At 62.2% G+C, this 230178-nt stretch carries 202 protein-coding genes, 2 tRNA genes, 1 other RNA gene and 3 pseudogenes (1 of these 208 only partly in view); 115 read left to right on the plus strand and 93 right to left on the minus strand.

The annotated features are described in order from the left end of the window. The 3 genes and pseudogenes from QN222_RS11625 to QN222_RS11635 form a co-directional block, all read left to right on the plus strand. A pseudogene (locus QN222_RS11625) lies at nucleotides 1–232 on the plus strand (electron transfer flavoprotein subunit beta/FixA family protein); the annotation flags it as partial. 25 nt (nucleotides 233–257) lie between these two features. Further along, nucleotides 258–1187: an electron transfer flavoprotein subunit alpha/FixB family protein gene (locus QN222_RS11630; protein WP_283963846.1), complete on the plus strand. Its 930-nt coding sequence runs from the start codon at nucleotides 258–260 to the stop codon at nucleotides 1185–1187. A gap of 157 nt (nucleotides 1188–1344) precedes the next feature. Continuing rightward, nucleotides 1345–2217, plus strand: coding sequence for a 3-hydroxybutyryl-CoA dehydrogenase (locus QN222_RS11635; protein WP_153441600.1), 873 nt, complete (start codon nucleotides 1345–1347; stop codon nucleotides 2215–2217). 168 nt (nucleotides 2218–2385) lie between these two features. Here QN222_RS11635 and QN222_RS11640 read toward each other — a convergent pair whose 3' ends face one another. Further along, nucleotides 2386–3081 carry a TlpA disulfide reductase family protein gene (locus QN222_RS11640; protein ID WP_283963847.1) on the minus strand — a complete coding sequence of 232 codons (696 nt, stop codon included), beginning with the start codon at nucleotides 3079–3081 and terminating at the stop codon, nucleotides 2386–2388. Nucleotides 3082–3106: 25 nt separating this feature from the next. On the opposite strand from QN222_RS11640, the gene argH reads away from it, so the two are divergent. From argH to QN222_RS11660, 4 genes are all read left to right on the plus strand, one after another. Then, the gene (argH, locus tag QN222_RS11645; RefSeq protein ID WP_283963848.1) at nucleotides 3107–4510 is read left to right on the plus strand and encodes an argininosuccinate lyase; all 1404 of its coding nucleotides are present in this window, start codon (nucleotides 3107–3109) and stop codon (nucleotides 4508–4510) included. 217 nt (nucleotides 4511–4727) lie between these two features. Then, nucleotides 4728–4925, plus strand: coding sequence for a lipoprotein (locus QN222_RS11650; protein ID WP_283963849.1), 198 nt, complete (start codon nucleotides 4728–4730; stop codon nucleotides 4923–4925). A 14-nt stretch (nucleotides 4926–4939) separates the two neighbouring features. Continuing rightward, nucleotides 4940–6208: a diaminopimelate decarboxylase gene (gene lysA, locus QN222_RS11655; RefSeq protein WP_283963850.1), complete on the plus strand. Its 1269-nt coding sequence runs from the start codon at nucleotides 4940–4942 to the stop codon at nucleotides 6206–6208. Nucleotides 6209–6457: 249 nt separating this feature from the next. Next, nucleotides 6458–9118, plus strand: coding sequence for a TIGR02302 family protein (locus QN222_RS11660; protein ID WP_283963851.1), 2661 nt, complete (start codon nucleotides 6458–6460; stop codon nucleotides 9116–9118). A 106-nt stretch (nucleotides 9119–9224) separates the two neighbouring features. Here the strand turns inward: QN222_RS11660 and QN222_RS11665 are convergent, their stop codons facing one another. The 3 genes from QN222_RS11665 to QN222_RS11675 all read right to left on the minus strand — a co-directional run bounded on the left by QN222_RS11665 (nucleotide 9225) and on the right by QN222_RS11675 (nucleotide 11283). Continuing rightward, nucleotides 9225–9584: a response regulator gene (locus tag QN222_RS11665; RefSeq protein WP_283963871.1), complete on the minus strand. Its 360-nt coding sequence runs from the start codon at nucleotides 9582–9584 to the stop codon at nucleotides 9225–9227. A 329-nt stretch (nucleotides 9585–9913) separates the two neighbouring features. Next, on the minus strand, nucleotides 9914–10459 hold the full coding sequence (gene hpt / locus QN222_RS11670) for a hypoxanthine phosphoribosyltransferase (protein WP_153441595.1): 546 nt from the start codon (nucleotides 10457–10459) through the stop codon (nucleotides 9914–9916). A 68-nt stretch (nucleotides 10460–10527) separates the two neighbouring features. After that, a complete protein-coding gene (locus QN222_RS11675) occupies nucleotides 10528–11283 on the minus strand; it encodes a hypothetical protein (protein ID WP_283963852.1) in 756 nt (251 codons plus the stop codon). Between the two features lie 205 nt (nucleotides 11284–11488). Here QN222_RS11675 and ftsE point away from each other — a divergent pair, with 205 nt between their 5' ends. The 4 genes from ftsE to QN222_RS11695 all read left to right on the plus strand — a co-directional run bounded on the left by ftsE (nucleotide 11489) and on the right by QN222_RS11695 (nucleotide 15006). Further along, nucleotides 11489–12148: a cell division ATP-binding protein FtsE gene (gene ftsE / locus QN222_RS11680; protein WP_167528349.1), complete on the plus strand. Its 660-nt coding sequence runs from the start codon at nucleotides 11489–11491 to the stop codon at nucleotides 12146–12148. Then, nucleotides 12141–13145, plus strand: coding sequence for an ABC transporter permease (locus QN222_RS11685; protein WP_283963853.1), 1005 nt, complete (start codon nucleotides 12141–12143; stop codon nucleotides 13143–13145). Before ftsE ends, QN222_RS11685 begins: the two co-directional genes overlap by 8 nt. Before the next feature lie 197 nt (nucleotides 13146–13342). Further along, nucleotides 13343–14044 (plus strand): YdcF family protein, encoded by a 702-nt coding sequence (locus QN222_RS11690; RefSeq protein ID WP_283963872.1) that lies wholly within the window; start codon nucleotides 13343–13345, stop codon nucleotides 14042–14044. Nucleotides 14045–14220: 176 nt separating this feature from the next. After that, nucleotides 14221–15006 carry a 1-acyl-sn-glycerol-3-phosphate acyltransferase gene (locus QN222_RS11695; RefSeq protein WP_283963854.1) on the plus strand — a complete coding sequence of 262 codons (786 nt, stop codon included), beginning with the start codon at nucleotides 14221–14223 and terminating at the stop codon, nucleotides 15004–15006. Nucleotides 15007–15126: 120 nt separating this feature from the next. Here the strand turns inward: QN222_RS11695 and QN222_RS11700 are convergent, their stop codons facing one another. Continuing rightward, on the minus strand, nucleotides 15127–15699 hold the full coding sequence (locus tag QN222_RS11700; RefSeq protein ID WP_283963855.1) for a gamma-glutamylcyclotransferase: 573 nt from the start codon (nucleotides 15697–15699) through the stop codon (nucleotides 15127–15129). A gap of 250 nt (nucleotides 15700–15949) precedes the next feature. Here QN222_RS11700 and QN222_RS11705 point away from each other — a divergent pair, with 250 nt between their 5' ends. After that, nucleotides 15950–16963, plus strand: coding sequence for a DUF2125 domain-containing protein (locus QN222_RS11705; RefSeq protein ID WP_283963856.1), 1014 nt, complete (start codon nucleotides 15950–15952; stop codon nucleotides 16961–16963). Between the two features lie 110 nt (nucleotides 16964–17073). Here the strand turns inward: QN222_RS11705 and QN222_RS11710 are convergent, their stop codons facing one another. From QN222_RS11710 to QN222_RS11720, 3 genes are all read right to left on the minus strand, one after another. Next, nucleotides 17074–18000, minus strand: coding sequence for a prephenate/arogenate dehydrogenase family protein (locus QN222_RS11710; protein WP_283963857.1), 927 nt, complete (start codon nucleotides 17998–18000; stop codon nucleotides 17074–17076). After that, nucleotides 17997–19103 carry a histidinol-phosphate transaminase gene (gene hisC / locus QN222_RS11715; RefSeq protein ID WP_283963858.1) on the minus strand — a complete coding sequence of 369 codons (1107 nt, stop codon included), beginning with the start codon at nucleotides 19101–19103 and terminating at the stop codon, nucleotides 17997–17999. The genes QN222_RS11710 and hisC overlap by 4 nt, the downstream gene beginning before the upstream one ends. A 166-nt stretch (nucleotides 19104–19269) precedes the next feature. Next, complete coding sequence (locus QN222_RS11720; protein WP_283963859.1) at nucleotides 19270–20034, minus strand: class I SAM-dependent methyltransferase; 765 nt, start codon at nucleotides 20032–20034, stop codon at nucleotides 19270–19272. A gap of 109 nt (nucleotides 20035–20143) precedes the next feature. Here QN222_RS11720 and gloB point away from each other — a divergent pair, with 109 nt between their 5' ends. Then, a complete protein-coding gene (gloB, locus tag QN222_RS11725) occupies nucleotides 20144–20914 on the plus strand; it encodes a hydroxyacylglutathione hydrolase (RefSeq protein ID WP_283963860.1) in 771 nt (256 codons plus the stop codon). Further along, on the plus strand, nucleotides 20914–21357 hold the full coding sequence (locus tag QN222_RS11730; protein WP_283963861.1) for a cupin domain-containing protein: 444 nt from the start codon (nucleotides 20914–20916) through the stop codon (nucleotides 21355–21357). Before gloB ends, QN222_RS11730 begins: the two co-directional genes overlap by 1 nt. Nucleotides 21358–21360: 3 nt before the next feature. Here QN222_RS11730 and QN222_RS11735 read toward each other — a convergent pair whose 3' ends face one another. Continuing rightward, nucleotides 21361–22251 carry a DMT family transporter gene (locus QN222_RS11735; protein WP_283963862.1) on the minus strand — a complete coding sequence of 297 codons (891 nt, stop codon included), beginning with the start codon at nucleotides 22249–22251 and terminating at the stop codon, nucleotides 21361–21363. 209 nt (nucleotides 22252–22460) lie between these two features. Next, entirely contained in the window at nucleotides 22461–23237 is a 777-nt protein-coding gene (locus QN222_RS11740; RefSeq protein ID WP_283963863.1) for a DUF3108 domain-containing protein, read from the minus strand. On the opposite strand from QN222_RS11740, the gene QN222_RS11745 reads away from it, so the two are divergent. From QN222_RS11745 to QN222_RS11755, 3 genes are all read left to right on the plus strand, one after another. Continuing rightward, nucleotides 23191–23484 (plus strand): hypothetical protein, encoded by a 294-nt coding sequence (locus QN222_RS11745; protein ID WP_283963873.1) that lies wholly within the window; start codon nucleotides 23191–23193, stop codon nucleotides 23482–23484. The genes QN222_RS11740 and QN222_RS11745 overlap by 47 nt on opposite strands. A gap of 119 nt (nucleotides 23485–23603) precedes the next feature. Beyond that, nucleotides 23604–23894, plus strand: a complete 291-nt coding sequence (gene rpmB, locus QN222_RS11750) for a 50S ribosomal protein L28 (RefSeq protein WP_136508834.1) — start codon at nucleotides 23604–23606, stop codon at nucleotides 23892–23894. A 139-nt stretch (nucleotides 23895–24033) separates the two neighbouring features. Continuing rightward, entirely contained in the window at nucleotides 24034–24675 is a 642-nt protein-coding gene (locus tag QN222_RS11755) for a VUT family protein (RefSeq protein WP_283963864.1), read from the plus strand. Nucleotides 24676–24768: 93 nt separating this feature from the next. On the opposite strand, the gene QN222_RS11760 is transcribed toward QN222_RS11755, so the two are convergent. The 4 genes from QN222_RS11760 to QN222_RS11775 form a co-directional block, all read right to left on the minus strand. Beyond that, a complete protein-coding gene (locus tag QN222_RS11760; RefSeq protein WP_283963865.1) occupies nucleotides 24769–25764 on the minus strand; it encodes an esterase-like activity of phytase family protein in 996 nt (331 codons plus the stop codon). A 199-nt stretch (nucleotides 25765–25963) separates the two neighbouring features. Next, entirely contained in the window at nucleotides 25964–27859 is a 1896-nt protein-coding gene (gene cobT / locus QN222_RS11765) for a cobaltochelatase subunit CobT (RefSeq protein WP_283963866.1), read from the minus strand. A 180-nt stretch (nucleotides 27860–28039) separates the two neighbouring features. After that, nucleotides 28040–29035 (minus strand): cobaltochelatase subunit CobS, encoded by a 996-nt coding sequence (gene cobS, locus QN222_RS11770; protein ID WP_283963867.1) that lies wholly within the window; start codon nucleotides 29033–29035, stop codon nucleotides 28040–28042. 76 nt (nucleotides 29036–29111) lie between these two features. Then, complete coding sequence (locus QN222_RS11775; RefSeq protein WP_180938957.1) at nucleotides 29112–29747, minus strand: J domain-containing protein; 636 nt, start codon at nucleotides 29745–29747, stop codon at nucleotides 29112–29114. Nucleotides 29748–29916: 169 nt separating this feature from the next. Here QN222_RS11775 and QN222_RS11780 point away from each other — a divergent pair, with 169 nt between their 5' ends. After that, complete coding sequence (locus QN222_RS11780; protein WP_180938958.1) at nucleotides 29917–30198, plus strand: BolA family transcriptional regulator; 282 nt, start codon at nucleotides 29917–29919, stop codon at nucleotides 30196–30198. Nucleotides 30199–30234: 36 nt separating this feature from the next. Here the strand turns inward: QN222_RS11780 and QN222_RS11785 are convergent, their stop codons facing one another. From QN222_RS11785 to QN222_RS11795, 3 genes are read right to left on the minus strand one after another with little or no spacing between them, the layout of a single operon-like run. Continuing rightward, entirely contained in the window at nucleotides 30235–31542 is a 1308-nt protein-coding gene (locus tag QN222_RS11785) for an HlyC/CorC family transporter (protein WP_283963868.1), read from the minus strand. Beyond that, on the minus strand, nucleotides 31539–32672 hold the full coding sequence (gene aroB, locus QN222_RS11790; RefSeq protein ID WP_283963869.1) for a 3-dehydroquinate synthase: 1134 nt from the start codon (nucleotides 32670–32672) through the stop codon (nucleotides 31539–31541). The genes QN222_RS11785 and aroB overlap by 4 nt, the downstream gene beginning before the upstream one ends. Then, entirely contained in the window at nucleotides 32665–33255 is a 591-nt protein-coding gene (locus tag QN222_RS11795; protein WP_180938961.1) for a shikimate kinase, read from the minus strand. Before QN222_RS11795 ends, aroB begins: the two co-directional genes overlap by 8 nt. Before the next feature lie 217 nt (nucleotides 33256–33472). Between QN222_RS11795 and QN222_RS11800 the strand changes: the two genes are divergently transcribed. From QN222_RS11800 to QN222_RS11825, 6 genes are all read left to right on the plus strand, one after another. Beyond that, complete coding sequence (locus QN222_RS11800) at nucleotides 33473–33622, plus strand: hypothetical protein (protein WP_153441575.1); 150 nt, start codon at nucleotides 33473–33475, stop codon at nucleotides 33620–33622. After that, nucleotides 33619–34572, plus strand: coding sequence for a site-specific tyrosine recombinase XerD (gene xerD, locus QN222_RS11805; RefSeq protein WP_284005450.1), 954 nt, complete (start codon nucleotides 33619–33621; stop codon nucleotides 34570–34572). The genes QN222_RS11800 and xerD overlap by 4 nt, the downstream gene beginning before the upstream one ends. 63 nt (nucleotides 34573–34635) lie before the next feature. Continuing rightward, nucleotides 34636–35589, plus strand: coding sequence for an acetyl-CoA carboxylase carboxyltransferase subunit alpha (locus QN222_RS11810; protein WP_283963994.1), 954 nt, complete (start codon nucleotides 34636–34638; stop codon nucleotides 35587–35589). A gap of 213 nt (nucleotides 35590–35802) precedes the next feature. Next, nucleotides 35803–37239, plus strand: coding sequence for a L,D-transpeptidase family protein (locus tag QN222_RS11815; RefSeq protein ID WP_283963993.1), 1437 nt, complete (start codon nucleotides 35803–35805; stop codon nucleotides 37237–37239). After that, nucleotides 37239–37475: a sulfurtransferase TusA family protein gene (locus QN222_RS11820; protein WP_283963992.1), complete on the plus strand. Its 237-nt coding sequence runs from the start codon at nucleotides 37239–37241 to the stop codon at nucleotides 37473–37475. The genes QN222_RS11815 and QN222_RS11820 overlap by 1 nt, the downstream gene beginning before the upstream one ends. Before the next feature lie 196 nt (nucleotides 37476–37671). Continuing rightward, on the plus strand, nucleotides 37672–38154 hold the full coding sequence (locus tag QN222_RS11825; RefSeq protein ID WP_283963991.1) for an isoprenylcysteine carboxylmethyltransferase family protein: 483 nt from the start codon (nucleotides 37672–37674) through the stop codon (nucleotides 38152–38154). A 192-nt stretch (nucleotides 38155–38346) separates the two neighbouring features. On the opposite strand, the gene QN222_RS11830 is transcribed toward QN222_RS11825, so the two are convergent. Next, complete coding sequence (locus QN222_RS11830) at nucleotides 38347–39498, minus strand: GTP-binding protein (RefSeq protein ID WP_283963990.1); 1152 nt, start codon at nucleotides 39496–39498, stop codon at nucleotides 38347–38349. Nucleotides 39499–39692: 194 nt separating this feature from the next. Then, the gene (locus tag QN222_RS11835; RefSeq protein ID WP_283963989.1) at nucleotides 39693–40778 is read right to left on the minus strand and encodes a D-alanyl-D-alanine carboxypeptidase family protein; all 1086 of its coding nucleotides are present in this window, start codon (nucleotides 40776–40778) and stop codon (nucleotides 39693–39695) included. A 291-nt stretch (nucleotides 40779–41069) separates the two neighbouring features. Between QN222_RS11835 and QN222_RS11840 the strand changes: the two genes are divergently transcribed. Together QN222_RS11840 and QN222_RS11845 are read left to right on the plus strand one after the other, a co-directional pair. After that, a complete protein-coding gene (locus QN222_RS11840) occupies nucleotides 41070–42233 on the plus strand; it encodes a M20 aminoacylase family protein (RefSeq protein ID WP_283963988.1) in 1164 nt (387 codons plus the stop codon). A gap of 25 nt (nucleotides 42234–42258) precedes the next feature. Beyond that, a complete protein-coding gene (locus tag QN222_RS11845; protein WP_136508815.1) occupies nucleotides 42259–42723 on the plus strand; it encodes an Lrp/AsnC ligand binding domain-containing protein in 465 nt (154 codons plus the stop codon). A 70-nt stretch (nucleotides 42724–42793) separates the two neighbouring features. Here QN222_RS11845 and QN222_RS11850 read toward each other — a convergent pair whose 3' ends face one another. Next, nucleotides 42794–43834 (minus strand): NAD(P)-dependent alcohol dehydrogenase, encoded by a 1041-nt coding sequence (locus tag QN222_RS11850; RefSeq protein ID WP_283963987.1) that lies wholly within the window; start codon nucleotides 43832–43834, stop codon nucleotides 42794–42796. Nucleotides 43835–44054: 220 nt separating this feature from the next. Here QN222_RS11850 and QN222_RS11855 point away from each other — a divergent pair, with 220 nt between their 5' ends. Continuing rightward, nucleotides 44055–44996, plus strand: coding sequence for an AraC family transcriptional regulator (locus tag QN222_RS11855; RefSeq protein WP_283963986.1), 942 nt, complete (start codon nucleotides 44055–44057; stop codon nucleotides 44994–44996). Between the two features lie 29 nt (nucleotides 44997–45025). Here QN222_RS11855 and QN222_RS11860 read toward each other — a convergent pair whose 3' ends face one another. Next, entirely contained in the window at nucleotides 45026–47953 is a 2928-nt protein-coding gene (locus QN222_RS11860) for an aminotransferase (protein WP_283963985.1), read from the minus strand. A 31-nt stretch (nucleotides 47954–47984) separates the two neighbouring features. Next, nucleotides 47985–48701: a histidine utilization repressor gene (hutC, locus tag QN222_RS11865; RefSeq protein ID WP_283963996.1), complete on the minus strand. Its 717-nt coding sequence runs from the start codon at nucleotides 48699–48701 to the stop codon at nucleotides 47985–47987. A 254-nt stretch (nucleotides 48702–48955) separates the two neighbouring features. Here hutC and hutF point away from each other — a divergent pair, with 254 nt between their 5' ends. Beyond that, a complete protein-coding gene (gene hutF, locus QN222_RS11870; RefSeq protein WP_283963984.1) occupies nucleotides 48956–50332 on the plus strand; it encodes a formimidoylglutamate deiminase in 1377 nt (458 codons plus the stop codon). A gap of 209 nt (nucleotides 50333–50541) precedes the next feature. Continuing rightward, nucleotides 50542–51126: a HutD family protein gene (locus QN222_RS11875; RefSeq protein ID WP_283963983.1), complete on the plus strand. Its 585-nt coding sequence runs from the start codon at nucleotides 50542–50544 to the stop codon at nucleotides 51124–51126. Between the two features lie 78 nt (nucleotides 51127–51204). On the opposite strand, the gene QN222_RS11880 is transcribed toward QN222_RS11875, so the two are convergent. The 3 genes from QN222_RS11880 to QN222_RS11890 form a co-directional block, all read right to left on the minus strand. Next, complete coding sequence (locus QN222_RS11880) at nucleotides 51205–51510, minus strand: hypothetical protein (protein WP_283963982.1); 306 nt, start codon at nucleotides 51508–51510, stop codon at nucleotides 51205–51207. A 185-nt stretch (nucleotides 51511–51695) separates the two neighbouring features. Beyond that, nucleotides 51696–52787, minus strand: a complete 1092-nt coding sequence (locus QN222_RS11885) for a nucleotidyltransferase family protein (RefSeq protein ID WP_283963981.1) — start codon at nucleotides 52785–52787, stop codon at nucleotides 51696–51698. Further along, complete coding sequence (locus QN222_RS11890) at nucleotides 52774–53877, minus strand: serine kinase (protein WP_283963980.1); 1104 nt, start codon at nucleotides 53875–53877, stop codon at nucleotides 52774–52776. Before QN222_RS11890 ends, QN222_RS11885 begins: the two co-directional genes overlap by 14 nt. A 234-nt stretch (nucleotides 53878–54111) precedes the next feature. Between QN222_RS11890 and QN222_RS11895 the strand changes: the two genes are divergently transcribed. After that, nucleotides 54112–54549, plus strand: a complete 438-nt coding sequence (locus QN222_RS11895; protein WP_283963979.1) for a hypothetical protein — start codon at nucleotides 54112–54114, stop codon at nucleotides 54547–54549. Here QN222_RS11895 and QN222_RS11900 read toward each other — a convergent pair. Beyond that, nucleotides 54539–54706, minus strand: coding sequence for a hypothetical protein (locus QN222_RS11900; RefSeq protein ID WP_283963978.1), 168 nt, complete (start codon nucleotides 54704–54706; stop codon nucleotides 54539–54541). The two genes, QN222_RS11895 and QN222_RS11900, sit on opposite strands and share 11 nt — an antisense overlap. A gap of 356 nt (nucleotides 54707–55062) precedes the next feature. Here QN222_RS11900 and QN222_RS11905 point away from each other — a divergent pair, with 356 nt between their 5' ends. After that, nucleotides 55063–55767 (plus strand): hypothetical protein, encoded by a 705-nt coding sequence (locus tag QN222_RS11905; RefSeq protein ID WP_283963977.1) that lies wholly within the window; start codon nucleotides 55063–55065, stop codon nucleotides 55765–55767. 281 nt (nucleotides 55768–56048) lie between these two features. Here QN222_RS11905 and QN222_RS11910 read toward each other — a convergent pair. The 3 genes from QN222_RS11910 to QN222_RS11920 all read right to left on the minus strand — a co-directional run bounded on the left by QN222_RS11910 (nucleotide 56049) and on the right by QN222_RS11920 (nucleotide 58398). Then, nucleotides 56049–56125 (minus strand) — tRNA-Met (locus QN222_RS11910). Nucleotides 56126–56259: 134 nt separating this feature from the next. After that, complete coding sequence (mnmA, locus tag QN222_RS11915; RefSeq protein WP_283963976.1) at nucleotides 56260–57456, minus strand: tRNA 2-thiouridine(34) synthase MnmA; 1197 nt, start codon at nucleotides 57454–57456, stop codon at nucleotides 56260–56262. A 195-nt stretch (nucleotides 57457–57651) separates the two neighbouring features. Next, nucleotides 57652–58398 carry a LuxR family transcriptional regulator gene (locus QN222_RS11920; RefSeq protein WP_283963975.1) on the minus strand — a complete coding sequence of 249 codons (747 nt, stop codon included), beginning with the start codon at nucleotides 58396–58398 and terminating at the stop codon, nucleotides 57652–57654. Nucleotides 58399–58877: 479 nt separating this feature from the next. Here QN222_RS11920 and QN222_RS11925 point away from each other — a divergent pair, with 479 nt between their 5' ends. Both QN222_RS11925 and QN222_RS11930 read left to right on the plus strand, forming a co-directional pair. After that, on the plus strand, nucleotides 58878–59153 hold the full coding sequence (locus QN222_RS11925) for a DUF1153 domain-containing protein (protein WP_003527546.1): 276 nt from the start codon (nucleotides 58878–58880) through the stop codon (nucleotides 59151–59153). Nucleotides 59154–59316: 163 nt separating this feature from the next. Continuing rightward, on the plus strand, nucleotides 59317–59598 hold the full coding sequence (locus QN222_RS11930; RefSeq protein ID WP_283963974.1) for a GNAT family N-acetyltransferase: 282 nt from the start codon (nucleotides 59317–59319) through the stop codon (nucleotides 59596–59598). Nucleotides 59599–59803: 205 nt separating this feature from the next. Here QN222_RS11930 and QN222_RS11935 read toward each other — a convergent pair whose 3' ends face one another. Then, complete coding sequence (locus QN222_RS11935) at nucleotides 59804–60154, minus strand: flagellar export protein FliJ (protein ID WP_283963973.1); 351 nt, start codon at nucleotides 60152–60154, stop codon at nucleotides 59804–59806. A 443-nt stretch (nucleotides 60155–60597) separates the two neighbouring features. On the opposite strand from QN222_RS11935, the gene ctrA reads away from it, so the two are divergent. After that, nucleotides 60598–61299: a response regulator transcription factor CtrA gene (gene ctrA, locus QN222_RS11940; RefSeq protein ID WP_136508054.1), complete on the plus strand. Its 702-nt coding sequence runs from the start codon at nucleotides 60598–60600 to the stop codon at nucleotides 61297–61299. 251 nt (nucleotides 61300–61550) lie between these two features. Here the strand turns inward: ctrA and QN222_RS11945 are convergent, their stop codons facing one another. Next, entirely contained in the window at nucleotides 61551–61913 is a 363-nt protein-coding gene (locus QN222_RS11945; RefSeq protein WP_153436523.1) for a PleD family two-component system response regulator, read from the minus strand. Between the two features lie 251 nt (nucleotides 61914–62164). After that, nucleotides 62165–62812 carry a histidine phosphotransferase ChpT gene (gene chpT / locus QN222_RS11950; RefSeq protein ID WP_283963972.1) on the minus strand — a complete coding sequence of 216 codons (648 nt, stop codon included), beginning with the start codon at nucleotides 62810–62812 and terminating at the stop codon, nucleotides 62165–62167. 354 nt (nucleotides 62813–63166) lie between these two features. Between chpT and QN222_RS11955 the strand changes: the two genes are divergently transcribed. Beyond that, nucleotides 63167–63754: a DUF1134 domain-containing protein gene (locus QN222_RS11955; RefSeq protein WP_283963971.1), complete on the plus strand. Its 588-nt coding sequence runs from the start codon at nucleotides 63167–63169 to the stop codon at nucleotides 63752–63754. 227 nt (nucleotides 63755–63981) lie between these two features. Further along, nucleotides 63982–65130, plus strand: a complete 1149-nt coding sequence (locus QN222_RS11960; RefSeq protein ID WP_283963970.1) for a hypothetical protein — start codon at nucleotides 63982–63984, stop codon at nucleotides 65128–65130. A gap of 67 nt (nucleotides 65131–65197) precedes the next feature. On the opposite strand, the gene QN222_RS11965 is transcribed toward QN222_RS11960, so the two are convergent. Next, on the minus strand, nucleotides 65198–66028 hold the full coding sequence (locus QN222_RS11965; protein ID WP_283963969.1) for an RNA methyltransferase: 831 nt from the start codon (nucleotides 66026–66028) through the stop codon (nucleotides 65198–65200). Nucleotides 66029–66038: 10 nt separating this feature from the next. Next, entirely contained in the window at nucleotides 66039–66422 is a 384-nt protein-coding gene (locus QN222_RS11970; RefSeq protein WP_284005451.1) for a hypothetical protein, read from the minus strand. A 29-nt stretch (nucleotides 66423–66451) separates the two neighbouring features. On the opposite strand from QN222_RS11970, the gene QN222_RS11975 reads away from it, so the two are divergent. Further along, entirely contained in the window at nucleotides 66452–67480 is a 1029-nt protein-coding gene (locus tag QN222_RS11975) for an RluA family pseudouridine synthase (RefSeq protein WP_283961299.1), read from the plus strand. A 247-nt stretch (nucleotides 67481–67727) separates the two neighbouring features. Beyond that, entirely contained in the window at nucleotides 67728–68633 is a 906-nt protein-coding gene (gene rpoH, locus QN222_RS11980) for an RNA polymerase sigma factor RpoH (protein ID WP_283961300.1), read from the plus strand. Between the two features lie 194 nt (nucleotides 68634–68827). Here the strand turns inward: rpoH and QN222_RS11985 are convergent, their stop codons facing one another. Both QN222_RS11985 and QN222_RS11990 read right to left on the minus strand, forming a co-directional pair. After that, the gene (locus QN222_RS11985) at nucleotides 68828–71110 is read right to left on the minus strand and encodes a hypothetical protein (RefSeq protein WP_283961301.1); all 2283 of its coding nucleotides are present in this window, start codon (nucleotides 71108–71110) and stop codon (nucleotides 68828–68830) included. A gap of 63 nt (nucleotides 71111–71173) precedes the next feature. Then, entirely contained in the window at nucleotides 71174–72472 is a 1299-nt protein-coding gene (locus QN222_RS11990) for an adenylosuccinate synthase (protein WP_283961302.1), read from the minus strand. A 207-nt stretch (nucleotides 72473–72679) separates the two neighbouring features. Between QN222_RS11990 and QN222_RS11995 the strand changes: the two genes are divergently transcribed. Further along, on the plus strand, nucleotides 72680–73570 hold the full coding sequence (locus QN222_RS11995) for a DMT family transporter (RefSeq protein ID WP_283961303.1): 891 nt from the start codon (nucleotides 72680–72682) through the stop codon (nucleotides 73568–73570). Nucleotides 73571–73677: 107 nt separating this feature from the next. Here the strand turns inward: QN222_RS11995 and serA are convergent, their stop codons facing one another. From serA to tolQ, 14 genes are all read right to left on the minus strand, one after another. Next, nucleotides 73678–75273, minus strand: a complete 1596-nt coding sequence (serA, locus tag QN222_RS12000; protein ID WP_283961304.1) for a phosphoglycerate dehydrogenase — start codon at nucleotides 75271–75273, stop codon at nucleotides 73678–73680. Nucleotides 75274–75352: 79 nt separating this feature from the next. Beyond that, a complete protein-coding gene (locus QN222_RS12005; protein WP_283961305.1) occupies nucleotides 75353–76531 on the minus strand; it encodes a phosphoserine transaminase in 1179 nt (392 codons plus the stop codon). A 163-nt stretch (nucleotides 76532–76694) separates the two neighbouring features. After that, the gene (locus QN222_RS12010) at nucleotides 76695–77555 is read right to left on the minus strand and encodes a porin family protein (RefSeq protein WP_283961306.1); all 861 of its coding nucleotides are present in this window, start codon (nucleotides 77553–77555) and stop codon (nucleotides 76695–76697) included. A gap of 198 nt (nucleotides 77556–77753) precedes the next feature. Further along, nucleotides 77754–78500, minus strand: coding sequence for a hypothetical protein (locus QN222_RS12015; RefSeq protein ID WP_283961307.1), 747 nt, complete (start codon nucleotides 78498–78500; stop codon nucleotides 77754–77756). Nucleotides 78501–78630: 130 nt separating this feature from the next. Continuing rightward, the gene (locus QN222_RS12020) at nucleotides 78631–79389 is read right to left on the minus strand and encodes a porin family protein (RefSeq protein WP_283961308.1); all 759 of its coding nucleotides are present in this window, start codon (nucleotides 79387–79389) and stop codon (nucleotides 78631–78633) included. Nucleotides 79390–79708: 319 nt separating this feature from the next. Next, entirely contained in the window at nucleotides 79709–81061 is a 1353-nt protein-coding gene (gene glmM / locus QN222_RS12025) for a phosphoglucosamine mutase (protein ID WP_283961367.1), read from the minus strand. A 438-nt stretch (nucleotides 81062–81499) separates the two neighbouring features. After that, nucleotides 81500–83437 (minus strand): ATP-dependent zinc metalloprotease FtsH, encoded by a 1938-nt coding sequence (ftsH, locus tag QN222_RS12030; RefSeq protein ID WP_283961309.1) that lies wholly within the window; start codon nucleotides 83435–83437, stop codon nucleotides 81500–81502. 57 nt (nucleotides 83438–83494) lie between these two features. Then, entirely contained in the window at nucleotides 83495–84874 is a 1380-nt protein-coding gene (gene tilS / locus QN222_RS12035; protein ID WP_283961310.1) for a tRNA lysidine(34) synthetase TilS, read from the minus strand. Nucleotides 84875–84884: 10 nt separating this feature from the next. Continuing rightward, nucleotides 84885–85922 carry a tol-pal system protein YbgF gene (gene ybgF / locus QN222_RS12040; RefSeq protein WP_283961311.1) on the minus strand — a complete coding sequence of 346 codons (1038 nt, stop codon included), beginning with the start codon at nucleotides 85920–85922 and terminating at the stop codon, nucleotides 84885–84887. Nucleotides 85923–86124: 202 nt separating this feature from the next. After that, nucleotides 86125–86655: a peptidoglycan-associated lipoprotein Pal gene (gene pal, locus QN222_RS12045; RefSeq protein ID WP_180939000.1), complete on the minus strand. Its 531-nt coding sequence runs from the start codon at nucleotides 86653–86655 to the stop codon at nucleotides 86125–86127. A gap of 365 nt (nucleotides 86656–87020) precedes the next feature. After that, nucleotides 87021–88331, minus strand: a complete 1311-nt coding sequence (gene tolB / locus QN222_RS12050; RefSeq protein WP_180939001.1) for a Tol-Pal system beta propeller repeat protein TolB — start codon at nucleotides 88329–88331, stop codon at nucleotides 87021–87023. A gap of 81 nt (nucleotides 88332–88412) precedes the next feature. Continuing rightward, entirely contained in the window at nucleotides 88413–89483 is a 1071-nt protein-coding gene (locus QN222_RS12055; protein WP_283961312.1) for a hypothetical protein, read from the minus strand. 9 nt (nucleotides 89484–89492) lie between these two features. Further along, nucleotides 89493–89945, minus strand: a complete 453-nt coding sequence (tolR, locus tag QN222_RS12060; protein ID WP_180939003.1) for a protein TolR — start codon at nucleotides 89943–89945, stop codon at nucleotides 89493–89495. A 27-nt stretch (nucleotides 89946–89972) separates the two neighbouring features. Beyond that, nucleotides 89973–90692, minus strand: coding sequence for a protein TolQ (gene tolQ, locus QN222_RS12065; RefSeq protein WP_136508078.1), 720 nt, complete (start codon nucleotides 90690–90692; stop codon nucleotides 89973–89975). Nucleotides 90693–90993: 301 nt separating this feature from the next. Between tolQ and QN222_RS12070 the strand changes: the two genes are divergently transcribed. The 3 genes from QN222_RS12070 to ligD are packed head-to-tail and all read left to right on the plus strand — an operon-like array spanning nucleotide 90994 to nucleotide 94750. Beyond that, on the plus strand, nucleotides 90994–91278 hold the full coding sequence (locus tag QN222_RS12070) for a hypothetical protein (protein WP_283961313.1): 285 nt from the start codon (nucleotides 90994–90996) through the stop codon (nucleotides 91276–91278). 13 nt (nucleotides 91279–91291) lie between these two features. Beyond that, nucleotides 91292–92143: a Ku protein gene (locus QN222_RS12075; protein WP_283961314.1), complete on the plus strand. Its 852-nt coding sequence runs from the start codon at nucleotides 91292–91294 to the stop codon at nucleotides 92141–92143. Nucleotides 92144–92152: 9 nt separating this feature from the next. Next, the gene (gene ligD, locus QN222_RS12080) at nucleotides 92153–94750 is read left to right on the plus strand and encodes a DNA ligase D (RefSeq protein ID WP_283961315.1); all 2598 of its coding nucleotides are present in this window, start codon (nucleotides 92153–92155) and stop codon (nucleotides 94748–94750) included. 27 nt (nucleotides 94751–94777) lie between these two features. Here the strand turns inward: ligD and ybgC are convergent, their stop codons facing one another. Beyond that, nucleotides 94778–95245 (minus strand): tol-pal system-associated acyl-CoA thioesterase, encoded by a 468-nt coding sequence (gene ybgC / locus QN222_RS12085; RefSeq protein ID WP_283961316.1) that lies wholly within the window; start codon nucleotides 95243–95245, stop codon nucleotides 94778–94780. A 130-nt stretch (nucleotides 95246–95375) separates the two neighbouring features. Here ybgC and QN222_RS12090 point away from each other — a divergent pair, with 130 nt between their 5' ends. From QN222_RS12090 to QN222_RS12100, 3 genes are read left to right on the plus strand one after another with little or no spacing between them, the layout of a single operon-like run. Then, nucleotides 95376–96596: an NAD-dependent epimerase/dehydratase family protein gene (locus QN222_RS12090; RefSeq protein ID WP_283961317.1), complete on the plus strand. Its 1221-nt coding sequence runs from the start codon at nucleotides 95376–95378 to the stop codon at nucleotides 96594–96596. Further along, a complete protein-coding gene (locus tag QN222_RS12095; protein ID WP_283961318.1) occupies nucleotides 96593–97471 on the plus strand; it encodes a glycosyltransferase in 879 nt (292 codons plus the stop codon). The genes QN222_RS12090 and QN222_RS12095 overlap by 4 nt, the downstream gene beginning before the upstream one ends. Continuing rightward, nucleotides 97468–98370 carry an NAD(P)-dependent oxidoreductase gene (locus tag QN222_RS12100; protein ID WP_283961319.1) on the plus strand — a complete coding sequence of 301 codons (903 nt, stop codon included), beginning with the start codon at nucleotides 97468–97470 and terminating at the stop codon, nucleotides 98368–98370. Before QN222_RS12095 ends, QN222_RS12100 begins: the two co-directional genes overlap by 4 nt. 195 nt (nucleotides 98371–98565) lie before the next feature. On the opposite strand, the gene QN222_RS12105 is transcribed toward QN222_RS12100, so the two are convergent. The 4 genes from QN222_RS12105 to ruvC all read right to left on the minus strand — a co-directional run bounded on the left by QN222_RS12105 (nucleotide 98566) and on the right by ruvC (nucleotide 101866). Continuing rightward, nucleotides 98566–99468, minus strand: a complete 903-nt coding sequence (locus QN222_RS12105) for a metallophosphoesterase (RefSeq protein ID WP_283961320.1) — start codon at nucleotides 99466–99468, stop codon at nucleotides 98566–98568. Between the two features lies 1 nt (nucleotide 99469). Next, nucleotides 99470–100510: a Holliday junction branch migration DNA helicase RuvB gene (gene ruvB / locus QN222_RS12110; protein WP_283961321.1), complete on the minus strand. Its 1041-nt coding sequence runs from the start codon at nucleotides 100508–100510 to the stop codon at nucleotides 99470–99472. Nucleotides 100511–100673: 163 nt separating this feature from the next. Further along, complete coding sequence (gene ruvA / locus QN222_RS12115) at nucleotides 100674–101291, minus strand: Holliday junction branch migration protein RuvA (RefSeq protein ID WP_283961322.1); 618 nt, start codon at nucleotides 101289–101291, stop codon at nucleotides 100674–100676. 62 nt (nucleotides 101292–101353) lie between these two features. After that, complete coding sequence (ruvC, locus tag QN222_RS12120; protein WP_283961323.1) at nucleotides 101354–101866, minus strand: crossover junction endodeoxyribonuclease RuvC; 513 nt, start codon at nucleotides 101864–101866, stop codon at nucleotides 101354–101356. A gap of 168 nt (nucleotides 101867–102034) precedes the next feature. On the opposite strand from ruvC, the gene QN222_RS12125 reads away from it, so the two are divergent. Beyond that, nucleotides 102035–103036 carry an LLM class flavin-dependent oxidoreductase gene (locus QN222_RS12125; protein WP_283961324.1) on the plus strand — a complete coding sequence of 334 codons (1002 nt, stop codon included), beginning with the start codon at nucleotides 102035–102037 and terminating at the stop codon, nucleotides 103034–103036. Between the two features lie 167 nt (nucleotides 103037–103203). Here QN222_RS12125 and QN222_RS12130 read toward each other — a convergent pair whose 3' ends face one another. Together QN222_RS12130 and QN222_RS12135 are read right to left on the minus strand one after the other, a co-directional pair. Then, a complete protein-coding gene (locus tag QN222_RS12130; RefSeq protein ID WP_283961325.1) occupies nucleotides 103204–103950 on the minus strand; it encodes a YebC/PmpR family DNA-binding transcriptional regulator in 747 nt (248 codons plus the stop codon). Between the two features lie 139 nt (nucleotides 103951–104089). Beyond that, nucleotides 104090–104923: an MBL fold metallo-hydrolase gene (locus QN222_RS12135; protein WP_283961326.1), complete on the minus strand. Its 834-nt coding sequence runs from the start codon at nucleotides 104921–104923 to the stop codon at nucleotides 104090–104092. A 213-nt stretch (nucleotides 104924–105136) separates the two neighbouring features. On the opposite strand from QN222_RS12135, the gene QN222_RS12140 reads away from it, so the two are divergent. Beyond that, on the plus strand, nucleotides 105137–105766 hold the full coding sequence (locus QN222_RS12140; RefSeq protein WP_336621023.1) for a nucleotidyltransferase family protein: 630 nt from the start codon (nucleotides 105137–105139) through the stop codon (nucleotides 105764–105766). A gap of 113 nt (nucleotides 105767–105879) precedes the next feature. Here the strand turns inward: QN222_RS12140 and QN222_RS12145 are convergent, their stop codons facing one another. The 4 genes from QN222_RS12145 to QN222_RS12160 form a co-directional block, all read right to left on the minus strand. Further along, nucleotides 105880–109059 (minus strand): multidrug efflux RND transporter permease subunit, encoded by a 3180-nt coding sequence (locus QN222_RS12145; RefSeq protein ID WP_283961327.1) that lies wholly within the window; start codon nucleotides 109057–109059, stop codon nucleotides 105880–105882. Then, nucleotides 109056–110216 carry an efflux RND transporter periplasmic adaptor subunit gene (locus tag QN222_RS12150; protein ID WP_283961328.1) on the minus strand — a complete coding sequence of 387 codons (1161 nt, stop codon included), beginning with the start codon at nucleotides 110214–110216 and terminating at the stop codon, nucleotides 109056–109058. The genes QN222_RS12145 and QN222_RS12150 overlap by 4 nt, the downstream gene beginning before the upstream one ends. A gap of 288 nt (nucleotides 110217–110504) precedes the next feature. After that, on the minus strand, nucleotides 110505–111329 hold the full coding sequence (locus QN222_RS12155; protein ID WP_180939019.1) for a TIGR00282 family metallophosphoesterase: 825 nt from the start codon (nucleotides 111327–111329) through the stop codon (nucleotides 110505–110507). 6 nt (nucleotides 111330–111335) lie between these two features. Beyond that, entirely contained in the window at nucleotides 111336–111917 is a 582-nt protein-coding gene (locus QN222_RS12160) for a 5-formyltetrahydrofolate cyclo-ligase (RefSeq protein WP_283961329.1), read from the minus strand. 294 nt (nucleotides 111918–112211) lie between these two features. Between QN222_RS12160 and QN222_RS12165 the strand changes: the two genes are divergently transcribed. After that, nucleotides 112212–112427, plus strand: a complete 216-nt coding sequence (locus QN222_RS12165) for a transcriptional regulator (RefSeq protein WP_283961330.1) — start codon at nucleotides 112212–112214, stop codon at nucleotides 112425–112427. A gap of 281 nt (nucleotides 112428–112708) precedes the next feature. Continuing rightward, nucleotides 112709–113635: a LysR family transcriptional regulator gene (locus QN222_RS12170; protein WP_283961369.1), complete on the plus strand. Its 927-nt coding sequence runs from the start codon at nucleotides 112709–112711 to the stop codon at nucleotides 113633–113635. Between the two features lie 91 nt (nucleotides 113636–113726). Here QN222_RS12170 and ssrS read toward each other — a convergent pair. From ssrS to QN222_RS12185, 3 genes are all read right to left on the minus strand, one after another. Further along, nucleotides 113727–113885: non-coding RNA, 6S RNA (ssrS, locus tag QN222_RS12175), on the minus strand. A 160-nt stretch (nucleotides 113886–114045) separates the two neighbouring features. Further along, nucleotides 114046–114423: a cell division protein ZapA gene (locus QN222_RS12180; RefSeq protein WP_283961331.1), complete on the minus strand. Its 378-nt coding sequence runs from the start codon at nucleotides 114421–114423 to the stop codon at nucleotides 114046–114048. A gap of 10 nt (nucleotides 114424–114433) precedes the next feature. Continuing rightward, nucleotides 114434–114703 (minus strand): DUF4164 domain-containing protein, encoded by a 270-nt coding sequence (locus tag QN222_RS12185; RefSeq protein WP_283961332.1) that lies wholly within the window; start codon nucleotides 114701–114703, stop codon nucleotides 114434–114436. A gap of 519 nt (nucleotides 114704–115222) precedes the next feature. Between QN222_RS12185 and tkt the strand changes: the two genes are divergently transcribed. The 6 genes from tkt (at nucleotide 115223) to QN222_RS12215 (ending at nucleotide 122501) form a co-directional block, all read left to right on the plus strand. Continuing rightward, a complete protein-coding gene (gene tkt / locus QN222_RS12190) occupies nucleotides 115223–117205 on the plus strand; it encodes a transketolase (protein WP_283961333.1) in 1983 nt (660 codons plus the stop codon). 70 nt (nucleotides 117206–117275) lie between these two features. Beyond that, a complete protein-coding gene (gene gap / locus QN222_RS12195; protein WP_283961334.1) occupies nucleotides 117276–118286 on the plus strand; it encodes a type I glyceraldehyde-3-phosphate dehydrogenase in 1011 nt (336 codons plus the stop codon). 5 nt (nucleotides 118287–118291) lie between these two features. Further along, nucleotides 118292–118867, plus strand: coding sequence for a putative glycolipid-binding domain-containing protein (locus QN222_RS12200; protein ID WP_283961335.1), 576 nt, complete (start codon nucleotides 118292–118294; stop codon nucleotides 118865–118867). A gap of 13 nt (nucleotides 118868–118880) precedes the next feature. After that, on the plus strand, nucleotides 118881–120080 hold the full coding sequence (pgk, locus tag QN222_RS12205; RefSeq protein ID WP_283961336.1) for a phosphoglycerate kinase: 1200 nt from the start codon (nucleotides 118881–118883) through the stop codon (nucleotides 120078–120080). Between the two features lie 243 nt (nucleotides 120081–120323). Beyond that, the gene (locus QN222_RS12210) at nucleotides 120324–121349 is read left to right on the plus strand and encodes a class I fructose-bisphosphate aldolase (RefSeq protein ID WP_283961337.1); all 1026 of its coding nucleotides are present in this window, start codon (nucleotides 120324–120326) and stop codon (nucleotides 121347–121349) included. A 234-nt stretch (nucleotides 121350–121583) separates the two neighbouring features. Further along, a complete protein-coding gene (locus QN222_RS12215) occupies nucleotides 121584–122501 on the plus strand; it encodes a PhzF family phenazine biosynthesis protein (protein WP_283961338.1) in 918 nt (305 codons plus the stop codon). 229 nt (nucleotides 122502–122730) lie between these two features. Here the strand turns inward: QN222_RS12215 and QN222_RS12220 are convergent, their stop codons facing one another. Beyond that, on the minus strand, nucleotides 122731–124623 hold the full coding sequence (locus QN222_RS12220; RefSeq protein ID WP_283961339.1) for a tetratricopeptide repeat protein: 1893 nt from the start codon (nucleotides 124621–124623) through the stop codon (nucleotides 122731–122733). A gap of 231 nt (nucleotides 124624–124854) precedes the next feature. Beyond that, a complete protein-coding gene (locus QN222_RS12225; RefSeq protein WP_283961340.1) occupies nucleotides 124855–125010 on the minus strand; it encodes a hypothetical protein in 156 nt (51 codons plus the stop codon). A 342-nt stretch (nucleotides 125011–125352) separates the two neighbouring features. Here QN222_RS12225 and QN222_RS12230 point away from each other — a divergent pair, with 342 nt between their 5' ends. The 3 genes from QN222_RS12230 to QN222_RS12240 all read left to right on the plus strand — a co-directional run bounded on the left by QN222_RS12230 (nucleotide 125353) and on the right by QN222_RS12240 (nucleotide 127895). Further along, the gene (locus tag QN222_RS12230) at nucleotides 125353–126657 is read left to right on the plus strand and encodes an MFS transporter (protein WP_283961341.1); all 1305 of its coding nucleotides are present in this window, start codon (nucleotides 125353–125355) and stop codon (nucleotides 126655–126657) included. After that, nucleotides 126644–126832: a DUF1192 domain-containing protein gene (locus QN222_RS12235; RefSeq protein ID WP_180939033.1), complete on the plus strand. Its 189-nt coding sequence runs from the start codon at nucleotides 126644–126646 to the stop codon at nucleotides 126830–126832. Before QN222_RS12230 ends, QN222_RS12235 begins: the two co-directional genes overlap by 14 nt. Nucleotides 126833–127376: 544 nt before the next feature. After that, nucleotides 127377–127895 (plus strand): DUF1465 family protein, encoded by a 519-nt coding sequence (locus QN222_RS12240; protein ID WP_283961342.1) that lies wholly within the window; start codon nucleotides 127377–127379, stop codon nucleotides 127893–127895. Nucleotides 127896–128034: 139 nt separating this feature from the next. Here QN222_RS12240 and rpmE read toward each other — a convergent pair whose 3' ends face one another. Next, nucleotides 128035–128256 (minus strand): 50S ribosomal protein L31, encoded by a 222-nt coding sequence (rpmE, locus tag QN222_RS12245; RefSeq protein WP_153436416.1) that lies wholly within the window; start codon nucleotides 128254–128256, stop codon nucleotides 128035–128037. A 307-nt stretch (nucleotides 128257–128563) separates the two neighbouring features. On the opposite strand from rpmE, the gene QN222_RS12250 reads away from it, so the two are divergent. Continuing rightward, the gene (locus QN222_RS12250; protein ID WP_283961343.1) at nucleotides 128564–130366 is read left to right on the plus strand and encodes an ABC transporter transmembrane domain-containing protein; all 1803 of its coding nucleotides are present in this window, start codon (nucleotides 128564–128566) and stop codon (nucleotides 130364–130366) included. 124 nt (nucleotides 130367–130490) lie between these two features. After that, the gene (locus QN222_RS12255; protein ID WP_283961344.1) at nucleotides 130491–131483 is read left to right on the plus strand and encodes a tripartite tricarboxylate transporter substrate binding protein; all 993 of its coding nucleotides are present in this window, start codon (nucleotides 130491–130493) and stop codon (nucleotides 131481–131483) included. Between the two features lie 177 nt (nucleotides 131484–131660). On the opposite strand, the gene QN222_RS12260 is transcribed toward QN222_RS12255, so the two are convergent. From QN222_RS12260 to QN222_RS12285, 6 genes are all read right to left on the minus strand, one after another. Then, on the minus strand, nucleotides 131661–133310 hold the full coding sequence (locus QN222_RS12260; protein WP_283961345.1) for an FAD-binding dehydrogenase: 1650 nt from the start codon (nucleotides 133308–133310) through the stop codon (nucleotides 131661–131663). 178 nt (nucleotides 133311–133488) lie between these two features. Next, complete coding sequence (locus QN222_RS12265; protein WP_180939038.1) at nucleotides 133489–134520, minus strand: peptidoglycan -binding protein; 1032 nt, start codon at nucleotides 134518–134520, stop codon at nucleotides 133489–133491. Nucleotides 134521–134524: 4 nt separating this feature from the next. Then, entirely contained in the window at nucleotides 134525–135625 is a 1101-nt protein-coding gene (locus tag QN222_RS12270) for a MotA/TolQ/ExbB proton channel family protein (protein WP_283961346.1), read from the minus strand. Between the two features lie 249 nt (nucleotides 135626–135874). Beyond that, the gene (locus QN222_RS12275) at nucleotides 135875–136675 is read right to left on the minus strand and encodes an inositol monophosphatase family protein (RefSeq protein WP_283961347.1); all 801 of its coding nucleotides are present in this window, start codon (nucleotides 136673–136675) and stop codon (nucleotides 135875–135877) included. A gap of 269 nt (nucleotides 136676–136944) precedes the next feature. After that, nucleotides 136945–138111: a tetratricopeptide repeat protein gene (locus QN222_RS12280; RefSeq protein ID WP_283961348.1), complete on the minus strand. Its 1167-nt coding sequence runs from the start codon at nucleotides 138109–138111 to the stop codon at nucleotides 136945–136947. Nucleotides 138112–138120: 9 nt separating this feature from the next. Then, on the minus strand, nucleotides 138121–138774 hold the full coding sequence (locus tag QN222_RS12285) for a thiamine phosphate synthase (RefSeq protein ID WP_283961349.1): 654 nt from the start codon (nucleotides 138772–138774) through the stop codon (nucleotides 138121–138123). A 207-nt stretch (nucleotides 138775–138981) separates the two neighbouring features. On the opposite strand from QN222_RS12285, the gene QN222_RS12290 reads away from it, so the two are divergent. Beyond that, complete coding sequence (locus QN222_RS12290; RefSeq protein WP_283961350.1) at nucleotides 138982–139761, plus strand: sulfite exporter TauE/SafE family protein; 780 nt, start codon at nucleotides 138982–138984, stop codon at nucleotides 139759–139761. A gap of 89 nt (nucleotides 139762–139850) precedes the next feature. After that, entirely contained in the window at nucleotides 139851–140111 is a 261-nt protein-coding gene (locus QN222_RS12295; RefSeq protein ID WP_153436425.1) for a metalloregulator ArsR/SmtB family transcription factor, read from the plus strand. Between the two features lie 201 nt (nucleotides 140112–140312). On the opposite strand, the gene QN222_RS12300 is transcribed toward QN222_RS12295, so the two are convergent. Then, nucleotides 140313–140486 carry a YdcH family protein gene (locus QN222_RS12300; RefSeq protein WP_173510145.1) on the minus strand — a complete coding sequence of 58 codons (174 nt, stop codon included), beginning with the start codon at nucleotides 140484–140486 and terminating at the stop codon, nucleotides 140313–140315. A gap of 214 nt (nucleotides 140487–140700) precedes the next feature. Between QN222_RS12300 and QN222_RS12305 the strand changes: the two genes are divergently transcribed. From QN222_RS12305 to QN222_RS12330, 6 genes are all read left to right on the plus strand, one after another. After that, nucleotides 140701–140904 (plus strand): YdcH family protein, encoded by a 204-nt coding sequence (locus QN222_RS12305; RefSeq protein WP_012709331.1) that lies wholly within the window; start codon nucleotides 140701–140703, stop codon nucleotides 140902–140904. A 53-nt stretch (nucleotides 140905–140957) separates the two neighbouring features. Next, the gene (purE, locus tag QN222_RS12310) at nucleotides 140958–141422 is read left to right on the plus strand and encodes a 5-(carboxyamino)imidazole ribonucleotide mutase (RefSeq protein ID WP_173510144.1); all 465 of its coding nucleotides are present in this window, start codon (nucleotides 140958–140960) and stop codon (nucleotides 141420–141422) included. Beyond that, nucleotides 141419–142468 (plus strand): 5-(carboxyamino)imidazole ribonucleotide synthase, encoded by a 1050-nt coding sequence (locus QN222_RS12315; RefSeq protein ID WP_284005452.1) that lies wholly within the window; start codon nucleotides 141419–141421, stop codon nucleotides 142466–142468. The genes purE and QN222_RS12315 overlap by 4 nt, the downstream gene beginning before the upstream one ends. A gap of 173 nt (nucleotides 142469–142641) precedes the next feature. Beyond that, on the plus strand, nucleotides 142642–142767 hold the full coding sequence (gene ykgO, locus QN222_RS12320; RefSeq protein WP_119256688.1) for a type B 50S ribosomal protein L36: 126 nt from the start codon (nucleotides 142642–142644) through the stop codon (nucleotides 142765–142767). Nucleotides 142768–142862: 95 nt separating this feature from the next. Further along, the gene (locus tag QN222_RS12325; protein WP_283961352.1) at nucleotides 142863–143471 is read left to right on the plus strand and encodes a hypothetical protein; all 609 of its coding nucleotides are present in this window, start codon (nucleotides 142863–142865) and stop codon (nucleotides 143469–143471) included. Between the two features lie 248 nt (nucleotides 143472–143719). Continuing rightward, a complete protein-coding gene (locus QN222_RS12330) occupies nucleotides 143720–144769 on the plus strand; it encodes an alpha/beta hydrolase (RefSeq protein ID WP_283961353.1) in 1050 nt (349 codons plus the stop codon). Here the strand turns inward: QN222_RS12330 and pyk are convergent. Next, complete coding sequence (pyk, locus tag QN222_RS12335; protein WP_283961354.1) at nucleotides 144736–146175, minus strand: pyruvate kinase; 1440 nt, start codon at nucleotides 146173–146175, stop codon at nucleotides 144736–144738. The genes QN222_RS12330 and pyk overlap by 34 nt on opposite strands. Next, nucleotides 146175–146591, minus strand: a complete 417-nt coding sequence (locus QN222_RS12340) for a DUF1036 domain-containing protein (protein WP_336621025.1) — start codon at nucleotides 146589–146591, stop codon at nucleotides 146175–146177. The genes pyk and QN222_RS12340 overlap by 1 nt, the downstream gene beginning before the upstream one ends. 252 nt (nucleotides 146592–146843) lie before the next feature. Between QN222_RS12340 and QN222_RS12345 the strand changes: the two genes are divergently transcribed. The 3 genes from QN222_RS12345 to QN222_RS12355 all read left to right on the plus strand — a co-directional run bounded on the left by QN222_RS12345 (nucleotide 146844) and on the right by QN222_RS12355 (nucleotide 148506). After that, nucleotides 146844–147638, plus strand: a complete 795-nt coding sequence (locus QN222_RS12345) for an N-formylglutamate amidohydrolase (RefSeq protein WP_283961355.1) — start codon at nucleotides 146844–146846, stop codon at nucleotides 147636–147638. 116 nt (nucleotides 147639–147754) lie between these two features. Beyond that, nucleotides 147755–148060: a DUF1244 domain-containing protein gene (locus tag QN222_RS12350; protein ID WP_283961356.1), complete on the plus strand. Its 306-nt coding sequence runs from the start codon at nucleotides 147755–147757 to the stop codon at nucleotides 148058–148060. A 179-nt stretch (nucleotides 148061–148239) separates the two neighbouring features. After that, nucleotides 148240–148506: a DUF2312 domain-containing protein gene (locus QN222_RS12355; RefSeq protein WP_136508132.1), complete on the plus strand. Its 267-nt coding sequence runs from the start codon at nucleotides 148240–148242 to the stop codon at nucleotides 148504–148506. A gap of 71 nt (nucleotides 148507–148577) precedes the next feature. Here QN222_RS12355 and QN222_RS12360 read toward each other — a convergent pair whose 3' ends face one another. Together QN222_RS12360 and QN222_RS12365 are read right to left on the minus strand one after the other, a co-directional pair. Next, a complete protein-coding gene (locus QN222_RS12360; protein WP_283961357.1) occupies nucleotides 148578–150425 on the minus strand; it encodes a DUF882 domain-containing protein in 1848 nt (615 codons plus the stop codon). 180 nt (nucleotides 150426–150605) lie between these two features. Beyond that, nucleotides 150606–152150, minus strand: a complete 1545-nt coding sequence (locus tag QN222_RS12365) for a sigma-54 dependent transcriptional regulator (RefSeq protein ID WP_283961358.1) — start codon at nucleotides 152148–152150, stop codon at nucleotides 150606–150608. 187 nt (nucleotides 152151–152337) lie between these two features. On the opposite strand from QN222_RS12365, the gene QN222_RS12370 reads away from it, so the two are divergent. From QN222_RS12370 to QN222_RS12380, 3 genes are all read left to right on the plus strand, one after another. Continuing rightward, entirely contained in the window at nucleotides 152338–154212 is a 1875-nt protein-coding gene (locus QN222_RS12370; RefSeq protein ID WP_284005465.1) for a M3 family oligoendopeptidase, read from the plus strand. Between the two features lie 106 nt (nucleotides 154213–154318). Beyond that, nucleotides 154319–155476, plus strand: a complete 1158-nt coding sequence (locus QN222_RS12375) for an aminodeoxychorismate synthase component I (protein WP_283965678.1) — start codon at nucleotides 154319–154321, stop codon at nucleotides 155474–155476. After that, the gene (locus QN222_RS12380; protein ID WP_283965679.1) at nucleotides 155473–156099 is read left to right on the plus strand and encodes an aminotransferase class IV family protein; all 627 of its coding nucleotides are present in this window, start codon (nucleotides 155473–155475) and stop codon (nucleotides 156097–156099) included. Before QN222_RS12375 ends, QN222_RS12380 begins: the two co-directional genes overlap by 4 nt. Here the strand turns inward: QN222_RS12380 and QN222_RS12385 are convergent. Continuing rightward, nucleotides 156064–156987: a diguanylate cyclase gene (locus tag QN222_RS12385; RefSeq protein ID WP_283965684.1), complete on the minus strand. Its 924-nt coding sequence runs from the start codon at nucleotides 156985–156987 to the stop codon at nucleotides 156064–156066. The two genes, QN222_RS12380 and QN222_RS12385, sit on opposite strands and share 36 nt — an antisense overlap. Nucleotides 156988–157172: 185 nt before the next feature. On the opposite strand from QN222_RS12385, the gene QN222_RS12390 reads away from it, so the two are divergent. The 9 genes from QN222_RS12390 (at nucleotide 157173) to QN222_RS12430 (ending at nucleotide 167371) form a co-directional block, all read left to right on the plus strand. Continuing rightward, nucleotides 157173–158051, plus strand: coding sequence for a DUF3445 domain-containing protein (locus QN222_RS12390; RefSeq protein ID WP_283965680.1), 879 nt, complete (start codon nucleotides 157173–157175; stop codon nucleotides 158049–158051). Between the two features lie 231 nt (nucleotides 158052–158282). Beyond that, on the plus strand, nucleotides 158283–159734 hold the full coding sequence (locus QN222_RS12395; RefSeq protein ID WP_283965681.1) for a homospermidine synthase: 1452 nt from the start codon (nucleotides 158283–158285) through the stop codon (nucleotides 159732–159734). A 274-nt stretch (nucleotides 159735–160008) separates the two neighbouring features. Then, a complete protein-coding gene (gene omp10 / locus QN222_RS12400; RefSeq protein ID WP_180939055.1) occupies nucleotides 160009–160374 on the plus strand; it encodes an outer membrane lipoprotein Omp10 in 366 nt (121 codons plus the stop codon). 120 nt (nucleotides 160375–160494) lie between these two features. Then, the gene (locus tag QN222_RS12405) at nucleotides 160495–160902 is read left to right on the plus strand and encodes a GFA family protein (protein WP_283965682.1); all 408 of its coding nucleotides are present in this window, start codon (nucleotides 160495–160497) and stop codon (nucleotides 160900–160902) included. 221 nt (nucleotides 160903–161123) lie between these two features. After that, the gene (locus QN222_RS12410; protein WP_284005454.1) at nucleotides 161124–163001 is read left to right on the plus strand and encodes a 5'-nucleotidase C-terminal domain-containing protein; all 1878 of its coding nucleotides are present in this window, start codon (nucleotides 161124–161126) and stop codon (nucleotides 162999–163001) included. Nucleotides 163002–163114: 113 nt separating this feature from the next. After that, nucleotides 163115–164149, plus strand: a complete 1035-nt coding sequence (gene hemH, locus QN222_RS12415; RefSeq protein ID WP_283962585.1) for a ferrochelatase — start codon at nucleotides 163115–163117, stop codon at nucleotides 164147–164149. Nucleotides 164150–164353: 204 nt separating this feature from the next. Continuing rightward, entirely contained in the window at nucleotides 164354–165349 is a 996-nt protein-coding gene (locus QN222_RS12420; protein ID WP_283962584.1) for an SPFH domain-containing protein, read from the plus strand. Nucleotides 165350–165360: 11 nt separating this feature from the next. Further along, a complete protein-coding gene (locus QN222_RS12425) occupies nucleotides 165361–165816 on the plus strand; it encodes an NfeD family protein (RefSeq protein WP_283962583.1) in 456 nt (151 codons plus the stop codon). 115 nt (nucleotides 165817–165931) lie between these two features. Continuing rightward, nucleotides 165932–167371, plus strand: a complete 1440-nt coding sequence (locus QN222_RS12430; RefSeq protein ID WP_283962582.1) for an outer membrane beta-barrel protein — start codon at nucleotides 165932–165934, stop codon at nucleotides 167369–167371. Nucleotides 167372–167510: 139 nt separating this feature from the next. Here the strand turns inward: QN222_RS12430 and galU are convergent, their stop codons facing one another. Further along, complete coding sequence (gene galU / locus QN222_RS12435; RefSeq protein ID WP_283962581.1) at nucleotides 167511–168398, minus strand: UTP--glucose-1-phosphate uridylyltransferase GalU; 888 nt, start codon at nucleotides 168396–168398, stop codon at nucleotides 167511–167513. Between the two features lie 80 nt (nucleotides 168399–168478). On the opposite strand from galU, the gene QN222_RS12440 reads away from it, so the two are divergent. The 3 genes from QN222_RS12440 to QN222_RS12450 all read left to right on the plus strand — a co-directional run bounded on the left by QN222_RS12440 (nucleotide 168479) and on the right by QN222_RS12450 (nucleotide 171334). After that, the gene (locus QN222_RS12440) at nucleotides 168479–168667 is read left to right on the plus strand and encodes a hypothetical protein (protein WP_283962580.1); all 189 of its coding nucleotides are present in this window, start codon (nucleotides 168479–168481) and stop codon (nucleotides 168665–168667) included. A gap of 30 nt (nucleotides 168668–168697) precedes the next feature. Beyond that, nucleotides 168698–169918, plus strand: coding sequence for a lytic murein transglycosylase (locus QN222_RS12445; protein ID WP_283962579.1), 1221 nt, complete (start codon nucleotides 168698–168700; stop codon nucleotides 169916–169918). Nucleotides 169919–170077: 159 nt separating this feature from the next. Beyond that, complete coding sequence (locus QN222_RS12450) at nucleotides 170078–171334, plus strand: DUF459 domain-containing protein (protein ID WP_283962578.1); 1257 nt, start codon at nucleotides 170078–170080, stop codon at nucleotides 171332–171334. Between the two features lie 162 nt (nucleotides 171335–171496). Here QN222_RS12450 and QN222_RS12455 read toward each other — a convergent pair whose 3' ends face one another. Next, nucleotides 171497–172954, minus strand: coding sequence for a glutamate synthase subunit beta (locus QN222_RS12455; protein WP_283962577.1), 1458 nt, complete (start codon nucleotides 172952–172954; stop codon nucleotides 171497–171499). 108 nt (nucleotides 172955–173062) lie between these two features. Next, on the minus strand, nucleotides 173063–177787 hold the full coding sequence (gene gltB, locus QN222_RS12460; RefSeq protein ID WP_283962576.1) for a glutamate synthase large subunit: 4725 nt from the start codon (nucleotides 177785–177787) through the stop codon (nucleotides 173063–173065). A 358-nt stretch (nucleotides 177788–178145) separates the two neighbouring features. On the opposite strand from gltB, the gene QN222_RS12465 reads away from it, so the two are divergent. Both QN222_RS12465 and QN222_RS12470 read left to right on the plus strand, forming a co-directional pair. Beyond that, on the plus strand, nucleotides 178146–178277 hold the full coding sequence (locus QN222_RS12465; protein WP_283962575.1) for a hypothetical protein: 132 nt from the start codon (nucleotides 178146–178148) through the stop codon (nucleotides 178275–178277). Between the two features lie 68 nt (nucleotides 178278–178345). Beyond that, the gene (locus QN222_RS12470) at nucleotides 178346–179392 is read left to right on the plus strand and encodes a low specificity L-threonine aldolase (RefSeq protein ID WP_283962574.1); all 1047 of its coding nucleotides are present in this window, start codon (nucleotides 178346–178348) and stop codon (nucleotides 179390–179392) included. Between the two features lie 147 nt (nucleotides 179393–179539). Here the strand turns inward: QN222_RS12470 and QN222_RS12475 are convergent, their stop codons facing one another. Continuing rightward, entirely contained in the window at nucleotides 179540–180001 is a 462-nt protein-coding gene (locus QN222_RS12475) for an Hsp20 family protein (protein WP_283962573.1), read from the minus strand. Nucleotides 180002–180561: 560 nt separating this feature from the next. Here QN222_RS12475 and QN222_RS12480 point away from each other — a divergent pair. Next, entirely contained in the window at nucleotides 180562–181551 is a 990-nt protein-coding gene (locus tag QN222_RS12480) for an alpha/beta hydrolase (protein WP_283962590.1), read from the plus strand. A 6-nt stretch (nucleotides 181552–181557) separates the two neighbouring features. Then, a pseudogene (locus QN222_RS30405) lies at nucleotides 181558–181683 on the plus strand (CxxxxCH/CxxCH domain-containing protein); the annotation flags it as partial. Here the strand turns inward: QN222_RS30405 and hisN are convergent. Continuing rightward, on the minus strand, nucleotides 181651–182445 hold the full coding sequence (hisN, locus tag QN222_RS12485; protein ID WP_283962572.1) for a histidinol-phosphatase: 795 nt from the start codon (nucleotides 182443–182445) through the stop codon (nucleotides 181651–181653). The pseudogene QN222_RS30405 and the gene hisN overlap by 33 nt on opposite strands. Nucleotides 182446–182752: 307 nt before the next feature. Next, nucleotides 182753–183634 carry an N-formylglutamate amidohydrolase gene (locus tag QN222_RS12490; protein ID WP_283962589.1) on the minus strand — a complete coding sequence of 294 codons (882 nt, stop codon included), beginning with the start codon at nucleotides 183632–183634 and terminating at the stop codon, nucleotides 182753–182755. A 192-nt stretch (nucleotides 183635–183826) separates the two neighbouring features. On the opposite strand from QN222_RS12490, the gene cpdR1 reads away from it, so the two are divergent. The 8 genes from cpdR1 (at nucleotide 183827) to QN222_RS12530 (ending at nucleotide 191660) form a co-directional block, all read left to right on the plus strand. Beyond that, a complete protein-coding gene (gene cpdR1 / locus QN222_RS12495) occupies nucleotides 183827–184189 on the plus strand; it encodes a response regulator CpdR1 (protein ID WP_003531148.1) in 363 nt (120 codons plus the stop codon). A gap of 285 nt (nucleotides 184190–184474) precedes the next feature. Then, a tRNA-Val gene (locus tag QN222_RS12500) sits at nucleotides 184475–184549 on the plus strand. Nucleotides 184550–185203: 654 nt separating this feature from the next. Continuing rightward, the gene (locus QN222_RS12505) at nucleotides 185204–186214 is read left to right on the plus strand and encodes a substrate-binding domain-containing protein (protein WP_283962571.1); all 1011 of its coding nucleotides are present in this window, start codon (nucleotides 185204–185206) and stop codon (nucleotides 186212–186214) included. A gap of 40 nt (nucleotides 186215–186254) precedes the next feature. Beyond that, nucleotides 186255–187529, plus strand: a complete 1275-nt coding sequence (locus tag QN222_RS12510) for an ABC transporter substrate-binding protein (protein WP_283962570.1) — start codon at nucleotides 186255–186257, stop codon at nucleotides 187527–187529. A gap of 67 nt (nucleotides 187530–187596) precedes the next feature. After that, nucleotides 187597–188448 carry a sugar ABC transporter permease gene (locus tag QN222_RS12515; RefSeq protein WP_283962569.1) on the plus strand — a complete coding sequence of 284 codons (852 nt, stop codon included), beginning with the start codon at nucleotides 187597–187599 and terminating at the stop codon, nucleotides 188446–188448. Beyond that, nucleotides 188445–189290 carry a carbohydrate ABC transporter permease gene (locus QN222_RS12520; protein ID WP_283962568.1) on the plus strand — a complete coding sequence of 282 codons (846 nt, stop codon included), beginning with the start codon at nucleotides 188445–188447 and terminating at the stop codon, nucleotides 189288–189290. Before QN222_RS12515 ends, QN222_RS12520 begins: the two co-directional genes overlap by 4 nt. A gap of 13 nt (nucleotides 189291–189303) precedes the next feature. Further along, the gene (locus QN222_RS12525) at nucleotides 189304–190362 is read left to right on the plus strand and encodes an ABC transporter ATP-binding protein (RefSeq protein WP_283962567.1); all 1059 of its coding nucleotides are present in this window, start codon (nucleotides 189304–189306) and stop codon (nucleotides 190360–190362) included. 20 nt (nucleotides 190363–190382) lie between these two features. Further along, nucleotides 190383–191660, plus strand: a complete 1278-nt coding sequence (locus QN222_RS12530) for a trehalase family glycosidase (protein WP_283962566.1) — start codon at nucleotides 190383–190385, stop codon at nucleotides 191658–191660. Nucleotides 191661–191893: 233 nt separating this feature from the next. On the opposite strand, the gene QN222_RS12535 is transcribed toward QN222_RS12530, so the two are convergent. Both QN222_RS12535 and QN222_RS12540 read right to left on the minus strand, forming a co-directional pair. Continuing rightward, nucleotides 191894–192574, minus strand: coding sequence for a peroxiredoxin-like family protein (locus QN222_RS12535; protein WP_180939076.1), 681 nt, complete (start codon nucleotides 192572–192574; stop codon nucleotides 191894–191896). A gap of 104 nt (nucleotides 192575–192678) precedes the next feature. Further along, the gene (locus tag QN222_RS12540) at nucleotides 192679–195954 is read right to left on the minus strand and encodes an adenylate/guanylate cyclase domain-containing protein (RefSeq protein ID WP_283962565.1); all 3276 of its coding nucleotides are present in this window, start codon (nucleotides 195952–195954) and stop codon (nucleotides 192679–192681) included. Nucleotides 195955–196253: 299 nt separating this feature from the next. Between QN222_RS12540 and ilvD the strand changes: the two genes are divergently transcribed. Continuing rightward, on the plus strand, nucleotides 196254–198092 hold the full coding sequence (gene ilvD / locus QN222_RS12545) for a dihydroxy-acid dehydratase (RefSeq protein WP_283962564.1): 1839 nt from the start codon (nucleotides 196254–196256) through the stop codon (nucleotides 198090–198092). Between the two features lie 79 nt (nucleotides 198093–198171). On the opposite strand, the gene QN222_RS12550 is transcribed toward ilvD, so the two are convergent. Both QN222_RS12550 and QN222_RS12555 read right to left on the minus strand, forming a co-directional pair. Then, nucleotides 198172–198576 carry a GFA family protein gene (locus QN222_RS12550; protein ID WP_283962588.1) on the minus strand — a complete coding sequence of 135 codons (405 nt, stop codon included), beginning with the start codon at nucleotides 198574–198576 and terminating at the stop codon, nucleotides 198172–198174. 153 nt (nucleotides 198577–198729) lie between these two features. Then, nucleotides 198730–199176 carry a MarR family transcriptional regulator gene (locus tag QN222_RS12555; RefSeq protein ID WP_283962563.1) on the minus strand — a complete coding sequence of 149 codons (447 nt, stop codon included), beginning with the start codon at nucleotides 199174–199176 and terminating at the stop codon, nucleotides 198730–198732. A gap of 63 nt (nucleotides 199177–199239) precedes the next feature. Between QN222_RS12555 and QN222_RS12560 the strand changes: the two genes are divergently transcribed. The 3 genes from QN222_RS12560 (at nucleotide 199240) to QN222_RS12570 (ending at nucleotide 201486) form a co-directional block, all read left to right on the plus strand. After that, entirely contained in the window at nucleotides 199240–199965 is a 726-nt protein-coding gene (locus QN222_RS12560) for a thioredoxin family protein (protein WP_283962562.1), read from the plus strand. A 97-nt stretch (nucleotides 199966–200062) separates the two neighbouring features. Then, nucleotides 200063–200536 (plus strand): DUF1579 domain-containing protein, encoded by a 474-nt coding sequence (locus tag QN222_RS12565; RefSeq protein WP_283962561.1) that lies wholly within the window; start codon nucleotides 200063–200065, stop codon nucleotides 200534–200536. A gap of 179 nt (nucleotides 200537–200715) precedes the next feature. Next, complete coding sequence (locus tag QN222_RS12570; RefSeq protein WP_283962560.1) at nucleotides 200716–201486, plus strand: VOC family protein; 771 nt, start codon at nucleotides 200716–200718, stop codon at nucleotides 201484–201486. Nucleotides 201487–201640: 154 nt separating this feature from the next. On the opposite strand, the gene QN222_RS12575 is transcribed toward QN222_RS12570, so the two are convergent. Further along, nucleotides 201641–202615 carry a LysR family transcriptional regulator gene (locus QN222_RS12575; RefSeq protein ID WP_283962559.1) on the minus strand — a complete coding sequence of 325 codons (975 nt, stop codon included), beginning with the start codon at nucleotides 202613–202615 and terminating at the stop codon, nucleotides 201641–201643. A gap of 108 nt (nucleotides 202616–202723) precedes the next feature. Between QN222_RS12575 and QN222_RS12580 the strand changes: the two genes are divergently transcribed. The 13 genes and pseudogenes from QN222_RS12580 (at nucleotide 202724) to QN222_RS12640 (ending at nucleotide 225238) form a co-directional block, all read left to right on the plus strand. Beyond that, entirely contained in the window at nucleotides 202724–203758 is a 1035-nt protein-coding gene (locus QN222_RS12580) for an aldo/keto reductase (protein ID WP_283962558.1), read from the plus strand. A gap of 114 nt (nucleotides 203759–203872) precedes the next feature. After that, on the plus strand, nucleotides 203873–207199 hold the full coding sequence (locus tag QN222_RS12585; RefSeq protein ID WP_283962557.1) for a transglutaminase family protein: 3327 nt from the start codon (nucleotides 203873–203875) through the stop codon (nucleotides 207197–207199). 63 nt (nucleotides 207200–207262) lie between these two features. Then, nucleotides 207263–209608, plus strand: a pseudogene (locus tag QN222_RS12590) (circularly permuted type 2 ATP-grasp protein); the annotation flags it as partial. 180 nt (nucleotides 209609–209788) lie between these two features. Continuing rightward, on the plus strand, nucleotides 209789–210667 hold the full coding sequence (locus tag QN222_RS12595; RefSeq protein ID WP_283962555.1) for a transglutaminase family protein: 879 nt from the start codon (nucleotides 209789–209791) through the stop codon (nucleotides 210665–210667). Between the two features lie 175 nt (nucleotides 210668–210842). Continuing rightward, nucleotides 210843–212108, plus strand: coding sequence for a TadE/TadG family protein (locus QN222_RS12600; RefSeq protein ID WP_283962554.1), 1266 nt, complete (start codon nucleotides 210843–210845; stop codon nucleotides 212106–212108). A 183-nt stretch (nucleotides 212109–212291) separates the two neighbouring features. Next, a complete protein-coding gene (locus QN222_RS12605; RefSeq protein WP_283962587.1) occupies nucleotides 212292–214754 on the plus strand; it encodes a glycogen/starch/alpha-glucan phosphorylase in 2463 nt (820 codons plus the stop codon). Next, nucleotides 214751–216961, plus strand: a complete 2211-nt coding sequence (gene glgB, locus QN222_RS12610) for a 1,4-alpha-glucan branching protein GlgB (RefSeq protein ID WP_283962553.1) — start codon at nucleotides 214751–214753, stop codon at nucleotides 216959–216961. The genes QN222_RS12605 and glgB overlap by 4 nt, the downstream gene beginning before the upstream one ends. A 219-nt stretch (nucleotides 216962–217180) precedes the next feature. Continuing rightward, complete coding sequence (glgC, locus tag QN222_RS12615) at nucleotides 217181–218443, plus strand: glucose-1-phosphate adenylyltransferase (protein WP_180939091.1); 1263 nt, start codon at nucleotides 217181–217183, stop codon at nucleotides 218441–218443. Nucleotides 218444–218449: 6 nt separating this feature from the next. Continuing rightward, the gene (gene glgA / locus QN222_RS12620; protein WP_283962552.1) at nucleotides 218450–219892 is read left to right on the plus strand and encodes a glycogen synthase GlgA; all 1443 of its coding nucleotides are present in this window, start codon (nucleotides 218450–218452) and stop codon (nucleotides 219890–219892) included. 5 nt (nucleotides 219893–219897) lie between these two features. After that, a complete protein-coding gene (locus tag QN222_RS12625; protein WP_284005456.1) occupies nucleotides 219898–221526 on the plus strand; it encodes an alpha-D-glucose phosphate-specific phosphoglucomutase in 1629 nt (542 codons plus the stop codon). 56 nt (nucleotides 221527–221582) lie between these two features. Continuing rightward, nucleotides 221583–223547 carry a glycogen debranching protein GlgX gene (gene glgX, locus QN222_RS12630; protein ID WP_283961296.1) on the plus strand — a complete coding sequence of 655 codons (1965 nt, stop codon included), beginning with the start codon at nucleotides 221583–221585 and terminating at the stop codon, nucleotides 223545–223547. A gap of 142 nt (nucleotides 223548–223689) precedes the next feature. Beyond that, a complete protein-coding gene (locus QN222_RS12635) occupies nucleotides 223690–224178 on the plus strand; it encodes a MaoC family dehydratase (RefSeq protein ID WP_283961295.1) in 489 nt (162 codons plus the stop codon). After that, nucleotides 224171–225238 (plus strand): DUF2332 domain-containing protein, encoded by a 1068-nt coding sequence (locus QN222_RS12640; RefSeq protein ID WP_283961294.1) that lies wholly within the window; start codon nucleotides 224171–224173, stop codon nucleotides 225236–225238. The genes QN222_RS12635 and QN222_RS12640 overlap by 8 nt, the downstream gene beginning before the upstream one ends. 15 nt (nucleotides 225239–225253) lie before the next feature. Here QN222_RS12640 and QN222_RS12645 read toward each other — a convergent pair whose 3' ends face one another. The 3 genes from QN222_RS12645 to QN222_RS12655 all read right to left on the minus strand — a co-directional run. Beyond that, nucleotides 225254–226378 (minus strand): zinc-dependent alcohol dehydrogenase family protein, encoded by a 1125-nt coding sequence (locus tag QN222_RS12645; RefSeq protein ID WP_283961293.1) that lies wholly within the window; start codon nucleotides 226376–226378, stop codon nucleotides 225254–225256. Between the two features lie 280 nt (nucleotides 226379–226658). Beyond that, nucleotides 226659–227213, minus strand: a complete 555-nt coding sequence (locus QN222_RS12650) for a sarcosine oxidase subunit gamma (RefSeq protein ID WP_283961292.1) — start codon at nucleotides 227211–227213, stop codon at nucleotides 226659–226661. Then, a protein-coding gene (locus QN222_RS12655; RefSeq protein WP_283961291.1) for a sarcosine oxidase subunit alpha crosses the window boundary here: on the minus strand, nucleotides 227206–230178 show its 3' portion. 21 nt of this gene lie beyond the right edge of the window; 2973 of the gene's 2994 nt are visible here — the last part of the coding sequence; its start codon lies off the right edge, out of view — the gene reads right to left on this strand; the stop codon is at nucleotides 227206–227208. The genes QN222_RS12650 and QN222_RS12655 overlap by 8 nt, the downstream gene beginning before the upstream one ends.

Below are 230178 nucleotides of genomic sequence, written 5' to 3' on the forward strand. Positions count from 1 at the left end.
GGTGACCACCGATCTTCGTCTGAACGAGCCGCGTTATGCCTCGCTGCCGAACATCATGAAGGCGAAGAAGAAGCCGCTCGACAAGAAGAGCCCGGCCGATTTCGGCGTCGACACTTCGCCGCGGCTGAAGGTGCTGAAGACGGAAGAGCCGTCCGGCCGCAAGGCCGGCATCAAGGTCAAGTCGGTCGCCGAGCTCGTCGAGAAGCTCAAGGGCGAAGCCGGCGTATTGTAAGGTTCAGGAAAGGGAGAACAACACCATGGCCATTCTGCTTCTGGCTGACCACGACACCACCCACCTTTCCGACCAGACGGCGAAAGCGCTGACCGCCGCCACCAAGATCGGCTCCGACGTGCATGTGCTGGTCGCCGGTTCGAACGTCAAGGCGATCGCCGATCAGGCGGCGAAGCTTGCCGGTGTGGCCAAGGTGCTGGTCGCCGACGACGCCTCGCTCGCCAACAATCTCGCCGAGCCGCTCGCCGCCACGATCGTCGCGCTCGCCGGCGGCTACGACACCATCGTTGCCGCCGCCACCTCGGTCGGCAAGAACGTTTTGCCGCGCGTTGCCGCACTCATCGACGTCGCCCAGGTCTCGGAGATCATCGAGGTCGTTTCCAGTGACACCTTCAAGCGGCCGATCTATGCCGGCAACGCCATCCAGACGGTGCAGACGAGCGAAGCCAAGAAGGTGATCACGGTGCGCACGGCCTCGTTCGCCGCTGCCGCTGAAGGCGGTTCGGCCGCGATCGAGACGGTTGCGGCCGCCGCCAATCCGGGCGTTTCCAGCCATGTTGCCGATGCGCTGTCGTCGTCGGACCGGCCGGAGCTGACCTCGGCGAAGATCATCATCTCCGGCGGCCGGGCGCTCGGCTCGTCGGAAAAGTTCAAGGAAGTGATCCTGCCGGTCGCCGACAAGCTCGGCGCCGCCGTCGGCGCAAGCCGAGCCGCCGTCGATGCCGGTTATGCCCCGAACGACTGGCAGGTCGGCCAGACCGGCAAGGTGGTCGCCCCCGACCTCTACATCGCCTGCGGCATCTCCGGGGCGATCCAGCACCTCGCCGGCATGAAGGATTCCAAGGTGATCGTCGCCATCAACAAGGACGAGGAGGCGCCGATCTTCCAGGTCGCCGACTACGGCCTCGTCGCCGACCTCTTCGACGTCCTGCCCGAACTCGAAAAGGCGCTGTAACCACACGTAAAACGCGTTTGCCTCCGGCATGAAAAAGGCTGGAAAAAGCGCGTGCTTGGCATTAACAATCGTACCGGGCCGGCCCAAGCGGCCCGGTATTTTTGTATCTGCGGCTGCAAAGCTGCCGAAAATCTCTTGAAGATGGGTGTTCGCTTCGATGATCAAGACGGTCGGAATTATTGGCGCTGGTCAGATGGGCTGCGGCATTGCCCATGTTTCGGCAGCCGCCGGATACAAGGTGCAGCTCTACGATCTTGCTGCGGACCGGATCGAAGCCGGACTTGCGACCATCAACGGCAATCTCGCCCGCCAGGTTTCCTCCGGCAAGATGACCGACGAGGATCGCAAGAAGGCGCTTTCCCTGATCAAGGGTTCCGCCGACATCAACGATCTCTCTCAAGCCGATCTTGTGATAGAGGCGGTAACGGAAGACGAGACCGTCAAGCGCAAGATTTACGGCCAGGTTTGCCCGATCATGAAGCCGGAAGCGATTCTCGCGACCAACACGTCTTCGCTGTCGATCACGCGGCTCGCGTCCGCGACAGACCGGCCGGAACATTTCATGGGCATCCACTTCATGAACCCGGTTCCGGTGATGAAGCTGGTGGAACTGGTGCGCGGCATTGCGACCGATGAAGAGACCTTCAAGACGGCGAAGGAGTTCGTCGCTCATCTCGACAAGACCGTCACCGTTGCCGAGGATTTCCCTGCCTTCATCGTCAACCGCATCCTGTTGCCGATGATCAACGAAGCGATCTACACGCTCTATGAGGGCGTCGGCACCGTGGATGCGATCGACACGGCGATGAAACTCGGCGCCAACCATCCGATGGGGCCGTTGCAGTTGGCCGACTTCATCGGCCTCGACACCTGCCTTTCGATCATGCAGGTGCTGCACGACGGCCTGGCCGACTCGAAGTACCGCCCCTGTCCGCTGCTGGTCAAATATGTCGAAGCCGGCTGGCTCGGTCGCAAGTCTGGCCGTGGCTTCTACGACTATCGCGGCGACGTGCCAATTCCGACGCGCTAGAGCAATTCCAGGAAAAGTGTGTAACGGTTTTCCGTCCGGAATTGCGTAGTTTCAAAGAGTTAGATCATTTCACTGTTTCAATGAAACGGTGAAATGATCTAGCGGGATGAGGAAAAGTGTGCGCGGTTTTCCGCATCCCGCGTCTCAACTTATTGGAATCGATAACCATCAGCTGCCGGCCGACGCGCCCAACGCTGCCTGAATGAGCCCCTTCGCATCCTCACTATCCCAGGCGGCGGGACCGTTCATCGACCCGATCAGGCAGCCCTTGTCGTCGAGGAGCAGGGTCGCAGGAAGGCCGAAGGCGAGGCCCTCTTTCTTGAGCGTATTGAACACGCCCATCGACGCATCCCGGTAGTAGCCGAGCTCGTGAACCCCGACCTCATCGAGGAAGGCTCTCGGCTTTTCGTCGTCGCCGGTGTCGATGTTGATCGCGACGACCTGGAAGCGGTCGCCACCGAGCGCTTTCTGCAGTCCGTTCAGCGCCGGCATCTCCTCCCGGCAGGGCACGCACCAGGTCGCCCAAAGGTTGACGAGGACCGTCTTGCCGGCAAACGCGGCAAGGGTCAGCGGTTTTCCATCGGGGCCGTTAAAATCGAGACCACGGATCGGACGCGGGTCTGCCGCCGGCGTCATCGCCGCGACCTGGCCCTTCATGAACGGGGTCAGCGAAGCGACCTTCTGTTTGGTTTGTGGACAGCTCCCGCCTTCAGCCGTTTGCGTCGCCGCGCGGTCGCCGGATCCTGTGGCATTGCCAGACCCCGTCTCCTTCACGTATACCGCAGCCGCACCGACGATCACGCCGAAAAGGGCGGCGAGCGCGAACAACCTGACGGCCAGGGGACTTTTCTTCTGGTCTGGCATTTCATTCTCCAAGGCGGGCATCCTCATGGCTGACGGCAGTTCCGAGACGAAATCCTCCAACCAGATGTGGGGCGGGCGCTTCGCCTCTGGCCCGGATGCAATCATGGAGGAGATAAACGCCTCAATCGGCTTCGACAAGAAGCTCTATGCCCAGGACATCCGCGGCTCAATAGCGCATGCGACCATGCTGGCGCATCAAGGCATCATTTCTGCCGAAGACAAAGACAAGATCGTTCACGGGCTCGACACGATCCTGTCAGAGATCGAAAGCGGTGCATTCGAATTCTCACGACGCCTGGAAGACATTCACATGAATGTCGAAGCGCGGCTGGCAACCCTGATCGGGCCCGCTGCCGGCCGGCTGCACACGGCGCGCTCGCGCAACGACCAGGTTGCGCTCGACTTTCGCCTGTGGGTGAAGGAAGAACTGCAGAAAACCGAAAAGGCGCTGACGGCGCTGATCGCCGCCTTCCTGGATCGCGCCGAAGAACATGCCGACACAGTGATGCCCGGGTTCACCCATCTGCAGACGGCGCAGCCGGTCACCTTCGGCCATCATTGCATGGCCTACGTCGAAATGTTCGGCCGCGACCGCTCGCGCGTCCGCCATGCGATCGAGCACATGGACGAAAGCCCGATCGGCGCTGCGGCTCTGGCAGGCACCGGCTTTCCGATCGACCGGCACATGACGGCAAAGGCGCTTGGCTTCCGCGAGCCGACCCGCAATTCGATCGACACCGTCTCCGACCGCGACTTCGCACTGGAGTTCCTTTCGATTGCCTCGATCGCGGCGACACATCTGTCGCGCCTTGCCGAAGAGATCGTCATCTGGTCGACCCCGCAATTCGGCTTCATCCGTCTGTCGGACGCGTTTTCGACCGGCTCGTCGATCATGCCGCAGAAGAAGAACCCCGATGCCGCCGAGCTCGTGCGTGCCAAGACGGGTCGCATCAACGGTTCGCTGATTGCACTGCTGACCGTGATGAAGGGCCTGCCGCTCGCCTATTCGAAGGACATGCAGGAGGACAAGGAGCAAGTCTTCGACGCCGCCGAGAGCCTCGAACTGGCAATTGCTGCAATGACCGGCATGGTGCGCGACATGAGCGTGCGTGCCGATCGGATGAAGGCTGCGGCCGGCTCCGGCTATTCGACCGCGACCGACCTTGCCGACTGGCTAGTGAGAGAGGCGGGTCTGCCCTTCCGCGACGCCCATCATGTGACCGGCCGCGCCGTGGCGCTTGCCGAGCAGAAGGGTTGCGATCTCGCCGATCTGTCGCTCGCCGACCTGCAGTCGATCAATGCGGCAATCACCGAGAAGGTCTTCGACGTGCTCACCGTCGAGGCTTCGGTCGCAAGCCGCACCAGCTTCGGCGGCACCGCCCCTGCCGAAGTGCGCAAGCAGATCGCCTGGTGGCGGGGCCGCAACTGATGCATGTCGCCCGAAAGTGTGCGGCGGTTTCGGACAACGACATGCATGCCAGCAAAGACCTAAGCGTGTCGCCTGGCTCCCATGGTAGGCGACGCGCTTGAGCCAGCGCAGAAAGAGGGTGCACAAGGCCCTGAAAAATCGATAAGACATCGCTCCAGAGCGGGGCCGGAAGACCCGCCCGCTCCGACTCACTCGGCTCCCGTTCCGGCAAAGGAAAATGACGATGACATTGACGAAGGCAGCCCGGCTTGCGCTTGTGCTCGCTATCCCCGGGCTGGTTCTCATCGGTTGTGGGCGTAAGGGCGATCTCGACAGGCCGGGCGCCACGACGATCAACACCAAAGCGCCGGCGGGAACCGTCGAAGAGAAGGCTACGGTAGATGACCGGCCCTTCCTGCTTGATCCCCTCCTCTGAACCGAGCGAAACCCGTGAACCATTTCCAATACCGTGACGGAATTCTCTACGCCGAAGACGTCCCCGTAACGGACATCGCAAGAGCCGTCGGAACACCCTTCTATTGCTATTCCACAGCAACGCTGGAACGCCACTACCGGGTCTTCGCCCAGGCCTTTGCCGATGTTGACGCCATGGTCTGCTACGCCATGAAGGCCAATTCGAACCAGGCCGTATTGAAGACGCTGGCCCGGCTTGGCGCGGGGGTCGATGTGGTTTCCGAAGGCGAGCTCCGTCGCGCGCTTGCCGCCGGCGTGCCGGCAGACCGGATCATGTTTTCCGGCGTCGGCAAGACTGCGCGCGAGATGGATTTCGCGATCGAGGCGGGCATCTATTGCTTCAATGTCGAGTCCGAACCGGAGCTGGAGGTCCTGAACCAGCGGGCGCTAAGGGCCGGCAAGCAGGCGCATGTCTCCTTCCGCATCAATCCGGACGTCGATGCCCGTACGCATGCGAAGATTTCGACCGGCAAGAAGGAGAACAAGTTCGGTATTTCCTGGGAGCGGGCGCGCAGCGTCTACGCCCACGCCGCCACCCTGCCCGGCATCAAGGTCACCGGCATCGACATGCATATCGGCAGCCAGATTACCGAGTTGCAGCCGTTCGACGATGCCTTCAAGCTGCTGCGCGAACTCGTCGATACCCTCAGGTCTGATGGCCATGTGATCGATCACGTCGACATCGGCGGAGGTCTCGGCATTCCCTACAGGGACGACAACAATCCGCCGCCATTGCCCGATGCCTATGCCGACATCGTCAAGAACCAGCTCAAGGGCCTTAACTGCCGCATCGTGACCGAACCCGGCCGGCTGATCGTCGGCAACGCCGGTATTCTCGTCACCGAAGTGATCTACGTGAAGGATGGCGGTGACAAGACCTTCGTCATCGTCGATGGCGCGATGAACGACCTGATCCGCCCGACCCTCTACGAGGCCTATCACGAAATCCGGCCGGTGAAGATTTCGGCTGCCAACGCACCGCGCATCAAGGCCGACGTGGTGGGCCCCGTTTGCGAAACCGGCGACTACCTCGCGCTCGATCGCGAGATGGCGATGCCGAAACCGGGCGATCTGTTCGCAATCGGCTCGGCCGGTGCTTACGGCGCGGTGCAGTCGGGTACCTACAACAGCCGCCTGCTCGTTCCGGAAGTGCTCGTCAAGGGCGACCGCTTCCACGTCGTGCGGCCGCGTCAGGACTATGACAGCCTGATCGGCCTCGATTCGGTTCCGGAGTGGCTCGACTGAGCCTCTCTGGTTTAGTTTCCGGCGGAGACGCCGCAAAGCCGTGCGGCGATCACGATTTGTTGTCGCCCTCGTCTTCGCCACAAACGGTGTTATCCTGCGGTGCGAGGATCACTACGGCGCGGCGCGTTGCCAGACGCACGACGGACGCTGTAGCACTTTGAATTGCTGCATGTTTTGTCCTTGATCGGCTGCGATTTAAGCATACATGCAGAAGGACGACCATGAGCGACCGAAAGGGAACTTGGGCGGATGACGCAATTCCGGCGGGATGACACGCCACAACCGAAGCCGTTTGCCAGGATGCTGGCAACCAAGAGGTTTTTCGCCCGCTTGGTCCTTTTGGCGGAGCAGATTCTGCCCCGCGCGCTGATGCCCGCGTCAATCGTTCTCCTGTTCCTCTCCGCCGGCTGGCTTGGCTTCTTCCGCGTTGCGCCGTTGTGGCTGCACGCCGCAATCCTTCTCGCCTTCTTCGCGGGACTGTTCTTCTCGCTCCTGCCGCTAACCCGGATCCGCTGGCCAGAAAACCCCGATGCGGACCGGATGCTCGAAGAGCGCAACGACCTGCCGCATCAGGCGATCCGCGTCCAGGACGACACGCCGGCGACCGAGGGAGCGTTCGGAGCGGCGCTGTGGCGGGAGCATCAGGCGCGCATGGCCCGATTGGTCCGCGCATTGGACACCGGCCTTCCGCGCCCCGACATCGCGCGGCACGACCCCTGGGCACTCAGGGCGGTCCCCGTGCTTCTTGCCTGCATTGCATTTGCCTATTCCTATTCGAACCGCGCGGGGCTGGTAACCGACGCTTTCCGGCTGCCCCAGCAACAGGTTGTCGCGGCGGACATCCGCATCGACGCCTGGGTAACGCCGCCGGCCTATACGGGCCGCGCGCCGATTTTCCTGACTGGCCGGCAAGAAACGACCTCGCAAGGCGTGGTATCGCAAGACATGCCATCGCAGGATGCGGCCCCGGCGCAGCAGGAAAAGACCCTCTTCACCGTGCCGCAGTTCAGCGATTTGACCGTCAGGATAACCGGCGCCGGGCCGGAGGCACGTGTGAGCTATGCCGAATCCGGTGGAACGGGACCGATCACCATTCCAGCTTCCGCTGACAAAGCGAAATCCGAGCCGAAGACGGAGCCGCAGGAAACCGCGCAGATGCCGCGAAACGGCGTCCGCAACCATCTCTACAAGATAACCAAGGACGGAACGCTTTCGGTCGGCGGACAAAGCTGGAACTTCAAGATCACGCCGGACAGCGTCCCCGACATCGCATTCGATGGCACGCCGCGCCCGACCGCGAACGCGTCGCTCGAAATAAGCTTCCTTGCGCATGACGACTATGGGATTTCGCAGGCCTGGGCAGAGATCAAGCCGCTGGATGAACTGCCTGCCGGCGCCCGCTCGCTCTACCCTGCGCCCGAGTACCGCCTCGACCTGCCGCGCCGCAACGCGCGGGAGGCCAAGGGGACCACGAGCCGGAACCTCAGCGAGCATCCGCTCGCTGGAAAGCGTGCGCGCATCACCCTGGTCGCCCGCGATGCTGCCGGCCAGGAAGGCCGAAGTGTGCCGCAGGACGTGATCCTTCCGGCGCGCCAGTTCTTCGAACCGCTCGCCGCCGCTGTTGCCGAGCAGCGACAGGTCTTCGCGCTCAATGTCAACGACCTTCCGCGCGCGATCGATCTCAACGACGCACTGACGCTCTATGCGGAGGAGACGATCCCCAACCTTACGCATTTCCTGCTGATCCAATCGGCACGCACGCGCATGGCACTCGCGCGCAACGACGACATGCTCAGGGACGCGGCCGATCACCTCTGGGAGATTGCTCTCGGCATAGAGGACGGGGACCTGTCGCTCGCCGAACGGCGGCTGCGCGACGCTCAGCAGAAGCTTTCCGATGCACTGGACCGCAATGCGTCCGACGAGGAAATCGCCAAGCTGATGCAGGAATTGCGCCAGGCGATGCAGGAATACATGCAGGAACTTGCACAGCAAGCCGCGAAAAATCCGCGCATGGCCAACCCCGACCAGAACAACGTGCTGCGCCAGCAGGACCTGCAGAAGATGATGGACCAGATCGAAAACCTGGCCCGGTCCGGCTCGCGCGATCAGGCACGCCAACTCCTGTCCGAACTGCAAAGGATGATGAACAACCTGCAGGCCGGACGCATGCAGCAGATGGGCGAGCAGAACAACGCCATGCGTCAGCAGATGGACAAGCTCGGCCAGTTGATGCAGCAGCAGCAACAATTGATGGATGAGACCTTCAAACTGGACCAGGCGCTACGCGACCGCATGCAACGTGGCGACCCGTTACAGGATAAAGACAACGAACTCTTCGGTCAGGACATGCCGCAGGATCCCGGGCAGCGAAACGATCCCAACGGCCAGCCCAGCCCGCTCGACGACATGACCGCCGAACAGTTGAAGGAAGCCTTGAAGCAACTGAGACAGCAGCAGGAAGGGCTTGGCAAGCAGCTTGGGGAACTGCAGAAGGGCCTCGAGCAGCTTGGCGTCAAGCCCGGCAAGGGCTTCGGCGAAGCACAGCGCGAGATGAAGGGAGCGGCCGACGCTCTTGGCGAGGGCGAGGGCGAACAGGCCGTCGGCAGTCAGGGCCGGGCGCTGCAGGCGTTGCGCGAAGGCGCACAGGACATGATGAACCAGATGCAGGCCCAGGGACAGCAGGGTCCCGGACAGGGCGTTCCGCAATACGGCCAGAATGGACGTGATCCGCTCGGCCGTCGTCAGCAGAACATCGGACCCGACTTCGGCGACCAGGTCAAGGTTCCGGACGAAATCGATACGCAACGCGCCCGCGAAATCCTCGACGCGATCCGCCGTAAACTCGGCGACAGCCTGTCTCCGGAAGCCGAGCGGCAATATCTCGAGCGCCTGCTCGATATGCGTTGACCACTGCAGCGCTGCTTTCAGCGACGGCCACGCCTGTAAAAGGACGCATGGCGTTGCAGCTGGCCGCCGCCAGCAAGGCGGCGAAGGCCGGAAATCGGAATGGCTGTCAGGCGACGAGCGCCAAGGCGACCGCCTTGCGGATGTCGGGCAGCGAAAACGGCTTGGAAATCACATCGACGACCTTGCCCGAAAGATCGTCAGCGCGTTCGCGCTGTTCCGCATAGCCGGTCATCAGCAGGATCTTGAGCGCTGGAAACGCGGCAGATGCCTGATGCGCCAATTCGATGCCGTCCATCACCGGCATGCGGATGTCGGATAAAAGCAGATCAAAGGCCTGGCTTTGCAGGCGAGCGAGCCCATCGGCCCCATCACCCGCCTCGACCGTTTCATGCCCATCGAGTCGCAATGCGCGCGCCACAAATGAGCGCAGGGCATCCTCATCCTCGGTAATCAGGATTCTCGCCATCATGGCCTCCCGTGTTCGCTCCCATAGAGCGCCATGCGTCCCTTGGACTGGCAAAGGACGCTCATCTCGTTGAACTCGAGCATGATGCCTTCTGAAACCGCTGCCGATTTCGAGCATATGCCGACGCCACGTTTCGGCATGGCCGAAGCCGTGACGCCCCTCCAAACAACCAGCTTTTCGTTTGCTTTCGGTAAACGCGGCAGCGTCGATTTTCAGAAAAGGCGGCGCGTCATTCCTTGGACGGGTCCCGATCCAAGAAAAACGTCATGCAGCATTCAAAGGACTGCGGCGACCTTTGCGCGTCTTATGAGACGCCCGGCGCGGTAGTATCACTCAGCGTCGCCTGTGACGACCCCGACGAATGGCAATTCACGGAAGGCGTAGGCGACGTCCATGCCGTAGCCGACGACGAAATGGTCCGGGCACTCGAAGCCGACATAATCGGCCTCCAGATCGACCCGCCGTTTCATCCGCTTGTCCAGGAGAACGGCGATCGTGACATTGCGGGCGCCGCGCTCCAGAAGCAGGTCCTTCGCGAAACGCAAGGTCCCGCCGGACTCGAGAATGTCGTCGATCAGCAACACATCGCGACCGTGCACGTCGCTGTCGATATCCTTGGTGATCTTCACACCCTTGGATTCGGTTCCCGTGCCGTAGCTCGACAGCGTGATGAATTCGACCTCGGGCGCAAGTCCGGCATCATGCATGGCACGGATCAGATCGGCTGCGAAGATGAACGAGCCCTTCAATATCGAAATGACCAGCAGATCCTTGTGCGGGCCGCGAACGATGGCGTCGGCCAGCTCGTGATTGCGGGCGGCGATCGTCTCGGCGCTATAAAGGACTTCGATGTTCTTGCCGCGGACGACGGGCATACGGGGCTCTCCAGGACTTCATTGCGAAAGACAAGGACCGCCTTCCTTTCAGGCGCCGCTTAGCACAATCAGAGCCGAGAAACACTGCTTTCGGCGAAAGAAACGGTCACATCCGGCATTTTTCCGCCCGTATAGGGAAGACGGGCAGCGAAATGTCGGCTCTCGCCGGGTGCGATCGACGCGCCGTCGGGCATCAAGCGCGTTGCCGTCACCTTGCGTCCGTTGCTCCTGACGTCGACCACGACAAGCGGCAGACGCTGTTCGGTGCTGGAGCGGTTGTCGATGCTTCCGTAGACCGAAAGCACACGCATGCCGCCGGCATAGTCGAAGGAGGTCGTGACGCCTCCGATCGACAGAGGTTTGCTGTCTGCCTGGCCTCCGCTGAAAAGGCCCGCGATCAGAAGAAAAACCCCAAGGCCCAGCCCGCTGACCAGCCCGGCGAATTGGCGGGGCGGCATGCCGCGCAACCTGGTCTCGACGACCGTCAGGGCCTGCCGAACGGGCTTTCCCCTGTGGCGCGTGCGGTGACCGGCTCGCCGGTTGTCGTTGAAGACCGGATAAGGACTGGGCCGAGCGGCGGTGGCGATGGTCTCGAATTCCGCATCGACATAGTCGAGGTTTCTGGCCGTGGCGCCGCTTAGACGCGCCTCGCGTTCCGGAGGAAGCAGATCGATGCGTGCGGTGGTTCTTGAGCGAAATGCCTGCATGGGTTCCCCCTCGGGATCACTCCGTCGCTCCTCGCGGATCGGCAGCTCGACTGGCGGCAGGCTTGAGCGGAGCTTGCGGACAATGCCTGTAACCGGCTTGTGCAAGAAACAGGGCATTGCATCAAATCCTGACGACACGTAAACCGAAATGGTTAATGTTTCGGAAAGAAGCCGTGAAAGCGACGCCTTTTCATGGAAAGTTAACCGCCGCTTAACCGCCGTGCCGCAAACGGTTTTGCCTTGGCGGACTTGCTGTCCTGTACGGGGGCGATCGACTTGGTGGCGGATGTCGAAGGTCGTGACGAGAGACTGGGCTGTCCCATTGATTCACTTTGAGAACGTCGGCTTGCGCTATGGCATGGGACCGGAAATCCTCCGGGACCTGACATTCGACATTCCACGCCGGTCGTTTCAGTTTCTCACGGGACCTTCGGGCGCCGGCAAAACGACCTTGCTGCGGCTGCTCTTTCTGTCGCTGCAGCCGACGCGCGGGTTGATCCGCATGTTCGATCGCAACATCTCGTCCATCCCGAGAGACGAATTCCCGATGCTGCGCCGGCGTGTCGGCATCGTCTTTCAGGACTTCCGCCTCCTCGACCACCTGACCACGTACGAGAACGTCGCCCTGCCGCTCCGAGTGCGCGGCAAGGAGGAGGCGAGCTACCGCGCGGATGTGCTCGAACTTCTCAAATGGGTCGGCCTCGGCGAGCGTATCAACGTCCTGCCGCCGGTGCTTTCGGGTGGCGAAAAACAACGTGCGGCGATCGCCCGGGCCCTGATCGACCGGCCGGAGATCCTGCTCGCCGACGAGCCGACAGGCAACGTCGACCCGCCGATGGCGCGCCGGCTGCTCAACCTCTTCCTCGAGCTCAATCGGCTTGGAACGGCGGTGGTGATCGCCACTCACGACCTGTCTTTGATGGACCAGGTCGAGGCCCGGCGCATGATCCTGTCTCAGGGGCGGCTCGACATCTATGAATGAGAACAGCATCCCCCGCCGCGAACCCGAACAGCAGCAGCGTCGCGCGGAGATGCGCGTGCGCCCGACAGGTCCGATCGTGCCTTCGGCCAATGTTTCCGGTCATGCGCTGATGTGCGTCATCGCGATCATGTCCTTCCTTGCCTGCCTGACCCTCGGCGGGGTCAGCATGGTACGCGCGACGGCGCAAAGCTGGCAGTCCCAGATCTCACGGGAAATCACCATCCAGATCAAGCCCGACGACAATCTCGATATGGAAAAGGCGCTCGCCGATGCGCGCGACCTGGCGTTGACCTTCAGCGGCACGACCGGCGGGAAGATTGTCGACCGAGCCGCCACGGCCCGGCTGCTTGAGCCGTGGCTCGGCGAGGGTCTCGACCTCGACGAATTGCCTGTGCCACGGCTGATCGTCATTACGATCGACGAGAACAACCCGCCCGATTTCGCCGCCATGCGCACCGCGTTGACGGAAACCATCCCGCAGGCCTTCCTCGACGATCATCGCACCTGGGTCGACCGCCTGGTGGCGATGGCCAATACCACCGCGATGATCGGGAGCGGCGTGCTCGCGCTGGTTTTCTCGGCCATGGTGCTCACCGTCGTCTTCGCGACCCGCGGCGCATTGTCCGGCAATCGTCACATCGTCGAAGTGCTGCATTTCGTCGGCGCGGAAGCGGGTTTCGTTGCCTCCGAGTTCCAGAAGCACTTCCTGCGAATCAGCCTGAAAGGGGCCGGCACCGGCGGTCTTTTGGCCGCACTTTCCTTCGCAATGGCGAGTTTCTGGCAATCGCGGACACTTGCCACCCCCGAATCGGACCAGGCGACTGCGCTGTTCGGCCGATTTGCCATCGGATATACCGGTTATCTCGGCATTTTCGCGATCATAATCGTCATCGCCCTGCTGACGACTTTGACGGCGCGCCTTACAGTCATGCGGACGATCTACGAAATAGATCTCATCCGGTCGGATCCTGGCCGGACGGACACTTATCAAAGCTGACAGCCATGAACCGCCTTCACTCCATCTATTCCCTGCCGCAATCTGCGGCTACTGCATGATTCCTTAAATCGGAATCGATTTAGGGACAAAATCATGCAGCAATTCAAAGTGCTACAGCGACCTTTGCGCGTCCGACTGGACGCGCGGCGCTGTGAGTGAAGAGAATCACGATGGTGCGAGAATTGGGCGAGAGCGGAATGGCCGAGAGGGACAACTGGCGGGAGCGGGCCGCGCGCCGCCGCCGGTCCCGCAGCCTGTTGCGCAAGCTTCTGCGCCGGACATTTTTCGTGCTGCTCATTTTCCTTGCCGTTTTTATCGCCGGCTTCCTGCAATTTGCAGACACCGTTGCGTCACTGCAGCCGCCCGCTCATCCGAAGGCCGACGCAATCGTCGTCCTGACGGGCGGTTTCCAGCGGATCGATCAAGCAGTGGATCTTCTGAAATCAGGAGCAGGCAAGCGGCTGCTGATCTCAGGCGTCCATCCGACGACGACGGGAACCCAGATACGCCGCAACACGCAGAGTTCGGCCGATCTCTTCAAATGCTGCGTCGACATCGGCCATGAAGCGATCGACACGATCGGCAACGCCACGGAGGCCGCCCAGTGGATCCGCAATCGGGGCTACAAGAGCGTGCTCGTCGTCACCAACAATTATCATATGCCGCGCAGCCTCCTGGAATTGCGCCGCGCGAAGCCTGACACGGAGTTCATCGCCTATCCCGTCGTGAATTCGGACCTGAAGACGACCAACTGGCTGCGCAACCCGCTGGTCCTGAAAGCCATTCTGCTCGAATATGGCAAATATTCCGTCGCCTCGCTGCTCGACATGATGGGCGCGCGTCCGACGAACGGCCTCAGGGCGGCCCTTGCCTCTCGGGCAACACCGGCCGAGGAGTAACAAGGGGCGCGCCCCACGCGGAATGCCACACGACTTTTGCGCGGGGAAAGGCCCGCCGGGCCGTCGCGGCGGTTTTCCTTGGCGACATATTCGTGTAGGCAGCAATTCAAAGTTCTACAGCGTCGATGGGGCGTCTTAAGACGCGCGGCGCTGTAGTCCGCATCGAGAGCCACCTGATGATCATCCTGCGTTCGATCCTTTTCAATCTGGTCTTCTATGCCAATCTGATCGTCCAGATGATCGTGCTGACGCCGATCTATTTCATTCTTCCCCGCAAGAAAGCCTGGTTCGTGCCGAAGAATTGGGTGCGCAGCAATCACTGGCTTCTGGAGAAGATCGTCGGCACGACGTTCGAAATCGAAGGTTTGGAGAATATTCCCGAGGGACCCTATATTTTCGCGCCCAAACATCAGTCCTTCTGGGATGCCTATGCGCTTCTGCCATGGCTCGACGATCCGTTCTACATCCTCAAGCGCGAGCTTACCTGGATACCGCTGTTCGGCTGGTACATCATCAAGCAGCGCATGGTGCCGGTAAACCGCGCGGCGCGCGGCAAAGCGATGACCGACGTGATGGACCGCACGAAGAACGAGATGGCGACCGGGCGGCAGTTGATCATCTATCCGGAAGGCACGCGTCGCCCTCCGGGTGCACCGCCCGAATACAAATACGGAATCGCCCGCCTCTACCGTGATCTCAAAGTCCCGGTCGTGCCCGTGGCCATGCATCCCGGCCTCTTCTGGCCGCGACGCAAATTCCTGCGCTTCCCCGGTCATTTCAAGGTGCGCGTCCTGCCGCCGGTCGAGGCAGGGATGGATCCGGATGCGTTCCTGAAAAAGCTGATCGAGGTGACCGAGGCCGCAAGCGATGAACTGCTTGTCGAGACCGTCAAGGCCAATCCGCAGCTGCCGTTGCCACCGACGGCAAAGGAGCGGCTGCGCGAACTCGGTCAGGCCTCCTGAGGCATAGATCACGATGATTTTAGGTCGGATCGACCTAAAATCATGAACGTGATCGATTCTAATAAGTTAGAGCGGGATGCGGGCGGAAAACCGCAGACACTTTTCCTCATCCCGCTCTAGCTACAGCGTCCTTTGCGCATCCGGAAAGACGCGTGCCGCTGTCGTCGCAGTCAGTCTTGTGACGACATCCTCCAACCACGGGTCGCGAATACCCATTTCCTGGAGATGCGCGAGCGTATTGAGGACGTATTCGGTGTTCGGCCCGGACTTGCCGGAGGCGGTTGCGACCGTTTCCGCCGCGTCCGCCGCGCTGAGTGCCCCGGCATATTGGGCGTGGCCGCGGTCGACTACGTAGGCGAGCGCCGGCACGCGGCGTCCGTCGGCAAGCTGGACCGGCATGGTCCGCTCCCTGTAGACATGCGTCACAAGTTCCCGCTCGCGCAGATAGCCGATCACGTCGGTCTTTTCGCTCCCCGGCACGCGAAATGCCGTGCCGATGCAGGAGCCGCCATAGTCGAGGCCGAGCACGAGACCCGGCCGCTGTTCCGTGCCGCGATGCACCCAGGAACGCACGCAGAGGGAGCGGCGGTAGCCGAAGGCACGCGCCGTCGACTTCTCCTCAAAACGGAAACCCGGGTTCCACATCAACGAGCCGTAGCCAAAGACCCAAAATTCGTCCATATCCACTGCCATTCAATCTTAGCCGCCTACCCCGTGTCGCATCATTCGCCAGTGCTATCATGATCGTTCAAGCCGAAACTTTGTCGGCACACGGAAGAGGAGGTCGGCAACCGTATACAGGAATGGAAAATAGTTTGCAGGATCGGCAACCGCCACCCGGAACGGAATGAGAAGCGCCAAGTCGCTTTTCCATCCTTTCTGCCTTCGCTCGCAATGGTCCGAAGCGGTTCCCGCCACAGCAGCAATGGAGTACACGATTAGAATGACCGTCACCGACGTCGCCAACGGATCACCAGCCGGCAAGAAGTTTCTCTGGCTGACGGTGGGTATCGTGCTTGCCGCCGGCATTTATTCCGCCGGCTGGTTCTTTGCTGCCGACCAGATCGAAAAGCGACTGACAACCTACCTCTCGGAAAAGCGGGAAAACGGTCTTGGCGGTGAATGCGCGGAGATGGACGTGCGCGGCTTCCCGTTCCGCATCGGCCTTTTCTGCGACAAACTGCGGCTCGACGACAATCTTCACGGCGCCTCCGCATCCTTCGGCGCCTTGAGAACGGCGGCCCAAGTCTATCAGCCGGGGCATGCCGTCGTCGAACTCGACGGCCCTGCCGAGGTTCGTGTCTCGCCAGGACTTTCGGTCTCGGCCGACTGGACGCTGCTGCACGCGAGCCTCAAGGCGACGATGTCGGGCCTCGACCGCACGTCGATCGCCTATGACAATCTCACGGGAACGGCGCGCTGGCCGCTGACGGGCGACAGCGTGGGTTTCGGCGCCAGCCACGGCGAGATCCACCTGCGCCAGAATGGCGACGATCTCGACGCAGCCCTGAGCATAGAGAAGCTCGATCTGCGCCCGGAGCAAGGGCCGAGCCTCGCTGCCCCCGTCGATGTCGCAGCGGACGTCACCATCGTCGGCAAGGCCGGGTGGATGCAGGCAAGCGCTCTTTCCGAGCACATGCTTCGCGGCAGTAGCGGCGAACTGCGTCACGTGACGCTGGATGCGGGCGAGGGAATGAGTGCAAAACTCTCGGGCCCCTTTTCGGTCAATGACCAGGGCCTGATTTCCGGCGAATTCTCGCTGACCATGATGAATATCGATGCCTGGCGGGCGAGCCTCGTAAAGGTGTTTCCGGAAGAAACCGACATGATCAACAATGTCGCCAACATGCTGACGGCGCTTGCCGGCGGCAAGAATGAGGCGACGGTGAGGCTCAACGTCCGCGACGGCACCGCGTTCCTGGCCTTCATTCCGGTCGGCGTATTGCCGCCACTCTGAAGAGCCTTGCTGCATGTTTCCTTGGCCGATCTAAACATGCAGCAATTCAAAATGTTACAGCGTCCTTTGCGCGTCTGATAAGACGCGCGGCGCTGTAAGCGCAGTATCGATTATTTGGGATCCATTGCATGCCGGCCGAAATCCGGCATGGCGGTGTCCTGGCCCGCCTGAATGATCGAGCGGCGGACTGCCCGCGTGCGGGTGAAGAGGTCGAACAGCTTGTCGCCGTCGCCCCAGCGGATCGCCCGCTGCAGGTAGGCAAGGTCCTCGGAGAAGCGGGCGAGCATTTCGAGGATCGCATCCTTGTTGTGCAGGCAGACGTCGCGCCACATGGTCGGGTCCGAGGCGGCGAGGCGCGTGAAGTCGCGGAAGCCCGACGCCGAATATTTGATGACCTCGGACTCCGTCACCGTTTCCAGGTCGTCTGCCGTGCCGACGATGTTGTAGGCGATGATGTGCGGAACGTGAGAGACGATCGCCAGCACCTTGTCGTGGTGCTCCGGATCCATCTCATCGACCATCGAGCCCAGCGTCTCCCAGAAAAGCCGAAGCTTCGCGACAGCCTCTTCGTCGGCGCCGGGTGGCGGCGTCAGAATGCACCAGCGTCCGCGGAAAAGGCCGACGAAGCCGGCGTCGGGGCCGGAATGCTCGGTGCCCGCGATGGGGTGGCCGGGGATGAAATGGACCGTGTCGGGCAGATGCGGCGCCATCTGCGCGATGACCGAGCCCTTCGTCGAACCGACGTCGGTAACGATCGCTCCCGGCTTCAAGTGCGCGGCGATCTCCGCGGCAACGGCGCCGGAAGCGCCGACCGGTACCGAAACGACGACGAGGTCGGCATCCTTGACCGCCTCGGCTGCCGAAAGCGTGTAGCGGTCGCCGAGGCCGAGCTGCTCGGCCCGTTTCAACGTTGCGGCACTCCGCGTCGAGACGACGAGCGTGCCGGCAAGCTGCTTCTCGCGGATTTCCCGGGCGATCGACGATCCGATCAGGCCAATGCCGATGAGGGCAATCGTTTCGAACTGTTGAGCCATCATTCTTGTCCCATGAATTCGGTCAGCGCGGCGATAAGGCCTTCGTTCGCTTCCGCGGAACCGATGGTCATGCGGAGCGCATTGGGAAAGCCGTAGGCGCGCACGGCGCGCAGGATGAAGCCGCGAGCCGTCAGGAACGCATCGGCCTCCTCCGCCGATTTCCCGCCCGTCTCCGGAAAATGGATCAGCACGAAGTTGGTGACGGAGGGCGTCACCCGCAGGCCGATCGCCTGCAAGGCCGCGGTGACTTTCGCGAGCCAGGTAAGGTTGTGATCGACCGCCGCGGCAACGAAGGCCTGGTCGCGGATCGCCGCCGCCCCCGCGGCGATCGCCGGTGCATTGAGATTGAACGGGCCACGTACACGGTCCACCGCGTCCACGATCTCGCGCGGGGCAAACATCCAGCCGATGCGAAGCCCGGCGAGCCCGTAGATCTTCGAGAACGTCCGTGTCATCACGACGTTGCGATTGGCCGACACCAGTTCCAGGCCCGCCTCGTAGTCGTTGCGCCGGACATATTCCGCATAGGCGGCATCGAGCACCAGCAACACGCCGGAGGGAAGGCCCGCGTGCAGCCGGCGGACCTCGTCCACGGGGATATAAGTGCCCGTCGGGTTGGCCGGATTGGCGATGAAGACGATCTTGGTGCGCTCCGTCACCGCCGCGAGGATCGCGTCGACATCGACACGCGCATCCCTTTCCTTGACCGTAACCGCTGTGGCGCCGGCCGCCATGATCTGGATCTTGTAGACGAGGAACCCGTGCTCGGTGATGATCCCCTCGTCACCAGGGCCGAGATAGGTGTGGCAGAGCAGCCCGAGCAGTTCATCGGATCCGTTGCCGCAAATAATATTGGCCGGGTTGAGGCCGTGAACCGCAGCGATCGCGTCCCTCAGCGCATGCGCCTGACCGTCCGGATAACGCTCGAGATTGAAAGCCGCCTTTTGGAACGCCTCGATCGCGCTCGGGCTGGCACCGAGCGGTGTCTCGTTCGACGAAAGCTTGTGGACCTTGGCGACACCCGGCGCATGTTCCTTGCCCGGCACATAGGCGGCAATGTCCAGAATACCGGGACGCGGCTGCGGGTTCTTTGAAACAAGGTTCATCGGATCGGCTTTCACGGGAGGAAATGTGGCAAAGCCAATAGCCGGGTGGAGGAAATTTGTCGAGTGCGCCAAGCCCACGCGGCTACAGCACCTTACAGCGCCGCACGTCTTTGAGACGCGCGAAGGTCGCTGTAGTTTGTCCTCAGATCGGTTCCGATTTGAAGAATCATGCAGTAGCGGGCGGGCGGGCGCGCGTGCTTGGCACGCCATGCGGTGCCAGCACCGGAACGAAGACCCGGCGCGAAGCGCGGACAGCCACAGGGAGCCCCTGGTAGAGCCGCTTTTGCGCCTCGACGATGATCACCCCGGAAAATACCGGCCAAAACGAACGGCCGAACCGCTCCAGGCTGTGTCGCAGGCGGAGAACGATCTTGCGCTTCGACGGAGGAAAGAACAGCGCCTCGGAGGTGGCACCGGGCGTGAAATTTGTCTCGCGCAGAAGCGCCGTCAGCTGACCGCGCGAATAGGGCCGCCCCGAGCCGAACGGCGTGTGCTCCATCCGCGCCCAAACGCCGCGGCGATTCGGCACGACGATGACCAGCCGGCCGCCGGGTGCGAGAACCCTCCAGATCTCCTTCATCGTTTCGCGCGGGCTTTCGGCGAACTCCAATGAATGGACCATCAACACGCGGTCTATCGACGCGTCGGGTAGCGGCAGTTCTTCGTCGAAGACCAGCGCGGTCGAAGACAACTCGGCGACCGGCCAATTCACTGCCCCCTGCCCGGCCGGCATGAAGGCGAAGGTTCGCTCCGTATCGGCGCGGAACCGCTCAAGATATGGCACGGCATAGCCGAGGCCGACCAGCCGCTCCTCGGGCAAGCGCGCCCAGATCGACGAGAGTGCCATGCTGACGGAATGCTCCGCCATCCGACCCAGCTCGGAATGATAAAATTGACGAAGATCTACGATATCCGTGTGCATGACCAACATGTTAGCTTTGGAGCGGTAGACTTCAAGGCGAGCCTCGCTACATTCGGCTGAAGCGGGGCGGACGTGGTATCGCCCGCATCCCGCGACACGCCGATCGGAGGATCTCATCATGGCCGCGCTCGAACTCGACCTCTTCCTCTGCCGCACCGATAATTTCGGTGTGCTTCTTCATGATGCGGCAAGCGGTGCCACCGCATCGATCGATGCTCCGGAAGAACGACCGATTCTCGAAACGCTGGAGCGACGGGGCTGGCGCCTCACGCACATCCTCACGACCCATCACCACGGCGACCACGTCGCGGCGAATGTCGGCCTCAAGGAACGCTTCGACATCACGATCATCGGGCCAAAAGGCGAGGCATCGAAGATTCCCGGCATCGACAGGAGCGTCGGCCAGGGGGACCGCTTCGATTTCGCCGGTCATCCGGTCGAAGTCATCGAAACGCCCGGACATACCGCGGGCCACATATGCTTCCATTTCGCGAAGGATAAGCTGTTGTTTGCCGCCGATACGCTGTTTGCCCTCGGCTGCGGACGGCTGTTCGAGGGAACCGCCGAGACGATGTGGCAGTCGCTGAACCGGCTGATGGCGCTCCCGGACGATACCGCCGTCTATTTCGGCCACGAGTACACGCTCGCCAATGCGCATTTCGCCGTGACGATCGATCCCGAAAACGCAGCACTCAAGGCGCGTGCTGCCGAAATCGAAGAGACGCGCTCGGACGGCGGGTTCACCGCGCCGACGACGATCGGCCTTGAAAAGCGGACCAACCCATTCCTTCGCGCTGGCGACCAGAAGATCCGCAAGCATCTCGGCATGGAGAGAGCGAGCGACGCGGAGGTGTTCGCAGAGATCCGCAAGCGCAAGGATAATTTCTGATGGATGTCTCACGGCATCTCACGCCGGCCGCAATTGTCGACGCGCTGGGATTGGCGAGGCATCCGGAGGGCGGCTGGTATGTCGAGACCTTCCGCGACGTCGGTGGCGCGCCACGCAGCCATTCGACGGCGATCTACTATCTGCTGGAAAAGGGCGAGCGCTCACACTGGCACCGCGTCCGCGACGCCGCCGAAATCTGGCACTACTATGCGGGCGCCCCGCTCGAGCTCAGCATCGCCGCGCCGGGCAAGCCGGCCTCACGCCTTCGCCTTGGTCCGGACCTGCTTAAGGGCGAAAGGCCGCAGTACGTCGTTCCTGCCAACTGGTGGCAATCGGCCGCCCCGCTTGGAGACTGGACGCTCGCCGGCTGCACCGTGGCGCCGGGTTTCGATTTCTCCGCATTCGAGATGGCGGCGCCCGACTGGCGACCGCCGGAGAAATGACGTCTACTCCGCTGGCTGCGGGGCAGCGGCCCTCTTGCGAACAATCATGTCCTTTGCCGCCAGCACGGCACCGCCGGTGACGAGCAGGCAGGCCGCGGCAATACGCCAGGAGGGCTCCGCAAAACCGAACAGGACGAGGATCAGCGTCGAGAATACCGGTGCGGCATAGCTTTTCACGCCGAGAAGCTGAATGTCTCCGTTCTTCACACCGAAGTCCCAGGCATAGAAAGCCGCGCCGACAGGGAGGAGGCCGAGTCCGGCGACCGCGAGCCACTCGAAAGCGGTTTGCGGCCAGATCGTCGTCTCGAGGCCGAGGTGGCAGAGGAAGGAGAGGATGGACGTCGCCAGACAGAAACCCGTGACGACATCGGTCGAAACCGCGTCGAAGCGGCGCGTCAGCAGCGAATAGCCCGACCAGGTGAAGGCACAGAGGAATGCCGCGCCGTAACCGAGCAGATAGGCCTCTTCGAAGGCGATGCCGTTGCGGGCGACGATCAGGATCGTGCCGCCAAGTCCCGCGAGCGCGCCGGCGATGTGATACCAGCGAAGCCTTTCTCCTGGCAGCAGCGCCGAGCCAACCACGATCAGCAGCGGCCAGAGATAGGCGATCAGGCCTGCCTCGACCGCCGGGGCGTTGCGAAGCGCGGTGAAATAGAGAAAGTGGTAGCCGAAAAGCCCGGCAATGCCGGTGATCCAGACCTTGGCCGGCTGCTTCATGAGCTTGAATCGCTCTGGCTTCAGGGCAAGCACGACGATGCCCGGCAGGCTACCGATGAGGAAGCAGATCGCCGACAGCTGGAACGGCGGCATTTTACCCGACGCCGCGGTAAAGAGCGCCAGCAGCGACCACATCAGGATCGCGGAAAAACCGATCAGCGTTGCCTTGAACTTCATTCCTGCCCCCACGCCCGGCTCACCCTCGTGAAAGCCGCGTCAAATCAATCATGCCTTGCTACTAGCATGTTTCCTTAAATCGTAACCGATTTAAGGATAAAGACATGCAGCAATTCAAAGTGCTACAGCGTCCTTTGCGCGTCTGATTAGACGCGCGGCGCTGTAGTTAGCGTCCGTTCGCAACGGACGAAAGAGAAGATCGGGATGGATTACCCGCCGAATCGCGTCGCGGAAACGGTCACGGGACCGAGCTTGGTCGGAATGCGAACATAGACCGGGGCATAGACGTCGACGGCCTCGGCTCTTGCAAACCAGATCTCCATCGTCTCCAGCCGGCGCAGATATTCGACGTCCTCGCGGCCCTTCCTGTATCCTGCCTTCGGCACGAACCGGACACCGCAGACAATGACTTCGCCGTTGAATCCTCTGGTCTTGAAGCTTCGCGTTCCCTTCGGTGAGAGCCTGATGTCGAGCCGCGATTCGCCATCGAAGATCGGCAGTGTGTTGGGGCAAACCCTGCTCTTGCCCGGAATGATCAGCCCCGAGAGCGGGTCCAGCACGTTGCGCATGTCGCGGCTCGTCACTGGCACCCAGTTCTTAGGAAGCGGGGTGCGTTTCGGGGTCATGCTCGCACGCACGACATTGCCATTGCGGAAGGTCACGCTGATTGCGCGCGACTTTCTGCCACTGCGATAGGACATCGAATATTGCGAGGCGCGCAGATGATCGTTCGCGATCACCCCGGAAACGCGCGTCTGGCCGGACGTGCGGCTGATGATGTCGATGAGTCCCGCGGAGTTCAGCGTGCCGGAAATCGTGTAGCGATTCTTTACAAGTTCGGTGTGGAAAGTGGCGCGTGCCAACGGCAGGCCGGCAAGCGCAATACTGTAATCCGTCTGATGCTCAATATCCGCAGCCAAGCATGCTGTGGAAAACGTCATGGCAGCCAGCAATGCTGTTGCCCGGAAGCCATTGCGCCTTTTCATGCCCGAGAGCCCTGTCGTTCCTAGCCGTTGCAATCCTCTGGGATGCAAGCGGTTTGCGGCTTTTTTTGCGCCAATTGCTCAAAATCCGGCCGCCGCAATGAAGAACGAGCGGCACCTTTTCGTTGCATGGCGTTTCAAGAGAAATAGCGCAGTGAATATCGGCTTGGAATGGGTATCGGCGGAGATTATTGTAGCGGCGGCAGCGATCACGTTGCGGTTTTTCGAGAATGCGCAGGGTTTGGCTTGACTGGCAGGGCTTCTGTGACTATAGAACCGCGACTTTCCAATAATGGCCAACAGGAACGCGGCCTGGGCTCTGGGCCCGCTACCGCATTGTCCGGCGGCGATAAAGAGAATAGGTGTACCATGTCCCGTAGTTGCGAATTGACCGGCAAGGGCGTCCAGTCGGGCCACAATGTCAGCCACGCCAACAACAAGACCAAGCGCAAGTTCCTCCCGAACCTGTGCAACGTCACGCTGATTTCCGATGCTCTCGGCCAGCGCTTCCGCCTGCGCGTTTCCGCAGCCGCTCTCCGTTCGGTCGAACACCGCGGCGGGCTCGATGCTTTCCTGCTGAAGGCTGACGAGAACGAGCTGAGCATGCGCGCTCGCCTGCTGCGCCGCCAGATCGTTAAGAAGACCGCTGAAGCAGCCTGATCGGCGCCAGCTCTTCCGACAAGACTTCAAGGCTTGCGGGCTTCGTCCGGCAAGCCTTTTTCTCGTGTCGTACCCTACTCATCCGCCGGGCAAGCACCGGTCATCTTCTCCAACTGGTGGCATCACCCAGGATAAAAAAATGCTGATCAACCGCACGTTCCCTATCTATGTCGCACTCATGACCCTCGTGGTCGTGGCGTCGAATTTCCTCGTCCAATACCCGCTTCCGGGCTCCATTGCCGGCATGAACCTCGGCGACCTGTGGACCTGGGGCGCCTTCAGCTATCCCTTCGCCTTCCTGGTCACCGACCTTACCAACCGCCATTTTGGCCCGCGGATCGCGCGGCGCGTGGTGGTCGCCGGTTTTGTCGTCGGCGTCACTTTCTCGATCTACTTCGCGACACCGCGCATCGCGATCGCCTCCGGCTCGGCATTCCTCTTCGGCCAGCTCCTCGACATTTCCGTGTTCAACCGGCTACGCAGGCAGACTTGGTGGCGTGCACCGCTCGCCGGCTCGCTCATCGGCTCGGCGCTGGACACCGCGATGTTCTTCTCCTTCGCCTTCGCCCCGTTCTTTGCGTTCTTCGGACCGAACGACAGCTTTGCGCTGGAGACCGCTCCCCTGCTCGGGGTGCTTGCCGCAGGCGCGCCGCGCTGGATTTCCTGGGGGCTCGGCGATCTTCTGGTGAAGATCCTCTGCGGCATCGTGCTGCTCTTGCCTTATGGAGCGCTGATGAGCGTCATCAAGCCAATGCCGGCGGCCAACGCCACCACCGCATAAGGCAAGCAAGAAACGGAAACGACGTTGACGGGGTCGCGATGCGGCCCCGTTTCGCTTGCGACGTCCCGCGTTGCAACGGAGAGCTGAGTTTACTCAATCTAGAACCAGCCGGAATTCGAGCATCAGATTGCGTTCGAGAATCGAATGATTGTCATCAGAAACGACGATCACGCGAATCTCGCCGTCGGGCCGAACGACAACATCCAGCCCCTCCATATTGTCGATCTGATAGCTCATGTCGGCCTTAAGCAACACCTCGCCGTCGACGACGGCGCCCGGACGGATGTCGCCACCGGCGATCCTGCGAATGCGCATGCCGAGGCCGGAGGCGAGATTGAACCGGCGCTCCAGGAGAAGCAGGTCGCCGTTCGGCAGGAAGGCACCGTCGGTAACCGCATAAGGATCTTCGCGAACGACCGAGAAGGCACCCTTCATCGGCCCCTCGAGAATGCCCGCCAGAAGGTTGTCCGCCTTGTCGACGCTGCGTTCCGCCACGACGACGGCGGCACCGTGCAGTGGACCGTTCTTCGGCGCGATCGCGATCGTTTCAAGGCCGCCGTTGATGCGCAATTCTCCGATGGGAAACGGCAGGGCCATATGTCCGACGGGTCTTGATCGCCCGAAACCTGGATCGGGATAGACCTCGATACGGGCCAGTTGCTCGAAACTGACGATCGCCTCTCCTTCGCGCAGCGCCAACCCTTCCGAGTCCACCCTCCATTTTTCAAGCTCGACACCTCCGTCCCCATCGATCATCGATGTCACGGTCAGGTCGCTCAACCCCTGAAGCCTGCCTCTATCGTCGCGCAGGACGGCTCCCTCGACCCAATGGCCGGTGTCCATCACAGCGACGAAGGAATCGCTGCCTGGCCGGAATCGGATCGCCGAAATCGCGCCGAGCAGCGGGTTGCGCGACGTAATTTCGATGCCACCGATGAATTCAAGCCCGCCGAACACCCTCTCGTTCGAACCGGCTTTGAATTGCCTTATCTGCCGGGCCTGAACCGGCACGATCTCAGTCGTCGGCTCCGGCTGCGCGATAGCCGGCGATGCCAGAAGGGAGAGGAGGACAAGAATTTGGCGGAGCATCTAAGAGGTACCTTCGGAGGGCAATGCGAGGGCGACAAGTCAAGACGGCACTGCAACCATCAAACTGCGCTTTGAAACCTTCGCAGGCAGAAACCACTTTGAATTTGCGCAAATCCGAACAGAAGCCCGTTGAATCGGACCAGATCAACGCAAAAATCATCGACGCCTGCAGTTCCGGTCATATGGACCGGCGACCGCCTTAGCCCGCGCGGCGCATCCGCGCCGGGCGGCGATGCAGGCTTTCGTCCTCGAAGAGCGCTGCGAGCTGCTCCGTCATCGCACCCGCCAGTTCGTCCGCGTCGACGATCGTCACCGCACGACGATAATAGCGCGTCACGTCATGGCCGATGCCGATCGCCAGAAGCTCGACCGGCGAACGGGTTTCGATCTGCTCGATGACGGCACGCAGGTGGCGTTCGAGATAGTTTCCGGGGTTCACCGACAAGGTGGAATCGTCGACCGGCGCGCCATCCGAAATCATCATCAGGATGCGCCGTTGCTCCTGCCGCGCCAGCAGCCGGTCGTGCGCCCACATCAGCGCCTCACCGTCGATGTTCTCTTTCAGCAGGCCTTCGCGCATCATCAGCCCGAGATTGCGGCGCGCCCGACGCCAGGGCGCATCGGCGGATTTATAGACGATGTGCCTCAGATCATTGAGACGCCCCGGCGCCTGTGGCTTGCCACCTGCCAACCACTTCTCGCGTGACTGCCCACCCTTCCACGCCTTTGTGGTAAAGCCGAGGATCTCCACCTTGACGCCGCAACGTTCCAGCGTGCGGGCGAGAATGTCGGCGCAGGTCGCCGCGACCGTGATCGGCCGGCCGCGCATCGAGCCGGAATTGTCGATCAGCAGCGTCACCACGGTATCACGGAAGTTGGTGTCCTTCTCGCGCTTGAAGGAAAGCGGCTGCATCGGGTCGATGATGATGCGTTGCAGTCGGGCCGTGTCGAGATAGCCTTCCTCGAGGTCGAACTCCCAGGAGCGGTTCTGCTGCGCCATCAGCCGACGCTGCAGCCGGTTGGCGAGGCGGCCGACCGCTCCCTGCAGGTGGGCGAGCTGCTTGTCGAGGAACGCACGGAGGCGATCGAGCTCCGCCTCGTCGCAAAGCTCCTCGGCGGTAATCGTCTCGTCGAACTCCCGCGTGTAGACGGTGTAGTCGACCTTCTCGTTGAAGTCCGCGAAGGGATGGTTCGGTCGCTTGACCTCGCCGGGCGTCTCGCTCTCCTCTTCGCCCTCGTCCTGAAGGTCGTCGTCGGAAATCTCGGCGCCGTCCATCTCGCCTTCTTCCATCTGCTCCTCGGCAGACTGGTTCTCATCGGCGGGCGCTGCGTCGGAGCCTTCTTCCTCGTCGCTGGCGTTCTCGTCCTGCTCCTGGCTGCGCGGTTGGTCCTCGTCGGTCTCGCTTTCCTGCTCGTCCGGTTCGATATCGTCCTCGCCGTATTTCTCGGCGACATCCATTGACGATAGCATGTCGCGCACGACGCGGGCGAAGGCCTGTTGGTCGTTGATCGTGGCCGACAGGTTGCGCATATCCGCGGCAGCCTTGCTCTCGATAAAATCGCGCCAGAGGTCGAGCACCTTGCCGGCCGACGCCGGTGGCTTCTCGCCGGTCAGCTTCTCGCGCACGAGAAGCGCTACAGCCTCTTCGAGCGGTGCATCCGACTGGTTTTCGATCGCCGCAAAATTGGCCTTGGCATATTTCTCGTCGAGCATCGAGGAGAGGTTGTCTGCCACACCCGCCATCCGGAGCGCACCGATCGCCTCGACGCGCGCCTGCTCGACGGCATCGAAGATCGCCCGCGCATCCGCTCCCTGCGGCGACATCGTCGCGTGAATGCGGGCGTCATGGCACGCCTTGCGCAGCGCCATGGAGTCGCCCAGACCTCGCGCCACGGCAAGCTCCTGCTGACTCGGGCGCTTGGAGAGTTCCGGCAGCCGGATGCGCTCACCGGCCATCCCGGGGCGCTCGTTTGCGAAGGTGACCTCGATCTCGGCATCGCCGGCAATCGACCGGATACAGCCGGAGAGCGCCCGCTTGAACGGTTCAGCGGCGTTTTCCCTCGTGTTCGGTTTCGCCTTGGAGTTCGAGCTCACGACAAATCCTTTTCAGCCAGATACGGTGACATCCGGGCCCCTACAGCGCCGCGTGTCTTGCCAGACGCGCAACGGACGCTGTAGCACTTTAAATTGCTGCATGTCTTTGTCCTTAAATCGATGTCGATTTGAGGAGACATGCAGTGGTCCGCTTGACTGTGAAGCCGGCGGCAGAAAGCCTTAGGCGGTGGCTTCCAGCACGATGTTGGCGGCGCTTTCCTTGAGCTCGACGCCGAAGGCCCGCTGGTAGTGCTCGGCGACCAGCGCCCGCTCCAGTTCGTCGCACTTGTTGAGGAACGTCACGCGGAACGCGAAGGCGATATCGCCGAAGATATAAGCATTCTCCGCCCAGGTGATGACCGTACGCGGGCTCATGACCGTCGAAAGGTCGCCATTGATGAACGCCGCACGCGTCAGGTCCGCGACGCGAACCATCTTCGACACCGTCTCGCGGCCCTTGTCGGCGGTAAAGCCCTTGACCTTGGCGGCGACGATATCGACTTCCTTGTCGTGCGGCAGGTAGTTGAGCGTGGTGACGATCGACCAGCGGTCCATCTGTGCCTGATTGATCTGCTGCGTGCCGTGATAGAGGCCGGTCGTGTCGCCGAGGCCGACCGTATTCGCGGTTGCAAACAGGCGGAAGGCCGGGTGCGGGCGAATGACGCGGCTCTGGTCGAGCAGGGTCAGGCGACCGGAGGATTCAAGCACGCGCTGGATGACGAACATGACGTCGGGGCGGCCGGCGTCGTATTCGTCGAAGACGAGCGCGACATTGTGCTGGTAGGCCCAGGGCAGAATGCCGTCCTTGAACTCAGTGACCTGCAGCCCGTCCTTGACGACGATCGCATCCTTGCCGACGAGGTCGATACGGCTGACATGGCTGTCGAGGTTGACGCGCACGCAGGGCCAGTTGAGCCTTGCGGCAACCTGCTCGATATGGGTGGACTTTCCGGTCCCGTGATACCCGGAAACCATGACGCGGCGGTTGTGGGCGAATCCTGCGAGAATGGCGAGAGTTGTTTCGCGATCGAAAAGATAGTCGGGATCGAGATCGGGCACATAGGCGTCGCCCTTCGAATAGGCAGGAACGCGCAAATCCGTATCAATACCGAAAACCTCCCGGACCGAGATCGTCGTGTCGGGGAGGTTGGAAATGTCGAGGTCAATCTTGCTCATCATGTCTCCAGAGCGGCCGCCGGTCGGCACCCGCGCATTCGCCTGCGAAAAGTGCTTTCTGTCATAATCCGCGTTGTTAGCAGAAACCAGCCTGTTTTAACAATTGATAGGCTTGAATAACCGCGCGAAAACGGTCTTCAGATCCCCTGTCTCCGCCATTTGCATCAGGGTGATGCTTCTTGACGAGCTCCTTGTAGGCGGCCTTGATATCGGCAGCCGTTGCCGAGGCCGCAAGACCAAGCGTTTCGAAGGCCTTGGCTTCGAGTGTTTTCAGCTTGCGCAGGCGCGGCTCATGCCGAGCCGACCGGGCGCGCGCCTCGTTGAAGAAGCCGAACGGATCGCGCATGCGGGCCTGTGCCCCGGCCGTGCCGGAACGCATCTGCGACTGGCTCGGCCCGTTGCGGGCGTTCTTGTTGACGCCGACGGTCCAGGTCGGGCGGTGACCGGTCACCGCTTCCTTCTGGTAGCGCGCGATCTCGGTATCGGAGAGGCCGGAGAAGTAATTATAGCCCTTGTTGTATTCCTTCACATGTTCGAAGCAGAACATGAAATATTCGCCCTCGGCATTGCGGCCGACCGGGGCCCGATGCATCGCCTTCTTGTCGCAACCGTCCCACTGGCACATGGGCGCAGACGGCTCTGCGCGCGGCTCGACCTTGCGGCGCGTACGGATGCGATCGAAGTATTTTGAATCGAGTTTCATAGCCGACATTATGGGGTTTGAAGGGCCCCACAACAAGAATTGACAAAGACGAATGTTGCTGGCTTTGTGCGAGCATTTTGCGCCGCCAAGGCTCATGCGGACGGCCTAGGGCTCATGCGGATGGCACTGCGCCTCGCAGCAAGCAGGGAAGCAGCAAGCAGGGAAATAGGACGGAAGAATGTCGCTGCAAAGCCGGATCGAACAGAAACTCCTCGAAGCTTTCCAACCGGAGCGCCTTGCGGTGATCAACGAAAGCCATCTGCATGCCGGTCACCAGCCGGGTTTCGACGGCGAAGGCGAGACGCATTTCAGAATCAGGATTGTTTCCAGCGCATTTTCAGGCATGAGTCGAGTGGCGCGCCACCGCGCGATCAACGACCTCCTGAAGCCGGAACTCGATCAAGGTCTGCATGCGCTCGCCGTCGAACCGGCCGCACCGGGAGAGCCGACGAGCTGGTGAGCCGCGTCACGCTTTCTGCTCCCTTGACCCTTTGAACTAGGCGATCGACGTCCCATCCTCGGCCGGGCGGATGCGCAGCTTGGTGATCCGGTTCCTGACCCGCTTCATGACGATGAAGCGCTTGCCGTAGAAGGTGAAAGCCTGCCGCTCTTCCGGGATACTCTTCGATTCATGGATGACGAGGCCGGCGACGGTGGTTGCCTCCTCGTCCGGCAGCGACCAGTCCAGCGCCCGGTTGAGGTCGCGGATCGGCACCGAGCCGTCGACGACGATCGACCCGTCGGCCTCCTGCCGCACGCCCTGGATGTCGATATCGTGCTCGTCGGCGATATCGCCGACGATCTCCTCAAGGATATCCTCGAGCGTCACGAGACCCTGGACCTGGCCGTATTCGTCGACGACGATCGCGAGGTGCAGCTTGCGCCGCAGAAACGCATTGAGCTGGTCCCCGAGGTTGGTCGTATCCGGGACGAACCATGGCTTCTGCGCGATCTTGACGACGTCGAGGCTCGCGGGCTCGACATCGGGTTCCGCAAGCGCGCGCAGGAGATCCTTGGAATGGATGACCCCGATGATATTGTCGGTCGATCCGCGCCAGAGCGGCAGGCGCGTGAACGGAGCTTCGAGGATCTCCCGAACGCAGAGCTCCGGCGGCTCATCCGCATTGATCGCGCGCATGGCGGTGCGGTGGATCATGATATCGGAGACCTCGAGTTCGCCGAGGTCGAGCACGCCGCCGAGCCGGTCGAGGTCCGCCTTGATCACGGATCCCTCCCGGTGGAGCAGGTCGACGGCACCGCGCAGCTCTTCCTGTGCCGACAGCATCGGCTTGTCGGACGAAAGGTTGACGCCGAAGAGGGTCAAAAGGCGCCGGACGAAGGCATTGATGAGTGCCGACACCGGACCGGCGACCGCCATGAAGGGCCTTACCAGGGGTGCCACGGCGAGCGCGAACCGGTCCGGGAAGGCAATCGCCCAACTCTTCGGCAGCACTTCGGCAAAGACGACGAGCAGCACGGTCATGCCGAGCGTGGCGATTGCTACGGCGAAATCGCCGACGAGGCCGATCAGGAGGCTCGTGGCCAGGGATGTGGCGAGAATGGTGACGAGGTTGTTGCCGAGAAGCAGCGTTCCAACGAGGCGGTCACGCCGCTCGATCAGCCGGCTGACGACGCCCGCCCGGCGATCGCCGTTGCTCTCGAGCGTGTGCATGCGCGCCCGGGAGGCCGCGGTCAAGGCGGCCTCCGATCCGGAGAAGAAGGCCGAAAGCAACAAGAGGCAAATAACCGAAACGAGAGACAGCCAGTGTTCCGCCAGAAAGGCCAGAAACGCGTCACCGGTCATTGGGGGTGCTTCTCCTTGAGGAAGCTCAGCACTTCCGAGAACGGAACATCGTCGGCAACGAAGGACTGACCGATACCTCTGGTGAGGATGAAGGTAAGTTTGCCGCCCTTCACCTTCTTGTCCTGGGCGATCGCGTCCATCAATCGCTCGGCCGGCGGCAGGCTGCCGGGTATGTCGGCCATCCGCGTCGGCAGGCCGACGGCTTTGAGATGAGTTTCCACGCGGCGCGCGTCGTCGGGGCTCGCGAGGTTCATGCGGGCCGAGAACTCGTGTGCCAGCACCATGCCGATCGCGACGCCCTCGCCGTGCACCAGGCGGGCGCTGTCATATTCCGTCGCCGCCTCCAGAGCGTGGCCGAAGGTGTGTCCGAGGTTGAGAAGCGCGCGCAAGCCGTTCTCGCGTTCGTCCGCAGCCACGACGTCGGCCTTCGCCTGGCAACTGACGGCAATGGCCTCGATCCGCGCCGCCCCCCCCGCAAAGACGGCCTGCCAGTTCCGTTCGAGCCAATCGAAAAAATCCGGCTTGTCGATCAGGCCATATTTGGCGACTTCGGCATAACCCGCCCGGAATTCGCGCGGGCTTAAGGTATCGAGCACGTCGGTGTCGGCAAGCACCAGATCCGGCTGGTGAAAAACACCGATCAGGTTCTTGCCATGCGGCGAATTGATCCCGGTCTTGCCGCCGACGGATGAATCGACCTGTGCCAGCAGCGACGTTGGAATCTGGATGAAGCGCGAACCGCGGCGGACAATACCAGCGGCAAAGCCGGTGAGATCGCCGATGACACCACCGCCAAGCGCGATCACCGCGTCGTTCCGCTCGATCCTGGCGCCGAGCACGGTCTCGCAGACTGGGATGAGATGGTCGAAGCTCTTCGTCTTTTCGCCGGCGGGCAGCGCGAGCGAGACGGCCTCGATGCCGCTTTCATTGAGGCTTGCCATGAGCGGCGGAAGATAGCGGGGCGCAACGTTCTCGTCGGTGATGACCGCCATCTTCCGGCCCTTGAGGCGCGAGGCGATTTCCTTGCCCGCCGCGGCGATGAGGCCGGGGCCTATGAGAATGTCGTAGGAGCGATCTCCGAGGTCCACGCGGACCTTGCGTTCGGCGGCGGGTGTCACATGGCTATTCATGGCTTTGAGCTTTCTGGCGATCGGCGATGGCGGCGAGAACCTCCTCTACGATCATCTCCTTTTTCACATCGCGCGAAAGGACCGTCAGATCCGCCTCCGCATAGATCGGGTAACGCGCACGCATCAGGTTTTCGAGCGTCTGCTTCGGGTTCTCGGTTTTCAGAAGCGGCCGGGTATCGCGCTTGTTCACCCGCTCCCACAGCACATCGAGATCCGCATTGAGCCAGATCGTCACGCCGCCCTTCTTGATCTGTCGACGCGAGCGTTCGTTGATGTAAGCGCCGCCACCGGTCGAGACCACCCTGGGGCCGGATCTCAGCAGACGTTTCAGCACGCGGGCCTCGAGCGCACGAAATTCTTCCTCGCCATAGGCCGCGAAAAGCTCGCTGATCGTCATGCGGGAAACACGCTCGATCTCATGATCGGAATCGATGAAGGGAATGCCGAGCGCCTGCGCGGTCAGCCGACCGATTGCCGATTTTCCCGCTCCCATCAAGCCGATGAAAACGAGGTTGCGCTTACCGAGGGCGAGCTTCGCCCGTTCGGCAAGCGTCGCGGAAACCGTTTCGGTCACGTCGTTCATTGCGCTTCATTTTCCCCATTCCCCTCCGATATCGACAAATCGACGGGGAGCGTCAAGTCGTCGCGCGTGACGCGCGACGCTTCTTGAACTCGACAGCAGGGCCGTTCATATAGTTCACGCATCCGCTGCAGACGCATGGAAGGCCGCTGCAGGACTTTGAAGAACGACTGCATGATCTTAACCGACTTCGAGTAGGAATCATGCAGAGGAGACCGAAATGCCGACCCTTTTCCGCTTCCTGTTCTTCTTGGCCGTCTTCGCCGCCATCGTCTATGGCACGATGGTCGCGCTCGTGACTTTCGTCGAGCCGGTCGAACGGGATGTCACGGTGCGCATTCCATCGGAACGGGTCAACAAGCCGCAATGAACGACCGATCAGCCGCCTATGTCGAGTCCTTTCTGGAAATGATGAGCGCCGAGCGCGGCGCGGCGACCAATACGCTGCAATCCTATGAACACGATCTGGAAGACGCGCTCTCCTTCCTGCGGACCCGTGGCACACGGCTCGCCGATGCCTCGGCCGACGACCTGAGAAGTTACCTTTCCCATCTCGCCGGCGAGGGCTTCAAATCCTCTTCACAGGCGCGCCGCCTGTCCGCGTTGCGGCAATTCTACAAGTTTCTTTACGCCGAAGGGCTTAGGGGCGACGATCCGACCGGTATCCTCGACGCGCCGAAGAAGGCACGTGCGCTGCCGAAGACGCTCAGCATCGATGACGTGACCAGGCTCATCGGCCAGGCGGAAACCGAAGCGGCCACCGGCGGTGAAGACGCATTGACGAAACTGCGCATGCACGCGTTGATCGAGCTTCTCTATGCAACGGGGATGCGTGTCAGCGAACTCGTCTCGCTGCCGGCAAGCGTGCTTTCACAGAACGGCCGCTTCCTCGTCATTCGCGGCAAGGGCAACAAGGAAAGGCTGGTACCGTTGTCGCAGGCCGCCATGCGCGCCATGCGCGCCTATGGCGATGCGCTCAGATCGAAGAATGCGGAGGCCGACCGGCCCGAGGAGAGCCCATGGCTCTTTCCTTCCTATGGGAAGACCGGCTATCTGCCGCGCCAGGTTTTCGCACGCGACCTCAAGGGCCTCGCGGCGCGCGCCGGCATAAGGGTCGCGACGATCTCGCCGCACGTGCTGCGTCATGCCTTCGCCAGCCACCTGCTCGCCAACGGCGCCGACCTGCGCGCCGTGCAGGAACTGCTCGGCCATTCGGACATTTCAACGACACAAATCTATACGCATGTGCTTGAAGAACGGCTGCATGACCTCGTGCAAAACCATCACCCCCTTGCCAAACAGGCGAAAAAACAGGATTAGGACCGCCGGGCAGGCTGGCTTCGACCGGACAGCCCTGTCGCAAATTGATCGGAAACGCATCTCATGCACAACTATCTCGACTTCGAAAAACCCATCTCTGATCTCGAAGGCAAGATTCTCGAACTGAAGAAGCTCGCCAGCGAAGATGAGAGTGTGAACACATCCGACGAGATCGCGCGGCTTGAGGTGCGTGTACGCGACGCGATGGTCGAGATCTATTCCAAGCTGTCGCCGTGGCAGAAGACGCAGGTCGCCCGCCACCCGTCACGCCCGCATTTCCTCGACTATTCCGCCGAACTCTTCACCGAATTCACGCCGCTCGCCGGCGACCGCAACTTCGGCAATGACGATGCGATCCAGGCTGGGCTCGCCCGCTTTCGCGGCACGCCTGTAGCCGTCCTCGGCCAGGAAAAAGGCAACGACACCAAGTCGCGCATCAAGCACAATTTCGGCAGCCCCCGCCCGGAAGGCTATCGCAAGGCGATCCGCGTCATGGAAATGGCCGACCGCTTCAGCCTGCCGCTGATCACGCTGGTCGACACGGCAGGCGCTTATCCTGGCGTCGGCGCCGAGGAGCGCGGCCAGGCCGAGGCGATCGCCCGCTCGACCGAAATGTGCCTCAACGTCAAGGTGCCGATCGTGACCGTGGTCATCGGTGAAGGCGGCTCAGGCGGCGCGATCGCGATCGCAACAGGCAACCGCGTCTTTATGCTGGAACACGCAATCTACAGCGTCATCTCGCCGGAGGGCGCGGCTTCGATCCTGTGGCGCGATTCGACGCGCGCCAAGGAGGCCGCTAGCAGCATGAAGATCACCGCCGAGGACCTGAAATCGCTCGGCGTCATCGACGGTATCATTCCCGAACCGGTCGGCGGTGCGCATCGCGACCCGGCGTCGGTGATCAGCCGCACCGGGACCGTTATCGCGGACGCGCTCAAGGAGCTTTCCGGCCGCAACGGTGACGAATTGCGGACCGACCGCCGGCAGAAATACCTCAACATCGGCCGAAATCTCTGAACCATTGCGATTAAAAACGCCGGCAACGGCAACCGGAAATCAAACTGTGGCCAAATCTTGGCCATATTCGTGCGGTCATGAAAGATGGCATGCGCAGGGGGATCCTGCAGGGTTAAGATTTCGTGAAGAATAATCGCTTACTGATTCGTTGAGGGCGCCCCTCGACGGGACGGCGCTCAATGACGGATTGTGTTTTTTAACGGGCCTCTGCCGATGCGTATCAGGAACCTTGTCGCCACCGCCGCTATTGCAGCCGCGCTTGCCGGCTGCACCAACGAGACGCTGGATTCGGTCAATCTCTCCTCGGTCAAGAGCAAGACCAACTATCAGGTCTCCAGCAAGATGACCGCCAAGATGCGCGAACTGGGGATGCAGAAGACGTCTCCGATCGCGCTCAGGATCTTCAAGGAGGAAGGCACGCTCGAAGTCTGGAAGGCGAACGCCGCCAACCGCTTTCAGCTCCTGAAGAGCTACAAGATCTGCGCGTGGTCCGGAAAGCTCGGTCCCAAGGTGAAGGAAGGCGACCGGCAGGCCCCGGAAGGGTTCTATCCGCTCTTCCCGCACCAGATGAATCCCAATTCCAACTATTATCTCGCGATCAACACCGGGTTTCCCAATACCTACGACAAGGCGAACGGCCATTCCGGCACGCATCTGATGATCCATGGCGCCTGCTCTTCATCGGGCTGTTACTCGATGACCGACGAGCAGATCATCGAGATCTTCGCGCTTGCGCGTGACGCCTTCAAGGGTGGGCAGCAAAGCGTGCAGCTCCAGGCCTTCCCCTTCCGCATGACGGCGGAGAACATGGCCCGCCATCGCGACAATCCGAACATCGAGTTCTGGAAGATGCTGAAGACTGGCTACGATCAGTTCGAGGTGACGAAGCGCCCGCCGGAAGTGAACGTCTGCGAGAGGAAGTACGTCTTCAACCAGCAGAGCGACGGCGCGTTCAATCCGATGGGCCAATGCCCCGCCATGTCGACGCCGCCGGCACTGCAGGTGGCGATGGCAAGCTTCGAAAAGGACTATCAGCGCGATTACGACAAGGCGCTGAAGAAGTACGACGGCATGGTCTGGTACGAGCCGACCGAAGCGGAGCGCAAGGCGATCGTCGCCGACCAGCGCAAGGGCCGCGAACTCGCCTATGCTCCCACGGGCACCTCGCTCGACGCCGGCAAGATGATGAAGGTGAGCGACCTCGAAAAGAAGCTTGCCGACGAGAAGGCGGCCGAGGAAGCCAAGCAGGCGGCGCTGGTCCAGAGGGAGGCGTTCGAGAAGGCGACCCGCGGCGGGACAAGTGTTCCGGTACCGCAGGCAAGCCCGGTCGAGCGCCCCGTTCTGCAGGCCGCCGTCCAACCGGCGCCCGCAAGGAAATCCTTCTGGAACCTGTTCTCGGCAAGCGAGCAGGACGCCCCGGCCCCCACGACGGTTCAGGCACCCGAGCAGCCGGCCGCCGTTCAGCCAGGCGCACCGCAGCCCGCGACAAACCAGCAGCCGACGGCCGCCGACCAGAAGCAGGCACCAACGCCGGCCGGAAGCAATGCACAAGTGGCCGCGGCTCCGGCGGAAAACCCGCAGGTGCCAGCCGAACAACCCGCCGCCGAGCAGCCGAAGAAGCGCCCGTTCTGGAAGATCTGGGGCAATTGATGCCGGACGAACCCAGGACCGTCTGTGATCTGAGGGGGCTGAAATGCCCCCTTCCCGTTTTGAAGACGCGCAAGCGCATGCAGACGCTCGCTCCGGGCACCCTGCTCGAAATCGAGACAACGGATCCGCTCGCGGTGATCGACATTCCGCATTTCTGCAACGAGGACGGACACCGGCTCGAGGACGCCGCGCCGACCGAGGGCGGCCATCGATTCCTCATCCGCAAGAAAGCCTGACGCGTCCAAGAAAGCGTGCAGGATTCAATCGCAGTCCCCTCATCCCGCTGCCGCGACCTTCTCCCCACAAACGGGGCGAAGGGACAAGCGGCGACCTCGGACGTCCCAGATCTTAGCCCTGTCGGCGTCCCACACCGTGGGCTCCAAGGCGGCCGGAATTCTTGCTATGATCGGCGAAATACGATGGGGCTGTACAATGAACGATGCGAGCGACAATTTCCGCGACAGTTCCGGCGCGGCGGTGCGGCCGCCGATCGTCTGGGCACTGGCGGTGGTGGCGGGGCGCGTGATCGACGCGCTCTACCCGCTTCCATTCCTGCCGGCGGCAGTGCCGGCCGGTTGGTTGGGCGCCATCGTGTTCCTCGCCGGCCTGGCACTGTTGATCTGGGCGGCGACGACCTTCCGCCGGGCGGGAACGAACATCCCCACCACCCAGCCGACGACGACGATTGTCGAAGAGGGGCCTTACCGCTTCAGCCGCAACCCGATCTATATCGGCATGTTTCTCGGCCTGATCGGCCTCGCTGTCGCCTTTGACAGCCTGTGGCTGCTCATCCTGCTGGTGCCGTTTTACTTCGTGATCCGCTACCTGGTGGTCGCCCGGGAGGAAGCCTATCTCGAAGTCAAGTTCGGCGAGGCCTATCGCGCCTACAAAAGCCGCGTCCGTCGTTGGCTGTAGGGGGCAAAGACGACGGCTTCCAACGGAGGATACGCGCCTCCTCACCGAGAAGGATCAAACCGCAGCCTGATCGAGCGCTTCTGCGCTGATTTAGGGCAATTCCAGGAAAAGTGTGTAACGGCTTTCCGTCCGGCATTGCGTAGTTTCAAAGAGTTAGATCTTTTCACTGTTTCAATGAAGCAATGAAAAGATCTAGAATCTCACGCCGGGGACCGCGAGCGGATTGTCCGTGAGAGCTTGCGCGTCCGGCCGGTCGATCCGGGGCTTGCCGGTGAAAGCATCGAAGAGGTCGCGGACGAACACTTCCTCGAGCCCCTTCGTGATCAGCACCATGCGCGTCCGCCGGTCGGCAGGATCCGGCCAGGCGGCCAGCCGCTCCGGCGGATGAAAAACGGTCTGCACGCCGTGCAGAACGACCGGCCGTTCAGGATTGTCCGCCAGGCAAACGACCGCCTTCATCCGCAGCAGCTTTTCGCCGTGGGCCGAACGTAGAAGATCGATGAACATTTCCACCGCCATCGGCTCGATCGGACGGTCGTGCACGATGCTGAACGACCGGATGTCCGAACCGTGGCGCGTGACATCGTGGTGATGGTGATCGTGATGCCCATGATGATGGTCATGCCCATGGTGATCGTGGTCATGGTCGTGGTGGTCATGGTCAGCGTGGGCCTCGTCCTGAAGCCAGCGGCCGACATCGGCGACCTTGGTCGACGCGTCATAGAGACCGCAGGCGAACAGTTCCGCATGGCCAACCTCTTCCGTATCGCCGTCGATCACCGGCGCGCGTGGATTAAGGTCCCTGAGCCGCTGCAGGAGCGCATCGCGCCCCGCGCCATTGGCGAGCTTGGTCTTGCTGACAACGAGCCGGTCGGCGACCGCGACCTGCTTCAAGGCTTCCACGTGGTTCGCGATCGTCTGCAACCCGTTGACCGCGTCCACGACGGTGACGACACCGTCGAGCCGGAAGTTCTGCGCGATGACCGGATTGCCGAGCACGGATTGCAGAACCGGCGCGGGATCGGCAAGCCCGGTCGTTTCGATGACGACGCGTCTCAGCGGCTTGATGCGGCCGGTCTGCATCCGGTCCATGAGGTCGGCGAGCGTATCGACCAGCTCGCCGCGCACCGTGCAGCAGAGGCACCCGTCGGAAAGCTCGATCACACCGTCGCTCGACGCCTCGACCAGCAGGTGGTCGATCGAGACATCGCCGAATTCGTTGATGATGACCGCGGTGTCGGCGAGGTCGGGATCCTTGAGCAAGCGATTGAGAAGCGTCGTCTTGCCCGCACCGAGAAAGCCGGTGAGGATCGATACCGGCACCACCGGCAATGGACCGTTCATGGCGGACTCCGTCTTAGATCACGCTGAGTTCGGGTCGAAATGCCCCGAAATCAACTTTGCGGCGCGGGACGCGGCCGAAGGCCGCGCATCTCTACTGCATGTTTCCTTAAATCGGAACCCGACTTACGGACAAAACATACAGCAATTCAAAGTGCTGCAGCGTCCTTTGTGCGTTCATTTGAACGCACGGCGCTCTAGAAGCTCGGGCGAGGAACCGGGATCGGCACGTTGGCGATCTCGACATCACCTTGCGCCGCGACATCGCTGCCGGCCTTGGCGACCTTGTCGCCGCTACCGGGAATAAGCCCGGCAAAAGCAAGCTTCAGCGGGCGGTTGATTTCGTGGATGTACGGAGAAAGCAGCTTCTGGCGACCGGCCTCGTCGCGGCCTTCGCTGCGCACCTTCGCCGCGGCCTTGGAGCAGATCTCCTTGCTAACATCCGCAACCAAATCGCGGCCCTCTCCATAGGGTGCGATCTGCGTCAGGGCCTGCTTGCCTGTGTCGGTGGTCGTCAGCGCCATCTGCAACAGGCGTGCGGACTCGTCGGCCCGGGCACCGAGGCTGTCTTCGCCAAGGACGACCGAAACGACGCTGCGGCCACCGCGCGTCGCCGACGAGACCTGGTTGAAGCCGGACGCACAGATAAAGCCGGTCTTCATGCCGTCCGCGCCGTCGAAGCGGCCGATCAGCATGTTGTAGTTGGCATAGTCCTTCTTGCCGGTGGTGAAGCCCTCCAGCGAGAAATAGGCGGCATATTCGGGGAACTCGCGCTTCAGCGTGATGGCGAGTACGGCAAGGTCGCGTGCCGTTGTGTACTGACCCTCACCGGGCAGTCCATTGGCATTGATGAAATGCGAGGAGGTCATCCCGATACGGCGTGCCTCGGCATTCATCCGCTCGATGAACGCCGGCTCGGACCCGCCGACCGTTTCCGCGATGGCAACGGCGATATCATTTGCCGATTTCACCAGCATCATTTTGAGCGCGCTGTCGAGCGTCATCGCCTGGCCGGGCTTGTAGAACATCTTGCTCGGCGGCTCGGATGCGGCGTTCTTCGTCATCACGACCGGGCTTTCCAGCGTCAGCTGTCCCGTCTTGATCGCCCGAAAAGTCGTGTAGGCCGTCATCAGCTTGGTCAGCGATGCCGGGTACCATCTCTTGAAGATATCCTGATGGTCGTAGACCTTGAGCGAGTTGACGTCGACGACAAGCCGCGGATTGGCGGATGCGGGAAGCACCGCCGCCAGAAATGCCGCACAGGCTCCCGCGAGAACGCCCATCGCCCTCGCCCCGTCACGCCTCAAGAATCCACCTGTCACCACAATCCGACCTCGAAATTCCGCAGTTGCCTCGCCTCGTCCCGGTATTTAGCCTATATGGCGAGGAGATGGCAAAGCCCAATCCATGGCTGCCGCGCCATTCCACTGCGCCCTTGCAGCGCCGCGCGTCTCCTCGGACGCGCAAAGGTCGCTGTAGAGCTTTGAGTTTCTGCATGATCTTATCCTTAAATCGATTCCGATTTAAGGAATCATGCAGTAGTGCCCGAACAGACCGACAGGACGGACGACCCTATGCCGATTCTCAACCGCGCCGCCGAACTCCAGAACGAAGTCACCGAGTGGCGGCACCACCTCCACATGAACCCCGAACTCCTGTTCGCGGTGGAAAATACGGCAGCCTTTGTGGAAAGGAAACTGAAGGAATTCGGCGTTGACGAAATCGTGACCGGCCTCGGCAGGACCGGTGTCGTCGGCATCATCCGCGGCAATCTCGGCACCGGCCGGACCATCGGCCTTCGGGCCGACATGGACGCCCTGCCAATCACCGAGACGAGCGGAAAGCCCTGGGCATCGACCACCACCGGCAAGATGCACGCCTGTGGCCATGACGGCCATACGGCCATGCTGCTCGGTGCGGCGAAATATCTCGCCGAGACGCGCAATTTCGCAGGCTCCGTCGCGGTGATCTTCCAGCCGGCGGAAGAAGGCGGCGGCGGCGGCAACGAGATGGTCAAGGACGGCATGATGGAGCGTTTCGCGATCGAGGAGGTCTACGGCATGCACAACATGCCGGGCATGCCGGTCGGTCATTTCGGCAGCCGCATCGGCCCGATCATGGCCTCTACCGACGAGTTCACCATCACCATCAACGGCCGCGGCGGGCACGCGGCGCAGCCCCACAAGACGATCGATCCGATCGTCATCGGCGCGCAGATCGTCAACGCGCTCCAGACGATCGCTTCGCGCACCGTCGATCCTCTCGGATCCGTTGTCGTCTCGGTCACCAAGTTTAACGCCGGCTTCGCCCACAACGTCATTCCCGAGCAGGCGGTTCTCGCCGGAACCGTCCGCACCCTGATGCCCGAGGTACGCGACACCGGCGAGGCGCGTATCCGCCAGATCGCTGAAAGCATCGCCGGCGCCTACGGCGCCACGGTCAACGTCTGGTATGGCCGCAACTATCCGGTGACGGTCAACCACGCCGAAGAAACCGGCCACGCGCTTGCGGCAGCCGCGACGGTTGCCGGCGCCGCCCAGGTCAATGCGTCACTCGACCCGATGATGGGTGGCGAGGATTTCTCCTACATGCTGCTTGCCCGCCCTGGCGCCTTCATCTTCATGGGCAACGGCGACACGGCCGGCCTTCACCATCCGGCCTATGACTTCAACGACGAGGCGATCCCGCACGGGATTTCCTATTGGGTGAAGCTCGCTGAAACGCGACTGGCCGCCTGAGAGACGCGAGCGGGAGGCGGCGGCAATGCACCAGATCGACAAGACGGATCGCAGAATCCTCAACATTCTGCAGGCGGATGGGCGGATCACCAACCTCGAACTGGCGGACCGCATCGGCCTGTCGCCGACAGCAACCAGCGAACGGCTGCGCCGCCTGTTGAAGGAAGGATACGTCTCCGGCTTCGGTGCGCGCCTCGATCCGCACAAGCTCGGCTTCGGTCTGCTCGTCTTCATAGAAGTCATGCTGGACAAGACGACGCCGGAAGTCTTCGACCAGTTCGCCATCGCCATCAAGCAGGCTCCGGCCGTGCTCGAATGCCACATGGTCGCCGGCGGCTTCGACTATCTCGTCAAGACCCGTTTCGAGGACATGACCGCCTACCGCAACTTCCTCGGCCAGGTGCTTTGGACGCTGCCCGGCGTCAAGGAAACCCGCACTTACGCGGTCATGGAAGAGATCAAGAACGACGGTCCGCTGCCGCTCGTCTAGAGCGGCAGCGGAACCTTTTGAAAGGCGCAATTCCGGGCGGAAAACCGCTACACTTTTCCTGGAGTTGCTCTTACAGCGAAGCCATGTCGATCACGAAGCGGTAGCGCACGTCGCTCTTGATCACCCGCTCGTAGGCCTCGTTGATCTGACCCATCTCGATCGTCTCGATCTCGGAAACGATGCCGTGCTCACCGCAGAAATCCAGCATTTCCTGGGTTTCCTTGATCGAGCCGATCATGGAGCCGGAAATGCTGCGCCGCGCCGGAACCAGCGAAAAGGCGTGGACCGGCACCGGATTCTCAGGAATGCCGACCAGCACGAAATCGCCATCGACCTTCAGGAGATTGAGATAGGCGTTCCAATCGATCTCGGCGGCGACGGTGCAGATGATCAGGTCGAAACTCCCGGCAAGCGCCTGGAACGTCGCCGGGTCGTTGGTCGCGTAATAGTGGTCCGCACCGAGTTTTAGCCCGTCCTCCTTCTTCGAGAGGCTCTGGCTCAGCACGGTCACCTCGGCGCCCATCGCATGGGCGAGCTTCACGCCCATGTGCCCGAGGCCACCCATGCCGACGATTGCGACCTTCTTGCCGGGCCCCGCCTTCCAGTGGCGCAGCGGCGAGTAAAGCGTGATGCCGGCGCAAAGCAGCGGCGCGGCAGCATCGAGCGGCAGGTTCTCGGGAATCGAAAGCACGTAGCCTTCCTTGACGACGATATGATCCGAGTAGCCCCCTTGGGTCGGGGTCTTTCCGTCGGCCTCGACGCCGTTATAGGTCACCACCAAACCGGGCAGATAATGTTCCAGATCGAGATCACGGGTGGCGCAGGTGGTGCAGGAGTCGACAAAGCAGCCGACGCCCGCACGGTCGCCGACCTTGAACTTCGTGACCTTTGATCCGACCGCCGAAACGACGCCGACGATCTCATGTCCCGGCACCATGGGGAAAGCGGAGTTGCCCCATTCGTTGCGGGCCTGGTGGATATCGGAATGGCAGACGCCACAATATTTGATGTCGATGACCACATCATCGTCACGCGGTTCGCGGCGCTCGAATGTGAAAGGTGTAAGCGGCTTCGTTGCATCGGTCGCCGCATATCCTCTTGCTATAGCCATGGGTCTGTCCTTGATGTCTGGGAAATGATGCGCTCGTGAGGCATGGACCTCCAGCGACAGGGCGGACTATGCTGTTTCGGAGCGATGATGCGTTAGTGCGATCCTGCAAAGTTTTTGCACAATCCTGCAAGAGTGAAGCGAGCACCGTGGTGGGGCCGAGCGAGGAACCTATCTGAACGGCGTACCGCGCAGACCTAAGATACTGGAAAGGCCGCTGAATATGACAACAACAAGACAGACGCCACGCCAGGAGATGATCGATATCATTGCCCGTATTGCCGAAAAGGACGGAGACCACGCAACGGTCGTGCCGGGTCTCAGCATCCACCGGCATTCGAGCACGGCGAAACCGAATTGCGCAGCTTACAAGCCGAGCCTCGCGATCATCGTGCAGGGAGCCAAGCGCGTGGTGCTCGGGGACGAGACCCTTGTCTACGGCGCTTCGGACTATCTGTTGACCTCGATCGACCTGCCGGTCCTCTCCCAGGTGTCGCAGGCGTCGCCGGAAGAGCCCTATTTGAGCCTGGCGTTCCAGATCGATACCGGGAAGATCCCTGCACTGCTCGATCTGATCGGCGACAGCCGGGTGAAGCCGTCGGCCTCTGCGCGCGGAATGACAGTGAGCAAGATAGCTCCCGATCTCGAAGACGCTGCGCTCCGCCTGCTGCGGCTACTCGAGCGCCCGGACGACATTGCCGCGCTTCTGCCGTTGATTGAGCAGGAACTCCTCTATCGCCTGCTTGTCGGACCGCACGGCACGAGGCTCAGGCAGATGTCGACGGCGGAAAGTCAGCCCCACCAGATCGGTCGCGCCGTCGCATGGCTGAAGGAGCACTATGCGCACCCATTGCGCATCGACGATCTCGCAAGCCGCGTCAGCATGAGCGTTTCCTCGCTTCATCATCACTTCAAGGCGATCACGGCGATGAGTCCGCTGCAGTATCAAAAGCAGCTCCGGCTGCAGGAGGCGCGGCGCCTGATGCTGGAGGAGCGCCTCGATGCAGGCGATGCTGGTCATCAGGTCGGCTATGAGAGCCAGTCACAGTTCAGCCGCGAATATTCCCGTCAGTTCGGCGAGCCGCCGGCGCGCGATATCGGCCGCGTTCGCCGGAGCCTCGTCGGACTCTTGAGCGGCGAGACGGAAATGTTGAGCGAGGGGTAGGAAACAGCCTGCCGGCGCAGGGGTCCCGTTTACCAGCCGTCTTCCAGCACCCGCTCCAGCATCTCGGCAAAAAAGTCGGCGCTCTCGCGGCTGAGACAAAGCGGCGGTTTGATCTTCAATACATTCAGGTGATCGCCGGTCGGCTGCATGATGACCCCGAGTTCGAGGAGGCGGTTGCAGATCGCCGCCGTCTCCTGCGTCGCCGGCTCCAGCGTTTCGCGGTCGCGAACGAACTCGACACCGAGATAAAGCCCCATGCCGTGGACCGCGCCGACGATCGGAAAGCGCTCGCCAAGCGCCTGCAGCCGCGCCTTGAGGTGGTCGCCGACCGTGCGGGCATTCTCCTGCAAGGCCTCGTCGTGGAGAATGTCGAGCACGGTGAGGCCGACGACGGAGCTTACCGGACTGCCGCCGGCGGACGAGAAGAAGTAGCCTTCCTTTTCTAGCGCTTCCGCGATCTCGCGCCGCGTGATGACTGCGCCGAGCGGATGACCGTTGCCCATGCCCTTGGCAACCGTGATGATGTCCGGAACGACGCGCTGCTCTTCGAACGCCCAGAAGTGATGGCCGAGGCGGCCATAACCCACCTGCACTTCGTCGGCGATACAGACGCCGCCCCTTGCCCTGACCATGGCATAGACGGCCTGGAGATATCCGGGCGGCAACGGGATGCCGCCGGCATTTCCATAGACCGCTTCGCAGATGAAGCCTGCAAGGCCCGCCCGGCGTTGGTCGAGCTCCTCCAGTTTCTCGGTAACGGCGCGAACATAGTCGACGGTCGAGCCTTCTCCGCGAAACGGGCCGCGATAGGTGTTCGGGGATATGACCGCGTGCACCCAATCGGGCCGGGTCGTCAACGCTTGCGGGTTGTCGGCGATCGAGGTCGAGACGGCATCGCTCGCGACCGTCCAGCCGTGATAGGCTTCGAGCAGCGAGAGCATGTGACGCGCGCCGGAATAGGCCCAGGCGAGGCGGATCGCGAGGTCGTTCGCCTCCGAGCCGCTGTTGACGAGAAAGACCGTGTCGAGTCCCTCGGGAGCCAGCCCAGCGAGTCGCTCCGAAAATTCGGCCACGGATGCATAGTGGAAACGCGAATTGGTGTTGAGCAGCGACCATTGCCGCCCAACCGCCGCCGAAAGGCGCGGATGGCCATGGCCTACGATCGTGACATTGTTGACCATGTCGAGATAGGCACGGCCCTCGACATCGAAGAGATGTTCCCTCCAGCCACGCTCGATCTGCGGCGGCTGCCGGTAATAGTTTTTCTGCGGCCGCGCGAAATGCCGTTGCCGGCGCTGAAGCAACTCGCCCGCCGCCGGCAAGGGGGCGTCACAATCGAAACCGAGCATTTGCGCGGGCGACGGGCAGAGTACCCGCCAGGCTTCCGCCTGGCTCGCGGTCGCAAAGGGAGGCGGGTCGATCTCCGCTTCCGTCGAGAGTTGCACGCGGATGAAGCGCAACGCTGACGGATCTCCGGGAACGACGCCGATCGGCGCTCCGATTTCGATCGCCCGCTCCACGGCATCGGCCGGTTCGACGCCGTTGAGATGGAGATGTAGTCCATCGGACGACAGAACCATTTTTTCGCCGCGCCGCCCGAGATTGCCCGCAAACGGCGCATGGACGGCCGTTTGCCCGTGCACGCAGAGATCGACGTGCAGAGCGAAGGTCGCAGGCGACCTTGCCTGGAGAAGCCGCGTTTCGGTCAAACGGAATTCGCCGTAGCGCGTGGCGGAAGCCCCAGCCGCCCGCGCTGCCGACTGCAAGAGCAGCGCTTGCGTGTCCTCATAGTGCCAGCGGTCGGCCGGAAGGTGAGCCCCATGGAGCGAAAGATCGACGATACCGACGCGGGCGGGGTCGATATCAGGCAGCAGCCGGCCGGCCGTCAACGGCACGGTCACGGCCACCCCCTTCCCCACGGCCTGACGGATCGCCTGTTCCATCAGGCCGAAAGGCACGGTGAGCGCGACATCGAGGATTTCACGCTCGTGGGCAGCGTTTCCACGCACATAGGCGTTGTCGGGATCGATCTCCAACTGCTGTTCGGTACTTGCGACCAGGATACCCGCCCGTGCCACGATGAGCGGCCAGAGCGCCTTCAGCTCGACATCCGTCAGCGGGCATGTCGCGTGGAATGCCTGGACCGCCGGCAGAATGACGAAAGGGTCGCCGTCGGCGTGATGAAGCAGCGACGCACATGTGACCGCCAGTTCGGCAACGAGCCACCCTTTGAGCACGTCACCGAAGTCGATCACACCCTCGGGCACCAGCCTTCCGCCTGGCTCCAACCTGCTCACGACGTTGTCGTCGGTGATGTCCTGATGGATAGCCTGCACCCGCAACTCGGGCATGAGCGGCTGCACGCGCCGCATGGCGCCGACCATCGCCTCGGCGACGCGCTTGCGCAAATCCACGTCGGTCATGGTCGACAGCAGGTGCAGCGCAACGGGTCCCGCCCGTTGCAGGTCCCATTGCAGCTCGCGCTCGAGCCCAGGATGATCGAACTCTTGAAGCGCCGACGCCAGCCGCCCGGCAAGATCGCCAAGCTCGGCGACCGTTTGCGCCGGAAGATGCTTGCGGCGGGCTAATGGCGTGCCATCGAGATAGGTGAGCAGCCGGAACTGATAGGGCACGTCGCGGACGGTGACGACGACGATCTCCTCGCCATTCAGCGACGAAACGACGGCCGGCACCTTCGGCGCATCCGGCGCGGCGCCAAGATGATGGAGCGCCGCATTCTGGGCCTCAAGTTCGACCCGCGCATATTCCATCCGGCAGATTTTCAGGACGAAACGGCCGTCATCCGTATCGACACGGTAGTTTCGATCCTGCTGGCTTCCAAGCTCGGTCAGCGCGCCGGAAAGATCATACTCATCCGATAGAACGCGTTTCGCCTCCTCGGCGGAGACATCCGGCCTTGCAAGCTGCGTCCGGAGCTTGAGCGTTTCTCCGTCCATCGTTCCATTCCCGTTTATTCGCGGGATCGCCTCACTGCGAGACGCCCTCAAGGCGATAGCGCGTGCCCGGATAAAGCAGCCGCGCGGTCGTCACACTCGCCGTTTCCGACCAGGTCCGGCGGCGGATCATCAGACACGGTTCGTTGCGGCCGATCGCGAGAAGCTTGCATTCCCAGGCTTTGGGCAACACCGCCTCGACGATCTGCTCGGTGCGGGTAATCGGCGCCACCAGGGTCAGATAGGCGTTTGGGGTCATGGCGCTAAAATCCTGCGCCACGTAGTTGGGGCAGACCGCCGGGTTGACGAACCGATCCTCGATCTGGATCGGCACCTCATCCTCGCAATGGACCATGATCGAATGGAACACCCTTGCGCCCGTCGGAAGGCCGAGCGCATCGCCGATCTCGGGGCTCGCCAACTCCTCCTGCAAAAGGGTCAGCCGGGAGGTGTGACGATGGCCACGCGCGCGAATCTCGTCGGCGATGTTGCGGACTTCGAGGAGCGCGGTGCTGCCCTTGTGGGCCGCGACAAAGGATCCGACCCCCTGCACCCGGGTTATCGCGCCCTCGCTCGCAAGCTCGCGCAGGGCCCTGTTCGCAGTCATCCGGCTGACGCCCAGATCCGCGACGATATCGTTTTCCGACGGTATGCGATGATTGGTGGGCCATTCGCCGCTCTCGATCCGGCTGCGAATGAACTGCTTGACCGCCTCATAGCGCGGCACTGGCCCTGGCGCGAAGGTCGCCATGTTATCCGTCCACCCCGGTGCCGTCATCACCTACTCCCATCCAATGCCTACTGCATGCTTCCTTAAATCGTAGCCGATTCAAGGATAAAACGTGCGGCGCCTCAGAGTGCTGCAGCGTCCCTCTGCGTGCTTGATAAGACGCGCGGCGCGTAGAAGGCAGCGGCCACCTCGGCAACGATCCTCGATTTTAGCCTTGCGCGCCACCATAAAATATCTATAGTTCCATATACAACCACGTACAGGAAAAACGCGGCATGGCAACCTTTCCCGTCCATCGGCTCTTCGCCGATCGCGCTCTTCTTCCAAACGGCTGGGCCGAAAACGTGGCCATCGTCCTTGACGGCAGCGGCGGCATCGCATCGGTCACGCCCGGCCAATCCATCACGGACGGCGATGAACGGCTTTCGGGTCCGGTGGTTCCGGCGATTGCCAACCTTCACTCCCATGCGTTTCAGCGCGCCATGGCCGGCCTCGCGGAAGTGGCGGGCACGGGAGACGACAGTTTCTGGACCTGGCGCGAGGAAATGTACCGCACTGTCAGCCTCGTCGACCCGGACGACGTCGAGGCCATCGCCGCGAAGCTTTACATGGAGATGCTGAAGGGCGGCTTCGGCCGCGTGGTCGAGTTCCACTATCTTCATCACCAGGCAAACGGCACCCCTTATGCCGATCCGTCCGAAATGTCGCTCCGCATCTTGCGCGCAGCTGAGGCGACGGGCATCGGCCTGACCCATCTGCCCGTTTTCTATGCCCATGCCAATTTCGGCGGTGTCGCGCCCAATCCCGGCCAGCGTCCGTTCCTGCACGATCCGGACCGCTTTCTTGCGCTTCTCGATCGCCTCGCTCCCGCCTGCGCGAGCGCTGGCGCCAAGCTCGGCTATGCCATCCATTCACTGCGCGCCGCGACCCCGGACGAGATGCGGACAATTCTAGCCGCGGCTCCAGCTTCCGGTCCGATTCACATTCATGTGGCCGAGCAGACGCGCGAAGTCGAGGATTGCCTTGCCTGGAGCGGCCGGCGGCCGGTCGAGTGGCTGCTTGACGAGATGCCCGTCGATGCGCGCTGGTGCGCCATACACGCAACGCACATGACGGCCGAGGAAACGAAACGGCTAGCCGGATCGGGGGCGGTTGCCGGGCTTTGCCCCGCGACCGAAGCCAATCTCGGCGACGGCATCTTTCCCGCAGTCGATTTCATCGCCGAAGGCGGCCACATCGGCATCGGCACCGACAGCCATGTCGCAACCAGCGTCGCGGAAGAATTGCGGCTGCTCGAATACGGCCAGCGGCTGCGCGATCGCCGGCGCAACCGGCTTGCCGCCGGCCCCGGCGCATCCGTCGGCCGCTCGATCTTCGAGGCAGCGCTTGCCGGCGGGGCACAAGCCGCCGGCCTCGACGCACCCGGCATCAAGGCCGGTGCGCGCGCGGATCTCGTCGTCTTCGACGGCGCCAACCCCTATATCGCGGCCGCCGCAGGCAACCAGATTCTCGACCGCTGGCTCTTCGCGCTGGGTGGCGAGACCGTCCGCGATGTCATGGTCGCCGGCCAATGGAAGATCCGCAACGGACGCCACGATCGGGAGGAAGACATCGATCGCGCCTTCGCGCGGGTTCTGGCGAAACTGAAATAGTCGTCTAAGCGACGATCAAGAGCCCGCGACCGACGATTGCAGGCCGTGCACAACAGAACGCCGGGTGATATTCTGTGCAATCTGGCTTACGGTTTATGTCGCGCCCCGTTTGGCGCCGGCCCTGTTTCGCGATGCAGTCTAGACCATGCCTGGGACGAGCCTGCGAATGACGTCGAGCGGATGCGCAATCTGATGCAAGGAGCTACGCCATGAAGATCCTGCGCTCGAACGAATACAGGCGCATGCCGTGGAAGAACGGCGGCGGTGAAACCGTGGAAATCGCCGTCTCTCCGGAGCGCGCATCGCTTTCCGATTTCGATTGGCGCATCAGCATGGCGACCGTCGCGAGCGATGGCTCCTTCTCCAGCTTCCCCGGCATCGACCGCACGCTCTCGATCCTCGAAGGCGCTGGCATGACGCTTGCAATCGAGGGCCGGCAGCCGAAGCTGCTGACGGTCGCCGATGCCCCCCTCTCCTTCCCGGCCGAAGCGCCGACATCGGCAACGCTTCGCGACGGTCCGGTGATCGACCTGAACGTCATGACGCGACGCGGCGTGCTGAAGCACCGCGTGCGGCGGCTTCACGTCGAGGGCTCACAGTCGCTCGAATCCCACGCGCGGGAACTCATCGTCTTCTGCCATCGCGGCAGCGTCACGCTGGCGACGGAAGGCGTGACCGCGACGCTTCATGCGCTGGACGCGGCGATCCTCGTCCAGCCGCTTCCCCTCACGCTGACGGCGGAGATCGCCTCCGGGCTCTTCCTTGTCGAGATTGTCCCAGGCGGCGCGGCCTGAAGTTCAGCGGGGCGCTATCCCGCTGTCGGCGACAGCGCACCGGAGATGTTCGCCTGCAGCCCCTGCTCAACCGGCAGGCTAGCGGCCCGTGCTTGCGGATTTGGAACCACTCTGCGACTGCCCGTTTCCGGGTCCACCCCGAGACGTGCCGCCGCCGTGAGAACTGCCAGGATTGGTACCGTCCGGGCCGTTGCCCCAACCGTTGTCGCGGTGTGCCTTACCGCCGCCGCCCGATTTGGCAATCGCATTCGACGTAAGACTTGTCGACAGTAGCATGGTTACCGCCGGCGGTGTCACCACTGCGAAGCGGCCGCAGCTTTTCAGAAATTCGCGCCGATCTTCTTCACTGCGCGACGGCAGCCCGTCTGGCATCTCAGTACTCATGAATGCCTTCCCTTCGCATGGCCGAGCTCCGAACGAACGTCGCAAGTCCGGAGAAATAATAGAGAATTTCCGTTTTTACTTATACAATACTGGAGCAAACAAGCCAATTAACTATAAGAGATTATATCGTTGGATAGGGGTACCCTCCCACGCCACGAAAACCAAGGAATTTCCTTCCGCGCATTTCATGCCTTGCCCGGTGGTATAGGGCGAAAAATGCGCCGCAATTCGCGAGCCTTGCGCTTTACTTCCTGCCATCGCGAGGCGTGGGGCTCGCCTCCGAAACGGTCCCAGGACGGATAGTGCAGCAATTCCGTCAGAAGCGTCAGAAGTGTGAATGGTCCACGAAGATATCCTCTCTCCAGCTGAATTTTCCTTCGAGCAAGTTGGAGCTTCGGCAATGTGCCGCAAGGCTCGGTAAGGTCACTGGATATATTGAAAAGTATACTTGCCGTCAGAATTTGCGTATCTATCGCATGTCTTTCATATCCCTGCGCAAACAGGGATCTTAACGCCTCCCACCGCATCTCCTCTGTGGACCGGGCAATGTTTGCTATATCGAGGAGATGGCGCACGTCCACCAGGCCTCGCCAGTAGTCCCCATCCTGAAATTGATCGTGCAGCATCAGGTAGACAATCTGGGCAAACGGCGAAGGGACATAGACATGAGCGCCATCAAGCGTCATCCGGCTGCCGTTGCGATATACCCACTCGATGTCGCTGAAGGCGGCTGGCCCCTTCGGACGGCATTGGAGGTCGATGCTCCCCGCATCTTGAGGACGAGCGAGCACGACGGGTAGGCGAAACTTTGGATTTCCGGGCCAGGAGCCCGCGCCGGCATCCTCGCGGATGACATAGCCGATACCCTGAAGGGCGCCAATGGCCCTGGGCATATCAGCGGGGCGAACGAAGATATCCAGATCGGTCAGCATCCGTGCGCCGATCTCGCTCTGTCTCTGCGCCAGCAGAATTGCAGCGCCCTTCATGGCGACCGGTTCGATGCCAATGCCATTCAGGCAACTTACCGCTTCCTTGAGTTGCGAATTCAGTCTCGCATTGCGCTGAGCATTTCGCCGGTAGATCTCCGCGAGATATGCCCGAACCTCCCCAGGGATGTCTTCGGGACGCGCATACCTGCCCATCGCCGCGGCGAGTGACGAAATCGTCATGCTTTTATTCGCCAGCCCTATGACGGCATCCCAGTCGACGTCGCTGGGAAGGCGGCCGTCCAGGCAGGAAGCGAGCGCGAGGAGGTCCCTGTAGCTATCCCTCTTCATGATACCGGCTCAGGATCGCAACGGCCTCATCGAGCCGTGAAAAAGTAAGCTCGACCAATCGAGCGCCGGAAACGGCATTCAGCAGGCTCTGGAACTGCATCACGTCCAGGCGCCGCTCTGGGGTAAACGCACCCGAGAGCAGTTCAGAGAGCGCCTGCACCGGCTCGACTGCCGAAATCACCGCTGGTCCCTCTTTCCGGCGCCGGATAAGCACGATCGTGTGCAGCGGAACATGTTCGCGCGGCGCATATCGAACCGGCGCCAGATATCGGACCCTCTTGTTGTCGAGGCGACGGTGAACAGGGCAGGCCATGATCGCGTCGCGAAGGCCGTCCAGGAGATCCCACGACCCGGATTTGAGCGCGGGTGCAAAGGGTACGCCGCGCACAAGGCCCCTTCCATCCATCAATGCGATGTCGTCCCCGCCGCAATCAAAGCCCGCTGCGACAAGTGCCAGAGCAAGAGTAGTCTTTCCCGCACCGGGTGCGCCACAGATCAACAGGCTGCGCGCGTTCTTCACGAGAAGCGCCCCGTGCAGCGCGACATCGGTGCCGACTGCCCCCAAGGCATCTTCCGTCAAGAGTCCCTTCAATGCCGGAGCCGCCTCTGCAGCGGTCACGATCATGGCCCGGGAGCCATTCCTGCGGATACAAACGCGGTCGCCGAACCTTGCCACGTCGTAGGCAAGAGCAGCCTGTGCGCCGGGCGCTGCCAGATGATCGAAAACAGGCAGGAAGAGATCGCGAACCTTCCGGTCGTAATATGCAATCGCCGCAGTTGTCGTTGCGAGATCAAGCACGTGGGTATGAACAGGTTGTCCGTCATTTTCATCGAGAACAACGTCCAGCAATCCCTGACGCGACCAGGACCGCAGATATCTTTTCACGAATGCGCTGGCGGGACCACGGGCCAAACCACGCCCCACCAGGTCGGATACCATTTGCTGAAACGACAGCGCTTCGACGAGGTTGCACGTCAGATACGCCGTCAGGTCATCGACTTCAAAAATCTGTTGCGCCGGTTCAACGAAAATCGTCTTGCGTTGCCCAACCAGAAAAAATCGTGCGCCGTCAGAGACGCGGAACTTCATTCCAACCCCCTTGCCCGCCACTTGAGCCTCGAAACTTCAGCCCTGCGCTTATTTCTGCTCGAAATTCGGCCTCCCCGCCAGCCCGCCGGCAGCCAGGGCGGGTTTTTCAGGCGCGTTTCACACGTCCCCGAGGCCTCCGGTGACCCCGGCCGGCACGTTCGCCTGACGGTCCATACTCCCTTTGGCGGGCGCCCCTAATTCTTGACTGCAACCCGGGCTGTGAGAGCCTACTGCATGATTGCTCAAGTCGGCATCGATTTGAGCAATCATGCAGCGATTCAAAGTGCTGCAGCGATCTTTGCGCGTCTCAGGAGACGCGCGGCGCTGCAGGGACGTCTCGGTTGTAGTCGAGGAAATGGTGCTGCGATGCCTCAACAAGACAAAAAACGTCGTGCCCCGCAAATTCCCTCAGGTAGTTGGCCACCGCGCATGATGGCTGAGATGGCGGCCGGTTACGTTGGTGAAAAGCACGTCGAGGACTTCCTCGAGCGCATCGGAACAATTTACCCGCAGCCGCGCCTCGTCGAAGGCCCCAGGCGCAAGTTCTGGTACAAGGAAGACTTGGACAAGGCCATGAATATGGCGCTACCCGGTTCGCCGCGGCTGGCAGGAAAATTCCAAGTGAAAATGGCGGAACGGAGAGCAGCACGGCGGGCCCGCGTCAAAGCTTGATGATGCCACTAACCCAGTATTCCACCCGGTCCTGAAGGGCGTTGCCTTGCGCTTTCGCTTCGCTCCAGCCGGCGCGGCGATACCGGCCGTCGGTTGCGATCTGATCGATCGCCAGGAGGCCACACAATCCAACAATGAGGAGTAGCAAGCCGCGCATTCCGGAATCTTAGCGCCAAATGATTTAGCAAATACTAAATTTTATCACGCAAATGCAGTGGATCGTCATGCGGGCTTTATTTGCAGAAGCGTACCGGAATCGCTGAATCCGACCTTCCTCTCTCACCACTCCATGGATAGCGTCGCATCGTAGTTTCCCATTGGAGCTACATCTTTCCCCCGCATCCCTTGAAGGCAACGGGATGCGAAACTTGCCCCGCCATCGCGCGGGGCTTTTTCTTGGGGGGCGCGCTGAAATTGCGACGCAACCGACAATAGGCGTGGATTTATTCCTTGCAATTTGGACATTTTCTATATGCAGTGGGAAATTTTCCGATCACGGGAGGGGGCAGCTTCATGGGGTTTACGCAGAGCAATATCGAAGGCGCGGGCGGCGACTGGGAGCTAGCTGCCACGCTGAACGCCGATATGGATGCACTGCGCAGCCAGCGCATCCAAGTCCTTCCGCTGACGGGCGATCTCCGCCGGTCAAAATTAGCTTGGAAATACGCAGTTCTGCGGCAAAGTCTCACTTACCGCCTCGTGGATTTGGTCGATGCGGCCGTTGAACAATGGGGGGAAGGAAACTCGCTTGCCTGCATGGTCCTTGCCAGGGCCTTTTTCGAGACCGTCGCCGTCGTGCATTTCATTGAACAAAGTACGCGGAAGGCACTTGAAGCGAAAGACCTCGGGAGGCTCGATCAGCTGGCTATGCAGGCGACATTCGGCGGCAGGAGCGATTATTGGCGCATGGATAACGACCCTGCAATTAGCGTAATGACCGCCTTGGATAAGCTTAGCCGCGAGTTGCCGCGAGCTCGCGAATTCTACGAACATATATCAGAGGTCGCGCACCCGAACTCGCAAGGAACACACCAATTCTATTCGGTAACGGATACGCAGCGGATCGAGGTGACGTTCTCGCGCGAGAAGCGCAACCGAGGAAAAATTCTTGGCCACCTCATGGCAGCCCTCATCGGGCTTCCGTGGTCCATCCAGAAGCTCGCCGACATTGACGCGCTGATCCCGCAGATAGCGGACTTGCAAAGCCCTGCGCCTTAGTTCAGCTTAGCTACTGCCTTCTGCGCTTCGAGAACGATTACGCAGAGGTCCGTACTTGCCATCGCCTTCGGGCCGCTCGATACCGGATTGATCTGCACCGCCTGGAAGCCTGCGATGTCGCCTGCCTCGGCAAGCTCGGTCAGCTTTGCAAGCTTCGGCCGGTGATCGTCTATCAGTCCCGCCGCGCGAAGCGATCAAGCTCGAAATCAAAGCGAACGTCTCGGCCCTTCGCGGTGAGACCGTCAATTTGCCGCCGGAGCGTCGTAAAGTGCCTATTGGAATGGTAGCGGAGGAGGGATTCGAACCCCCGACACAAGGATTATGATTCCTCTGCTCTAACCTACTGAGCTACTCCGCCGCCGGTGCCGTGGAAGCTTCCGCTGGAAGCCCGTCTCGGCTGGACGGGCGGCTTATAAGGTGCTGTTCCGGCTAGTGTCAAGCAAAGTCTGCGGGAAAATGTGAACTTTTCCTGACGTTGCTGATCACACCTTCTCAAGCCGCCGCCGGCGCCTGCAAAAGCGCCTTGAGCGCCGCTTCCGCGCTGGGCTCGCGCTCGGATTTGCGGATGAAGCCGCCGCCATAGACGCGCGCGTCTTCGCCGGTGCCGGAATAAAGCGCGCAGGCCTGGCCGGGCGCCACGCCGGCCTCTCCCTCGGCAAGCTCGACATAAAGGCCATCGGCGTCGCTCTTCAGGACCGCCGGCATCGGCTGGCGGGTGGAACGCACCTTGGCGAAGCAGTCGAAGCCGCGGGCGGCGGCCTGCTCGAGCTCCTCGTCGCCCAGCCAGTTGACGTCGCGCAGATAGACGCGGCGCGTCTCCAGCGCCTCCTTCGGGCCGACGATGACACGGCGCGAGCGGGCGTCGAGATAGACGACGTAAAGCGGTTCGCCGGTGGCGACGCCGATGCCGCGCCGCTGGCCGATCGTGTAGTGCAGGATGCCGTCGTGGCTGCCGAGCACGCGGCCGTCGAGATGGACGATCTCGCCGGCAAGGGATGCATTCGGCTTCAGCTTCGAAACAATGTCGCTGTATTTGCCCTGCGGCACGAAGCAGATGTCCTGGCTGTCAGCCTTCTTGGCGACGATCAGGCCCATGTCTTCGGCAAGCGCCCGCGTCTCGGCCTTGGAAAGGCCGCCCAGGGGAAAGCGCAGATAATCGATCTGTTCCTGCGTGGTCGCGAACAGGAAATAGCTCTGGTCCCGCTCGGCGTCCGTCGGCCGGTAGAGCGCGCGCTGCCCCGCGTAACGCGGGTTCGGGCTCGGCCGGGAACGGATGTAGTGGCCGGTGGCGAGCGCATCGGCACCGAGTTCCTTGGCGGTCGCCAGCAGATCGGCGAACTTGACCGTCTGGTTGCAGGCAACGCAGGGGATCGGCGTCTCGCCGGCGATATAGCTTTCGGCGAAGGGATTGATCACCGTCTCGCGGAAGCGCGCCTCATAGTCGAGCACATAATGCGGAATGCCAAGCGTCTCGCAAACGCGCCGCGCATCGTCGATGTCCTGGCCGGCGCAGCAGGAGCCGGCGCGATGCACCGCCGCACCATGATCATAGAGCTGCAGCGTGATGCCGAGTACGTCGTAGCCCTCGCGTTTGAGCAGCCCCGCCACGACGGAGGAATCGACGCCGCCGGACATGGCGACGACGACACGCGTATCTTGGGGCTTGCGGTCAAAATCGAGACTGTTCACGGGATCCAATCCGGCATTTGCGGCGCCTGCGCCGATCGTTTGCGCCGCGCTGTTTCACGCTCCTGCCGCGGGCCTTCCGCAAAATGCGGCGCCGGCGGCATTTTCAAAGCTTTCTGTGCCGCGACATATAGAAACTTGTCCGCCCTGCGGCAAGGGCGGAGGTTTGGGCGGCGTTTTTGCGCCTGAACGACGCGGTCAGATCAGCTTCATCCGCATCGCCCGGGCGATCGCCTGCATGCGGTTGACGGCATCGAGCTTGCGGGTCGCGCTCTTGAAATAGCTGCTGACCGTGTAGGCGGAAATGCCAAGGATGATGGCGATCTCGTCGCTACTCTTGCCGGCCGCCGCCCAGCGCAGGCACTCGATCTCGCGGCCGGACAGTTTTTCACGGACCGTGCTGCCGGTATCAAAGGTGCGCTCGAGGCACTCGAAAAGCTGCACCAGCGTCAGGTAGAGCACCGCACGTTCGGCACCGACCGGCTCCTCGCGAGCGCCCGAAAGCATGACCACGAACGGTTCCCCATAGGTCGTATGCAAGAGCAAGGCAAAATGACGCACCATGTCGGGATCGGCCTCGATGCGGCGGACAGACACTTCCGCTCCGTCCCCGCGTGCCGCGTCCAGAAGCTCGGCGCCGCCTGCGAGCGGCAGCTTCGTCTGGCGCAGCCGTTCGACAAGGACGCTCGCGTGAAAGGCGCCGGAGGCATCGTACTGGCGAACCAGCTCGGCCGGCCAATTGCTGAGCACCAGGCTTTCGGAAAACCGCTGCTGTTCGGCAAGCGGCAGCCGCGCGATCAGGAAACGTTGAAAGCGATAGCGCGCGATCAATCTGCGCATCAGGTGCAGAAGCTCGTATTCCGTGCGCACCGACGCCGGATCGAATTCGAAAGACATGTCCTCGTCAGCCTCGCGCCGCAAGGCCGGCTCACTCGATTCCTTCATACCTTGTCACCACGTTGCCGGCACGCGTTCGACCGGTCGAGAATGGAATGCTCCGTTACAACCGGAGCGGCTCCAGCTGCCAGCTGAAATACAACCGGCTCTGCCCTGCTAGCCGTGCAAGCAACGCGGCCGGTCAAGAAAATATGTTGTGCCCAGGAGATAATTCCGGGAGCGTAAACGCGAACGCTCATTCTTTGATGAACGCCTCGCTACCAAAAATTTTAGTTGAAGTGAAATGTGGTAATTGCATGGCTCCCATGTGAAAACCACGCGAAACGCCAGGCTTTCCACGCAAAGCTCAAGGGAGTGGAGCAACGGAATGATCCGCTGGCATATTTTTTCTTTGGATGGTCGAAATCGCGCCACGGCTTTGAAGTGTCTCAAATTATGAGCAAATTGTTACCTGCCGCTTAGGCAAATGTTAAATGTGGCAGGCTAAGGTCGCGATCATATGGTCTTGAGTTTGTGTAGAGAGTCCCATGACCGAAATGATGCGACCACGCGTAAAGTATGTCATCGGCCCCGATGGCAGCCCTCTGACGATTGCGGATCTCCCGCCGGCGAACACCCGGCGCTGGGTTATCCGCCGGAAGGCTGAAGTCGTCGCCGCCGTGCGCGGTGGCCTTTTGAGCCTTGAAGAGGCATGCGAACGGTACACGCTGACCGTCGAGGAATTCCTTTCCTGGCAATCCTCCATCAACGACCACGGTCTTGCCGGGCTGCGCACCACGCGCATCCAGCAGTATCGCCACTGATTTCACCCGACAGGGCCATAGTTCGACACCGGCGGCTCGGGATCTTCCCGCAGCCGCCGGTGTCGTTTGATCGCATGTCCCTTTGAACCGCGCGCGATTCCGATCGCGGCAAATATGCTGTAGCATCCCCGCCGGCAGTAACAGATGCGGAGCGAGAAGATCGATGGAAATCGTCAACGAGGAAATCAATTCGAAGGGCCGCTATTCGGCGACCGTGGAGGGCTATACCGGCGAGATGACCTATTCCCGGTCCTCGCCGAGCTTGATCATCATCGATCACACGCTGGTGCCGGATGAATTGCGCGGCAAGGGTGTCGGGCAAGCGCTCGCAAAACACGCAGTCGAGGAGGCGCGTAAGGGTGGCTGGAAGATCATCCCGCTCTGCCCCTTCATGCGCGCGCAAGCCATGCGTCATCCCGAGTGGCAGGATGTGATCCAGGCGTAACCATCCGGGGGCGTAAGCGGGCTTGCGCAAGCATAGCGAGATCGCGAAAACGCGTACTTCTCCCCTGCTCCCTTTCCCTTTAGACGAACAGCTCGTCCGGTCAACAGCCTTAACCCGCCTTGCATCCGAACATGCGAGGCGGGTTCTCTTCGGGCTGTATCAACTGCCCCCCGGTCAACCCGAAGGCGGCAGCGCTGTCATCCGATCAGGCGCGCAGGCGGGCGCCGGTGTCTCGTTCCTCGAGCGCCGCCGCTTTCGCGTATTCGGCCTGGACCTCCTCGAGCGCAAGTTCGGCCGCATCCTGCTGCGCCTTCAGCTCGCGAATCGATACCTGGAGATTGTCGGCTCTTTGGCGGGCGGCCTTGGCGAAGGTGGGATAGGCAAAATGCGCGGGATCGGAAATTCCCGATTTCTTCTCTTCGAATGTAATCTGACTTTCCAGATCCTTGGTCATTCGCTCGAACTCAGACATCATCATCTGAAGCTGGTTCAACTGACGCTGCTTCTCCCGGACCTGAAATTCCTTCAGGCGGACAAGGCTCTCACGTGCTTTCATACGCAATACTCCCGTGGATACCGAGACCCCGGTTACTGATCCTGACCCGTCGCGCCGGCCCCGTGGCGGCCGGAAACAAAAAATCGAAGCGACATTAACAAAGGCCTACCGCTGGTAACCTTTCGTTTACGGGCATCGTTAATCATAGGCGTGATGATTTAAGGCTCCGTAAATGCTGAAGCACGAAATGTGGCACTTCGCCATTAACGAGTCGGAAGAGTCAGATAACGGCGTTTCCTCATGTACTACATGAGAAGTGCCATTTGAGATTCACGTTTGGAATCAGGAGACTGCAAAAAATATTTAACAATCTCGATACACCTTGCCAGAGTGAATCAGAATTTGTTAACCATTTGGTGGCAGCCTCCAAATCAGGCAACGACTGGATCCGTATCGCGTAAGGGGGCCACGGACGACCTTGGGCGGCGGAAAAGGGGAAAATTATGCGGGTTCTACTGATCGAAGACGATAGCGCGACAGCTCAAAGCATTGAGCTGATGCTTAAGTCCGAGAGTTTCAACGTTTATACGACCGATCTCGGTGAAGAAGGCGTCGATCTCGGCAAGCTTTATGACTACGATATCATTCTTCTCGACCTGAACCTGCCGGACATGTCCGGTTATGAGGTCCTGAGGACGCTGCGCTTGTCGAAGGTGAAAACCCCGATTCTCATCCTGTCGGGCATGGCGGGGATCGAAGACAAGGTGCGCGGCTTGGGTTTCGGCGCAGACGACTACATGACCAAGCCCTTCCACAAGGACGAGCTGGTCGCGCGCATCCACGCGATCGTCCGTCGCTCCAAGGGCCATGCCCAGTCGGTGATCTCGACCGGCGAGCTGATCGTCAATCTCGACGCCAAGACCGTGGAAGTCGGCGGCCAGCGCGTGCATCTGACCGGCAAGGAATATCAGATGCTGGAGCTCCTCTCGCTCCGCAAGGGCACGACGCTCACCAAGGAAATGTTCCTCAACCATCTCTACGGCGGCATGGACGAGCCGGAGCTGAAGATCATCGACGTCTTCATCTGCAAGCTGCGCAAGAAGCTCGCAAACGCCGCCGGCGGTGCCAACTACATCGAGACCGTCTGGGGACGCGGCTACGTCTTGCGCGAACCGGACGGCAACGACTACCTGGAAACGGCCTGATTTCGGTAGCCTCTCGGTCGAGGCCCCGCATTTCCTCGCCCGCTCGAACTGCCACACCGGATCGAAGAACCCGCCCGCCTCTCAGGCGGGTTTTTCTTTGGTGCCGACCTTCATTCCACTCGCAATGCAATGAAGAGGAAAGCGACACCACTATTCCCTCGTCCGGATCGACGTCGGGCATGCCGCAGGGCGCAAGCAAAAAAGCCGCGGCATGCCGCGGCCCGTGCAGATCGTGATGCTTTGAAGGCCTGTCAGGCGGCCATTGACTGGCTGGCGAAAACGCTGGTCAGGATCTTGCGGTCGAAGGGTTTCAGCAGGAAGTCGTCGGCGCCCGCGCGCTTGCCTGCCATCATCTTCTTCAGGTCCGCTTCGACGACACAATAATAGATGCGCACCGACGTGCCGTTTGGCAGGTGCCGGATATTGGCAATCAGATCGAGTGCACCGTCCAGCGCCGCATCGACGATCAGAATGTTCGGCAGCTCGGCTTCGCAGCGCACCAGCGCATCAAGGCTGCTCGGCGCCTCGAGCACCAGGAATCCCATGCCCGAAAGGATGCGCTTTCCAACTTTCCTGACAGCCTCCGAGCCATCAGCAATCATCAAGCGCCGCATGTCCAAACTCCTTCACGCTATACTTGCACGCGCATCATGAAACAAATCTTATACAGATTTGGCAAAGAAACCGTTACGACGAATACTTAATATTTTCTTCTGATCAGGACGCCGACGCTCAACACCTCTCAATAGCACGAGCGACGGGCGCAATGCCGAGGCCGCATATAAAAGACCCTCCGGCAGGCTGAGCCGAAGGGTCGGATGCGTGTCGATCGACGTCGCCCGGCGAACGGGACGAATAGGATGCGCTAGGCGGCCTCGGACTTCGCCGTGAACACGATCTCCTCGCCGGTCGAAACGACATCGATCGTCATTCCGGCCTCCTCGCCCAACAGGACGGCGTAGTAGGGCTGGATCGAATGCGCGTCGACAGCCTCCTCCGGGGTGCCGGAAAGCAATTCCATCAGCTTCGGGTTGACCCGCATCATCCGGCCCTTGGCGACAAGCGTGAAGGTCGCGTCGAATTCGGGGTTTTCCAACGTGACATCGATCGAACCGCCGCGCGGGATCGAGCCATAGGCGATCAGGAAGAGGTTGAGGAGAAGCTTGACGCGGTTCTTGGCGATGATCGCGCGCGGGCCGTTCCAATTGATCTCGGTCTTCTTTTCCGCTGCCGCGAAATCCTTTGCCGCCTTTTCGGCTTCGCCCGTGTCGATCGACGCCCCGACCGATCCGGAGGCACCGAAAGCAAGCCGCGCGAACTTCAGGCGGACGGAGGCGTTGAGCGCGCTGGTGCGGATGAGGTCCATCGCGTCCGCATCTGCTCCCCCCTCGTCCAGGAGTTCGAGGCCGTTGTTGATGGCGCCGACCGGCGAGATGATGTCGTGGCAAACCCGGCTGCAGAGCAGTGCGGCCAGATCGGGTCCCGTCAGTGTCAGGTTCGGATTCTTTGCCATCATTCTTCCTTGTTCGCTATCCGTCTGCCGGCGCCGCCGCCGCACGTTCTTGCCCCGCAACCAAAGCTTCCGCACGACCATGGCACGGGCCATGAATCGCGCGGGCGCGGCCGGTAATCAATAGGCCATAATGACATCACATTTGGTAAACCGATTGTTAAGATGATCGGTTCAAATTGCTGGAGCATCCCGAATTCAGCTCGAATCGCTGGAGGATGCGCGGCCGGAACCAGTTTTCACGCTTTTCCGCGCCCGCCCCTGGAACTGGACAAGACCCGCGCCCGACGCGCAGCCGATGCAAATGCCGGCCATGACAGCCGGCGCAGGTCACTTTCGTGCCTGACGGAGGAAACGATGCAGCCGTTCATGAAGGCAACCAACGTGGTTGTTCGCGCTATCCTGACGATGATGCTGATAGCCGGCGCCATGTCTGCCGCCCACGCCCAGTCCCCGAACAACAGCCAGTACACGATGCAGGAAATCGTCGATGCCGGCCACAGCTTCTTCGGGGAGACCTCGGGCGGACTTGCCAAGGTCGTCGAGCGCGCCTTCGAGCGCTACGGCCTGCCGAATGGCTACATTCTCGGACAGGAAGGTTCCGGCGCCTTCATCGCCGGCCTCACCTACGGCGAGGGCGAGCTCTATACGAAGAACGTCGGACAGCACACGGTCTTCTGGCAGGGTCCCTCGCTCGGGCTCGATTGGGGCGGCCAGGGCAGCCGCGCCATGATGCTCGTCTACAACCTCCCCAGCGTTCCGGCACTCTACAAGCGCTTCGGCGGCGTTTCCGGCTCGGCTTACGTTGTCGCCGGCGTCGGCATGACCGTATTGACGGACGAGCAGGTTGTCGTCGTGCCGATCCGCACCGGCATCGGCGCAAGGCTTGGCCTCAACGTCGGCTACCTCAAGCTGACGCAGCAGCCGACGTGGAACCCCTTCTGAGGCGCTTCAAGCGGCGGCTTGTTCCAGCTGGGCCGCTGATCACGCCCTCGGCGAATGCAACTCTCACCTCTCCGTCTCACCGAAATTGGCGCGTCTGAAAAGGCGCGCTTTCCTGTTGCAGCCCTTGCAGCATTCCAGCCATCATGTTTACTGCGGAAGAAGCACTGAGATGGCGCCCGGTCTCCGCGGCGGGCAATCCATCCGATCCAGATTGAAACGGCCAGCTCGTGATTGAATATGCGCTCCTCTTTGCCCTGGGCTTCCTGACGGCGGTCGTCATCGGCCTGATGATCGCCCCCGCCATCCAAAGGCGCATCGTGCGCTTTGCGGAGGATCGCCTCAAGGCAACCATGCCGCTCAGCCCGCAGGAGGTGCGCGCGCAGAGGGATGCCGCCCGCGCCACCTATGCTGCCGAAAATGCCAAGGCCCAGCAAGCGCTCCGGCGCGAACGCGACAAGACCGTCACGCTGATGCTGCAAAACGAAAATACCCTCCGTGAGGCGCGCAGGCTTGCCGGAGAAAACGCCGATCTGCAGACTCAACTGGCCGACATGAACGTGGAAGCGGCCGACATGCGTTCCACGGTCCGCCAACTCGAGCAACGTCTCGAGCAGATGAAGGCAACCTTCGAGACCTCGGAAAGGGACAACGGCGCCAAGAGCGATACGATCCGCACGCTCAACGGCCAGATGGACAAACACTCGGCGGATATCGACAATCTTCGGATAGACCTCGCCGCACGCGAAACCGAGATCGAGCATCTGAAGAGCCGGGTCGCCGCGCTGCATGACGAGCGCCAGGGGCTGCGCGGCGATCTCAAGGCCGAGAATGCCCGCGCACGGGAATTGGAGTTACGGCTCAGCCGGGACGAGGCCCGGATACGCCAGCTCGAAACCGCCGTCGCACGCGAAGCCGCCATCAATGTGGACCGCGAGAAAGCGCTCGCGAGGCGGGCGGACGAAATCGACAAATTGAAGGCGCGCCTGAAAGAGTTGAACCAGGAAATGCGCGAAGCGACGAAGGTCCTTCGCGCCGCCGGCCTGGCTATTCCGAAAAAGGCCGTCGCTGCGGACGCCGCGACCGCCGAGCCACAGGCAGAAGCAATGCAATCCCCTGGGACCACCATACTGACTGAAGACCTGCGCAACCGCTCCACGGCGCTTTCGGAGCGCCTGATAAACGCCAAGTCCGCCGCGCATGACGAGGCGCTGCGGCAGGAGATCGCCGATATCGCCGCGGGCATGATTGCGCTGACGGCCGCGAGCGAAGGCAAGGCGTCGCCGATCCGCGGCCTGCTCGCCGGCGAGGAGACGGACCCGGCGCCAACCCGCAAGAGTCTCGCAAGCCGCGCCAAGGATATCCTGCCGCCGGAGTGAGCGCGCTGGAACGTGAACGCGCCCTCGCCGCGTCGTCAGCAGGCTTGACCGCCGCAAGGCGCGAGCTTCAAAGCCGCGTGTTGATCAGTGCAACCTGATGCAGTGCTATGCCGGCAGCCATCGCGACGTTCAGGCTGTCGAGACCCGGCCGCTGGCGGATGCGCGCGGTGTGGATCGCAGACAGGATAGTCGCCGGCAGCCCTTCGCCTTCGGTGCCGACGAGAAGCGCCGTGCGTGGCGCTGGCGGAATGTCGCTGATGTCGACCGTGCCGCGCGGCGACAGCCCCCAGATCGCGAAACCGGCGGCCTGAAGTCGTTCGATCAGTGCAGCTCCCGTCCCCTCACGTGCGAACGGCATCGTCAGCACCGATCCGACCGACACCCGGATCGCCTTGCGGTACATCGGATCGCAGCTCGTTGCATCCATGAGGACGGCGTCGACGCCGAAGGCCGCGGCATTGCGAAACAACGAGCCCATGTTGTCGTGGTTCGAGATCCCGCAGGCGGCGAGGACGAGGCTCTCTGCCGGAAGCCTGGCGATGAGCGAATCCCGGTCCGGCATCGCTTCGCGCCGCCCGAGCGCCAGCACGCCGCGATGCATGTTGAAGCCGGCGATCGCGTCGAATACCCGACCATCCGCCACGTAGACGGGAATATCGGCCGGAAGTTCCGCAAGCAGTTCGGTCAAGCCGCCAACACGGCTCTCGAGCAGCAGGATCGCCTCGGCGGCGATGCCACGCCGGGCGCGATGAGCTGCGGCCAGCATGCGGAGCACGACCGTGCCTTCGGCGATGAAGCGACCCTGCCGCCCCGTTAGATCTCGTTCCTTGATCGCGACGAACCCGGCGATGCGGGCGTCGGACGGATCATCGATGCGGATGAGGGCGGGCAGCGTCATGGCGATGCCGTCAATTGGTCCTGACGGTGATGTCGGCGACGATGCGCCCGGCAGGAATGTCGAACACGATCGCACGCGGCTCGGCGCCTGGCAGGCTGCCATAGAACAGCACCTGCGACCCGGAGAGCGCGACATTGCTCACCGAAAACCCGGCCGGCAGCGCGGCGATCGCGCTTACCGGCGCGTCGCTCGGCACGCTCACGGCCACCGGCGCTGCCTCCGCGCCACCATTCGTTCGGGTCACCTTGTAGACAATCGTCCCGAGGACAGCCATAAGCATGACGAGCATCACGCCGGCCGAGACGAGCTGCAGGCGCACCATCTTGCGACGGACATTCTCCATCGCGGGATCAAGCGGCTTTTCTTCCTGTTCATCGGGCTCGATTGCAGTCATGGCTGGCTTTCTGTCGGAATTGAAACGGAATGAACGATCCCTTTAAACAAGCGGCCGGCAATAGGAAAGTCCTGAAGGCCAACGAGGACGCGGCGGGAAGGCTGGACGCCTTCCTCACGGGCGCGCTTTCGGGCGAATTTTCCCGCAATCGCATCAAGAGCCTGATCGAGCAGGGCGCGGTCGCGATCAACGGCAAGACGATCACCGAGCCGAAGCGGAAGGTGCATCCCGGCGACGTGTTCGAGATCGTCTTGCCTGAGCCCGAGGATCCCGAACCGAAGGGCGAGGAGATCCCCCTCGACGTGCTTTATGAGGACGATGACCTGATCGTGCTTGTGAAACCGGCCGGCCTGGTCGTGCACCCGGGTGCCGGTAACTGGACGGGCACGCTCGTCAACGCGCTTATCCACCATTGCGGCGACAGTCTCTCCGGCATCGGCGGCGTCAGGCGGCCGGGTATCGTTCACCGGCTCGACAAGGAAACGAGCGGCGTCATGGTCGTGGCAAAGAACGATGTTGCCCACCGTCACCTTTCGGACCAGTTTGCCGACCACGGGCGCACCGGGCCACTCGAGCGCGCCTATCAGGCGGTCGTCTGGGGGCGTCCCCGGCAATTGAAGGGGACGATCAACGCCTCGCTGGGACGCGCCGCAGACCGCACGAAGCGGGCCGTCAAGCACGAGGAGAGCGACGACGCGCGCGAAGCCATCACCCATTATGAAGTGGTCGAGCGTTACCATGAAAAACCCGATGGCACCTGCCTCGCCTCGACCGTGACCTGTCACCTCGAAACGGGCCGCACCCACCAGATCCGCGTTCACATGGCCCATATCGGTCACCCGCTGATCGGCGACCCTGAATACGGTGCAGCCTTCCGGACCAAAGCCAATCTGCTGCCCGATCTGGCGAAAGCCGTGGTCAACCGCTTTCACCGGCAGGCGCTGCACGCCTTCATGCTGCAGTTCGAGCACCCGACGACAGGCGAGACGATGCATTTCGAGGCACCCATGCCCTTAGACATGGAGGCCTTGGTTGCGGCCTTGCGCGTGGAAGAGTGATCCTACGGCGCCGCGCGTCTGACGCGCAAAGGATGGTGCGCAGCCCTTGAATTCTTGGTTCCGGATTCCAATCTTATAGAAGCTTCAACTTGCGCCATTCCTTTCCCCGGTCTCACGACAGCGTGAAACCGGAGTCCTTGAATCATGCTTTCGCCGTACTTATCTTCTAGGCTCGTGGGGTCTTGACGAAGACCCACATGCCCGGTCTGCCGTCCCGGAGGCCGGAGACGCAAAAAGGGGGTGCTTCATGGCCCGCAATACTTTGCCGACCATTACCGCTGGAGAGGGCGGTCTCAACCGTTATCTCGACGAAATCCGCAAATTTCCAATGCTCGAACCGCAGGAAGAGTACATGCTCGCCAAGCGGTACCAGGAGCATGACGACCGCAGTGCTGCGCACAAGCTGGTGACGAGCCATCTTCGCCTCGTCGCCAAGATCGCGATGGGCTATCGCGGCTACGGCCTGCCGATCGGCGAAGTCGTATCGGAAGGCAACGTCGGCCTGATGCAGGCCGTCAAGAAATTCGAACCCGATCGCGGCTTCCGGCTCGCGACCTACGCGATGTGGTGGATCAAGGCTGCGATCCAGGAATATATCCTGCGCTCCTGGTCGCTCGTCAAAATGGGTACGACCGCCAACCAGAAACGGCTGTTCTTCAACCTGCGGCGGCTGAAAGGGCGCATTCAGGCGCTCGACGAGGGAGACCTCAAGCCCGAGCAGGTAAAGGAAATCGCGACGACCCTTAAGGTCAGCGAGGACGAAGTTGTTTCGATGAACCGTCGCCTTTCGGGCGATGCCTCGCTGAACGCGCCGATCAAGGCAAGCGAGGGCGACTCCGGCCAGTGGCAGGATTGGCTTGTCGATGACCACGACAACCAGGAAGAGATCCTGATCGAACAGGACGAACTCGACAATCGCCGGGCCTTGCTCGCGAGCGCGATGAAGGTGCTGAACGATCGCGAGCGTCGCATTTTCGAGGCCCGCCGGCTGGCCGAGGATCCGGTAACGCTGGAGGACCTCTCGACGGAGTTCGACATCAGCCGCGAACGTGTCCGGCAGATCGAAGTCCGCGCTTTCGAGAAGGTGCAGGATGCCGTTCGCAAGGCAGCGCTGGAGCGCTCGAGCGCCTTGCGTGTCGTCGAGGGCGCATAAAGGATCGTTCGACTGCATGTCTCCTTAAATCGACCTCGGTTTAAGGACAAAGACATGCAGCAATTCAAAGTGCTACAGCGACCTTTGCGCGTCTGATAAGACGCGCGGCGCTGTAGGCGATGCTGGACAAACGAAAAATCCCGGCCGGGTTGCCCCCTGCCGGGATTTTTTTCGTCGGCGTGTTTCGCTACGGGCTATTGGCTGCTCGCGGCCGTATTGCCGAGCGTGCTCCACGCCTGCATGGCCTTGTTGAAGGCCTCGACTCCCGCCGCCCCTTTCTCCAACGTCAGCAGGGCACGGCGTCCGTTCCGATAGGTGATCGGGATATCGATCCAGCTGCGGCTGCGCAGCAGTTCCATGTTGTTGCCGACCGCTTCGGCAAAGTCGTTGAGCGCGATCATGTGGAAATCGTCGGTGATCTTCGCCGGGACGGCGATCAGCGGATCGCCGCGGTCCTGCTCGGTGCGCTTCATCGAAACGCGCTGGACGCCGTCGATCGCGCCGCCCTCGAAGTTCTCCGGAAGAGAGAACACGAATTCGATCACGTGGCTTGCCGGCAGTGACGGATCGGCATTGCGCTTGATCGTCATCAGCGCGGTCAAACCTCGATCGGGAACGGTGATCTGGGCCTGGATGGCGGGCTCGGGCTTGGCGTCGCCGCCCGGCGACTCATCCTTGATCGACCACGCGACGGTCCCCGGTATCGCTGTCGGCGACGACTGGCCGAGCCGCTCCTCGTAAAGGAACATCTTTTCCCCATCGGCGACGGAGATCTCCGCCTGACTGGCCTGACCGGGATTCTGGGCTTGTCCGGCGTTCTGGCCCGTTGCCGTCGCGGCGGCTTGCTCTCCAGCCGGCGGCAGTGTTGCGGCGACGCTGCCCTGTGCCTGTCCAGCCTCCGTCTGAGGAGCGACGGATTTGCCCTCCTGCGAGACTTCCGTGCCGTTCGCGCCGGCTGGACCGTCATCCACTTCAGAGCCGTCGGCGAGCAGACGCTGGGTGAACTTCGTGGAGCTGTCCTCGGTCCGCGCCGTTTCAGGCGCACCCGGCTGTGCGCTTGACTGATCGGCAGGGGCGTTCTCACCGGCAGGCGCTTCTGGGGCCTCCGGCGCTTCCGGCATGATCTTCGCGATCAGCCCCGAGAGCCACGCGTTGCCCGCCTCCCTGTTCTGCCAATAGGCATAACCGCCGCCGCCAAGGAGAAGCGCAATCACGGCACCGATCGCCAATCGCTTGAAATTGAACCGGGAAGGCTTGGGCGTCGCGCGGTAGGACGATGGCCGGGCTGGCGCGGCGACCGGAGACTCGCTGCCGCTCTCCTTGGTCGCAGTTGCCGTCCCGTTGGTGGCCCCTGCCCCGCCGTTCTCGCCGAAACCGAGCAAGTCGTCGATGTGGTCCCAGGCGGTGCTGGCGCGTTCTTCCTGGCTCGCGGGCACAGGCGCTTTTTCCACCGGCCACGACCATTCGCTAATATCAGCGTCGGCAGACTTATCCTTCTTGCTCTCCGTTGTGGCCGCGAAGGGATCGCCTTCGTCGAAGGACCAGGAGCGCGACGGTTCCGCCTCGCCGGCAGGCTGCGCAGACTCGGCCCTTTCCGGTTCCACCGGATGAATTCCCAGCAGCTCGGGTGCTGGCGAAGACGAATCCTCGGGCGCCACCTCAGCGTCGGCCGCCGTCGTCGGAGTCGTATCGTCCCACTCTGGCAAGGCCCATTCCGACGTGGCCGATTTCGTCGTGTCTTCCTCGCTCGGCTGAGGCTCGGAGTGTACCGGCTCCACATGATCGGGCTGAGGTTCGGCCTGTTCGCCGCGGAGCTCGTCCGCGTGCGCTTCAGGCTGCTCGATAGGTTCAACCGGCGGCGCCTGTTCGGCTTCGTATTCGCGCGCGGCCGGCTGCTCCTCGGTCCAAGAAGGCCCTTGCGCCGCTGCCGTTTCCTCAGCCGGTTCGTCGGTCTCTATTTCGCGCGCCGGTTCGGACGGAGCGCCATCGTCATAAGCGGCGATCGGTTCGTGTTGCGCAGCATCAGCGTCGACCGGTCCGGCCTGCGGCTGCTCGTCCGCGGCCTCGGCGCTGGCCGACACCGGTTCTTCGGCGCCCGTCTCCTCGCCTGCAGGCTCCTCGACTTGCTCTTCCGACGGCGCGTGTTCCGGTTCTGCAGCGACGCGCGTGGCAGACTCCGGTTCGGTCGAGGCAGGCGGCTCGTGCTCGATCGGCGTATCCGCCACGCCCGGCGCGACCGCTTCGGTTTCCTCGACCGCGGCGAGCGCCTCCGCATGTTCGCTTTCGACTTCGCCGATTGCCTGTTCCAGCTTGTTGAGCTGGCGGTTGATCATGTCGTCCGATGGCCGCGGGTTCATGTTTTCGAGTTGCCGGCGCACAGCACTGCGCGCCTTCTCGTAAACCTTGCCTCGCATTTCCGGTGTGTTTTCCGACAGGCCGTCTACGGTCCTGCGAATAACTGCAACAAAATCTGCCATCAGAACTTTCTCATACTCCCAGGCGTGCGCCCGCAATCACGACGCCACTGTCGTTGCGCGACACTAGTCCTCAAAAGGATCCGTCACAAGTATTGTGTCGTCGCGCTCCGGGCTCGTCGAAAGAAGCGCAACCGGCGCACCGATCAGTTCCTCGACCTGGCGAACATACTTGATCGCTTGTGCCGGAAGATCGGCCCAACTGCGGGCGCCAACCGTCGATTCCTTCCAGCCTTCGAGCGTAATGTAGACTGGCTTTACCGAAGCTTGCTGCGCCTGACTTGCCGGAAGGTGGTCGATCTCTTGCCCGTCAAGAGTATAGCCGACGCAGATCTTCAACTCATCGAGACCATCAAGCACGTCAAGCTTGGTGAGCGCAATGCCGGTGATGCCATTGGCGGCAACCGACTGGCGCACCAGAGCAGCGTCGAACCAGCCGCAGCGGCGCTTGCGTCCCGTAACGGTCCCGAATTCATGGCCGCGTTCGCCGAGGAACTGGCCGATCTCGTCGTTGAGCTCGGTCGGAAACGGTCCTTCGCCGACGCGGGTCGTATAGGCCTTGGTGATGCCGAGAATATAGCCGAGCGACCCCGGGCCCATGCCAGAACCGGCAGCGGCCTGGCCGGCAACGGTGTTGGACGAGGTGACGAAGGGATAGGTGCCGTGGTCGATATCGAGCAAGGTGCCCTGCGCACCCTCGAACAGAATGCGCGCGCCCTTGCGGCGATGCCGGTCGAGGAGCAGCCAGACCGTATCCATGAACGGCAGCACGCGCGCGGCGACCGACGAAAGCTCGTCCATGATCGCCTTGTGGCTGATCTCCGCCTCGCCCAGCCCACGGCGCAGGGCATTGTGGTGCGTCAGAAGGCGGTCGACCTTCGCCGGCAGCGTGTCGAGATCGGCGAGATCCATGACACGAATGGCGCGGCGACCCACCTTGTCCTCGTAGGCCGGGCCGATGCCGCGGCGTGTCGTGCCGATCTTGGTGCCGCTGTTCGAGGCGGCGTCCTCACGGAACCCATCGAGCTCCCGGTGCAGCGACAGAATGAGCGTCGCATTGTCGGCGATGCGCAGATTGTCCGGCGTGACCTTCACGCCCTGCTTGGCGAGCTTGTCCATTTCCGCAATCAGCGCATGGGGATCGATCACCACGCCATTGCCGATGACGGCAAGCTTGCCGGGACGAACGACGCCGGAGGGAAGCAGGGACAGCTTATAGCTGACGCCGTCGATCACCAGCGTATGGCCGGCATTGTGGCCGCCCTGGAATCGCACGACGATGTCCGCGCGCTCCGAGAGCCAGTCCACGATCTTGCCTTTGCCTTCGTCGCCCCACTGGGATCCGACCACCACGACATTCGTCATAATTTTCTTCCTGTTCACACGCGCGCAAGGGATTGCGCCATTCTGAAACCCGCGCATCTATACTGTGTTGTCTTGCGGAAAGCGACCCCGTTGTGACCCGTGCGGCGCCCTTTTTGCATGACAAGCGATGGATTTAGCGCCTATATCTCTGCTGCTCTCCCGCCTCTCCGGCACCCCATTTCCCGTCCCCACATGGATCGCAGCATCGTGAACGCCAGGGCCTATTTCTATCTCGCAATAACTTCGCTTTTTTGGGGCGGCAATTCAGTCGCGGGCAAGATGGCGGTCGGGCATGTCAGCCCGATGATGCTGACGACGCTGCGCTGGATGGTCGCGCTCGCCGTCATCCTGGCGTTGATGACGCCGCAGATCCGTCGCGACTGGGAAAAGATCCGTGCGCACTGGCTGCAATTGCTGGCCTACGGTGCCGTCGGCTTCACCATGTTCAATGCGTTCCTCTACTCCGCGGTGCAATATACCAGCGCCATCAACGCCGTGATCCTGCAGGCCGGCATTCCGATGCTGATCTTCCTCTTCAACTTCGTTCTCTTCCGGACGAAAGCGTCCGTCGCGCAGATCGTCGGCTTCACAGTGACGCTGCTCGGCGTCTTGATCACCGCCGCGCATGGCGATCTCGCCAGCCTCTTGCAGCTGCAGTTCAATTTCGGCGACGCACTGATGATCCTCGCCTGTATCGTCTACGCTGCCTATACCGTCGCGCTGCGCTGGAAACCGACCATGCACTGGCAGAGCTTCATCGCGGCGCCAGCATTCGGGGCGCTGCTGAGCGCCATCCCGCTCCTCATCTGGGAATTCTCAAAGGGCAGCGCGATCGTCCCCGATGCCAGCGGCTGGGCGATCGTCATCTATGCCGCGATTTTCCCGTCGCTGATGTCGCAGGTTCTCTACGTGCGCGGCGTGGACATGATCGGCGCCAATCGCGCCGGGCTGTTCATCAACGCCATCCCGGTGTTCGGAACGCTTCTTTCCGTGCTTCTTGTCGGAGAAACGTTTCATCCCTTCCACCTGATGGCGTTGCTGCTGGTGCTTGGCGGCATCGCCATCGCGGAACGCGGCCGCCCCAAACTGCCGCGCTAATAATACGGCTCTGGCAAGGCCCTCATCCCGCCTCCACATAAAAATGCCAAGGCGCCGCACATCTGAAAGACGTGCGGCGCCTTGGCCGAGTTCCGAACTGCTTCCGTTTAATCGATATTGAACACCAGTTGCTTCGCCTGGCGGATTGCCGCATTCGCGCGCAGCTTGTCGAGCACCGTCTCCGAAACAGGACCGTCGACGTAAAGCAGCGCGATGGCATCACCGCCTTCCTTCTCGCGGCCGAGCTGGAAGTTGGCGATATTGACGCCGGCGTCACCGAGCGTCGTGCCGATGAAGCCGATCATGCCGGGGACGTCGGTGTTGGTCAGATAGACCATGTGCTTGCCGACATCGGCGTCGAGATTGATGCCCTTGATCTGGATGAAGCGCGGCTTGCCGTCGGAGAAGACCGTACCGGCGACCGAACGGGTCTGGTTCGCTGTCGTCACCGTCAGCTTGATATAACCGTCGAAGACACCGGATTTATCGCGCTTCACTTCGGAAAGGATCACCCCCTTTTCCTTGATCATGACCGGCGCGGAAACCATGTTGACGTCGGCCACTTGCGGGCGGATCAGGCCTGCGAGAACCGCGCTCGTCAACGCCTTGGTGTTCATGGCCGCCGTGGAGCCGTCATAGAGGATTTCGATTTCCTTGATCGCGCTTTCCGTGACCTGGCCGACGAAGGCGCCGAGAACGTCGGCGAGCCGGATGAACGGCTTCAGGATCGGTGCTTCCTCAGCCGTGATCGACGGCATGTTGATGGCGTTCGAGACCGCGCCGTTGACCAGGTAGTCGGACATCTGCTCGGCAATCTGCAGCGCCACATTCTCCTGCGCTTCCGTCGTGGAAGCGCCGAGATGCGGCGTGCAGACGACGTTCGGCAGGCCGAAGAGCGGGCTTTCGTTGGCGGGCTCCACCTCGAAGACATCGAAGCCGGCGCCGGCGACATGACCCGATTTCAACGCCTCGGCAAGCGCGCTTTCGACGACAAGACCGCCGCGCGCGCAGTTGATGATACGCACGCCCGGCTTCATCTTGGCGATTGCTTCTGCGTCGATGATGTTGCGGGTCTTGTCGGTCAGCGGCACGTGCAGGGTGATGAAATCCGCCCGCGCAAAGAGTTCGTCGAGTTCGACCTTGACGACGCCCATCTCCTCGGCGCGCTCCTTCGACAGGAACGGATCATAGGCGACGACATGCATCTTCAGGCCGATGGCGCGCGCGCAGACGATGGAGCCGATATTGCCGGCACCGATGACGCCGAGCACCTTGCCGGTGATCTCGACGCCCATGAACTTCGACTTTTCCCACTTGCCGGCCTGGGTGGAACCGTCGGCTGCTGGAAGCTGCCGGGCGACGGCAAACATCAGCGCGATCGCATGCTCGGCCGTGGTGATCGAGTTGCCGAAGGGCGTGTTCATGACGATGATACCGCGGCGGGAAGCAGCCGGGATGTCGACATTGTCCACGCCGATGCCGGCGCGGCCGACGACCTTGAGATTGGTGGCGGCGCCGATCAACTTCTCCGTCACCTTGGTGGCAGAGCGGATGGCGAGACCGTCATAGTTGCCGATGATTTCGGCGAGCTTTTCCTTGTCCTTGCCGAGCTTCGGCTGGAAATCCACTTCAACGCCGCGGTCGCGGAAGATCTGGACGGCGGTTTCCGACAGTTCATCGGATACGAGAACGCGAGGTGCCATGAGAGGCCTCCTTAAGGATCAGTTCTGAAAGGGTGCGGGGTTGGCTTCGCCCGTTGGCGAGCGAAGCTTATCGCTTGGATCAGGCGGCTGCCTGCGACAGCGTCGCCTTCTGGGTCTCGAAGGCCCAGGCGACCCACGGCATCAGCGCTTCCATGTCGGCAGTCTCGATGGTGGCACCGGCCCAGATCCGCAGACCGGAGGGCGCATCGCGATAGTGGCCGATGTCGTAGGCGACGCCTTCCTTTTCGAGCAGGGCGACGACGCCCTTCGCGAAGGCAGCCTGTCCGTCGACGTCGAGAGCCAATACGTCCTTGTCGACGATCTTCAGGCAGACCGACGTGTTGGAGCGGGTTTCCGCCTTGGTTGCCAGGTTGGCAATCCAGTCGTTCGCCTCGACAAAGCGATGGATCGCATCGGCATTGGCGTCCGCCCGGGCGATCAGCCCCTTGAGGCCGCCAACCGACTTCGCCCAAAGGAGCGCGTCGATATAGTCTTCGACGCAGAGCATCGACGGCGTGTTGATTGTTTCGCCGGCAAAGATGCCCTCGATCAGCTTACCGCCGCTGGTCAGGCGGAAGATCTTCGGCAGCGGCCATGCCGGTGCATAGGTGAGCAGCCGTTCGACAGCGCGCGGCGACAGAATGAGGATGCCGTGCGCCCCCTCTCCACCGAGCACCTTCTGCCAGGAGAAGGTAACAACGTCGAGCTTGGCGAAATCGAGATCCTGGGCAAAGGCGGCGGAGGTCGCGTCGCAGATCGTCAGGCCCTTGCGGTCCGCCGGGATGAAATCGGCATTCGGCACACGCACGCCCGAGGTCGTGCCATTCCAGGTGAAGACGACGTCGCGGTCGAAATCGACCTTGGCGAGATCCGGCAGCTCGCCATAGGCGGCTTCGAACTTGCGAACGTCGGCGAGCTTCAGCTGCTTGACCACGTCGGTGACCCAACCGGCACCGAAGCTTTCCCAGGCGAGCATATCGACGCCACGGGCGCCAAGCAGCGACCACAGCGCCATTTCGACCGCGCCGGTGTCGGAGGCGGGCACGATACCGATGCGGTAGTCGGCCGGCACTTCAAGAATTTCACGGGTAAGATCAATGGCCTGCTTGAGCTTCGTCTTACCGATCTTGGCTCGGTGCGAGCGACCGAGTGCTGCGTCGGAGAGAGCGTCGAGCGTCCAACCAGGGCGCTTCGCGCAGGGGCCAGAAGAAAAATGGGAATTTGCCGGACGCACGTCCGGTTTGGCAGGCTTCGTCATGATGCTATCCTCTCAGATAGAAGCCCCTCGTTGGGGAGGGGTGTCCCGCCGTCGGAAATATTGTGGGTCGGAGAGGAAGTCAAGCGGCTTGCGTCGCTTTTGAAAGAATTTTCGGCGTTCCGGGCAAAGTTCGAAATACCGGGAGCGCCGCGCCGAACGATCGTTACCAGAGAGAGAAGCGCAGGCCTGCGCGGATCTCATGGCGGGAAAGACCGTCGTCGCGGCCCTTGGCGCCGCTGGCGCCGGCAAGTGCCTCGGCCCCGAAGCCGAACATGTCTCCCTCCGATATGCGAGAATAGCGATAGCCGAGATCGAGTTTCAGCCGGTCGGTGATATCGTAGGAGACACCGGCCATGAGCGCGTAGGTGAAGCGCCAACTGTCCTCTCCCCCATAGGATGTTCCACCTGCCCCGCCGGCGCAGGCGGCGCCGCCGGGAGCGCAGGTCGCCGTCTCGCGGACAGTGTTCCAGTTGATGTTCGTGGCGCCGATACCCGCGCCGAGATAAGGCGTGAATCCGGCGAGCGTCGCGAGATCCACATAGCCGTTCGCCATGAGGCCGAGCGCGGAGAAATTGGCTTCGTGCGAGAAAGCGCATGACGTTCCGGCGCCCTGGCCCGCGCAGGGAACGGCCGACAGCGACGAGCCGTCGAACCGACCCTCGAAATATTCCGCCGTTATGTCGGCGCGGATGACGTCGTTAAACCGGTAGCCGATGCCGATCGTCCCCGAGATCGGCTTGTCGAAGCGAGCTTTGTCGAACGGAACGTTGTCGTAGCTGCTCGTTCCGGCGTCGAAGGTGCGAAAGGAGGGATCGCCCTCGTCGCGCCATGGCGCATAACCGATGTCGCCACGCAGATAGACGCCGCCGACATCGCCCGCTCCAGGCGAAATGGTGATCTCCGGCGCATCGAGCAATTCGTCGTCGGCTGCATAGGCCGCACCGGACGCCAGCAGACCAGCGCTCAGACCGGCGCCCAGACCGGCGCCAAGTGCGATCCTGTAGATCCCGTGCCGCCAGTCCATCCGTATGCCCTTTCATCAATGCCCGTCGGACCGACCTTGGTGGCGGCCGGCCCCAACCTGCGTTAACTATTGGCAGGGACAAGTTAACCAGCGGTTAAGCATGTTGTTTGACGAAAAATTTAGGATCCGTGACGGGCGGAGCGTTATGAAGACGACCTGAGGAAGGCCCATTCAAACGGGAACCTGATCATCGCCTTCTCACCGATCGGCACGCGACGCCAAGTCTCGCGCATAGGAAAGCATGTCAGTCCGCCGCGACCCGGTTCTCACGAGCAAACCGCTTTCGCCGACGATCGCCCTTACTTCTGTGAAGAAGTGACATCCCTCTCTTTCGATTCCGGCAATCACTTCCTCGACGTCCTCGATAGCATTTCGCGAGATCGCGTCCATTTTCCCGAATATGGTCGTGCAGAAGGCCTTGTCCCGAGCCGTGGCGACACCTGCGTCATTGAAGAAAAAGATGGCCTGGACGAGATTGTCACGATCCGGCCCAACGGCCGCATATGGCTTTCCCCAATATCTCGCGATCGTCTTCTTCCATTCGTCGGAAGCGAGGCGATCCTTTGGCAGGTGAGAAAATTTGACGTCGCGTATGATGCTGTAGACGACACCGCCCGACAGTGGCGAGGTAAAATCGAGCCGATAGACATCGGAAAGCGGCGCCTGGCTGCGTGCCTCCAGCGATATCGATTCGGTAAAGGTTGCGGAGGCCGCGTCTTGCGTCTTTTTTACGGCTTCGCGGTTTTCCGTCTTCTGCCATTTCGCGTATTTCCGTGAGATGATCGCCTCGACCTCGGAAAGGGTCATTCCGATTTCAAAATCATGCCCGGGAAGGAATCGTTGCGCGACGACGTCGTTCGGATCAGCCAAAGCGATCTTCGCGGCTGAGCCGGCATGGGCGAGCGTGGCGAAAAGGAAAAAGAAGCAGGTCGCGAGCGTCTTCATTGTCCGTGCCTTAACCGCAATCGAAAAGGGGCCGCGTAACGGCCCCGAATGAAGGTCTGGCTGCGCACGCCGCGCAGATCATGTCATCGTTCCGGACCAAAAACCGTTCCACACTTTTCGTGGAGTTGCTCTATTGCAGTGCGTAGCGCATACCCAGTTTGAAGTCGTGCGAGGTGATGTCGTCGAAATGCATCGGCGCGTTATTTACGGTGTCGTCGTAGCTGCGGATATTGTCGGTCTTGGCGTCGCCGAGATTGACATAGCTGTAACCGAAATCGATCGCCAGTCGCTCGGTCGCCTGGTAAGCGACGCCGGCGTGCAGCGCCCAGGCAAAGTTCCAGGTGGAATCTTCGTCGGCATAGGCGACACCGACCGTCGGCACGTTGATGTCGCGGAAGCCCGAGAAGGTGTTGCGCGAAGCACCGATGCCGGCGCCGACATAGGGCTTGACGCCATACCAATCGCCGATGTCGACATAGGCGTTGGCCATCAGCAACCATTCCGACTTGGCGCCGTCATAATCGTTGGTTCCGTCCCATATCCCGTCGCCGTCGCCGTCATAGCGGTCGAGGGCGGTGAAATCCGCCTTGCCGCGATATTCGACGATACCATCGAGGCGGAGCCAGTCGTTGAACTGATAGCCGATACCGCCGCCCGCCAGCGGCGCGCTGTCGAAGCTGCCATCGTCCAGGAAATCATGAACGGCAACGTCGTCCATCAGCTCGTGATTCATACTGCCAAGGCGCTGGTTGCTCATGCCGAGATGGCCGCGCAGATACCAGCCGCCAGGCCCGACAACTGGTGCCGGATCTTCGACGTAAAGGTCGGCAGCCAAAGCTGGGGTGCCGCCCAATAACGCGGCAATAAATGCAATCAAAGGTCTCTTCATAATATGCCCCACGAATATTTTGGTCCGCCGCGTTGCCTCGGCCGGATACCGCAACTGTTGTTGCGCCAGAAATCGCATGCAGCGGTTAATATCGGATTAAGCATAGAAATTTACTGTGTTTTTTAACGATTGCTGATGTTCCTCGACAATCAACAAGTGCGTTGCCGCAATAAAAAAGCCGGCAATCGATGCCGGCCTTCCAAGCTGTTCAGCGTTGCTGATCATTCATTGTTCGTTGAAACAGTGAATGCTGCAATCCTTTGAAACTACCTAATTCCGGACGGAAACGTTGCGGACTTGTCCTGGAGTTGCTTTAAGGTCAAGCCGCGCTGCGGACGTTGCCGATCACATTGACGAGTTCGTCGACAATGCGCTCGACCTGGCCGCGGTCGTCACCTTCCGCCATGACACGGATCAGCGGTTCTGTTCCGGACGGGCGGATCAGCAGGCGGCCATTCTTTGCAAGGCCCGCTTCGGCGTCGGCGATGGCCTGCTGCACGGACGGATGCTCGAGCGGCTTACCCGCCGACACGCGAACGTTCTTCAGAATCTGCGGCACGGGCTCGAAAAGGTGGCACACTTCGCTGACCGACTTGCCCTGCCGCTTGACCACGGCGAGGATCTGCAGCGCCGCCACCAGGCCGTCGCCGGTCGTCCCGAAATCGGAGAGCACGATGTGGCCGGACTGTTCGCCGCCGACGTTCAGGCCGTCCTGGCGCATCTGCTCGACGACATAGCGGTCGCCGACCTTGGTGCGGTGCAGTCCGATGCCCCTGCCCTTCAGGTAACGCTCGAGGCCGAGGTTCGACATCACTGTCGCGGCTATGGCACCCCCCTTCAGCATTCCGTCCGTAGCCCAGCTGTCGGCGATCACAGCCATGAGCTGGTCGCCATCGACGACGGTTCCGTTTTCATCGATGATCAGCACCCGGTCCGCATCGCCGTCGAGTGCGATGCCGATATCGGCCCTGACTTCGTGAACCTTTTTCGACAGGGCGGCCGGATGCGTCGAGCCGCATTCGAGATTGATGTTGACGCCGTTCGGCTCCGTCCCGATCGTCACCACTTCGGCGCCAAGCTCCCAGAGCGCGGACGGGGCAACCTTGTAGGCAGCACCGTTGGCGCAGTCGATGGCGATCCTGAGACCCTTCAGCGTGACGTCGCGTGGCAACGTCCGCTTCGCCTGTTCGATATACCGGTAGATGTCGCCATCGACGCGCTTGGCCCGGCCGATATCCTCAGGCTTGGCAAGCTGGCCGGACATATCCTGGTCGATGAGCTCCTCGATCTTTTCCTCGATGTCGTCGGAAAGCTTGTAGCCATCGGGTCCGAAGAGCTTGATGCCGTTGTCGCGGAACGGATTGTGCGAGGCCGAGATCATCACGCCGATATCGGCGCGCAGCGAACGCGTCAGCATGGCGACGCCCGGTGTCGGGATCGGTCCGAGCAGGAAGACGTCGAGTCCGGCGGCCGTGAAGCCGGCGACCATCGCGTTTTCGAGCATATAACCGGAAAGGCGCGTGTCCTTGCCGATCACGACGCGGTGGCGGTGCGCTCCATTACGGAAGATCGTTCCGACGGCGATGCCGACACGCATGGCGAGGTCTGGCGTCATCGGGAAAATGTTGGACTGGCCGCGAATGCCGTCAGTGCCGAAATATTTGCGCTTCATAAGAACTCCATGGTCCTGCTTCGGCAGGATCGTCTTTACCGGCCGCGTCTGTCTGCGTGTTCCGCGATTGGATTTCATATCGCCGGACCTCGTATCCAAGTTTGACGCCCCACAGCGCCGCGCGTCCAATGGGATGCGCTAAGGTCGCTGTAGCACTTTGGAACTGCTGCATGATTTTGTCCTCAAATCGATTCCGATTTGAGGAATCATGCCAGTAGCGGCCCCTCATTTCTGCCGCCTGCTCGCGTCCACCGCAGAGGTCAGGCAGGGTTGAATCATCTTTGGCATAAAACCGCAGCAAACGGCAGCAATCCTATCATCAGAAATCATTACATCGCGTTACCAACTGCGCAAAAGATCCTCCGGGCAAACATACCCAACAAAAAGCCGCCGCTCCTTCCGGCGCGGCGGCTTTCCGATTCATTTTTCCGACGAACCCTATTGCGGTTGCGGTTCGAAGCCGCCTTCCGGCTCCTCGCCCTTGGCACCGGCTTCCTTCTTCGTGCCGGCGGAGGGGACGGCCGAACCGCGATGCGGCGGCGTATCGTCTCCGAGGTCGCGTGCAGGCTTCTCGCCGCGGATCAGCGACTTGATTTCGTCACCCGTCAGAGTCTCGTATTCCAGCAGGCCTTCCGCGAGCGCCACGAATTCGTGGTTCTTTTCCGTCAGTATGTGACGCGCCGTTCCGTAAGCGTCGTCGATCAGGCGGCGGATCTCGTTGTCGATCTTCTGCGCGGTCGCTTCCGATACGTTCTTCTGCTGCGCCACGGAGTGACCGAGGAAGACTTCCTGCTGGTTCTCGCCATAGGCGACCTGTCCGAGCTGATCGGAGAAGCCCCATTGCGTCACCATCGCACGCGCAAGCTTCGTCGCCTGCTCGATGTCGGAGGACGCGCCGGAGGTGATGTTCTCCTTGCCGAAGGTGATTTCCTCGGCGACGCGGCCACCCATCATGATCGCGAGACGCGAGATCATCCACTTGTAGCTCATGGAGTAGCGGTCGCCCTCGGGCAACTGCATCACCATGCCGAGTGCACGGCCGCGCGGAATGATCGTCGCCTTGTGCAGCGGATCGGCGGATGGGACGTTGAGCGCAACGATGGCATGGCCGGCTTCGTGATAGGCGGTCAGCTTCTTCTCGGCCTCGGTCATGGCGGAGGAGCGACGCTCCGCACCCATCATGATCTTGTCCTTGGCGTCCTCGAACTCCTGCATGGTGACAAGGCGCTTGTTGCGCCGCGCCGCCATCAGCGCAGCCTCGTTGACGAGGTTCATGAGGTCCGCGCCGGAGAAGCCCGGCGTACCGCGTGCCAAGACCTTGAGGTCGACATTGGGTGCCAGCGGCACATTGCGGACATGCACCTTGAGGATTCGCTCGCGACCGTTGATGTCCGGGTTCGGCACGACGACCTGTCGGTCGAAGCGGCCCGGACGCAACAGCGCCGGATCGAGCACGTCGGGACGGTTGGTCGCGGCGATCAGGATGATCCCCTCATTGGCTTCGAAGCCGTCCATCTCGACGAGCAGCTGGTTCAGCGTCTGCTCGCGTTCGTCGTTGCCGCCGCCAAGGCCGGCACCGCGATGACGGCCGACGGCATCGATTTCGTCGATGAAGATGATGCAGGGGGCGTTCTTCTTCGCTTGCTCGAACATGTCGCGGACACGCGACGCACCGACACCGACGAACATCTCGACGAAGTCCGAGCCGGAGATCGTGAAAAAGGGCACGTTCGCTTCGCCTGCGACCGAGCGGGCAAGCAGCGTCTTACCGGTGCCGGGGGGGCCGACCAGCAACACGCCGCGCGGGATGCGTCCGCCGAGGCGCTGGAACTTCTGCGGATCGCGCAGGAATTCGACGATTTCCTCGAGGTCTTGTTTAGCCTCGTCGACGCCGGCGACATCGTCAAATGTGACGCGGCCATGCGCTTCGGTCAGGAGCTTGGCCTTGGACTTGCCAAAGCCCATGGCCCCGCGGGAGCCGCCTTGCATCTGCCGCATGAAGAACAGCCAGACGCCAAGGATCAGCAGCATCGGCAGCAGCGTGCCGATATAGCTCAGGAAGCCCGACGATCCGTCCGTTTCCGGGCGCACGGTGACGGTGACGTCCTTGGCTTCGAGCCGTTCGGTCAAAGCGGTATCGACGGAGGGTGCATAGGTCTGGAAGGTGGCGCCGCTTTCGGTATAGCTGCCGATCACCTTCGAGCCGGTGATCACGACTTCCTTGACACGGCTGGCATCGACGTCCTTCAGAAACTGCGAGAATGGAATTTCGCGTGAACCGGCGCGCTCCGTCGGCTGCTGGAACATGCTGAACAGCGCAATCAGGAGAAGCGCTATGATTGCCCAGAGGGCAAAATTACGAAAATTAGGGTTCATCGAACTCCCCGGAACCTGTCGCAGCCCGGACATTTCGCCGAGCCGCAGTCTTGTTCCCTAACATAAGGTTCTGGCGTCGCCTTGCCAAGGCAAACCGCCGGCTCCCTCTCCATTTCTGTCAAAAACGTCGTGCACCGGCGGAGCGGGGTATCGTTCGCGCCCGAACAGCATCGCGACCGCATCCGCCATAGTCCGGTCGAAACCAGGCAAAAAGGTGTCGTAAAGGGCGATGCGGCATTCGACTTTCGCCCGGATCGAGCCGGCTATATCGGCACGCGCCGGGCCGATGTGTGGCGCGGCCCGGGCAGCCCGTTTGGCGACGCCCGGGGGCAGACCTGCGTCAATAAGCCTTTGATCCCATTGACTATCTTTCTGCGAGGCAGTCACGACCACCGGATCCTGTCCGCCATTCGTTACATTGAAGCGCCCGTCCCACACGCTCGTCTCGCCGGGATCGATGACAAGCGCGGACAGGCTGCGCGCCTCACGGTAGAGGTAGAGACCGTTTGGACGTCTGTCATAGACGACGCCTCCCGCCGTCATTCGTCCCGGCCTGCCCGGTTGCAGAAAGCCGGATATGCGCTCGATCGTCGCATGCCCCGGCAAATGATTGCGGCCGCCGAGGACTGCGGCGGCGGACAGAAGCGCGCGGCGCCAATCGGCGTCGCTCATGTTTCCCGCCTGCGCCGCGGCAATCTCGGCAACGACGGTCTCGTGCACGCGCACATGGGTCTCGATCATGGCAGCTGCACGCGCCGATGACGCGGCCCTTTGGGCAGCGCTCCACGGGGCTGCGGGCGCTTCTTGCGAGCCTGCGAGCTCGGAACGCATGCGAACACGCTCGAACAGGGGATTGGCGTTGCTCGGATCATCGAACCATTCGACGCCCCGCGCGGTCAGGAATGCCCGTATGTCGGCACGGCTCAAGCCAAGGAATGGTCGCAAAACCCAGATGCGACGCGCGTAAAGCATGGCGCTCGCCATGCCGGCGCTGCCCGGTCCCTCCCCTTCGCCGCGCGCAGTGCGCATCGCGATCGTCTCGCGCTGGTCATCTCGCGTATGCCCGGTGGCAATGCAGTCCGCGCCGAGCGCGGCCGCGGCATCGGCCAGGAGCTCATAGCGTTTCTGGCGCGCAGCGGCCTGGATGCCGGTTCGTGGCTTGTCGCCTTCCCAGCGGCTGACAAGGTGGGGAATACCTAGTTCGCCACAGAACGCCGCCACGGCTGCCGCTTCATCGGCGGATTCCGGTCTCAAGGCGTGATCGATCGTGCAGGCGGCGAGCGAAAAGCCTTCGCGATCCCCTTTTCCGATCGCGGAGTGGAGAGCAAGGAGAAGCCCCTTGGAGTCGCTGCCTCCGGAGACGGCCGCGAGAATCCGGCAAGGTTTGGCGAAGGAACGCAGGAATTGTCTGGCCGTGGCAATGACGGCGTCGGGCACGCGGCGCGCCTCAGCAGCCAAAGCGGCTCTGCTCGCTCGACACCTTTGCCTTCACGGCGGGCGAAGCCTTGGGGTAGCGCTTATTCACCTCGCGCAGCGTGGCGCAGGCAGTTTCCTTGTTGTCGAGGGCGCCGAGCGACATGCCGAGCTTCAGCAGCATCTCGGGCGCCTTGGGCGATTTGCCGTGAGCCTGATGCGCGTTCAGGAAAGTCTTCGCTGCGTCACTGTACTTGCCTTGCGAGTATTGCGCCTCGCCCATCCAGAAGCTGGCGTCGGCCGCCTTGTCGCCATTGGGAAAGACGTCGAGATAGTCGCGGAACTCCTGTTCCGCCGTGGCATAGTCGCCGGAAAGCACGTGCCCGTAGGCGGACTGGTAGAGATCGCCCGGATTGTCGAGAGAAGCGGTTTGCTGCTCAGTGCCCGGATTGGCGTTGATACCCGCATCGCCGCCGGCGGAGTTGGCCGTCCCGGTGTCGACACCGGGCAGCGTGGCGTTGGCGCCAGGCTGGGCGCCGGTGGTGGTCGATACCGGATTGCCGCTCTCGTCGAAAATGATCTGCCCCAACGTCGTCGGCGGCGCGGCACCCGTCGAGCCGGGATTGGCGCCTGTTGCCGCCATGTCGTTGCCGCCGGCAGAAGGTGCCGTCGGGGGCTGGCTATCCGTCACCCCGGGGGTGACGGACGCCTGATCACTAGATTTCGGCGTTTCAAGTGCGCCGCTCTTCTTTGAAGAGGACTTGCCGTTTTCGAGATCCTGGAAGCGGAACTCGTTGTCCTCCTGGAACTTCCGGATCTGTTCCTGCATCTGCAGCAACTGGAAGCTCATTTCCTCGATACGCCCGTTGAGCGAGCGGATCTCTTCCTCGAGTTGACCGATCCGTCCGAGGTCGGCCGACTGCACCTTCACCACCGGCAAGCTCTGTTTGCTGGCGGCATCGGCATGGGTCGAGCGGGCGAAGAGCCCGGAAAGTGGCATGGCATTTGCCGCTGGTCCGAGACCCGAGAGGGCCACAAGACCAATCAGTCCTGCCACGACAAATTTCTTCATTTCATTTGTCCTGTTCGAATACCGATTACTCCCACCCTGCGATCACGGTCCGCGATACTCGATACTGTCGCCGATTCTAAAGGTGAGTGCCGCACAGTTTTCCAATCGCTGTGAAAAAGCAACGGAGTTCGGCTAAAGTGTGGTAAAAAGAAAAGGCGGCCCGTGGCCGCCCCTTCAAACTTCCACTTCAGTGGCCGGAGCGTCACATGCCAGCGCCGCCGAGAACGGTAACGGCGCGGCGGTTCTGCGACCAGCAGGAGATGTCGTCGCAGACGGCAACCGGCTTTTCCTTGCCGTAGGAAATCGTGCGCATGCGGTTCGCGGGAACGCCCTGGCTGGCGAGAAAGTCGCGGGTGGCGGCGGCACGGCGGGCGCCGAGCGCCAGGTTGTACTCGCGGGTACCGCGCTCGTCGGCGTGGCCTTCGATGGTGATCGCGTAGTTCGGGTATTTCGCCAGCCACTGAGCCTGGCGGGCAAGCGTCGCCTGGGCATCGGCGCGGATGGAGCTGGAGTCCGTATCGAAGAAGATGCGGTCGCCGACGTTGACGGTGAAGTCCTGCTGGGAGCCCGGCGTTGCAGCGCCTGCGCCAAGACCGAGGCCGGCGGCATCGTTCGGCAGGTTCTTTTTCGAAGCGCAGCCGGCAAGAGCGAGCGTCATGACCAGAGCGATCATGACAGGATTGCGGGCGATGGTCTGCATGCGGCTCGCGGCCGGGGTGTCAATTCGGCTCATGGGCCGGGTCTCCTTGGAAGTGTCTGATTCACGGTTGCCAGACTGTAACCGGAAGCGGTTAATTGCTTTTCAACTGATATGGTTAACAAATCGATAATTTGCGTGGGGCGCCTGCTAGACCAGCACTTTGCGGCGAGAAAGCGGCACATCGGCCACATTTGCCACCACTTCTGTGGACACCCGATCACGATGATCTTGGATCGATCGCAAATGTGATCGATTCCGGTCCACGCTGTCCGGAGATGCACAAAAACAAAGAAGCGCGCCGCATGATCGCGGCGCGCTTCAGCAAATGGAGACGCGGGATGCGGGCGGAGAACCGCTCGCACTTCTCCTCGTGCGCTCTATTCCATTCCTCGTGCGCTCTATTCCATCAGGGGGGACCAGGCGGGGTCGGATGCAAAGCCTTGTGTCTGGACCGGCTGCTCGTTGTAACCCGTGAGGTCGATCGAATAGAGCTGCGGACCGCCGGCACCGGCGTTCTGACGGAAGAACATCAGCACGCGGCCGTTCGGTGCCCAGGTCGGGCCCTCGTTGTGGAAGCCGGTTGTGAGGATGCGCTCGCCCGAGCCGTCCGGCTTCATGACGCCGATCGAGAACTTGCCGCCCGATTGTTTGGTGAAGGCGATAAGGTCACCGCGCGGAGACCAGACGGGCGTCGAATAGGAACCGTCACCGAAGGAGATGCGCGTCTGGCCCGAACCGTCGGCGCCCATCACGTACAGCTGCTGCTTGCCGCCGCGGTCGCTTTCGAAAACGATCCTGCTGCCGTCGGGCGAATAGGACGGCGACGTGTCGATCGCTGCGGTGTTGGTCAGCCGCGTCGTGGTGCGCGAGCGCAGGTCCATCGTATAGATATTCGCATTGCCTTCCTGCTGCAGGCTCATGATCACCCGCTGGCCATCCGGCGAGAACCGCGGCGCGAAGGTCATGCCCGGGAAGTTGCCAACCACCTCGCGCTGCCCGGTTTCGAGCTGCAGCAGGTAAACCCGCGGCTGCTGGTTTTCGAACGACATGTAGGTGATTTCCTGACGGTTCGGCGAGAAGCGCGGCGTCAGCACGATGTCGTTTGAGTTGGTGAGTGCGCGGGCGTTGGCGCCATCCTGATCCATGATCGCGAGCTGGCGTTTGCGCGCCGTCTTCGGACCGCTTTCGGCGACATAGACGATGCGGGTGTCGAAATAGCCCTTTTCGCCGGTGATCCGCTCATAGATCGCATCGGCGATGATGTGGGCGACGCGGCGCCAGTTTTCCGGCTGCGTGTAGAATTGCTGACCCAGCATCTGCTGGCCGGCAAAGGTGTCCCAAAGGCGGAATTCCGCCTTCAGCCTGCCGTCGCCCTCCTGGGTTACCCGGCCGGTGACGAGCGCCTGCGCGTTGATGACCTTCCAGTCCTCGAAGCGGGGGGCGGCATCCGGATTGGAAATCTTCTCGATGAAGGCGCCCTTGTCGATCGGCGCGAAAAGCCCGGAGCGCTTGAGGTCCGCGGCAACCACGTCAGAGATCTTCTGGCCGAGCTCGCCCTGCAGAAAATCGGTGATCGCCACCGGCAGCGGCTCGACGTTGCCCTTGTTGATGTTGAGCTCGACGAGTGCGTTTGCCGGCGAAGCAATGAGCCCACAGCCTGCGAACATCACCATCAGAAGGCGGAAAAAATTGCGTCTCAGCATTTCCATAAAGCCTTTCAGCCTCTCATTTTCTGGGCGGGATGAGAAAAAGTGCGCGCGATTTTCCGCCCGCATCCCGCCCCAACCTGTTTAGAGCATCGAGCTCGGGTCGAAATTGACGACGACCTCGCTCCATGAATCGTATTTGTCGGCAGGCAGTCCCTTGAAGGGTGCGGATTTCAGGATGGCGCGGCGAGCGCCGCCCATAAGCGCCCGGCGCGCCGCATCGGAACCGCCGGTCGCTTCCACTTCCGGCTCGCCGATCAACTCGCCGTTCGGGTCGAGCCGCATCGTCACCTTGATGCGGACATCCGTGGCATCGGCCATGCCGGGAATGATCGACCAGTTGTTCTGGATCTGCCCGCGAAGCGCATCCATTTCGCTCTGCGAAAGCGTGTTGCCGCTGGTCGTCTTCTTGCCGCCGAGTGCTGCCTCTTCGGTCGAGCGCTTCGCGCCGCCGCCGGAGGAGTCCTGCTTGTTGAGCAGCGCCGCGATCTCGTCGGCATTGAAGTCGCTCTCCTTGGCGGAGGACGCCTTCTTCTGCTCCTTCTTGGTCTCTTCCTTCTTGCGCTCCGGGGTCTTGGCGGTCTGCGCGGGCTTTTCGACCTTGGGCTTGGCCATCGGCGTCGGCACCTTGTCGGGTAGCGCCTCGGCTTCCGGATTCTCGGCCGGCTGCTCCTCGGCCGGAGCGGGTTCCGGCTTGGTCTCGGGCTTTACCTCCTGCTTCGGCTCGGGCAGTGCGGCAACTTCCGTCGCGGGCTCGGACGCCGGCTCGGGTTCCTCGACCTTCTGGATCTCCTCCTTGACGGGATCCGGTGTCGGCAGCGCCTTCTCGGTCTTCTCCGGAGCGGCTGCCGATTCATTCTGCACCGGCTTGGTGTTGGGCGTGGGCGGCGTCTTCAGATCCACGTCGTTGTCGCCGATATTCTCGGCGTTCTCGACCGGCGTCGGCTTTTTGGTCGGAACCGGGGACGCCTTCTCCTTTGCGGGAGCCTTCTTGTCACCCTGCTGGATCTGCGTGATCGATTCGATCGGCACGATATCGACAGGCAGCGCCTCGACATCCGCGACCTCGAAGTCGGCCGGGCTGCCAAGCGAAACCAGCGCCCAGGTCAGCACCAGGGCGTGGAGGACAGCAGATGTTGCGAGACTGCCCTTCATGACCGAGGATCACTTTTCCTGTTCTTGGAGCGTTACGAGGCCGAGGTTCTTGAACCCGGCCGCCGAGATGCGCGCCATGACCTTCATCACCGTGCCGTAGTCGGCGTTGGTGTCGCCGCGCACGTAGATGCGCTCGTTGTAGCCGGTGGTGGCGATCGCCTCGAGCTTCGGAACGACCTCGTCGATCCCGATCGGCGTTTCCTGCAGGAAGATTTCACCGGCCGGATTGACCGAAACGGTAATCGGCTGGGTGTCGGAGTTGAGCGCCTTTGCCTGCGTCTCCGGCAGGTCGATCGGCACGCCCACCGTCATCATCGGTGCCGCCACCATGAAGATGATGAGCAGCACCAGCATCACGTCCACGAAGGGCGTGACGTTGATTTCGCTCATGATTGCCTTCTTGCCGCTGCGCCGACGACGTCCGCCGCCCGAACCCTTGGCTCCGCCAACTGCCATACCCATCAGCGTGGTCTCCGTGCTCGAGGGTCGTTATTGCGCGGCCTGGCGCGACGACTGCAGCTTCTCGTCGATCTGCCGCGACAGGATGGCGGAGAACTCGTCGGCAAAGGCTTCCATACGTGCCGTCAGCTTGCCGGCATCGGCGGAAAACTTGTTGTAGGCGATAACGGCGGGAATAGCGGCGAGCAGGCCGATGGCGGTCGCAAGAAGCGCCTCGGCGATACCGGGCGCGACGACGGCGAGATTGGTCGATTTCGAACCGGCGATTGCCTGGAACGACGTCATGATACCGACGACGGTGCCGAAGAGGCCGATGAAGGGAGCCGCCGAGCCGATGGTCGCGAGCGACCCGAGTCTTGCCTCGAGCGTCTCGGATTCACGAGCGAGCGTCACGTCCATGGCCCGGTCGATACGCATCTGCAAGCCGATCGGCGAGCGGGCGCCGCGCTCGAAGCTCTTCTTCCACTCGCGCATGGCGGATACGAAGATCGCGCCCATCCCGGCCGTCTGCCGGTCGGAGAGCGTTCGGTAGAGTTCCTCGAGCGATTGGCCGGACCAGAAAACCTGCTCGAAATTGTCGAGCTGCCGGCGAACACGGCCGTAGTTCAACGTCTTGTCGACGACGATGCCCCAGGTCCAGACCGAGGCTGCGATCAACCCCAGCATGACCAGCTTCACGACAAAGCCCGCTTCCATGAACAGCGACCAGAGGGTCACATCGCTCGTCGCGGCCAATCCAACCTGTTCCATCGTTTCCAGTCCCCGAATCCAAATACCCGGCAAGAGCTGTTCATGCTCATGACCGGGTCGCCCAAACGTCCTGTTGCAAAAATGCCCCGGCATCGCCGCTGATCGCGGCATTGCGATCTAATGCTTCAGGTTGCCTTCTTGCCGTCAATTTTGGTCAAAGGATGACGTGCACTGCACAAATCCTAATGCACGGATTAAGACACCATTATGGTTAAAGGAATGTTACCGGGCAGACATTCCTGTCGCGGGCGCCCTGGAACTTCACCGCGCCATAGCACGTTTCTCTCGCATGACCCTCCAGATGTCCGGAAAAGCCAATGAGAAATCGGCAACACGACGGCTTGACGCCCGCGACCGGCTGATCCTAGCGCTCTACGCGCAATTGAAGGCCGAGCGGGAGACCCGCTGTGCCTTCGAGGAGGCGATCGCAAACGGCGTGCTTTCGAAGGAAGTGCTCCAGGCGCTGCTCGCCGATCCCGTCCCCGCCATCACCGGCGAGCATATCGCGGCCATTGAGCGCGTGCTTGCCCGTGAGCCGCCTCGCAACGACCGGGAGCCGGAGCCGCGCCGCAGGCTCGGCCGGTGAATGGGGGGGAACCATGCCGGCTCGCGCGCTCTGGAAAGGTCAACTTCGCCTCTCACTGGTTTCGATCCCGGTCGAACTCTTCAGCGCGACCCGCTCGGGCGCCAGCGTTTCTTTCCGCCAGATCCACAAGCCGTCGGGCAAGCCGATCCACTACGAGAAGGTGGTGGAAGGCGTCGGGCCGGTCGATGTCGACGACATCGTCAAGGGCTATGAATATGAGGACGACAAATACGTTCTTCTCGAACCTAAGGAAGTGGATTCGATCAAGCTCGAGACAAAGAAGACCCTGGAACTGGTCCAATTTGTCGGCGTTGCCGACATCTCGCCCCTCTATTTCGACAAGCCGTACTATCTTGTCCCGGCAGATGAGCTTGCGGAGGACGCCTACCGCGTCGTCCGCGACGCGCTCCGGCAATCAGAAAGGATCGGACTGGGCCAACTGACACTGCGTGGCCGCGAATATCTGGTGGCGGTCAAACCCTGCGGCGACGGCCTGCTCCTGGAGACACTGCGCTACGCCGACGAACTGCGGAAAGCTGACCCGATGTTTTCCGACATATCCGGCAAGAAGGCGGAAAAGGAACTGCTGGAGGTCGCCAGCGCCCTCATCAAGAAGAAAACCGCGCCCTTCGACGCCAACGCCTTCAAGGACAACTATACCGCTGCGCTGAAGGAACTCGTCAAGCGCAAGATGAAAGGCAAGTCGACGCGGGTCGCCGTCGAGGAAGGCGAGCGCCCGGAACGGCGCGGCGACAATGTCGTCGACCTGATGTCAGCGCTGAAGAAGAGCCTCGAAAGTGGCGAGGGCAAGAAACCGCAGCCGAAGGCGCAATCCGCCTCGCGCCGTCGGCGGAAATCGGCATGAGGACGATCCATGGCCGCTCGCAATGAACCTCTTTCCGAATACAACCGACGCCGCGACTTTGCGCGGACGAGCGAGCCCAAGGGAACGGTCGCCCGGGCGCACGCTGGCAGGAAACGCTTTCTGGTCCAGAAACACGATGCCACCCGCCTGCACTACGACTTCCGGCTCGAATGGGAGGGCGTGCTGAAAAGCTGGGCGGTGACGCGCGGCCCGAGTCTCGATCCGGAAGACAAGCGCCTTGCGGTGCGCACGGAGGATCATCCCTTAGCCTATGGCGACTTCGAAGGTACGATACCGGAAGAGGAGTACGGCGGCGGCACGGTCATGCTCTGGGACACCGGCTGGTGGGAGCCGGAAGGCGACCCATCCGAAGGCCTGAACAAGGGCAAACTCTCGTTTCAATTGCACGGCAAGCGCATGAGCGGCGGTTGGGCTCTTGTGCGTATGCGGCCGCGAGACGATGAGAAGCGCGAAAGCTGGTTGCTGATCAAGGAAAGGGACGAAGACGCCTCAGGGGATGGGGAACGCCTCGTCGAAGACAACCTGACGAGTGTCCGTACCGGCCGCACCATGGATGAAATTGCTCAGGGCAAGGGCGAAAAGCGCGGACGCGTCTGGCATTCGAACAAGAGCACGGCCGCCAATCTCAAGGCCGGCGCGGTTGCCAAGAACGACAATCGACGCAAGCGCACGGCCCGAAAATCCTCCGGAAAGCTGCCCGCCTTCAAGGCGCCACAGCTTGCGACGCTGGTGACCAAAGCGCCCGCCGGAGACGAATGGTTGAACGAAGCCAAGTTCGATGGCTACCGCTTGATGGTTGCCATCGGCGGCGGAGCTGTCCGTTGCTACACGCGCAATGGTCTCGACTGGACCGAGAAGTTTCCAGCGATTGCTTCCGCTTTGGCCGAGCTCGATTGCAAGTCAGCCCTGATCGACGGCGAAGTGGTGGCGCTGTCGGAGGAAGGCTCAACCTTTTCGGCCCTGCAAAAAGCGCTGAGGACCGGCGCCAGCACAAGGCTCTACGCCTTCGATCTCGTCGAACTCGACGGCAAGGACCTGAGCCGCGAGCCGCTCATCGAGCGAAAGGAGCAACTGAAGACCTTGCTCGACACGCTCGGAGCCACCTCGACCGTTCAGTACAGCGAGCACGTTCGAGGCAATGGCGAACACGTGCTTGCCGCCATATGCAAGGCCGGACAGGAAGGCATCCTCGCCAAGGAGGCGAATGCTTCCTATCGCAGCGGACGCACCCGGAGCTGGCTGAAGGTCAAATGCACGAAACGCCAGGAGTTCGTCATCGGCGGCTATACCCCATCGACGAAAAAGGGGCGTGCTTTCGCATCGATCCTTCTCGGCACCTTCGAGGGTGACAAGCTGGTCTACCGTGGCGGCGTCGGCACCGGCTTCGGGCAAAAGACCATGGACGAGCTCGCAGCCGCCTTCGCAAAACGCAGACGCAAGACGTCACCGTTCGACAGCGTGCCGCGAGAAAGGAACCGGGATGCCGTCTGGCTGAAGCCCGAGCTTGTGGCAGAGGTGGATTTCACCGAACTTACCCATGACGGATATATCCGCCATGGCTCATTCGAGGGATTGCGCGAGGACAAGGAGGCCAAGGCCGTGAAACTGGAAAGACCGAATCCGACGGACGCCGCGGCGGAGACCGGGAAGAGCAAACGTGCGACCAGACCACGGACAGTGGCGCCCGCCAAGGGTGACGCCGACATCCTCGGCGTGCACATCTCGCATCCGGATCGCATTCTCTTCGAAGGTCAAGGGATCACCAAGATCGACCTCGCCCGCTACTATGCAGTCGTTGCGGACAGGATGCTTCCTTTCGCGGCCGACCATCCCGTTTCGCTGGTACGTTGCCCGCAAGGCGGACAGCGGCAGTGTTTCTACCAGAAACATGCCAGCGACGGCTTTCCGCAGGAGATTCGCGAAGCACCGATCAAGGAGGCCTCGGGCGAAACCGAGAAGTACATGTATGTTCGCGACGCCAAAGGCCTCGTTGCTGCGGTGCAGATGGGGACGCTGGAGTTTCACATCTGGGGCGCAACGATGGACAAGCTGGAAACTCCCGACCGTCTGGTCTTCGATCTCGATCCCGATCCAAGCGTCGACTTCGCCACGGTGAAGCACGCGGCGGCCGCGCTGCGCGACGAACTTTCAGATATCGGCCTGGCATCCGTTCCCATGGTGACCGGCGGCAAGGGTGTTCATGTCATCGTGCCGCTGGTTCGACGCGCGTCCTGGGAGGAGGCCAAGGGATTCGCCAAGAAGATCGCGCAGCGTTTCGCCGATCGCGATCCGGACCGCTTCATCGCCACCATGTCCAAGGCCAAGCGCAAGGGCCGGATCTTCATCGATTGGCTCCGAAACGAGCGCGGCGCAACAGCCATCTGCCCCTATTCCACCCGCGCCCGCGAGGGCGGACCAGTTGCGACACCGGTCGATTGGGACGAACTCGAGGATCTTGAAGCCGCCAATAGCTTCCGCATCGCCGATATTCTCGCGCGGATCGAGGCCGGAACGGACCCCTGGCGCGATGTCGGGAAGACCAGGCAGGCGCTGACGAAGAAGATACTGAGCACGGTCACCGACTGATTCGCGATCATCGGATTGTCTGTCGGCCTACTCGACTCGAGTCGGAAGCTTGTGTCCCGCCGCCAGGAACTTTATCGCCAGCGCTTCCGGCAACCGGCGTGGTCGGCCTTGCCCGTTGATGACAGCGATGATGACCTTGGCAGCGATCAGCAGCGTGCCGTCGCGACGAATCTCCTGCTGCAGCACCATTTTGGCGCCACCCGCCTTTTCGGTCGTCGTCTCGATCGTCAGGATATCGTCCATGCGCGCCGGCATTTTGAAGTCGATCTCCATACGGTGAACGACGAAGACGAGGCCCTCCGTATCGCCTTCGATCGCAAGCGATGCCTGTTCGACGCCGAGCAGCCGCAGGTAGTCGGTTCTGGCGCGCTCCATGAAATGCAGGTAGCGTGCATGATAGACGACGCCGGAAAAATCGGTGTCTTCATAATAGACTCGCTGCACGAGTCGGTGGCCGTTTTCGGTCAGTTCGCCCGCGAGCGAAATTAGTGACATCGTCTCATTCTCCGGGAGGATTCTGCTTTTCCTGTGCAGGAACAAAAAGCCATTTGCAAGCATTGCAGCTTTGTCACAATCCTATCCTATCACCTCACCATGTCCTTCTTCGCGATCAGGAGAACCGTGCATGAAGATTGCAATCCTCGGCGGTGATGGTTTCGTCGGCTGGCCGACCGCGCTGCATCTGTCCGATGCGGGCCATGACATCCACATCCTCGACAATCTTTCCCGCCGCTGGATCGATACGGAACTCGGCGTCCAGTCGCTGACCCCGATGGATTCCATCCAGGAGCGCACACGCATCTGGCATGCCGAGACTGGCCGGCGCATCCACTTCAACCTGATCGACCTCGCCCGCGACTACGAGCTTCTCAAGAACTGGCTCGCCGAGCATCGGCCGGATGCGATCGTCCATTTCGCCGAGCAGCGCGCCGCCCCCTATTCGATGAAGAGCGATCGGCACAAGAACTACACGGTCAACAATAACGTCAACGCCACGCACAATCTCCTCAATGCGCTGGTGGAACTAAGCCTCGACGCCCACCTCGTGCATCTCGGGACCATGGGCGTCTATGGTTATTCGACCGTCGGCGCGGCGATTCCCGAGGGCTATCTGCCGGTCGGAATCGAGACGACGGACGGCGAGACCGTCAGCCAGGAGATCCTTTATCCGTCCAATCCCGGCTCGATCTACCACATGACCAAGTGTCTCGATCAGCTTCTCTTCCAGTTCTACGCCAAGAACGACGGCCTCAGGATCACCGACCTGCACCAGGGCATCGTCTGGGGCACGCATACCGAGCAGACGCGCCGGCATCAGCAGCTGATTAACCGCTTCGACTATGACGGCGACTACGGCACGGTGCTCAACCGCTTCCTGATCCAGGCGGCGATCGGCTACCCGCTGACGGTTCACGGCACCGGTGGCCAGACCCGCGCCTTCATCCATATCCAGGATTCGGTTCGCTGCATCGAGCTCGCGCTCAACAATCCGCCCGCGCGCGGCAACCGTGTCGAGATTTTCAACCAGATGACCGAGACGCATCGCGTCCGTGATCTCGCCGAAATGATCGCCGCGATGACCGGATCCAGGATCGCCTGGCTTCCCAATCCGCGAAAAGAGGCGGCAGAGAACGACCTGGTGGTCCACAACGAGAAATTCCTGGCGCTTGGCCTCGATCCGATCCGTCTTCAGGACGGACTGCTCTCGGAAATCGTCGATGTGGCAAAGAAATTCGCCTACCGTGTCGATCGTTCGCGTGTCCCGGCAGTCTCCGCCTGGACGAAGGATATCGCACCGTTGATCAATCACGATCCGGAAGGCAAGCGGCTGAAATCCGTTTCATGACCCCTGCGACGCCTCAGCCGGGGGGGCTCAGCCCCTCCTCGCCTCCTGCCGCCCGCCACGCCTTCGTGACGCTCGTCACCAATGCCGACTATGCGCTCGGCGCACGCGCATTATTGCGGTCGATCCGGCTGACCCGAACGCCAGCCGATATCGTCGTGCTCTACACCGGTGGGGTGGATGCCGCCGTGCTCGAGCCACTCACGGAATTCGACTGCCGCCTCGTCGAAACGGAGCTCCTGCCGCTGTCCGACGACTTCAACGCCCGCCATGCGCGCCGCAACGTCCACGAGAAGGCGCCCTTCACCAAGGGCAGGAAACCCCAATTCCACTCGCCGCTCGACAATTTCTGCAAGCTCCGGCTCTGGCAGCTCGTCGAATACGAGCGCTGCGTCTTCATCGACGCCGACGCGATCGTTCTGCGCAACATCGACAAGCTCTTCCGCTACCCGGAATTTTCCGCGGCGCCCAACGTCTATGAGAGCCTTGGCGATTTTCACCGGCTGAATTCCGGCGTCTTCGTCGCGGAACCATCGATCGCGACATTCGACAAGATGCTCGCGATGTTGGACGCGCCGGGGGCCTTCTGGCCGCGCACCGACCAGACCTTCCTGCAGGGCTTCTTTCCCGACTGGCACGGCCTGCCGGTGACGATGAACATGCTGCAATATGTCTGGTTCAATCTGCCAGCGCTCTGGGACTGGCGCTCCATCGGCGTACTGCATTACCAGTATGAGAAACCGTGGGAGGCTGATCACCCGCGCACCGAGGCTCTTCGCCCGCTGATCGAGCTCTGGCATGCCTACCTGACCGGAGAGAATATTCCGGATCTCACTACGCTCGATAATCCGGCACCAACCGGCAGCGTGTCCGGATGACCCGCGTTCTTGTTTCCGGGGGCACCGGCTTCGTCGGCCGCTTCATCGTCGAGCACCTCATCGCCCGCGGCTACAAGGTTGCTGTCGGCGGTCGCATGCCCCCGCCCGCGGGGTTCTTCTCGCAGCCGATCCCCCATGTTCCGCTCCGCCTCGACCCGGATGCCGACCAGATCGCCGCTTTCGACGACATCTATTATTTCGTCCATGCCGCCTTCGAGCACGTCGAGGGCAAGTATCGTGGCGGCGAAGGCGCGGACCCGGAAGGCTTCCGGCACGCCAATCTCGACGGCTCGGTCCGTCTCTTCGAGGAGGCACGCGCTGCCGGGGTTCGCCGCTGCGTGTTTCTGTCGAGCCGCGCCGTCTATGGTGAAACGCCGCCCCCGATTGTAGACGAAACGTCGCCGGCGATGCCCGACACGCTCTACGGGACAGTAAAGCTGGCCGGCGAAGACGCCTTGAAAGCAATGACCGGCCACGGCTTCGCCACCACCAGCTTGCGCGTGACCGGTGTCTACGGGCCGGCGGGTCCCGGGCGGAAGCACAAATGGAGCATGCTCTTCGCCGAATATCTCGCCGGCAAGACCGTTCCGCCACGCGCCGGCACCGAGGTTCACGGCGACGATGTAGCCCAGGCGGTGAGACTTGTGTTGGAGGCGGAGACCGCCAAAGTCTCCGGCAGAGTCTTCAATGTCTCGGACGTGCTCACCGACAACCGAGAGATCCTCTCCCTTCTCCAGAAGGCGACCGGTTGCTCCCATCCGCTGCCGCCTGCGGCGGAGACGGCCGCCTTCAAGGGAATGTCGACGGATAGGCTGCGTGCCCTCGGCTGGATGCCCGGCGGACCCGAACGTCTGGCGGCAACGATCATGGAAATGGTGAGGGATGTCCGATCACAATAGAGGCTGCGAAACCCGGTTATTGCCCCTCACCCTAACCCTCTTGCCGCAAGCGGTGAGAGGGTACAGGAGCGTGCTGCGACGCCCTTCGCAATCCGGTTAATGCTGCGCGGGGCGGCGCAGCTTCTCCCTTCTCCCCGTCAAAACGGGGAGAAGGTGGCGGCAGCCGGATGAGGGGCCGATCTCGCGAAAAGCACTCTACCCCAGATCAACCACGACAATTTCCGGCGGGACCCCAAATCGGATCGGCGCGATCGAACAGCCGAGACCGCCTGAGACGATCAGATTGCGATCCTCTTCGACGATATGGCCATAGGCATACCGGTCGCCAAAGCGGGACGGCACGACTGGCGCGAGACCGGCAAACCGAACCTGTCCGCCATGGGTATGGCCGGACAGCGTCAAGGAGACCCGCGCCGGCACTTTCGGAAAGATGTCGGGCTCGTGTGCGAGAAGAATGACCGGCGCGTTGTCGCTCACCTGCGCCAGTGTGCCGTCGAGATCATCAAGGCCCGTCATGGAGCGCCGGCCCCACTTCTTGCCGGGCCGAAGAGCAAGCTGATCCTCGAGACCGGCGAGCCAGAACCCATAGCCCTCCTTCTCCAGGCGAATGGCGCGGTTGCTGTGGACCGGAATGCCGACTTTCGCCAGTGCCCGGTGGCCGAAGGTTTCGCCGCCGCCGTTCTTCTGGGCGGTCCTGTCCTCCCACCAGTCGTGATTACCCATGATCGCATGGACGCCAAGCGGAGCCTTGAGTGTCGCGAGCGCTTTCGACCATTCGCTGGAGTGGACATAGCGCGTGACGAGGTTCATGCCCGAGGCATAGTCTCCGAGCAAAACCGTGATGTCGCCGCCGAGATCGTTCGCCTGCGCGCAGATGGAGGCGATACGCCTGGAGGACATCCACGGCTCGCAGGCATGAAGATCGGCAAGCGCGACCACACGAAGCTTCAGACCGGGCGTCCAACCGGGCGGGGTCAGGTGATAGCGTGCGATGTTCAGCCGCCCGAGTGGCTCGATGGCAAAGGCATAGCTGCCGAGGGCCGCGAAGCTCGCGAAACCGCCCCCGAGCGTCTGCAGGAATCCTCGGCGTGTGAACATTTCAGTCGTCCTCGAGCGTCAGACGGAATTGCGTCGCCTCGATGTCCTTCGGCGGGTTGAGGCCGAGATGTTTCCAGGCGTTCGCCGTCAGCACCCGGCCGCGCGGCGTGCGCTGTATGAAGCCCTGCTGGATCAGATAGGGTTCGATAATATCCTCGATCGCATCGCGCGGCTCGGAAAGACCAGCCGCGATCGTATCGATGCCCACCGGGCCACCACCGAAATTCTGGGCAATCATGGTCAGATAGCGACGGTCGAGCTGGTCGAGCCCCATATTGTCGACCAGCAACCGCGTCAGCGCCTCGTCGGCAAGCTCCCGAGTCACCGCCTCGACCCGCGCCACTTCGGCGAAGTCGCGCACCCGCCGCAGGAGCCGACCGGCGATGCGCGGCGTGCCGCGTGCCCGGCGGGCGATTTCGCGCGCACCCTCGTCGGTCATGCCGAGGCCCATCAGCCGTGCGCCACGGCGCACGATCAGCTCCAGTTCCTCGACCGTGTAGAAATTGAGACGGACCGGAATGCCGAAGCGGTCGCGCAACGGCGTCGTCAGCAGACCGAGGCGCGTGGTCGCCGCCACCAGCGTAAACTTGGACAGATCGATCTTGACCGAACGCGCCGCCGGTCCCTCGCCGATGATAAGGTCCAGCTGGAAGTCCTCCATGGCCGGATAGAGGATTTCCTCGACCGCGGGGTTCAGACGGTGGATTTCGTCGATGAACAGCACGTCGCGCTCTTCGAGATTGGTAAGCAGCGCCGCGAGATCGCCGGCCTTGGCGATAACCGGCCCAGAGGTCGACCGGAAGTTGACGCCGAGTTCCTTGGCCATGATCTGTGCGAGCGTCGTCTTGCCGAGACCGGGCGGGCCGACAAAGAGCACGTGGTCGAGCGCCTCGCCGCGATTGCGCGCCGCTTCGATGAAGATCTTGAGGTTCGCCCGCGCCTCCGCCTGGCCGGTGAACTCGTCCAGCGACTGCGGACGCAGCGTCGCATCGACGTCCTCGCCTCGCTTTTCCGGCGCAATCAGGCGTGCGGCTTCACTCATGTCAAACTTCCATTTCGGACTGGACCGCGCCCCTGCGCGGTCCCCGCACCAAGCCGATCACCGCCACCGTTTCCACGCGCTCAACCATATTGTCATCGCATTGCCGGATCCAGCGCGGATCGCGTCATTCCATTGCTTTGTGGCCGCAGGAGGGCCTGCGCCCTCACCGTGCCAGTTCCTTCAGCCCGAGACGGATAAGCCTGGCGCTGTCGCCGCCCGCGCCGCCGTTCTTCAAGGCCGCCGCAACGGCATTTGCGGCCTGGTCGCGCGAATAGCCGAGATTGGTCAGGGCCGAAACGGCGTCCGCGACCGGAGCCGAGGCAACCCCTTCGCCCAATTCCTGCTTGAGGCTGATCGCGGCCGATGGCTCGCCGGCAAAGGCAGGCGCCCTGTTCTTGAGTTCGGTGACGATGCGTACGGCCACCTTGGGGCCGACGCCCGGGGCGCGCGAGACCGAGGTCTTGTCCTGCAGCGCGATCGCGCTCGCAAGCTCGCTGGGCGTCAGCGTCGAAAGTACCGCGAGGGCCACTTTGGACCCCACGCCCTGGACGCTCTGGAGCAGGCGGAACCACTCGCGCTCGAGTGCAGTCAGAAAGCCAAAAAGCTTGAGCTGGTCCTCGCGCACATAGGTCTCGATGAAGAGCACCGCCGCCTCGCCCGCCGATCCGAGCTTGCCGAGGGTGCGTGCCGAACAATGGGCGACATATCCGACGCCGTGCACGTCGAGAACGACGTGATCTTCGCCGATTTCGTCAATGGTGCCCTTGAGCTTGCCGATCATCTGATCTTGTCTTTCTGGATGGGTTTGGACCGTAGCCGTTTAAACAGATTCCGACAGGTGGCCTAGCCGGCAAGAGCCGCAAGCCGGCTGGTGATCGCCTGCCGGTTGTGCGCGTGGCAAATGGCGATGGCGAGCGCGTCGGCGGCATCGTTGCCCTTGAACTCAACCTTTGGCATCAGAACCTTCAGCATCATGTGGATCTGCTGCTTCTCGCCATGGCCGACGCCGATCACCGCCTTCTTGACGGCGTTGGGGGCATACTCCGCCACTCTGAGACCCGCGCGCGCCGGGACGAGCATCGCGATGCCGCGAGCCTGGCCGAGCTTCAGCGTCGCCGTCGCGTCCTTGTTGACGAAGGTCTGCTCTACGGCGGCTTCGTGGGGCTGGTAGCCGTGCACGACGTCGGCAAGCCCGTCATGCAATTGGCACAGGCGTGATGCCAGGTCCATCTCGCCGTCGGATGTCACCGTACCGGAGGCTACGAAACGCAGCGAATTGCCCAAGGTTTCGATGATGCCCCAACCGGTGCGCCGAAGGCCCGGATCGATGCCGATGATGCGAATCGTGTTCTGCATGTCTCACCCTATGTCGGTCAGCCGGACGCTGCCAGCAAAAAGTGAACAAAACAAAAACATTACACAGGAATGGCCGACGGCGCCGCGAAAACGGCTTCTAGCTCTTGGCTTTAAGAAACTTGAACCTACATTGCGATCGATCAATTTCTCTTAATTGAAGGTCTTGCCATGATCCCCTTCTCCGTTCTCGACCTGTCGCCAATCACCGAGGGCGGCAGCGTCGCCCAGTCGCTCGAAAACTCGCGTCGGCTGGCGGTCGCCGCCGAGGAGCACGGCTACAAGCGCTTCTGGCTGGCCGAACATCACGGAATGAAGGGGATTGCGAGCGCTGCGACGTCGCTGGTGATTTCCCACGTGGCGTCGGCGACACGATCGATCCGTGTCGGCTCGGGCGGAATCATGCTGCCCAATCATTCGCCCCTCGTCATCGCTGAGCAATTCGGCACGCTCGCCGCGCTCTATCCGGGCCGCATCGATCTCGGCCTTGGCCGCGCGCCCGGCACCGACATGCGGACGGCACAGGCGCTCCGGCGCAACATGGAGGCGAGCGCCAACAATTTTCCGAACGATGTCGTGGAGCTCCAGGCGCTGCTCGGCCCCGTCACCGAAGACCAGAAGATCATCGCCGTGCCCGGCGCCGATTCCAACGTGCCGATCTGGCTGCTCGGTTCCAGCCACTTCAGCGCTCACCTCGCCGGCATGCTCGGCCTTCCCTTCGCATTCGCCTCGCATTTCGCACCCGACATGCTGCTCACCGCCCTCGAAATCTACCGCGAGCGCTTCACGCCATCGCCGCAACTCGACAAGCCGCATGTGATGGTTGGCGTCATGGGCGTTGCTGCCGATACCGACGACGAGGCGAACTATCTCTTCACTTCCATGCAGCAGTCCTTCGCGGCACTCCGCCGCAATGCGCGCGGCCGCTTCCCGCCGCCGGTCAAATCCATGGATGGGCTCTGGAGTGGTGACGAGAAGATCTTCGTCGACCACGCCATGACCTATGCCGTGGTGGGCGGTCCTGAAACGATCCGCAGCAAGATCCGGACGTTCATCGAGCAGACCAAAGCCGACGAGTTGATCATATCCATGCCGATCTTCGACATGGAAGCGCGGCTGCATTCCTTGGAGCTGTTTGGCGAGGCGCAGCGCCAACTCGCTGCGGCCGCTTGAAGCTGAAACAGAAAGACCCGCGCTCCATCGAGAACGCGGGTCGTTTTCGTCAGATCAAAGAAACGTTAGAGCAATTCCAGGGAAAGTGTGTAGCGGTTTTCCGTCCGGAATTGCGTAGTTTCAAAGAGTTAGATCATTTCAGTGTTTCAATGAAACAATGAAATGATCTAGGCGGAAAGCTTGGCAAGGATCTCGTCGGAGACTTCGAAGTTCGAATAGACGTTCTGGACGTCGTCGTCGTCTTCAAGGTTGTCGATCAGCTTCATCAGCGACTGTGCCTTTTCCTCGTCCACCGGCACGGTGTTCTGTGCCTTCCAGATCGCCTTGACGGTTTCCGCTTCGCCAAGAACGTCTTCGAGAGCCTTGGAGACTTCGCCGATATTCTCAAAGCCGCAGATGATCGTGTGGCCGTCCTCGTCCGTCGTCACATCATCGGCACCGGCTTCGATCGCCGCTTCCATGACCTTGTCGGCATCGCCGACGGAAAGCTTGTAGGTGATTTCGCCAACGCGATCGAAGGAGAAGGAAACCGAGCCGGTTTCGCCGAGTGCACCGCCAGCCTTGGTGAAGGTCGAACGGACATTGGAGGCGGTGCGGTTGCGGTTGTCGGTCAGCGCCTCGACGATGACGGCGACGCCGCCCGGGCCGTAGCCCTCGTAACGGACTTCCTCGTAGTTCTCCGCATCACCACCCGACGCCTTCTTGATCGCCCGCTCGATGTTGTCCTTCGGCATCGACTGCGCCTTGGCGTTCTGGATCGCCAGCCTGAGGCGCGGGTTCATCGCCGGGTCTGCCATGCCCGACTTTGCGGCGACCGTGATTTCGCGCGCGAGCTTGGAAAACATTTTCGAGCGCACCGCATCCTGACGGCCCTTGCGGTGCATGATGTTCTTGAACTGTGAATGGCCAGCCATGGCGCCCTCTGCATGCATGAATTTATTGGGATGGGGCGCCTTATAGTTTTATTGCCGCGCCCCGTCCAGCAGGGGGCGTCGTCTTTTCAATGCGCGCAAATCCGGCGCCGTCAAAGCGCAACTCGCCGCCGTGGGCGGCTCAGGCACCCCGGAGAACATAGATCAGCGGCTTGCTCGGCAGGGAGCGCAGCGACACCTTGACGCTCGACCCCGTGGCAAAGCTCTTGTCGTAATCGTCGCCGAACATCGCCAGAAAGTCGTTGATCAACGGCGGCCGGTGCATCGGCAGGATCAGCGCCGCACGCAGGCGGGATACGACACGGCTCATGCTTTCAGCGCCCATGGTCAGGCCGCCATCCACCGGTACCATCAGCACGTCGAGCCGGCCGATCTGGCGGTAATGGCTGTCGTCGAGTTCGTAATGCAGGTGGCCGAGATGGCCGATGCAGAGGCCGGCAACCTCGAAGATGAAGATCGAATTGCCGTCGTGTTCCATGGCTCCGTAGCCGGAGCGTATATCCGTCGTGACATTGCGGATATAGGCGTCGCCGACGACGAGATCATGGTCGGCCGGCTCACCGTCATCGCCCCATCCATGCAGGACGTACCGGATGGCCGGGTCCGGTGTCAAAGTATAGTGGCTGGAATGGGCCTTGTTCATCGTTACCACGGTCGGTAGTGCGGGGGGCCGGAACCAGCCGTTATAGTCGGTGGCGATCGAAATGCCGCCCGGCGTTTCGATCAGGAACGTCGAATGGCCGAGATAGGTGATGTTGACTTCGCTGTCAGCCACTGTCGCCGGCGTTGCCCCCGGAACCGTGAAGCTGGCGAATGTCGCTTTCGGCGTGGCTTGCGCGATCGCCTGGCATTGGCTAACCGGTGGCGAAGGCTGCTGCGCATGCGCATGTTCCGGCCAGAACGTATGGATCAGCCAGATGGCGGCCATGGTGTAGGCAAGGTATCGGAGCAGCATCCTTCACCTCTCACACGCGTTTTTCAGCGCGTGGCAGGATCATTCAAGGTCGCCGCTCCGTCCAGCAACAAACTGGCGCTGGCGCTCACAATCGCGTCATTGTCGGCATTTCCGGAACGAGAGAGCAAATGTCACAAAGCTTCCGATCGCCGAACAAAATTGTTACTCCAGATTGTGCCAATAGGGTGCGGATGTCTGGCGCGATCCTCGAGGATGGCGGCGAACCGCGCCGAGGTACTCGTTTCTGGGAGGCAGAAAACAGCCTTCGAGCCAGGGGAAGCAATGCCGATCACTACGCAGCAGTTCATGTCCCATGTAAGGGAAAACCCTGTCAACGATAGGCTCTTGAGCACGCTTCCAAGCCTTGGCCTTCCTCATTGTGCGTTGACGGCGGGATGCCTCTTCCAGACAGTTTGGAACCTGAAGAGCGGAAACGAACCCGGGCATGGCATCAAGGACTACGACGTCTTTTACTTCGACGACAGCGACCTGTCATGGGAGGCAGAGGATCAAGCCATCCGACGCGCCAAGGACGCACTGGGAGAGCTTTCGGAAAAGGTTGAGATCAAGAACCAGGCGCGCGTTCACCTATGGTACTCAGAGAAATTCGGACGGCCATACCCCATTCTCAGGAAGGTCGAAGACGGCATCGACCGTTATCTCATCTCATGCACTCGGCTTGGCATAAACGTCGCGGACTGCCGCGTCTATTCTCCAGACAAGTTCGACGATATGTGGAACGGAGTTCTCAGGATCAATCCACTCAATGCCCAGCCGGACTTGTTCAGGAACAAGTGCCAGGAGTATCTCTCACGCTGGCCCTGGCTTGTGATCGCTGCATAGTAACGCGCAAGCTGCGCGAGCAAACAAGTCTGAGTGCCGACTTTATGGCGCTTTCTCGAATGCGCGGGCTGAGAGCGTCCTCGGCGCAGCAACTCAGGATTCGAAAGACCCATTCACTCCGCCGGTGCGCCCGGCGCTTCCTCGACGGCCTTCACGCGTTTCCGGCCAAGCGAGCGCAGCGTTACATAGAAGACGGGCGTCAGGAAAAGACCGAGAAACGTGACGCCCAACATGCCGGAAAAGACCGCCGTGCCGAGCGACTGCCGCATTTCGGCGCCGGGACCCGTCGCGATCACCAGCGGTACGACGCCGAGGATGAAGGCGAAGGCGGTCATCAGGATCGGCCGAAGCCTCAGCCGGCTTGCATCGATCGCCGCCTCGACCGGCGTCTTGCCCTCCTCCTCCCCCTGTCTGGCGAATTCGACGATCAGGATCGCGTTTTTCGCTGCAAGACCGATCAGCACGACAAGACCGATCTGCGTGAGCACGTTGTTGTCGAAACCCCGGATGGCAACGCCGAGAAGTGCGGCGAGAACGGAAAGCGGCACGATCAGGATGATCGCCAGCGGCAGCACCCAGCTTTCATATTGCGCGGCGAGCGCGAGGAACACGAAGATTACAGAAAGCGTAAAGATGAAGACGGCCGTGTTGCCGGTCTGGCGCTCCTGGAAGGCAAGCTCGGTCCACTCAAAGGTCGTTCCCTGCGGCAGGACCTGGGCGGCGAGTGCCTCCATCTTGTCAAGCGCGGTGCCGGTCGCGACGCCCGGCGCCGGATTGCCCTGGAGCGGCACGGAGACATACATGTTGTAGCGCTGGACAAGCGACGGGCCGCTGGTATCGCGGATCTCGACGAGCGTCCCGAGCGGCACCAGCGCGCCCGATGCGGAACGAACTTTCAGGGCGAGGATATCCTCCCGCTCCACCCGATATTTCTCGTCGGCCTGGGCGCGAACCTGGTAGACACGGCCGAATGCGTTGAAATCGTTGACGTAGGACGTTCCGAGATTGATCGAGAGCGTCTCGAAGATATTCGGGATCGGCACGTTCAATGCCCGTGCCTTGTCGCGGTCGATCGCCAGGAAGAATTGCGGGCTCGACGCCGAGAAAGTGGTGAAGACCCCGGTCAGCCCCTCTGTCTGGCTGGCCATGCCCATCATCTGGCGGGCAAGCCCGAGGGCGCGGCGCATGTCGGCACTCTGACGATCCATGATCTGCATCTTGAATCCGCCGGCATTGCCGATGCCGCGCACCGACGGCGGCGGAATGGCGATGATGAAGGCCTCCTGGAGGCTCTGCATCGTGCCGAAGATCTGACCGATGATCTGCGTCGCGCTCTGCCTGTTCTTGAGCCGCTCCTCGAAACTGTCGAACGGCGTGAAGATGACGCCAGCGTTGGAGGCATTGGTGAAGGTCGCGCCGCTGAAGCCGGCAAAGGCGACGGCGTCCCTGACGCCGGGCACCTCCCTGATCATCTCCGATGCCCGCCGCACGACCGCGTCGGTCCGCTCGAGCGAAGCGCCATCCGGAAGCTGGATGACGACGATGGCGTAACCCTGGTCCATGGTCGGTATGAAGCCGCGCGGCACCACCTGCGCCATGTATGCGGTGGCGCCGAGAAGGGCGACGAAGACGACGAGCGCGGCCACGAGCGCCGTCCGTGTCTTGACGAGGTGGCGCACCACCCAGCCGTAGCCATCCGCCATGCGATCGAACCCACGGTTGAAGCCGTTGGCGAAAGTCCGGCCGAGCCGCGTCAGCGGATTGCGGCTCTCATGCTCATGGTTCTCGTGCGGACGCAGCAAAACGGCGGCGAGCGCCGGCGACAGCGTCAGCGAATTGATCGCCGAGATCACCGTCGCCACCGCGATCGTCACGGCGAACTGCAGATAGAACTGCCCGGCTATGCCCGGAATGAAGGCGGTCGGCACGAACACTGCGGTCAAGACGAGCGAAATCGCGACGACTGCCGCGCCCACCTCATCCATCGTCACATGCGCCGCCTCCCTCGGGGTCAGCCCTCGCGCGAGATTGCGCTCGACGTTCTCGACGACGACGATCGCGTCATCGACGACGATGCCGATCGCAAGCACCAGCCCGAAGAGCGTCAGCATGTTCAGCGAGAATCCGAAGGCGAAAAGCAGACCGAAGGTGCCGATCAACGAGACCGGGATGGCCACGATCGGGATGATCGCCGTGCGCCAGGATTGCAGGAAAACGATCACAACGAGGGCCACGAGGATCGCGGCCTCGCCGATCGTCTTGTAGACCTCATTGATCGATTCCGCGATGAACTCTGTCGGATTGTAGATAATCCGGTATTCCAGCCCGTCCGGAAAATCCTTCGAAAGCTCCGCCATCGTTGCCTGGATCGCTTCTGCTGCGGCAAGCGCATTGGTACCGGGGCGAGAGAAGATGCCGAGCGCAACGGCCGGCTTGCCATTTAGGTAGCTGTTGGTGACGTATTCGCGCGCACCAAGCTCCACGCGGGCGACGTCCTGCAACTGCACGAGCCTGCCGTCTTCCGTTGCCTTGACGATCACGTAACGAAACTGCCGTGGATCACTGAAACGCCCGTCGGTCGTAACCGTGTACTGGAAGGCGCTGTCGGCCTGCATAGGCGGGCCGCCGATCGAACCACCCGAAACCTGGACGTTCTGCTCGCGCAGCGCCTCGACCACATCACCGGAGGTCATGCCGTAGGCGGAGAGCTTCTGCGGATCGAGCCAAACGCGCAGCGCATATTCACGCTCGCCGAACAGGGTAACATCGCCGACGCCGTCCAGCCGGACGAGAAGATCGCGGATGCGCGTGCGGGCGTAGTTGGAGACATAAAGCTGGTCGTAGCGGTCGTTCGGCGACAGCAGATGAACGACCATCATCAGGTCCGGCGAGCTCTTGGTCGTCGTCACGCCGATGCGCCGGACCTCCTCGGGCAAGCGGGGCTCGGCGACCGAAACGCGGTTCTGCACCAGCACCTGCGCCTGGTCGAGATTCGTGCCGAGCTTGAAAGTAATCGTCAGCGCCATCGACCCGTCGGCGGTCGAATAGGAGGACATGTAGAGCATGTTCTCGACGCCGTTGATTTCCTGCTCGAGCGGCGTGGCGACGGTGTTGGCGACGGTCTCGGCATCCGCCCCCGGATAGGAGGCGCGTACGACGATGGTGGGCGGTGCGATTTCCGGATATTGCGCCACCGGAAGCTGGAAATAGGCGATGCCGCCGACGATCAGCAGCACGATCGAAAGCACCGAGGCGAAGATCGGCCTGTCGACGAAGAAATGCGCGAACCTCATTGGGCGCTCTCCGCCGACTGCGCCGCTTCCTGCGGCAGCACGACGAGCTCGGGCTTCACCTTCGCGCCCGGCCTGACGCGCACGAGACCGTTGACGATGATCGTCTCCTCGCCGGTCATGCCGCTGCGAATGACCCGGTAGCCATGCAGGCGCGGCCCGAGGCGGACAGGCTTGGTCATGACGCTGCCATCCTGGGCAACCTCGTAGACGACGCGTTCGTTCTGGTCGGCCGCGACCGCCTCATCGGGAACGAGGATCGCCTGGTAGGTATTCGAGCCTTCAACCTCCACGCGCCCGAAGAGACCGGGCTGGAGGATGAATTTCGGGTTCTCAAACCGGGCCCGCAGCCGCATCGTGCCTGTCTGGTTGTCCACCCTGTTTTCCGAGAAGTCGAGCTTGCCTTCGAACGGTCGTTCGGTGGCGTCGGCGATCGTCACCAGAACGCTGAGCGCCCCGCCGCCCTCCTGTAGGGCGCTGCCTCGCTCCCGTGCGGTGCGGGCGTAGGAAAGCACACGACGCTCGTCGACATCGAAGTAGAAGTCGATCGGGTCGAGCGAAACGATGGTCGTCAACACCGTCTGATCCGCCTGGACGAGATTGCCCGGCGAGATCAGGCGTCGATCGACGCGGCCGCTCAGCGGCGCGGTGATCGTCGTGTACTCGAGATCGAGCTTGGCCCGGTCGACCGCCGCCTCGGAGCCGCGCACGTTGGCCTGCGCCGCGAGCAGCGCGCGGCGGTCGTCATCGAGCTTGGATACAGAAAGCGTGCCGCTTCCGGTGAGCGACTCCGTCCGCTTGAACGTGTTCTCCGCGAATTCAAGTGTCGATCGCGCCGCTGCAAGCGAGGCTTCGGCCTGGGAGAGCGCGGTGCGGAACGGCCGCTGGTCGATGACGAAGAGCTTGTCGCCCTTCTTCACCATCGCGCCGTCCGTGAAGAAGACCTGATCGAGATAGCCGCCGACGCGGGAACGGACCGCGACCTCGTCGACGGCTTCGAAGCGACCGATGAATTCGTCTGCGTCGATCACGTCGCGCACGACCGGCTTGGCGACGGTCACGGTCGGCGCCGGAGGCGCGTTTTGGGCCGCCGCAAGCGATGCGGCGAGCAGAAAGAACGAAACGCTGAAGATCACGGGCAACGGCCACTTTCGCAACATGCACGTCCTCCGAAAGCACTTGAAAGCCGAAATCGCCCGGCTGGATCTCGTTCGGGCTGGCGACATTGAAACCCGAGGCCGGAGCGTACGGGTGGCATTAGATGGAAAACTTGCAAACAGCGGCCGCATCCCGTGCGGCTCTGATTTTGACGCTAACCTGCCACCATTTGGCAGGGCTGTCACTTGAAAAAACGCAATTCCGGGAAGACGATACGACCACCGCAGACAGCCGGCGGCAAGCGCAAGAATCGGGCGGAAAAGTGCAAGTTCGCGCCGGCAGCGCCCGGTTTACGCCCAGAACTCGGGGATCGTTTCGCTGAGCCTCGGACCGAGCCGCAGCGGCGCGATCTTCTCCGCAAGCCCAGTGCGATCGGAAATCTCGACGCCGACGCCGCAGATGGTCGAGGGGCCGGAAGCCGCCTCGAAGCGGCCCTTCGGCATCTTGGAGATGAACCGGTTGAGCGGCTCTTCCTTGTCCATGCCGAGCGACGAGTCATAGTCGCCGCACATGCCAGCATCGCTGATATAGGCGGTGCCGCCGTTAAGGATCTGGTGGTCGGCGGTCGGAACATGGGTGTGGGTTCCGACCACGAAGCTCGCGCGGCCATCGACGAAGTGTCCGAAGCACTGCTTCTCGCTTGTGGCCTCGGCATGGAAGTCGAAGACGATGGCGTCAGCCTGCTCGCCAAGCGGACAGGCGTCGAGGATCGCCTCGGCTGCCTTGAAAGGATCATCGAGCTCGGGATGCATGAAAACCCGACCCATGACGTTGGCGACCAGCACGCGGGCGCCGTTGCGGGCAAAGAAGAGATTGGAACCACGCCCCGGCGTCCCGGCCGGGTAGTTCGCAGGGCGCAAGAATTGGTCATGCCTCTCGCAGAAGACCACCGCTTCCTTCTGATCCCAGACATGGTTGCCGGTCGTCACCACATCAGCGCCGGCATTGATCGTTTCCAGGAAGATGTCTTCGGTGATGCCGAAGCCGCCTGCGGCGTTCTCGCCGTTGACGATGACGAAGTCGAGCTTCAGGTCGCCGACCAATCCGGGCAGGCGCTCCCAGACCGCCGTGCGGCCCGTCTTGCCAACCATATCTCCCAGAAAAAGAAGTCGCATACCCGTTCAATCCTGTCTGAAATGCCGAAAACCGCTCTCCGTCAGCACCGCGTCCAGCGCGACGTCATGCGGTTCAGCCGGCACTGATGCCACTTCCTGGCAGTCGAAAGCAATCCCGATCAGTCGCGGCATGTGACCTTTGCGGCGCAATCGCTCGATTGCGCGGTCATAATAACCGGCGCCGTAGCCGATCCGGTGCCCGACCGAATCGAAGGCCGACAACGGCACGAGCATGATGTCGGGATCGAGTTCGGGCGCTTCCGGCCCTGGGCCGGTCGTACCGAAGCCGGTTTCTACCACCGCGATGCCGTCGACGAGTTCGCGGAAGACGATGGTCTTCTTGTCCACGATCACCGGCAGGCAGAGCCGGGCGCCGCGATCCTTGAGCCGCACCATCAGCGGACGGATGTCCGCTTCCGAGCGGATTGGCCAGAAACCGGAAACGACATGGCCGGGATCGAGTGCAATGATGTCGCCGGCGTGGTCGGCCATGGAAAGACTAGCCTCGATCCTCACCTCCAACGGCATTTCATCACGCAGAGCCAGGCGTTCCTTTCGTAGCGCTGCCTTCAAATCCTTCGGTGACATCCGACGACCTCTTCCTTCGGGCTTTTGCCCCTCATAGCGCAATGCGCACCGTAGCTGGAACCACGCCGCCGCCGCTTTTGCAACACCTCGCGACAATCCTGCGCGCCTTTCCCATTTCGGCACAGCATTAGCGCTCCATTTATCACAGCGCACGGTTCCGCTTTCGCACGTCAGCTTACGCGTGCAAATAAGTTAGCGTTTTCAATTAATTAGCTGAAGCTAAATCCCGCAGAAAATGCGGCGCCGCGACCTTAGAGCCAAGAGCGGGCGGGCGAGAGCGGGCAGGCAGACAAGATGAATCAACTCGATCCGCTCGAACTGCGTTGCCTCTCGCTCGCCGCCTGCGGCAGGACCAGGCAGGACATGGTGCGTGAGACGGACATTCCGATGGCGCGCATCAACGGCGCGCTCGAAGAGGCGATGCGGAAGCTTCAGGCAGGCAATCTCGCGGAAGCCATCTTTCGCGCGGCAAGGCTCGAGCTGCTTCACAACATCCAGTGGGAACGATAGAGCGACTCGAGGCGCGTGGCGTCAAGATCCGCGGACCATCGGGGCAGGCTCGGCAGGCCGGCATCCCTCAGCAATCGCGGATTGCGCCATGGTGCCTCGCAGCACGGCGCAGCGTACGGGGCCTGCCACGCGCGCCAGTGCACAAAAAGCCCTTGCAGTTGCATGACGAAGGAGGAGGCCGCGGAACCGGCGAGGAAGGGCACACTCATGAGCGGGTCTCCGGAAGGTGACAGTGTTGAATTTTCCACCCGCCGTTGACATTCGACAAACGAATTGCAAGCATAGCTGCCATCAGATTTTCTGATGGTCGTAAAATGTCTCTTCCACTCGATAGCGACCTCCTGAGAACCTTCCTTGCAGTTGCCGACGCCGGCAATCTGACCAAGGCGGCCGACAGCGTCGGGCGCACCCAGTCGGCCGTCAGCATGCAGATCAGGAAGCTTGAAGACGCGCTTGGCGACACGCTTTTCGACCGGCATTCGCGCGGGGTCGTGCTGACGACACAAGGCCGGCGTCTTGTCGACAACGCTCGGCGCATCGTGGCGCTCCTCGACGACACGGCGGCGGCCATGCGCCAGCCCGCGCTCGACGGTTCGGTCAGGATCGGGGTTCCCGAGGAATATATCAACTCCACCCTTCCAAGGGCTTTGGGCGCGTTTGCCGCCATACATCCTGGCGTGGAGGTCACGGTGCAACAGGGCACCTCGATGTCCAACCGGACGGCGCTTGAGGCAGGTGAGATCGACATTGCTGTCGTTTTCGAGCCCGGCGGGCGCACGAAGCACGAGGTCCTCATGGTGGATCCCACCGTCTGGGTGACTTCGGATCAACACGGCACACATGAGCGGCAGCCCCTGCCGATAGCCACCTACACATACGCCACAGGCGGGTGGTGCGATGAGCTGGCGTTGCAGAATCTGAAGAGGCGCGGAAAACGCAGTCGCGTCGCCTATGTCAGCCGAACGAGCGGCGGTCTGATCGCGGCCGTGGTTTCCGGCCTGGCGATCGCGCCGCTGTCGCGCAGCGCCATACCGCCCGGCTGTCGCGAACTGACCGAGGAAGATGGTTTTGGCATCGTCGACATGTCGAATGTCGTGCTGCGCACCAGACTGGAAAGCCGATCGCCGACGATCGATGCCATGGCTGACGCCATCCGCAGCGCCTTCTCGGGCACGTGGTACACATCTCCTCAAATCGACCCCGAGTAAGGGGATATGCAGCAATTCAAAGTGCCTACAGCGACCTTTGCGCGTCTGATCAGGCGCTTCGCGCTGTAGTGATCCGCCACGAAAAGGAAAGGTGCGATCCACGACGACCGGTGGATAGTTTACGATCCCGGGTGCCTACTAAGTAGGTGGGCGCCGTGTGTCCGAACCCACGAGTTCGGCCAGGGACAGCTCCCTTGAGATCGTGTATGGCCCCGGGGATTGTGATTCCTGTCGGGAAGCGCAGATCGCGGGCTCAGATATAGAGGCTCTTTGCCGTTTTCGCCAGAGGCGTTTTTTCTCTGCATGATTCCTTAAATAGAAATCGATCTAAGGACAAAATCATGCAGAGACTAAACCTGTTATAGCGACCTTTGCGCGTCCGATTGGACGCGCCGCGCTGTAGAAGACGATCAGTTGGCGGGAGCAACGGCGCGACCGTTGAGCCTGGCCGCAATGCTATGGATCTGGGCCGTCACTTCGCTGAGTGCCGAGGCCAGTGCCTCCTCGTTCCTCGCCTGTTCGGACAGCGCAACGTCGTTGCCGCTCTTCAGGCTGCCCAGTTCGGTCTCCAGGCTCTTGAGCCGGCGATTGACCTCGCTCAACTCGTCCATGACCATGATGCCGGCCATCACCGTCAGCCGCAGATCGCCGATTTCTCCAAACTGCCCCTTGAGATGGCTCACATATTGATCGAATCTCGCCGCGAGGTCGCTCAGGTGGTCTTCCTGCCCTTCCTCGCAGGCCATCCGGTAAGCCTTGCCGTCGATCGTCACCGTTACCTGAGCCATCGCGTAAACCTCAACGATCCAGCACCGCTCGAATGGTTTCCATCGCCGTCACCAGACGACGGGAAACTTCGCGGTTGACCTCTTCCAGCCGGTTGGCCCGGAACTGGGACTGGTCGAGTTCCTGTGCCAGCCGCGACCGATCGGTATTGACCCGCCGCACCTCGCCTTCGAACTCGCTCAAATCCCGTTCCTTGTCGAAACGACCGTCGATCGCGCCCTCGAGCGACTGGACCGCGTTCCGTAGCTCCTCGATCGCCGCTTTGACCGTCTTTGCCGGCATGCTCCGATACCTCGCTAGAGCGGGATGAGGAAATGTGTGAAGCGGATTTCCGCCCCGCTCTAAATCAATCTGCCACTGCATGATTCCTTAAATCGAAATCGATTTTAAGAACAAAATCATGCAGCATTTCAAAGTGCTACAGCGACCTTGGCGCGTCCCATTGGACGCGCGGCGCTGTAGAGTCGTCTGCACGTTCCCCGAACGCGGCGCTCCGAAAGAGCCGAATCGCCAGACGCAGTCCGCTGCTTCGCCTCGGTTCTTTTTTAAACCCATTATATAAGCCTCAACAATGCCCCGTGCGGCAAAACGCCGTCGGAAGCTGTGGATCATTGCTCCCGAGCAATCGCACTCATACTGTATGCTGCCGCACAAGAACGATATCGAAAGCACGTCGCCATTTGGCCGCGGAAGGCCCGTATTTATTGACTCGCGTGGAGCACCTGCTATGTGTCTGCCGCTTCTCATACGGTCTTGGAGGATAGAGACCGTCCCTGACCACCGAACCCAAACGGAACAGTCATGATCTCTCGCGAAAAACACGATCGGATGGCAAATGCGATCCGCTTCCTTTCCATGGACGCCGTCGAGAAGGCAAATTCAGGTCATCCAGGTCTCCCGATGGGCGCTGCCGATATCGCAACCGTCCTCTTCACGCGGTACCTGAGCTTCGACCCCAAGAATCCCGCGTGGCCCAACCGCGACCGTTTCGTGCTTTCGGCCGGTCACGGCTCGATGCTGCTCTACTCGCTGCTCTATCTCACGGGCTACGAAGACATCACCATCGACGAGATCAAGAACTTCCGCCAGCTTGGCTCGCGCACGGCCGGCCACCCGGAATACGGCCATGCGGCCGGCATCGAGACCACCACCGGTCCGCTCGGCCAGGGTATCGCCAATTCGGTCGGCATGGCGATCGCCGAGCGCAAGCTGCGTGACGAGTTCGGCAGCGACCTGATGGAGCACTACACCTACGTGCTCGCCGGCGACGGCTGCCTGATGGAAGGCGTCAGCCAGGAAGCGATCGCGCTGGCCGGCCACCTCAAGCTCAACAAGCTGATCGTCTTCTGGGACGACAACAACATCTCGATCGACGGCCCGATCTCGATCGCGGATTCGACCGACCAGCACGCGCGCTTCCGCGCTTGCAACTGGAACACCATCGCGGTCGACGGCCACGATCCGGACGCGATCGCCGCCGCGATCGAACAGGCCCAGAAGTCCGACAAGCCGACGATGATCGCCTGCAAGACCGTCATTGGCTTCGGCGCCCCGAACAAGGCCGGTACGCACAAGGTCCATGGTTCGCCGCTCGGCGCCGACGAAATCGCCGCCACCCGCAAGGCGCTTGGCTGGGAAGCCGAGGCCTTTACCGTTCCCTCGGACGTGCTCGATGCCTGGCGCCTCGCCGGCCTTCGCTCGACCAAGGCGCGCAAAGACTGGGAAGAGCGCCTCGAAAAGACCGAGACCGAGAAGAAGGCGCAGTTCATCCGGCGCTTCACCGGCGAGCTCGAAGGCAGCCTTGCCTCCGCAATCAGCGCCTACAAGCAGAAACTCGCCGAAACCAAGCCATCGCCCGCGACCCGCAAGGCCTCCGAGGACGCGCTCGAAGTCATCAACGGCGTTCTCGCCGAGACGATCGGGGGCTCTGCCGACCTCACCGGCTCGAACAACACCAAAACCAGCCAGACCCATTCGATCACGCCGGACAACTTCTCCGGCCGCTACATCCACTATGGCGTGCGCGAGCACGGCATGGCGGCGGCGATGAACGGCATGGCGTTGCACGGCGGCCTGATCCCCTATTCCGGCGGCTTCCTGATCTTCTCGGATTATTGCCGTCCGTCGATCCGCCTCGCGGCACTGATGGGCATCCGCGTCATCCACGTGTTGACGCACGATTCCATCGGTCTCGGTGAAGACGGGCCGACCCATCAGCCGGTGGAGCACATGGCTGCGCTGCGCGCCATTCCGAACCTGTTGATGTTCCGTCCCGCCGACGCGACGGAAACGGCCGAATGCTGGCAGCTTGCGCTCGAAAGCCATAACCGCCCGTCCGGCATTGCGCTGACCCGCCAGAACCTGATGGCCGTGCGCACCGAATATGAGGAAGAAAACCTCTGCGCTCACGGGGCCTATGACCTGATCTCCGCAAGCGATGCGAAGGTGACGATCTTCGCCACCGGCTCGGAAGTCGAGATCGCCGTCAAGGCCTGCCAGGCACTCACCGCCAAGGGTGTTTCGACGCGCGTCGTGTCGGTTCCCTGCTTCGAGCTCTTTGCCGAACAGAGCGAGGATTACCAGCAGGCGATCATCGGCAATTCGCCGGTCAAGATCGCGGTTGAAGCCGGCATCCGCCAGGGCTGGGATCATTTCATCGGCACCGATGGCACGTTCATCGGCATGTCGAGCTTCGGCGCTTCCGGTCCCTACAAGGACCTCTACAAGCATTTCGGCATCACGCCGGAAGCGGTCGTAGCAGCCGCGGAAGCCAAACTGTCCTGATCAAGCCGGAGGGCGCTTCCCAAGGCGCCCTCTATTCGTAAAACGCCATTCTGACAGGGAAGGACCCGACATGACAGTGAAAGTCGCCATCAACGGTTTTGGCCGCATCGGCCGCAACGTGCTCCGCGCGATCGTCGAATCCGGCCGCACAGACATCGAAGTCGTCGCCATCAACGACCTCGGCCCGGTCGAGACGAACGCCCACCTGCTGCGTTTCGATTCCATCCACGGCCGCTTCCCGGCTGACGTGAAGGTCGACGGCGACACCATCATCATCAACAACGGCAAGCCGATCAAGGTAACCGCCATCCGCAACCCGGCGGAACTGCCGCACAAGGAACTCGGCGTCGATATCGCGATGGAGTGCACCGGCATCTTCACCGCGCGCGACAAGGCGGCTGCCCACCTCGAAGCCGGCGCCAAGCGCGTCATCGTCTCGGCCCCGGCTGATGGCGCTGATCTGACCGTCGTTTACGGCGTGAACCACGACAAGCTGACGAAGGACCACCTCGTCATCTCCAACGCATCCTGCACGACCAACTGCCTGGTGCCGGTTGCCAAGGTGCTGCACGACGCCATCGGCATCGATCACGGCATGATGACGACGATCCACTCCTACACCAACGACCAGCCGTCGCTCGACCAGATGCACAAGGATCTCTACCGTGCCCGCGCCGCGGCTCTGTCGATGATTCCGACCTCGACGGGCGCTGCCAAGGCAGTCGGCCTCGTCCTGCCGGAGCTCAAGGGCAAGCTCGACGGTATCTCCGTGCGCGTGCCGACCCCGAACGTCTCGGTCGTCGACCTCAAGTTCGTCGCCAAGCGTGAGACGACCAAGGAAGAGGTCAACGCCGCCATCAAGGCTGCCGCCGACGGTCCGCTCAAGGGCGTTCTCGGCTATACGCTTCAGCCGAACGTCTCAGTCGACTTCAACCATGACCCGCATTCTTCGGTCTTCCACATGGACCAGACCAAGGTGATGGAAGGCAAGTTCGTGTCGATCCTCTCCTGGTACGACAATGAGTGGGGCTTCTCGAACCGTATGGCGGATACGGCGGTCGCCCTCGGCAAGCTCCTCTAAGACCGATGTTTCGGGCCCTTTCCTCAACGACGGTGCGATGGCGCCCGCTCGAAGGGGAAGGGCTCGAACATCTGAGCCTCAGGGCTCTCGAAGCAACGGCCGGCGCGGCCATCCGCGCCGAAAGCGTTGTCATCGGCGAACGCGGCGGCCGCCCCTATGGCCTGCGTTACCGGATCGACTGCGACGCGCATTGGCAGGTGATGTCCTTCCTGATCGATACGACAGACGGCAGGGCGCTGCATCTGCTCTCGGATCGCCAGGGACATTGGCGCGACCTCAACGGCGTCGCCCTTCCTGAATTCGACGGCTGCATCGACATCGATCTCGCCGGCACACCCTTCACCAACACGCTCCCGATCCGCAGGCTGAAGCTCAGCCGCAAGGCGGGCACGGCAAAGCTCAAAATGCTTTACGTGCCGTTCGACACCTTCGAACCCGTGATCGACGGCCAGCACTATACCTGCCTCGAAGACGGCAGGCTCTATCGTTACGAGGCCGAGGACCGGAGCTTCGCTGCCGACCTTCCCGTCGACGAGGACGGGCTTGTCACCGACTATCCCACTCTTTTCCGTAGACTTTGACCGGAGACATCTGATGACTTTCAAGACCCTCGACGACCTGACCGACATTGCCGGCAAGCGCGTGCTCGTGCGTGTCGATCTCAACGTGCCGGTCAAGGATGGCCAAGTCACTGATACGACCCGCATCGAGCGCGTTGCCCCGACGATCCGCGAGCTTTCCGAAAAGGGCGCCAAGGTCATCCTGCTTGCCCATTTCGGCCGTCCGAAAGGTGAGCCGGTCGCCGACATGTCGCTGAAAGCAATCGCGCCCGCCGTCGAGGAAATTCTCGACCAGCGCGTTCACTTCGCCGCCGATTGCATCGGCGACAAGGCTGCCAATGCCATTGCCGAGATGAACGACGGCGATGTGCTCCTGCTTGAAAACACCCGCTTCCACAAGGGCGAGGAAAAGAACGATCCGGCTTTCGTTACGGCACTGGCCGCCAACGGCGACATCTACGTCAATGACGCCTTCTCCGCCGCCCATCGCGCCCACGCCTCGACCGAGGGGCTGGCGCACCACGTCCCGGCCTATGCAGGCCGCACCATGCAGGCCGAGCTCGAAGCGCTCGAAAAGGGCCTCGGCAATCCGAAGCGCCCGGTCGTCGCCATCGTCGGCGGCGCCAAGGTTTCGACCAAGATCGACCTCCTGCAAAACCTGGTGAAGAAAGTCGACGCCCTCGTCATCGGCGGCGGCATGGCCAATACCTTCCTTGCCGCACAGGGCATCGACGTCGGCAAGTCGCTCTGCGAACATGACCTTGCGGACACGGCAAAGTCGATCGTTGCCGCCGCCTCTGCGGCCGGCTGCGCCATCGTGCTGCCCGAAGACGGCGTCGTCGCCCGCGAGTTCAAGGCCGGCGCTGACAACGAAGTCGTCGACATCAAGGCAATCCCGGCCGACGCCATGGTGCTCGATGTCGGCCCGAAATCTGTTACCGCGATCAACGACTGGATTTCTCGTGCAACGACGCTGGTGTGGAACGGTCCGCTCGGCGCCTTTGAAATCGCGCCCTTCGACAAAGCGACCGTCGCTGCCGCCAAGCATGCGGCGGCCCGCACGCGGGCCGGCTCGCTCGTCTCAGTCGCCGGCGGCGGTGACACGGTCGCAGCCCTCAACCACGCCGAAGTCGCGGACGATTTCACCTATGTTTCGACGGCCGGCGGCGCCTTCCTTGAATGGATGGAAGGCAAGCCGCTGCCGGGCGTCGACATCCTCAAGCAGCAGAAGTGAAGCAAACCTCCGACCCGGGCAACACATGCGCCCGGGTCGGAGGCGCAAAAATAATTATGATATTTCAAACGATTAAAATAATTTAAATCGTTTTAGTCGATTTTCGCGCCATTTTCCCGGACAATTTCTTCTGTTATCGCGCCATTATTCGGAACGCGGCGGACGCATCTGCGCCTCAGACCGAACTTGTTTTCATTCGTCGCCCGCTCCGTTGGTGATCGGCGCTGTCTAAGGAGAAAAAACATGAGCGAAAGACTGGAAGATATTGCGGTTGCCATGGTCGCCAACGGCCGGGGCCTACTCGCCGCCGACGAGTCGACCGCAACAATCAAGAAGCGCTTCGACAGCATTGGACTGGAATCCACCGAGACCTCGCGCCGCGATTATCGCGAGATGCTGCTGCGGTCCGACGAAGCGATGCGCAACTACATTTCCGGCGTCATCCTCTACGAGGAAACCCTGTTCCAGAAGGCGGCCGACGGCACGCCGCTCGTCGAGGTCATCCGGCAGGCCGGTTCCATCCCCGGCATCAAGGTCGACACCGGCGCAAAGCCGATGCCTTACTTCGCCAAGGAGACGATCACCGAAGGCCTCGATGGTCTCGCGGCGCGGCTTGCGAAGTACTATGACGCCGGCGCCCGCTTTGCCAAATGGCGCGGCGTCATCGCCATCTCCGACGCCCTGCCGACCTGGGGTGCGGTCAAGGCCAACGCCCATGCACTGGCGCGTTACGCCGCGCTCTGCCAGGAGGCGAAGATCGTGCCGATCGTCGAGCCCGAAGTGCTGATGGACGGCGCACCCGGCGACCATTCGATCGAGCGCTCGGAAGAAGTGACCGAATGGGTGCTGCGCACCGTCTTCGAGGAACTCGGCGATGCACGCGTCAAGCTCGAAGGCATGATCCTGAAGCCGAGCATGATCATCGACGGCAAGAAGGCGCGCAAGGCGCCCGTCAGCGAGGTCGCCGAGCGTACGGTCAAGGTGCTGAAACGCACCGTGCCCTCCGCCGTTCCCGGCATCGCCTTCCTCTCCGGCGGCCAGTCGACGGAAGAAGCCACCGCGCATCTGTCCGCCATCAACACGACACACGACCTGCCCTGGAAGCTGACCTTCTCCTATGGCCGCGCTTTGCAGCAGGAGGCGCTCAACGCCTGGAACGGCAAGGCGGAAAACGTCGCCGCCGGCCAGCGCGCCTTCACGCATCGGGCGAAGATGTGCAGCCTCGCGGCCAAGGGCAGTTGGAAAAAGGACCTCGAAAAGGCCGCTTGAGCGGCGTCATCGGACCGAAAACCGGGAGCGGTTTTCGGGTAAACCCGATGCGCAACCAAAAGAGCATTAGAGGGGAGAGAGGAGAAAGCCCGGCGGCAGCGATGTCGCCGGGCTTTTGCGTCGAACGGAGCCCTGGGCCCGCGGCTTTCAGGCGATTGTCAGGGGGACAAGTTCGCTGTTTAAGACGACCAGACAAGGCTCTAAATCCGTAGTCCGATCGATCAGGAGCCTTCGATGACCAAAGTTTCCTTCGTCACCGTCGATGTTTTTACCTCCGAACGCTTTGCCGGGAACCAGCTTGCCGTGATCCCGGACGCACGCGGACTGACGGACCGCCAGATGCAGGCGATCGCCACGGAATTCGGCTATTCGGAGGTCACGTTTGTGCTTCCGCCGGGTGATCCCGCAAACACTGCCCGCGTGCGCATCTTCACGCCGACGACCGAAGTACCCTTCGCCGGACATCCGAATGTCGGCACCGCCTTTGTGCTCGGTCGGCAATCGGAAGTTTTCGGCAGGGTGCCGGGCGACCACCTGCGTTTCGAGGAGAAGGCGGGATTGGTGGAGGTTGCTCTCTTGCGCCAAGACAGCGTTGTTACCGGCGCGAGCATCGTCGCGCCGCAGCAGCTTGTCGTCGGCCCCGCGATTGACGCAGCGACCATCGCCGCCTGTGCCTCACTCCCCGTGGCAAGCATGAGCGACCGCTGCCACGCGCCGGTGCGGATCTCTGTCGGCCTTCCCTTCGCCGTCGCCGAAGTCCGGGATGTGGAAACGCTCGCGACAGCGCGTCCGAACGTCAGCGCCTTTGATGAGGCGAATGACCGTTATCCACTTGCCGAAGACAGCTTCAGCCTGTTCCTCTACTCCCGCGGACAGGACCAACCGTGGCAAATAAGAGCGCGTATGTTCGCGCCGCTCGACAATGTCATCGAGGATCCGGCAACCGGCAGCGCGTCTGCCGCACTCGGCGCCTATCTCGTCTCGCTTCTTCCCGACGCCGACGCGGAAATCAAACTCACGATCGAGCAAGGCGTCGAGATGGGTCGGCGCAGCTTGATCGCGGTTACCGTTAGCAAGCAGGGCGGCGCAGTCGGTAAGGTCAGCATCTCGGGTGATTGCGTTACGGCGATGCACGGATCAATCGAACTATGACATTCTGCCGGGACGCGCTACTGCATGCTTTCCCTAGAGCAATTCCAGGACAAGTGTGTAACGGTTTTCCGTCCGGAATTGCGTAGTTTCAACGAGTTAGATCATTTCACTGTTTCAATGAAACAATGAAATGATCTAAATCGCAGCCGATTCAAGCATAAATACGTGCAGCAATTCAAAGTGCTATGGCGGCCTTTGTGCGCCTGAAGGAACGCACGGCGCTGCAGGCTCAGCGGGGCGCATCCTCGCAGTCCTCGATCGCGTCGAGGAGCGCCTGGAAGCGGGGATGGTCGCGGATGGGGTCGAGATCCGAGTCCTGCTTGAACCAGTGGAGGTGGTAGCTCGAGCTCTGCGGCACGACCGTCTCGAGGAGATCGAGCGCGCGCTCCCCCTCGCCGAGAAGCGAATAGACGCAAGCCGCATTGTATTGCGCGACGACGTCGTCCGGGTCGATCGCCAGCGCGCGGGCCACCCATTCCTTGGCGCGCTCGGCTTCACCCATATGCGCAAGCGCCAATGCACCGCGATGGGCCGGGCTGGCGTTTTCCGGGTACCGTTCCAGTGCGCTTTTTGCCCGTTCGATCCCGATGCGTGCCCAGCGCTGACGCTCGGGCTCCATGCCGAGTGAGAAATAGCAACCCATCAGATGAATTGGCGAAAAATAGTCGTCCGGTCGGATCCCGGCCGCGCGCTCGAAGAATCCGATCGCTTCTTGAAATCGACCCTGTGCGAACAGAAAGCGACCATAGTATAAATTCGCTTCGTATAGCGAAGGCTCAAGCGCCAGAGCCTGGCGGAACTCACGGCCCGCCTCCTCCGTTTGTCCATCATGAGTCAAGGCCAACCCGCGTGAGGCATGCGCTTCTGCCAGATTTGGATCCAGGGCCAGCGCCTTGGCGCTGGTGTCGAAGATGCTCTCGAGCGGAAACTCCTTTTCGTGCCAGTCCCTGATCGCACATTCGCATTCGGCTATGCCTGCATAGGCACGGGCATAGTTCGGATCGAGTTCGACAGCCTTCAGGAACATCCGGCGCGCAAGCAGAAGGTAGGGCCGGGTCCAGGTACGCGAGAACTGCCGCCCGCGCAGATAATAGGTATAGGCCTCCACGGAGGTGGTCGGATCGCTCTCGATTGCCTTCTTCTCTTCCGGCAAAAGCTTGATCCTGAGCTGGTCCACGATCGCATGCGTGATCTCGTCCTGGATCATGAAAATGTCAGTGAGTTCACGATCGTAGCGGTCGGCCCAAAGATGTCCGCCGGTCTGCGCATCGATGAGTTGGCCGGTGATGCGCACCCGCTCGCCCACCTTGCGGACGCTGCCTTCGAGAATGAAGCGGACGCCCAGTTCCTGGGCGATCTGCTTCACCTTCACCGGCTTGCCCTTGTAGGTAAAGACGGTGTTCCGGGCGACCACATGCAGGCGCGAGATCTTCGACAGATCGGTGATGATGTCTTCGGTGATGCCGTCGGAGAAATATTCCTGCTCCGGATCGTGGCTCATGTTCGTGAAGGGAAGAACCGCAACCGAAAGCTCATAACCGGGTTCCACCGTGACGGTGGCGGGCTCAGCCGGTTTCTGGACCGCCACGTCGCCGAAGGAGATGGTGTAGACGCGCACACTCGGGGCGATGTTCTTCAACGCATGCTCGCCCTTGTCCACGAAGCCGAGGTCAAGCCGCGAGCCGACGTGATCGCGCACAGAGGCCGAAACCGCGATGCCGGAGGGCTCGGCCAATCCTTCGAGCCTGGCCGCAACGTTTACGCCGTCACCGAAAATGTCGCCGTCTTCGACGATGACATCGCCGAGGTGAATACCGATCCTGAGCTCGATGCGCCTGCTCCTGGGCAGGCTTTCGTTCCTGGCGAGCATGCCGCGCTGAATTTCGGCGGCACAGGCGACGGCATTGACCACGCTCGAGAATTCGACGAGCATGCTGTCGCCCGCAAGCTTGACGACACGTCCCTTATGGTTTGCGATCTTGGGCTCGAGGAACTCGCGGCGATGCCTTTTCATCGCTGCCAGCGTGCCGGCTTCGTCAGTGCCCATGAGACGATTGTAACCCACGACATCGGCAGCGAGGATAGCGGTCAGACGACGTTCCAAGAGACCCTCGATTTTCATCTTGTGTCCGAACAAGCTAACTTATCCCTTTATGGACTGGATGTCGTGCGGATACTTCCCCATCTACGCCAACAGAATAGCGCAGCACGGAAGGAGGATCTGTTTCAAATGGAACGGTCCCGCGAAGTCTCAACCATTCCGGGTACTGCCGCTCGAAACTCCGTGCGGGCAAGGCAATTCCAGGAAGGTGCGTGACGATTTTCCGTCCGGAATTGCGTGACGTCAAATGATCTAGGGGCGCACAAGCACGGTGATCATCATCACCGCGATCGCGAAAACGGCGATCTTCCAGAAATCGCGGCGTTGCCGGAGCCCCGGGAGGTCGAGTGGCTTGATGACTTGAACGCACATCGCGAGCAGCAGGAGTGCCATCAGGATTTTCGACATTCGTTCATTCCCGCAAAGCTCTGTTCGCCGTGACGGACCGCGATGGCAAGTCGTGATGGGCGGAAAACGCCTGTGCACTTTTCCTCATCACTCTCCTCTGCGCCATATCGCCGTCACTTTTCGTCGCATAGAGGGCTATTGTTTCCGCCGCCGATTTGCAATGACAGGCGGGACAAAATCCAGCTACAGCGCCGCGCGTCCAATCGGACGCGCAAAGGTCGCTGCAGCACTTTGAATTGCTGCATGATTCCTTAAGTCGATTCCGATTTAAGGAATCATGCAGCAGCAATTGCGGGAGTCCGTCCGTACCTTGCTGACGGCAGAACGATTTTCGGATTGATGATGAGAAAGAACCTGCTTCCCGTCACCGCACTCCTGCTTGGTACCCTGTTTCTCTTTCTTGGAAACGGTCTGCAAAGTCTGCTCCTGCCGGTCCGCGGCACGGCGGAGGGATATCCGACGACTATTCTCGGCCTTCTCGGCACGTCCTGGGCCTCCGGCTTCGTTCTCGGCTGCTTCTTCGCTCCGAACGTCGTCAAGCGTATCGGCCATGTGCGTGCCTTCAGTGTCTTCACTTCCCTGATCGCGATCATCGCTCTGCTCACCGGCATCATGGTCGATCCGATCTGGTGGGTCGCGTTGCGCGCGGTCACCGGTTTCTCGACGGCCGGCACGTCTATGATCATCGAGAGCTGGTTGAACGAGCGCGCCACCAATGAAAGTCGTGGCGTGATCTTCTCGCTCTATATTGCGATCACGCTTTTCGGCGTTGTCGGCGGCCAGATGATGATTCCTTTCGGCGAGACGACGACGACCTTCTTTTTCATGATCTGCGGCATTCTCTATTGCGTCGCGATGCTGCCGACGCTGCTCTCCAAGGCCGCCACGCCGCAACCACTGAAACAGGTCCGGCTCGATCTGCGCGGCCTCTATCACAATTCGCCGGTCTCCTTCCTGGGCATCCTGCTGGTCGGCATAGCCAACGGCGCCTTCGGCACGCTCGGCGCCGTCTTTGGCCGCCAGGCCGGTCTTTCCGACAGCACCGTCGCGACGATGATGAGCGTGGCGATCTTTTCGGGAGCCGTCATGCAGTTGCCTGCAGGCAGAATTTCCGACCGTGTCGACCGCCGTTACGTGCTGGCCGTGCTGGCCGGCATCGGCGCACTTGCGGGTCTTCTGATCTTCCTCGTCGAACCGAGCCAGGTCTGGATCGTCTTGACGCTGATCGCCATCTACGGTGCCGCCGCCAATGCGCTCTATCCGATCGCGGTCTCCCACGCCAACGACTTCGCCACGCCGGAAGAATTCGTCAAGGTTTCGGGCGGCCTCTTGCTGCTCTACGGTATTGGCACGATCATCGGCCCGACGATCGGTGGACCGGTGATGACCGCGACAGGACCCTATGGCCTGTTCATGATCACCGCCTGCGCGCATATGCTGATCACCGCCTACGCGATGGTTCGCAGCCGCCGGCGTGCGCCGGTTCCGGTCGCCGAACGCGACGCCTTCTCGCCGGTCAATGCCGGTACGCCGACGACGCCGGAAAGCCTCCAGCTTTCGCCGCGTGCCGCGCCGCTGGATGAACTGCGTGACGAGGATGTCAGCGACAACCCCGAGGAGGAGGAGAGATCGAATGAGCCTGTTTGACGACGACCTTCCAAAGAAGAAAACAGCCCACGAGATCGGCAGCGATCTGTCGCTGCTCTCGGTCGATGAACTGACGGCGCGCATCGCGCTGCTGACGGAGGAGATTGCGCGATTGGAAGCTGAACGGACCCGCAAGTCGGCAAGCCGCTCCGCGGCCGACAAGCTCTTTCGGTAGAGCGGGACGAGGAAAAGTGTGCGCGGTTTTCCGCCCGCATCTCGCGTCTCAACTCATAAGAATCGATCACGACTTGAATGCGCCTTCTTTGTATTCGCGCTTCCTGCCAAGCGACCCTAAGCGAAAGCAACTTAACGGCAAATTAAGCATTTTCGGCGATTGTCGAGTCATCCGGTTCCCCCGGACTCAGACATTTTCTCCGACTGGCGAATGGGTCTGATTTTTCTCCCTGTTTTACCTTGAGAGCCGCTTTTCGCGGCTCTTTTTTTGTCTTCAACGCCGCGTGCCCTATTCGCGCGCAAGGGACGCTGAAGCACTTTGAACTGCCGCATGATTCTGTCCGCAAGTCGACTCCGATTCTAGGAATCATGCAGTAGTGAACAGGGCATTTCAAAGAATTGTGGAGATTAACCCTTTCTTAAGAATACCCTTGCGCGGAATACGGTAAGGGATCATTCTTCAACCATAGAGGGGACCAAGGGGAGCTTTTCCCGGAGTCGCCCGTTACCTGACCGTGATGCGTTTGAACCAGGGAAAACAGGCCATGTCCGAGAGAGGATTGAATACCGTCAGTTTCGCGGGACACGCTGCGTCCTCGGCGCAGTTCAAGGCACTCTATGCAGAAGGGATGGGCCTGGTCGAGGAAACCGCAAGCTATCTCGACGGACCGGGCCGCCTGGCCTCCAAGGCGCTGCCGCGCATGGCCTCGGTGCTCTACGCCGCCGAGTCGATGCGGCTTACCACGCGCCTGATGCAGATGGCTTCCTGGCTCCTCCTTCAGCGCGCCGTCAACAACGGTGAAATGAGCCGCGATCAGGTCCTGTCGGAAAAGAGCAAGGTTCGCCTCGACAGCTTCAATGTCGATCGCAGCGCGCCGGGCTGGAACGATCTTCCCGAGATGTTCCGCGACCTTATCGAACGGTCGCTCCGTCTGCAGAACCGCGTCGCCATACTCGACCGCGAGATTTACCGGCCGCAGGAGGCGACGACCTTCGTTCCGGACAACCAGAACGGCGTCAAGGCGCAGATCAAACTGCTGCAGACTGCCTTCGGCACCAACTGACGCCGGCACACTGATCTTCCCAGACAACTTCGGACCCGGCCATGCGCCGGGTTTTTCGTGTTGGCCGCGGTGCGGCTTGCGGCCGGCAACAAAAAAGCCCGGCAGAGCCGGGCTTCGAACACGCCGGAAAGGCGAGCGATCAGAGGCCGAGGCCTTCGAAGCGCTTCTTGAACTTGGAGACGCGGCCGCCGCGGTCGACCAGTTGCTGGTTGCCGCCCGTCCAGGCCGGATGCGACTTCGGATCGATTTCCAGGTTCATGGTTGCACCTTCCGCACCCCAGGTCGAGCGGGTTTCATATTCGGTGCCGTCGGTCATGACCACCTTGATCATGTGGTAGTCGGGATGGATGTCTGCCTTCATAACAATCTTCCTAGAGTTCCAGGGTCCAATTGTCGCAAGGCATTGCGACTTTGGGACCGAACACGTAAATGAAGCCGCAGACCACCACTAGGCTACGGCTCCCCAATTCGATGCCGTGCCTATACATGAAGGTCTGCGGGATAACAAGTGCCGCGCGGAAGACTTATAAGGAAGCCCTTCCGCGCTATTGCATGATTCGTTAGATCGGAATCGATTTAAGGACAAAATCATGCAGCGTTTCAAAGTGCTGCAGCTACCATAGCGCGTCCGATCGGACGCGCGGTGCCTGTAGGCGATCGGGGGTCATGTGTCGAGACGAGAAAACCAACCGCCAGCACGCAGATCCATTCGCCCGCTGACCGCAGTGCTGCCATACCTGGCGCGCTATCGCCGGTTGGTGGTCGGAGCGGCGATCTCACTGACGGTCGCCGCTGTCACCACGCTGACGCTGCCGTTGGCCGTCCGGCGGATGATCGACAATGGCTTCACCAATTCCGATTCCGGCTTCATCAATACCTATTTCTCCATGCTGATGGTGCTGGCCGTTGTTCTCGCGCTCGCCAGCGCCGCCCGCTACTACTTCGTCATCTCGCTCGGCGAGCGCATCGTCGCCGATCTCCGCCGCGATGTTTTCGCGAAGGTCACGCGGCTTTCCGCCTCCTTCTTCGACGTCAACCAGTCCGGGGAGATCGTTTCGCGCCTGACCGCCGACACGACGCAGATCAAGTCTGCCGTCGGCGCCACCGCCTCGGTGGCGCTGCGCAATCTGATCCTCTGTCTCGGCGCGATCGGCATGATGATCTATACCAGCCCGAAGCTTTCGAGCCTCGTGCTTGCCGCGATCCCGGTCATCGTTTTCCCTCTCGTCGGTTTCGGCCGGTCTGTCCGCCGGCGCTCACGGCAAGCGCAGGACACTCTTGCCACAGCCTCCGCCTATGCCGGCGAGGCGATTGCCGCAGCCCGCACGGTCCAGGCCTTCAACGGCGAGAAAAGCGCCAACCGACGTTTCGGCAGCGCGGTGGAAGACGCCTATGGTGCCGCCCGCGCGGCGATCAGGGCCCGGTCGATCCTCACCGGATTCGCCATCACCATGGTGTTCGGCAGCGTCGTCGCGGTGCTCTGGTTTGGCGCGCGCGACGTGCTTGCCGGTACGCTCTCGGCGGGCACGCTGAGCCAGTTCCTGCTCTATTCGGTCTTCGCCGCCGGCAGTCTCGGTGCGCTCTCGGAAGTCTGGGGCGAGCTCTCGCAGGCGGCGGGTGCCGCCGAGCGCCTCAACGAACTGCTGACCGAGGTGCCGCAGATCCAGGCGCCCGAGCATCCGGTCGCAATGCCGGTGCCGGCCCAGGGCGCCATTGCTTTTGCCGATGTCCACTTCGCCTATCCCGCGCGCCCGGATTACAAGAGCCTGAACGGGCTCAGTTTTGCGGTCAAGCCGGGAGAAACCGTCGCCATCGTCGGCCCCTCGGGCGCTGGCAAGAGCACGGTCTTCTCGATGCTCCTGCGCTATTATGACCCGGTCAAAGGCACGGTTACCATCGACGGCATCGACGCCCGCACGGTCGACCCCAAGGACTTGCGTGATCGCATGGCCATCGTGCCGCAGGACGTGACGATCTTCGCCACCTCCGTGCACGACAACATTGCCTTCGGCGCAGCGGATGCGAGCCGGGAAGCCGTGCGCGCAGCAGCCGTCGCCGCGCAGGCCGACGAATTCATCACGAAGCTGGATCAGGGCTACGACACGCAGGTCGGCGAGCGCGGGGTGACACTTTCCGGCGGTCAGCGCCAGCGCATCGCGATCGCGCGGGCAATCCTCAGGAACGCGCCGATCCTTCTCCTGGACGAGGCAACCTCCGCGCTCGACGCCGAGAGCGAGACATTGGTGCAGACGGCGCTCGATGGACTGATGCGGCAGCGCACGACCATCGTCATCGCCCATCGGCTGGCGACCGTGCTCAAGGCCGACCGCATCCTCGTCATGGATCATGGCCGCGTCGTCGAGGAAGGCACTCATGCCTCGCTGATTCGCCATGGTGGTCTTTACGCGAAACTCGCCCGGCTGCAGTTGGACCACGGCGCGGAATCGATCTTCGTGGCGGCACGGACTTAGACTTTCGTCGTCCAACCGCGGCTGATCCACCCTCCGCCATTGCACAGCGAGAGCCGGACCCTATTCTTAAGGACCCGGCCTTTCGCAGCCGGCATCGTCACGATGAGTTTGGGAGGATTTCCGCATGGCATTCACGAGACTGACCCGCCGCGCCGCTATCGCCTTCGGGCTGACCGCGCTTTCTGCGCTGAGCCTTGGCACGACGGCGCAAGCGCAGGAGTTTCCGGACCGGTCAATAACCTTGGTCGTCCCCTTCGCTGCCGGTGGCTCGACCGATGTGGTCGCGAGAATCATCGCCCAGAAAATGTCGGAGGATCTCGGCCAGCAGGTGGTCGTCCAGAACGTGGCGGGTGCCGGCGGCAATCTCGGGGCGGCCAACGTCGCGCGCGCCGACCCGGACGGCTATACGATACTCATGGCTACCGTCGCGACCCACGCGCTCAACCCGCTGATCCTGAAGACGAAGCCCTATGACCCCGAGAAGGATTTCGCGCCCATCTCGCTCCTCGTGATCGTTCCGAACGTGCTGGTCGTCAATCCGGAACTGCCGGCCAAGAATGTCCAAGAATTGCTCGCCCTGCTCAAAGCGGCGCCGGACCAATACAGCTACGCCTCATCCGGCAACGGCACGCCGCTTCACCTCTCGGGCGAGCTCTTCAAGAAGATGGCCGGCGTTGAGATGCAGCATATCCCCTACAAGGGCTCCGGGCCGGCGTTGAACGACGTCATCGGCAACCAGGTTCCGATCATGTTCGACAACCTTCCCTCGTCGTCGGGACACATCAAGGCCGGGACCCTGCGGGCGCTCGCGGTCACGACCGCCGAACGCGCCCCGTCGTTCCCCGATATTCCGACGATCGCCGAATCCGGCATCCCCGGCTACGAGACCTATACGTGGAACGCGCTCTTTGCGCCGGCCAACACGCCCCAGCCGGTGATCGCGCGCTTGAACGAGTCGGCGAAGAAGGCGCTTGCCGATCCGGCGGTCCAGAAGCGCATGGAGGAGTTCAGCGCGAAGATCGTCGGCTCGACGCCCGAGGAACTCGCCGCGCATGTCAAGGCCGAGCTCGCAAAATGGACACCGGTCGTCCGCGACGCCAATATCCAGATGGATTGACGCTCAAACACCCCTCATCCGGCCTGCCGGCCACCTTCTCCCCGCAAGCGGGGCGAAGGAGACTCGCGGCAACCATCGAGCGTCCAAGTCCCCTCTCCCCGCATGCGGGGAGAGGGTTAGTCCTCGGGTTAAACCCGAGGAGAGGGGCAATCACATTCGCCAAGTTGTTCTACGGACTCAAACACCCTCTGCCGCATTCCGCCCCGCGGCGCGGCCAGAGAAGATGCAGCCGCCGAGGAAGGTCCCCTCGAGCGCGTTGTATCCATGCATGCCGCCACCACCGAAGCCGGCCACCTCGCCCGCCGCATAGAGCCCCGGCACCGGCTCGCCGGAAAGCTCCAGCACCTGGCCGGAGAGATTGGTCTGCAGGCCGCCGAGCGTCTTGCGCGTCAGGATGTGCAGCCGAACAGCGATCAGCGGACCGGCCTTCGGGTCAAGAAGACGGTGGGGCTTCGCGGTTCGCAGCAACCGGTCACCGCGATAGGCCCGCGCCCCGCGGATCGCGATCACCTGGGCGTCCTTGGAGAAGGGATTGGCGATCTCGCGGTCGCGCGCCTCGATCTGCGCCCTGAGATGTGGAGCCGAAAGCCGGTTCTCGCCCGTCAGCCGATTCATCGCCTCGACGAGGTCCTCCAGTCGGTCGCGGACGACGAAGTCCTCGCCCTTGTCCATGAACGCCTGGACCGGGCCGGGCGGATTTCGCCCAAGCCGCTTGAGGAGAAGCGCCAGGCTCTTGCCGGTCAGATCGGGATTTTGCTCCGATCCGGAAAGAGCAAATTCCTTCTTGATGATCGCTCTTGTCAGGATGAACCAGCTGTAGTCGTGGCCGCTGCGGCGGATCGCCTCCAGGGTACCGAGCGTGTCGAAACCCGGCATCGCGGGTGCTGCAAAGCGGTTGCCCTCGGCATCGCACCAGAATGAGGACGGCCCCGGCAGAATGCGAATGCCGTGATCCGGCCAGATCGGGTCGAAATTCCTGAGGCCCTCGGTGTAGTGCCACATGCGGTCGGCATTGATGACGGAGCCGCGTGCTCGGGCTGCAATTTCGAGCATGCGGCCGTCGACATGATGCGGTACGCCGCTCACCATCGCCGCCGGCGGTTGCCCGAGCCGCTTGCGCGGCCAGTTTCGGCGCACGAGCTCGTGATTGCCGCCGATGCCGCCGGAGCTCACGATGACCGCTCCGGCCGAGATCTCGAAGTCACCGACGACGTCGCGGGCGCTGCGCTCGCCCCGCGCCACCAGGTCCGCCTTCAGGATCGCCCCGCGCGCGCCTGTCACTACACCATCGGTCGTCAACAGTTCGTCCACCCGGTGGCGAAAGCGGAATCGCAGCAAGCCGCGGCTTTCCGCTTGCCGAGCGAGTCGGACAAAGGGTTCGAGAACGGCTGGGCCGGTGCCCCAGGTCACGTGAAAGCGTGGAACCGAATTGCCATGACCATGGGCGAGCCCGCCTCCGCGTTCGGCCCAGCCGACGACCGGGAACCAGCGAAGCCCAAGCGAATGGAGCCAGGAGCGCTTCTCGCCGGCGGCGAAATCGAGATAGGCATCGGCCCAGAGCAGCGGCCAATGGTCTTCCGGCCGGTCGAATTGCGACGAACCCATCCAGTCCTGGCGCGCGAGATCGCGATGATCGCGAATTCCCATGCGCCGCTGCTCGGGACTGTCGATGAAGAACAGGCCTCCAAGCGACCAGAAAGCCTGGCCGCCAAGATTCTGCTCCCCCTCCTGATCGAGAACGATCACCTTACGGCCACGGGCCGCAGCTTCGGACGCCGCCACGAGCCCGGCAAGGCCCGCACCGATAACCAGTACATCACAATCCATGAAAGGCGCCCTCCCTGCAGCGCCGTGCGTCTTTCAGACGCACAAAGGCCGCCGTAGCGCTTTGAATTGCTGCATGATTTTACCTTGATCGGGTCCGATTCACGGAATCATGCAGCAGCATCCTTCGACGTAACTGTTACGCAGACGTCAAGGTCAATTCAAGGGCTCGGAGCTGTCGCTATTTCTCTGTCAGCTTCAGCTCAATGCGCCGGTTCTGTGCCCGAGCTTCAGGGTTGTCACCCTCGGCGATGGGCTGAAATTCGCCGAAGCCCGCAGCGACGAGCCGATCCGCCGGCACGCCCCTGGACATCAGGAACTTCACCACCGATGTCGCGCGGGCGGACGACAGTTCCCAGTTGTCGGCAAAACGGCCGGATCCTGAAAGCTGTACATTGTCGGTATGGCCATCGACGCGCAGGACCCAGTTGATCTCGGCGGGGATTTCCTTCGCGAGATCGAGAAGCGCCGCGGCGAGCTTCGCCATCTCCGCCTGCCCCTCCGGATTGAGGTCGCTGCTGCCCGACGGGAAGAGCACTTCCGACTGGAAGACGAAACGATCGCCGACGATGCGGATGTTCTCGCGGTCGGAAAGGATTTCCCGCAGTCGACCGAAGAAGTCGGACCTGTAACGGTTAAGCTCCTGCACCCGCTGGGCGAGCGCGACATTCAGGCGGCGGCCGAGATCGGCGATCTTCGCCTGGGACGCCTGATCCTTTGCCTCCGATGCCTGAAGCGCCCCTTCGATCGCCGCGATCTGGTTGCGTAGCGCGGCAATCTGCTGGTTCAGGAGCTCGATCTGGCTCATCGCACGGGCGCTGACCTGCTTTTCGGATTCCAGTTCCGATCCCAGCCGGCCGATCTTCTGGTTGGCCGCTTCGGTGCTGCCGGCGCCTTGGTCGAGCAGCGCCTGCAGGCGCGAGCGCTCGTCTTCGGACTGGGTAAGCGAAGCCTGGAGGTTGGCAAGCGAATCCTCGAGATCCTGTTTGCCGCTCTTTTCCAGCGCGAGAAGCTGCGTCAGCTCGTTGATCTGGCTGTTCAGCCGGTTCAGCACCTCGTCCTTGCCGCTGATTTCCCGCCCTAGCAGGAATTGCGCCAACACGAAGACGCTCAAGAGAAACATGATCGCCATCAGCAACGTCGACAGCGCGTCGACGAAGCCAGGCCAATAATCGATCGTTCGGTGACTGCGACCTTTACGCGCGAGGGCCATGGGCTCAGTCGCCTCCGCTCTCGTCTACGCGGCTAAGCTGCGCAAGCGACTTGTCGCCATGCACCGTGATCCTCTCGGCCTGGCCGATGCGCGACGTCAGCTTATCGAGCGTCTTGCGCATCGCCTTTGCTTCCTCCTGCTGCGCCTCGATCCAGTCCCGGAGCATCTGCTGCTCGCCACGCATATTCTTGACGAGGCCCTGGATGCCCTCGGCCAATGAGGCCATTGCGGCCGTCGTGCGCTGGTTGGCGCCGCCTTCCTGGTTGAGCCGCGTGAGCTGGTCGGTCAGCCGACGCAGTTCCTCGATGGGCGGCTCTCCGGAAATGCTGATCGGCGAGGAGATTCCCGACCCGACATCGGTCACCGAGGAAAGCCAGTTTTCGAGTTCCGTATAGAAGCGGTTCTGGGCGCGGCCGGCCTGCAGGTCGAGGAAACCGACGATCAGCGATCCGGAAAGGCCGAAGAGCGAAGCGGAAAAAGCCGTTCCCATGCCGCTGAGCGGCGCGGACAAGCCGCTCTTCAACGAGCCAAGCAAATCTTCCGTGCTGCCGCTGCCGGCATCCAGGGACTGGATGACGGTGTTGATCGAGCCGATCGTGCCGAGCAGACCCCAAAAGGTGCCGAGCAGGCCGAGGAAGACCAGAAGGCCGGCGAGGTATCGGGTTATGTCGCGCGATTCGTCGAGGCGCGTCGCAATGGAATCAAGGATCGAGCGTAGCGCGATCGTAGAAATCGCCGTCGTCTGGCGACCGCCGATCAGCGACCGCATCGGCGCGAGCAGCACCGGATCGCGCCCGACCTTGTCGGCGCTTCCCGCGGCACGAAACGAATTGAACCAGCGGACCTCGGGCCGCAGGCCCAGGACGTGGTTGAAGGCGAGCAGAATGCCGATCAGCAGAACACCGAGAATGAGCCCATTGAGGCCGGGATTGCCGGCGAAGGCATCACGGGCCTGCCGGAAGAGAATGGCGGCGACGAAACCGACGATGATCAGAAAGAGGACCATCGTCCAGAAATAGGGCATGGGGCTCGAGAGCTTGTGCGGATTGTAGTTCTCCTCCACGTTCTCCCGATCGCTCCATCCGGACAGATTGAGTTTCGTCATAGGTTAGCCAGACTCCCGGGTTCATTCCAGCACCGCGCGCCCCTCAGACACGCAAGGGTTGCCGCAACACTTTGAATTGCCGCGGCATTTCTCGAAATCAAGTCCGACTCGAGAATTGCGTAGTCGGCCGCGGCACGGCACCGCTCCGGCCCGGAGACTAGTGGAACTTTGCGCCAAATTGAAGGGAAAACGATGGCCTCCGGGACATAACGCACCGGAGGCTGCAACCCCCAACGAGCAGGCTGTTGGTTACTTCGCCGGAACCGGGCGATGGATCACGTCACGCAGCGCCTTGGCGATATACTCGTTGCCGCAAACGACCGAGCCGTCCTCGACCGGCTTGCTGCCGCCGTCGACATCGGTTGCCCAGCCGCCGGCCTCGCGGATAAGCAGGATGCCGGCCGCAATATCCCAGGCGGCAAGGTCCCGTTCCCAGTAGCCGTCATAGCGGCCGGCGGCCACGTAGGCGAGATCGAGCGAGGCGGAACCGAAACGCCGGATGCCGGCGACTTCGCCCATGACATGGCGAAGTTCGATCAGATATTTGCCGTGATTGCCGCGGCCGAGATGCGGCGTCCCGGTGGCAATGACGGCATCCGAAAGGTTCTTGCGGGCGCCGACGCGCAGCCGGCGGTCGTTGAGGAAAGCACCACCGCCCTTCTCGGCGGTGTAGAGTTCATCCGTTGCCGGATTGAAGACGACTGCACCGACGATCTCGCCTTGACGCTCCAGCCCGATCGAAACGGCAAAATGCGGGATGCCATGCAGGAAGTTGGTCGTGCCGTCGAGCGGATCGACGATCCAGCGATGCGCGCCGTCGGTCCCCTTGATCTCCTCGCCCTCTTCGCCGAGGAAGCCATAGGTCGGCCTCGCCTTCAACAGCTCTTCGCGGATGATCCGTTCGGCCTTGCGGTCGGCCTGGGAAACATAGTCGCCGGGCCCCTTCAGTGAGACCTGGAGGTTCTGCACTTCGCCGAAATCGCGCGCCAGCGACTTGCCGGCCTTGAACGCGGCCTGGACCATGACGTTGAGAAGGGCAGAACGGGCCATGTGGCGATCCTTATGATAGCGAAGGCCGGTCGAGCGCTCTCGAACCGGACATTGAACCTCTATGACGTATCTCGCTAGGCGCAAGGGAAGCTGCGAGTTTCGTCGTCAAAAAACCGAGTGAAGTCACTCCGTCCGCAGGGCCGAAATCGGAAATGGGAGGCTGCGGACAAAACCGCGGCTTCAAGACCACAAAAGCCGCAGAAGTTCAAGCGAAATAGCATTGCGGCCTGTAGACCGCGCCTGTGACTGTCACCCTGGCGCAGCCCGCGTCAGGAAGAACGAAACTTGTTCGCGGCGGCGAGCGCCGACTTCTGCTGCGTTTCGTTGAGGCCGAGATAGAAGTCCTCGAGCGCATCGTCCTTGAGGCCGGCGCGACGCGACAGCACGTACCACTTCGCCGCCTCGACCGGATCCGGGCGCGTGCCGATCGCATTGACATAGAGGTGCGACAGCCGGTTCTGTGCGACGACATTGCCGCTTTCCGCCGCGCGCTTCATCCAGGCGAAGCCTTCTTCGAGGTTGCGGTCGCCAGCGATCCCTTCGACGAACCAGATGGCGATGTCGAGCTGTGCGGTATCGTAACCGGCGCGGGCGGCGCGCAGCAGCCATTCGCGGGCACGCGCGCGCTTGCTCTCCTCTATGCCGTCGACATTGATATAGATCTGCGAGAGGGCATATTGCGCGTCCGCGATGCCCTGCTCGGCGGATTTCTCGTAATAGGGCATTGCCGCCTTCAGGCCCTTCTCGCCCGGCATGTCGGCAACCAGCGTTTGCCCGTAATTGAACTGGGCCGAAGCATTGCCGAGATCGGCCGCCTTCTTCATCAGCTCTTCGGATTTCTTCCTGTCACGCTTGACGTAGCGCCCCTCCATCAGGATCAGGGCGTATTTGAACATGGCCGCCGGATCGCCGTTATCGGCAGCCTGGCCGTACCAGAAGGCGGCCTGCTCGGCGTTGCGGGCAACGCCAAGGCCCTGCTCGAGGATCGATGCAACCAGCGTCTGGGCAGCGGGATCGCCAAGCTGCGCCCGCGGCAGCGCCAGGTCCATCGCCGTCAGATAGTAGCCGCGCTGGAAAGCGCCATAGGCATCGTCCACCTTTCCGGTGAAAGGCTTTTCCGCCGGAAGCGCCGGCAATTGCGCGCCCATGCGGTCGATGACATTGACGCCCTTGGAAGGCGTGTTGCCGTCTCCGGCCGTCGTCTTTTTCGGCGCCGGGGTTTCGAGCTTCTGCTGCGGGGCCGCACCTTCCGGAAGGATCGCTCCGTTGAAGGGTGTAATCCGCCCGCGCTTTGGTACATTCCCCTCGTCCGAGCCCCCCTCGTCCGCAGGCGCGCCCGTCGCCGGCTGCTGCGCGCGAACCGGCGCTGCCGCGAGTGCGACGGCCATGAGAAGGACTGCAACCCGGTTGGGCTTCGACGACAAGCGGCTTAACATCGGACCGTCTTAATCTTCAAACCATGGCGCTTTTTCGTCAAGCAGCGCGTTGACGGCGGCGACGACCGCCGGCGCCTGCTCCGGGTCGCCAAAGACGGCGAGACGCAGCGCCACGAATTCCGCCCCCGTTTCGGCGACGGCAAGCGCCGACTGTGGATCCGTGCCGCCCATGACGACACAGGGGATCTCGATCATCGATGCCCACCATTCGGCAAGCGCCAGATTTTTCGGATGCGGCTCCGGCTTGATGTCGCCATCGGTGCGACCGAAGAAGACGTAATCCGGCCTGACTTCGCCGATTTCGAGCGCATGGTGGCGGTCGGAGGCATTGCCGCCTCCAACGATCAGCCTCGGCGTGTGCTTCTCGATCGCATCGCCGAGCACATCGGGTCCCCCGGCGATATGCAGGCCGTCCGCCTTGGCGCGTCCCGCGACGCGCGTGTCACCCTCGATCAGCGCCGCCGCCCCTGCCTTCTGGATCACCGGGACCAAGAGGTCGGCGTGCTCTTGGAACTCGGCGTCGCTGAGGCCGTATTGCGGCAGGATGACGGACGCCACGTCGCCTCCCCGCAAAGCGTCGGCCAGCACCTTCGAACGCTGTGCGGGATCCGGCATATCCGGCACGACCAGCACGAGGCGGCAGCGGTTTTCTACATTGCTCATGATATCCGTTCCCTGGCGGCGCCTGCTTCACTGCATGATTGCTTAAATCGGAATCGATTTAAGGACAAAATCATGCAGCACTTCAAAGTGCTACAGCGACCGTAGCGCGTCCGATTTGACGCGCGGCACTGTAGGCGCGAAAGCCGCCACTCGATTTCGTTCGGGAAAACCGATAGACGGAGATGACAAAAGGATCAACCGCCACACATGCTTCCCGATTTCGACTTCTATCTCGTCGCCATCCCCGCAGTCCTGCTCGTCGGCCTCAGCAAGGGCGGCATGGGAGAGGCGCTTTCCTTGATGGGCGTTCCGATCCTGTCGATGGCGGTATCGCCTGTTCAGGCGGCAGCGCTGTTGCTGCCGATCCTCATCGCCATGGATATCGTCTCCCTGTGGATCTGGCGCAAACACGGCGACAAGAAAACGCTCACGATGCTGCTGCCCGGCGCGATCGCCGGCATCGCCATCGGCTGGGCGACCTCCGCCTATGTGCCGCGCGACGCCTTGAGGCTAATCATCGGCCTCATTACGGTCCTCTTCGTGCTGCGCTATGTCTATACCGTCTGGCGCAGCCGCAATGGTGCCCCGATCGCCCCCAAGACGCAGCGCGCCGGCCCCGCCGCCCTCTGGGGCTCCTTTGCCGGTTACGGCAGCTTCGTCGCCCATGCCGGCGGCCCGCCTTTTCAGATCTATGCGTTGCCGCTGAAGCTCGATCCGCGTGAATATACCGGCACCATCGTGCGCTTCTTCGCGGTGCTCAACGCGGTGAAACTCATTCCCTATTTCGCCCTCGGCCAACTCGATATCAGCAACCTGAAGACATCCGCCACGCTTTTTCCGCTGGCGATGGTGGCGACTGCCTGCGGCGCCTGGATCGTCCGCCGGATGAAACCGCAGGTCTTCTATCCCTTCATGTACACGATGGCCTTTCTCGCCGGGTCGAGACTCGTCTGGGACAGCCTTGCGCACCTCATGGCCGGCAGGTGACGCACAGGAGATTGCTGCAGGGCAAAATCGATTATGCCGCATCGCACAATTTTCTTGCCGCTTATGGAGAATTCGCTTAACTTTCGACCATGACCATTGCGGACCCATTCGATGCCATCGCGGATCCGAACCGGCGCTACCTGCTGGAGGAACTCCGACGCGCGCCGAAGACGGTGAACGAATTGGCCGAAGGCCTGCCAATCAGCCGACCGGCAGTGTCGCAGCACCTGAAGGCGCTGCTCGACTGCAATCTCGTGTCGGTTTCATCGAGCGGAACGCGGCGGATCTATGCGATCCACAAGCCGGGCTTTGACAAGCTGAACCTGTGGCTCGACCAGTTTTGGTCCTAATGCATGTCGCCCAAAAGTGCGCAGTGGTTTTGGGATAACGACATGCATAAGGAAGAAGGTTTGAAACTGGATGCCCGACAGAAATAGACCGGGCGTCAGGCCCGGTCGAGTGTTCCGTATATTCCGTGATGGGATTGGTTCTTGACCTTGTTGCGTTGTCACTGGGAAAGAAGACAACGCCACCCGAAATACCGTTCAGAATTAGTGAGTCGAGGAACGGAGTCTTTCGATTTCGTCCTTGATGCGCAGCTTCCTCCGCTTGAGGTCGCTGATCAACTCGTCCTCGCAGGACGGTGAGTTGAGAGCTGCGTGGAGCTCCTGTTCCAGGGCGCCATGTTTTTTCTCAAGCGTTGCAAGATGAGCCTCAATGGTCATTTGGCAGTCCCTTCCTTTTGCTTGCATCCGGCAGGTAAATGCCGGATGGTCCATGGTTTGTAACCTTACCAGTCTGCCATGCCATTTTTCATTTGTCGAAGGCGAAATGATGACGTCTGATAACTTCCCGTTACCGCCCAAGATGTGGTAGAGCGGCGCATGAAAATTCCGGATCGCAGATCAAATGCGATCGGGCTTATGGGGATCGTTTTGCATGCCGGACCAGGACCAGGCCGAACTCAGACTGACCATCGCGCGCCTGAGGCAGGAACATGAAGACTACGACGTCGCCATCAACGCCATGATTGAGACCGGCTGCGACGCCTTGCGCATCCAGCGCATGAAGAAGAAGAAGCTGGCCATCAAGGACAAGATCAGCAAGATCGAAGACCAGATCATCCCCGACATCATCGCCTGAAACGGATCAAGACCGACGTGACAGACACGACCACCCCGCCCGTCGCCATCATCATGGGAAGCCAGTCGGACTGGGAGACGATGAAGAACGCGGCCGACACGCTCGAAGCGCTCGACATCGCCTACGAGGCCCGCATCGTCTCCGCGCACCGCACACCGGACCGGCTCGTAAGCTTCGCCAAGGGCGCGCGTGACGAAGGCTTCAAGGTGATCATCGCCGGCGCCGGCGGCGCGGCGCACCTGCCCGGCATGTGCGCATCGATGACACCGCTGCCGGTCTTCGGCGTCCCGGTACAGTCGAAGGCGCTCTCCGGTCAGGACAGCCTGCTTTCGATCGTGCAGATGCCGGCCGGTATTCCCGTCGGCACGCTGGCGATCGGGAAGGCGGGAGCGATCAATGCGGCGCTGCTTGCCGCCGCCGTCCTCGCCCTCGGCGACGACGATCTCGCCGACCGCCTCGACGACTGGCGCGAACAGCAGACCGTCTCGGTAGCCGAGTACCCGGTGGACGAGGCATGAAGACCATCGGCATCATTGGCGGCGGTCAGCTCGGCCGCATGCTGGCGATGGCGGCTGCCCGCCTGAATTTCCGCACCGTCATCCTCGAACCGCAACCGGACTGTCCCGCTGCACAGGTCGGGAACGCCCAGATCGTCGCGCCTTACGACGACGCGCACGGGCTTGACCAGCTCGCCGCGGTCTCGGACCTCATCACCTATGAGTTCGAAAACGTACCTGTCTCCGCAGCCATAAGGTTGGCGGCCTCGCGCCCGGTCTTCCCACCGCCGAAAGCGTTGGAAGTGGCGCAGGACCGGCTCGTGGAGAAACGTTTCATCAACGACTGCGGTATCGCCACGGCGCGCTTTCACGCCGTTGACAGCCAGGTCGACCTGGAGTTGGCGCTTGCCGACTTCGGCGGCGCAGGCGTCCTCAAGACCCGCCGGCTCGGCTATGACGGCAAGGGCCAGCGCGTGTTCCGCTCGCCTGCGGACGACCCGGCCGGGGCCTTCATGGCGCTGGGGCAGGTTCCCCTCATCCTCGAAAGCTTCGTGCCGTTCGAGCGCGAGATCTCGATCATCGCTGCACGCAGCCCCGGCGGTAGAAGCGGCTGTTGCTATCCGGCAGAGAACGTGCATCAGAACGGCATCCTGCATACGTCCACCGTACCAGCGTCGGTGGGCGCCGCGACGGCAGAGGCCGCGCGGGCGGCGGCGACCGCCATACTCGACGCGCTCGGCTATGTCGGGGTGATCGGAGTCGAGTTCTTCGTGCTGGCCGATGGCAGCGTCGTCGCCAACGAGATCGCTCCGCGCGTCCACAATTCGGGCCACTGGACGGAAGCGGCCTGCGTCGTCTCGCAGTTCGAGCAGCATATCCGCGCGATCGCCGGCCTGCCGCTCGGCGACCCGTCGCGTCATTCGGACTGCGTGATGCAGAACCTCATCGGCGACGATATTGCCGAGGTCCCAGGCCTGCTTTCCGAGCGCAACGTGCTCGTTCACCTTTACGGCAAGGCCGAAGCACGCGCCGGCCGCAAGATGGGCCATTTCACCCGCCTGAGCTGAGGGAATGCCCACAGATTTGCGCTGTGCGGAAGGAAAATCCCCTGTCTTGCGGTTGACACAATAAGGGCGACACGGTATGTGCCTGCCTACTTAGAGCGCGCTGAATGGCGCGCTTTTGATTGTTAGAGATTACCGGGCGAATTTTCGTTCCCCGAAACCTGCGGATCAGGAAAATGAAGATCAAGAATTCGCTCAAGTCGCTGAAGGCCCGTCACCGCGAAAACCGTCTGGTTCGCCGCAAGGGCCGCGTTTACATCATCAACAAGCAGAACCCGCGCTTCAAGGCACGTCAGGGCTGACGCCCGGGGCAGCAATCGCGTTGCCCTGCCTGATTGGCGGTTCGCTCCTGGTGATCCCCCATATTTGATTTGATCTTGTTCCATGGCGGACTACGATGTCTGCCATGCGTATTTTTGTGACCTCGATTCTGGCATGTCTTGCCGCGCTCGCCGTCTTCCCCGGCAATCCGCTCTGGGCAGCGGAACCCGCGCCGCAGACGGAAACAGCAAACCTCACCACACCGAAGCAGCGTCTCGATTCCCTGTTCGCCGACCTGAAGAAGGAACGCGATGAAGCCAAGGCGCGGCAGGTGGCCGACCGCATCCGCCTGGAATGGCAGGATTCCGGCAGCGCCACGGTGAACCTCCTGATGCAATGGGCCGACAAGGCGATCGCCGACGACAAGAAACCCGTTGCGCTCGACATTCTCGATCAGGTGATCGCTCTTGCTCCGAATTACGTCGAAGGCTGGAACCGCCGCGCCACCTTGCACTATCAAATGGGCAACTACCGCAAGTCGATGTCCGACATAAATCGCGTGCTCGCGATCGAGCCGCGGCATTTCGGTGCCCTTGCGGGCATGGCTACGATGCTCAGTGCCGCTGGCAAGGACGAGCTGGCGATGCGTGCCTGGCAACAGTTCCTCGACATCTACCCGTCGGATCGAAAGGCACAGGAGCAGCTTGGCGAACTGGCCGAGAAGCTCGCGGGCAGCCGTACTTGAACCGGTACGACAAGGTTATCCATCCTAGAGCGTCCCGCTTTCAAGTGGGATCACTGAAAGCGGATAAGATGCTCTAGAATCAAAATGCTAGAGCGTCCTCTGTGCGTTCACTTGAACGCACGGCGCTCTAGACGAGGCAGCTTCGCCGAAGTGATCCGGATAGCGCAAGCCTGCAGGGGCTTGCTTCCAAGGGCACATGCGTAGAACCTGCATCCTTCTCAACGCAATTGGGGAAGACCGATCCGATCATGCTCGCGGCGTTGCTGCTTCTCGCCACCCTGACGATCACCGGCGTGGGCTATAGTGTCTGGCAGGCACGACGCATCTCCGCCCGCTTCCCCAACCTTGGCGACCTCGTCGATGTCGGCGGCTTCCGCATGAACTGCGTCCACGTCCCCCCGCCCGGCAGCCCCGATCTCCCGCCGATCGTTTTCATCCACGGTGCCGGCGGCAATCTGCTCGACCAGATGCATGCTTTCAGGCCGGCGCTTGAGGGCCGGGCGGAGCTGCTCTTCGTCGATAGGCCGGGTCACGGTTATTCGGAGCGCGGCGGAACCGTCAATGGCCGGCCGGACGGTCAGGCGGAGGCGATCGCCAGACTCATGGAAACACGCGGCATCGATCGCGCCATCATCGTCGGCCATTCCTTCGGCGCTGCGATTGCCGCCAGTTTTGCGCTCCATCACCCCGAACGAACCGCGGGGGTCGTTCTTCTCGCACCGGCGACACATCCCTGGCCCGGCGGAGTCGACTGGTACTTCTCGCTGGCGACGCTGCCCGGTCTCGGCTGGCTCTTCGCCCACACCGTCGCCACCCCGCTCGGCCTGCGCCGCATCGACAGCGCTACACGCTCGATCTTCTCACCCAATGAGCGCCCGCTGGATTATATCGGCAAGACCGCTCCGCATCTGGTGCTGCGGCCGATGACCTTTCTCAACAATGCGATCGACGTTGCCAACCTGCATGCCTATGTGACGCATATCTCTCCGCGCTATGCCGAGATCGCGGCACCGACGGTCATCATCACCGGCGACAGCGACGCCATCGTTCTGGCCGACATCCATGCGCGCGGTCTGGCGCGCGACATTGCCGGATCGGAGCTGTTATGGATTGCCAATCTCGGCCACAAGCCGGACTACGTGGTGACAGACCTCGTCGTTGCAGCGATCGAGAAACTGGCGGGCAAGCCGCGGGACCTCCAGGAGGCAGCACGGCGGGCCGAAGCCCGCCTCGCGGTCAACGACGCTTCAATGCAGGAAAAGCCTTATACGCCGGTCAGCCCGTCCGAGCCGATATAGGCGATGCGCAGCATGTTGGTGGCACCCGGCGTTCCGAGCGGGACACCGGCGGAGATGATGATGCGGTCGCCGGGCTTCCCAAAACCCTCCGCCGCGACAATGCGGCAGGCCCGGTTGACCATATCATCGAGATCTTTTGCATCCTCGGTGACGACACAGTGCAGGCCCCAGACGACCGAAAGGCGCCTTGCGGTCTCGACGATCGGCGACAGCGCGATGACAGGCACCTGCGGCCGCTCGCGTGCGGCGCGCAAGCCCGTTGCACCGGATGACGTATAGCAGACGATCGCCGCGAGCTTCAGCGTCTCGGCGATCTGGTGCGCAGCGAGAGAAATCGCGTCGGCGCCGGTCGCCTCCGGCGGCGTGCGCTGCGCATAGATAATGCCCGAATAGTGCGGATCGCGCTCGACGTTGCTCGCGATCGAAGCCATGGTCGAAACCGCCTCGACCGGATACTCGCCGGAGGCGGATTCGGCCGAAAGCATCACGGCGTCGGCGCCTTCGAATACAGCCGTGGCCACGTCGGACACCTCCGCACGGGTCGGAACCGGCGAGGAAATCATCGACTCCAGCATCTGCGTGGCGACAACCACCGGCTTGCCGGCGCGCCGACAGGCGCGCGTCAGCTGCTTCTGCAGGCCGGGAACGGATTCGAGCGGCATCTCCACGCCGAGGTCGCCGCGCGCTACCATCAGCGCGTCCGAAAGCTCGATGATCTCGTCGATGCGTTCGATCGCCTGCGGCTTTTCGATCTTCGACATCAGGCCGACACGGCCGCGGGCGATTTTGCGGACTTCGGCGAGATCTTCCGGCCGCTGAATGAAGGAGAGCGCCACCCAGTCGACCTGCCCTGTCGCCAGCACGGCATCGAGATCGACGCGGTCCTTCTCGGTCAGCGCGCCGACGCCGAGCAGCGTGTCAGGCAGGCTCACGCCCTTGCGGTCCGATATCCTCGTACCGGAAACAACGGTCGTGATAATGCTCTTGCCGTTCGTCTTCTCGGCCCTGAGGTGCAGTTTGCCATCATCGATCAGCAGGCGATCGCCGGGCTTCACCGCCTCGAGGATTTCCGGGTGGGGAAGATAGACGCGAGTGTTGTCGCCAGGGATCTCCTTGTTGTCGAGCGTGAAGGTCTGTCCGATCTTGAGCTCGACCTTGCCCTCGGCAAACTTGCCGACACGCAGCTTGGGACCTTGCAGATCGGCCAGAATGCCGATCGGTCGGCCGCAACGGGATTCGACACTGCGGATCTTCTCGATCAGCGAGCGCATGACGTCATGGCTCGCATGGCTCATGTTGATACGGAACAGATCGGCTCCCGCCTCATGCAGCCTCTGGATCATCTGCTCGTCGGACGACGCCGGTCCGAGCGTGGCGAGGATTTTGACTTTTCTGTTCCGCTTCATCAATTCTGGCTTTCCTGCGTGCCGGGCGTGTCGGAAAGCTGAACCATCCAGCTGCCCTGCCGCCCCGTGTCATATTCCTTGAATCCCATACGCTGGAAGCCGCGCGCGAAGCAGTCCTGCACCCCGGTGATCTTGAACTCGTTCTCGGCGACGCACATGTTGACCCCGCCGGTCCAGCGGCCGCCACGAGCCGCATCTTCCGCGTAGAGATAATAATATCTGGATTGAAGTTCGCCCTCGATCAGGGTCGCGCAGGTCGTTGCCGGCACCTGCCACCAGCCTTCGGTCACCCAGCCGTCCTTGGCGCGGTAGCCGATCGCCACGCCAACCAGGGTTTGCGTGCCGTTGCAGACACGAAAATCGGCATGAGCCTCGTCAGCGACGATAAACGACCCAGAGGTTACCAATAAAAACAGGAGGGTAGCCCAGAACGTTCCCAGGCCCGGTTTCGCTTTGGAAAAAGGATATCTAGACACGGCTTCCAACGGAACTCCGTTTTGATTTGCGTGGCACTTTCTTGCGATGCCCAGCCCTGAAAGTCAACGCAACACTAATCGATTACAATTGGCATTCTGGTGACAAAAGGCACAAGAGTTTCGCCTTTTTCTTGCGAACGGCCGTTGTGCATGCGATCAGGAACTCGCGTTCGCAGATCGAGCAGGAGCGGCATGCAGGACTATTCCCCTTACGAGATCATTGAAGGCAATCCGGCGAATGGTCTCGTTCTTCTAGCCGACCACGCCATGAATCGTCTTCCGCCGGAATATGGAAAGCTTGGTCTTCCCGACAGCGCCTTCAGCCGGCACATTGCCTATGACATCGGCGTCGAAGCGCTCACACGGGAATTGGCCGCAGCGCTCGACGCGCCGGCCGTGCTCGGCTGCTTTTCGCGGCTGCTGATCGATCCGAACCGCGGCGAGGACGATCCGACGCTGATCATGAAGATCTCCGACGGCGCGATCATCCCCGGCAATCATCCGATCACCGACGAGGAATGGGAGAACAGGCTCAACCGCTTCCATCGTCCGTACCACCAGGCCGTTTCCCAAACCATCGCGCGGGCTGCCTCGGCAGGCGGCAAGGCGCCGCTGGTCATCTCGCTCCATTCCTTCACGCCGGCCTGGAAGGGTGTCCTGCGACCGTGGCACGCCGCAGTGCTCTGGGACAACGATCCGCGCGCTGTGTTTCCGTTGATCGAACGGCTCGAAGCAGCGGGCGATATCGTCGTCGGCAACAACGAGCCCTATGATGGGGCGCTGCGCGGCGATACCATGTACCGGCATTGCATGACGCCTGGCATTGCCCATGCGCTGATCGAGATCCGCCAGGACCTGATCGCCGACGCGGCCGGCGTCGCCGCCTGGGCCCGGCGCCTCGCCCCCATCCTGGCGGACCTAAACGGCTTGCCGACGCTGCACGACTATCGGCGCCACCCCTCGCGCACCGGTGCCTACGACGACTAACTCTTCATGTTTCCTTAAATCGCACCGATTTGAGGATAAAACATGCAGCAATTCAAAGTGCTACGGCGTCCTTTGCGCGTCCGATCGGACACGCACCGCCGCAGGAGGAGACCATCATGACCGAACTCAGCCAGGATCAGCAGATCGCCTTCGAGGCCGCAGCCTTCCGGCGGCTCGTGGCGCATCTGCGCGAGCGCAGCGACGTCCAGAATATCGACCTGATGAACCTTGCCGGCTTCTGCCGCAATTGCCTCTCCAACTGGTATCGCGAGGCAGCCGAGGCCTCCGGCATGGAGATGAGCAAGGACGAATCGCGCGAGATCATCTACGGCATGCCGTATGAGGAATGGCGTGCGCGGCATCAGACGGACGCATCCGCCGACCAGAAGGCCGCCTTCGAGCGCAACCGTCCGAAAGAATAGCATTCCTCGCGATACCACTCGTGCGGGAGACGCGAGGGCGGCGGAAAGCCGCGTCACAGTTTTCCAGGATCGTGTCCCGGGAAATAGCGCCGTTGTTGCGCAATCGCCCTTGACCTCGGCGGCGGTTCGCGGCAGGTCACAGCACCCAGAAAATTCATTCCCCATAAAAGGAGAAGATCATGTCGGATGCTCACGGCGTCGCACGCGACCAGCTTCGTGCTTTCATCGAACGGATCGAACGGCTGGAAGAGGAAAAAAAGACGATCGCGGACGACATCAAGGACGTCTATGGCGAGGCCAAGGCAATGGGCTTCGACACCAAGATCCTGCGCAAGGTTATTTCCATCCGCAAGCAGGACCATGACGAGCGCATGGAACAGGAAGCAATCCTCGACACCTACCTGCAGGCGCTGGGCATGGTTCCGGCAGCCGAGGACGCAGCATAAGCTCTTCTGACCGATCTCAACAAAAAGCCCGCCGACGGCGGGCTTTTCTGTTTTCTCGAGAATGGCGGCGATCAGTTGGTGCTGAACTTCTTCACTTCCATGAAGTTCACTGCGTTGCCGCTGAAGCGTGCCGTATCGACGACGCGCACGCCACTCGTGAAGCCAGCGGCATAGACCGTTGTTGGCGCTGCGCGAAGGGTCTTGCTGACGAAGCGCGGCGCCTTGACCGGCTTCGAGAGGGTGGCGACGCGACCGGTCGAGAGAGCCCATTCCGAAATGATCTTCTGCGTCAGCTTCGGCTCGGTGCGGACAGACGAGCGGCTGGCCGCCTCGGCGTCCTGCCTCTTCGGCCGGCCGCCCTTTGCCGACACTTCGGCTTCGGTGTCAAAGGCGCTATCGAAGATCGTTTCCTTCGAGCTCGCATCCGAGCGAGGCGCATAGGCCGCCATTTCGATCGGCTGTGCGGTTGGTTCGGGTTCTGTCGTCGGCGCAGCAAGTGCGACGCGCGTCGCCGCCTGGGCAGCGGTGTCACGCGGCGCCCCGGCGGACGCTACGACCGTACGATCCGCGAAAGCCGGGACACCAACCTCAGCTTCGGCAACGGCCGCAAGCGCGGCTTCCCCGGCCGGACGCATCCCCGGCACCGGCACGAAACCGAGCGCCTCAGCATCTTCGGCTGCGGCGTCGGCGGACGCCACAAGCGTTCCGTTGGCTATCAGCGCATTCATATCGCGACGGTCAAGCATCTGCGGAACCGGCACCTTCAGCGTGCTGAGATCCGCATATTCCGATGGCACCGCCGGCGTCTGCTGCATGGCCGCAGCCAGCGCCTCCTGGGCGTTGTTTTGCGCGGGCGCGACAAGCGCAACCGCTACCCCGCCATTTGCCGGCGCATCTTTGAAGGCCGGCCGGGCGGCCGGAACCGGTGCATTGATGTCCTGCTGTTCTTCCGCGGTCTGGCCGGCGACCGAACCTGCGACGCCCGGAAGCGCCTCCTGCCCTGCCGTCTGAGCCTTGGCCGGAGCCTCGCTTTCGCCGTCGTCCGCCGCGCCGGCGGCGATTGCCTCTGGTTCTTCATCTTCGTCGCCGCCACCGCCGAAGAGCATGGCGAAGAGATTCCCGCTGCGCTTGCCGCGGGCAACGTCACCCGGTCCCTTGGCACCGCCGCCGGCAACCTCGATCGCCGACGCGCCGACACGCCGCTTGTAATCGGCAACAGCCTGCTGATAGCCCGGCAACGGCTTGCCGTCAGACGGTACGTGCATGGTCTTGCCGTCAGGGAAGAGACGTGCGAGCTCGTTGCGGGTCATGCGCGGCCACGCGCGCACGCCGCCGACGTCCATGTGGACGAAGGGAGAGCCGGAGGTCGGATAATAGCCGACACCACCCACCTGGAATTTCATGCCGATTTCGCGGAGCGACTTGAGCCTCACGTCAGGCAGGTAGAAATCCATCGCCTTGCCGAGCATATGCTGGCTCTTCTTGGCGACGCCTTTGGAGCGGGACCGCAGCATGCTGTTCGTGGAGGGAGAGCGATAGGCGGAAACGACGTGAATATAGTCGCGCGAACCGCTCTTCTGGTAGACCTCCCAGACGAGATCAAGAAGCCGCGGGTCCATCCTCGTCGGCTCGTTGCGCCGCCAGTCGCGCAGAAAACGGTTGATCTGCTGCAATCCCTTCGAATCGTAGCGGCCGTTGCGCTTAAAGGTGATCTGCGCCTTTTCCTTGGTATGGATGAAATAAAGCTTCAAAGTCCGGGTCTGACCGGCCGCCTCGACCGGAGGCGCCATGCCAGGCGTGACGAGGGACGCCGCCAAAGCGATGGAGGCAAGAACCTGCGGCGCCTTGCGGGCAATCGCCGAACAGACTCTGCGCGCCAAGAAGCCGGCTGGCTTCTTCAAACCGAACAAATTTGGCATTCAATCCCCGTCCGACGGACAACCGTGCTTTGTTGTCTCAGATGACTGTCAAATAAGGTGACAGCATGGCAATTATGCCACAGTAGTCACCGCCCCTTATAATATAGTGAACAGTTCACTAACAAGGTCTAAACGGCGGTGCCCCAATTGCACGGCTAATGAGGCGTGAATGCGTCGAATTTATGCGGCCTCACGCAGCGGATCGTCGGGGTCGATGCCGTAATCCTTGAGCTTTCGATAGAGTGTCGAGCGGCCGATGCCGAGTTTTCGCGCCACTTGACTCATCTGTCCGCGGTAGAACTTCAAGGCAAAGCGAATCAGTTCCTCCTCGACCTCGGCCAGCTTGCGGACATCGCCACCCTCATCGACGCTGGCGATGGCGTTCTCCAGACGGTTGTCTGGCATCTGCTCCCGGGACACCGGTTGCTCCGCGACCTTCAAATCAGCATGAGCGCTCGACGCATAACCGCCGGCCGCCGGGACGCGCTCGGGCCCGGCCTCGCCCCACGAGAAGCCGGAGCGATCGGCGACGACGTAGCCGGGTATCTGGGTCGCGATCTGCGGAAAATCCTTGACCGTGAGTTCGTTGCCCTCCGCAAGCACCACGGCGCGGAAAATCGCGTTCTCGAGTTGGCGGATGTTGCCCGGCCAATCGTAGGCCGTCAGCAGCGCCATCGCGCCGCTCGAGACCGTCAGCGGCTGATTGAGCCTCTGCTCGGCGGCAAAGCGCTCCACGAAGGCGCGCACCAGCACCGGGATATCTTCCTTGCGCCGGCGCAGCGCCGGAATGGTGATCGGGAAGACATTGAGGCGATAATAAAGATCTTCCCGGAACCGTCCTTCACGCACCTCGTTGATGAGGTCCTTGTTGGTGGCCGAGATCAGTCGGACATTGACCTTTTGCGGATGGCGCGCGCCGACAGTCTCTATTTCGCCCTGCTGAACGGCGCGCAAGAGCTTGACCTGAACGTCAAGCGGCAGATCGCCGATCTCATCGAGGAAGAGCGTTCCGCCATCCGCATCGACGAACTTGCCGGTGTGCTTTTCGGTTGCGCCGGTGAAGGCGCCCTTTTCATGACCGAACAGGATGCTTTCGACCAGATTGTGTGGGATCGCGCCGCAATTGACGGTGACGAATGGTTTGCCGGCCCGGTCGCTCGCCGATTGGATCGCGCGCGCCACCATCTCCTTGCCGACGCCGGATTCGCCTTCAAGCACGATCGGGATATTGGACTGCGCGGCACGGCGGGCGAGGTCGATAACCCGGATCATCGCCGGGCTCGCCGACACGATGTCGTCGAAACCAACCGCACCCCCGCGCGACCGACGCGACGTCTTCACCTTGCCGTCGCGATGCGCCATTTTCAGCGCGTTGCCGATCGCGACCGCGAGCCGCTCCGGCGATACCGGCTTGACCAGGAAGTCGAAAGCCCCGGCCTGCATCGCGTGGACAACCGTTTCGATGCCACCCTGTCCGGTCTGCACGATCACGGGCGTATCAACGCCGCGTTCGGCAAGCGCCTCAAGAAAACCGTGGCCGTTCATCTCGGGCATCAGGAGGTCGAGCAGGATGACGTCGATGATACCGCCCTTGCGCACCAGCAATTCGAGTCCGCTGCGCCCGTTGTCGGCGAGATGCGCGACGTGACCCAGCCGTTCGATCATGTTCGTCAGCAACCGGCGCTGAACCGGATCGTCATCGATGACGAGAATATGTGATGTCACGAAAGCCTCCTGCTCTGGACACGCAGTACTCTTTGGCCAACCTCATGTGCCAAATCATGCCAGCTATTCGTGCCATAAAGGGCTGAACATCATGTTTTGAGAAAAGCTTGCATTTTATCCATTGGCGGCGATAGCAATGGGCCCCATATGGCTTGTTACCCCAGCCACCAATGCGAGAAATCCGAAGATGCCGCTATCCGCTCGAATCCTTGCCGCTTCCGCCACTCACTCCGCGCTTCGTGCGACGGCCGGACAGGCGCATGGTGCCGCCGCCGACCTTGGCGATCTGCCGTCCTGGCGGCTTGAAGATCTTTACGCGTCCTCCACGTCGGAGGCATTCCGCTCCGACATGGCCAAGGCGGAGGCCGACGCGATCGCCTTCGAGAACAAATGGAAGGGCAAGCTGACGGCGGCCGCCGGCAAGACCGGCGACGAGGGTATTGGTGCGGCGGTAAAGGAGTTCGAGGCGCTCGAGGATCTGATGGGGAGGATCGCCTCCTTTGCCGGGCTCACCTATTTCTCCGACACGTCCAAGCCGGCCAACGGCAAGCTCTACGGCGACGTCCAGTCGAAGCTCACCGACATGTCGGCGCATCTCCTGTTCTTCTCGCTGGAACTCAACCGCATCGAGGACGCCGTCATTGACGCCGCTCTGACAACGGACAGCCTTGCGGCACACTACAAGCCGTGGATCCTCGACCTGCGCAAGGACAAGCCCTATCAGCTCGAGGACAAGCTGGAGCAGCTTTTCCTCGAAAAATCGATGACCGGCGCGAGCGCCTTCAACCGCCTGTTCGACGAAACCGTCGCGGCGCTCACCTTCAATGTCGACGGCGAGGCGTTGCCGCTCGAGGTTGCGTTGAACCTTCTGCAGCATCCCTCGCCGGACACCCGCAAGAAGGCGGCCATGGCGCTCGCCGAAACCTTCAAGGCGAATATCCGCACCTTCACGCTGGTTACCAATACGCTTGCCAAGGACAAGGAAATCTCCGACCGCTGGCGCGGCTTCGCGGACATCGCCGACAGCCGCCATCTCGCCAATCGCGTCGAACGGGAGGTCGTGGACGCGCTGGCCGCTGCGGTGAAGGCGGCCTATCCGCGCCTCTCGCACCGCTACTACGCCATGAAAGCGAAATGGCTCGGCATGGAGCAGATGGATTTTTGGGACCGTAACGCCCCGCTCCCCGAAACGCCTAACGCCGTCATTCCATGGAACCAAGCGAAGGACACGGTGCTCTCCGCCTATCACGCCTTCGCTCCGGAAATGGCGACGATCGCCCGCCGTTTCTTCGATGACCGCTGGATCGATGCACCCGTCCGCCCCGGCAAGGCGCCCGGCGCCTTCGCCCATCCGACGGTTCCCTCCGTCCATCCCTACGTGCTCGTCAATTACATGGGCAAGCCGCGGGACGTGATGACGCTTGCCCACGAGCTCGGCCACGGCGTGCATCAGGTGCTCGCCGGCGCCCAGGGCGCGCTGATGGCTTCGACGCCGCTGACGCTTGCCGAAACCGCCTCCGTCTTCGGCGAGATGCTGACGTTCCGCGCGCTCCTCGACCAGACCAAGGACAAGCGCGAGCGCAAGGCGATGCTCGCACAGAAGGTGGAGGACATGATCAATACGGTCGTGCGCCAGATTGCCTTCTATGAATTCGAGCGCAAGGTCCACACCGCCCGCAAGGACGGCGAGCTCACCGCCGACGACCTTGGCGAAATGTGGCTTTCGGTTCAGACGGAAAGCCTCGGTCCCGCGATCCGGATCTCCGAAGGCTACGAGACCTATTGGGCCTATATCCCCCACTTCATCCACTCGCCCTTCTACGTCTATGCCTACGCCTTCGGCGATTGCCTCGTGAACTCGCTCTACGCCGTCTATCAAAAGGCCGAGAAGGGCTTCCAGGAGAAATATTTCGAACTCTTGAAGGCCGGTGGGACCAAGCATCATTCGGAACTGCTGGCGCCCTTCGGCCTCGATGCGACCGATCCGTCGTTCTGGGCGCAGGGACTGTCGATGATTGAGGGGCTGATCGACGAACTGGAGGCGCTTGATAAGGCGGCCTAAGCCGCTACAGCGCCGTGCGTCTTTCAGACGCACAAAGGCCGCTGTAGCACTTTGAATAGCGACATGCCCCAGCGGCCCGATGTTGAACGGACGACGACCAGCTTCGATGATCGAGAATGCGCCCTATGTCCTTTTCCGGGACGACAGCGAAAACCGGACGACGGTTTTCGCCGAACCTTCGCGCGTGATCACGGCGCGGACCCGAGGCGAGTTCCGGCACGGCCTTGCGGAACTCGAAAGCGCTCATCGCGCCGGAAAGTGGCTCGCCGGCTATATGGCCTATGAGGCAGGCCACCTCTTCGAAGAAAAGCTTGAGCCCTTCGCCGAGGAGAACCGCGAAACGCCGCTTATGTCCTTCGGCGTCTTCGATGCGCCCGCGGAAGGTCATCCTCTTGGCGAACCGCAACGACGGATGGAAAACGAGCCCTTCCTCTCAGAACCTCGCGCCGGTTGGGATTTTCCCGCCTACCGCGCCCGGTTCGAACGCCTGCATCAGCACCTGCGCCAGGGGGACTGCTACCAGGCGAACCTGACGATGCCGATCCATGCATGCTGGTCGGGCGACCCGCGCGCGGCCTTCTGGTCGCTGATCGAGCGCCAGCCCGTGAAATACGGGGCGCTTGTGGCGCTCGACGGCCCGATTCTCCTTTCGCGCTCACCGGAACTGTTCTTCCGCGTCGACGCCGACGGCTGGATCGAAACGCATCCGATGAAGGGCACGGCGCCGCGTGGCAAGACGGGCGAGGAGGACGCGGCGATCATCGCCGCGATGCGGGCAGACGAAAAGACCCAGGCCGAAAACCGGATGATCGTCGACCTCTTGCGCAACGACATTTCCCGTGTCACCGCGGTCGGAACGCTAGACGTTCCAAAGCTTTTCGACGTCGAAACCTATCCAACCGTTCATCAGATGGTGAGCCACGTCAGGGCCAGGCTTCGGCCCGACACCGGCATCGCCGATATCTTTGCGGCTCTCTTTCCCTGCGGTTCCATCACCGGCGCGCCAAAAATCCGGGCGATGGAAATCCTTCATGACCTGGAAAGCGGGCCGCGCGACGCCTATTGCGGCGCCATCGGCTTCATCGCCCCGGGCGGGGTCATGCGATTCAACGTGGCGATCCGCACAATTTCTCTGTTTCCGGACGGCCGGGCGATCTTCAACGTCGGCGGCGGAATCGTGTTCGATTCGAAGGCCGAGGCCGAATATGACGAATGCCTGCTGAAGGCGCGCTTCGCCGTGGGCGACGCCGAGATCGCGCGATGACGGATTTTTCTCTGATCGAGACGTTACGCTTCGAGCCGAAGACCGGCTTCGTCCGGCTGCGGCTGCATCTCGCGCGATTGACGCGCTCGGCAAGGCGGTTGGGCTTTGCCAGCGCAGAGGCTGCAGAAGCGCAGCTGAAGGATGCCGTTCGCGGCGCCGCAGGCCCGCTGCGGGTCCGCCTGACCCTTGACCGCAACGGCGCCATCGCCGTGACCACCGCTCCCTTTACCGCCCTCCCCGATGATACCGTCTGGCGCGCGCGGATCGCTGCCGCACGACTCGATTCAAGCAACCGGCTGCTTCGCGTAAAGACGACACGGCGCGAAATCTTCGAGGCTGCGCGCGGCGAGTTCACGCCGGAGGAGGCCGACGAGGTCATCCTGCTCAATGAAAAGGGCGAGGTTTGCGAAGGCACGATAACCTCCGTCTTCGTCGATGACGGAAGCGGCATGCTCAAAACGCCGCCGATCAGTTGCGGCCTGCTTGCCGGCGTGCTGCGCACCGACCTCATCTGCCAGCGACGCGCGCGTGTTTCGCGGCTCTCGCCGGCCGATCTTGAAAGCGGGCGCCTCTATCTCGGCAATTCGCTACGAGGTCTGATCCGGGCAAAACTCGGGGTCTGAGCCTGCGAGCGTATAGCGTTTCACGCGGTCGCGCCCTTCCCTCTTGGCAAGATAGAGCGCCTCGTCCGCGCGGGCATAGATATCGTTGACGCTGTCCCCGTCGCGATATTCCGCAAGCCCCACCGAGCAGGTGTAGTAGAACTCCGGGATGTTCGAAAGCGGGCGGGCGCTGCGCACCTTGTCCAGCACCCGATCGAGGATGAGATGACTCTCGCTGACCGTCGTGTCGGGCAGGATCAGCATGAACTCCTCGCCGCCGATTCGGCCGAAGCAGTCTGAACGGCGGACGATCGCCTGCATCTGCCGGGCGAAATCGAGCAGAACTTCGTCGCCGCGCTGGTGGCCATAGCGGTCGTTGATCGCCTTGAAGTAATCGATATCGATGATCGCCACGCAACCCCACATGTCCGGATTGCCGGTGCAGTTCGTGATGAAGTCGGTAAGTCTGTCCATCGTATAGCGCCGGTTCGGCACGCTGGTGAGCTCGTCCACCTGCGACGCCCGTACCGCCAAATCGCGGTCCTGCCGCAGCTCGCGTTCCTCGGCGCGAATCGAGGTGATGTCGACGGCGATGCAGAGCATGCAACCATTGGCATCGACCGTCTCGGTCATCCACAGCCAGCGGCCATCATGAAGGTCGGTTTCAAGCGCGCGAAACGGTATCTTGCCGCGCCGATGGACCGTAGCCGCAATCCAGGTTTCGATGTCGTCCGTCTTCACCACCGTGCCCTTGCCGCAGGCATAGTTGCGCCGCATCAGATCGGCCCAGGTCGGAAAGTCGTCCGGTGCGAGATTGTAGGCGGCGCGAAATGCATCATTGGCAAAACACAAGCGGTCCTGCTGATCGTAAAGTGCGATCAATACCGGCGATCGGGCCTGCAGTTCCATCAAGGTCTGGAGATGGTCGCCAGTTACGGTCAATCTCAATCCCTCCGAGCAGACACATTCGGGAAATGCAATTACAGCAGGAATATACAAGTGCAAGAGCTATAACACGAATCGCTTGTGACCGAATGCCCGCCATGCCAATGGAAGGGAAATATGGTTAAGTGGCGAAGCTCCGGTTCCCCAGCATGAAACACACCCCCTACGACGGTTCGTCGAAACCCTTCACGATCGGTCTCGTGCAGCTCGATCCCGGTCGGTGGATCGAACCGGACGATGCGCTTGAGTTCTATCTCGACGAAAAGGCGCGGCTGCTCGCTTCCATGCGCGAGAGCATTTTCCTTGCCGAGACCGGAACGGAGGCCGCGCAAGGCGAGCTCCTGAGTATACTCACCGGATACCTGCCCAACCAATTTCCCGACCTCTACCGGCGCGAGGGCGACGCGATGGTCGTCGGTAAGCGCCGAGTGGCCCTTGGCGGCGATTCCGCCCTCGTCACCGCGGGTTCGCTGATCCAGGACGACCTTGCGATCATGGAGCGCAAGGAGGGCGATTGGCGACTTGCCGCGGCCTATGTCGCCTTTCCATCCTCCTGGTCGCTTGCGGAGAAATTTGGCCGGGCGATGCACGAGATTCACGCGCCCGTTCCCGGCTTCGGTCAGGGCACGCGCAATGCCGAACTCATCACCCGGATGTTCGACAATCTTTCGCCCGGACGTTTCGTCGAACGCTTCAACTGGGCGATCAACGTCGACGGCGCGCTGCATTTGCCGAAGTCGAAATCCGAGCAGGCCGACGCCGAGGCGGTGTCGCTTTCCGAAGACGGCACCTTCATCCGCATCGAGCGCCAGACGCTTCGCAAACTGCCGGAGACCGGCGCGATCGTCTTCACGATCCGCATCTACTCCGATCCGCTCGCCGCACTCAGACGCCGGCCCGATGCGGCAGCGCTTGCCCGATCCTTCGTTGCCCAACTCAACGAATTGACGCTGCCACAGGCGGCATACAAGGGTCTTGTAAGCAAGCGGGAAGCCCTGATCGCAGCGTTGTTGGCGATTGCCGGTTAAGCAAAGTCTCACGTGGCGGTTGACGCGGCGGCCCTTTATTGTGACAGGAAACTATGCTCTAGAGCATCCGCTTTCAGCGATTTCACCTGAAAGCGGGCAGGACGCTCCAGAACCTTCAGCGCCTCGGAGCGTTCGAACGCCCGGCGTTGCCGGCATTGCCAGAGACTCAAACGCCCGCTTTCCGCGCGTTTCAACCAACCTCACAGGGATGTTTTCCAGGAGAAGACCAAAATGGCAGATACCACCTATCCGGTTCATGGCGAGATCACCGGCCCGATCGTCATGATCGGTTTCGGCTCGATTGGCCACGGCACCTTGCCGCTGATCGAACGCCACTTCAAATACGACAAGAACCGGTTGATTGTGGTCGAACCGCGCGAAGACGCCAAGGACACGGAGCTTTTCGAGCGCCATGGCGTGCGTCACGTCAAGGCTTACGTGACCAAGGACAACTACAAGGAACTCTTGAAGCCTCTGCTGACCGAGGGCGGCGGACAGGGCTTCTGCGTCAACCTCTCCGTCGACACGTCCTCGCTCGATCTCATGAAGCTCTGCCGCAAGCTCGATGTTCTCTACATCGACACGGTCGTGGAGCCCTGGCTCGGTTTCTACTTCAACCCCGAAATGGACAACGCGGCACGCACCAACTATGCGCTGCGGGAGACGGTGCGTAAGGAAAAGCAGAAGAACCCGGGCGGCACCACCGCGGTTTCGACCTGCGGCGCCAACCCGGGCATGGTCTCCTGGTTCGTCAAGAGGGCGCTCCTCCACCTTGCCGACGATCTCGGCCTGAAATACGAGGAACCGCATCAGGACGACCGCGAAGGCTGGGCGAAGCTGATGAAGAAGGCCGGCGTCAAGGGCATCCACATCGCCGAGCGCGACACGCAGCGCAGCAAGAATCCCAAACCGCTCGACGTCTTCTGGAACACCTGGTCGGTCGAAGGCTTCATTTCTGAAGGCCTGCAGCCGGCCGAACTCGGCTGGGGCACGCACGAGACCTGGATGCCGAAGAACGCCAAGAAGCAAAAGAAGGGCTGCAAGGCGGCAATCTATCTGGAGCAGCCGGGTGCAAACACGCGCGTGCGCACCTGGTGCCCGACACCGGGTCCGCAATACGGCTTCCTCGTCACCCACAACGAATCGATCTCGATTGCCGACTTCTTCACCGTGCGTGACAAGGATGGCGAGGTCACCTACCGCCCGACGTGCCACTATGCCTATCACCCGAACAACGACGCCGTGCTCTCGCTGCACGAGATGTTCGGCAATGGCGGCAATGCGCAGCCGGTGCACCACGTTCTCGACGAGAACGAACTCGTCGATGGCATCGATGAGCTCGGCGTGCTGCTCTACGGCCATGACAAGAACGCCTACTGGTATGGTTCGCGCCTGTCGCTCGAAGAAACCCGGCGCATCGCGCCCTATCAGAATGCCACCGGCCTGCAGGTGACGAGCGCCGTTCTCGCCGGCATGGTCTGGGCCCTCGAGAACCCGAAGGCGGGCATCGTCGAAGCCGACGAGATGGACTACAAACGCTGCCTGGAAGTGCAGCTCCCCTATCTCGGTCCCGTCGAAGGCCACTACACCGACTGGACGCCGCTTGAGGGTCGCCCGGGCCTGTTCCCGGAAGACCTCGATACCAAGGATCCGTGGCAGTTCCGGAACATCCTCTTCCGCTGAGAATCGCTGCACATACGTTGCAAAATACGGCCCGGAGCATAACGGCTCCGGGCCTTTTCATTTGATTGACAAGGTTGCACGACAGGGCGAAATCAACCTCTGCGAAAGAGGGTACCGCGCTCTAACATCTTAGAATCGATCACGTTTACGACCTGGCGCGATACAATCCAAAATCACCGGGATTTCAGTGACGGTCTTGCTTTCAACTCATGATCGCGGCATGGTTTCGCGCACAGAACGAAACCGCCAAGACAAGACGCGGGAGAAAACGCCCATGAAGCCTTTCGCCATTCCGACCCTTCTGGCCGCCGCGGCAGCGCTGGCATCATGCCAGTCGTCGCCACGGGAAATGGGCGGACCTCCGCCGAGCCAGGCGGCCGGCGTCGAGGGCGCCTGGGTCGATCCGAACGGCATCGTTTCCACCTTCGCGGGCGGGACGTTCTCGACACGCACCACCGACACCAACCAGTTGCTTGCTTCCGGCAACTACGTGAATGTCAGCCCGACGCTTGTCGAAATCAGCATGACGTCACTGGTGCGCAACACCCAGTCGAAGGTCAACTGCGCGCTCGTCACGCAGACACAGCTGAACTGCACCACCGATTCCGGCGCTCAGTTCTCGCTTACGCGCCGCGGCTGAAGCGGATGGGCGAGGCGATAAACGCCCCTGTCCGCATCCTGTGAAAATCACGAAGGCCCGCCCAAGCGCGGGCTTTTTGCTACCTTTGATGACGAACCCTCGTTCCGTTCCGAGAAGACGATGCTGAAAACCTACACAGGAAGCTGCCATTGCGGCGTGGTTCGCTTCGAGGCCGACCTGGACATCAGCGCCGGCACCGGAAAGTGCAATTGCTCCATTTGCACGAAGATGCGCCTGTGGTCGGTTCGGGTGAGGCCAGAAGCTTTTCGTCTCGTCGAAGGCGAGGGTGAACTGACGGATTTTCAGGGAAAGAACAGGGTCGCCCATCACCTCTTCTGCCAGCATTGCGGCGTGCACCCCTTTGAGCGTATCGGTGTCCCGAACATGACTGGCGGTCCGTACCTCAATATCAATGTCGCATGTCTCGAGTGTGTCGACATCGACGAGCTCTTGGCCGCACCGGTTACCTACTACGATGGCCGCAATGACAATTGGGGAGAGACACCCGCCGAAGTGCGGCACCTCTAGGCCCTGCGGCACTGGGCATCGCGACCCTGGCAGACGGCGATCGCGTCGTTCGGCAGCCGGCTTAACCCTAGTTGGAATCCGGCGAAGAAAGGGCGCCTTTAGCGCTTGAAGTCGGCCGCAACTGGTGAAAACATCCGGCACGCCACCTCGGTCAGGGGATCGAGCATTTCCGCACGGTTTCGCAATCGATCGGAAATCCACAGGCAGAACGGGAGAAGATCATGATCAGACATATACGGACCGGCCTGATGACCGCGTCTATTCTCGCCCTTTCTTCGGGCGCCGCCTTCGCCGATTATGAATTGAACATCCTGCACATCAATGATCTCCACTCCCGCATCGAGTCGATCAACAAGTTCGAGTCGACCTGCTCGGCGGAAGAGGAAGGCAAGAACGAGTGCTTTGGCGGCGTCGCCCGCCTCAAGTCGCTGATCGACCAGAAACGCCAGGAGCTGACGGGCAAGAACGTGCTTCTGCTCAATGCCGGCGACAACTTTCAGGGCTCGCTCTTCTTCACGACCTACAAGGGCGCGGCAGAAGCGGAATTCCTGAACCTGATGAAGTTCGATGCCATGACCGTCGGCAACCACGAATTCGACGAAAGCGAAGATGGGCTCGCGAGCTTCCTCGACAAGGTCACCTTCCCGGTCGTAACCGCCAATGTGCTGCCGAGCTACAAGTCGAAGATCGGCGACCGGATCAAGCCTTCGATCGTGCTCGATGTCGGCGGTCAGAAGATCGGCATCGTCGGCGCCGTCGCCAACGACACGCCCGAACTTTCCTCTCCCGGACCGGACATCCTGATCGGTGAAGATGTCGCGACGATTACGAGTGCGGTCGAGGAGCTCAAGAAGCAGGGCGTCAACAAGATCATCGCCTTGACCCATGTCGGCTACCCGCGCGACCTCGCTGCGATTGCCAAGATCCCGGACGTCGACGTCGTCGTCGGCGGTCACTCCCATAGCCTTCTGTCGAACACCGACGCGAAGGCGGAAGGCCCCTACCCGACCATGGTCGACAATCCCGGCGGCTACAACGTGCCGGTGGTGCAGGCCGCCTCCTACACCAAGTATCTCGGCGACCTCGTCGTCACCTTCGATGACAGCGGCGTCGTGAAGGCGGCAAAGGGCGATCCGATTCTCATCGACTCCTCGGTCAAACCCGACGAAGCCGTGCTTGCCCGGATCAAGGAGCTCGCCAAGCCGATCGAAGAACTGCGCACCAAGGTCATCGCCAAGACCGAAGCGCCGATCGACGGCTCGCGCGAAAATTGCCGCGCCAAGGAATGCGAAATGGGCACGCTGGTGGCCGACGCCATGCTCGACCGCGTCAAGGGCCAGGGTGTCACGATCGCCATCACCAATGGCGGCGGGCTGCGCGCCTCGATCGATGCCGGCGACGTGACCATGGGCGAAGCCATCACCGTGCTTCCGTTCCAGAACACGCTCTCGACCTTCCAGTTGAAGGGGGCCGACATCCGCGCTGCACTTGAGAACGGCCTGAGCCAGGTCGAAGAGGGCGGCGGGCGCTTCCCGCAGGTGGCCGGCCTCAAATATTCCTTCGACCGCTCCAAGCCGGCCGGCAGCCGGCTCGTCTCGGTCGAGGCGAAGGAGGGCGAAGCCTTCGCCCCGCTCGACCCGGAAAAGACCTATTCGCTCGTTAGCAACAATTTCATGCGCGGCGGTGGCGACGGCTATGCCGTCTTCAAGACCAAGGGCGAGAACGCCTATGATTATGGCCCGGGACTCGAGACCGTGCTTGCCGACTATCTCGCGGCGCACCAGCCGTTCAAACCCCATACCGATGGCCGCATAACGGAAGTCGCCGCGGCGGCGGGCGCAACGGCCGATGGCGCGGCGGCGCCGGCAACCGAGACAAAACCGGCAGAGAGCACTGCAGCCGCACCGGTGCAGCCTGCAACCGGAACCGCAGCTGCCGGACCGCAGAAGCATGTCATTGCCAAGGGCGACACGCTCTGGGATCTCGCCGAGTCCTTCTACGGCAACGGCATCGAGTGGAGGAAGATCTCGACCGCCAATGGCAATCCAGCGCCACGGGCACTCGAGATCGGCCGCGAATTGCAGATCCCGGCCAAATAAGACAATTTGTCTCAACTTTCGGGCCGGCGCGGTCTTTCCCGCGCCGGCTTTTCTTTTTAGAAGAGTTTGAAACTGAAGGCGCCGGCAACGGAAAGGCGCCCATGAGGACCGAGATGACGACCGCACCTGTCGAACCGACGACCGACCACGCTGTCCGGAGATCCGGGAAGATCGGCGTTCTGCTCGTCAATCTCGGCACGCCGGACGGCACCGACTACGCCTCCATGCGTCGCTACCTCAAGGAGTTCCTGAGCGACAGGCGCGTCATCGAATGGTCGCGCCTCTACTGGTATCCGATCCTCTACGGCATCGTGCTCAACACGCGCCCCGGCAAGGTCGGCAAGGCGTATGAGCTGATCTGGAACAAGGAACGCAACGAAAGCTGGCTGCGCACCTACACCCGCAACCAGGCCGAACTGATGGCGAAGGCCTTTGCCGATCGGCCAGAGGTCGTCGTCGACTGGGCGATGCGCTATGGCCAGCCCACCATCGCTGCGCGCATGGAGGCGCTGCAGCAGGAAGGTTGCGATCGCGTTCTCGTGTTTCCGCTCTATCCGCAATATGCCGCGGCCACGACCGCGACGGTCAACGACAAGGCCTTCGAGGCCTTGCTGAAGATGCGCTGGCAGCCGGCCTTGCGCACGGTTCCCGCCTATCCCGGCGACCCGGTCTATATCGATGCGCTCGCGGCCTCGATCAGCAAGCATCTTGCAACGCTCGACTGGGAGCCGGAAGTCGTGCTTGCCTCCTTCCACGGCATTCCGAAGAGCTATTCCGATCAAGGTGATCCCTATTATTTCCAATGCCAGGAGACCGCGCGACTGCTGCGCGCAAAGCTTGGCTGGCCGGAGGAAAAGCTGCAGGTTACTTTCCAGTCCCGCTTCGGCCCGGAGGAATGGCTGCAGCCATATACGGACAAGACGGTCGAGAGGTTGGCGAAGAACGGCGTCAAGCGTCTTACGGTCGTCAATCCCGGTTTCGTCTCGGACTGTCTGGAGACGCTGGAAGAAATCGCCGGCCAGGCCGCCGAAAGCTTCCACCACAATGGCGGTGAGAGATTTGCGCATATTCCCTGCCTGAACGACAGTGCCGAGGGTATGGCAGTACTCAACCATATCGTGCGCCGCGAGCTTGAGGGCTGGCTCTGAGCTGCCCGCCCCTGCACACGGCTTGAAATATTCCCGCGAATCGCCACGTCATATCCTACAGCGCCGCGCGTCCTTCAGACGCGCAAAGGACGCTGTAGCACTTTGAATTGCTGCATGTTTTTTTCCTTAAATCGACTACGATTTAAGGAAACACGCAGCGGGGGGCACTCCGAACGTTGGAGTTGCGAAGAGGGAGATATGTCGGTGGGCGGCATGGATATCGCAGTCATTGCATTCGTCGTTCTTGTCATCCTGGTGCTATTTGCCGGGATCAAGACTGTGCCGCAGGGATATCAATACACGGTCGAGCGCTTCGGCCGGTACACGAAGACCATGGAGCCCGGGCTAAACGTCATCTTTCCCTTCATCGATCGCATCGGAGCGAAGATGAATGTGATGGAGCAGGTTCTCGACGTGCCGACCCAGGAGGTCATCACCAAGGACAATGCCAGCGTGTCGGCGGATGCAGTCGCCTTTTATCAGGTGCTGAACCCCGCCCAGGCCGCCTATCAGGTTGCCCATCTCGAGAATGCCCTCCTTAACCTGACGATGACAAATATCCGCTCGGTGATGGGCTCGATGGACCTCGACGAGCTGCTTTCCAATCGCGACGCGATCAACGACCGGCTGCTCCGCGTCGTCGACGAGGCGGCCAATCCCTGGGGCATCAAGATCACCCGCGTCGAGATCAAGGACATCGCACCACCGACTGACCTGGTCGAGGCGATGGCCCGGCAGATGAAGGCGGAACGCGAAAAGCGCGCGCAGGTGCTGGAGGCGGAAGGCGCCCGTAACGCTCAAATCCTGCGCGCCGAGGGCGCCAAGCAATCGGCGATCCTCGAGGCCGAGGGCCAGCGCGAAGCCGCCTATCGCGAGGCGGAGGCGCGCGAGCGCCTGGCGGAGGCAGAAGCCAAGGCAACCCGCATGGTATCCGAAGCGATCGCCGCCGGCGATGTGCAGGCAATCAACTATTTCGTCGCGCAGAAGTACACCGAGGCGCTCGCTTCTATCGGCACGGCGAACAACCAGAAGATCGTTCTGATGCCGATGGAGGCCTCCTCGCTGATCGGCTCGCTCGGCGGCATCGGTGCCATCGCCAGGGAAGTCTTCGGCGATGGCCAGCCGCCTAGCTCGCCGCGCCCGCGCCAGTCGACGCCGCGCACGGGTCCGGCCGCCAATTCCTCCGAAACGACTTCCTGAAGGGCGTCGCCATGATCGCACGCATCGTCCTCGAACTCGGCCCTTGGAGCTGGTGGGTGCTCGGCCTCGTGCTGCTTGCGGCGGAATTGGCGCTGCCGGGCGTCTTCCTGGTATGGATCGGGTTCGCGGCGCTCGCTACCGGCAGCCTGTCCCTCCTCCTCTGGGATACGGCATTCTGGGTCTGGGAGATCCAGGTCCTCGTCTTCGCGCTGCATTCGGTGTTCGCGGTCCTCATCGGTCGGCGCTTCGTCTCCTCGTCGAGAACGAGCGACGAGCCGCTGCTCAACAAGCGTGGCGAAAGCCTCGTTGGCCGCACAGCGGTCTTGGAGCAGCCGATCGCCGAGGGCCGAGGGCGCATACGCCTGGACGACACGACCTGGGCGGTCGAAGGGCCTGATCTGCCCGTCGGCACGCGCGTGCGTATCGTGGCAAGCAGCGGTCGCCACCTCACTGTCGAGCGCGCCTGAGCGAAGCGCCGGAAACGGTCCTCAAGCCGGATTTTCCTTTTGGAAACGATTGCTTAACCACGCGCCTTTACGGTTGTGAAACGATTGCAATCACGTTTTCGCGGACACACGGCGCATGGAGCCCAAATTTTCACGCTCGATCACGGCGGGCGCCTTGCGTCCGAGGATGCGGGCGTGGCTCCTGGCAAGCTGCGCGGTATTCGTTATCTCGCCCGCAGTCGCGCAAAGCCTCGACAATCCACCGATTGCCGACACCGCAACGGGCACGACCGGTGCAACCGGCAATACCGCCGCGATCACGGACCCGCAAACGACCGGCGCCGTTGCCGCCAGCGACCTTCCTCCGGCGCTCGACGAGGAGTTCAACCGCCTGAACCGGCGCGAAGAGACGATCGATGGCCTGCGCACGCGCATCGACCCCTACGAGGGCCAGGCGCCGGGCATCCGTATAGGCACCTTCGTCCTGAAGCCTGCCCTCAGCGAAACCTTCAACCACGAGCGGCAGAAGACGGGTGACCGCAGCGAGAGTCGCAGCTTCATCGAGACGGGTCTCAAGGGATCGCTGACTTCAGACTGGTCCCGCCACCAGCTGAGCGTCACCGGCGAAGGCGTGCTGCAGAACAACACGTCCGGCGAGGGGGAAGAAGAACCGCGCGCGGATGTCGATGCCGAACTGCGCCTCGATCTCAGCGATCAGACGATCGCACGGCTGAGGGCCGGCTACAGCTTCGAACGGGAAGACGCCAACGATCCCAACGCCATTGCCAATGCCGAAAGCCAATCCGGCGTCAACATCTATCGCCTCGGCGCTGCGGTCGAGCGCGACTACGGCCTCATACGCGGATCGCTCGGGGTCGATTTCGAGCGTCGGACCTATGGCGACGTCGAGCTCGACAACGGCACCAGGCTTTCCGTCGAGGACCGCAACCGCAACATCGGTGTGTTGGACGCGCGCATCGGCTACGAGCTGTCCCCCGCCCTCATCCCCTTCCTCGAAGCGTCGGTCGGCAAGTCGAACTACGATCTGCGCGAGGACATGTTCGGCTTCGAGCGGTCCTATCAAAACTATGCGGGCCGTGCCGGGTTGGAAGTCGATCTGGGCGAAAAGCTCAACGGCGAACTCGCACTCGGATACGAAACCTACCGTTTCGACGATGATCGCCTGGGCGATCTTCGCGGCTTGTCGGTTGACGGCCGGGTCAACTGGTCTCCGCAGAGAGGCACCGACGTCCTGCTCGGCCTCGAAACCTATCTCGATCCTTCGACGACGCCAGGCGATGCAGGCTCGATCAACTATGCGCTGACCAGCATCGTTACCCGCCAGTTGCGCTCGACGCTGGTCGCTCGCCTGTCGAACAGCCTGACGCTGCGCAACTTCCCGTCGGACGCCACATCCTCCGACGAAGCGACCTGGCGAACCGGTGCCGGCCTGACCTGGGACATGAGCCGCTATCTCGCACTCACCGGGGACGTCAGTTACGAACGGACGAACCGGGACCGCGGCCAGTCGACCGATACCGCCCGAATCGGCCTCGGACTGACACTGCGGCGCTAGGAGCAATTGCAGGAGAGTGCTTCAAAGGAAACTCACAAGGAGAGCCGGTGCGGTCTTGCGGAACACAACACGCTTCGCAAGCTGAAAACAAAACAGCCGCGCCTGTCGGGCGCGGCCTGGCTTTTCGATCCGTTGGAAACTACTTCAGGCTTTGCAGCAATTCCTTCAGCGGCCCTTCGACGGAGGGACGAATGTCGCCGCGCTCGAGCGCGAAAGCAACGTTCGCGAGGATGAAGCCGTCCTTCGCTCCGCAGTCATAGGTATCGCCGCGGAAGTGGTAGGCGGCAAAAGGCTGCGCGCCGGAAAGCTTGACCATGCCGTCGGTCAGCTGGATCTCGTTGCCGGCGCCGCGCTCCTGCCGTTCCAGAATCGGGAAGATCTCCGGCTGAAGGATATAGCGGCCGTTGATGAAGAAGTTGGACGGCGCAGTACCGGGCGCGGGCTTCTCGACCATCTTGGTGATCTTGAAGCCGTCGCCGATTTTGTCGCCGACGCCGACGATGCCGTATTTGTGGGCCTGGTCGGGCGCACATTCCTCGACAGCGATGACGTTGCCGCCGCTTTGCTCATAGAGCTCGACCATGCCCTTGAGGCACCCCTTCTCGCCCTTCATGATCATGTCGGGCAAAAGCAGCGCGAAGGGTTCATTGCCGACGAGATCGCGCGCGCACCAGACCGCATGGCCGAGGCCGAGCGGCGCCTGCTGGCGCGTGAAGCTGGTGGTGCCGGCCTTCGGCAATATCCCCTCGAGAAGCTCGATTTCCGCCTTCTTGTTCCGTTCGCGGAGCGTCTGGTCGAGTTCGACCTGAATGTCGAAATAGTCCTCGATCACCGCCTTGCTGCGGCCCGTCACAAAGATCAGATGCTCGATGCCCGCTTCCAGCGCCTCGTCGACGACATATTGGATGACCGGCTTGTCCACCACCGTCAGCATCTCCTTCGGCACTGCCTTGGTTGCCGGCAGGAAACGCGTGCCGAGGCCCGCGACGGGGAACACGGCTTTGCGGACTTTACGCTTGTCGGTCATAGACACCTCCTTGCAGTGTTTCTCAACTCTAGCCCGAAAAAGGCAAATTGGATCGGATTTAGTCGCCGATCGCTATTTTTTTGCAAAAGACGACGACGTGCCTTATTCATGGTAAAGACTTTGTTGACTTCGTTTCTGTAGGCTTCTCCCCTGATCCGATGCGGTTTCCGCTGTTCGGAGTGAAGAAGAACCGCAAGCTGCCCTTTCGCGGCCTGCTGCGGGCGACATTGCAAACCCGGAGTATTCCGTCCGGCATGAACGCCGGCTGAACGCTCGCTGAGAAACGGAACCGATAGCTGATGATCAGAAACCGCAGGACGTTCTTTAGCCATATCGCCGCCGCCCTCGTCGTTACCGCCGCCACGTTTGGCTCAGCACCTGCACATGCAGACACGGGCTTCCAGAACTGGATCAACAATTTCTACGCGACCGCCGCAAAGAGCGGCATTACCCAGGCGACCTACCGCAAGGCCTTCGCCGGCGTGAAGACGCCCGATCCGGTCGTGCTCGAGAAGGCGAGCTACCAGCCCGAGTTCAAGCACAAGATCTGGGAATATATCGACTCGCGTGTCAATCCGTACACAAAGCGGGTCGGCCAGGAAATGGCCGCCAAGCATACCCGCACGCTCAACTCGCTTGAACGACACTTCGGCGTCGACAGGAACGTTCTGCTCGCAATCTGGTCGATGGAAACGAACTATGGCGCCGTCCTCGATAAGGATGACCGGCTGCACTATGTGCCGCGCGCGCTCGCGACGCTTGCCTATGCCGATGCGAAGCGTTCCAAATATGCCAGGACCCAGTTGATAGCGGCGCTGAAGATCCTCCAGAGCGGCGATATCACCCCGCGCGAACTGACCGGGTCCTGGGCGGGCGCCATGGGACACACGCAGTTCATTCCGACGAGCTACCTGCTTTATGCGGTCGACGCCGACGGAAACGGGCACCGCGACATCTGGAATTCTGTCCCGGATGCACTGGCCACAGCCGCCAACCTCTTGAGGAAGAATGGATGGCAGCCGGGCGAGACCTGGGGCTACGAAGTCGTGCCGCCGGCAAATGCAGCGAAATATTCCGGCCAGACGAAGACGCTTGGCCAATGGGCAGCGCTCGGCTTCCTCCGGCCGAACGGCAAGGGTTTTCGCAGCCCGAACACGCGCGCCGAACTCAAGCTGCCGAGCGGCGGCAACGGTCCCGGCTTCCTGATGACGCGCAACTTCTTCGTCATCAAGCGCTACAACGCCTCCGATTCCTATGCGCTTGGCGTCGGCCTGCTGGCCGATCAGATCGCCGGCTACGCGGGCATGCAGCAGCGCTGGCCACGCCCGGACGGGTCGCTCGATATCAGCGAGAAGTTCGAATTGCAGAACCGCCTGAAGGAGCTCGGCTATTACAACGGTGAAGTCGACGGCAATTTCGGCTCGGGCTCCAAGGCCGCGATTCAGGCCTTCCAGACCCAGAACGGCCTGACGCCGGACGGCGAACCGACGCAGCACCTCCTGCGCGCTTTGCGCAACTAATGTAACTTCACCAGATATTCTGGATCACGGCGATTTCCGATCATTCGGTCCCAAATCGCCGTGATTTGGCGTATGGTGAGGGTACGCTACAGCGTCGCGAGTCTCATCAGACGCGCAAAGGTCGCTGGAGTACTTTGAATTGCTGCGTTCGACGGTGATGTGATCATGTTTTCAGTCAGGAACACCGGAGAGAGACGATCCTTGCGTCCGTTTCGTTTCGCATCGCTCCTCATGGGTGCGGCGGCAATGCTTTTTGCCGGTTTCTTTGCGACCATGGCCGAAGCGCAGGAGCCGGTCCCGCGCAGGAATGTTCTGCAGAGACTCTTCGGGGTCTTCATCCCTCAAAGGCGCTATTACCAGGAACAATACGACTACTACCCGCGCCAGCCGCAGCCCCGACGCGTGCTGAAGCGCCGGCAGCAGCCGGCAGAACCGCAGAGAGCGCGCCCTGGCCGCGCCAAGCCGCGGCCGGCGGAAACGCCGCCGCCGGCACCAGTCATCGCAAAGTCGCCGGATGCGAAAAAGGTCCTGGTCGTCGGCGATTTCGTTGCCGGAAGCCTCGGCGACGGCCTCAAGGCTGCGTTCGAAACAACGCCGGGGGTTGTGATTGAAACGCGCGCCAACGGCTCCTCAGGTCTTGTCCGCAACGACTATTTCGACTGGCCGAAGATGCTGCCGGACTATGCGGCGGAGCTGAAACCCTCCGTCATCGTCGTCAGCCTCGGCGCCAATGACCGCCAGATGATGCGGATCGGGGACACCAAGGAGCAGTTCCGCACCGATCTCTGGACGGAGGAATACCGCAAGCGGGTAAACGCGCTCGCGACTCTGGCGCGCAAGGACGGATTACCCGTTCTTTGGGTCGGGATGCCGCCGTTCCAGTCGAGCGCCATGACCGCCGACATGGTGACGTTCAACGGCCTCTTCCGCGAAGAGGTGGAAAAGGCTGGCGGTGAGTTCATCGATATCTGGGATGGTTTCGTCGACGAGGGCGGCAAATTCGTTCTCACCGGCTCCGACATCAATGGCCAGCAGGTCCGCCTGCGCGGCTCGGACGGCATCAACCTGACCAAGGCCGGCAAGCGCAAACTCGCCTTCTATGTCGAGAAGGACATCCGCAAACTGCTCGGCGAGGCCGCCGCCACGACCGACGTGCCGGGCGCCGAGGAACTGAAGGACCTGGTCGTCACGGCTCCGCTTGCCAACGAGGATATCGTCAAGACGCAGCCGATCAGCCTGACCGACCCGGACCTCGATGGCGCGACCGCTTTGCTCGGAGGCGATGCGCCGTTGAAGAGCACGGGCAAGAGTCCCCGCGACCTGCTCATCGAAAAAGGCGAGGTCGTCGCCGCGCCGCCCGGCCGCATCGATGATTTCCGGCTGGCAAAGCAGCAGGCGGTGGTAAGCGGCCGGTGAGCGCCGCGAAAGTCCTGCCCAGATTTGCCCCTCATCCGGCCTGCCGGCCACCTTCTCCCCGCAAGCGGGGCGAAGGGACTCGCGGCGATGCTCTGCCCAAAGTCCCCTCTCCCCGCACGCGGGGAGAGGGTTAGGGTGAAGGCAACCCAAGAGGATGAACGCCTACCGCGGCAGGACGCTCGACCCCATCAGCGTTTCGTCGATAGCGCGCGCCGCCTGGCGCCCTTCGCGGATCGCCCAGACGACGAGCGACTGGCCGCGGCGAACGTCGCCGGCGGTCCAGAGCTTGTCGACCGACGTCTTGTAGTCCCGCTCGTTGGCCACGACATTGGTCGAGCCGCGCCGGTCGGTGTTAAGGGTCAGCTTGTCGCCGAGATCCTTGAGCACGCTGTTGGTGAAAGGACCACGGAAACCGATGGCGATGAAGGCGAGATCGGCCTTGATGATGAACTCGGTTCCGGCGATCGGCTTGCGACGCTCGTCCACCTGACAGCACTTGACGCCGGTAAGCACCCCGTCCTCGTCGCTGATGAACTCCAGCGTCGCGACCTGGAACTCGCGCACCGCGCCTTCAGCCTGGCTGGAGGACGTCCGCATCTTCGTCGCCCAGAACGGCCAGACGGCGAGCTTGTCTTCCTTCTCCGGCGGCTGCGGGCGAATATCGAGCTGCGTCACCTTGACAGCACCCTGGCGGAACGCCGTGCCGACGCAGTCGGACGCAGTATCGCCGCCGCCGACGACGACGACATGCTTGCCGCCGGCGAGGATCGGTTCGGAGGGCCAGCCGACGCTGTCGACGTTTTCGCGGCCGAGGCGGCGGTTCTGCTGCACCAGATAGGGCATCGCATCGTGCACGCCGGCAAATTCCACGCCCGGAATTCCGGCGTCGCGGGGCGTCTCGGAACCGCCGCAATAAAGAACAGCGTCACAGTCGTCGAGGAGCTTCTGCACCGGCAGGTCTGCACCGACATTGATGCCACAATGGAAGCTGACGCCCTCACCTCGCATCTGCTCGATGCGGCGATCAATGAAGTTCTTCTCCATCTTGAAGTCCGGAATGCCATAGCGCAGCAACCCGCCGGCCTTAGACTCGCGCTCGTAGACATGGACTTCGTGGCCGGCGCGGGCAAGCTGCTGGGCGGCCGCCATGCCGGCCGGACCCGAGCCGATGATCGCGACCTTCTTGCCGGTCTTGGTGACGGCCGGCTGCGGCACGATGTATCCCATCTCATAGGCCTTGTCGGCGATCGCCTGCTCGACCGTCTTGATCGCGACCGGGACATCCTCGAGGTTCAGCGTGCAGGCCTCCTCGCACGGCGCCGGGCAGACGCGGCCGGTGAATTCCGGGAAGTTGTTGGTCGAATGCAGGTTGCGGATCGCCTCGTCCCAGTTGCCGTTGTAGACGAGGTCGTTCCAGTCCGGGATCTGGTTGTGCACCGGGCACCCCGTCGGGCCATGGCAATAGGGGATGCCGCAGTCCATGCAGCGCGCGGCCTGCTTCTGCACCTCCTGGTCGGACATTGGAATGGTGAATTCACGGAAATGGCGGATGCGGTCGGATGCCGGCTGGTACTTTGCCACTTGCCGGTCGATCTCGAGAAATCCAGTTACCTTACCCATCGTATCATCCTGAAAGCTTCGCGTCTGAACAGGCGCTCTTGACAAGCGCGCGTGAGGGGCTCCCGAACCAGTCTTTGATGAACCGGGAGCCTGTTTCACCGGGGCCTCCTATTCGGCCGCCTCTGCCATTTTCATGCGTTCCATGTCCTCTAGCGCACGGCGGTATTCGACCGGCATGACCTTGCGGAATTTCGGTCGGTAATCCGTCCACTGATCGAGGATCTCCTTGGCACGGGGCGAACCCGTGTAGTGCAGATGATTGGAGATCAACTGGTAGAGCCGCTCCTCGTCGTGACGCGTCATGTCACCCGAGACATCGACCATGCCCTTGTGCATGAGGTCGCCGCCGTGGTGGTGCAGCTTCTCCAGCATGTCGTCTTCCTCCGGTACCGGCTGCAGCTCGACCATCGCCATGTTGCAGCGGCGGGCGAAATCGCCCTCCTCGTCGAGAACATAGGCGACGCCGCCGGACATGCCGGCCGCGAAGTTGCGGCCCGTTCCGCCGATGACGACGACCACGCCGCCGGTCATGTATTCGCAACCGTGATCGCCCACACCCTCGACGACCGCGATCGCACCGGAGTTACGCACTGCGAAGCGCTCGCCGGCGACACCGTTGAAGTAGCATTCGCCCGAGATTGCTCCGTAAAGCACGGTGTTGCCGACGATGATCGACTGATGCGGTACGATCCGGGAGGCTTCCGGCGGCCGGACGATGATGCGCCCACCCGAGAGCCCCTTGCCGACATAGTCGTTGCCGTCGCCCACCAGGTCGAAGGTGATGCCGCGGGCAAGGAACGCGCCAAAGGATTGGCCCGCCGTGCCGTTGAGCGTGACGTTGATCGTATCGTCCTTCAACCCCTTGTGACCCCAGCGCTTGGCAAGGGCGCCGGAAAGCATCGCGCCGGCCGAACGGTCGACGTTCTTGATTTCCGTTTCGAAGGCGACCGGCGCCTTGGTTTCGAGTGCGGTCTTCGCCTTCTCGATCAGCTTGCGGTCGAGAATGTCGTCGATCGGATGCTTCTGGCGCTCGGTCCAATAGGTCGCTTCCTTGGGAGCCTCCACCTTGTGGAAGATCTTCGAGAAGTCGAGGCCCTTGGCCTTCCAGTGCTCGATCATGCGGTCACGCTCGAGCAGTTCCGAAGCGCCGATGATCTCATCGAGCTTTTTCACGCCAAGCGAGGCGAGGATCTCGCGCACTTCCTCGGCAACGAAGAAGAAGTAGTTGATGACGTGTTCCGGCGTGCCCTTGAAGCGCTTCCGGAGCACCGGATCCTGGGTCGCGACACCGACGGGACAGGTGTTCAGGTGGCACTTGCGCATCATGATGCAGCCGGCGGCGATCAGCGGCGCGGTCGCGAAACCGAACTCGTCCGCACCGAGCAGCGCCCCGATGATGACGTCGCGGCCGGTCTTGAGGCCGCCATCGACCTGCAACGCGACGCGCGAACGCAGACCGTTGAGGACAAGCGTCTGCTGGGTTTCGGCAAGGCCGATTTCCCACGGGCTACCTGCATGCTTCAGCGAGGTCAGCGGCGAGGCACCGGTGCCGCCGTCAAAGCCGGCAATCGTGATGTGATCGGCGCGTGCCTTGGCAACGCCGGCCGCAACCGTACCGACACCCACTTCCGACACCAGCTTGACGGAAACATCCGCCTCCGGGTTGACGTTCTTCAGATCATAGATCAGCTGAGCCAGATCCTCGATCGAATAGATGTCGTGGTGCGGCGGCGGCGAGATGAGGCCGACGCCCGGCGTCGAATGCCGGGTCTTGGCGACCGTAGCATCGACCTTGTGGCCGGGAAGCTGGCCACCCTCGCCGGGCTTGGCACCCTGGGCCACCTTGATCTGCAGCACGTCGGCATTGACCAGATATTCGGTGGTAACGCCGAAGCGGCCTGATGCGATCTGCTTGATCGCCGAGCGCTGCGGGTTCATCGAACCATCCGGCAGCGGCATGTAGCGATCGCTCTCCTCGCCGCCTTCGCCGGTGTTCGACTTGCCGCCGATGCGGTTCATGGCGATTGCCAGCGTCGTGTGCGCCTCGCGGCTGATCGAGCCGAAGGACATCGCCCCGGTCGAGAAACGCTTGACGATATCCGCCGCCGGTTCGACCTCCTCGACCGGGATCGGCTTGCGGCCAACGGCCTCGGCACTCTTGATCGTGAAGAGTCCGCGGATCGTATTCATGCGCAGCGACGACGCATTCACCATCCCGGCGAATTCGCGGTAGCGGTCCTCGGCATTGCCGCGCACGGCGTGCTGGAGCGAGGCAATGGCATCGGGCGTCCAGGCGTGGCTCTCGCCGCGCATGCGGTAAGCATATTCGCCGCCGATGTCGAGCGTGTTGGCGAGCACCGGATCGGCGCCAAAGGCCGCCTTGTGGCGGGCGACCGTTTCGGCCGCGATCTCTTCGAGACCGATGCCTTCGATCGTCGTCGCGGTACCGAAGAAATACTGGTCGACCAACTTCGACGACAGGCCGACGGCGTCGAAGATCTGCGCGCCGCAATAGGACTGGTAGGTCGAAATGCCCATCTTCGACATGACCTTGAGGATGCCTTTGCCGACCGCCTTGATGTAGCGGTAGACGACCTCGTTGGCGTCGACTTCCTTCGGGAACTCGCCACGCTTGTGCATATCGACCAGCGTGTCGAAAGCGAGATACGGGTTGATCGCCTCGGCACCGTAGCCGGCGAGCAGGCAGAAATGATGTATCTCCCGCGGCTCGCCCGATTCGAGCACGATGCCGACCGAAGTGCGCAGGCCCTTGCGGATCAGGTGATGGTGCACGGCCGCGGTCGCGAGCAGCGCCGGAATCGCGACGCGATCCGGGCCGACCTGGCGATCGGAAAGCACGATGATGTTGTAGCCGCCCTTGACCGCCGCTTCTGCCCGCTCGCAGAGTCGATCGAGCATTTCCGGCATGCCTTCCGCACCGCGCGAAATGTCATAGGTGAAGTCGAGCGTCTTGGTGTCGAACCGGTCTTCCGTGTGGCCGATCGAGCGGATCTTTTCGAGGTCGCCGTTGGTGAGGATCGGCTGGCGAACCTCGAGCCGCTTGGCATGCGCCATGCCCTCATGGTCGAGAATGTTGGGGCGCGGACCGATGAACGAGACGAGGCTCATCACCAGCTCCTCGCGGATCGGATCGATCGGCGGGTTGGTGACCTGCGCGAAGTTCTGCTTGAAATAGGTGTAAAGCAGCTTGGTCTTGTTCGACATGGCCGAGATCGGCGTGTCGGTGCCCATCGAGCCGATCGCTTCCTGCCCGGTCGTTGCCATAGGCGACATCAGCAGCTTGGTGTCTTCCAGCGAGTAGCCGAAAGCCTGCTGGCGGTCGATCAGCGATACATCGCGGCGAAGCGCCCGCGGCTCGACCGGCTTCAGGTCCTCGAGGATCAACTGCGTATCATCGAGCCACTTGCGATAGGGATGCTTGTTGGCGAGCGAAGACTTCACCTCCTCATCGGAGATGATGCGGCCTTCTTCCATGTCGATCAGCAGCATCTTGCCGGGCTGCAGCCGCCATTTCCGGACGATCTTGTCCTGGGCGACCGGCAGCACGCCTGCTTCCGACGCCATGATGACGCGGTCGTCGCTGGTGACGATGTAGCGTGCCGGACGCAGGCCGTTGCGATCGAGCGTCGCGCCGATCTGTCGGCCGTCGGTGAAGGCAACGGCCGCCGGCCCGTCCCACGGCTCCATCAGCGCCGCATGATATTCATAAAAGGCCTTCCTCTCCGGCGACATCAGCTGGTTGCCGGCCCAGGCTTCCGGGATCAGCATCATCACCGCATGCGCAAGCGAATAGCCGCCCCTGATCAGGAATTCGAGCGCGTTGTCGAAGCAGGCCGTGTCCGACTGGCCTTCATAGGAAATCGGCCAAAGCTTGGAGATGTCGTCGCCGAAAAGCGGTGAAGAGACCGAAGCCTGCCGCGCCGCCATCCAGTTGACGTTGCCGCGCAGCGTGTTGATCTCACCGTTATGCGCGACCATGCGATAGGGATGCGCGAGCTTCCAGGACGGGAAGGTGTTCGTCGAGAACCGCTGGTGCACCAACGCCACCGCCGACTGGAAGCGCTCGTCGGCAAGATCCTTGTAGTAGGCGCCGACCTGATAGGCGAGGAACATGCCCTTGTAGACCACCGTCGAGGTCGACAACGATACGACATAGAAACCGAGATCGCCGCCGTCCGCCTCCGCATAGATGCGGTTGGAGATCACCTTGCGCAGCGTGAACAGCCGGCGCTCGAATTCGGCGTTGGTGGCGGCGTCGCGGCCGGCACCGATAAAGACCTGCACGTGGTGCGGTTCCGTGGCGGCGATGTCCGGCGCCTTGGAAAGCGATGAATTGTCGACCGGCACGTCACGGAAGCCGAGCAGGTGCTGGCCTTCTTCGGCGACAACCTCGCTGATCACATCCTTGAAATGGGCGATCAGCTTTTCGTCGCGCGGCATGAAGAGATAGCCGACGGCATATTCGCCAGCTTTCGGCAGGGTGACGCCCTGCTTGGCCATCTCCTCGCGGAAGAAGCGATCGGGAATCTGAACGAGGATACCGGCGCCGTCGCCCATCAGCGGGTCGGCGCCAACGGCGCCGCGATGCGTCAGGTTTTCGAGCATGAAGAGGCCATCGCGCACGATCTGATGCGACTTCTCGCCCTTCATATGGGCGACGAAGCCGACGCCGCAGGCGTCGTGCTCGTTTCGCGGGTCATAGAGCCCCTGTTTTCGCGGTAATCCGGACGGGAAAGCGGGCGTTTTCGCAACCGTCGCAGCGCTGTGTGCGAGGTGGAGCCCTGATTGCTGTGATGGCGAATGATCCGTCATCGTCTTCCCTCCTATTGGACCCGGAGATCCCGGGCATACCGCCGCCCGCGCATCCCTCGCCGCGTCGGCGCCTTTCGCGCTGCGGCAAAGCCGGGCATTATCGTCGCATGATCCTGATCAGGTCGCAAATAAGCGCGGCTGCACCAGGCACGAATGTCCCGCGACCATCCTGATGGCAGGCGTCAACAGCCGGATGAAACCCGGCGAAAACCCCTTGCGCTACACGCCGAATGCCGCATTTTCGGCACTTCCGGCGATTGTTCCGGTCCCTAGACCGAAATAGGACAGCAAACCTGTCCTATTTCATGCGCTCTATGCCAGAAAGCGCCCCCCTTCGCAAGGGGCATATGAGCAAATAATGGAAGAGATTTTGCCGAAGATTGCCGGAAATTTCGCGCTTTTAAAATTAAATTACAATCCGCTCGGTGGTTTCTTCCCTTTGGTTTCAAACTGGTCTTGTGTTGGCATAGCTGCCGGACAGCCGCATTGATCGTCCGTGGAAGTCGGCTATGGTCTCGCCGAAGCGGCCGGACGTGGCCGAAAACAGGGTGATTTCAGATGATTTTTTCCTCCGACAACTGGGCTGGCGCCCACCCGGCAATCGCCGAAAGCCTGATGGCTCATGCAGGCGGCTATGCTTCCGCTTACGGCACGAGCGAACTCGACCGGAAGGTGGAAAAGAAATTCTCCGAAATTTTCGAAAGGGAGGTGGCGGTATTTTTCGTGGGCACGGGTACCGCCGCCAACGCGCTGGCGCTGTCCCGCGTCAACCGGGCCGGCGGCGTCGTCTTTTGCCATCGGGAGGCGCATGTCCACGTCGACGAGTGCGGTGCACCGGAATTCTTCTCGCACGGGGCAAGGCTTTGCCCCGTCGATGGCCTTGGCGGCAAGATGGATGCGTCAGGGCTTGAGGCCGAGATCCGTCGCTTTCCCCCGGAGTTCATCCATGGCGGCCGGCCGATGGCAGTGACCATCACCCAGGCAACGGAAAGCGGTACGGTCTATTCGCCGGCAGAGATCGACGCGATCGCTGCTGTGGCGAAATCGCACAAGCTGCCTCTCCACATGGACGGTGCGCGCTTCGCCAATGCGCTCGTCAGCCTCGATGTGTCGCCGGCGGAAATGACCTGGAAGCGCGGCATCGACCTCCTCTCGTTCGGCGGCACCAAGAACGGCTGCTGGTGTGCCGAAGCGCTGATCCTGTTCGACCCTTCGAAGGCCCACGAAATGCACTTCCTGCGCAAGCGCGCCGCCCAACTCTTTTCGAAGTCCCGCTTCATCGCCGCGCAGTTCGACGCCTATCTCTCAGGCGATCTGTGGCTCAATCTCGCCCGCCATGCGAACACGATGGCCGTGCGCCTTGCCGACGGCATTTCCGCCTCGGGGAAAAGCCGGCTCGCCTGGTCGCCGGATGCCAACGAGGTTTTCGTGATCCTCAAGCAGGACGTGGCGTCGAAACTGCAGCAGCAGGGGGCGGTCTTCTACGACTGGCATGTGCCGGATGACCTGGCAGACAGCCTCGACGGAGACGAGGGGCTTTACCGGCTCGTCACCAGCTTTGCCACGCGATCGGAAGACGTCGACCGCTTCGTCGAGGCCTGCTGACGGCCGGAAACGCAGCGCCGCGCGTCTTTTGAATTGCTGCACGTTTTTGTCGCTAAATCGGCTACGGTCTAGGGTAGCATGCAGCAGGCATGAAAAAGGCGGCGCCCCTCGGACGCCGCCTTCCTCGAATCCGTTCCTTAGACCGGATTAGAGGGTCTGGGCCTCGATCTGCTTCGGCTGCGAGGCAACCGAGGTGATCTCGATGCGACGCGGCTTGGCTGCCTCCGGAATCTCGCGAATGAGATCGATGTGGAGCAGGCCATTCTTCAGCGAAGCGGATTTGATCTCGACATGGTCGGCAAGCTGGAAGCGGCGCTCGAATGCGCGCTTGGCAATGCCGCGATGGAGAAACTGGCTCTCCTCGCCCTTGTCTTCGCTCTTTTCGCCCTTGATCGTCAGCGTGTGTTCACGCGCTTCGACCGAAAGCTCGCTTTCGTCGAAGCCGGCAACGGCCATGGTGATGCGATAGGCGTTTTCGCCCGTGCGTTCGATGTTGTAGGGCGGATAGGTCTGCGACTGATCGGGCTGACCAAGGCTGTCAAGCATCGTGAACAGGCGATCGAAGCCGACGGTGGAACGATAGAGGGGGGAGAAATCGACGTGACGCATGGTGTCCTCCTTAAGAGCAACGGTTTGCGATATCTGGTCTGCCACCCCATCAGGCGGCGGCGCGACCGGTGAACGGACCCGTCATCGGCGTCCGTAATCAACAGATGGGAATACGCACGCGCCAGTTCAAGGGAATTTCCGCGTGGATTTTCCCGGACCGGCGCTACTGCATGTTTCGTTAAATCGCAGCCGATTTAAGGATAAAAACATGCAGCCGCTCAAGTGCCACAGCGTCTTTTGCGTGTCTTGTGAGACGCGCAGCGCTGTAGGTGAACAGAACATGAATGAGCGGTTCGGTCCCCATTCAGCCGACGCGAGTTAAAAGAGGGACACTGGGAAAAAACTCCCGGCGCTGAAGTGACCATGTCCCTTCTGCTTCAGCGGCCGGAAACGGTGATCGTCCGGATTTCACCCACCGTTTCCGGCCTTTTTTCTTTTGACGCGCGTGAGGCCACCGCCTATCCCTGAGAGACAAGACGCGGTTGGGCGGCGGGATGCTCTCATCCCTCCTCTTCCCGCGGCAACGACTTCAACTTTACATTTCGGGGCCGTCGCTCTTCATGACCACGATCCTCTATCCGACGCCGGACAACCCGATACCGGGCAGATACGCGGCAGGCTTTTTCGATGGGGTCGCCAACCGCAAGATCCGCTACGCGGTCTTCAAGACGGAAGCCTCGGTAGCCCGCGGTACCGTCGTGCTGCTGCAGGGACGCAACGAGGCGATCGAGAAATATTTCGAAACGATCGCCGAACTCACCGCTGCCGGTTTTTGGGTCGCCACCTTCGATTGGCGCGGCCAAGGCGGCTCCGAGCGGTTGCTGCGCCAAACCGGTCGCGGCCATGTCGCTCATTTCACCGACTACGAGCGCGATCTGATGATCTTTCTCGAGCAGATCGTCCTGCCCGACACGCGCCTGCCCTTCTCCATCGTCGCCCATTCAATGGGCGCGCTGGTGGCACTGTCGCTGGCGCCGATGCTCGCAAGCCGGATCGACCGCATGGTGCTGCTTGCCCCGTTTGTCGGCCTCAGCGGCCAGGCCATCGACCAGCGAGGCATTTTTGCGATCGCGACGATAATGGACCGGCTCGGCTTGGGAACGCTGCCGCTCAACGGCGACAAGGGCAACCGCCCCTTCACGAACAACATCCTGACGGCCGACGCGCGCCGCTATGCGCGTAACCAGGCGCTGCCTGATGCCTGCCCGCAATTGCGGTTGGGACCGCCGACGGCGAGATGGCTGCGCGAGACTTTCCAGGCAATACGGCACGTCTTGCGCCGCGAGCATCTGACGCAGGTCACTGTGCCGACCATCATCCTGGCGCCGACAGCCGACCGCCTGGTGCCGCATCTTGCCGTCGAATTCCTGGCGCGCAACTTCCGCGCCGGGCACATGATCCCGATCGACGGCGCGCGTCACGAGCTCTTGCAGGAAGCCGACCGTTATCGTGCCCAGGCGATGGCTGCGATTTTCGCATTCCTGCCCGGGTTCGAGAACGCCGACGAGGCGCCCCATCAATTCGAGGAAAGCTTGGTTCCCACTGCATGATTCCTTACAAAATCATGCAGCAATTCAAGGTGCCACAGCGACCCTGAAAACCACGCAATTCCAGACGGAAAACCGTTACACGCTTTTCCTGGAGTTGCTTTAGCGCGTCCGGTCGGACGCACGACGCTGTAGTATTTCCAGCGCCTGCGCGTGGATCTCGCGGCTGCCGGCGGCGATGATCTCGCCGCCCATTTCGGCCGCCCCGCCCTGCCAATTGGTGACAATGCCGCCAGCCTGTTCGATCAACGGAATGAGACCGCCGACGTCGTAAGGCTTCAATCCGCACTCGATGACGAGGTCGACGTGGCCGGATGCAAGCAGCGCGAAGGCGTAGCAGTCGCAGCCGTAGCGGAAGAGCCGCACCCTGGCCTGCAGCGCCTCGAAGCGCTCCTTGAGATCGCCGGTATAGAGATGCGGCGAGGTGGTGAACAGCACCGCGTCCGAGAGCGCATCGCAGGCGCGCGTCGAAAGCACCTTCTCTCCACCGGGACCGCGATAAGTCGCCTTCTCGCCGTCGGCAAAATAGCGTTCGCCGGTAAAAGGCTGGTCCATCAGCCCCATCACGGCCTTGCCGTTGCGGTAAAGACCGATCAACGTTCCCCATACGGGAAGACCGGAAATGAACGCACGCGTCCCATCGATCGGATCGATGACCCAGACATGTTCGCGGTCGAGACCGACATTGCCATGCTCCTCGCCCAGAATGCCGTGCTGCGGAAACGCGCCTTCGATCAACGCGCGGATCGCCGCCTCGGCCGACCTGTCCGCCTCCGTGACGGGGTCGAATCCGCCCTCCAGCTTGTTGACGACACTGGTGCCGGTTCGGAAACGCGGCATTGTCTCCGCTTTGGCAGCATCGGCGAGGCGGTCGAAAAAGGTACGGTCCGGCAACATGTCGCTCTCTCGAAGAAAGGAATGGGAAGCCGATCTGATTAGACGAATTTGATCGAAAGGCAAGAATGCCGGAATTCGAGCACGTGAGGCAGCGGCGCGGGCTCGATTCGCCCACGCGTCGCCTGCGGTTTAGGAGAGTTTCCCGTTGCGACTGCGAAAGTTTTCGCCCTCACAACTTGACATTTGTGCAGCGCAACATTAGAGTTTTGGGGTAGTCACTCGTGGCTGCAAATACCCTCCTTGGGTGTTTCCTCCCTAGACTTGACCGCGCCGCTGGCGCGGTTCTTTTTGAGCGATGGGCCGCGCGCTATTCCGCCGCAAGCGGCAGGTATGCACCATATTCCTCGACATGTTGCGCAAGCGCGGCGATGAACGTCGTGAGGTCGGCCGTCAGCGCGGCAAATCCCGGCTTTTTGACGAGGGTCATCTCGTCGACATAGAGGCTGCGGTTGATTTCGATCTGGAGCGCGTGCAATCCGCGTGTCGGCCGACCGTAATGCTCGGTGATAAAGCCGCCGGCATAGGGCTTGTTGCGCGCGACCACGTAACCAAGCTGTTCGAGCAGACTGACGGCGGTGCGCGACAACTCAGCCGCTGCACTTGTTCCGTAACGGTCGCCGATAATGAAGTCCGGCCGATGGCTGCTGCCCGGAAGATGGACGTTGCCCGGCATCGAATGGCAATCGATCAGCACCGACATCCCGAATTCCACATGCGTGCGGGCTATCAGCTTCCTGAGCGTCGCATGATAGGGCTTGTAGATCGCCTCGATGCGTGTCAGCGCTTCCTCGACCGGAAACCGGCCACGATAGATCTCCATATTCTCAGCGACGAGGCGCGGCACGGTCCCAAGCCCGCCGGCGACCCGCATGGAGCTTATGTTGGCATGCGGCGGCAACGGCCCTTCGAACATGCGCGGGTCGAGTTCGTATGGTTCACGGTTGACATCGAGAAAGGCACGCGGGAAATGGGCGCGAAGCAGCGGCGCACCCAAAAAGGTCGCGTTCTGAAACAACTCGTCGACGAAGTGATCTTCCGAACGGCGGATCGAATGCGCATCGAGCCGCGACTGGTCTAAGAAGGCCTGCGGATAGGACCGGCCGCTATGCGGGGAATTGAACACAAACGGGATCCGCTGAGTTGCGGGTTCCAGGACCTCGAAAAACTCCCGCTCGACCGCTTCCCCCATCGCAACCCTTTTTACCATGTCCGGATCTTGCTGTTCGGATCATGTTGCCAGTTGGTCGCCTCTGTGTCCATAGTGACCTCTTGCTGGTACCCGGGCATTGTTATGCCCTGTTCACCAGATATTTACCATGTTGCGGTTTGCTAAGCTGCCGCACTCCACAAGCATTGAAAAGAAGTAGCCACGGCCGAATTCATGACTGCGAAAATCCTCCTTGCCGAAGACGATAACGATATGCGCCGCTTCCTCGTGAAGGCGCTGGAAAAGGCTGGCTATAAGGTCCTGTCCTATGACAATGGCGCCAGCGCCTACGACCGGCTTCGCGAAGAACCCTTTTCGCTTCTGCTGACCGATATCGTCATGCCGGAGATGGACGGCATCGAACTCGCGCGCCGCGCGACAGAACTCGACCCGGACCTCAAGGTGATGTTCATCACCGGCTTTGCCGCGGTTGCCCTGAACCCCGATTCGAAGGCGCCGAAGGATGCCAAGGTCCTTTCCAAGCCCTTCCACCTGCGCGACCTTGTCAACGAGGTCAACAAGATGCTGGCAGCCTGACGGCACCTCGCCAGCACGGGCCTCCTGAGATTATAAATGCCAGTGCCGCCAAACTCTTGTGCGGGGATGCGCCCTGCTTCGAGGCTGCGGCCGATCAACACGGATCGGCCGCAGCCTCTTTCATTTCAATAGTTTATCGGAAACGCCCCGCAAATAAAGGCATTGCGAGAGCATGTTCGCTGCAAGAAACGCCGCCCGCGAACGTCACCGAAAATTCTGTCGAAAAACCTTCGAAAAGCCTATTGACGCGGATGAGGGTTTTGTGGTCTATGCGCCGCATCGGATGGGCGTGTAGCTCAGCGGGAGAGCACTACGTTGACATCGTAGGGGTCACAAGTTCGATCCTTGTCACGCCCACCATCCAAGTTCTGATTTTGGAGGCCTTTCGAGAAATCGAGAGGCCTTTTTGCGTAGCGCCATTCAGGTTCGGTGAACCTGCCCCTCGGCAAGTGCCGGTTTGATTTCTGACTTTATCAAAGACTCAATCAACGCCCACATCGGAAGCATGACCCGCCCCACGTGCCGTTGACCACGGATGTGTTGGCAGCCGTATGGTGCAACGCCGGAAGGTCGGCTGGCCCCGGCCGTGAAAGCCAGGAGGATTTCGATGACGCGATATCTGCCGACGGATTGGGCATTCACGATTTTGCTTTATTTTTAGGCAGCCGTGCATTATACGGTAGTTATGCGATGTGATCCCTCCCAAGCGCATCGCCGGGTATCGCGTCCCGATATTGCCTGTCGCTGATGCATCGGCGCCAGGCTTTCTTTTTGACCATCAACGCACGGGTCCGCGAAGACGCCGCAGACGAGCCGATCCACTGTTTTGCTCACCTTCGGACCGGTCATCTCCTTCGCCAACCTTGGCGTCGAAACATCAGTCCGCTTCCATCCAGACCCCTGCTCGTTCATGAGGCCGCAAGCTAATTGCGAACCTTGAGGTTCGGATCCGAAACGTTTTGGCTTGACTCCCAAAACGTTTTGGAGAATTCTCTCTGGTAGGGAGTGAGAGCATTGGCCAATCTGAAACAGCTCGCGCAATCGCTTGGACTGTCGATCACGACGGTTTCCCGTGCGCTCGATGGCTATTCCGATGTCTCCGCGGCCACCCGCGAGCGGGTGCGCGAGGCCGCGGAGAAGACGGGCTATCGGCCTAACGCGTCCGCCCGCAGGCTCCGCAAGCAGCGCGCCGAACTGGTCGCGGTCACGCTGCCGAGCGACCCTGGCCATATCGGTCCGCCGCACTTCCTCGACATGCTTTCCGGTTGCGCCGAACATCTGGCGAGCGCAGGCCTGAACCTCGTCATCGCACCCGTACCGCGCGGCGAAAGCGAAGTGGAAATCTGCCGCCGCTTCGTCGATGGACGCCGTGTTGACGCGATGCTCTTGGTGCGCACCAAGCGGCGCGATGAGCGGGTCGAATTCCTGCAATCGCGCGGCATTCCCTTCGTCACCAACGGCCGCACCGAAAGCCTTGAGCCGCATGCCTATATCGATGGCGACGGCTTTGCCGGATTCCTAGCCGCGACCCGGCGCTTCCAGGCAACCGGCCACCGCCGCATCGGCCATATCGCCGGCCCGCAGGAATATTACTTCGCACATGTGCGCCGCATGGGCTGGCAGGCGGCCATGGATGACGCCGGCCTCGACCCCGACCTCTGCGCCGAGGGCGCGCCAACCGAACAGGGCGGCTATCTCGCAGCCCTCGATCTGCTCCGCCGTCCTTCGAGGCCGAGTGCACTCGTCTGCGCCACCGACGAAATGGCGATCGGAGCGCTCAGGGCTTTGCGCGAGATCGACGGTGGCGATCACATCAGTGTCGTTGGCCACGACGACCTGCCGATCGGCGCCTATACGAGCCCATCGCTGTCGACCATGCGCATGACCGGCGAGAACCTCGGCGCGAGCTTTGCCTCGCTGCTGCTTCGCGCCATCGCCGGCGAACCGGCGGCGCAACTCCAGGAGCTTCACGCGATCGAATTCGTCGACCGCGACAGCCACCGCCGCCCGCACGTGGCGGCATAATCGCATTCGACCGCGAACAAGAATAATGAAGGAGGAGAAGATGAAACGCCTGATGTCACTCGGAATTGTGGCCTCCACCGTGCTGGCTTTCGCCTCGCCGGTGCTCGCCCAGACGGTTTTTGTGTCCACGCAGCTTCGGCCGATCGAAGAGGCGACCATCGTTCGCGAGGAACTGCTGCAGGATGTCGGCGATGTCGACTACGTCGTCGAAGAGCCGCCGCAGTTCGCGGTGCGCATGGAGGCGGAGCGCCAGGCTGGCACCCGCACGGTCAGCCTCGTCGGTGCGCTGCATGGTGAGCTTTCGCCGCTCGCCGACAGGGACTCCCTCGAGCCGCTCGACGAGCTTGCCAAGAAGCTCGCGGCCGGCGGCATGCCGCAGTCTCTGCTCGATCTCGGCAAGCTCGGCAAATCGACCCAGCAATACATCCCGTGGATGCAGGCGACCTATGTGATGGCTGCCAAGAAGGAAGCGCTGCAATACCTGCCTGCCGGTGCCGACGTGAATGCCCTCACCTATGACCAGCTCATCGAGTGGGCCAAGAAGATGCAGGAAGCGACAGGCCAGCCGCAGATCGGCTTCCCGGCCGGTCCGAAAGGCCTGATGGCGCGTTACTTCCAGGGCTATTTCTACCCGTCCTTCACAGGCGGGGTGGTGCGCACCTTCCAGAGCGCCGACGCGGCGGCTGGCTGGGAGAAGCTCAAGGCGCTCTGGGCCTATGTGAATCCGAACTCGACCAACTACGACTTCATGCAGGAGCCGCTGGCCGCCGGCGAGGTCATGGTCGCCTGGGATCACGTCGCGCGCCTGAAGAATGCCATCTCCGCGGCCCCGGACGATTACGTCGTGTTCCCGGCACCGGCCGGTCCGAAGGGCCGCGGTTATATGCCGGTCGTCGCCGGCCTCGCGATCCCGAAGGGCGCGCCGGACAAGGATGGCGCCACGAAGATCATCGAGCATCTTGCGGCGCCGGACGTCCAGCTCCTCACCGCATCGCGGGTCGGCTTCTTCCCGACGCTCAACGTAAAGCTGCCTGAAGACCTGGATCCGGGTGTCGCGCTGCTCGCCGGTGCCGTGACGGCCACGCAGGCCTCCAAGGATGCGCTGATCTCGCTTCTGCCGGTCGGCCTCGGCGACAAGGGTGGCGAATTCAACAAGGTCTACATGGACAGCTTCCAGCGCATCGTGCTGCAGAACGAGCCGGTCGCCGACGTGCTCAAGGCGCAGGGCCAGACATTGGCCAAACTGATGACCGACACCAAGGCACCCTGCTGGGCGCCGGACGCCAAGAGCGACGGGCCCTGCCCGGTCGAATAAATCCTCCCGAGGATGCCCGGGCGGACTGCCCGGGCATCCTCATTGAAGACTTCCGAGGCGGGAGCCGATGACCAACAACCGATCCTGGATCCCCTATCTCCTGATTCTGCCGTCCGTCGCCTTCCTGGCGCTGCTCTTTATCGTACCGCTGGTGCAGACGATCTGGCTGGCGTTCTCGGACAATGGCGTGCCGTCGCCGGCGAATGCCCAGCGCATGATGGCCGACATCAATTTCACCCGTTCGATCAAGAATACCTTCCTGCTGACCATCGCGGTCGTGCCGGTTCAGCTCGCGATCGCGCTCGCCATGGGCACCATGGTCGCCAAGGTCGGCCGCGGCCGCGAGACCATTCTCTGGGTCTGGACGATCCCGCTCGGCATCTCGGATCTCGCCGCCGGTCTCGTCTGGCTGTCGATCCTGCAGAACAGCGGCTATTTCAACTCGCTGCTCCTCGGGCTCGGTGTCATCGGACGCCAGGCGAGCTGGCTCTCATACCAGACGCCCGTGGCCCTCTTCTTTGCCATCGCGGTCGCCGAGATCTGGCGCGGCACGGCGATTGTCATGGTCATCATCGTCGCGGGCCTCAACCAAGTGCCGAAGGAGTTCAGGGAAGCGGCCGAGATCTTCGGCGCTGGACCGTGGACGCGCTTCTGGCGCATTACGCTGCCGCTCATCCGCCCGGCGCTGCAATCGGCCCTCATCCTGCGCACGGTGCTCGCCTTCGAGGTCTTCGCGGTCGTCTATGCGCTCGGCGGGCGCAATTTCCCGGTCCTCGTCGGCGAGGCCTACAATTGGCAGAACCAGAACCAGAATTATGGCGTCGCGGCGGCCTATGCCGTGCTGATCATGATCATCTCGCTCGCCGCCACGCTGATCTATCTGAAAGCCATCAAGGTCGATCCGGAGCGGCTGCCATGAGTGCGCAAACCACGAGTACAGCGAACCCCGCAGGCTTCGTATCTTCCCGCCGCTGGCTCCTGTGGAGCGGTATCGCAGCGCTCTGTGCCTGGGTCCTGGTGCCGATTTACCTCGTGGCCCTCGGCGCGCTCGGCGGTCGTCAGGGGGTTTATCAATGGCCGAAGACCGGTCTTCCGACCGGCATCTCGCTCGACCCCTTCATCCTGTTCTTGAAAACGGAGGGCGTGCTGCAGTCCTTCCTGAATTCGCTGGGCGCGGCCGGGATCACCGTGGCGCTTTCCATCCTGCTCGGAGCACCGGCCGGTTATGCGCTTGCGCGCTACAATTTCCATGGCAAGGACAGCTACCGGCTACTGGTGCTGCTCACACGCGCTTTCCCGCTGGCGATCCTGGCGCTGCCCCTCACCGTTTCCTTCATCAAGCTCGGCCTCTACGATACGATCATCGGCGTCGGTCTGATCCACACGGTGCTTGCCCTGCCGTTTGCCGCACTCGTCACGCAGGGTATTTTCCTCGGCGTCCCGAGGGAGCTGGAAGAGGCCGCCTGGGTGTTCGGCTGCACCCGCGTCCAGGCTTTCTTCAAGATCGTTGCGCCGCTGGCGCTGCCCGGCATCGTTGCAACGGCGGTCTTCGCCTTCGTCATTTCCTGGAACGAGGTGTTCGCAGCCTCGGTGCTGACCGTCCGCAACCGCACGCTGACCGCCTACCTGCTGACGGTCCTGTCAGAAAGCCCGATGCACTATCGCTTCGCCGGCGGCCTGATGCTCATCCTTCCCTCGGTTATCTTCATTTTCGCGGTGAGGCGCTACCTCTTCGCGATCTGGGGCATTTCCTCCAAGTAACGGGACCATATCCATGGCCAACATTGTCATTGACCGCATCCGCAAGAGTTTCGGGACCTTCGAGGCCCTGAAGGAGGTCTCGCTGACGATCAACGACGGCGAATTCGTCTCGCTGCTCGGTCCTTCCGGCTGCGGCAAGACCACGCTTCTGCGCATCATTGCAGGACTGGAAACCGCCACGTCCGGCGACGTCCTGATCGGCGGCAAGTCCGTGATCGGTCTGCCGCCCAAGGAGCGCGGCCTCGCGATGGTTTTCCAGAACTACGCCGTCTTCCCGCATATGACGGTCTACGAGAACGTCGCCTTCGGGCTGCGGATGCAGAAGGCCGATGATGCGCGGGTGAAGGCGCAGGTCGAGAAGGCGGCGGGCCTGCTCCACATCGAGCAATATCTCGACCGCTATCCGAACAAGCTCTCGGGTGGCCAGCGCCAGCGCGTCGCAGTCGCTCGCGCGCTGGCGGTCGAGCCAAAGGTTCTGCTGATGGACGAGCCACTTTCCAACCTCGACGCGCTGCTGCGGCTCGAAATGCGCACCGAGCTCAAGACGGTGCTGCAATCGGCGGGCACCACGACGATCTACGTCACCCATGACCAGACGGAGGCGATGGGGCTCTCCGACCGCATCGCCGTCATGCATAACGGTGTGGTCGAACAGGTCGGCACGCCGGTCAACGTCTACAACTATCCGGCGACGCGCTTCGTCGGCGGCTTTATAGGCAACCCGCCGATGAATTTCATCAAGGTGCCGGTTACCAACGGTCAGGTGGCCGCCGGCAGCGAGCCGCTTACGGCACCCAAGGACAGCGGCAATGAAGTGATCCTCGGCCTGCGCGGCGAGGCCGTCCAACTGGCGCCTCTGCCGCTCGGTCTGGAGATGAAGGTTCGCGTCGCCGAACCGATGGGATCGCATTTGCTGCTGACCGGCTCGATCCACGACCAGCCGGTGCGCGTCATCCTGCCATCTTCCGAGACCGTCAGGAGCGGTGACGTCATCGGCCTCAAGCTCGACCCGAACCGTATCACCTGGCTTTCGCCCGAAAGCGGCAAGTCCATTCCGGCCGTAACGGCCTGATAATTTTTGGAGTACCCGGCATGAACGTGCATATCGACCAGGCCAAGCAAATTCTCGTCGCGAACGATCGCGGGGGTTATACCGTGCCGACCGACCGGCTCTATCCCTTCCAGTGGAACTGGGATTCCGCTTTCGTCGCCATGGGCTTCGCGCTCTACGACACCGACCGAGCCTACCGCGAGCTGGAACGCCTGGTGGAGGGCCAATGGGCGGACGGCATGATTCCGCACATCGTCTTCCACCAGCCGAGCGACACCTACTTCCCGGGCCCGAACGTCTGGCGTACGAAACATACGGTCCCGACCTCCGGCATCACCCAGCCGCCGGTGTTCGCGATTGCACTGCGCAAGCTCCATGAGGCCGCAGGCAAACAAGCGGAGGCACGCACTCTGCCGCTCTACGAGGCGGCGCTGAAATGGCACCGTTGGTGGTACGCGGCCCGCGATCCGGAAGGCACCGGCCTTGTCGCGCTGCTTCATCCCTGGGAAAGCGGAAGCGACAACTCGCCGGCCTGGGACATTGCGCTCGCCCGCGTACCAACCACCACAGACACGCCCGTGGTTCGCAAGGATACCGGCCATGTAAATGCTGAAATGCGGCCGCGCGATGAGGACTACAAGCGTTTCATCCATCTTGTCGATGCCTATGCCGCCTGCGGCTGGGATCCGGCAAAGCAATGGGAGAAGGCGCCGTTCAAGATCGCCGAAATCCAGACGACTGCGATTCTGCTGAAAGCCGGCGAAGACCTCGAACATCTTGCCGGCTTGTTCGGCAGGACGGAAGACGCGGCCGAGATCGCCGCCTTCAACGACCGCACCCGCAAGGCCATCCTGGCCCAGTGGCGGCCGAAGCTGTCGCGCTTCGTTTCCCGCGACCTGATCTCGGGCGCCGATGTGGAAGCCGCGACACAGGCGGGATTCATCCCTCTTCTTTCGCTCGATCTGGACGCCGGGATTGCCGACGCGCTGGTGACCGAGATGAAGGCATGGTCCAAGGGCCTCAAGGTCGCTTTCCCGACCACAAAGCCGGGCATCGCAGGCTGGGAACCGAAGCGCTACTGGCGTGGCCCGGCCTGGGCCATCATCAACTGGCTGCTGATCGACGGGCTGAAGCGCAACGGCCATCCGGACGCGGCGGAAGAGCTCAGGAAGTCGACGATTACGGCAATCGAGACGGAAGGTTTCGCCGAATATTTCGACCCGGTAACCGGAGAAGGCTGCGGCGGCCTCGGTTTCTCGTGGACCGCTGCTGCCTATATGTGGCTGACGAATGCTGCATCTACAGCGCCGCACGTCTAGAGCAATTCCAGGAAAACTGTGTAACGGTTTTCCGTCCGGAATTGCGTAGTTTCAACGAGTTAGATCATTTCAGCGTTTCAATGAAACAATGAAATGATCTTATGAGACGCGCAAGGAAACCTGCGGCAGCTTGAAGAATTAGGCAAATCCCGGAAGGAGCATTCCGTCCGGAATCCACCGTTTCAGCGAAACGGTGGATTCTTTGCCCGGAGCCAAAGCCGGCGGTGGAACCGTCAGTGCGCCACCTGCGATGCCGCCGACATCACCTCGTCGGGCGCCGGCGCCCGGAACATGTTGCGGCCGTCGGGCGTCATCTCCGTGAAGCACCAGCGCACCACCCCGTCGCGGTCGAGCAGGAACTGTCCGACCATCTGGCCCATGCCCGTGGCGACCATCCGGTTGTCTTCGTCCGTCATCTCGTAGTCGTCCTTCTTGTCGAGATATTCGGATGCGGCGAACGGGTCCATTGGCTCCGGCAACTCCTCCGGCATGTCGATGCGCATCGACATCGCGGTCTGCATACCGACCTTGCGCGGCCAATCGTCTTCGTTCTCGGTGAATTCCAGGTTGGGCAGACCGAAGGCACGGTGCGAAATTCGTTCCGGATCGGCCGCGGCGAGAAGGTTCGGCAGGGGATGGTAGCGGAAGTAGAGCCGCGCCCGCTCGATCGGCGTATTCACGACCGTCAGGCTTTCGACGCCTTTTTCGTTCAATGCGCCCTTGAGCTGCGCCATGGCGGCGATATGCCGGCGGCAAAACGGACAATGCAGGCCTCGAAACAGGCCCACCAGGACCGGCTTGTGGCCGCGAAAATCATCAATGGCGATCTTGCCTTCCCGTGTGATCGCGTCGAGCACGACATTCGGCGCGCGATCGCCCGGCTGCAATGGCCCTGTGCTTTGATATTCGACCATGATGCTCTCCTCCCGCTGACAGTTTGGCGCCACCAATCGAAGCACGACACGTTATAATCGCATCATTTCAAAGAGTTAGATCATTCCACCAACCATAAAACGGTCTAGTCGAGAAACGGCAGTATCATCAATGCTTCAGGATCAAGATCGTGACGCGCGCAGATGTCTCGAGCCAGTGTAAAATAGCGCTCGGCCGCCTCCAGATCTCCCGCATCAAGGCAGAGCGCTCCAAGACCATCATAGCACGGAAAAAGCACCTGCGCTTCGCTCGTTTCGCGGGCGAGGTCGAGCGCCTCTCCATAAAGCCGGCTCGCCTCGTGCGGACGGTCGTGGCACTGGTAAATCTGCCCGAGCACAAGCAGGGATACCGGAAGGTGGTCGCGCTGGTCGAGAGCGCGGTCGATTTCGATCGCCTTCTCAGCGGCGGGCACGCCCTCGGCCGCGCAGCGGTCGGTGAAGGTACAGCAGGCTACGGCCAGGTTGGCGAGCAGCCGCGCCTGAAAACCGAGATCACCGATCCGCCGCGCCATATCCAGGCCGCGTCGGCAGACGTCGATCGCCAGCTTCGGATCGACGATCGTGTAGAGCACGCCGAGATTCGTGTATCCGCGGCAGGCCGCCTGCATCAGGGTGGCGGCCTCGGCAACGCCAACGCTCTCCTCGACGGCAGCGATCGCCTCGCGCCTGCGGCCACGGCGTGCCAGCGCCACACCCTTGGTGTTCAAGGCCTCGGCAGTTACCAGGGCGGCCTCGCGCCGCGTCTCGTCGCCGGCTTCGCGTGCCAGGTCCCCGACCCGGCTCAACGCATCGTCCGCCCATTTCGAAGCGGCAAGATAGTCGCCCATCCGGAAGGCGAGATGTCCGCGCTCCTGCAAAAGGGAAGCGCTCTCTACAGGCGCATCCGCACTTGCGAGGAGGACGGCTGCATCGCTGAAATTCGCTTGCGCCTGCTCGCGATCGCCGGCCTCCCAGCGGAGATGGCCGAGCTTGCGAAGGATCCGGGCGGAGGCAACCGGATCTGTCGAGATCCGCTCATAGCCGAGCAGCGCGCGATAATGCTCCTCCGCGGCGGCACGCTCACCGGTCGGCTCCAGGAGATCCGCGACGCGCTCGCGGGCGACGAACCATTCCGGCCTCTCTTCACCCAAGGCCGCAAGCGCTGCCATGGCCTGCCGGTAGTAGCGGATGGCATCCTCGTTGGCACAAAGCTGGCGTGCACGATCGCCGGCCGCCATGAGGTAACGTGCGCCCTTGCTGCGGTTCGCCGACTGGCTGAAATGGTGGCCGAGCAGCGCCAGTTCCTCGAACCGCTCAGGCTTTTCGCCGTAGCGACGTTCGAGCGCCTCGGCGATGGCCGCATGAATTTCCGTGCGCCGCTTCACGAGCAGGTTGTTGTAGACGGCCTCGTGAAGCAGCGACTGCATGAAACGGTAGGATTGCGACGATCGCTCGCTCCCCGCCTCCTCTATGATTTCCGTGTCGCAAAGCAGTTCCAGGCCCCGGTCCACATCGGCCGGCGCGACGGCAATGCGTCTCAGCAGGTTCGCTTCAAAGCTCGGGCCTATGACGGCGGCACAGTGAACCAGGCGGCGCACCTCCTGCGGCAACCGGTCGATTCTCGCCAGCAGCATCGCTTCGATACCGACGGGGATGTCGACCGTCGCCTCTCCGCCGGCCACGCGCCAATCGGAGCCGTCGCGCCTCAGCGTTTCCAGATCGATCAGACTGCGAACGATCTCCTCGATGAACAGCGGATTGCCGCCGGCCCGACGCAGGATCCGCTCACATAACTTGTTGGGCAGACGACCTTCCCCGAAGAAGGCCGACAGAAGGCGTCGGCCATCGGCCGCGGATAATGGACCGAGACGCAAGGCGGTAATGCTGGTGCGTCCGGGAGCCAGCATGTCAGGACCGGCATCCGGGCGCTGCGTCGTCAAGAGCATCAGCGGCCGGCGATCGAGCCTGTCCAGCACGAAGCGGAGCGCCTCGAGCGAAGCCGAATCCGCCCAGTGCAGGTCCTCGATGACGAGGAGAAGCGGCGCCTGGTCGAGTCGCCGCTCCAGGATGGTCCGGATGGCGGAGAACAGCTGTCGCCGAACCTGTTCGGGCGCGATGTGCTGCAGCATCCCGTCGCGATCGCCGATACCGAGAATATGAAAGAAGAGCGGCATGAGCCGCTCGATCTCGGCCGACGGAAAGCCGATTTCAGCGAGGCCAAGGGACAGGCCTTCCTGAGTCTGCTCCGCCGTATCTGTCGAGGATATGCCGTAGGCACTGCGCAGGACCCGGGCGAGGGTTCCATAGGAGGGTTCCCCGAGTGGCGAACACCCTGCCCGCCGCACGGCGACGTGCACAAACTCTGATTCCTCGCCAAGGCCGGCGAGGAAGTCGTTGACGAGACGTGTCTTGCCGATCCCGGCTTCACCGGTCAAGCGCACCAATTGCGCCGTGCCGCCGCAGGCCAACGCAAGACAGTCACGCAGGCGCCCGATTTCCCTGTCGCGTCCGATCAACGGCGCGCTCAGGCCGAGCGCGTCGAGACCCCGTGCCGCGCGCGGCATGTCGAGCGCCCCGGTCATGCGGTGAACCTGCACGCTGCCGGCCTTGCCGCGCAGGGTCACCGCCCCGAGTGTCTCATAGGCAAAGGCGTGCCGCGTAAGGCGGTGTGTCACCGGCCCCACGAGTATTTCATCCGGCCCGGCCATCGACTGCAGCCGCTGTGCGGTGTTCACCGTATCTCCGGTGACCGAATAGGATTTGCTGCCGCCCGCACCGAAGGCGCCAGTGACGACGGGGCCGGTGTTGACACCGATATGGAGGTTCAGCGGCAGACCGATGCGTTCGTGCCAGCGTTCGCCCACCAGCGCTGCCCGACGCACCATTTCCAGCGCCGCACGAAGCGCTCGCTCCGGATCGTCCTCATGCGCCACCGGTGCACCGAAGAGGGCGAGCAACGCGTCGCCGATGAACTTGTCGACGAACCCGCCAAAAGCTTCGACGGCCTGCGTCAACTCTTCGAAGAGTTCGTTCTGCAGCGCCTGCAAGATCTCCGGATCGACCTGCTCGCCCAACGTGGTAAAGCTGCAGAGATCGGCAAAGACGATCGTGACCGTGCGGCGGTCGGCACCACTGTCCGCGCTCGAACGCGGCGGAGAGACGACCTGCGGCGCCGTGCCGGAAACATCAGGCCGCGGCGCTGGTGCGGACCGAGGCTCCGACGGTGCCGACGCACTGATCTGGGTGCCGCATTGCGGGCAAAATGCGAAGTGCGGCGGACAGGAATAGCCGCAACCCGGGCACAGGTTCTGCTGTTTCGCTCCGCACTTCGGGCAAAACGCAAAACCGCTTTGTATTTCGTAGCCGCATTCGTGACAGTTCATCTCGGACGAACCTCGAGAAAGTCCGCCATGCCCGGGAACGCCCGAGCCTGTCGGGTTTGAATGCCCAACGACAATGGACTTGTTGCCGTGGCTTGGCAAGCAAACGCCGGATGGCCGCGGCAGGCGCGCCTCGGACGTGTGCACGTGATGCGGCGACGCACACCGCAAGGTGCATAGGTCGACGGAAATAATCTGACGCAAAAGATGACGCGCACGCAATTTTGCGCTAGTACCCGTGCACCGGCACTCCCGGATCGCCACATCCGCGCAATGACATTCGTCCGTGAAGGAATACGTTCATGCCTGCCTATCGCTCCCGCACCACCACCCACGGCCGTAACATGGCCGGCGCCCGCGGCCTCTGGCGCGCAACGGGCATGAAGGACAGCGACTTCGGCAAACCGATTATCGCGGTGGTGAACTCGTTCACGCAGTTTGTGCCGGGCCACGTGCATCTTAAGGATATGGGCCAGCTCGTCGCCCGCGAGATCGAGGCGGCCGGCGGTGTCGCCAAGGAATTCAACACGATCGCCGTCGACGACGGCATCGCCATGGGCCATGACGGCATGCTCTATTCGCTGCCCTCACGCGAAATCATCGCCGACAGCGTCGAATACATGGTCAACGCGCACTGCGCCGATGCCATGGTCTGCATTTCCAACTGCGACAAGATCACGCCCGGCATGCTGATGGCGGCACTTCGCCTCAACATCCCGGCCGTCTTCGTCTCCGGCGGTCCGATGGAAGCCGGCAAGGTCGTGCTGCACGGCAAGAAACACGCACTCGACCTCGTCGACGCGATGGTCGCTGCCGCCGACGACAATGTTTCCGACGAGGACGTCAAGGTCATCGAGCGTTCCGCCTGCCCGACCTGCGGCTCCTGCTCGGGCATGTTCACGGCGAACTCGATGAACTGTCTGACCGAGGCGCTCGGCCTGTCGCTCCCCGGCAACGGTTCGACGCTCGCTACCCACGCCGACCGCAAGCGTCTCTTCGTCGAGGCCGGCCACCTGGTGGTCGATCTCGCGCGCCGCTACTACGAACAGGAAGACGAACGCGTCCTGCCACGCACAATCGCTTCCAAGCAAGCCTTCGAGAATGCCATGGCGCTCGATATCGCCATGGGCGGCTCGACCAACACCGTGCTGCACATCCTCGCCGCGGCCTATGAGGGCGAGGTAGACTTCACCATGGACGATATCGACCGGTTGTCACGCAAGGTTCCCTGTCTGTCGAAGGTCGCACCCGCAAAGGCCGACGTGCATATGGAAGACGTGCACCGCGCCGGCGGCATCATGTCGATCCTCGGCGAACTCGACAAAGGCGGCCTCATCAACCGCGACTGCGTGACCGTACACAGCGAGACGCTCGGCGACGCGATCGACCGTTGGGACATCACCCGCACGTCGAGCGAAACCGTCCGCGATTTCTACCGTGCCGCGCCGGGCGGCATCCCGACCCAGGTCGCTTTCAGCCAGGAGGCGCGCTGGGAAGATCTTGATACCGACCGCGAGAAGGGCGTCATCCGCTCGGTCGAGCATCCCTTCTCGAAGGACGGCGGCCTTGCCGTCCTCAAGGGCAACATCGCGCTCGACGGCTGCATCGTCAAAACGGCGGGCGTCGACGAAAGCATCCTGAAGTTTTCCGGCCGGGCCCGGGTCTTCGAAAGTCAGGACGCCTCCGTCAAGGCGATCCTCGCCAACGAGATCAACGCGGGCGACGTCGTGGTCATCCGCTACGAAGGTCCGAAGGGCGGGCCGGGCATGCAGGAAATGCTCTACCCGACGAGCTATCTGAAGTCGAAGGGCCTCGGCAAGGCCTGCGCGCTCATCACCGACGGCCGCTTCTCCGGCGGTACGTCCGGCCTCTCCATCGGCCACGTATCACCCGAGGCGGCGAACGGCGGCACGATCGGCTTGGTGCGCGAAGGCGACATGATCGACATCGACATTCCGAACCGGACGATCAGCCTGCGGGTCGACGAAGCCGCGCTCGCCACCCGCCGCGCCGAGCAGGACGCCAAGGGCTGGAAGCCGGCCGAGCAGCGCAAGCGTCGGGTGACGACCGCGCTCAAGGCCTACGCCGCTTTTGCGACCTCTGCCGACCGTGGCGCCGTTCGCGATCTCGGCGACCGGTAATCGCCGCACCCCGACCGCAAAAAGGCTCCCGTCGCGGCGGGAGCTTTTTCGTTATGCGTGCTTGCAGGTGCCGCGCAGATCACATGTGCCGCGTCTCGGCGGGCGCGTTCCACCAGTTGTTGTGCAGGCCGTCCATGTACTGGATCGGCAAGGTCGCGAGCACGGCCGGATCGACATCGTCGAGGCAGGCGACATTGATGGAGACGAACGCGCCGCCGATCTCTTCGACATATCCGTGGCCGTAGGGCGCCATACCGCAGCTCTCGCAGAACCGGTGATGGCCGCTCATCGTGGCGAACTGATAATCGCCGATACCGGCTTCGTCACAGAGTAGGCGGAAATCCTCCGGCTTCACGATCGCGCCCCAATAGCGCGTTTTCGAGCAGTACGAACAATTGCAACGGCTGGTCCCAGCCTCGAGATCGGCATCAACCTCGTAGCGGATCCGTCCGCAATGGCAGCTACCCTTGTAGGTCATCTTCATCGTCGTTCCTCCCGCCTGAAAAGCCACGGCTTTGCAGCGACGCGGCGTTGCCGGCGAGATCAGCACGATCTTCAACGGAAAGCCATCCTCATTATCCATGGCCCAGCTTGAAGGAGCTGACTTGCACCGGGGCGCGGTCGCCCCCTCCCGGCATCACGTGAGCGCCACAAGATCAGCGCGCAGGCGGTCTGGAACATTCGCGCCGAGCTGTGCATCGACCTCGGCATGCGTTTCCTTCCAGATCGGCACCGCCCGGGCGAGCAGCCGCTCGCCCTCCGCCGTCAGCCTCAGGCGCCGCAACCGACGGTCCTCCGGATCGACAAGGACGTCGATAAGCCCGCGGCGCTCAAGCGGCTTCAGCGCCGCGGTCAGCGTCGTACGGTCCATGGCAAGCAGCGAGGCGACCATGCTGATACTCGGCGGTTCCGGCCGGTTGAGCGACATCAGCAGCGAGAACTGCCCGTTTGTGATATCGAGAGGCCGCAGCGCCTCGTCGAACCGCCGTGCGAGTGCCCGGGCAGCGCGCTGGATATGCAGGCACAGGCAGTTGTCCCTGACGAGGACTGTGGTGGCGAAGGGTACCAGAAGCGACTTTGACATGGTTGAGTAATGTTGATATCAACGTAATTAGTCAAGTGCTACATTTCGTGAGGAGGAAAGAGCATGAGACCCAACCATGCCATCGTGTCATCCGAGGAATGGCTGAAGGCGCGCAAATCGCTTCTCGCCCTGGAAAAGGAACACACCCGCTTGCGGGACCGCATCAATGCCGAGCGTCAGGCTCTGCCCTGGGTAAGGATGGACAAATCCTATGTCTTCGAAACGCTTGCCGGTCCGAAGACATTGTCGGAGCTTTTCGGCGGGCGCAGCCAGCTCGTCGTCTATCACTTCATGCTTGGAGCAGACTGGGAAGCCGGATGTCCAAGCTGCTCGTTCCTGGCCGATCACTTCGCCGGCATGCTGCCGCATCTCAATCATCACGATGTCACGCTGATCGCCGCTTCGAACGCCCCGCTCGCCAAGATCGAAGCCTATCGCAAGCGAATGGGCTGGCACTTCCCTTGGGTCTCGGCTCACGGCAACGACTTCAACAGCGACTTCCATGTGTCCTTCACGCCCGCCGAACTCGCGGGCGACAAGGTCGTCTACAACTTCACGGAAATTGACAGCGGCGAGGCCTACGAAGAGCTTCCCGGGCTCAGCGCCTTCTACAAGGATGAGGACGGCACCGTCTATCATACCTATTCCACCTATGCCCGCGGCCTGGAGGAGCTTGTCGGCACCTTCATGCTGCTCGATCGGGCGCCCAAGGGGCGGAACGAAGGCACGATCATGGACTTCGTCCGCCGCCACGACGAATACGAGGAGGCGCCCAGGCAACGGGCCTGAGCTTGATAACGACCGGGGAACCATCGGCGTTTCCGAGCGTTGCTATATCTCGCGGCGTTCCAGTCCGGGACGCCGCGTCTCGCCATTGGAGGGATTGATGAAGGCGGAACCTCAGGAGGAACACCGGTGGCTGGAACAATTGCTCGGTGAGTGGGAGGTGACGTCGCTACCTCCGACCGAAGGCGACCAGACGCAGGCTCCATGGACGGAAAACGTTCGCTCGATGCAGGGACTGTGGGTCGTCTGCGAGGGAAAAGGCACGATGCCGGACGGTAGCCCCGCCCAGTCGCTGATGACCCTTGGGTTCAATCCGCAGACGAACCGCTATGTCGGCACCTGGGTCGGCTCGATGATGACGCACATGTGGGTCTATGACGGCGTGCTCGAAGACGACCGCAAGACGCTTACGCTCAACTGTGAAGGGCCGGACTTCGACCGACCCGGCAGATCCGCAAGCTATCAGGACGTAATCACCCTTATCGACGGCAACCATCGCACGCTGACGGCCCGTGTCCAGACCGAAGACGGAAACTGGAAGGAGATCATGGCCGCTGAATATCGCCGGCGCTAATGCATGTCGCCCAAAAGTGTGCAGCGGTTTTGCGACAACGACATGCATAAGAACAAAGATGTAGAGCGCGTTGCATGAATTCGTCTGAACGTGATGCGCTTTAATGACGGCAGGCAAACCACTGTTCCGTTGCCGCGAATGGCAGCACATTCCCACAGCAAAAAACCGGAGGACGGAAAATGACGGGTCAGCATGGGAAATTCGTCTGGTATGAACTGATGACGACCGACACGAAGGCCGCCCAAACATTCTACGAGAACGTGGTTGGCTGGAGCGGCAGCGATGCCGGTATGCCGGGCATCGAGTATACGCTGTTCTCCGTCGGTGATCGGCAGGTGGCGGGATTGATGACAATGCCCGAGGGCGCGCTGGAGATGAAGATCCCGCCGGCATGGCTCGGCTATGTCGCCGTCGATGACGTCGACGCGGCCGCCGCCAAGCTCGCAGCAGACGGCGGCAATGTTCACCGCGCTCCGGACGACATCCCGGGTGTCGGCCGCTTTGCCATTGTCACCGATCCGCATGGCGCCGTGTTCGCGCTTTTCAAGGGGACGAGTGAGGCGCCTGCAGCCCTGGAGCAGATGGCACCCGGAAACGTCGGCTGGCACGAACTGATGGCCGGCGACCTCGATACCGCCTTCCCGTTCTATTCCAGCCTTTTCGGCTGGACCAAGGACCAGGCGATGGACATGGGCGACATGGGCACCTACCAGATCTTCGCCTGGAACGGCACCCAGATCGGCGGCATGATGACCAAGCCGAAGGAGGTTCCCGCCCCCTACTGGCTTTACTATTTCAACGTCGAAGCGCTGGATACCGCAATCGAGCGGGCAAAAGCCGGCGGCGCGAAGATCGTGCTGGAGCCCATGGAAGTGCCGGGCGGAGCCTGGATCGTCCAATGCATCGATCCGCAGGGCGCCCTTTTTGCCCTCGTTGCACCAAAACGTTGACGGCCTGTCGACCTGTGACACTTTAAGTCAAGGGCGCCTCTCCATGCGGGGGCGCCCGTCTCGAATCCAAGCCGTGCGCATGTCTCACGCCGAAGCCGTCTCGACGCCGGTGTTTCCTTAGATTGCAGGATAAAACATGCAGCAATTCAAAGTGCTACAGCGTACTTTGCGCGTCTGATAGACGCGCGTCGCTGTGGTGATCGCTCGCCCGCGCGACCGGTTCCGGCGCCACGCGGGCATTCCGACCAAGGAAGTCGAGGACAGCCCGAATACGCGCGGGAAGCGCGCCGCCTTGGCCGAGGAAGACGGCGTGGATCTCTTCCAGATCGCCGGGATTCAAGTCTTCAAGAATGGGAACGAGCCGCCCGGCGTCAATGTCGGCGCGCACGGTGAACTCCGCAAGCCGCGCCAGTCCGGCGCCGGCAAGGGCGAGATGGCGGAGCCCCTCGCCGTCGCTCACCTGCAGCGTGCCTGAAGCCGGCAGAATGATCGTTTCTCCGTCGGACCGGATCGGCCAGCCGTCGATGGCGCGCGCATAGCAGAAGCCGAGCCGGTTATGGCCCTCGAGCTCTTCGATGGTCGAGGGCGTCCCGTACTGATCGAGGTAGGAGGGCGCGGCCACGATCACCATTCGCGTGGCGCCGAGCTTGCGGGCAATCAGCGCCGAACTCTTCAGTGGCCCTGATCGGATGGCGATATCGGCACGCGCCTCGATCAGGTCGACCACCGCGTCGGTCTGGACGATGTCGAGCGAGACGGCGGGAAAGCGCCCCCGGAATTCCGGCAGGAGCGGCATCAGGATATGGGTTGCGAAAGAAGCACTGACATTCAGCCGGACCCGACCCGTCGGCATCTCGCCTCCGGCCGCACAGCGTTCGGCCTCCTCGATGTCGGCCAGGATGCGGGCAGTGCGCTGGTAGAAGGCACAGCCCTCCGGCGTCAGTTGCAGCCGCCGCGTGGACCGGTTGACGAGGCGGACGCCAAGCCGCTCCTCGAGCCGGAGGACAAGCTTGCTGACTGCCGATGGCGTCATGCGGAAATGGCGCGCGGCCGACGAGAAGCCGCCGAGTTCGACCGCCCTGGCGAACACTTCCATTTCCCCTGAACGATTGACGGAAAGCCGAGACATATGACTTCAACTCACAAATGATGTTCCGAACAGCAGTCTATCTCCAAAAGGCAAAGAGCTCCACGGTCCTGTCTCCAGACGCATTGAAACGACAAGGGAGTTTGCGAAATGGAGTATCGACGGCTTGGCTCATCCGGCCTGAAGGTTCCGGCACTGAGCTTTGGCGCAGGCACGTTCGGCGGCAAGGGTCCGCTATTCGGCGCCTGGGGCGCGACGGACGACGCGGAAGCGCGCCGGCTTGTCGATATCTGCCTCGAGGCCGGCGTCAACCTCTTCGACACGGCGGATGTTTATTCGGATGGCGCCTCGGAGGAAGTGCTCGGCGCGGCGATCAAGGGCCGCCGAGAAAAGACGATCCTTTCCACCAAGATGTCGCTGCCGACAGGCGATGGCCCGAACGACGCCGGCTCATCCCGCTCGCGTCTCATCCACGGTGTCGAAGCGGCGCTGAAGCGTCTCGGAACCGACTATATCGACCTCATGCAGTTGCATGCCTTCGACGCCGGAACGCCGATCGAAGAGGTGCTCTCGACCCTCGACGTCTTGGTTCGTGCTGGCAAGCTCCGCTATGTCGGCGTCTCCAACTTCTCCGGCTGGCAACTGATGAAATCGCTCGCGCTCGCCGAGAGGCATGGATATCCCCGCTACGTCGCTAACCAGGTCTACTATTCACTTGTCGGGCGTGACTACGAATGGGAACTGATGCCGCTCGGTCTCGACCAGGGTGTCGGGGCGCTTGTCTGGAGTCCGCTGGGCTGGGGTCGGCTGACCGGCAAGATCCGCCGCGGCCAGCCGTGGCCGGCCGGAAGCCGGCTGCACGACACGGCCTCCTTCGGACCGCCGGTCGACGATGAAAAGCTCTACGACATCGTCGAAGTCCTCGATGCTCTGGCAGACGAAACCGGCAGGACCGTGCCGCAGATCGCCATCAACTGGCTTCTGCAGCGGCCGACCGTTTCGAGCGTCATCGTCGGCGCCCGCAACGAAGAGCAGCTCCGGCAAAACCTCGGCGCTGTCGGCTGGTCGCTCTCTGCCGGCCAGCTGGCGCGCCTCGATAAGGTGAGTGCAATGACGGCGCCATACCCCCATTTCCCCTACTACCGGCAGGAAGGCTTCGCCCGCATCAATCCTCCGCCGGTCTGAGCGGGCGACGCCCGGGATTCACGCCCCTGCTTTCGGCTTGCTTTCTTTCTTCGCATTGCACAAAATTCCCCGTGAATGGCCGGCAACGGACCGGCCATCGAGGGGAAAATCTGCATGTCGATCAAGGCCAGTATCTACCACCTCACGCACTATACCTACGACCGCCCGGTAAGCCTCACGCCGCAGATCATCCGGCTGAAACCGGCCGCGCATTCGAAGACCAAGGTCATCAGCCACTCGCTGAAAGTCTCGCCTGCCAACCATTTCGTCAATTTGCAGCAGGACCCCTACGGCAACTATCTTGCCCGCTACGTCTTTCCCGATCCCGTGACGGAATTGAAGATCGAGGTGGACCTGGTCGCCGACATGACCGTCTACAACCCGTTCGATTTCTTCGTAGAGGAAGAAGCGGAGCACTGGCCTTTCCGTTATCCCGAGGACTTGAGCGAAGACCTGAAGATCTACATGGCGCCGGAGCCGACCGGGCCGAGGCTTTCGGCATTCATGGAGAGCATCGACCGGTCACGCCAGCGCACCATCGACAAGATCGTCGCCCTCAACACGCGGCTGCAGAAGGAAATCGGCTATGTCATCCGCATGGAACCGGGCGTCCAGTCGCCGGAAGAGACGCTCGGCACCGCCAGGGGCTCATGCCGCGATTCCAGTTGGCTGCTGGTGCAGATCCTCCGCAATCTCGGCTTTGCCGCCCGCTTCGTCTCCGGCTATCTCATTCAGCTAAGGCCGGACCTGAAAGCCCTCGACGGCCCCTCCGGCACCGAATACGACTTCACCGATCTTCACGCCTGGGCCGAGGTCTATCTTCCGGGTGCCGGCTGGATCGGGCTCGATCCGACGTCAGGTCTCTTGACCGGAGAGAGCCACATTCCGCTGGCCGCCACCCCGCATTATCGTAACGCCGCGCCGATATCCGGCGAGTTCTTCGGTGGCCCGGACACGAGAACCGATTTCGCCTTCGACATGAAGGTTGCTCGTGTCGCCGAACATCCGCGCATCACCAAGCCCTTTTCCGACGAAAGCTGGGAAGCGCTGAATGCGCTCGGTGATGAGGTCGATCGCGAGCTGGCGGAAAACGACGTGCGCCTGACCATGGGCGGCGAGCCGACCTTCGTCTCGATCGACGATTTCGAGTCCGACGAATGGAACACCGCCGCGGTCGGCCCGACGAAACGCGAGAAGGCGGATGCGCTCATCCGCCGCCTGCGCGAGCGCTTCGCGCCGGGCGGATTCCTGCATTACGGGCAGGGCAAGTGGTATCCGGGCGAAAGCCTGCCGCGCTGGACCTTTTCGCTCTACTGGCGCAAGGACGGCGTGCCGATCTGGCGCCAGCCCAATCTGATCGCAGAGGAAAACGGCCGGCACGAGATCACCGAGCGGGACGCCGAGCGCCTGCTCGTCGCGATTGCCGGCGAACTCGACGTCGACGCAGACATGGTCGTTCCGGCCTATGAGGACCCGGCCGAGTGGATCGTCAAGGAAGCAAACCTTCCGGACAACGTCGATCCTTCCAATTCGCAACTCAAGGATCCGGAAGAGCGCAGCCGCCTCGCCCGCGTCTTCGAACGCGGGCTCACGACCCCGACGGGCTACGTTCTGCCGGTGCAGGCCTGGAATGCGCGTGCGAGCGACCGGCGGTGGATGAGCGAGAAATGGAAGACCCGGCGCGGCCGGATTTTCCTCGTGCCCGGTGACAGCCCGGTCGGCTATCGCCTGCCGCTCGGCTCGCTCCCCCATATCGCGCCGTCTGCCTATCCTTATATCAATCCGGTGGATCCGGCAGTTTCGCGTGGCGACCTGCCGGATTTCAGCGAGAGCCGGGGCCGTGTGCAGCCGTCGCGTTTCCAACCGTCCGAGGAGCCGCCGACGCCGTTGCCGCCCGCTCGCGACGAGATCGACGGCGCTGTCCGCACCGCGATCAGCGTGGAACCGCGCGACGGCCGGCTTTGCGTCTTCATGCCGCCGACCACGAGCATCGAGGAATATCTCGATCTCATCGCCTCGGCCGAGCGGGCCGCCGCCGCGCTCGGCATGCCGGTACATATCGAAGGCTATGCGCCGCCGCAGGATGAGCGCATCAACGTCATCCGCGTCGCTCCGGATCCCGGCGTGATCGAGGTCAACATTCACCCGGCAGCGAACTGGCGGGAATGCGTCGACATCACTACGGCGATCTACGAGGAGGCCCGCCAGAGCCGGCTCGGCACCGACAAGTTCATGATCGACGGGCGCCACACCGGAACGCGTGGCGGCAATCACGTGGTTGTCGGTGGACGCAGCCCCAACGACAGCCCGTTCCTGCGCCGGCCGGATCTTCTGAAGAGCATCGTGCTTCACTGGCAGCGCCACCCCTCGCTCTCCTATCTCTTTTCCGGCCTCTTCATCGGGCCGACCAGCCAGGCGCCGCGCATCGACGAGGCGCGCCACGATTCGCTCTATGAGCTGGAGATTGCGCTCGCACAGGTACCGCCGCCCGGCGGCGATCGCCCGGCTCCCTTGCCATGGCTGGTGGACCGCCTCTTCCGTAACCTGCTTGTCGATGTCACCGGCAATACCCATCGCTCCGAAATCTGCATCGACAAGCTCTTCTCACCGGACGGACCGACCGGGCGGCTCGGGCTGATCGAATTCCGCGGTTTCGAGATGCCGCCGAACGCGCGCATGTCGCTCGCCCAGCAATTGCTCGTCCGCGCGCTCATCGCCCGCTTCTGGAAGAGCCCGATCGATGGCGGCTTCGTGCGTTGGGGCACAGTCCTGCATGATCGCTTCATGCTGCCGCACCATGTCTGGCAGGATTTTCTCGATGTGCTTGCCGACCTGCGCACCCACGGCTTCGATTTGAGGCCCGAATGGTTCGAGGCACAGCTCGAATTCCGTTTCCCGTTCTGCGGCGAGGTGGAATATGAAGAGGCGAAGCTCGAACTGCGACAGGCCCTCGAACCCTGGCACGTGATGGGAGAACATGGCGCGATCGGCGGCACAGTGCGTTTTGTCGATTCCTCGGTGGAGCGATTGCAGGTCAAGCTCGAAACCGCCAATCCGGATCGCTACACCGTTTCCTGCAATGGCCGTCTCGTGCCGCTGACACGGACCGGGAAAGGTGGCGTGGCCGTCGCGGGCGTGCGTTACAAGGCCTGGCAGCCCGCCACCGGCCTGCATCCGGTCCTGCCGGTCAACACTCCCCTCACATTCGATATTTATGATACATGGTCGAATCGGGCGATCGGCGGCTGCGTCTATCATGTGGCGCATCCCGGCGGGCGCAACTATGAGACATTTCCGGTCAACGGCAACGAGGCGGAAGCGCGCCGCCTGGCACGCTTCGAGCCCTGGGGCCACACCACCGGCGGGTATCGGCTTCAACCCGAGGCCCCGCCGGCGGAATTTCCGCTGACGCTCGACCTGAGACGTCCGGCAGGAGTGTAGATGGCGAAGAAACAGACGGCAGAGGCGGAAGAGAAGCATCGGCTCGACGGCGACCCGGTATCCGGCTATCGCGCCCTTCCGGGAATCGCCGACGAGATGCTCGATCGCGACGGCAATGTCCGGCCGGTTTGGCAGCCGCTTCTCTCGGCCCTCGGCCGCATGGACGAAACGGATCTCGCCAACCGCTTCGCCCGCGCCGATCGCTATTTGCGCGACGCCGGCGTTTTCTATCGGGCCTATGGCGGCCGGGAGAATTCGGAACGAAGCTGGCCGCTGTCCCACATCCCCGTCCTGATCGACGAGGCGGAATGGGCCGTCGTTTCGCAAGGGCTGATCCAGCGTGCCGAACTGCTCGAGCGCGTGGTCGCCGATATCTATGGCGAAAACCGGCTGGTCCAGGAGGGCCTGTTACCCCCCGCGCTCGTCGCCTCCAATCCGGAGTTCCTGCGCCCGCTGGTCGGTGTCAAACCCGCCGACGGACATTTCCTGCACTTCTGCTCCTTCGAGATCGGACGCGGGCCGGACGGCAATTGGTGGGTGCTTTCCGACCGGACCGAAGCTCCATCCGGGGCCGGGTTCGCACTGGAAAACCGCGTTGCGACGACACGCGCCTTTTCCGACCTCTATGCCGAAACCCACGTCCACCGACTAGCGGGCTTCTTCGGCGCCTTCCGCGATACGCTGCAAGCTCGAAAGCAACATCCGGACGATCGAATTGCCGTCCTTTCGCCCGGCATTGCCAATGAGACCTATTTCGAGCACGCCTATATCGCCCGCTACCTCGGCTTCATGCTGCTGGAAGGCGAGGACCTGACGGTGGTCGGCGGCCGCGTCATGGTGCGCACGGTTGCCGGTCTCAAGCCTATCGGCGTGCTCTGGCGCCGCCTCGACGCGGCTTTCGCCGATCCGCTCGAACTCAACCAATCCTCCCATATCGGCACGCCCGGCATTGTCGAGGCGTTGAGGGCCGGCTCCGTCTCGATCGTCAACGCGCTCGGCTCGGGCATCGTCGAGAGCCGCGCCTTTCTCGCCTTCATGCCGGCGATCTGCCGTCACCTGCTCGGCGAGGAGCAAAAGCTGCCGTCGATCGCCACCTGGTGGTGCGGGCAGCAGGCCGAACGCGACAATGTCGCCGGCAATGTCGAGCGCATGGTGATCGGCCCCGCCTATTCGACCCGCCCCTTCTTCGACGACAACGGACAGTCGGTCCTCGGCACGTCACTGTGCGAGGGTGGCACGTCGGTTTCGGAATGGCTCGGAACCGGTGGCGGCAAGCTGGTCGGCCAGGAGGTCGTCACACTGTCGACGACCCCTGCCTGGGTGCGCGGCCGGCTGACGCCGCGGCCGATGAGCTTGCGGGTCTTTGCCGCGCGCACACGCGACGGCTGGCAGATCATGCCGGGCGGTTTTGCGCGCATCGGCTCGGGCGACGACGTGGCGGCGATCGCGATGAAGGCGGGCGGCACGGCCGCCGATGTCTGGATCGTCAGCAACAAGCCGGTCGAGTACACGACGCTGCTCCCGGCCGAAGAGAGCTTCACGCGCAACATGCCGGGCAGCCTGCCGAGCCGCGCGGCGGACAACCTCTTCTGGCTCGGCCGCTATATCGAGCGGGCGGAAGGCGCTCTCAGGATCCTGCGCGCCTGGCACGGACGCTTCGCCCAAGCCGCCGACCCCAACATGCCGCTTTTGAAGGACGTCACCGACTATCTGGCGGCTCTCGATATCAACACGCGGCAACCGGTCCCCGACAGCCTGCTTGCCAATATCGACAGCGCGCTCGTCAGCGCCGGCAATATCCGCGACCGGTTCTCGCCCGACGGGTGGCTGGCTCTCAACGATCTGTCGAGGACGGCGCGGAAGTTCCGCGCGACGGTGCAGGCCGGGGACGACGCCACGCATGCGATGACCATTTTGTTGCGCAAGCTTGCGGGCTTTGCCGGCCTCGTTCACGAAAACATGTACCGCTTCACCGGCTGGCGGTTCCTGTCGATCGGTCGCTACATCGAGCGTGGCCTTCACATGACCCGCCTGCTTGGGCACATGTCGGGACCTGAAGCTCCGGACGGCGCCTATGACATGCTGCTCGAGATCGGCGACAGCGTCATGACCCACCGCCGCCGCTACAACGTCAACACGGCAGCACTGACCGTCACCGACCTGCTCGCCCTCGATCCGCTCAATCCGCGCTCGGTTCTTTATCAGTTGAACGAGATCAAGACCGAGGTGGAGCTGTTGCCGAACGCGTTCGTCAACGGTCAGATGTCACCCTTCTACCGCGAGACGATGCGGCTTCATTCCGGCCTTGCGGTGATGACGCCGGAGGCAATGACCGCGACCGTTTACAAGCAGCTGGAACGGGACCTCGAGAAGCTTTCGAACCTGCTCGCACAAACCTATCTCGGCTAGAGCGCTGCGCGTTCAAATGAACGCGCAAAGCGCGCTCTAGCAATTTGAATCTAGAGCATATTTTCTGCTTTCAGTGCTTCCACTCGAAAGCAGGATGCTCTAGAGCAGGATGAGAAAAAGTGTAGGCGGTCTTTCACGCGCATCCCACTCCAACCTGTTGGAAACGAAGGGCACGGCCTGATGCTCTACGACATCAACCTGAAGATTACCTATGGCTACGAGGTCCCGGTCGCCGGCGGACGCCATCTCGTACGGGTGCTGCCGGCCTCAATCCCCGGTCGTCAACGGCTTGTCGTCGGGTCGATAAGCTGCCAGCCGACCCCCGGTGAACGGGTTGAAAGCGTGGATTTCTTTGCCAATCCGACCACGTCGATCCTTTTCCGTTCGGTGCATGACAGCCTCGCCATTCGCATGCAGGCACGCGTCCAGGTGGAAGCGCAGGCGCTCACCGCCGACCTCACGCCGCCTCTTGCGGGTCTTCCAGCACAGCTCGCCGCTTGCTGGTCGGTCGATGCCCAGTCCCCGCACCATTTCGTCGGGCCGAGCCCGCTCCTGCCGGACGCCCCGGAGATCGCTGCCTACGCACGCGCGATCGCCGACGAGGGAATGACCGTGCGGCAGATCGGGACGGCAATCTGCGAGCGCGTCCACCACGATTTCGCCTATGACACCGAAGCAACGACCGTGAACACGACGGCCGCGGAAGCCTTCAAGCTCAAGCGCGGTGTCTGCCAGGACTTCACCCATGTGATGATCGTCGCTCTTCGCAGCCTCGGCATCCCGGCAGGCTATGTCAGCGGATTCCTCAGGACCTTGCCGCCACCAGGCAAGGAACGGCTGGAAGGCGCCGACGCGATGCATGCCTGGGTTCGCTTCTGGTGTGGCAGCGCGGGCGGCTGGATTGAACTCGACCCGACGAACAATATTCCGGCCGGCACGGATCACATCGTCGTAGGCCACGGCCGTGACTATGGCGACGTCGCGCCCGTCATCGGCATACTCAAGAGCTATGGCAGCCATACGACCGAACAGGCCGTGGACGTCATTCCCGTCGGCTGATCCGAATTGGTACAGCCGGGTCCCGTTTCCGGACAACCAACCGCGGGGAAATCGTTTGAAAGCACGGATTTCCTCCGAAATTCATTAAAATTCAAACAATTACCTGAACGAGATTGTAATCCATCGCCGCTAATGTCGCGCCAAGCTCGCAATGTATTGCTTGGGGTGTGCAAAGATGGGAAGACGATCCATGGTAAGCCGGTCCTTCGGCATGATGCTGAAGGACCGCGGCGGCAATTTCGGAATGATGACGGCGCTGGTGGCGCCGCTGCTACTGGCAGCGGGCGGTGTTTCCATCGACATGGCCAACATGCTGATGACCAAGAACCAGTTGCAGGACGCCACCGATGCCGCAGCGCTCGCCGCCGCTTCCGCGCTTGTCTCCAACGAACAGCCCAACATCGACTCCGCCAAGGCAATCGCCCGCAAATTCCTGAAGGCGCAGATGGCAAGCTCGGGCTCGGCGGATACCCCGGCCGAGGGCTCGCAACCTGAAACGGCGACCGCGCAGTCTGCGGACAGCGCAGCGGCCGTTGCCGAGGAGCCGAATTGGGACGATATCAATACCTCGGAGGTGAACATCACCGAGACACCCAACGGCGTGAAGGGGAAGTCCTTCAAGGTTTCGATCGTCAACAAGCACCGGATCGAGTTCAACGCGATGACGCGCCTCCTGGGCACGGATTCGATTGAGCTCGAAACCCGGGCAACGGCGGAAAGCGCAACCGAGAGCAAGAACGCGCTCTCCATGTATCTCGTGCTCGACCGCTCCGGATCGATGGCCTGGAAGACGAACACGATCGACACGACGAAAGCCAAGTGCCCCAACTACACGGAGGCGAACTGGAGCAAGTACCCGGATCTGAAGGCGACCACCCCGTGCTACATCACGAAGGTCAACGCGCTGAAGACCGCTGCCAGCGACCTGTTCGCCCAGTTGATGCTCGCTGATCCGGAATCAATGTATGTTCGCACCGGGGCGGTTTCCTATAACGCGTCGCAGGACGCCGCCGGCAGCCTCGCCTGGGGAACGACGGGAGCCGCGGCTTATGTCAATGCGCTGGTCGCGACAGGCGGCACTGCCTCGGGCAATGCCTTCAAGACCGCCTACCAGAAGGTGATCGCATCGACGGAAGACACGGCGCACACCAACAAGAACGGCCAGGTCCCGACGAAATACATCGTCTTCATGACCGACGGCGAGAACAACTACGCCAACGACGACACGGTCACCAAGTCCTGGTGCGACACCGCCAAGGCCAACAAGGTCCAGATCTACAGCGTCGCCTTCATGGCGCCTGACCGCGGCAAGGACCTGCTGGAATATTGCGCCTCTTCGACCTCGCATTATTTCGAAGCCGAGGAAGCGGCCGACCTCGTTGCCGCCTTCAAGGCGATCGGCGAACGGGCCTCCGCCATGGTCTCCCGCCTCACGGAATAGTCCGACGCGAAACCGCTCTTTGCATGCCGTCCGGCCTCGCCGGGCGGCATTTTTCGTTCTGCGCAAGTACATGTTGCAAGCGCTTCGGATCGATGCAAAATTGCCTTAACTCCTGGCCGGCGCCGGCCCGCGGCCTTCCCAGACGCAAAAGGCCAAACAGAAAAAGGCATGACAGTTCTTATGATGAATCGGCTCTCCACCTCCGAACTGCCGCAACCCGCACCCAGGTCGTCCGAGCCCGGCCAACTCGCGGTGGAAATCCTCGAACGCCTCAAATACCGCATCGGCAAGGACCCGAAAGTTGCCAAACCGCATGACTGGCTGACGGCTGCCATTCTCGTTGCCCGCGACCGCATCACCGACAAGTGGATGGATTCCACCCGCAAGACCTATGCCACCGGCGCCAAGCGCGTCTATTACCTGTCGCTCGAGTTCCTCATCGGCCGCCTGATGCGCGACGCGATGACGAATATCGGCCTGATGGACGAGATGCGCGACGCGCTGGCGTCGCTCGGCGTCGATATCGACGTGGTCGCGCAACTCGAGCCTGACGCGGCGCTTGGCAACGGCGGCCTCGGCCGGCTTGCCGCCTGCTTCATGGAATCCATGGCGACAGTCGACGTGCCCGCCTACGGCTACGGCATCCGCTACATGCATGGCCTGTTCCGCCAGCAAATGGCCGACGGCTGGCAGGTCGAATTGCCCGAGACGTGGCTGGCCCATGGCAATCCCTGGGAATTCGAACGGCGCGAAAGCTCCTATGAAATCGGCTACGGCGGCGTCGTGGAAACCGTCAATATCGACGAGGAAGTTCAGCGTTACGTCTGGAAACCGGCCGAACGCGTCATCGCCACCGCCTTCGACACGCCGGCCGTCGGCTGGCGCGCAAAACGCGTCAACACGCTGCGCCTCTGGACCGCTCAGCCGATCGATCCGATCCTCCTCGAGGCCTTCAACGCCGGCGACCATATCGGCGCGCTGCGCGAAAGCAACAAGGCGGAGAGCCTGACGCGCGTGCTCTATCCGGCCGACGCGACGCCGGCGGGACAGGAACTGCGCCTCCGACAGGAGTATTTCTTCTCTTCCGCCTCGCTGCAGGACATTCTGCGCCGCCACCTGCAGCAATATCCGGACTTCACGTCCTTGCCGGACGCGGTCGCCATCCAGCTCAACGATACCCATCCGGCCGTTTCCGTCGCGGAACTCGTGCGTCTTCTGACCGATGTCCACGGGCTCGATTTCGAGCAGGCCTGGGACATCACCCGCCGCACCTTCGCTTACACCAATCACACGCTGCTGCCGGAAGCGCTGGAAAGCTGGCCGGTGCCGCTCTTTGAACGGTTGCTGCCGCGCCACATGCAGATCGTCTACGCCATCAACGCCAAGATCCTGATCGAGGCGCGCAGGCAGAAGCACGCGACCGACGAGGAGATCCGCAACATTTCGCTGATCGAGGAGACGGGCGAACGGCGCGTGCGCATGGGCAACCTCGCCTTTGTCGGCTCGCATTCGATCAACGGCGTCTCGGCGTTGCACACCGAGCTGATGAAAGAAACGGTCTTTGCCGATCTGCACCGGCTCTATCCCGAGCGCATCAACAACAAGACCAACGGCATTACGCCGCGCCGGTGGCTGATGCAGTGCAATCCCGGCCTGTTCGGCCTCATTCGTGAGGCGATCGGCGACGAGTTCATGGACAACACGGAGGCACTGCAGGCGCTCGATGCCTTTGCCGACAAGGCGGACTTCCAGGAGAGCTTCGCCGCCGTCAAGCGTGCCAACAAGGTGAAACTTGCAAAGCTCATCCAGACAAACCTCGGGATCCGGCTCGATCCCTCGGCGATGTTCGACATCCAGATCAAGCGCATCCACGAATACAAGCGGCAACTCTTGAACATCGTCGAGGCGATCGCTCTCTATGACCAGATGCGCTCGCACCCCGAACTCGACTGGGTGCCGCGGGTCAAGCTCTTTGCCGGCAAAGCGGCGCCGAGCTACCACAACGCCAAGCTGATCATCAAACTCGCCAACGATGTCGCCCGCGTCATCAACAACGACCCGGCGGTGCGGGGCCTCCTGAAGATCGTCTTCATTCCGAACTACAACGTGTCGCTCGCCGAAGTGATGGTGCCGGCCGCCGATCTTTCCGAACAGATCTCGACCGCCGGCATGGAGGCCTCCGGCACCGGCAACATGAAATTTGCGCTGAACGGCGCGCTCACCATCGGTACGCTCGACGGCGCCAATGTCGAAATGCGCGACTGGGTCGGCGAGGAAAACATCAAGATCTTCGGCATGACCGCCGAGGAGGTGGCAAAGGCGCGGGCGGAAGGACACAATCCACGCGCCATCATCGAGGGCTCGCGTGAGCTGTCGCAGGCGCTCTCGGCGATCGCCTCGGGCGTATTCTCGCCGGACGACCGCAATCGCTTCTCCGGGCTCGTCGACGGGCTCTACAACCATGACTGGTTCATGGTCGCCGCCGATTTCGAGGCCTATGCGAAGGCACAGCGCGAGATCGATCGGCTCTGGACCAAGCCATCCTCCTGGTACGCTCAGGCGATCCGCAATACCGCGCGCATGGGCTGGTTCTCGTCCGACCGCACGATCCGGCAATATGCCGGGGAAATCTGGAGCGCTGGATGACGGTGTCGCCCGGTAAGGACCCAGCGCACGCTCCGTCCGGTGTGCTGCCAGCGCCGGACATCGCGGCAATACTCTCCGGCACCCACGACAATCCGTTCGCTGTTCTCGGCGTTCATACCGCCGCGAAGAACTATGTTGCACGCTGCTTCATCCCGGGCGCCGAATCCGTGACGGCGGAAACACTCTCCGGCAAGGAGATCGGCACGCTCAACCGACGCGACGACGCGGGCTTCTTCGAGGGCTTCGTGTCTCTGCGCAAGGAGCAGCCCATTCGTTATCGCGCCATCAACAGCGGCGGTGAATGGATCGTTGTCGATCCCTACAGTTTCGGCCCCGTTCTCGGGCCGATGGACGACTATTATATCCGCGAAGGCTCGCATCTCAGGCTCTTCGACAGGATGGGCGCCCATCCGATCGCGCATGACGGCGCGGAAGGCTTCCACTTTGCCGTCTGGGCCCCGAACGCGCGGCGCGTGTCGGTGGTCGGCAGTTTCAACGACTGGGATGGACGCCGGCACGTCATGCGCCTGCGCGCCGACACCGGCATCTGGGAGATATTCATTCCCGACGTGCCGGCTGGCGCGCCGTACAAATATGAGATCCTCGACAGCCAAGGAACGCTCCTGCCGCTGAAGGCGGACCCCTTCGCCCGCCGGTCGGAACTGCGCCCCGATACGGCTTCGATGACGACGGGCGAGATCGAGCAGGTCTGGGAGGACGACGCGCATCGCCGGCATTGGGCCGAGGTGGATCCGCGCCGGCAGCCGATTTCCATATACGAGGTCCACGCCGGCTCGTGGCAGCGGCGCGACAACGGCGAAATGCTCTCCTGGGACGAACTGGCGGACCGGCTCATTCCCTACTGCGTCGACATGGGCTTCACGCACATCGAGTTCCTGCCGATTTCCGAATTTCCGTTCGATCCATCCTGGGGCTATCAGACCACCGGCCTCTACGCGCCGACGGCCCGTTTCGGCGAACCGGAGGGTTTCGCCCGCTTCGTCAACGGCTGCCACAAGGTCGGCATCGGCGTCATCCTCGACTGGGTGCCGGCGCATTTCCCGACAGACGAGCACGGGTTACGCTGGTTCGACGGCACCGCACTCTACGAGCATGCGGACCCACGCCAGGGTTTTCATCCCGACTGGAACACGGCGATCTACAATTTCGGCCGCCAGGAGGTTCTCGCCTATCTCGTCAACAACGCCCTCTATTGGGCGGAGAAGTTCCACGTCGACGGTCTGCGTGTCGATGCGGTCGCCTCGATGCTCTACCTCGACTATTCGCGCAAGTACGGCGAATGGGTGCCGAACGAATACGGCGGCAACGAGAACCTGGAAGCCGTCCGCTTTCTGCAGACGATGAACTCCCGTCTCTACGGCATCCACCAAGGGGTGCTGACGATCGCCGAGGAGTCGACTTCCTGGCCTAAGGTTTCGCATCCGGTTCACGCGGGCGGACTTGGCTTCGGCTTCAAGTGGAACATGGGCTTCATGCACGATACGCTGCAATATCTCATGCGCGAAGCCGTGCACCGGAAGTTCCATCACAACGACATGACCTTCGGCCTGCTTTACGCCTTCAGCGAGAATTTCGTGCTGCCGCTGTCGCATGACGAGGTGGTGCACGGCAAGGGATCGCTGATCGCCAAGATGGCCGGCGACGACTGGCAGAAGTTCGCCAATCTCAGGGCCTATTACGCCTTCATGTGGGGCTATCCGGGCAAGAAGCTCCTCTTCATGGGCCAGGAATTCGCCCAGTGGCGCGAATGGTCGGAGGATCGCGCGCTCGACTGGAACCTGCTCGAATACAACCTCCACGAGGGAATGCGTCGCCTCATACGCGACCTGAACGGCACCTATCGCTCGAAAGCGGCGCTGTATGCGCGCGACTGCGAGGGCGAGGGCTTCGAATGGCTGATCGCCGACGACCGCGAGAATTCCGTCTTCGCCTGGCTCAGGAAAGCGCCAGGAGAGAAGCTCGTCGCGGTCGTCACCAATTTCACGCCGGTCTACCGGGAAAACTACGACATACCGCTTCCGGTCGCGGGACGGTGGAAGGAAATCCTCAACACCGATGCGGAGATCTATGGAGGGAGTGGCAAAGGCAACGGCGGTGCCGTGCATGCGGACCAAAAATCAACGGGAATAACGGTCGCCACCATCACGTTGCCGCCTTTGGCAACACTGATGCTGGAGCAAGACTAGAGCGGGACGAGGGAAAGTGCGAGCGGTTTCCCCGCCCGCATCCCGCTCTAAATTATTGGAATCGATCAGGTTTATGATTGGGTCGATCCGACCCGAAATCATCCGTGATCCAGCGCATTGGTGCGCTGCCGGCGAAGCGAAAAGAACTTGCGTGGGCCGCGAGGCGTCTAAGAAAACCGCCTGGCCGTCCTCGAAGAACAGCGATTTTGGGGAGGACAAATGGTGGAAAAGCGTACACAACCTCTGGCCCGCGATGCCATGGCCTATGTTCTCGCCGGCGGCCGCGGCAGTCGCCTGAAGGAATTGACCGACCGCCGCGCCAAACCGGCCGTCTATTTCGGCGGCAAGGCGCGCATCATCGATTTCGCGCTCTCCAATGCGCTCAATTCCGGTATCCGCCGCATCGGCGTCGCCACCCAATATAAGGCACATTCGCTGATCCGGCATCTGCAGCGCGGCTGGAACTTCTTCCGTCCCGAACGCAACGAGAGCTTCGATATTCTGCCGGCAAGCCAACGTGTTTCCGAAACGCAGTGGTACGAAGGCACGGCCGACGCTGTCTATCAGAACATCGACATCATCGAAGATCACGGTGTCGAGTACATGGTCATCCTCGCCGGCGACCATGTCTACAAGATGGACTATGAACTGATGCTGCAGCAGCACGTCGACTCCGGCGCCGATGTCACGATCGGCTGCCTCGAAGTGCCGCGCATGGAAGCGACCGCCTTCGGCGTCATGCACGTCGACAAGCAGGATCGCATCATCGCCTTCGTCGAGAAGCCGGCTGACCCGCCCGGCATTCCCGACAGCCCGGACCTGGCACTCGCCTCCATGGGCATCTACGTGTTCCACACCAAGTTTCTGATGGACATGCTGCGCCGGGACGCCGCCGACCCGAAGTCGAGCCGCGACTTTGGCAAGGACATCATCCCCTATATTGTCGAGCACGGCAAAGCGGTCGCCCACCGCTTCACCCGCTCCTGCGTCCGGTCGGATTTCGAGCGCGAGGCCTATTGGCGCGACGTCGGCACGATCGATGCCTATTGGCAGGCCAATATCGACCTCACGCACGTGACACCCGAACTCGATATCTATGACAACACCTGGCCGATCTGGACCTTTGCCGAAATCAAGCCACCGGCAAAATTCGTCCATGACGACGAGAATCGCCGCGGCTCGGCGACCTCTTCGCTCGTGTCGGGCGATTGCATCATCTCGGGCGCCGCGCTCAACAGGAGCCTTCTGTTCACCGGCGTCAGGGTCAATTCATACTCCAGACTCGAAAATGCCGTAGTTCTCCCCGACGTGACCATTGGGCGGCATTCGACGCTGCGCAATGTGGTCATCGACAGCCGCGTCGTCATTCCTGAGGGCCTGGTCGTCGGCGACGATCCGGAACTTGACGCCAAGCGCTTCCGCCGCACGGAAACCGGAGTCTGCCTGATCACACAATCGATGATCGACAAGCTGGGAATGTAGCCGCGTATGAACATTCTGTCCGTTGCGTCCGAGGTCTATCCATTGGTCAAGACCGGGGGGCTCGCCGACGTCGTCGGCGCCCTCCCCGCGGCTCTTGTTCCGCACGGCATCCGGACGCGCACGCTGGTGCCCGGCTATCCCGCCGTGCTGCACAAGCTAAAAAAGAAGAAGAAGGTTGGCGGCTTCGACAATCTCTTCGGCCATCCCGCGACGGTGCATTCGGCCGAGCTCGACGGACTGGATCTGCTCGTCCTCGACCAGCCCGCCCTCTATGCCCGCGACGGCGGACCCTATCTCGATCCGACCGGGCGGGATTATCCCGATAATTTCCGCCGTTTCGCCGCACTCTCGCTTGCGGCGGCCGAAATCGCCGGCGACAACATCATCCCCGGCTGGAAGCCGGACCTCGTCCACGTCCATGACTGGCAAACGGCGCTGACCCCGGTCTACATGCACTTCGGCTCGGCGTCGAATATGCCGACGGTGCTCACGATCCACAATATCGCGTTCCAGGGGCAGTTCGGCGCATCGGTTTTTTCCGAGCTCGCGCTGCCGCCGGAGGCCTTCTCCATGCAGTTCATCGAATATTACGGCGATGTCGGCTTCCTGAAAGGCGGCCTGCAGACGGCGACTGCGATCACTACAGTAAGTCCTTCCTACGCACAGGAGATCCTGACGCCGGAATTCGGCATGGGCCTGGAGGGGCTTCTTGCAAGCAGGGTGACGAGCCTGACTGGTATCGTCAACGGCATCGACGCCGACGGATGGGACCCTGAGACCGACCCCCACATCGTGGAGCACTACGGCCCCGCCACGACCAAGCGGCGTGCCGCCAACCGCAAGGCGCTGGAAGAACGCTTCGGGCTGACGAACACCGCTGGCCCGATCTTCTGCGTCATCAGCCGCCTGACCTGGCAAAAGGGGATGGACCTACTGGCCGAAGTGACGGACGATATCGTGGCGCTCGGCGGCAAGCTCGTCGTGCTCGGCTCGGGCGACGCGGCGCTCGAAGGGGCGTTGCTCGCCGCCGCCTCGCGCCATCGCGGCCATATCGGCATGGTGACCGGCTATGACGAACCATTGTCGCATCTCATGCAGGCGGGCGCCGATGCGATCATCATCCCGTCGCGCTTCGAACCCTGCGGGCTTACCCAGCTTTATGGGCTGCGCTACGGCTGCGTCCCGATCGTCGCCCGTACCGGTGGCCTTACCGACACGATCATCGACGCCAATGAGGCTGCGCTTTCGGCCAAGGTCGCCACCGGGTTCCAGTTCAGACCGGTCACCGCCGACGGATTGCGCCTTGCGATCAGGCGCGCCTTCCGTGCATACAGCGAACCGAAAGTGTGGGCTCGCATGCAAAACCAGGGCATGAAGTCCGACGTTTCCTGGGCCAAGAGCGCGGAACGCTATGCCTCGCTCTATTCCGGTCTCCTCGCGAAAGGCTAAGAAAGATGATTAAAACCGTCTCCACCAACCCCTATGGCGATCAGAAACCCGGCACGTCCGGCCTGCGGAAGAAGGTTCCGGTATTCCAGCAGAAGAACTATGCCGAGAACTTCATCCAGTCGATCTTCGATTCGCTCGAAGGCTTCGAGGGCCAGACGCTGGTGATCGGCGGCGACGGCCGCTACTACAATCGCGAAGTCATCCAGAAGGCCATCAAGATGGCGGCCGCGAATGGCTTCGGCCGCGTACTTGTCGGCCGCGGCGGCATCCTGTCGACCCCGGCGGCCTCCAATATCATCCGCAAATACAAGGCCTTCGGCGGCATCGTGCTGTCGGCGAGCCACAATCCCGGCGGCCCGACCGAGGACTTCGGCATCAAATACAATGTCAGCAACGGCGGCCCGGCGCCAGAAAAGGTGACGGATGCGATCTTCGCCCGTACCAAGGTCATCGACAGCTACAAGATCGCGGATGGTGCCGACGTCAATCTGGACCTGGAAAGCTCCCACCAGGTCGAGAATATGACAGTGACGGTCATCGACCCGGTTGCGGACTACGCCGAGCTTATGGAGAGCCTGTTCGACTTCGCCGCGATCCGCAAGTTGATTGCTGGCGGCTTCCGGGTGGTCTTCGATGCGATGAGCGCAGTCACCGGACCCTACGCCAAGGAGATCATCGAGAGGCGGTTGGGAGCGCCGAAAGGCTCGGTGATGAATTTCATACCGCTGCCCGATTTCGGCGGCCACCACCCGGATCCGAACCTCGTGCACGCCCGCGCCCTTTACGAGACGATGATGGCGCCGGACGCTCCCGATTTCGGCGCCGCCTCCGATGGCGATGGAGACCGCAACCTCATTATCGGCAAGGGCATCTTCGTGACGCCTTCGGACAGCCTGGCAATGCTTGCGGCCAATGCGCACCTGGCACCCGGCTACGCCAAGGGACTGGCAGGGATCGCGCGCTCGATGCCGACGAGCGGCGCCGCCGACCGCGTGGCGGAAAAGCTCGGCATCGGCATCTACGAGACGCCGACCGGGTGGAAATTCTTCGGCAACCTGCTCGACGAAGGTCTGGCGACCATCTGTGGCGAAGAAAGTGCCGGCACCGGGTCCAACCATGTGCGCGAGAAGGATGGGCTCTGGGCGGTGCTGCTCTGGCTCAACATCCTTGCCGTGCGCAAGGAAAGCGCACTTGAGATCGCCCGCAAACACTGGGCGACCTATGGCCGCAACTATTATTCGCGCCACGACTACGAAGAGGTCGACACCGACGCGGCGAACGGCCTGATCGGTGCCCTGCGGGACAAGCTGGCCGCCCTCCCGGGCAACAGCTTCGGCGCGCTCACGGTCGAGACGGCCGACGACTTCTCCTATAACGATCCGGTCGACAAATCGGTGAGCAAGAACCAGGGCATCCGCGTCCTGTTCAAGGGCGGGTCGCGTGTCGTCTACCGCCTTTCCGGCACTGGCACATCGGGCGCGACGCTCAGGGTCTATATCGAGCGGTTCGAAGCGGATCCGGCACGTCACGACCTCGACACGCAGGCGGCGCTTGCCGATCTCATCGCCGTGGCCGACGAGATTGCCGAGATCAAGACCCGAACCGGCCGCAACGCACCGAGCGTGATTACCTGAAGCCCGGCCGCAAGCCTGCATCTGATATCAACGACCGGACGAAAGGTGCGCCCTTCATGTCGACCGCCGGAACTTCGCGCCTCGGCGCGACGCTCACGTCAGATGGAACGCGCTTTGCAGTCCGGTCCCGCCATGCTGCCCACATCGAGCTTTGCCTGTTCGACAAGTCCGGCGACAAGGAATTCCGTCGCCTGCCGCTGACACGCGACGGAGACGTGCACAGCCTGACGCTTGCCGATGCGCCTGTCGGCACCCGCTATGGCTTGCGGGCCGACGGCATCTACTCGCCCGACCATGGGCTCTGGTTCGATCCTTCGAAGCTTCTGGTCGATCCCTACGCGATTGAGCTCGATCGTCCCTTTCGCCATGATCCGCGCCTGACGATCTTCGGCGAGGAGACCGCCGATCTGGTGCCGAAAGCGATTGTCACCGATACAAAGGCGGTGAACCCGAGCCCGCCGCTGTTTGAGTCGGGCGGATTGATCTACGAGGTGGCCGTCAAACCCTTCACCATTCTGCATCCCGATATTCCCGAGAAGAGACGCGGCACAGTCGCCGCCCTGGCGGAACCGGTGATCATCGACCACCTGAAGCGCCTTGGTGTCTCGGCGATCGAACTGATGCCGATCGTCGCCTGGATCGATGAACGGCACCTGCCGCCGCTCGGCCTTCACAACGGCTGGGGTTACAATCCGATCGCCCCGATGGCGCTCGATCCGCGGCTCGTGCCCGGCGGCATCGAGGAACTGCGCAACACTGTCGAGACGCTGCACAAGGCCGGCATCGGTGTCATCCTCGATCTCGTCTTCAACCATTCCGGGGAGAGCGATCGTCTCGGCACGACGCTTTCGATGCGCGGGCTCGACAATCTCACCTATTACCGCCACGTGACCGACCGGCCCGGAGAACTCATCAACGATACCGGCTGTGGCAATACGATCGCCTGCGACCATCCGATGGTACGGGACCTGATCCTCGACAGCCTGCGCCATTTCGTGCTTGCCGCCGGCGTCGACGGCTTCCGCTTCGACCTCGCCTCGATCCTCGGACGTGACATGAGCGGCTTCCACCGCGACGCCGCTCTCTTTGCAGCCATCGCCGCGGATCCCTTGCTCGGCGATCGCATTCTCATCGCCGAACCGTGGGATACCGGTCCCGGCGGCTACCAGCTCGGCAATTTCCCCGAACCCTTCCTCGAATGGAACGACCGCGCGCGGGATGACATTCGCCACTACTGGCGCGGCGACCGGCATGCGATCGGCGCGCTCGCGACCGCACTTGCCGGTTCCTCCGATACTTTCTCGCGGTGGGGCGAGACGGCGACCCGCAGCGTCAACTTCATCGCCGCCCATGATGGCTTCACGCTGACAGATCTCGCCTCTTATGCGCGCAAGCACAACGAGGCGAACGGGGAAGACAATCGCGACGGCCATGACGAGAACTATTCGTGGAACAATGGCGCCGAAGGCCCCATTGACGATCCGGAGATCCAGGCTGCGCGACAAGCGGACGCCAAAGCGCTGGTCGGCACGCTTTTCGCTTCGCGCGGCACGATCATGCTGACCGCCGGCGATGAAGGCGGGCGCAGCCAGGGCGGCAACAACAACGCCTATGCCCAGGACAACGCCGTGACCTGGCTCGATTGGGCGAAACTCGATCCGAAGCTCGTCGACCACACGGCCGCGCTCTCAGCGATGCGACGGCGTTTCGATGTCTTCGCTGAGACAGGCTTCTTCACCGGCAAGGGCGATGTCGCCTGGCTGCGTCTCGACGGCGATCCATTGACGGTCGAGGATTGGGAGCACCCGGCGACCGACAACCTCGTCATGCTGCTTGCGACCGGGGACCGGGAGCAGCGACGGGCGACACGGCTCGCCGTGGTCGTGAACCGCGGTCATGCACCGCATCCCCTCCAGCTTCCCGCGAGCCTCGAAGGCGAGTGGCGCGACGCCCTTTCCGGGATGGCGGCACCCTCATTCGTTTCCCCCCGCTCTGTCACGTTCTTCGTCGAGGTTGTCTGAGTTTTTACGACTACTTGCTATGGTTGCTTCTGCCAGCCTATAGATCGGTTGGGAGGCCCGTGGAGCGGATGAGGAAAAGTGTGAGCGGTCTTTTTCCGTCCGCATTCCGTTCTAGTTCTTTAAAGGCGATCAGGACAATCAAATGCCGCAGGAAATTTCACTTTCAGAGATCAAGGGTCTGATCGGCAAGGAGCTCGGCGTCTCCGACTGGATCACCGTGACGCAGAAGACCATAGACAGTTTCGCCGAGGCGACGGGCGACTTCCAGTTCATTCACACCGATCCGGTGCGCGCGGCAGCCGAAACGCCCTTCGGAGGTACGATCGCCCATGGCTTCCTGTCGCTCTCGCTGCTTTCGGCGATGAACTACAATTGCCTGCCGAAGATCCGCGAACAGACGATGGGCATCAACTACGGGTTCGAGAAGGTGCGCTTCGTGGCACCGGTGAAGAGCGGCGCACGCGTGCGCGGCCGCTTCACCATGGCAGACGCCCGCTTCCGCGGCGCCGGCATGCTGATGATCACCTATGACGCCACAGTCGAAATCGAGGGCGAAAGAAAACCGGCGCTGACGGCGACATGGCAGACGATCATCCAGTTCGACCCGAAGGACCGACCGGCGGATGCCTGAGCAAGCGGAAACCGAGGAGCGGGTCCGTCGAGCCTTTCGCGGCCAAGCGAAGTCTTGCGAAGAACTCGGCTCTCCTTTCATGGCCCGGCTTTGCCGGCTGGTGGCCGAGCGCCTCGATGGTGAAAGTGCAGTCGGCGCCCGCGTCATCGGCTGGGAAGGCAATCCGCGGCCCGAGGCGGACTCCGTACCGCTGCGGCTGTTCGGCGCGCTGCATGCCCTTGTGCTGCTGGATCGCGACCAGACGTTGATTGCATCTTATCCACCGAACATAACCGACGACAAGACGCTCTGGGCCGCGTGCGAAGGGGCTTTTCGGAAGCATGCCGATTTCATCCTCGACCGGCTGTCTTCCGCACCGCAGACGAATGAGGTGCGCCGCTCAGGTGTACTGCTTGCCGGCTTTCTCACGGTTGCACGCGCCTTCGGGAAACCACTTGTCCTGTCGGAAATTGGTGCGAGTGGGGGGTTGAACCTCCACTGGGACCGCTACGGCTACGAGCTTTCCGGCAGCCAGTGGGGCGATATGGGATCCGGTGTAATCGTCTCGCCTGACTGGTCGGGCGCGGTGTCGCCCAGTGGGTCGGTCGATATCGTCGGACGGGCAGGATGCGACATCAACCCGCTTGATCCGGTGAGCGAGGGGGACCGGCTACGCTTGCTCTCCTACATCTGGGCCGATCAGCCGGAGCGGCTCGAGCGGACTCGAAATGCGCTGGCGATCGCGGCTGCCAAGGGCAACCTTGTCGAGCGCGCGGACGCTGTGGACTGGCTGAAACAGCGCCTCGCCCATCCCTTCCCCGGCGCAGTCCACGTCGTTTATCACTCGGTCGCCTGGCAATATCTGCCTGAATCCGCCCAGCAAGAGGGCGTTGCACTGATCAATGCTGCCGGCGCCGCGGCAACGGCAGATGCACCGCTTGCCTGGCTGCAGATGGAAGCGGATGGCTTGAGACCCGGGGCTGCGCTGACGCTTCAGACTTGGCCCGGCGGCAAGGGGCATCTGATCGGTCGGGCGGATTTCCACGGTCGATGGATAGACTGGATCGGCTTACCGAAATGATTGCCGGAACCGCCATCAGAACGTGATCACATGGCGGATGACCCGCCCCTGATCGAGAAGATCGAAAGCCTCGTTGATCTCTTCGAGTGGGCCTGTGCTCGATAGCAGCCGGTCGACCGGCAGCCTGCCGCGCTGGTAAAGGGCGATGAATCGCGGGACATCGCGGCTCGGCACGCAGCTTCCCATGTAGCTGCCGCGAACCGTGCGTTCCTCGGCAACGAGGCTGACTGCAGGGATGGCGATCTGGCTCGATGGGTGGGCAAGTCCTGCCGAGGCGGTCAAGCCGCCGCGCCGGGTGATCCGGTAGGCAAGCTCGAAGGCTTTCACCGAACCGGCCGCCTCCACGGCATGATCGACGCCGCCGCGCGTCGTCTCACGGATCTTTCCGGCGGCATCCGGATCGCCGGCCAGGAACGCGTCGGTCGCGCCGAGCTGGAGCGCCAGCTTCAGCTTTTCCTCGGCAAGATCGACCGCGACGACACGCTCGGCGCCGGCGGCGATCGCGCCCAGAACCGCCGCTAATCCGACGCCACCAAGGCCGACAATGGCAACGGACTGGCCCGGCCTGACCTGGCAGGTGTTGACGACTGCACCGACACCGGTCAGCACCGCGCAGCCGAACAGGGCCGCTTCGACCATCGGCAGGTCCGCCTCGATCCTGACGGCCGAGTGGCGCGAGACGACGGCGTAGTCGGCAAAGGCGGAAACGCCGAGATGGTGGTGTACGGGGACCGCATCGCAGCGCAGACGGCGCTCGCCTGAAAGCAGCGTCCCCTTGCCGTTTGCCTCGGCACCGGGGATGCAGAGCGCCGGCCTGCCTTCCGCGCAGGGCAGACAATGCCCGCAGCTCGGCATGAAGCTCATCACCACCCGATCACCAGGCGCGATGTCGCGCACGCTGCTGCCGACCGCCTCCACGGTGCCGGCCGCCTCGTGACCAAGCGCCATCGGCACCGGACGTGGCCGATCGCCATTGATGACGGAGAGATCGGAGTGACAGAGACCGGCTGCACCGATTCTGACCAGAAGCTCGTCCGGTCCCGGCGGGTCGAGGTCGATGGTCTCGATCGAAAGAGGCCGGGTGTTGGCATAGGGCCTCTCGACCGGTGATTTCCTCAGCACCGCCACGCGTGTCTTCACGCTCACTCCTCCGCCTCAAGCTCATGATTCTCGGTTGTCTCGACGCAAAAGTTAGCGTGATCGGTTCTCATGAGTCGAGACGCTGTTGGAGTGAATTGCCCCTCACCCTAGCCTCTCCCCGCATGCGGGGAGAGGGGACATGGGCAGCGCGGCATATCCCTTCTCCCCGTCACAACGGGGAGAAGGTGCCGGCAGGCGGATGAGGGTCAAGACTCGCTCGCCTATAGAAGAAAAGCGGCGGATCGCTCCGCCGCCTCCAAATTCGAAATGCCGGCACTCTTCAGTGCCCCGCGTCTTCCGCTCCCTCCGACAGAAGGCCGAAGACAAAGGGCGAAAACGACCGCCAGCATTCGACGCGGAACGTGTCCTCGGCCGTGCGGAGGAGTACGACTTCCGCCTTGCCGAGAACCGTCCGCGAACAAGCGCCGACCGGGAAGATCGCGAGCGAAAGATCCTGCGGGCAACCGCTGTTGATCGCCACCGCGGCACCCGGGCCGCTGACGATAACGGCCGTGTTGCGATGGGAAATGTCGACCGCCGAATGCATGACGCCACTGGAGGCGGCGGCGGCCATCAAATCCGTGCCGTCTTCGTCGATCACCAGCCATTCGTCCGGACCGACCCAGAGCGCGTGGCGCTTTCCGGTCGAAGCGGACGTCTTCGGCCGCACCGGCAGGGTGACCCCCAGCGCAGCGGACAGTGCCGAAACCGCGTCCGGTGCCGCGCGCAGCGATATCCGTGAGGCGGGCGCCGCGGGCGTCAGGATCGCCGCCGGCGAGCCGCCACGCAGGCCGGCGAGCGGAGCTTTGCGGATTGCAGTTGCCTGGTCAGCCATGGAGGCGACCTCCTTCCTTGTCAAAGAACACCATGTCGCTCACCTCGACGGCGATCGTTCGGTCGGCCATCGGGATGTAAAGTGTCTGCCCGAGGCGCTCGGGTCCGCCGGCGACCACCGCCAGCGCGATCGATCGGCCGCAATTTTCCGACCAGTAAGACGAGGTGACATGGCCGAGCATGGTCATCGGCTTCGGTTCGTTCGGATTGGCAACGATCTGTGCGCCTTCCTCGAGAACCACCTTCGGATCCTTGGTGAGGAGACCGACGAGCTGCTTGCGACCGTCCTTGACGAGGTCCGGGCGCTTCAGCCCGCGAATGCCGACGAAATCCGGCTTCTTCTTCGACACCGCCCAGGAAAGGCCGGCATCGTCCGGTGTGAGGGTCCCGTCGGTATCCTGACCGACGATGATGTAACCCTTCTCGGCGCGCAGCACGTGCATGGTTTCGGTGCCGTAGGCGCAGGCGCCCATCGGTTCAGCCCGGGCCCAGATCGCTTCCCATACGGCCTGGCCGTAGTCCGCCGGAACGTTGACTTCGAACCCGAGTTCGCCGGTGAAGGACATGCGGAAGAGCCGCGTCGGCACGCCACAGATCCGCCCTTCGGCGACGCTCATATGCGGGAAGGCCTCGTTCGAAAGATCGATGCCTTCAACGAGCGGCGCGATGATCTCGCGCGCCTTCGGGCCTTGCACCGCAATGACCGCCCACTGCTCGGTGGTCGAGGTGAGCCACACCTTCAGATGCGGGAACTCCGTCTGCAGGTAGTCTTCCATGTGGTTCATGACGCGCGGCGCACCGCCGGTCGTCGTCGTCACGTGGAAGCGGTCTTCAGCGAGCCGGCCGACGACGCCGTCGTCATAGACGAAGCCATCGTCGCGCAGCATGATGCCGTAGCGGCAGCGGCCGGGCTTCAGGTTATCCCAGGCGTTGGTGTACATCAGATTGAGGAACTTGGCCGCATCGGGGCCGACGACCTCGATCTTGCCGAGCGTCGACGCATCGAAGACGCCGGCCGCTTCGCGGACGGTCTTGCATTCGCGCGCAACCGCATCGTGCATGCTCTCGCCGGCCTTCGGATAGAACCAGGCGCGCTTCCAGTTGCCGACATCCTCGAATTCGGCGCCTTGCGCCTCTTCCCAGGCATGCATCGGCGTCTTGCGGGCCGGATCGAAGAGGCTCCCGCGAGAATGGTTGACGATCGCGCCGAAAGTCACCGGCGTGTAGGGCTGGCGGAAAGTCGTCAGCCCCACCTCGGGGATCCCCTTGCCGAGCGCCTCGGCGGCGATCGCGAGCCCGTGCATGTTGGAGAGCTTGCCCTGGTCGGACGCCATGCCGTTGGTGGTGAAGCGCTTGATATGCTCGACCGAGTGCATGCCCTCGCGCACCGCAAGGCGAATGTCCTTGGCGCAGACGTCGTGCTGGAAGTCGATGAAGGCCTTGACAGTCGTGTCCGGCCCCGCCCCTTCCGCTGCGCCGATCATGCCGCCCGTCCAGGCGAAGGCGTTCTCGCCGGAAATCGCGAGCTGCGATCCGTTTTCAGCACCCGCAGCGCGCGCGGCCAGTTCACCGGCGGCAAGCGCCTCGTCGATCGTCGACTGGAGATCGTCGGTGCCGTTGCAGGCACCAATCGAGAGGCAATCCTGCGCATAGGTACCCGGCAGGAAGCGCTCCGTTTCGGCGTCGAACTTCACCTTGCCGCGCGATTGCGAGAAGAGGTGCACCGACGGCGTCCAGCCGGCAGAGACGAGCAGCGCATCGACCGCGATCTTGCGCGCCGCACCGCCACCCCTTCGGGAAACGCTGATCGAGGAGATCCTGAGCTTGCCCGTGGTGTTGACGACCGAATGACCGGTCAGCACCTCGATGCCGAGGCGGCGCGCTTCCGCCAGCACGGCCTCGCCGGGCTTCTCGCGGCTGTCGACGATCGCCGGGACGGCGACGCCCGCGTTCCTGAGATCAAAGGCGGCCTCGTAGGCGGAATCATGTGCCGTGTAGATGCCGACCCTGGTGCCGATGGCGACGCCGAAGTGGTTGAGATAGGCGCGACCCGCCGACGCCAGCATGATGCCCGGCCGGTCGTTGTTGGCGAAGACCATGTGACGCTCGATCGCACCGTTGGCGAGAATGACCTTCTTCGCCCGCACCTGCCACAGCCGCTCGCGCGGCAATGCCCTGTCCGGCGCGGACAGGTGATCGGTTACCCGTTCGACGAGACCGACGAAATTATGGTTGTAGTAGCCGAACGCGGTCGTGCGCGTCAGCACGGTGACATTGTCCCGGTCCGCGAGCGCCTTGCCGGTCGCCTGCGCCCACTCGTAACCGGGTTTGCCGTCGATGACCGTGCCGCTGTCGTAGTGGAGCGCACCGCCCACTTCCGACTGCTCGTCGCACAGGATGACCTTGGCGCGGGCCTGCGCCGCCGCAAGCGCCGCCGAAAGACCGGCAGCGCCCGCGCCGATCACCAGCACGTCGCAATGCACGTACCGGCTCGCATAGTGATCCGGATCGGCCTCCGTCGGCGCAACGCCGAGACCGGCTGCGCGGCGGATGAAGGGCTCGTAGAGCGCGTGCCATGCCGCCTTCGGCCACATGAAGGTCTTGTAGTAGAAGCCGGCAGCGAAGAAGGGCGAGAGCAGGTCGTTGAACCCGCCGACATCGAAGGCGAGCGACGGCCAGCGGTTCTGCGACGAGACCTTCATCCCGTCGAAGACCTCCTGCACCGTGGCGCGCACGTTCGGCTGCCTGCGTGCCGCGTCGCGCGATACGTCGAGCAGCGCGTTCGGTTCCTCAGCCCCGGCGGAAAGAATGCCGCGCGGACGGTGGTACTTGAACGACCGGCCGACAAGATGGATGCCGTGGGCGAGCAGGGCCGAGGCAACCGTATCACCCTCGAGCGCGGTCAGCGTCCGTCCATCGAAGGTGAACCTGGCAGTGCGGGCGGGCGTCAGGCGGCCCGCACCCGA

The sequence above is a fragment of the Sinorhizobium sp. 6-70 genome (assembly GCF_030124375.1).
In the GTDB taxonomy this organism is placed as follows: domain Bacteria; phylum Pseudomonadota; class Alphaproteobacteria; order Rhizobiales; family Rhizobiaceae; genus Sinorhizobium.

Excerpts from the sequence above, each read along its gene's own strand:
- QN222_RS11630 (WP_283963846.1), top strand. The coding sequence starts at position 258 with ATGGCCATTCTGCTTCTGGCTGACCACGACACCACCCACCTTTCCGAC.
- QN222_RS11635 (WP_153441600.1), top strand. The coding sequence starts at position 1,345 with ATGATCAAGACGGTCGGAATTATTGGCGCTGGTCAGATGGGCTGCGGC.
- QN222_RS11640 (WP_283963847.1), bottom strand. The coding sequence starts at position 3,081 with ATGCCAGACCAGAAGAAAAGTCCCCTGGCCGTCAGGTTGTTCGCGCTC.
- argH (WP_283963848.1), top strand. The coding sequence starts at position 3,107 with ATGGCTGACGGCAGTTCCGAGACGAAATCCTCCAACCAGATGTGGGGC.
- QN222_RS11650 (WP_283963849.1), top strand. The coding sequence starts at position 4,728 with ATGACGATGACATTGACGAAGGCAGCCCGGCTTGCGCTTGTGCTCGCT.
- QN222_RS11660 (WP_283963851.1), top strand. The coding sequence starts at position 6,458 with ATGACGCAATTCCGGCGGGATGACACGCCACAACCGAAGCCGTTTGCC.
- QN222_RS11665 (WP_283963871.1), bottom strand. The coding sequence starts at position 9,584 with ATGGCGAGAATCCTGATTACCGAGGATGAGGATGCCCTGCGCTCATTT.
- hpt (WP_153441595.1), bottom strand. The coding sequence starts at position 10,459 with ATGCCCGTCGTCCGCGGCAAGAACATCGAAGTCCTTTATAGCGCCGAG.
- QN222_RS11675 (WP_283963852.1), bottom strand. The coding sequence starts at position 11,283 with ATGCCCTGTTTCTTGCACAAGCCGGTTACAGGCATTGTCCGCAAGCTC.
- QN222_RS11685 (WP_283963853.1), top strand. The coding sequence starts at position 12,141 with ATGAATGAGAACAGCATCCCCCGCCGCGAACCCGAACAGCAGCAGCGT.
- QN222_RS11690 (WP_283963872.1), top strand. The coding sequence starts at position 13,343 with ATGGCCGAGAGGGACAACTGGCGGGAGCGGGCCGCGCGCCGCCGCCGG.
- QN222_RS11695 (WP_283963854.1), top strand. The coding sequence starts at position 14,221 with ATGATCATCCTGCGTTCGATCCTTTTCAATCTGGTCTTCTATGCCAAT.
- QN222_RS11700 (WP_283963855.1), bottom strand. The coding sequence starts at position 15,699 with ATGGCAGTGGATATGGACGAATTTTGGGTCTTTGGCTACGGCTCGTTG.
- QN222_RS11705 (WP_283963856.1), top strand. The coding sequence starts at position 15,950 with ATGACCGTCACCGACGTCGCCAACGGATCACCAGCCGGCAAGAAGTTT.
- QN222_RS11710 (WP_283963857.1), bottom strand. The coding sequence starts at position 18,000 with ATGATGGCTCAACAGTTCGAAACGATTGCCCTCATCGGCATTGGCCTG.
- hisC (WP_283963858.1), bottom strand. The coding sequence starts at position 19,103 with ATGAACCTTGTTTCAAAGAACCCGCAGCCGCGTCCCGGTATTCTGGAC.
- QN222_RS11720 (WP_283963859.1), bottom strand. The coding sequence starts at position 20,034 with ATGTTGGTCATGCACACGGATATCGTAGATCTTCGTCAATTTTATCAT.
- gloB (WP_283963860.1), top strand. The coding sequence starts at position 20,144 with ATGGCCGCGCTCGAACTCGACCTCTTCCTCTGCCGCACCGATAATTTC.
- QN222_RS11730 (WP_283963861.1), top strand. The coding sequence starts at position 20,914 with ATGGATGTCTCACGGCATCTCACGCCGGCCGCAATTGTCGACGCGCTG.
- QN222_RS11735 (WP_283963862.1), bottom strand. The coding sequence starts at position 22,251 with ATGAAGTTCAAGGCAACGCTGATCGGTTTTTCCGCGATCCTGATGTGG.
- QN222_RS11745 (WP_283963873.1), top strand. The coding sequence starts at position 23,191 with ATGGCAGCCAGCAATGCTGTTGCCCGGAAGCCATTGCGCCTTTTCATG.
- QN222_RS11740 (WP_283963863.1), bottom strand. The coding sequence starts at position 23,237 with ATGAAAAGGCGCAATGGCTTCCGGGCAACAGCATTGCTGGCTGCCATG.
- rpmB (WP_136508834.1), top strand. The coding sequence starts at position 23,604 with ATGTCCCGTAGTTGCGAATTGACCGGCAAGGGCGTCCAGTCGGGCCAC.
- QN222_RS11755 (WP_283963864.1), top strand. The coding sequence starts at position 24,034 with ATGCTGATCAACCGCACGTTCCCTATCTATGTCGCACTCATGACCCTC.
- QN222_RS11760 (WP_283963865.1), bottom strand. The coding sequence starts at position 25,764 with ATGCTCCGCCAAATTCTTGTCCTCCTCTCCCTTCTGGCATCGCCGGCT.
- cobS (WP_283963867.1), bottom strand. The coding sequence starts at position 29,035 with ATGAGCAAGATTGACCTCGACATTTCCAACCTCCCCGACACGACGATC.
- QN222_RS11775 (WP_180938957.1), bottom strand. The coding sequence starts at position 29,747 with ATGTCGGCTATGAAACTCGATTCAAAATACTTCGATCGCATCCGTACG.
- QN222_RS11780 (WP_180938958.1), top strand. The coding sequence starts at position 29,917 with ATGTCGCTGCAAAGCCGGATCGAACAGAAACTCCTCGAAGCTTTCCAA.
- QN222_RS11785 (WP_283963868.1), bottom strand. The coding sequence starts at position 31,542 with ATGACCGGTGACGCGTTTCTGGCCTTTCTGGCGGAACACTGGCTGTCT.
- aroB (WP_283963869.1), bottom strand. The coding sequence starts at position 32,672 with ATGAATAGCCATGTGACACCCGCCGCCGAACGCAAGGTCCGCGTGGAC.
- QN222_RS11795 (WP_180938961.1), bottom strand. The coding sequence starts at position 33,255 with ATGAACGACGTGACCGAAACGGTTTCCGCGACGCTTGCCGAACGGGCG.
- QN222_RS11800 (WP_153441575.1), top strand. The coding sequence starts at position 33,473 with ATGCCGACCCTTTTCCGCTTCCTGTTCTTCTTGGCCGTCTTCGCCGCC.
- xerD (WP_284005450.1), top strand. The coding sequence starts at position 33,619 with ATGAACGACCGATCAGCCGCCTATGTCGAGTCCTTTCTGGAAATGATG.
- QN222_RS11810 (WP_283963994.1), top strand. The coding sequence starts at position 34,636 with ATGCACAACTATCTCGACTTCGAAAAACCCATCTCTGATCTCGAAGGC.
- QN222_RS11815 (WP_283963993.1), top strand. The coding sequence starts at position 35,803 with ATGCGTATCAGGAACCTTGTCGCCACCGCCGCTATTGCAGCCGCGCTT.
- QN222_RS11820 (WP_283963992.1), top strand. The coding sequence starts at position 37,239 with ATGCCGGACGAACCCAGGACCGTCTGTGATCTGAGGGGGCTGAAATGC.
- QN222_RS11825 (WP_283963991.1), top strand. The coding sequence starts at position 37,672 with ATGAACGATGCGAGCGACAATTTCCGCGACAGTTCCGGCGCGGCGGTG.
- QN222_RS11830 (WP_283963990.1), bottom strand. The coding sequence starts at position 39,498 with ATGAACGGTCCATTGCCGGTGGTGCCGGTATCGATCCTCACCGGCTTT.
- QN222_RS11835 (WP_283963989.1), bottom strand. The coding sequence starts at position 40,778 with ATGGGCGTTCTCGCGGGAGCCTGTGCGGCATTTCTGGCGGCGGTGCTT.
- QN222_RS11840 (WP_283963988.1), top strand. The coding sequence starts at position 41,070 with ATGCCGATTCTCAACCGCGCCGCCGAACTCCAGAACGAAGTCACCGAG.
- QN222_RS11845 (WP_136508815.1), top strand. The coding sequence starts at position 42,259 with ATGCACCAGATCGACAAGACGGATCGCAGAATCCTCAACATTCTGCAG.
- QN222_RS11850 (WP_283963987.1), bottom strand. The coding sequence starts at position 43,834 with ATGGCTATAGCAAGAGGATATGCGGCGACCGATGCAACGAAGCCGCTT.
- QN222_RS11855 (WP_283963986.1), top strand. The coding sequence starts at position 44,055 with ATGACAACAACAAGACAGACGCCACGCCAGGAGATGATCGATATCATT.
- QN222_RS11860 (WP_283963985.1), bottom strand. The coding sequence starts at position 47,953 with ATGGACGGAGAAACGCTCAAGCTCCGGACGCAGCTTGCAAGGCCGGAT.
- hutC (WP_283963996.1), bottom strand. The coding sequence starts at position 48,701 with ATGGCGACCTTCGCGCCAGGGCCAGTGCCGCGCTATGAGGCGGTCAAG.
- hutF (WP_283963984.1), top strand. The coding sequence starts at position 48,956 with ATGGCAACCTTTCCCGTCCATCGGCTCTTCGCCGATCGCGCTCTTCTT.
- QN222_RS11875 (WP_283963983.1), top strand. The coding sequence starts at position 50,542 with ATGAAGATCCTGCGCTCGAACGAATACAGGCGCATGCCGTGGAAGAAC.
- QN222_RS11880 (WP_283963982.1), bottom strand. The coding sequence starts at position 51,510 with ATGAGTACTGAGATGCCAGACGGGCTGCCGTCGCGCAGTGAAGAAGAT.
- QN222_RS11885 (WP_283963981.1), bottom strand. The coding sequence starts at position 52,787 with ATGAAGAGGGATAGCTACAGGGACCTCCTCGCGCTCGCTTCCTGCCTG.
- QN222_RS11890 (WP_283963980.1), bottom strand. The coding sequence starts at position 53,877 with ATGAAGTTCCGCGTCTCTGACGGCGCACGATTTTTTCTGGTTGGGCAA.
- QN222_RS11895 (WP_283963979.1), top strand. The coding sequence starts at position 54,112 with ATGATTGCTCAAGTCGGCATCGATTTGAGCAATCATGCAGCGATTCAA.
- QN222_RS11900 (WP_283963978.1), bottom strand. The coding sequence starts at position 54,706 with ATGCGCGGCTTGCTACTCCTCATTGTTGGATTGTGTGGCCTCCTGGCG.
- QN222_RS11905 (WP_283963977.1), top strand. The coding sequence starts at position 55,063 with ATGGGGTTTACGCAGAGCAATATCGAAGGCGCGGGCGGCGACTGGGAG.
- QN222_RS11920 (WP_283963975.1), bottom strand. The coding sequence starts at position 58,398 with ATGAAGGAATCGAGTGAGCCGGCCTTGCGGCGCGAGGCTGACGAGGAC.
- QN222_RS11925 (WP_003527546.1), top strand. The coding sequence starts at position 58,878 with ATGACCGAAATGATGCGACCACGCGTAAAGTATGTCATCGGCCCCGAT.
- QN222_RS11930 (WP_283963974.1), top strand. The coding sequence starts at position 59,317 with ATGGAAATCGTCAACGAGGAAATCAATTCGAAGGGCCGCTATTCGGCG.
- QN222_RS11935 (WP_283963973.1), bottom strand. The coding sequence starts at position 60,154 with ATGAAAGCACGTGAGAGCCTTGTCCGCCTGAAGGAATTTCAGGTCCGG.
- ctrA (WP_136508054.1), top strand. The coding sequence starts at position 60,598 with ATGCGGGTTCTACTGATCGAAGACGATAGCGCGACAGCTCAAAGCATT.
- QN222_RS11945 (WP_153436523.1), bottom strand. The coding sequence starts at position 61,913 with ATGCGGCGCTTGATGATTGCTGATGGCTCGGAGGCTGTCAGGAAAGTT.
- chpT (WP_283963972.1), bottom strand. The coding sequence starts at position 62,812 with ATGGCAAAGAATCCGAACCTGACACTGACGGGACCCGATCTGGCCGCA.
- QN222_RS11955 (WP_283963971.1), top strand. The coding sequence starts at position 63,167 with ATGCAGCCGTTCATGAAGGCAACCAACGTGGTTGTTCGCGCTATCCTG.
- QN222_RS11965 (WP_283963969.1), bottom strand. The coding sequence starts at position 66,028 with ATGACGCTGCCCGCCCTCATCCGCATCGATGATCCGTCCGACGCCCGC.
- QN222_RS11970 (WP_284005451.1), bottom strand. The coding sequence starts at position 66,422 with ATGACTGCAATCGAGCCCGATGAACAGGAAGAAAAGCCGCTTGATCCC.
- QN222_RS11975 (WP_283961299.1), top strand. The coding sequence starts at position 66,452 with ATGAACGATCCCTTTAAACAAGCGGCCGGCAATAGGAAAGTCCTGAAG.
- rpoH (WP_283961300.1), top strand. The coding sequence starts at position 67,728 with ATGGCCCGCAATACTTTGCCGACCATTACCGCTGGAGAGGGCGGTCTC.
- QN222_RS11985 (WP_283961301.1), bottom strand. The coding sequence starts at position 71,110 with ATGGCAGATTTTGTTGCAGTTATTCGCAGGACCGTAGACGGCCTGTCG.
- QN222_RS11990 (WP_283961302.1), bottom strand. The coding sequence starts at position 72,472 with ATGACGAATGTCGTGGTGGTCGGATCCCAGTGGGGCGACGAAGGCAAA.
- serA (WP_283961304.1), bottom strand. The coding sequence starts at position 75,273 with ATGGCACCTCGCGTTCTCGTATCCGATGAACTGTCGGAAACCGCCGTC.
- QN222_RS12005 (WP_283961305.1), bottom strand. The coding sequence starts at position 76,531 with ATGACGAAGCCTGCCAAACCGGACGTGCGTCCGGCAAATTCCCATTTT.
- QN222_RS12010 (WP_283961306.1), bottom strand. The coding sequence starts at position 77,555 with ATGGACTGGCGGCACGGGATCTACAGGATCGCACTTGGCGCCGGTCTG.
- QN222_RS12015 (WP_283961307.1), bottom strand. The coding sequence starts at position 78,500 with ATGAAGACGCTCGCGACCTGCTTCTTTTTCCTTTTCGCCACGCTCGCC.
- QN222_RS12020 (WP_283961308.1), bottom strand. The coding sequence starts at position 79,389 with ATGAAGAGACCTTTGATTGCATTTATTGCCGCGTTATTGGGCGGCACC.
- glmM (WP_283961367.1), bottom strand. The coding sequence starts at position 81,061 with ATGAAGCGCAAATATTTCGGCACTGACGGCATTCGCGGCCAGTCCAAC.
- ftsH (WP_283961309.1), bottom strand. The coding sequence starts at position 83,437 with ATGAACCCTAATTTTCGTAATTTTGCCCTCTGGGCAATCATAGCGCTT.
- ybgF (WP_283961311.1), bottom strand. The coding sequence starts at position 85,922 with ATGAAGAAATTTGTCGTGGCAGGACTGATTGGTCTTGTGGCCCTCTCG.
- pal (WP_180939000.1), bottom strand. The coding sequence starts at position 86,655 with ATGAGCCGAATTGACACCCCGGCCGCGAGCCGCATGCAGACCATCGCC.
- tolB (WP_180939001.1), bottom strand. The coding sequence starts at position 88,331 with ATGGAAATGCTGAGACGCAATTTTTTCCGCCTTCTGATGGTGATGTTC.
- QN222_RS12055 (WP_283961312.1), bottom strand. The coding sequence starts at position 89,483 with ATGAAGGGCAGTCTCGCAACATCTGCTGTCCTCCACGCCCTGGTGCTG.
- tolR (WP_180939003.1), bottom strand. The coding sequence starts at position 89,945 with ATGGGTATGGCAGTTGGCGGAGCCAAGGGTTCGGGCGGCGGACGTCGT.
- tolQ (WP_136508078.1), bottom strand. The coding sequence starts at position 90,692 with ATGGAACAGGTTGGATTGGCCGCGACGAGCGATGTGACCCTCTGGTCG.
- QN222_RS12070 (WP_283961313.1), top strand. The coding sequence starts at position 90,994 with ATGTCCGGAAAAGCCAATGAGAAATCGGCAACACGACGGCTTGACGCC.
- QN222_RS12075 (WP_283961314.1), top strand. The coding sequence starts at position 91,292 with ATGCCGGCTCGCGCGCTCTGGAAAGGTCAACTTCGCCTCTCACTGGTT.
- ligD (WP_283961315.1), top strand. The coding sequence starts at position 92,153 with ATGGCCGCTCGCAATGAACCTCTTTCCGAATACAACCGACGCCGCGAC.
- ybgC (WP_283961316.1), bottom strand. The coding sequence starts at position 95,245 with ATGTCACTAATTTCGCTCGCGGGCGAACTGACCGAAAACGGCCACCGA.
- QN222_RS12090 (WP_283961317.1), top strand. The coding sequence starts at position 95,376 with ATGAAGATTGCAATCCTCGGCGGTGATGGTTTCGTCGGCTGGCCGACC.
- QN222_RS12095 (WP_283961318.1), top strand. The coding sequence starts at position 96,593 with ATGACCCCTGCGACGCCTCAGCCGGGGGGGCTCAGCCCCTCCTCGCCT.
- QN222_RS12100 (WP_283961319.1), top strand. The coding sequence starts at position 97,468 with ATGACCCGCGTTCTTGTTTCCGGGGGCACCGGCTTCGTCGGCCGCTTC.
- QN222_RS12105 (WP_283961320.1), bottom strand. The coding sequence starts at position 99,468 with ATGTTCACACGCCGAGGATTCCTGCAGACGCTCGGGGGCGGTTTCGCG.
- ruvB (WP_283961321.1), bottom strand. The coding sequence starts at position 100,510 with ATGAGTGAAGCCGCACGCCTGATTGCGCCGGAAAAGCGAGGCGAGGAC.
- ruvA (WP_283961322.1), bottom strand. The coding sequence starts at position 101,291 with ATGATCGGCAAGCTCAAGGGCACCATTGACGAAATCGGCGAAGATCAC.
- ruvC (WP_283961323.1), bottom strand. The coding sequence starts at position 101,866 with ATGCAGAACACGATTCGCATCATCGGCATCGATCCGGGCCTTCGGCGC.
- QN222_RS12125 (WP_283961324.1), top strand. The coding sequence starts at position 102,035 with ATGATCCCCTTCTCCGTTCTCGACCTGTCGCCAATCACCGAGGGCGGC.
- QN222_RS12130 (WP_283961325.1), bottom strand. The coding sequence starts at position 103,950 with ATGGCTGGCCATTCACAGTTCAAGAACATCATGCACCGCAAGGGCCGT.
- QN222_RS12135 (WP_283961326.1), bottom strand. The coding sequence starts at position 104,923 with ATGCTGCTCCGATACCTTGCCTACACCATGGCCGCCATCTGGCTGATC.
- QN222_RS12140 (WP_336621023.1), top strand. The coding sequence starts at position 105,137 with ATGGCGGCGAACCGCGCCGAGGTACTCGTTTCTGGGAGGCAGAAAACA.
- QN222_RS12145 (WP_283961327.1), bottom strand. The coding sequence starts at position 109,059 with ATGAGGTTCGCGCATTTCTTCGTCGACAGGCCGATCTTCGCCTCGGTG.
- QN222_RS12150 (WP_283961328.1), bottom strand. The coding sequence starts at position 110,216 with ATGTTGCGAAAGTGGCCGTTGCCCGTGATCTTCAGCGTTTCGTTCTTT.
- QN222_RS12155 (WP_180939019.1), bottom strand. The coding sequence starts at position 111,329 with ATGCGACTTCTTTTTCTGGGAGATATGGTTGGCAAGACGGGCCGCACG.
- QN222_RS12160 (WP_283961329.1), bottom strand. The coding sequence starts at position 111,917 with ATGTCACCGAAGGATTTGAAGGCAGCGCTACGAAAGGAACGCCTGGCT.
- QN222_RS12165 (WP_283961330.1), top strand. The coding sequence starts at position 112,212 with ATGAATCAACTCGATCCGCTCGAACTGCGTTGCCTCTCGCTCGCCGCC.
- QN222_RS12180 (WP_283961331.1), bottom strand. The coding sequence starts at position 114,423 with ATGGCTCAGGTAACGGTGACGATCGACGGCAAGGCTTACCGGATGGCC.
- QN222_RS12185 (WP_283961332.1), bottom strand. The coding sequence starts at position 114,703 with ATGCCGGCAAAGACGGTCAAAGCGGCGATCGAGGAGCTACGGAACGCG.
- tkt (WP_283961333.1), top strand. The coding sequence starts at position 115,223 with ATGATCTCTCGCGAAAAACACGATCGGATGGCAAATGCGATCCGCTTC.
- gap (WP_283961334.1), top strand. The coding sequence starts at position 117,276 with ATGACAGTGAAAGTCGCCATCAACGGTTTTGGCCGCATCGGCCGCAAC.
- QN222_RS12200 (WP_283961335.1), top strand. The coding sequence starts at position 118,292 with ATGTTTCGGGCCCTTTCCTCAACGACGGTGCGATGGCGCCCGCTCGAA.
- pgk (WP_283961336.1), top strand. The coding sequence starts at position 118,881 with ATGACTTTCAAGACCCTCGACGACCTGACCGACATTGCCGGCAAGCGC.
- QN222_RS12210 (WP_283961337.1), top strand. The coding sequence starts at position 120,324 with ATGAGCGAAAGACTGGAAGATATTGCGGTTGCCATGGTCGCCAACGGC.
- QN222_RS12215 (WP_283961338.1), top strand. The coding sequence starts at position 121,584 with ATGACCAAAGTTTCCTTCGTCACCGTCGATGTTTTTACCTCCGAACGC.
- QN222_RS12220 (WP_283961339.1), bottom strand. The coding sequence starts at position 124,623 with ATGAAAATCGAGGGTCTCTTGGAACGTCGTCTGACCGCTATCCTCGCT.
- QN222_RS12225 (WP_283961340.1), bottom strand. The coding sequence starts at position 125,010 with ATGTCGAAAATCCTGATGGCACTCCTGCTGCTCGCGATGTGCGTTCAA.
- QN222_RS12230 (WP_283961341.1), top strand. The coding sequence starts at position 125,353 with ATGAGAAAGAACCTGCTTCCCGTCACCGCACTCCTGCTTGGTACCCTG.
- QN222_RS12235 (WP_180939033.1), top strand. The coding sequence starts at position 126,644 with ATGAGCCTGTTTGACGACGACCTTCCAAAGAAGAAAACAGCCCACGAG.
- QN222_RS12240 (WP_283961342.1), top strand. The coding sequence starts at position 127,377 with ATGTCCGAGAGAGGATTGAATACCGTCAGTTTCGCGGGACACGCTGCG.
- rpmE (WP_153436416.1), bottom strand. The coding sequence starts at position 128,256 with ATGAAGGCAGACATCCATCCCGACTACCACATGATCAAGGTGGTCATG.
- QN222_RS12255 (WP_283961344.1), top strand. The coding sequence starts at position 130,491 with ATGGCATTCACGAGACTGACCCGCCGCGCCGCTATCGCCTTCGGGCTG.
- QN222_RS12260 (WP_283961345.1), bottom strand. The coding sequence starts at position 133,310 with ATGGATTGTGATGTACTGGTTATCGGTGCGGGCCTTGCCGGGCTCGTG.
- QN222_RS12265 (WP_180939038.1), bottom strand. The coding sequence starts at position 134,520 with ATGGCCCTCGCGCGTAAAGGTCGCAGTCACCGAACGATCGATTATTGG.
- QN222_RS12270 (WP_283961346.1), bottom strand. The coding sequence starts at position 135,625 with ATGACGAAACTCAATCTGTCCGGATGGAGCGATCGGGAGAACGTGGAG.
- QN222_RS12275 (WP_283961347.1), bottom strand. The coding sequence starts at position 136,675 with ATGGCCCGTTCTGCCCTTCTCAACGTCATGGTCCAGGCCGCGTTCAAG.
- QN222_RS12280 (WP_283961348.1), bottom strand. The coding sequence starts at position 138,111 with ATGTTAAGCCGCTTGTCGTCGAAGCCCAACCGGGTTGCAGTCCTTCTC.
- QN222_RS12285 (WP_283961349.1), bottom strand. The coding sequence starts at position 138,774 with ATGAGCAATGTAGAAAACCGCTGCCGCCTCGTGCTGGTCGTGCCGGAT.
- QN222_RS12290 (WP_283961350.1), top strand. The coding sequence starts at position 138,982 with ATGCTTCCCGATTTCGACTTCTATCTCGTCGCCATCCCCGCAGTCCTG.
- QN222_RS12295 (WP_153436425.1), top strand. The coding sequence starts at position 139,851 with ATGACCATTGCGGACCCATTCGATGCCATCGCGGATCCGAACCGGCGC.
- QN222_RS12300 (WP_173510145.1), bottom strand. The coding sequence starts at position 140,486 with ATGACCATTGAGGCTCATCTTGCAACGCTTGAGAAAAAACATGGCGCC.
- QN222_RS12305 (WP_012709331.1), top strand. The coding sequence starts at position 140,701 with ATGCCGGACCAGGACCAGGCCGAACTCAGACTGACCATCGCGCGCCTG.
- purE (WP_173510144.1), top strand. The coding sequence starts at position 140,958 with ATGGGAAGCCAGTCGGACTGGGAGACGATGAAGAACGCGGCCGACACG.
- QN222_RS12315 (WP_284005452.1), top strand. The coding sequence starts at position 141,419 with ATGAAGACCATCGGCATCATTGGCGGCGGTCAGCTCGGCCGCATGCTG.
- ykgO (WP_119256688.1), top strand. The coding sequence starts at position 142,642 with ATGAAGATCAAGAATTCGCTCAAGTCGCTGAAGGCCCGTCACCGCGAA.
- QN222_RS12325 (WP_283961352.1), top strand. The coding sequence starts at position 142,863 with ATGTCTGCCATGCGTATTTTTGTGACCTCGATTCTGGCATGTCTTGCC.
- QN222_RS12330 (WP_283961353.1), top strand. The coding sequence starts at position 143,720 with ATGCTCGCGGCGTTGCTGCTTCTCGCCACCCTGACGATCACCGGCGTG.
- pyk (WP_283961354.1), bottom strand. The coding sequence starts at position 146,175 with ATGAAGCGGAACAGAAAAGTCAAAATCCTCGCCACGCTCGGACCGGCG.
- QN222_RS12345 (WP_283961355.1), top strand. The coding sequence starts at position 146,844 with ATGCAGGACTATTCCCCTTACGAGATCATTGAAGGCAATCCGGCGAAT.
- QN222_RS12350 (WP_283961356.1), top strand. The coding sequence starts at position 147,755 with ATGACCGAACTCAGCCAGGATCAGCAGATCGCCTTCGAGGCCGCAGCC.
- QN222_RS12355 (WP_136508132.1), top strand. The coding sequence starts at position 148,240 with ATGTCGGATGCTCACGGCGTCGCACGCGACCAGCTTCGTGCTTTCATC.
- QN222_RS12360 (WP_283961357.1), bottom strand. The coding sequence starts at position 150,425 with ATGCCAAATTTGTTCGGTTTGAAGAAGCCAGCCGGCTTCTTGGCGCGC.
- QN222_RS12370 (WP_284005465.1), top strand. The coding sequence starts at position 152,338 with ATGCCGCTATCCGCTCGAATCCTTGCCGCTTCCGCCACTCACTCCGCG.
- QN222_RS12375 (WP_283965678.1), top strand. The coding sequence starts at position 154,319 with ATGATCGAGAATGCGCCCTATGTCCTTTTCCGGGACGACAGCGAAAAC.
- QN222_RS12380 (WP_283965679.1), top strand. The coding sequence starts at position 155,473 with ATGACGGATTTTTCTCTGATCGAGACGTTACGCTTCGAGCCGAAGACC.
- QN222_RS12385 (WP_283965684.1), bottom strand. The coding sequence starts at position 156,987 with ATGGAACTGCAGGCCCGATCGCCGGTATTGATCGCACTTTACGATCAG.
- QN222_RS12390 (WP_283965680.1), top strand. The coding sequence starts at position 157,173 with ATGAAACACACCCCCTACGACGGTTCGTCGAAACCCTTCACGATCGGT.
- QN222_RS12395 (WP_283965681.1), top strand. The coding sequence starts at position 158,283 with ATGGCAGATACCACCTATCCGGTTCATGGCGAGATCACCGGCCCGATC.
- omp10 (WP_180939055.1), top strand. The coding sequence starts at position 160,009 with ATGAAGCCTTTCGCCATTCCGACCCTTCTGGCCGCCGCGGCAGCGCTG.
- QN222_RS12405 (WP_283965682.1), top strand. The coding sequence starts at position 160,495 with ATGCTGAAAACCTACACAGGAAGCTGCCATTGCGGCGTGGTTCGCTTC.
- QN222_RS12410 (WP_284005454.1), top strand. The coding sequence starts at position 161,124 with ATGATCAGACATATACGGACCGGCCTGATGACCGCGTCTATTCTCGCC.
- hemH (WP_283962585.1), top strand. The coding sequence starts at position 163,115 with ATGACGACCGCACCTGTCGAACCGACGACCGACCACGCTGTCCGGAGA.
- QN222_RS12425 (WP_283962583.1), top strand. The coding sequence starts at position 165,361 with ATGATCGCACGCATCGTCCTCGAACTCGGCCCTTGGAGCTGGTGGGTG.
- QN222_RS12430 (WP_283962582.1), top strand. The coding sequence starts at position 165,932 with ATGGAGCCCAAATTTTCACGCTCGATCACGGCGGGCGCCTTGCGTCCG.
- galU (WP_283962581.1), bottom strand. The coding sequence starts at position 168,398 with ATGACCGACAAGCGTAAAGTCCGCAAAGCCGTGTTCCCCGTCGCGGGC.
- QN222_RS12445 (WP_283962579.1), top strand. The coding sequence starts at position 168,698 with ATGATCAGAAACCGCAGGACGTTCTTTAGCCATATCGCCGCCGCCCTC.
- QN222_RS12455 (WP_283962577.1), bottom strand. The coding sequence starts at position 172,954 with ATGGGTAAGGTAACTGGATTTCTCGAGATCGACCGGCAAGTGGCAAAG.
- gltB (WP_283962576.1), bottom strand. The coding sequence starts at position 177,787 with ATGACGGATCATTCGCCATCACAGCAATCAGGGCTCCACCTCGCACAC.
- QN222_RS12465 (WP_283962575.1), top strand. The coding sequence starts at position 178,146 with ATGGAAGAGATTTTGCCGAAGATTGCCGGAAATTTCGCGCTTTTAAAA.
- QN222_RS12470 (WP_283962574.1), top strand. The coding sequence starts at position 178,346 with ATGATTTTTTCCTCCGACAACTGGGCTGGCGCCCACCCGGCAATCGCC.
- QN222_RS12475 (WP_283962573.1), bottom strand. The coding sequence starts at position 180,001 with ATGCGTCACGTCGATTTCTCCCCCCTCTATCGTTCCACCGTCGGCTTC.
- QN222_RS12480 (WP_283962590.1), top strand. The coding sequence starts at position 180,562 with ATGACCACGATCCTCTATCCGACGCCGGACAACCCGATACCGGGCAGA.
- hisN (WP_283962572.1), bottom strand. The coding sequence starts at position 182,445 with ATGTTGCCGGACCGTACCTTTTTCGACCGCCTCGCCGATGCTGCCAAA.
- QN222_RS12490 (WP_283962589.1), bottom strand. The coding sequence starts at position 183,634 with ATGGGGGAAGCGGTCGAGCGGGAGTTTTTCGAGGTCCTGGAACCCGCA.
- cpdR1 (WP_003531148.1), top strand. The coding sequence starts at position 183,827 with ATGACTGCGAAAATCCTCCTTGCCGAAGACGATAACGATATGCGCCGC.
- QN222_RS12510 (WP_283962570.1), top strand. The coding sequence starts at position 186,255 with ATGAAACGCCTGATGTCACTCGGAATTGTGGCCTCCACCGTGCTGGCT.
- QN222_RS12515 (WP_283962569.1), top strand. The coding sequence starts at position 187,597 with ATGACCAACAACCGATCCTGGATCCCCTATCTCCTGATTCTGCCGTCC.
- QN222_RS12520 (WP_283962568.1), top strand. The coding sequence starts at position 188,445 with ATGAGTGCGCAAACCACGAGTACAGCGAACCCCGCAGGCTTCGTATCT.
- QN222_RS12525 (WP_283962567.1), top strand. The coding sequence starts at position 189,304 with ATGGCCAACATTGTCATTGACCGCATCCGCAAGAGTTTCGGGACCTTC.
- QN222_RS12530 (WP_283962566.1), top strand. The coding sequence starts at position 190,383 with ATGAACGTGCATATCGACCAGGCCAAGCAAATTCTCGTCGCGAACGAT.
- QN222_RS12535 (WP_180939076.1), bottom strand. The coding sequence starts at position 192,574 with ATGGTCGAATATCAAAGCACAGGGCCATTGCAGCCGGGCGATCGCGCG.
- QN222_RS12540 (WP_283962565.1), bottom strand. The coding sequence starts at position 195,954 with ATGAACTGTCACGAATGCGGCTACGAAATACAAAGCGGTTTTGCGTTT.
- ilvD (WP_283962564.1), top strand. The coding sequence starts at position 196,254 with ATGCCTGCCTATCGCTCCCGCACCACCACCCACGGCCGTAACATGGCC.
- QN222_RS12550 (WP_283962588.1), bottom strand. The coding sequence starts at position 198,576 with ATGAAGATGACCTACAAGGGTAGCTGCCATTGCGGACGGATCCGCTAC.
- QN222_RS12555 (WP_283962563.1), bottom strand. The coding sequence starts at position 199,176 with ATGTCAAAGTCGCTTCTGGTACCCTTCGCCACCACAGTCCTCGTCAGG.
- QN222_RS12560 (WP_283962562.1), top strand. The coding sequence starts at position 199,240 with ATGAGACCCAACCATGCCATCGTGTCATCCGAGGAATGGCTGAAGGCG.
- QN222_RS12565 (WP_283962561.1), top strand. The coding sequence starts at position 200,063 with ATGAAGGCGGAACCTCAGGAGGAACACCGGTGGCTGGAACAATTGCTC.
- QN222_RS12570 (WP_283962560.1), top strand. The coding sequence starts at position 200,716 with ATGACGGGTCAGCATGGGAAATTCGTCTGGTATGAACTGATGACGACC.
- QN222_RS12575 (WP_283962559.1), bottom strand. The coding sequence starts at position 202,615 with ATGTCTCGGCTTTCCGTCAATCGTTCAGGGGAAATGGAAGTGTTCGCC.
- QN222_RS12580 (WP_283962558.1), top strand. The coding sequence starts at position 202,724 with ATGGAGTATCGACGGCTTGGCTCATCCGGCCTGAAGGTTCCGGCACTG.
- QN222_RS12585 (WP_283962557.1), top strand. The coding sequence starts at position 203,873 with ATGTCGATCAAGGCCAGTATCTACCACCTCACGCACTATACCTACGAC.
- QN222_RS12595 (WP_283962555.1), top strand. The coding sequence starts at position 209,789 with ATGCTCTACGACATCAACCTGAAGATTACCTATGGCTACGAGGTCCCG.
- QN222_RS12600 (WP_283962554.1), top strand. The coding sequence starts at position 210,843 with ATGGGAAGACGATCCATGGTAAGCCGGTCCTTCGGCATGATGCTGAAG.
- QN222_RS12605 (WP_283962587.1), top strand. The coding sequence starts at position 212,292 with ATGAATCGGCTCTCCACCTCCGAACTGCCGCAACCCGCACCCAGGTCG.
- glgB (WP_283962553.1), top strand. The coding sequence starts at position 214,751 with ATGACGGTGTCGCCCGGTAAGGACCCAGCGCACGCTCCGTCCGGTGTG.
- glgC (WP_180939091.1), top strand. The coding sequence starts at position 217,181 with ATGGTGGAAAAGCGTACACAACCTCTGGCCCGCGATGCCATGGCCTAT.
- glgA (WP_283962552.1), top strand. The coding sequence starts at position 218,450 with ATGAACATTCTGTCCGTTGCGTCCGAGGTCTATCCATTGGTCAAGACC.
- QN222_RS12625 (WP_284005456.1), top strand. The coding sequence starts at position 219,898 with ATGATTAAAACCGTCTCCACCAACCCCTATGGCGATCAGAAACCCGGC.
- glgX (WP_283961296.1), top strand. The coding sequence starts at position 221,583 with ATGTCGACCGCCGGAACTTCGCGCCTCGGCGCGACGCTCACGTCAGAT.
- QN222_RS12635 (WP_283961295.1), top strand. The coding sequence starts at position 223,690 with ATGCCGCAGGAAATTTCACTTTCAGAGATCAAGGGTCTGATCGGCAAG.
- QN222_RS12640 (WP_283961294.1), top strand. The coding sequence starts at position 224,171 with ATGCCTGAGCAAGCGGAAACCGAGGAGCGGGTCCGTCGAGCCTTTCGC.
- QN222_RS12650 (WP_283961292.1), bottom strand. The coding sequence starts at position 227,213 with ATGGCTGACCAGGCAACTGCAATCCGCAAAGCTCCGCTCGCCGGCCTG.